Origin of the sequence: Acetobacterium sp. K1/6, assembly GCF_034438075.1 — a bacterium.
GTDB classification, from domain to species: domain Bacteria; phylum Bacillota; class Clostridia; order Eubacteriales; family Eubacteriaceae; genus Acetobacterium; species Acetobacterium carbinolicum.
This window is the reverse complement of record NZ_JAXQGA010000001.1, coordinates 230,687-416,274: the sequence shown is the minus strand read 5'-3', so window position 1 is coordinate 416,274 and position 185,588 is coordinate 230,687. Positions and strand designations below refer to the sequence as shown.

The following is a 185,588-nucleotide window of genomic DNA, read 5'->3' as shown; positions in this document are numbered from 1 at the left end:
CCTGTAACCCCAGAATATGCAGCTGAAATCGGCGCTGACGGATTTGCTCCTGATGCTGGTAGCGCGGCTGTTAAAGCGAAAGAAATGGTTGCATAAAAATAAAGGTTGGAAAAACTCAAAAACTAACTTAGACGAATAAATCTTAAGGAGACCGAGAATGTTAACAAAAAGACAGAATTTAATGGAAACCATTAAGGGTGGCAATCCTGATCGGTTTGTAAATCAATACGAATTTATGAATTTGATCATGGAAGCACCATTGGGCGAAATGGCAGGGCCAGGTCAGACAATCGTTAATGGTTGGGGGATTACTTTTAGTTGGCCAGCTGATCAATTGGGTGGATTCCCGGTGCATGATGCGGAACATAAGGTATTAAAAGATATCACTGACTGGAAAAACCAAGTCAAGGCACCAGTTGTTGCCACGTCAGATGAAGCATGGGCCGCCGCTGTTGCGCATGCTAAAGCCGTAGATCGTAACGAAGAATTTGTAACTGCCTTTGTGGCTCCCGGAGTTTTCGAAATGACCCATCATTTGATGAGCATGGAAGACGCCTTAATGGCTCTTTATGAAGAACCGGAAGACATGCATGACCTGATCGACTATCTGGTTGACTATGAACTGGCCTATGCAAAAGAATTGATTAACCGAATTCATCCGGATTGTATCTTTCATCATGACGACTGGGGTAGCCAACGTTCGTCTTTTGTTTCACCAGAAATGTTTGCAGAGTTCTTTTTGCCTGCCTATAAAAAAATCTATGGTTTCTATAAAGAAAACGGCGTTGAACTGATTGTTCACCATAGCGATTCTTATGGTGTTAACCTGGTTCCTTTCATGATCGACATGGGCATCGATATCTGGCAGGGTGTCATGACAACCAATAATGTGCCAGAACTGATAGAGAAATATGGCAAACAGATCGCATTCATGGGTGCGATTGACAGCGGTGTTGTTGATTTTCCAGGATGGACACCAGAAATCGTGGCTGAATATACTGAAAAAGCGTGCAAAGAATGTGGAAAATTATACTTTATTCCTAACTTGACCCAAGGTTTAAACTTTAGTTCATTCCCGGGTGTTTATGAAGAAACAACAAAAGTTATTGATCAATTATCAAAAGAAATGTTTTAACACCAATAATCATAACAAAAAGACCGTTCCCGGCAGTTACCCAGTGGGTTTTGCCGGGATCGGTCTTTTTTGCTGATTGCATCAAGAAACAGTGCTATTTCTTGACAGTATCAATCAATAACAAGAGGGTGGTTTTGATAAAATCATTTTCTTTAACATCTAGAAATTTTAAATATGATTGACCGGAAAGCCCATACATATAGAAAAAACCTGTTAAAGTTGGCCCTATCATTCAAGAGTACAACGAATCCAGTGTATCGTAATGTATTAATTGTCTTAGCCGTCGCTCGGGCACTATTTGACTTGATCGAGAATACGTTGTTAATGGTACTAATCAACAATTATCCTCAGCAAAATATATTTATGGCAACGGTTTGCTCATGGTCCACTACCATGAAGTTTGTTTTTTTGTTTTTATGGGTTGGAATGCTGCTGTTTGTCTGGGGTTTGAACCTTATAAACTAGTTATACATTCGTTATCGTTGAGATTTTATTTTTCTAAGCAGGTACCGTTTCTTATACTTGATCCGGGCGTATGTGCCGATTTTGTTGATCATAAAAGGGTTGACCACACCGCCGATGACGCCCACAATCGGCAGTCCCTGGATAAATTTGGCGGTCAGCAGGGTGTTGGATAAAATGTCGGAGGTTTCCTTCATAACTGTTTCTAAATCAATGCTGGTTTGTGTTTGGGCATCGATATGCTGACCTAAGTGCTCAATTTTTTTGTCATAGGCTTTTCGCCGGTCTTCTTTAGTCATAGCAGCACAGATTAAATAAAGCAGGTATGCTTTTTCTGCTTTGGAGGTGCATAAAAAACCATAGGATAATGCGATTTCATTAATGGTTTTGACGATGACACCAAGAAACAGAGGGATATCAGGGAGTCCAATTCCCAGTAAACCAAGAACGCTACCCTCGATGGCAGCAATGGATTCATTGATCGTTTTGGAATGCTTTGACGATTTATCCAGCGTTTTGAGATGTTTTTTTCGCATGTATTTTCCAATGGCGTAATTACTTAAATCATAGTCCACCGCAATTTTTTCTTTATTAATTGTTTTTTCGATAATGGGGCTTCCTTTTTCAAAGACCATATGAAACCCCATATAGAAAGCCGTATCCAGGGTAGATTGTAATTTATCAGGTATTTTCGCCTGGAGCTTGTTAACCACAGGGGTGAGATTTGATTTACTAAACTGACTTTCTGTTTGATTTAGAAACTTCTGTTCATGTTTTTCAAGAATTGTCATCTGTTTAGATAAAATAAGGTCTTTCTTCATTTTTAAGAGCTCCAATCGATCGATTTATAAACTAGCATCATTCTATCATGATTTCTTTAATAAACGCTGTGGTAGAAACAGATAAGTATTATTGATCATAAAGAGAAATTACTTAAAAAAACAATTGCAAAGCTTAAACTTGTTTAGACTCGTTTAGTCAGGGTAAATAATAAAATAACAATATTTTAAGGAGGAAGAAAATGAATAAAGACATATTTGAAGGAAAATGGGAACAGATGAGAGGCGAAGCTCAGAAAACCTGGGGGAAACTTACCAATGAAGATCTGGAAATTGTCAAAGGTGATGCAAAAATTCTGGTTGGAAAACTTCAGGAAAAATACGGGATGACCAAAGAAGCCGCTGAAAAAGCCATTGAAGATTTAAAAGGAAAAATTAAAAAATAGAATTCTTAAATAGAGCCAAAAACAAAAGCACCCCGATTCGGGGTGCTTTTGTGATTATTTAATGATTGCTTTGAAAAGCCCGTATAGTGGCTCCTGGTGCCGGTGAACCGGTCGGTACGACGATCACTTCGATGGCTTCAAGCCGGTAGCCGAAGCCTTCAGTACCAGAACTGCCACCGTTTTTAGCCCAGTCCAACCAGCCGACGTTCTCGGCATGAACCCGGTAATAAACGTCGTATCGATAAGCATCGGCACCGGTTAGTCTGACCTCAATCGCCTCTAAACGTAAGCCCTGGTTGGAGGTGCCGCTTACTTCACAGTTGCGTTTCCAATCTTGCCAGCCAATGTTCTGGATATGGGTACGATACTCAATGCCGAGATCATAACCCATGTTATCCAATCGAATGCCAATGGCTTCTAGACGTTTGGACTCCCCGGAGGTGCCACTGATCTGACCGTTTGTTTTCCAATCCTGCCAGCCAACGTCCTGGATATGGGTTTGATAGGAACAAGTTATGCTTTTTTGTGCCGAAAGGCTTAACGCTGTAGCAGAACTATTTCCGGCTTTGTCATAAGCATAGACATGAACCGAATAGGTTCCAAATTCATTGTTATGTTGGCTGTATAAAACCCGGAAAGATGCGGTATTGCCACTTATTGAAGCGCGATGCCAGATAATATCATCCTGACCGTTTGCATCGGTCCAGGTTGGGAAATAAACAGAATCGATTCCCGAATCAGTATCGGTCACGTCACAGGTGATCGTAAAGCCGTCATCACTGACATCAGTGATCCGAGCATTAGTTATTGTTGGCGGGGTGGTGTCTGGGGGGACTGCCGGATCAAAATCATCAATATAGATATAGCCCTGGAATCCACCCACAGAGACGGAGTCCTCAGAACCGGCAGTGAAGGTGTTGGTGTAAAAGAACGAGCCGCTCCAGGATGATTCTGAAACAGTGACCTTGTTGCCTTCAATTTTTTCAACAACGGCAACGTGACCATATGAATTGCCGTCCCAGCACAGAATTGCTCCCAGTTTTGGCGTCGTTCCGTGAGGATAGGCACCGCTGTTTTGGTTATATCCCCAGAACTGATTGGCATTACCGTTGCTTAATTTAGGCTTGCTTCCCAGGATCTCATAGGCTCGTCCCCAGGCATAAGCGGTACAGTTTGGCATACCGTAGCCAGCGAGATAAAAAATGTTTTTGGAAAAAAAATAATCATTGTCCGTTGTTGGGGCGGTAAGTCGCGGGGAGAACACCGCTGAAGTGCTCATTGATCCATCTAAATAGGCTTCGTCTGGCCAACCTGGATCTGGGGCAACATCACCGGGGAGCATCTCCCGGGTTTCCACAAGTGGTTGGGCATCGAGGCCTGTGATCGCAGCGCCTTCGACAGTGGTTTCCTCAGCCAATGCAGCAGAAGGAAAAATCCCCAATGACAGAGCAAAAACAATGCATAAAAAAATACTTCTAACAAATTTCATTTCCAGTATCCTCCTGGTCAACAAATTTTTGGTTTATCGTAGATTCGTTCTTAATTATCGTATTAATTCGTATTATTAGGAACAAACGTCTTAAGTTTTTAAATATACTTTTTTCAGATACAATTTGTTACTTAAATTTTACACTCTTATTATAAATTTTGCAATCATTCTTTAAAAAAAATACAAAGATTCAACCAAGCAATAAATATTTTTGTTCCACTGTGTTTTATTAAAGAGAGAATCATAGATAATTAGGTAAGAATCGGCCAATTTTTACATTGTGGTTATTATTGTTAGAAAAATCAATACAAACATTTACAGCTTGTCTATTTACTTATGCGAATAAAGTGATATACTATAAATGAACCAAAGATCAACCTAATCCTTTTCTTGACTCAATGATTTCGGTTATTGAATCATAGACGGTCGCACGACTCACCAGAAAAATAAAAATTGCCAGGGTTAGCTGAGAAAATTAGTTAATGGACAATTGATTCTTTTATGGGCAGTGGGAAAAATTTGAATGAGAAAACAGATTGCTCCGAAATGAAGAACGGATGAAACCTCAAAGACATCAAACAGAGATAGCCAAAGATCATTGGGTATCAAGAAAAACCATTCGGTGAAGATGATGGCAGTATGATTTCTGAATGATGTGAATGAGTTAAACAGATCCATTCTAAAGAGTAAGATGATTCCAAAAAGTTGGCGGAGTTTAAAAGAAAAGCGAAAAAGAAGATTTTTGGTAAAATCAACAGAAGGAGTCCAAACGGATGACAACAGAGATTTTAGACTAGACCGGTTTTACAGATGAAACTGTAAAATCGGTCTTAGTCTTTTTTGTTAAAAAAATCTTGGTTGCGTCTTTATATTATAAAGGTTATAATAAACTTTAATTGTAAAATTATATAATCCGTCGAGACAGCATTGAATATTTGTTGGTAACTCATGGACCATTCAGTGCAATTATGTATACAAATAGTATCGGAGGAAATTTATTTGCCAAGAGGAAACATAGAAAAATTACTAAGCATTCCAGAAGTGGAAGCTTTTTTAAAAAATAGGGTTATTGGAAACAAAGAATTATTTTTAGGTATTCGAAACGAGAACATCATCTTATATTATTGGGGTAAAAACATGATGGAGCTGATCTATACAGAAGATCAGCAATGCCACGTTAAAATCAGTAAATTTTTTATTGATCGAACCGCATTTTGCGGACTGAAATTCACCCAGAAAGCGGATGTGATGATCTTTCCTTTTAACCAGGAATTTGTTTCCGCCTTTGTTGAATCTTACCCGGAACTCAAAGAAAATGTCGAAAATGCCCTGGTTGAAAGTGCTCCCATTGAAGCAAAAGCCGGGCCACTGGGACAAAAATATCAGGGGATCATTGCCTGTAATAACAATGCTAATCCGGATTCGAACTGGTACTGTGTGGATTTAAACTACGCACCTGAAGCCACCTCGTTGGGCCGACTGGATATGGTTGCTATTTCTAAGGTTAAGCAGAATGGAAAGCACGAGATGGTGCTCATTGAATGCAAATATTCATGGCAAGCCTATAAATCGGGGTATCGCAAAAATCTTTACAACAACAAGAAAAATAAAGGGTATTATATTGAAGCCAATGGACTAAAGACCAAGGCAACCGCTAAAGGTCAACAGCATCGTCGACGGTTTGGCTGTAAATATGATGAAAAGAAGCAGCAGATTGTTGCTTATGAATTCGGATCAGGTATCACCGGGGACTTTTATAATTATTCTCAATTCCTCTTTACCGACGGCGGGAAACGGGTGGAGGATTTAAAAGGGGAGTGTTTTGATATTTTAAAGGCTCGGAAAAATCTGGGTTGTTTTGAAACAAACGACCAGATAGGGCCCGAATTGCTACAGCTCATTGAGGGAACCAAAGAAGCTTTTACAAAAACTCTTACCGATCATCCGGCATGTGTTTTTCTCACCGTGGGGTGTGGCGACTCGACGGAAAAAGCAGAACAGGCGATGACCTCTTATCTTCGTCCAGGTCCAACCAACACAGCCGATGTGTTTAGCATCACCCAGGACAAATGGGTGCTTTGTCACAATAATGGCAAGGGCAGAAGCCGTGCTATTGCCCGGGATCTCAGCCTGGCTGAAGCGTTTCCGGAAGCTTTTGAAGAACGGGTTCGGTATTTATTCACTCGAAAAATTGCATTGGAAAATTTAAATATCATTGACCATCTGGATGCGAGCAGTGCGAGCGAGTTAAAGATAAAAGTATTTAAATAAAAATTACTCATGGCGATAAGAAGGATCGTCCAAGTCAATACTTGGACGATTTTTTTTAGATTACGTGTTTGCTGGCATCCAAGTAGTTGGTAAACAACTAAACAATTGTTTGACGCGAAGGCTATACAAAAAATATACAAACGTTTACAAAAAAACTATTTACAGATTAGAAAAAGGTGTTATAATAGAGTTAATCAAAGATCAACTGACCCTATAAAAGTAAATACGAACCGACGCCCTTAAAGATAATTGAGATAACTCAGATCACCTAAAGACTGGTTAAATTGATTAGATTAAAGAAAACAGATTGTTATGAAATTAAGATAAGAAGGTCAACTCACAACGAATTAAATGAACGATAAAAGAAAAGTATGAATGAAAAAAGAAAAGTTCTCACGGTTTCTGAAAACCACATCCAATGAAAAGAATTGGAAACGAGAAAATGTTCTTAGATCAAAGATACCAAGTAAAGAATCCAGTAAATAATGATCAAGTGAGAATAAAACGAATCGGATCTTAAAAGTAAAAACATCAAAAAGTTGGCAAGATTTACATTTAGTAGTGAGAAGAAGAGAATTGATGAAAAAATCAGAGGAGGAATCCAAACGGATGACAACAGAGATTTTGGACTAAGCCGATTCTACAGGTAAAAGCGTGGAATCGGCATTAGTCTTTTTTGTGGTTGTTTTTAATTGTAGCAACGGTTAGGATGCACATTGAATTTGGTTTCGCCCCTTTTCTTTGGCACTATAGAGGCTTGCATCAGCGGCTTCAAACAAGTCAGTTTTACTCATGTTGGGAGTAAACGGGACAAAGCCAATGCTCATGGTTACCACTTCGTCCGGCATGGTTTCAAATACCGCTGTTTCCAGATCGATGCGAATTTGTTCTAAAATGGAGAGACAGGCTTCGGGTGATTTTTCGGTAAAAATAACTGCAAACTCTTCACCGCCATACCGGGCCGCAAAATCATTGGCTTCCAGGTTATCCAAAATAATGGCAGCAGCAGTAGAAATAACTAAATCCCCGTTACAATGGCCCTGTCGGTCATTTATTCCTTTAAAGAGATCCAGATCCATCAGCCCCAACGAAAGGTCAAAGGGCTGATTTTTACATTGATAGACCAGTTCTTCGAGATATTCATGAAAGGTTTTATGGTTATATAAATTAGTGGCTAAATCCATTTTGGTTAGTTTTTCCATATAGATATTTCGATATAAGAGTTCTTTTTCTTTTTCAACGGATACAACCATATCGGTATAAACTACTGAAAATCGTTTTGTCAATTCCCGCGATAAAAAATAAGTGCTCACCAGAATAGCGGCAAAAGTGGTTAGTTCAATAACTGACATAACAGATAAGGGCGGGAAAAACAGTTTCATCGCGATTAACACAACCAGTGTCAAGCAAAAGGTAAAATCAATCAATTTAAGACTCAGAAAAAAAACCGAAATCAGCATGGGCATTAAGAAAAGTGCCAACATCACATAAAAAATGGAAGAATGAACGACAAACAAAATAGTAACAATAGCCTGGGTTCCGATCACAATATAGTAGCGGATGGCTGGAGCATGTGATCGGATCTGCCACTTTAGAATGAAGAGAATTAAAACTTCAAGAACAAATGGCAATAAAAACCGTTCTAAAAAAAAGGTCTTGGTATCTAAACTGGAAAAAAACATGTTTATAAGTGTCACCGATGATGAGACCCCAATGGCAATCCATAGGTAAGTAAGGATATGCGTATGCCAGTTTTTTTTAGAATTCAAAATGTTGACCTCCTTTATAGATTTATTTTAGCCAGGACATTTAGGCAATGCTTGTGGAGCTATTTTTCACTTCGATAAAGATATAACTCGTATTGTAACACTTAACGAGACAAAATTTCAAGATAATTGAAAAGATAACTGTAAATGGCTGAAAAGCTTGAGTGAATATAAGGGTAATGGAGATAAAGGAATATAAGTTTACAAAAAGAAAGAGTGGAAGAGGTCTCCGGGTATTAATCTGGGTATTATTGTAAAGAGAGAGTAAAAATAGCTAAGGGTTTTGGAATGATTGTCGATTACATAACTAGTAAGATCACAACTCATTGTGAGCAGTGAATACGATTTTGAAAAGGAGATGCTATGATTGACTTACCCAAAACCACAAATGTGTATAAACAGATACCCAAAGAACTTTTTTACAAATATTTAAATAGTGATCCCATCTCTAAAAAGTATTTCATTGATGAAATCATAAGCATCAACTGGATCAACACCCTTTCATCAGAAACGATGTCGATACAGAAGGGGAAACGGATTACTGAAATTGCAATTGTCGAGATATTTTTAAACCGCCAAGCCATCAACACCAAGATCATCGAGATCATAAGCAGAGAAATTGACCAATATACTATCTTTATCGTTAGATACGAAGAATGGGGACAGTTATGGTGTTGTGATTATCAGTCTAACCCTCACGAAGATCGCTTTCACTGTCAGAATTACTATCAGACAAACTGGATGATCACTGATGATTTAACCTTGACGATTGAGGGTTGGAATCTTGATCTGATTTATGAGAACCTTTTTATGCAGATTGAACCCTTTCCAACCAGGGCTGAGAGCAGCGATCAACAAGCTGATGATGGTGTTGGAACAGCAAAACAACTCGGAAAAAGCGAACAGTTGGAAAAGCTGGAAGTGGCCATCAAAAAACTGGAAAGTCAAATAAGAAAAGAGCTGCAGTTCGGTAAACAGGTGAAGCTGGCGACAGAATTAAAAACTGCTAAGGACGAAGTGCGAAAAATAAAGCAGTCAATTCATATTGAAACCCACCAACCTAAACCCGCAACGGCACAAGAAGAACCGTCAGAAACAGTACGGTCTTTTTTCCCCAATGTATATATGAAGATGCAGAATCGAACCGGAAATCGCATTGATTATTCGTTGATATAGAATCGATAAAGATTGTAAAAAAACACTCATTATGAGTGTTTTTTTGGTGTACCCGAAAAGGAGTGGCGGTAAAGATTAGTTATCGCATCAGCGCGTTTTGAAGGAACCCTGCGGATTTGATAACGTTTTATTAAGTTGCAGATTGGAACCGGTAACTGATATAATAGAAAAAATGAAATGACATTGGATGAGAGACCATGTTAGTCAAAAAATTTCGATGTGCAATGTTTTTCTTAATTCTAATTGTCATAAAAATAGGAGTAGCGATGTTAAAACGAATTAAAAACATAAAAGGAATCGGAAAACGCGTCAGAGACATTAATGTTTTGCTGAACCGCGAAGGGTTTTATCTGCCCTTGAATGATAAGCAGATAGAGTTGTTCTTCAGAAGTTTAAAACAAGAAATGACGACTGCCGACTGGAATGATGAAGAGGGCAATAAAATAAGGTTGGTTTTTACACCTCAGATTATTAATGAGAACGGTTATGAAACAACCCTCAACGTCATCGCGGTAGAATATTACACCATTGAGCAAATTGTCGAACAGATCCGTAGACATCTTCACGCCCAAAAGAAATAATCATAAGAATTCAAAAGCACCATGAGATTGGTGTAAAATTAAAAGGAAGACGACAATGACAGACTATATTGAATTAATTGCCAGCTTTACCAAGGATGACTTTATCTTAGATTATGAATCGGTGGCAAAAAAAGGGTTCACTAAAGATAAAAGGCAGTTTGAGCAGGCATGGCAAGCCCAATTCAGAGCGAATAAAGATCGGACCCTTTTTTATTTTGGATTTGTTAGTGATCCGGATTTTCTTTCGCCGACGATGGCTTTTCTTTATCAAATCAGCGAGAAATTTATTCAAAAGATTGCCAAACAGCCGGATTTGGAGTTATCCAGGGAAGATGTCGAGCTCAGCTTGACTGCAGATGAAATCGAAGAAATCCGCAAAATAATTCCCTTTGGAAATGGCATGGCTCATGTTGACGATGGATGGATTAGAAACATTTGGGAGCGCCTCACCGATGTTTACGGTGAAGCAATTATGAGCTATCCGGGTACAGTAGCAGCGTTTTTAACCGAGCATCACGCGGGGATAAATGTGGCTGGGCGAATCTTTTTTCATCTGGTAGAGAATAGTGAAGAGAAGCGGTACCCCTTTGCTTTTTTAGCCACCTATTCCACCAAACCCGAGGACGGCAAAAAAGCGGTGCATACGCCCCTGAAAAATGCCCTGCGGGAATATCAAAATCAACCCGAAAAGCTGATTCAGCTGCTGTCTACCGTTAGCCGGGTGGCCGATGTCAGTCGGTTTATTTCGGATCTGATGGAAAGTGGGGCGTTGTTTTCACCTCTAAAACTAAGTGCCCGAGATGCCACGGTTTTTTTAACTGAAATCCCCCTTTACGAAGAAGCCGGGATCATGTGCCGGATTCCCAACTGGTGGCGCAAGAAAGCTAATCAGCTAAGGCTTAATCTGACCGTGGGGGAAAAAGAACCGGCAATGGTGGGGATGGATGCTATTTTGTCTTTTAAGCCAAACCTCATGTTTGGAGATTCCGCTATTTCCAAGGCCGAGATTCAGGGGCTCTTGGCAGAAACTCAGGGATTGGCCCTGATTAAAGGAAAATGGGTGGAAATTAATCATAAACAGTTGCAAGCTGCATTAGAGGCCTTATCAAAAACTGAATCACTGGCTGACCAGCAAGAGCTAACTCTGGCCCAGGCCATGCGCTTGGAACTCGGTTCGGGAGAATTGCTGGGAATACCGACGACCGACTTGGAAGTCCATGTGTCAACCGGGGATTGGCTCCGCCGGGTGACGGCAACCATGGGCAATCCTCAGATTTTGCAAGGGCAAAAACCGGAACCCGGTTTCTGCGGAGCGCTACGACCCTACCAGCAAACCGGTTACGATTGGCTGAAATACATGGTCGACTTGAGGCTGGGGGCCTGCCTGGCTGATGATATGGGGCTGGGTAAAACCATCCAGATCATAGCTCTGTTAGAACACCTGCGCAGTCATCAGGGGGATCGGGTATTGTTAATCTTGCCGGCATCTCTGATTGGGAACTGGGAAAAGGAAATCAAGAAATTTGCCCCAGAAATGCCGGTCAGGGTCTTGCATGGGATGGCAGTTGCCAAAGATCCAAAAGCATTTCTGGCAACACCTGTTTTTTTAACCATCACCACTTATGGCATGGCAGCACGGGTAACAGCGCTGCGCGAAATCCACTGGGCTCTGATTATTCTGGATGAGGCTCAGGCTATTAAAAATCCCGGTACCAAACGAACTAAAACCATCAAGGCGCTCAAGGCCAAAACCCGAATTGCCATAACAGGAACCCCGATTGAAAATCACCTATTGGATTTATGGTCGCTTTTTGATTTTCTCGATGGTGGACTGCTGGGAAGTGCTAAAGAATTCACCGGGTTTACAAAAGGCTTAAAAAAGGATCCTACCGGCTATACTAAACTGCGAAACCTGGTCAATCCTTTTATTCTGCGCCGCCTAAAAACCGACGCTGCGATCATCTCGGATCTGCCGGATAAGATTGAAATCAAAGAATATCCGGTGCTGTCGAAAAAGCAGATGGTGCTCTACCAGAATCTGGTTGCGGAGCTGTCAAAGAAACTGGCAGAATGCGACGGGATTGCCCGCAAAGGTCTGGTTTTATCCAGTATCATCAAACTCAAGCAGATCTGTAATCACCCGGATCAGTATCTGGGTCAGGATCTTTATAAGCGGGATCACAGTGGAAAGTTTGAAATGCTGGAAAGCATTTGTGAAACCATCTATGAAAAGCGGGAACGGGTGCTGGTGTTTACCCAGTTTAAAGAACTGACCGCGCCCTTGGCCCGGTTTCTGGAAGAAATCTTTCACCGTCGCGGGCTGGTGCTCCACGGCGGTACCCCGGTGGCTAAACGAACCGAACTGGTGGAAGCCTTTAATGGGGAAACCTATATCCCCTTTATGGTGCTGTCGCTAAAAGCTGGTGGGGTTGGTCTAAATTTGACGGGTGCCAATAATGTTATCCATTTTGACCGCTGGTGGAACCCGGCGGTGGAAAACCAGGCCTCCGATCGAGCTTTTAGAATTGGTCAGACTCGTGATGTGATGGTGCATAAATTTATTACCGTCGGTACCATTGAAGAGAAGATTGATATTATGATTGAAGAAAAGAATCAGCTGGCTGGCGATATTATCAAGGCTTCCGGTGAGGGCTGGATCACTGAGCTGAACAATGAACAACTGCTGAGATTATTAAGTTTAGGTGGAATCTAGGGACTGACCTCAATGGCGACAATTTCCGGGACGTTCATAAATCGAAAGGGTAGTTTGGTCATTCCGGTGCCTTTGGTAACAAACAGACTGGTTTGACCCTGGTTGCCAATAACAAAAAGACCCTTTACATATTTTTTTCCGTTGGCTGGCAAAATCATTTCGGTTAAATAGGGAAGCGTAATCTGCCCCCCATGGGTATGCCCAGCTAAAACCAGTTGAACGGCATCGATGGTCATCTCATCCACAATATCCGGCTCATGAGTTAAGAGAATATTATAGCTGCTTTCAAGGACTTCATCGGTCAGGTCTATATCCGGGTTGCCCCGGTAGACATCATCCAGACCAAGAAGACGAACGTTGAGTTCAGGTATATCCAGCCAGTCATTAACCAGTACCTCAAAGCCAGCGGCGTTCATCAGATCTTCATAATTGTAGTTATCGATTAAGGCGTATTCATGATTTCCCATAACAGCGACCTTGCCATAGGTGGCATTGATCTTTGAAAGACCCAGGGAAATTTCTTCAGGATTGACAGAGAAATTTTTAGTAGAACCAATCAGATCGCCGGTAAAGATAACGAGATCGGGGTTTTCGGCGTTTATTTTTGCAACGATGCGATCAAGCTGATCATTGTCATTAAATTCGCCCAGGTGTGTATCGCCGAAAAAGACAAGTTTAAGGGGGGCCTCTAGTTTGCTGTTTTCAAGCTTTTCACGATTAACGATTAAGAGGCTTGGTTCAACATAACGGGAATAAATATAGCCACCCACAATAATTGTGGTTAGTGTGATGGTGGTGATCAGTAATAATTTTCCTAATTTCATGGGTACTCCTTTTGTATTCAGTGCATTATAACCTGTAATCTTTAAAGGCTCTTTAAAGAACAGAAGTGTTGTCCTCTTTCCTGGCATTGCTGACAAATTAAATCGACAGATCACTGTAAAGATTAAGTAGAACAAAAAAAGAAAAAAATAGCTTGACAACGTAATACTTCGGATGTAGAATTAAATTAATTCGAAGAGCGAAGTACTTTGCAAATAGAAAAAAAGGATAAATTAAATGGACAATGGCTTTAACGGTAATCTTGAAGCAATGATTTTTGAATATATCGACAAAATAAAATACTTGTTATCCTCGGATATCTGGGGAAATGAAATTTTTAATTGTTCGAAAAATGAAGTGTTTGTGCTACTACTCTTATATCGACGAAATGATGTGAACATGACCCAGATTGCCGACTACCTCAATGTTCCTTTAAATACGGCCACCGGAATTGTCGCCCGGATGGAAAAACGGGACTTTTTAGTCCGCGAAAGAAGCTCAGAAGACAAGCGGGTAGTCACCATAAAACTTACCAAGGCTGGTAGAGCAACGATCCGGGATATTCTTAATGAGATGATCCGTTACGGACAACTGATAATGGACAGCTTTACCCGTGAGGAAGTTCAATTGGTTTTCAAAATGGTAGATAAGGTTATGGACACCCTTAGTCAAGACGCCAGTAAGACCGCAGAAAAACAAACTAAGCCAAAAATCAGAAAGATCATGATTGAATAAGACCGCTGCCCTCGGGCAGCATTTTTTAGAAGATATACTTCGGACAACGAACTATTCGACAAGTGAATTATAAAATGTAGAAGGAGAGCAAATGAAACGAATACTAATTTTTACCGGCAAAGGTGGGGTAGGCAAAACCAGTGTGGCTGCTGCTCATGCCCTCAAATCGTCACAGGAAGGCAAAAAAACCCTGATCGTCAGCACCGATATGGCCCACAATCTGGGGGATCTGTTTAATGTTCCAATCGGAAAAGAGGAAGTCGCGGTAGCCAATAATCTCTATGCTCTGGAAATCGATCCCAACTATGTGATGGAAAAAGATTTCAAAAATTTGATGAGGGCTTTTAGCAACATGATTGGCTCGATCAACCCAGAAGGTGGTGACATGGATGAATTCATAATGATGCCAGGGATGGATGAACTGTTCGCGCTTTTGAAAATCCAGGAACTATATGACAATAGCGATTATGAACGGATTATTGTCGACTGTGCCCCCACTGGAGAAACCCTGTCATTGCTTAAATTTCCCGAGCTGATGTGCTGGTATATGGATAAGTTTTTCCCCATCGGGAAGGTGGCAGTGCGAATTTTGTCCCCGGTTTCAAAATCATTATTCAAAATACAACTGCCCGATCGCCACGCCATGAGCGACATTGAAACGCTCTATGTTAAACTGATCGAACTTCAGGAGTTGTTAAAAAACAAAGAAGTATCCTCGGTACGCTTAGTGACCATTCCCGAGAAAATGGTGGTGGAAGAAACCAAGCGAAACTATATGTATATGAAACTTTATAACTATAATGTCGATGGCATCTTTATCAACCGGATCCTGCCCCGTGAAATCGGTAACCCCTTTTTCGAAGAATGGATCAGCATCCAGAAAAAATACATCGCCGAAATTGAAACATGTTTTGACCAGATTCCTAAATATTATATCCCCTGGTATGACACTGATCTATTGGGACTGGATGCCATCAATCGGATCTGCGATGATGTCTTCGCAAAAAGAACCGATTTGTTTGAGATCAAGGCAGATATCGAAGGTGAAAAATACGAACAGACCGAAACGGGTTATGATCTGAAACTCTTTTTACCGAATATCACCAAGGATGAGGTAGCGGTCAATCTGTCCGGGTCGGACGTCATTGTTAAAATCGGCAATTACAAACGTAATATTCCGATGCCCAATACCCTCAGAGGGATGGAAGTCACCAGTGCAACCTTTGACCAGAGTACCCTGGTCATTGCATTTCAATCGTATTAAATAGCGTGCGATGAGCTTAGCTGTTTACGATAAACTTCAAAGCAAGTTGTGTTCGATTAAGATTAAAAACAATAAGGGAGGTCTACAAAATGAACCGTGAATTTATTAAAAATGTAATCTTGGCAAAGCAATACGAACGTGATGCTTTCTTGTCGCTGCTATCGCCGACTATCGCCCAACATGTTCAGGTGATTGAAAAAGAAGTCAAAGGAATGATCTTTGACCTCGCCAAAGAATGGGCTTTAGATGTAAGCAGTGCGGTAAACGACGCCGAGAAAGAAAAAACTGGCGAAACCGATGGTGAAAAAAAAGTCAAAAAAGTTACTATTGATTGAATGAATCGATAAATTAGTCGATTAAATAAAAGGGAGAAGACAATGCGAATTATTTTATATACAGGCAAAGGCGGTGTCGGCAAAACCAGTGTGGCCGCCGCAACGGCGGTAAAGCTGGCCAAAGATGGTAAAAAAGTGCTGATTATGAGTACCGATCAGGCTCATAGTCTATCCGATTCTTTTGGCGTAAAACTTAAGAATACCCCAGTTAAGATCAGTGATAAGCTCTGGGGCCTGGAAATTGATGCCATCCTGGAAGGTGAACGAGCCTGGGGAAATATGAAAAACTATATGAAGGAATTGCTGACAGCCAGAGCGGAAGGGGGAATTGAAGCAGAGGAACTGCTGGTCTTTCCAGGGCTGGAAGAATTATTTTCGCTGTTTAAAATCACTGATATTTATGAAGAAAATCGGTACGATGTATTGATTGTTGACTGTGCACCCACTGGGGAAACCCTGTCGCTGCTTAAATTTCCGGAAATGTTTGGCAATATGATAAAAACCGTGCTGCCGATGAAAAAAAAGGCGGTTAAGGTGGCTGGTCCGATGATGGAAAAAGTCATGAAAATCCCGATGCCCGAGGACAATGTCTTTGATGATGTGGAGCAATTAAATGAAAAACTCTATCAGCTTCAGGCGATTATGACCAACAAAGAAACCCTCAGCATTCGTATCGTGACGACTCCGGAGCGGATTGTCATAAAAGAAGCTAAACGAAATTTTACCTATCTTCACTTGTATAACTATAATATTGATGCCATCATCGTCAACAAAGTTTATCCGCCAAAAGCATTAGATGGGTATTTTAGCAAATGGATAAATCTTCAGGAGGAGGGACTAAAGGAGATTCGCGAGAGCTTTTCCGAGGTGCCGGTTTTCACTCTGATGCTACTCAATAAAGAACTCGCCACCGAAGCCATTCTTTTAGAAGCAGCCGAGCAGATTTTCGGCGATACTGATCCCGCGGCGGTTTTATTTAAGGATACAATCTTTGAAGTGAGGAAGGAAGAGGACGGCTACGCTTTTATTTTAAACGTTCCTTTTGCCGAAAAATCAGATCTTGATATGGGCCAAAAAGGTAGCGAACTGATGATTCAGATTAAGAACGAAAAACGCTGCTTTACCTTGCCGGATGTACTCCGTAACAAAACGGTTCAAAGTGCCCGATATGAAGAGGGAAAACTGCGGATAAAATTTGCGTAAAGGGAGGGTTTACAATAGATTAAATGAAACTTTTAATGATATGGACAGCGAAAAAGGGCAATCGTTGACAAATTGCTCCCAGTTTAAGTAACAATAAAGCGTATTTCACAAATTTTTCTTGTTTCTTTATTTGATGAAAGTGATATAATTTTAATATAACACTCGAAAAAAGAAAAAATACAAATTTTACAAAAATGAATGAGTTGCGAGTTTTTGTAGCCGGGAATTGATGTCTTGCAGCAAACAGCGCAGGCATCTTATAGCGAGACAAGAAGAAAAGAGGAACTAAATGGACCATATGGAAAAATTAAGGGAATACGCCCGACTTGTTGTCCGAACTGGAGCGAATGTGCAGAAAGACCAATTGGCAGTGGTTAATTGTTCAGTGGAGAATTTTGAATTTGGTCGGATGATTGTTGCCGAGGCCTATAAAGCTGGGGCTAAAGATGTAATCGTCTTCTGGAATGATGTCAGAACCAGCCGACTCCGTTTTGATAATGTAGGTCTGGATGTTTTGGGAAATATCCCCAATTGGCTGGCAGAATCCCGTAATTATTATGCCAAGCAGAAAGCAGCTGTTATTTCTATTGTTGGCAACGATCCGGAGGCTTATAAAGGGGTCGAAAGCGAAAAACTCAAAACCAGCAGTAAGGCCTCAGCTAAAGCGTTTGAACCTTATTATAAAAAGATGATGAACAGCGAATTCCAGTGGTGTGTGGCAGCTGTCCCTGAGACCAAATGGGCAAAAAAAGTCTTTCCTGAGCTTTATGAACAGGAAGCCATTGCGAAACTTTGGGATGCCATCTTTGATGCTGTGCGCATCGGTAAAGGCGATGTCGTCAAAGCCTGGAATGACCATAAGCTATTTCTCGCCGAAAAATGCCGCGTTCTTAATGATGCCCATTTTGATGCGCTGCGTTATAAAAACAGCCTTGGCACGGATTTTACAGTCGGTCTTCAAAAAGAGCATATCTGGGAAGGTGGTGGTGAGCTTACGCCAGATCAGGTATATTTCTTTGCGAATATGCCCACTGAAGAAATTTTTACCGCACCGGATTGCCGACAGGCTGAAGGCACCCTGGTTTCCTCCTTGCCGCTTTCTTATCAGGGAAATCTCATTGAGGATTTCAGCCTGACTTTTCATGATGGCGAGGTGACCAACTATCAGGCCCAAAAAGGTGAGGAATATTTAAAGAGCCTGATTGAAACCGATGAGGGATCAAGGCGATTGGGGGAAGTGGCGCTGGTACCCCATGATTCACCCATTTCTAACACCGGAATTCTTTTTTATGATACGCTGTTTGACGAAAATGCCGCCTGTCATTTTGCCCTGGGGGAATGTTATCCAACCAATATCCGGGGTGGAGGAAAAATGAACAAGGAAGAACTAATTGCTGTCGGCGGGAACCAATCGGATACCCATGTGGATTTTATGATTGGCACCAACGATTTGGAGATTATCGGCATCACCAAAGATGGTCAGGAAATTCCCATTTTCAAAAATGGTAATTGGGCGTAAAACGTCATCACAAATTTAAGAAACGGAGATGGATCATGGAAGAAATTAAAAGTGATATCAATCTAGATAATATCCACCTGGAGGTTAAAACTATTGCTCAAACTTCGGACGAACTGAAACAAAATATCATGACCCTGGAAGAAAGTTCAGCTCAGTCGGTCGAGATCTTAAACGAAAACAAAGTCACCATCAACAGCATTTATAACTTACTCACCGCCATGGTTGAAAAAGAAACACCCGTGGAAGAAGTGGATAATGTCAACAGCGAGCTTTTTTCATTGTTGGAGACCATGGACTTTGATATCAAAAAATTAAGCTGGTTTTCTGAAGAGAATGTCAAAGTTTTTAATACCATCGTCACCCAGGCCGATGAAATCGCCAAACTCAGCGAGGAAAATGCCGCCAGTACCTATGAAATCAACTCGGAGATTAACCATTTTACTGAAGTTTCGAATAAGCTCCAGGGAAACATTGTCCAAATCGAAGAAAACTCCAGCCAATCGGTTTCTATGCTGAGCGAAAACCGATCCACCATCGAAAGCATTTCTGATCTATTACTCGATCTGATTGAGGGAGTGAAGCAGGCTTCAGGTATTAATACCGAGCTGGATGGCTCTTCCAAGCAGATTAGCAAGTTTGTTGATTACATTAAGGACATATCCCGACAGACCAATCTTTTAGCCCTCAACGCCAGCATTGAGGCAGCTCGGGCCGGCGCCGCCGGCAAGGGCTTTTCGGTTGTCGCTGAAGAAATTAAACGGCTGTCGGACAGCACCGCCACCTTTGCCACTGAAATCGAACAAATTGTCAATCAGGTGATTGTGGAGGTGGAGCGTTCAAATACCGCCATTGAACGGTGTACCACTCGAACCAAAGATATTGAAAATGCGGCCCAGAAATCCGGGGCTGTTATTGAAGAAATTCAAAAAGTACTGGTTGAATTAAACGATTCAATGAATGAAATAAAAGCGATTTCCAGTCTTCAGGTCGATACCTCCCATGGTATTCAGTCCTCAGTTTCCAAGGTTTCCGATGCGGTGGATACGACCCATCGGGTCACCACCAATACCATCAGTACGATTGTGACTCAGAAATCAAAAAATACAGAGTTATTAAATTATTGCACCAAGCTTTCGGAAATGGCCAGCAATGTTCAAAAGCTAACGGCTAAAAATAAAAATAAAGATGAAATTATCTTTGGAATTAATCCTTTCACTTCGCCGGAAAATATTAAAACGATGTATGTGCCAATCTTAAATGGGGTTTTTAAAAAAATTGGGTACAAGGTTCGAACTATGATTGTCAAAGACTATGAAGCCCTCAGTGAAGGCATGAAGGAAGGGATCATAGATGTCGCCTGGTTCTCGCCCTTTGCCTATGTCAACGCACACGAGAAAATTGGTATTGAGCCGCTGGTATCCCCTCGAGTGCATGGCAAGGTATCGTATAATGGTTACATTATTACCCGCAAAGACAGCGGCATCAGTAGCCTAAGTGGATTAAGAGGCCGAAGCTTTGCCTATGTGGATGAGGGCAGTGCTTCGGGGTATCTCTATGCCCAGCATATTATTAAGTCCGAAGGCATGAATCCCAAGACCGTTTTTAGTAAGACTTCCTATCTGGGTAGTCATGATAGTGTTATCAAAGCAGTGCAATCGCGGGAATATGATGCCGGAGCGACCTATAATGAGGCCATGGAAGGGGCCCAAAAAAGCGGTATTGATTTGGATGAATTTAGAATTATAGCTAAAACCCCGGATATTCCCAAGGATGCGATTGCCGTTAATCCCAAACTGTCAAAAGAATTTACAACGCTTTTAAAACAGGCTTTTGTGGAATATGTGAAGGCACCCAACATTAAATCCCCAGTGGATGGATTCGTAGAAAGTGATGATGCCAAATACGATGTCATTCGGGAAGTTATGTAGGGTGTTAAAAAGCAGGTGAATCGGGTATAATCTTTTTGATAAGAAAAGCAAATAACGAGAAAGAGGAGCGAAAATGAAAAGAAATTTCAAGCGATCACTGTCATTGTTACTAGTAAGCCTAATGTTGACTGTTTTAATCCCAAGCGGGGTCTGGGCTTTGGAAGAAACCACTGAGCCAACAGTGGCGCCCTTAAATCCGGGTTTTGTCCAATACCAGGAAGAGGTCAAGTCGGGAACGCTTAACACTTCCACCTTTGATGACCATTCTCGGGGACATATCCCACCACCGCTGGAACGCTATGAAGGAACAGTTGATGAGGCCACAATAACCCCATCGGCCGCCCTCCCAGCCGCCTATGATCTCCGTGATACTGGTCGTATCACAGCGGTTCGTGATCAGGGCGATTATGGCAGCTGCTGGGCCTTTGCCAGTCTGGCTTCCCTGGAATCCTATTTAAAGAAAGATACCACAGTTGATTTTTCAGAAAACAATCTGATGTGGAATAGCGGTTTTGACGGAACCGCTGATGAGGGCGGTAACTATGCCATGGCGACTGCTTATCTGGCGCGTTGGAGTGGTCCGGTCAGTGAGAGCAGTGACCCTTATGATACCCCGAAAAAAACGGGACTATCGCCAATTTATCATATCCAGGAAGTAGTCTCGATCCCAAAATTACCATCAGTGATCAAGCAGGCCCTGATTGATGGAGGGGCACTTTATACCTCGTTACACTATGGCCAATTGGATAGTGAAGAATACTACAACAGTGAAAATGCCTCTTTTTACTACGATGGCGAGGAAGAATCCGATCATGATGTAGTGATTGTTGGCTGGGATGACAATTACAGCCGCGATAATTTTAGTAAAACACCTGAAGGTGATGGCGCCTGGATTATCCGTAATAGCTGGGGAGAGGACTGGGGTGATGGTGGCTATTTCTACTTGTCTTATTATGACACCTATGCCGGCAGCAATGTGACAGCCTTTCATAATGCTCAGGCAACCGATAATTACAGCCAGATTTATCAGTATGATCCATTGGGTAACATTTCAGCTATGGGTTATTCAGATGATGATCAAACGGCTTGGGGCGCCAATATCTTTACGGCAGCTGCCAGTGATAATCTGACCGCTGTGAGCACCTATGCGTTAACACCCGGGACAACCGCAGAGATCAAGATTTATACTGATGTGAACGATAACCAGCCATCCAGTGGGACTTTGCGAACCACCCAGACGGAAACCTTCGTGCAGGGAGGATATTATACCATTGATTTGGATAATCCAGTGGGGTTGGTGGCAGGACAGAAGTTTGCCGTGGTGATCAAATTTAGAACCCCGGGAACCAGTGAGTCAGTACCCGTAGAAAGTCGTTTTGAAAACTATAGTAGTGCAGCCAGCGCGAATCCGGGAGAAAGTTTTACCAGTAATACCGGAACTGGCGGTTGGTATGACACGTCAAAAAAAGCTGACAGTAATGTTTGTATTAAGGCCTTTACTCAAAGTCGGGACAGCTTTGCTAATTGTGTTTATCGTACCCATGTTCAAAATGTAGGCTGGCAGAATTGGCAAAGTAACGGCGGAATTAGCGGCACATCCGCCCAATCCTTGCGGCTGGAGGGAATCGAGATCAAGACAGATAGCAGTGGCTATGATCTGGGGATTGAATACTGTACCCATGTGGAAAACCTGGGCTGGCAGGATTATCAGAGCAATGGCAATATGAGCGGAACTTCCGGCGAATCGCTGCGGCTAGAAGCAATTAAGGTCAGGTTAACGGGTCGTGATGCCAATTTGTTTGATGTATATTATCGGGTTCATGCCGAAAATGTAGGCTGGATGGATTGGGCAAAGAATGACAAGGAAGCTGGCACCGCAGGATTTGGTTACCGCCTGGAGGCCATTGAGATTCAGTTACGACCAGCCGGGTCGGAGGCACCAGGTACCACGACACAACCCTATCTGGAAAACAATTGACAGAAATTCACAACAAAAAAATCCTGGTGTATTATCTTGACAAAGATAATACGCCAGGATACAATAAAAAAGTTATGAGGGAGTAATTTGCGCAATTTGCGTGATAAGTCAACATGCATGGTAGTAAATACCTGGCTTATCTTAATGAGTGAGACTCATGTACAGTTTTCTGTGCTTGGGTTATTTTTCCAGGTGCAGAGGCATCTGGCTTTTTTTATGCAAAAATTAAACTTTGAGGGGGATTGAATGAAGACGTATTTACAAACTTCAGAAGAAGTGCTAAAGGAGTTAAACTCCGGAAGAGAGGGGCTTTCTCAGACCGAAGCCGGAGCAAGACTCGTTAAGAATGGGAAAAACAAGTTAGATGAGGCGAAGAAGGATTCATTGGCGAAACGGCTCTTTAATCAATTAAAAGATCCGATGATTGTGATCCTGATTGCGGCCGCCATTATTTCGGGGATCACTGCCGCTTATTCAGGAGAATCCTTTGCCGATGTGATTATCATTATGGCAGTGGTGCTAATCAATTCGATACTCGGTGTTTATCAGGAAAGTAAGGCAGAAAAAGCCATCGAAGCCCTTCAGGCGATTTCCGCGGCCACCTCACGGGTGATCAGAGATGGCAAAATCCAAGAAATTAAAACCGAAGACCTGGTAGTCGGCGATGTGATTCTGTTAGAAGCCGGAGACTCAGTGCCGGCGGATGCCAGACTGCTAGAAAGTGCCAGTCTAAAAATAGAAGAAGCGGCCCTGACCGGTGAAAGTGTCCCGGTTGGGAAGGTGATTACGGCCCTTAATCTGGGAGATCAAAAAGATATTTCGCTGGGGGACCGAAAAAACATGGTTTATATGGGCAGTGCTGTGGTTTATGGTCGTGGCTCAGCAACGGTTGTCGCGACTGGAATGAAAACCGAAATGGGGAATATCGCCGAAGCCATTACCCAGGCCAAAGAACATGCCACGCCGCTTCAACTTAAGCTTAACCAGTTAAGCAAGGTGCTAAGCTGGTTGGTATTGGGCATTTGTATTTTTATCTTTGCTCTGAGTCTGGTGCGGTTGTATCTGGGCGAAGGAATTACCGGTATTGGCGTTCTCAATACCTTTATGGTGGCGGTATCCCTGGCAGTTGCTGCCATTCCCGAAGGTCTGGCGGCGGTGGTCACCATTGTACTTTCCCTTGGTGTAACCAATATGGCCAAAGAAAAAGCGGTGATCAGGAAACTAACCGCTGTTGAAACCCTGGGTTGTACTCAGGTGATTTGCTCCGATAAAACCGGAACCCTGACCCAGAATAAAATGACCGTTGTGGATCATTTCGGTTTTGATGAGCAACTTTTGGGTAAAACCATGACCCTCTGTAATGATGCCTATTTAAATGAAGAGAATAAAGCTGAAGGAGAGCCCACTGAAGCCGCTCTGGTCAATTACGGTTTTTCGCTGGGGTTGAAAAAGGGCGACCTGGAAATAAAGACCCCTCGAGTCGGAGAAGCACCCTTTGACTCTGGCCGAAAACTGATGAGTACGCTTCACAAAATGGAAGATGGTACTTTTACTCAGTATGTTAAAGGCGCTCCGGATGTGCTGATTTCCCGCTGCACCGCCTACTGGGATGGCAATGTTCAGCGACCCATTACTGATGATATCCGTCAAGAAATCAAACAGGCCAATAAACACTTAGCAGATCAGGCACTCCGGGTGCTTGCCGCTGCTTTTCGTGTCTGGGATACTATGCCGGAAGATCAGTCACCGGATTATCTGGAACATGATTTGTGCTTTGCCGGTTTAACTGGTATGATCGATCCCGTTCGACCTGAAGTCAAAGATGCGATTGCTCAGTGCAAGTCGGCAGGTATTCGTCCAGTGATGATCACGGGTGATCATCGCGATACGGCCGTTGCTATTGCCATCCAACTGGGGATTATTGTTGATCCCAAGGAAGCCATCACCGGTGCCCAATTGGATGAGATCAGTGAAGATCAGCTAAAAAAAGATATTGGTAACTACTCTGTGTATGCCCGGGTACAGCCGGAACATAAGGTGCGGATTGTCAAAGCCTGGCAAAATCAGGGGATGATTGTGGCCATGACTGGCGATGGCGTTAACGATGCACCATCGATTAAAACCGCCGACATTGGTGTGGGGATGGGGATTACTGGTACTGATGTGACGAAAAATGTCGCTGATATGGTATTGGCTGATGATAATTTCGCCACAATTGTCAATGCAGTGGAGGAAGGTCGCCGTATTTACGACAATATCCGCAAGGCCATCCAGTTCTTACTGTCATCAAATTTGTCCGAAGTGATTGCTATTTTTGTCGCCACCCTGTTGGGATTTACAATCTTAAAACCAGTTCATTTGCTCTGGATTAATCTGATTACGGATACCTTTCCAGCCATTGCTCTGGGCATGGAAGGTGAAGAAGCAGACACCATGAAAAACCCACCCAGAGAATCGCAGGAGGGTATTTTTTCCCGTGGCCTGGGTGTGGATGTGATCTGGCAGGGTGCGATGGTTGCACTGGTTACCGTCGCCGCCTATTTTGTGGGACACTACTTAGAAGCTGGGGTCTGGGAAATTGCCGAAAGTGCCGATGGTATCACGATGGCGTTTTTAACCTTGTCAATGGCAGAAATGTTCCATTCTCTGAATATGCGTAGCCGACGCCAATCAATTTTTAAAATGAAACGCCAGAATAAATTTTTGTTCCTGGCCATGGTGGTATCGCTCGTTCTGACAACAGCGGTTATCTTCATCCCACCCATCGCTGCTGCATTTGAATTCGAAGCAATTAGTCTGACCGAATACTTTGCCGCCATGGGTCTGGCAGTGCTCGTGATCCCAATTGTTGAAGTGGTAAAATTCTTTCAAAGAAAAAAGCAGCATAAGATTTAATGATAGCTTACTGATAAGAGGCCAAAGTAAAGTTTTTTTACTTTGGCTTTAAAAATTAAAAAAAATAATTATTTTTGGGAAGAAAACGCGGGATTCATCCGTTATATAGATAGGCAGAAAAAATTGAGGTGATAATTATTGAAGGGAAAAAAAGAAGGGGAAGCTGATGATGCGCTGATTAAAAAGTATTTAGTAACCGGTAATTCCGGTTATTTTGAGCCCATTGTCGAGCGATATGAGCGATTTGCCTATGTCTATGCCTATTCTCTGCTTAAAAACGAATTTGATGCACAGGATGTGGTTGCAGAAAGTTTTTTAAAAGCGTTTACTAAAATCAGGCAGTATCGGCTAGAGAGCAGTTTTAAAAACTGGTTTCTGAAAATCGTTCATAACGAAGCTTTTACTCTATTACGAAAAAATAAGACCATGGTTTATCTGGACGATCAGGAAAATGGTGAAAACTTATTTACTGATGAGGCCCTGAGTTATGATAACATCGATTCCCTGGATTTTGGGGAAATGCAAAAATCTCTGGATCAATTACCGCATGCGTTAAAAGCGGCGGTGATCCTGCGGTATTATTATGATTGGGATTATAAAAAAATCTGCGCATTTTTAAATATCCCCATGGGAACCCTATCTTCCCGGCTGAACCGGGCCGGTAAAAAACTTAGAAACTTATACAAAGGAGAGATGTAACAATGAGTGAACTTGATAAAATGATGTTCAACCTGGGATTTAATAAAACAGCCGTTAAAAATTATGGCAAAGCCATTCCTTTTACCAGCAGAAAACTGGAAATTATGAGTCGGATCAACCAGGTTAGCATTGAAAAAGCTGAAAATTCAGATCTATTTGCCTTGTTTTATATTTTTTCCATTGCTTTTTCAGTGATGGTGATGCGCTTTATCGTCTTTGCTCAAACGGGTGATTCGCCCTTTATATCGGTTTTTACCGGCATTATCATTCGTTGTTCCCAACAACTCCAAAATAATCTCAACGTAATATCGTTTATCGTTTCTGCGGTTGTTTGTGTCGGAATAGGTGTGATGATTAATCATTTTAAAAATGAGAATCGCTTCTGTTAGGTTAAGTAATAAAAAAATGAAGGAGAAAGAAAATGTTAAAAAAATTAAGTGTATCGGTTTTAATGATGGTGATGGTATTGCTTCTCACGGTCACCTCGGCATTCGGGGCAACCAATAGCGATCTCAACAACAGCTACCATGATTCGTCAGGAAATATCAACATCGAAGGGCCTTCAGTGGCCAATACGAAATTTGCCTTCACCGGGTCAAATATCACTGCCAATTCGGTATTTGATACCACTACCTTTTTTGCCGGAAACGCCATCACCCTTGATGGGGAGTATAACGGTGATGTTTTTGCAGCAGCGAATACGGTAACCGTTAACGGCAAAATTAATGGGAATCTCTACGCTGCCGCCAATCAGGTCATTATCAATGGCAAAGTAACGCAGGATGTATTTGCTGGTGGATCCGATCTGATCATTGGCAAAGCTGCTGACATTAATCGGGATGTCTTTCTGGCCGCTGCCAATGTGAATATCGATGGAACGGTGGGACGAAATCTCCGGGTTGGTGCTGGTGATGTCTCAATTAATGGTGCGATCAATGGTTTTGTAGAAACAGATGTCGATCAGCTGACCATCAATGACGGAGCAAGTATCACGGGAACCATCAATAATCGCAGTACTAATAAAGCTATTGTAGCCCCTGGTGCCAAGGTGCCTGAAGTTAATTGGGAAAAGGTGTCAAGTAAAGAGGTTAATGAAGCACGGAGACCATCTGTTGGCTCCATTCTTTTATCCATTATTACTAAGCTGGCGTTTATCCTGGTGATCTGGGTTTTAATTAGCTTCTTAACCAAAGACTTTAATGCTAATACGACCGTTATGGCAAAAAAACATATTCTGGCTTCATTGGGAATCGGAGCAGGTTTTTTCTTCTTGTCACCATTGTTACTGATCGTGTCTTTTGTTATTTATGCACCATTTGGAATTGCAATGACCTGTGGGATCATCGCTCTGGCCATTTTGGCGATGCCAATAGCGGCAGTGGTCTTGTCAAAATTATTGATGCGGTTCTTTGATGATAAAATGAAACCGCTGCTTAGCTCATTTGTATCCATCCTAATTATTGCAGCAGCAGCAATCCTTTTGGGATACATCCCAATTATTAATTTTATTGTCTATCTCTTCTTGTATGTTGTTGGTGTCGGCTTTATTTGTTACAATGTGCTGTTCACCAATAGAAAACTAAAAGAAGAACGAAATCAGGGCAATGAAGAGATTTTAATCGTTGATGAAGTTATCAATATGGAAGAAGGTACGACAGCGATAGAAGCGTCAACAGAAGCAATCAAGCTGGATGACGAAGACCCAAATAACTAGTTTGCAATAAAAAAAACAGGCTCCGTTGTGGATGCCTGTTTTTTTTATTTGTTAGTACTTATCGCTCTCCAGATCATCCAACACAATCCGGGTTGGTGCTTCCTGCTTCACCGGCTGTTCAACCGGGGGCTTGGGAGAAGCATGATGAACAGAGCCTTTTTTCTTTATTTTAAAAGCACCCACCATCTGCTTGAGCATTTCAGCCTGACCGGACAGTTCTTCGCTGGCAGCGGCACTTTCTTCAGCAGTAGCAGAGTTCGTTTGAACAACAGTCGAGACCTGTTCAATGCCCTGGGTAATCTGGGCGATTTCAGTGGCCTGATCGTTGGAGGCCCGGGCAATGTTGCCAACCAAACCAGTTACCTTTTCGATTTCACTTAAGATCTCCTTCAAACTCTCAGAGGTTTCATCGGCAATTTTGGTCCCGACATCCACGCTCTCAATGGAGCCTTCGATCAAACCAGTGGTTTCCTTGGCGGCTTCGGCGCTGCGGGCTGCTAGAGATCGTACTTCTTCGGCAACAACAGCAAAACCCTTGCCATGTTGGCCGGCCCGGGCCGCTTCAACAGCGGCATTAAGGGCCAAGATATTAGTCTGGAAGGCAATATCGTCAATCACTTTGATAATTTTTGATATGTTATGGGAGGACTCATTGATTTCACCCATAGCGGAAAGCATTTTATTCATTTGATTATTGCCAACCTCGGCATTATTGCGAACCTCTTGAGCCCGTTCGTTGGCTTCATTTGCGTTTAATGCATTGGTCTTTGTTTCGCCAGCTACTTCTTCAATGGAGGCGTTAAGCTGCTCGATGGCACTGGCTTGCTCGGTGGTACCCTGGGAGAGCGCCTGTCCGCCATCGGAAATTTGGCGAGCGCCGGTTTCAACTTGACCGGCCGCTTCATTGATTTCTGACATGGTTTCGCTGAGGGTGGCGGTAATTCCATTAAGTGCAGATTTAATCGCATGGAAGTCGCCCAGATACTCGGCTGTGATTTCGAGATTTAAATTGCCCTGGCCCATTTCTTCCAGGGTATTGGTAATTTCATCTACATAGCGTTTCAAGAAGGCAATGGTCTGGTTCATGGCATCTTTAATCAGGGTATAATCGCCGTTGTAATTTCCGACCATTCCCGTCTTTAAGTTGCCTTTGGCCAATTCATTAAGCGTCGTCGAGGCTTCCTGAACCGGTGCCACCACAGCATCCAGGGTGGCATTAACACCGTCGACAATTTTAGCAAAATCGCCCTGGTGTTTGTTGCTATCTGCCCGAGTATTTAATTGTCCATCAATGCCAGCCTGAGCCAGCATATTGGCGTCGCTAATCAGGTTATCGATAGATGTCTGAACCATTTGCAGACTGTCCCTAATTTCATTGAATTGGGCAGAAACTTCAGTCGTGTATTCATCGGCTTCGCCAATGTCCATATCAAAGGCCAGATCACCCTGGGATAAGCGCGTGAGGTTGTGGCCCAGTCGGGTGACCTCATTTTGGGTATAGTCGCTAACCCGAATCATCGGCGTTAAATCAGTGACTACTTCCACAAAACCGGCATTTTCACCTTTGGAATCCTTGAGGTAAGCAGTATCTTGTTTATAATTTCGGCCATACCATTCAAAATAGCTATCTCCCAGACCTTTATCAACCAGTCGCCTGATTCCACATCCTTCGGTCTGGCAGATATCAGCACCAGCATTAAAACAATCCATTCCATAGCCGCTTTTACGGTCAGTGATGACCTTATTGTTGACCATCATGTCTTCAAAGGCCTTATTCATAAAGGTCCATTTCATATCATTATCGGTGACGTGAACAGGGAAGGGGACCGCATCGATGATGGCTTCGTACCAGACCATTTTATCAACAACCGTATCCAGAGTCGCATTGACCCCTTCCACAATTTCTTTAAATCCGCCGTTAAAGGCGTCAGCATCGCCCCGGGTTTGCCATTGGCCCTGAACGGCGGCCAGGGATAGCATGGTTGCTTCCTTAATGAGCCCGCGGATGGTTTCGATGGTCCGTTTTAGGGCTGGTGAAATTTCATCAGCAGGATCAGTTACCTCAATCGTTGCCGAAACGTCGCCGTTAGATATCTGATCCATGGTACCAATGACCATATTCTGGAGATCATCAGCCAGTTTGTTCATGGAAGTGGTCATTTCACCGACTTCGTCTTTGGATTTTACATCCAGCCGAACACCGAGATGTCCCAGGGTCATTTCTTTAATCATATGGTTTAACGAAATAATTGGTTTTGAAATGCTTCGGGCCAGAATATAGGTAGCCAGTCCACCGACCAATAGAATCAACAAGGAGGTCATTAGAATGACGTTTCTCAAGTTATTAATCGGGGCCAGTACGTCATCTTTAAATTTGATAACGATGAGTGTCCAGTTGGTTCCGGGAATCGGGGCATTGTAGGCAAGCTTCGTTTCACCAAGATAGTTATAGGCGATACTACCGGTTTGGCCCACGCCCAATTCTTTGATGGCCAGGGCAAATTCTTTCAAAGGGCCATTGGCATCAATTTCATCAAAAATATTGGTCTGATCCAGTATCAGCTGATCATTAGGATGAGCCATAACGGCGCCATCTTCATTGATCACCATCCCATACTTTCTGACACCATCACCCATGGCATTGGTGATATCTTGCATGAAGGTGGGATCTCGACGTCCCACCAGGAGACCGACTACCTGACCATTATTCTTAATGGGGGCGACTTCAACGACGATCGGCTCATTGGTGACTTCGCTGATGGTTACGTCGGAGATAGATGTTTTTCCGGCAAAACCGTCTTCGTACCAGAATTGACCTTCCGATTTGAATTCACCACCGCCAATAATATATTTGGCGTTGCCGTTTAGATCCATGACCGCGATATCCTGATAGCCTAAACGTTCCACGTCTCCGGCAATGGAGGTGGCCAGGGTGTTCCAGTCCATCGTAACCGTTCGGGCCCGAAGGGCGATTTCTTCCAGTTTTCCCAGATTACCGGAAGCAACGGCGCCAATATGGCCGGCACCTTCGATGGCAAAGACCTCTTCCTGGGTACTGGATTCACTAGTCAGAGCCGCTGCGCCTAAATTGATGGCAATCAGTCCGAGGGTGAGAACCGCGGCGGCCAGAATCAGAGTGGTGAAAGCCATTAATTTGGTGGACAAACGGATTTTGACCGTTGTTTCACCTTTTTCTTGTGTATGTTTCATGATGATGCTCCTTTCTAAATACTGCGAGTGATGGTGCGAGGTATACTTTGATAAAATATCGATAGATCTTGTCGGTTAATAGAATCTTTCATAACAATTAAGAGCGGCCATTGTCCTGGTCTTTTTATTATCTTAGTTAAGGTATCGACATAGAGGGAAACTAAGATTAGCGAAAAGACTGACAATATTCTGATAGTATCAGGCTAAAGCTTTATTTGAATCTTCAATACCGGAATCAGATCGCTTGTACATGCCAACATACAGGTGCTTATAAGCGCCTGTATGTTAAATAAGCGGATAAAGATTAGTATTTATCCATGTCCATATCACCCAGATCAATACTTGGTTCTGGCGCCGTTTTTTCTATCGTTTCAGCTGGGGGGGCGGCAACTACCGTAGTAGTATTTGATTTGTTTCTGAGTTTAAAGGTATCAACCAGTTGTTTAAGCAGTTCGGCCTGTCCGGAAAGCTCTTCGCTGGCGGCGGCGCTTTCTTCTGCCGTGGCAGAATTTTGTTGAATCACATGAGCTACCTGTTCCACGCCGGTATCAATTTGAGCAATACCAGATGCCTGTTCGTTGGAGGCATCGGCGATATTTCCAATCAGCGTTGTAACCTTTTCGATGCCGGCGACAATGTCATCCAGAGCGGCGGCTGTATCATCCGCTATTTTTGTTCCTTCCTGAACATTGTCGATGGAGCCTTCAATTAAAACAGTCGTCTCTTTAGCAGCTTCGGCACTTCGGGCCGCCAGGCTACGCACTTCCTCAGCAACAACAGCAAATCCCTTACCATGTTGACCGGCTCGGGCTGCTTCCACTGCGGCATTGAGGGCCAGAATATTTGTCTGGAAGGCAATGTCGTCAATCACCTTAATAATTTTGGAAATATCATTGGATGACTGGTTAATGGAGACCATGGAAGTTTGCATGTTTGCCATTTGAGCATTGCCATTGGCAGCATGTCCTTTAACCGTATCAGCTAATTCTTTCGCTTTATTAGCATCCACGGCATTGTTTTTGGTCTGATCAGCAATTTCTGCGATGGAGGCGGTTAATTCCTGAACCGAGCTGGCTTGCTCGGTGGAACCCTGGGCCAGCGACTGACTTCCAGCAGATACCTGATCTGAGCCGGAGGCAACCTGTTCGGCAGCCACATTAATTTCGCCCATTACATCGTTTAAGGAATCGATAATCACATTAATGGCATTGGAGATGGTGATAAAATCACCCTGGAAGGTACGGGCATGGTCAATATCCAGGTTGCCCTGAGATAATTGTTCGATTTTTTCAGTAATTTCGCTAACGACCGAATTCAAACGGGTGGCGGTAGTGTTGACTGTTTGTTTTAGTACATCGACATCACCCTTATAGTCGCCAGTAATACGGGCCTGAAGATTTCCGTTTAAGATGGCATCCATCACGACCAGAACCTCACTCAGAGGCTTGTTGATTTCATCGAGAATGGCATTCATTCCACCGACGAGTTCTTCCCAGGCACCACTAAATTTGCTGGCATCGGCCCGGGTCTGGAGATTGCCATCAATCACGGCATTGGTGATCATGGCAGCGCCACCAATCATATCACCAATCGAGGTTTTTACCGCGGTCAAACTGTTACTAATTTCGTTGAACTGGACGCTGACGTCAACGGTATATTCATCTGCTTCGCTGATGTTCATATCAAAGTCCAGATTTCCCTGGGCCAGTCGCATCAGGTTATCACCCAAGCGGGTCACTTCAGCATTGGTATAATCGCTGACTCGGATAATTGGGGTTAAATCGGTAACAATTTCGACAAAACCAATGTTTTCGCCCTTTTTATTTTTGAGATAAGCGGTATCTTGCTTGTTGTTTCGTCCAACCCATTCAAAGTATGAGTCAGCCAGGCCCTGATCCACCAGTCGACGGATGCCACAGCCTTCAGTCTGACAAATGCTGGCGCCGGCATTGTAGCAATCCATGCCGCAAGCAGAACTCCGATCTTTAATGACGCCGTTTTTGATCATCAGATCTTCAAAGGCACGATTCATAAAGGTCCATTTCATGTCCATGTCGGTCACGTGAACCGGGAAGGGGATGCCGTCAATAATGGCTTCATACCAGAACATGTTGTCGACTACGGTGTCTAAAGTCTGATTGACACCAGAAATAACCTTGCCATACTCTCCGGCATGTTTAGCGGCCTCAGCCCGTTTGGTGAAATCGCCCCGTATGGCTGAATCAGAAAGCATGATAGTGTCTGCGACTAAATCGCCAATGGCACTCTTAATTGAAACCATACTATTGCCCAGGACATCATTTTCTGACTTGGGTAAAATATCAATGTTTAAATCACCCAAGGCGATATTCTGGGCGACTTCGGCCTGGTCCCGAATATTTTCGGCCATATTGACAAAAGATTTTGTCAGTTCACCGATTTCATCAGATCTGGCATTGTCAGCCATGGTGTAGTCAATATCAACGGAGCCCAGCGCCAGACGGTCAGCAGCTTCGCCCAGCTTGGTAATCGGCCGGATAAAGCTACGGGTGGAAATGATGATGAGTCCGACGGTGACCAAAAGGCCTAAAGCGAAAATAACCAGCATTGTGGTCTGAATGGTGGCAAAGGATTTGTTGAATTCCGCCTGGGGCAGTCCGGTGGCCAGAACCCAACCGGTATCACCGATCTCAGTAACATAGCCCTGGCTTTCAGTGCCGGCAGATGAATAAGAAATCGGGCCAGCGGTTTTACTAGTCAGTGCGGCGATGATGTTTTGGGAAAGATCAGTATCGCTTAGAGGGCCGTTGTTAAAATCCGGGTTGGGATGATCAAAGACCATACCACTGTTGGTTGAAACGACAAAGAATCCAGTTTCGCCGATCTTATTCTCAGCAATGATTTCTTTGATGCGATCTATTGATACATCGACACAGGTTGCCCCGACAAGGTCCTGGGTGCCCGGCTTAAAAACTGGGGCAACGACACTCACAATAATCTGATTGGTGACAACATCTAAATAGGGTTCCGATATAAAAACTTCTTTTTTGGTCACTAATTCCTGAAACCAGGGGCGTGTATTAATGTCGTAGGTTCCGTCAGATGAAGCACCGTCGGATTGGGTAAATTGACTGGAATCCACATCGGCAATCCAGGCTACCTGGATGTTTTCCGGATCGGTAGCAACCACATTATCCAGGGCCTGTTTGACCTCAGGAAAAGTAGCCGTTGAGGTGATGCCAATTCCCGGTGTAACCTGTTCAAAAAAGTTGCGAATCTCAGGATTGGTGGATAGTTGGTTGGCTGTTACCAGATAGCTTGTAAAGTAACTGTCTATCTCGTTTGAAACCGCCTGAGAGCGGGATGATAATTCATCAACGGTAACTCTGGTGATGGCCTGGTTCACAATATAGAGCGATATGCCTGAAACAACAGCAAAAATAATAGCAACTGGTAGTCCAATTGATAACAACATCTTGGCAAGTAACCCTTTTTTCTTATTCATTATATATCTCCTTTTATTAGCATTTGCAAGCAGCTTTAAGAATATTAATCGTTTAACATAGAATTAAGTTGTTTGCAGGATCGTATTTTGATATAGTTTATATAAAGCAGCACTATTAAGCAAGGGATTAATGATCCACTATGTTTAAGATTATTACCCTTATGCGCTGAATTTAAACATATAACAATAAACTAATGATTAAAGTCTGAAAAAAAAAGCGAATGGGAAATTTTAGTGGCAAGAGCAGACGCGAATCAGTTTGTTGATGATCGTAAGTTTGCAGGTTTTAAATGCGGGTATATCATTTATGAGTTGTTTTACGGACGGTGGCGGTATTATTTAATCCCAAAATGGAGGAGTCTATGATGAAAAACAATAAAAAACACTCATGGCTAATCGTTTTTTTTATAGGGGCTCTGATTTTTTCGTCCTGCTCACATCAACAACCTCTGATCATTGGTTTTTCGGCAGGGCTTACGGGGAGTGCCTCGGAAATGGGAGTAAACGGGCGCAACGGTTTAATGATGGCGGTAGAAGAAATTAATGCTGGCGGTGGGGTTAACGGCCGACTGGTAGAAGTTCGGATTAAAGATGATCAGAACAATCAAGAAACCGCCCTTGCCGTTGATCAGGAACTTTATGACGAGGGCGTTTCATTTATCATCGGTCATATGACCAGTAATATGGCTAAATTGAGTCTGCCCTTTGTCAACGAGAATAATTTATTAATGATTAGTCCGACGATGAGTTCTTATGAGCTGGTAGATCAGGACGATCACTTTATCAGCGTCGTCTCTTCCAATGATGTTGAAGCAAAATTTTTAGTTGAAAACATCCTTGAAAATGGTGGAAAGCAGATTGCCGTTATCTATGAATCTCAAAATAAAGCTTACACAGGAACCATCAAGGATTTGATTGCCGCAGATTTGGTAAAAAATGGTGGTCGCATTATTTATGAAGAATCCTTTCAATCCGGATCGAACCCAGAATATCTGGAAATATCCAATCGGGTTTTAAATTCGAACCCCGACACCATTTTAATTTTGGGCTCAAGTTTTGATTCTGCCATGTTTAGTCAACAGTTTTACAAAGCTGGGAAACAGGTGCCCATTTATTTATCCCTTTGGGCCATGAATAATGATCTGATTTTACAAGGCGGTAATTCGGTCGAAGGGGTTTACATTCCCAGTTTACTCGATACGGACTCGCAAAACCCGGCGTACCTTAATTTTAGGGAATCCTATCGCAATAAATACGGTGCCGAGCCAACTTTTGCCGCCATCTATGCTTACGAAGCTGCGATGATTTTATTTGACGCGATGGAGACGGAAAAGAGTCTGGAACCAGAAACCATCAAGGCGGCCATTATAAAAAAAGAAACCCACCAGGGGCTTCAGGATAAGATCATTATTGATCAATACGGAGATGCCAGCCGAACGCTGTACCACTATATCATTCAGGATGGTCAATTTAAAAAGGTGGATTAGACAATGAAAAGGATAAAAAAGCTAAAAAATTTCATCCAGGTTAATAACATGCTTTCCATTGCCATACCCCTGATTCTAGTGGTGTTGTTAATAGCGCCATTGATTCTTAATGTTGCGGTCAAAGATATTCAAGAAAAAAACACCCTCATCGCTACCACCATTGCGCATCGCATGGCAGATTTTCTTAATGAGTCCTTTCTGATACTAACACAGTTGAGTGAGTTACTTGATGGCGGCGCTCTTAAGGATGAGGAGGACATCCGGGTCTATTTAAACACCGTGACCGAGAGTGCTAATATCATCGAAGGATTTGAACTGCTTGACGCAAACGGGGTTGTAACTATGGTTGTTCCCGAAAACAACAATATCCAGGGCGCGAACCGAGCCAGTCAGGATTTTTTTTCTGAAACAAAAGCCAGCCAGCAGCCGACGCTATCAAAAACTTTTATCTCCCAACAAACAGGACAGCCGACGATCACAATTGCCATCCCTCATCGGGATGGAGTCCTGGTGGCCTATTTGAATCTAAAGGAGATCAGTTTGCTTTCGCTTAATCTTAGTCAGACCTTTGGTGATCAGGTGACTGTGGCGGTTACCGATGGCAATGGTGTTTTTATCTCAAATAAAGATATGGCTAAGGTTTATCAACGCGAAATTGAAGGTCACTTTGATACCATTCATCAGGAACCAGAGCGTCAAATCATTACAGCCATTTACGATGGTCAAAGAACTGTGGTTAGTCATGCTGATGTAACAAATGGCGATTGGCATGTTTTTGTTTACCAAGCCTATGATTCGATTCTGATTGCATTTAGACCGCTCTTATGGATTGTACTTTTATTTGTTTGTTTATTGGTCATGTTTTCAAGGTTTGTTTCCAACTATGTTTTTAAAGACATTAGCCACTCTTTTTATGAACTCAATAAGCAAACCAGAGAAACTGCCGCAGGGGATTATCACCGGATTGATGAAGATAATCGTTTTGATGAATTTAACACTCTGACTGAGAATTTTAATGAAATGGTGATATCGATCAAAGAGCGGGATGAAGCGTTAAAAACTCTGGCTTATTATGACCCTCAAACGCAACTGCCCAATGCTGTTTATCTGACGGAACAATTAAATCAGCTTATTATGACGAATAGAAAAAAAATTGCGGTAATCTGTTATGATATTGAAAACTTTAAACGAATCAATGATACCTATGGACCGTCGTTTGGAGATCAACTCCTCAAAATAATGGGCGAACGGATTCTGAGTATGAAGTTGACAAATGGATTTATGGCTAGAATCACGGGCTCCAATTTTATCCGGGTAATAAAGGAGTTAGAAGATCCGGGTGATGTGCTAATTGAAATTGAAGAACTGCGACAGGCATTTAATCAAGGCATCAGCGTAAACGAAAATAATGTTTATGTGCATTTTCATGTCGGAATTACACTCTATCCTGATGATGCGCAAACAGTGGAAGAGCTTCTTCAATATGCTCATGCTGCGGCCGATATGGCTAAGCAACGGGGTAAATCCCAATATGCTTTTTTTGAAAGCAGCATGAAAATGAATTTGATTAGAAGTATGACCTTAGAAAACTCGTTGCGTTCGGCGATTAAGAATGAAGAGTTCTACCTTCATTATCAACCTCAAATTGATGTAAGAACAGGATTAATTCGGGGATTTGAAGCCCTGATCCGTTGGGAACATCCGCAATTGGGGAAAATATCGCCGTTTGAATTTATCCATATAGCTGAATCAACGGGACTGATCGTTCCGATTGGAGCATGGGTGATGGAAACGGCCTGTAAGAAAATGATGGATTTAAACAGAGTGACGGGATCAAATATGATTATCTCTGTTAACATTTCTCCGGTTCAAATCAGTAATGAGCAATTTCCGGCGATGGTCGAAGAGACATTAAAGCGCAGCGGTTTGTCCCCGAATCTTTTGGAGCTGGAGATTACTGAAAATTTGTTTATCAATTCGTTTGAAGTGGCGATTAAGATATTTGATCGACTCAAGGCAATTGGTATTAAGATGTCGTTAGATGATTTTGGAACGGGCTACTCGTCGCTGGCCTATTTGAAGAACCTGCCGATTGATACGTTAAAAATCGACCAGGCCTTTACTCGTGATTTACTGATACACAAATCGAATGAGCATCTGATGGAGTCAATTATTTTAATGGCCCACACCCTTGAAATGGATGTAATTGTCGAGGGCGTTGAGGAATTAGAGCAGTTTGATCGCTTAAAAACCTATCAGTGTGACCACGTCCAGGGTTATTATTTCAGCCGTCCAATGGATACTAATCAACTGGAGGATTATTTTATAAAGATGAAATAGGACGCCTAAAACGAGTAGAAACCAAGTAGACTAACTGTTTACTTAGTTAGTAATTAAATAATTTAATCAGGAGAATAAGATGACTAAACCAATACTGGCAATTCCGATGGGAGATGCCGCCGGCATCGGACCAGAAATTACAGTCAAAGCAATGGCAGATGACCGGGTTAGCAACATGGCCCGCCTGGTGATCGTGGGGGATAAGAAGGTGCTAAAAGAAGCCCTGGCGTTTTCTGATGTGACACTTTTAATCAATTGTATTAACGATCCCCAGGATGGAAATTTTTCACCCGGGGTCCTTAACCTTATTGATTTGGATAATATTTACTTAAATAAGCTAAAAATGGGAGCCGTGCAGGCGATGACGGGAAAGGCCGCCTATGAATACATCGAGGTCGCGACCCGTCTTTGTCTGGATAAAAAAACGGACGTGCTGACAACTACCGCCATTAACAAGGAATCGCTAAAGGCGGCAAAGGTCCCTTATATCGGCCATACCGAAATGGTGGGTGCATTAACTCAAACTAAAAATCCGCTGACGATGTTTCAGGTGCATAACCTTAGGGTATTTTTTCTCAGCCGTCATGTTTCGTTACAGCAGGCTTGTAAACTGGTAACTAGGGAAAATATTGAGGCCTTTATTGATCAGAGTGTGGCAGCGCTAAAAACTTTGGGAGTGAAAAATCCCCGGATAGCTGTTGCAGGTCTTAATCCTCACAGTGGCGAGCACGGGCTATTTGGCTGGGAAGAGGTGGAAGGGGTGATGCCAGCGGTAGTAGAGGCCCGAAATAGAGGCATCAATGTTGATGGACCGATTGGAGCTGACAGTGTCTTTTACTTGGCTTTAAGTGGCAAATACGATGCGGTCTTATCGCTTTATCACGATCAGGGCCATATCGCTACTAAAATGGTCGATTTCGAAAAGACGATTTCCATTACACTTGGCATGCCATTCCTAAGAACCTCGGTAGATCATGGGACGGCGCTGGATATTGCCGGGAAGGGAATCGCCAGTCCGGTGAGTCTGATTGAAGCGATTCGTTTAGGTGTGGAATACGCGCCTTTATTTAATCAGAGGTGGTGATGTTGGCACGTGGCAAGCGTTCTGTTTTTTGGCAACCTCAGATAGCGCAAAGTAACATGAACTTTTTTTGATGTCCATAGGGCAAAATAATTAACAACTCAACTAATTAATAATGAAGAATAATAAAAGACCTTTACTAAGTAGAGGCCTTTTTTCTTTGGAATTTAACCTGAAATCTTGGGGTAACACTGTGTGAACCCGCAACTTTAGGGTATAAATCAACCCATAAGGTAAAATGAGAGGGGATTTATATCATGGCTAAAAAAACGCTGATTCGGGTATCAAAAGACGGGCCCTACGTGGTGACTGGTTTGTCGGAGATCAAGGAATCCACCACCAGAAATGTGACGGTGGCGGATCCGGCGGTGGCTTTGTGTCGTTGTGGCGCGTCAAAAACAAAACCATTTTGTGATGGAACCCATGGAAAAATTGCTTTTTCAGGCGAAAAAAGCCCGGACCGGGTACCTCGTCAATTGGATACCTATGTGGGTCAGGAAATTTCCATTTATGATGACCGGGGGATTTGTTCTCATGCTGGTTTCTGTACCGATGGGTTGCCCAAAGTTTTTCGGATGGGCGTGGAACCCTGGATTGATCCCGATGCCGAAGTTAAAGAATTAATTATTGAAACGATCAAAAAATGTCCTTCCGGAGCCTTGAGCTATTCCATTGACGGAGTCCGGGTGGATACTTTTACTGATGTGGAAGCACTTCAGCTAGATGAAGATGGACCCTACCATGTACGCGGCGGGATTTCTTTGGATCTGGGCGATACGCCGGAGTCAGAACAGCCCGAATCTAAAGAGCATTGTAGTTTATGCCGATGCGGTCATTCCCAAAATAAACCCTTCTGCAGTGGTCAGCATTGGTACGAAAAATTTGTTGATCCGGGAATGGTCGGGGAACTAAAAAATCAGGATCAAGAGGGCGAGCGGTTCAATAACAAATATGCGACGATTAAAAAGCTGGCCGAAACGGGCATAAGTGAGAACTCCGCGATGCGAACCCTTAAGACCTTTCCGGATTTTAACACCCTGCTTTTTAAGGGCACCCAATTACATCGGATGCCCTTAAATGAAGAGGTGACGGTCAGTCTGACAACGGTTATCGGGAAGCATGCCAAAAAACCATTGACGCTGGCCCTGCCATTTTATGTCTCCCATATGTCCTATGGTGCTATATCTAAGGAAGCCAAGGTTGCTTTGGCAAAAGGCAGTACCCTGGTGGATACCGCCATGTGCTCGGGTGAAGGAGGCATGCTCCCGGAATCCCGCCAGGCCGCCAGACACTATATTTATGAACAGGGTACCGCCGCGTTTACCTATGATGAAGCGATTATGAAACAGGCGGATGCGGTAGAAATAAAAATCGGCCAGGGGGTTAAACCCGGGCTGGGCGGCCATTTACCCCAGGAAAAAATCACATCGGAAATTGCCGGGATTAGAAAACTTGAAAAAGGCGAAGCTGCGGTGGCGCCCGCACGGTTGGCCGGGATAGATGAGATTCGGGATCTGGTTAAGCGGGTCGCCCGGATCCGGGAAATAACCGATGGTGTTCCGATTGGTATTAAAATTGCCACCAGTCATCTGGAAGAAGATCTGGCTATGGCTTTGATGGCCGAACCGGATTTTGTCACCATTGATTGCCGCGGTGGTGCCACCGGTTCAACCCCGAAATTTATCAAAGATAATGTCGGTATTCCAGCCATTTTTGCCATTCGCCGGGCTCGCCGTTTTTTAGATAAGTTAAACAGTGAGGTGACCCTTTGTGCTACCGGTGGGTTTCGTGATAGTTCGGACATTGCCAAGGGGCTGGCCCTGGGGGCAGATGTCATTGCTCTGGCTACGGCCTCGCTGATTGCCATCGGCTGTTTGCAGTCCCGGATTTGTCATACCGGCAAATGTCCGGCCGGGATCGCCACCCAGGATGAAGTATTACGGAGCCTCTTTAACGAAGAAAAAGCCTTGCTCCAATTTAAAAATTTTTACACCGGCACCGCCAACGAACTAAAGGCGTTTGCCCGGATCAATGGCCGGGATGATATTCACCGGCTGGCTGTTAGTGATTTAATGACCATCAGCAACGAGGTCGCCCTTCACACTGACATTGAGCATGTCTAGAAAAACCGCTCGGATGGACAACGGTCGTTGACTCCTGAGTTGATAAAAATATCGAAGAAGCATAATTACAGATACATAATCGGAAAGAGACGGGAACAGCGATGGAATTTTTCAAAAATTTAGGTGAATTGCTCAAAACGCGAAGCGACTTTTTTATCGAACTGCTATGGCAGCACATCTTGTTGAGCTTAATTGCCATTGTAATTATTACGGTGGTAGGAATCACCACCGGCATTCTAATCTCCAAATCAAAAAAAGCTGCCAGCATCGTGATTGGTATGACCAATGTCTTGTACACCATTCCCTCGATTGCGATGTTTGGTTTTTTTGTGTCGATCACCGGCATTGGCAATACCACAGCGATTATTGCCCTGGTGATTTATGGACTGTTACCGGTGATTCGCAACACCTATGTGGGGCTCATCGAAGTGGATGATCAGATTTTGGAGGCGGCAGTGGGGATGGGTAGCACTCCCTGGCAACTGCTTTCGAAAATCCAGTTCCCCCTGGCTCTGCCAGTGATCATCGCTGGCATCCGCAACATGGTAGTGATGACTATTGCGCTGGCCGGGATTGCTTCGTTTATCGGAGCTGGCGGATTGGGAGTGGCGATCTGGCGGGGAATTACCACTAATTTTGGTGAAATGACGGTGGCTGGTAGTCTGTTGGTGGCCTTACTGGCCTTTGTTGCGGATGGATTATTGGGAATAATTGAAAAAAGATTATTAAGGAGGACAAAATGAAAAAGTGGATCAGTTTAGTATTAATTGCAGTGCTGATTTTTTTAGCGGCTGGTTGTCAAAGTGAAAAAAAGAAGGTGGTCATCGCTTCAAAACCGATGGCAGAAAGCTATATCATTGCCGAAATGATGGGCCAACTGATTGAAGCAAACTCCGATATCACAGTCGAGTACAAAATGGGCATCGGCGGGGGAACCGCTAATATTCAACCAGCGATGGAATCTGGAGAAATTGATATGTACCCGGAGTATACCGGCACTGGTTGGCTGTTTGTGCTAAAAAATGAACTGGTTACCGATTCGCAAGCCCTTTACGAAGGGGTCAAAAGCCAGTATCAGGAGAAATATAATTTTATCTGGTTGGATCGTTATGGATTTAATGATACCTACGCATTGGCCATGGATAAAACAAAAGCCGATAGTATGGGTATTAATACCTTCTCGGATTTGGCGTCCCAGAGCGCCAGCCTGGTGTTGGGATCGGAATATGATTTTTACGAACGGGAAGATGGCTATCCGGGTTTAGTGAAAGCCTACGGTTTTAATTTTAAAGAAAAAAAAGAACTGGACATCGGCCTGAAATATAAGGCCATTGGTGAGGGTCAGGTAGATGTGATCAATAATTTTTCCACGGATGGATTATTGGCGGAATATAACTTAAAGGTGTTAAAAGACGATCAGAACTTTTTTCCGGCCTATGAAGCAGCCACCGTCATTCGTCAGGAAACCCTGGACAAGTATCCGGAACTCGAAGCAATTCTTAACCAACTGGCGGGACAGATTAGTGATGAGGAAATGCAGCAGATGAACTATTATGTGGAAAAAGAAAACCGGGATGCCGGTGATGTGGCCACCGAATTCCTGAAAGCGAAAGGCTTGTTATAACCCGATGATTGAGTTTAGTGATGTTAGTCAACAGTATGAAACAGAGAAGCCAATTATCAGGCATTTGAGTTTGACCGTTTCACAAGGGGAGTTTGTGGTGCTGATCGGGCCTTCCGGCTGCGGTAAAACGACCCTGCTAAAAATGATCAACGGTTTGATTTTACCAAACAGCGGGGAAATCCGGATTAAAGGAAAAGAGCTCAAAGAATGGGACCCGATTACCCTAAAACGAAACATCGGTTATGTGATCCAGCAGGTGGGGCTGTTTCCTCATCTGAACATTGAAAAAAATATTGCCTATGCTCTGGATATTCAAAAGACCAGCGAAACCAAAAAAAAGGAACGGGCCCGGGAGCTAATTAATCTGGTCGGGCTAGAAGAAGGTTATCTGGGGAAATACCCCAACGAATTAAGCGGCGGCCAGAAGCAGCGAGTCGGTATTGCCCGGGCACTGGCGGCAGATCCCGAAATTATTTTAATGGACGAACCTTTGGGCGCCGTGGATCAAATTAATCGGGCGGTGCTCCAGGATGAAATCATTCGGATTTATCAAACGCTTAATAAAACCATCGTCTTTGTCACCCACGACATCGAGGAAGCCATTAAACTGGGAACCAAAATTGTAGTGATGAATCAGGGCGAAATTATGGAAGTCGGTTCCCGGGATACCATCGTTTTTCACAGCAAAAGTCATTTTGCCGATGATTTTATCGGGAACAAAGGGTTTTTATCCTATTTAAATATTGTCAAAATCAAACAGGTGGTTTGTTCCTTTAATGAAAGTTCCAATGGCAATACCAAAGAAATGTCCCTTTGGGTGTCGGAGGCAGATCCCCTGATTGTGGGGATTCGGATGTGTTTGGAAAATGGTGTTAATCTTGTTGGCGTCCGTGATACCGTTGGTCGGGTTGTTGGTGCTTTTGATCTGGGCTGTTTGTCCCGGCTTACGTTCTGATAAGATCGTCAGGTTTTCAAACAAAAGGCAACTAAAATGGCGAAGATTCCCGTTTTTATCCGGGCATCCTCGCCATTATTTGTTTAAGAATGAATTTTATGCGGTGCTAGAGGCTTGGATTCCGGGAGTGTGATCTCTCCGGCTTTAACCAGGGCGTATTTGGCAGCAATAGGGCCAACCACCGAGTAAATGAAGGTGGAACACAAAATAACCACTTGAATCTGTTCGGCATAGAGGGGAACCAGCTTGGCGGCAACTACCACCAACCCGAGTGCAACCCCGGCCTGAGGCATCAGGGTGGGTCCCAGATAGGTACAGATGTTTTTATCTTGATGGGTGACTCGGCCACCTAACCAGGCACCAGCCATTTTGCCAACAACCCGGATAACGACATAGATGATGCCGATCAGCCCAATGGCAGGCAGTGCCGAGATCTGAAATCCAGCCCCGGAGATGACAAAAAAGACCATAAAAATTGGCGGTGTAAAGGAATCGGTGACTTTTAGCAGCGCATCAATCTGATCCCGGTAAATATTAACAAGTACACCACCAAGGGCCATGCAGGCTAGTAAAGGGGAACCATGAAGTAAATCAGCGACCCAGTAGGTCAACAGGATAAAAGCGATGACAATGCAGATTTGATTGGAGGGCTTCTTGAAAAAACGGAAAAACAGTTTCATCAGGATTCCGGCCGCGGCGCCCAGAATAAATGAAATGATAACTTCATAAAAAGGGGTGAGGATCGAAAGAATTAGACTGGTTTCGACACTTGCGTTCATGGCATTAACGATGGTGGCAGCAAATCCAAAGGCGATCAAAGCAATGGCGTCATCAGCCGCCACAACGCTCATCAACATTGAAGTCAGAGGGCCTTTGGCATCATATTGTTTGATGACCATAATGGTTTGGGCAGGAGCGGTTGCTGCCGCAATGGCCCCCAACATGATCGAAAGCTTGGGGTCAAAACCAAATAACATCAATACCAGAGTTACCAGAATTACGGCCATGAGAGCTTCAGCCGTAGCAATCACAATCGGGGCAATACCGACCTTCCGGAAATAGTTGAGATCAAACTGGCTACCGATGGAAAAGGCGATAAAACCTAAGGCAACATCTGAGATGATCATAAAACCATTGACCATATCAATGGAGATGAGATTCAGGAAGGACGGTCCCAAAATAAGTCCGGCAATCAAGTAGCCGGTGACATTGGGCATTTTGAATTGTTTGGCCAGTCGTCCCAGCAGGAGGCCGGCAAAAAGCATAACGGCGATTTCAATGATGAGTTTAGCTTCCAATTGAACATAGACCTTTCGCAAAATCGACGGGTATCGTGAACACGATCCCCGAATCCGCTTCGTCAAGGCTTGATACCGTGGCTTCAATCACTTCAATGACCTGGTCTATTTTTTCGTCTTCAAGAATGACAAAAATAAGATTGCCTTGCGTCACATCAGGATTGAGAAAGGTACGGAGTGAACCAAGAATAGGGATTTCGTCAGCGTCGTGAAGATGGCTGAGTTGTCGGGCCATGCCCCGGCTTTCCAGCACTGTTGCACCGCATATTCGTTTAGACGCCAATGCCGCCAGCAGTGAATCCAATTTGTCTGGCTGGCTTAAGACATAAACAAGTAACTTCATTAATTTCCTCCTCTGATATTTCTGATTAAAATTTGTGATACATTCAGTATAACACTTAATCCCAGCCAGATCAAAAAAGATAGTTTAAAGAGTGGTCTCAGGTGTATTGGCAAAAAGCGATTTATGCTAAAATTTGTCCCAGAAAGCTCTGTAGCCGTTCATTTTTGGGGTGATCAAAAATTTCTTCGGGAGGACCTTCTTCAGCAATTTGACCTTCAGAAATAAAGATGACGCGATCGGCTACCTCTTTGGCAAATCCCATTTCATGGGTAACAATAATCATGGTTCGGCCTTCTTTGGCAAGGTCATTCATAACGCCCAATACCTCTCCAACCAGCTCAGGGTCCAGGGCCGAGGTGGGTTCGTCAAATAAGATGACCTTTGGTTCCATCGCCAGGGAGCGGGCAATGGCCACCCGTTGCTGCTGTCCACCGGAAAGCATCGCTGGGTATTCGTCGGCCTTATCCAGCAGGTTAACCTTCTCAAGCAGGTCCATTGCAAGGCCTCGCGCCTTCTTCTTATCCATTTTTTTAACGGTGACGGGGCCTTCCATCACGTTCTGAATAACCGTCATATGGGGAAAAAGGTTGAAACGCTGAAAGACCATCCCAACCTTTTGACGGATGGCATTGATATCTTTTGATGTGACCAATTCGCCGTCGATGTAGATTTCACCCTCGTTTTTTTCTTCCAGGAAATTGATACAACGCAGTAGGGTACTTTTTCCCGATCCACTCGATCCAATCAAACAGACGACCTCGCTTTCGTCGACGGTTAAATCGATTCCGCGCAGGACTTCCAGTTCACCAAAATATTTATGTAAGTTTTTAATTTCGATCATGCTCATTGTTTACCTCTCATTTACTTTCAACTTTTGTTCGACTTTACTAAGGAGTTTAGTTAGTCCCATGGTGATAATCAGGTAGTACACCCCAGCGGTGAAATAAATCGGGAATACATTAAAGGTGGCGGCACCAAACTGACGGGCCAGCAGCATGGTTTCGGTGATCGTGATAACACTGGCCAGGGAAGAGTCCTTGACTGCAATGATAAACTGATTGCCCAAAGCTGGTACTGATCGCTTAAACGCCTGGGGTAACACAACCCGTTTCATGGCTTGCCATTTGGTCATTCCCAGAGACCGGGCAGCTTCCCGCTGACCATAGTCGATGGATTCAATAGAACCCCGGAAAATTTCACTGATATAGGCACCGTTATGCAGGGCCAGAGCAATAACCGCAGAGGGGAAACTGTCAATCATGATTCCCATACTGGGGAGCCCATAAAAAATAAAGTACAATTGGAGTAAAAGGGGCGTTCCCCGAACAACGGTGATATAGACGTCCATTATTTTTTTTAACCACTTATATTTGGTCAGTTTTAAAACCGCAACCACCAGACCGATGACCATCCCCAGTATGATGGAGAAAAACGCCAGTTCCAGCGTTAATATAACGCCGGGAATAAACTTAGGGGCAAATTCGACAACGGTTTTAAAGAATTCGATACTATTGTTTGCCAGATTTATGATCGCATCCATAGGATACCTCCTGTTTTTTTTAATAATTACTAATTAGTATACCCATAAAATGATGACATCCGTATCCTCTCGACAAAAAAATACGGATGTCACAGTTTTTTAATTTAGTTAAATTTTGATTAGAAATTTATTTAAATACGGACTGGGGTTTAAAGGAATTCAGGCAGCTCGGAAGAGTTCCGGACTGCCTGACTACAAAATTTTTATTTTTCAAGAATGTTCATTCCGAACCAGCGGTTACTAATTTCTGCATAGGTGCCATCTTCAATAATGGCTGCCAGGGCAGTATTAACTGCTTTCAATAACTCCGTATCATCCTGACGAATGGCAATGGCGATGTTTTCGGTATAAAGTAAATCACCAACTGGTTCAATTGCTACCCCATAGTCAATTGGGGCTCGAGCACCAACAACCTTGCTGGTAACGAGTCCATCAGAACGACCCTGATCGACACTTTTGAAATTATCGACATCGCTTTGGAATTGAAGAATTTCAGCAATGTTTTCCATCCCATCCAGATATTCATGGAAGGTGGTACCAGTAACGACTCCAACCTTGCCATTTTCTAATTCAGTAATGCTGTTTAATCCAGAACCTGCTTTGGCAAAAAACTGAGCGCCATCATAGTAGTACGGATCGCTAAAACTAACCTCTTTAAGTCGGTCTTCAGTAACAGCCATACTACCAATGATCATATCAAAACGATTGCCGGTAAGTCCGCCAATGATGCCGTCCCATTCCACGGTAATGGGTTTAGCAGTAACGCCCATTTTTTCAGCGAGAGCATGAGCAATTTCGATATCAAATCCAGCCAGTTCACCATTCTCATCGATATAATTAAATGGTGGATAGGCGCCAGTCATGGCAAAAGTCATTTCACCACTGTCCATAATCTTTGAATAGGTGGTTTCATCACCGGATGATCCGGTACATCCGCTGAGAACTAAGGTCAGTAAAACACCGACAGTCATCATAATTAATTGTTTCTTTTTCATTTCTTCCTCCTTGTTTTGGCTAATCGAAAACAAAGTTCTTTTCGATATTTTTATAGCCAGTTGGTATTGATTTATATTCAACGGGATTAGTACATCCAATAACAGATTACTAAAGCCCGGAATGTCTTGAGTAGATGGATTAGGCGTAATTGGTATAAGTGTGCCAATAAATTGATATAAAAAAAGGGCACTCTAACTCTGTTAATACAGAGTTAGAGTGCCCTAGCTTCGCTATAAAATAACTCACAATATACCATTTATGGCAAAATTGCCCAATAGTATAGTGTATGACCTCACGATCCTACACAAGCCCCAGTTCCATAAAATGTTTTTCGATACAGATTTCATTTATTAAACTCTTAGCTTACATATTTCCACGTTTTAGAACACGTAAATAAGCTCACCAAAAAAACTACTCAAAGTATATACTTCACAACTTTATTGAGTATATTATATCAAATCTCTATGATTATGTCAACTTAAAATCAGTATTTAGCTTGATCTCAGGGAAAGTTCGAATATTAAATAAGGCTTAGTTCTTCAAAATGTGTGTTTAGTCAGCGTAAATTCAGCAAGGAAATCGTTAAGTATTATTTAAGAAAGTATCAGCCAATAATAAAATAAACGGTAAAATACGAGTAAAATATTATTTAAAAGAAATCGAGAACACGTTTTCGCTGAGGTTACTCTTGTCGTTGTGATTGTTGTCTCCCGATCGATATAAAACAGAGGGCTCCAGTTAGGATAAATCCTATACCGCCGATAATGCCAACAGGTAGTGGTCCAATAAAGGGGCTGGGGGTTCCCGCCGTTACAAAAACAGAGACTGCAGCCATACCGTTAAGGGAGCCATGGGCGATTGAAGCGGGGAGAAAGCTCTTGGTTTTTATGGCCAGATAGGAGAAGAAAGAACCGACAAATAAACAGAAGACAACCATCGCCAGAATACCGCCCCAGGGAGCGGTGGGATAGCCCGTCCCATAATTATGACCCATTGCAATAATGGGTGCATGCCATAAACCCCAGATGATACCGGAAATAACAATAGATACCCGGGGACTGTACATTTCCATCAGTTTTGGCAGCAAATAACCTCGCCAGCCGATTTCCTCACCGGAGGTAGTGATGATGTTCAGTAGCGGGCTTAAAAAAATTCCCAACGCCAGCTGGGCGATAAAGATGGTAAATAGGGTACCTTCTGGCAGGGATACACCCTGTGCCGCATAGAGGCTGGCCATCTGATTCATGGTGGGGTCAAACTGACTGGGGAACAGCAGAAAATAGATCAGTGCGCCCAATGCAATCAGCAGCGCCGGGCCAAACCAGGCGATCAGATAATAGCGGACATTACCTCTCAGATGGGGCTTGAGCCCAAAATCTTTAAACCCTTCTCTGGTAATTAGCCGGGTTGCCACCACTGAAATAGCCGGCATCAGCATTACCGCTGATAGAACAAAAATGCTATAGCTGCTGGCCAGCCCGCCATTGGCCATTAAAGCGAATTCCAGAGCCCAGGTCAGAAAAAAAGTTAATCCTAAAAATATTCCGAGTCGTTTCATTGATTGTCTCCTTTGTTAATTAAATGTGCTTCCAATTGTTTTATCAGATCCTGAAAGCGGCGATCCATTTTAATAAAGTCAAACTGGGGGTTTGCCACCAGGCCATCCAGCATGCTTTGTTTAATGACCTCTTCACTGCGAGGTGGGCCAACTCCCAGGTCAAATGTTTCAAACCAGGGCTGAATGGCGTCAAAATAGTCGTCACCGTGAAGGGCATAGGGGAAAAAGTCAGAAACACAGACCTTAGTATAGTCAGCCAGATAGGCCAGGGCGGTGTCGGCATCCTGATGACTGGCATAGACCTGAGCGGCGGCGTAATAAACCTGCGCCATGGTATTAGGGTGGAGGGCATCCAGATCATAGAGCTCGGCCACCCCCAGGGTGCGGGTCAGAATTGTTTCGACCCGGGTAAGATCACCGGCATTCAACATCAGATAAGCGGAGGCCGTCGAAACCAGAAACAGCAAATGTTGGTAGCTGCTGATCTGTAGCACCTGTTTGGCTTTATCCGGGTTACCGGCCATCTGATAGGCCTGGGCCAGCATTTCGGTATCGGTGGGGAAGGGGCGGACAGTTTCACCCAGCAGTTCCATAACCTGTGCCGGCTGGTTGAGCATCAGATAGCAGGTGCCTTCAATTGCGATCGCATCCCGGGTCAGGTTCCGGTCATCGCTTTCGGCTCTGATCCGCTGGCACAGCGTGACGGCCTGATCCAGAATCGTCTTGGCGCTTTCGGGATCGGCGGCCAGCATATGATGGTTGGCCAGGAGCACCGCCATCTGCAGCAACAGCGGAAAACAGGAGTAGTATTTTTGATGATCGTTTCGCATTCGGCCAGCACCTCAGCTACCGGTCTGGTCGCAAAATCATCAGCCAGCCGATGATAGAGCGCTTTGATATCTGCCGCTGTCAGCTGCGGGGAATAACCCATCAGATCATCGATGCTGATATTAAAATAAGCGCTAAGCTGGGGTAGCAAGGTAATATCCGGGTAGCTCTGGCCGGTTTCCCATTTAGAAACCGAGGCCTTGGAAACCCTGATATAGGCAGCCAGATCTTCCTGGGTCAGGCCCTTTTCACGACGCCTGGCGACAATAATTTTACCAATATTAAGTTCTTTCATTTCATCACCTCACCCTGATTATAGAACCTTTGATAAAAAAGTACAATGGATTTGCAGTTGATTATGGTTGATAAAATCAACCATTGAGTGATTAAATTTAAGTTCTCCATTTTAAATGGCTATTAAACAACATGATCGGCTAAAAAACCCCTTGATCAAAGCTAAATAATACTGGTTTCAATCTTTTAAAACGGTGACACGCGGGTATATAACTAACATCGTATCATTTGAATGATGGCTGAAGTAAACAGAAAAGGAGAAAGACAATGGTTGAGCAGATTTATAAACTGACAGGCGGAGATGACAAGGTGGTTGAAAAGGTGATTCTCGATGAAAACCTTCATTATATGCATGTGATTATTAATCAGAGTGACGGATTCCCCGAGCACTATACCAATGCGGTGGTGTATATGACAGTGGTGCGGGGGATTGTCTCGCTACAACTGGATGACCAGGATTATTATGCCTATCCGGCGGGGACGGTTTTAAAAATACCCGTAAATACCAAAATGAATCTCAATAACTTCAACCCGGAGACTATGGAGCTGATTCTGATCAAGGCGCCGCCGCCGGATGTGCTGCCGGAGTAAAAGAGAAAGTGACAAAAGAGTGCATACAAAATCGTACAGAAAACAGGTGACCGAAATGAAGATAGTCGTTTTAGACGGATATACATTAAATCCCGGCGATCTCAGCTGGGAAAGTCTGGAAAAATTGGGGGCGTTAACGGTTTATGAGCGGACCACGGAAGCCGAGGTTTGCCAGCGGATTGGCGATGCGGAAATAATTTTGACCAATAAAACCCCGATCATCAAAGAAACCCTGGCCATCTGCCAACAGATTAAATATATTGGGGTGCTGGCCACCGGCTATAACGTGGTGGATGTGGCAGCCGCCAGTGGACAGGGTATTACCGTGACCAATATTCCCACCTATGGTACCTATGCGGTGTCGCAGTTTGCCATCGCGCTACTGATGGAACTGTGTCATCGGGTTGGCGATCATTCCGGGGCGGTGCTGGCCGGTGACTGGACCAATAACCCGGACTGGTGCTTCTGGAATTATCCGCTGATTGAACTCAGCGGAAAAACCATGGGGATCATTGGTTTTGGAAAAATCGGCCAGCGCACCGGTCACATTGCCCAGGCCCTGGGGATGAAGGTACTGGCTAATGACATCAATAAATATCCGGAGCTGGAATCGGAAAACTGCCAATATGTAACCCAGGACGAATTGTTAGCAGCCGCCGATGTGATCGTTCTCCACTGCCCATTGTTTGCCGAAACCCGGGGGATCATCAATGCCAAAAATATTGCTAAGATGAAGGATGGGGTCCTGATTATCAATAATTCCCGGGGCCAGCTGATTGTTGAAGAAGATCTTCGCGATGCCCTCAACAGTGGTAAGGTCGGCGGCGCCGCGGTCGATGTGGTATCCACCGAACCGATCAAACTGACCAACCCGTTGCTCCAGGCCAAAAACATCATTATCACGCCGCATATTTCCTGGGCGCCCCGGGAAAGCCGGCAGCGGCTGATGGACATTGCCGTTGATAATCTGGCCTGTTACCTGAAAGGTGAGCAGCGCAATGTGGTCAAGGTTTAGCGCTGGAATCGATTATTTTGCTAATAAAAAAACACATCATCGCCAGTTAAGGGCATTGATGTGTTTTTTTATGTTAAATTTTTTAGCTAACTGCTAAAAGCAGAAGAAATTACGAATCCGCCATAAAAAGCCAGAAAACTCAAGACCAGTGTGGCCAGCACATAGACAACAGCACTGAGGATCCGGTTATTCTGGAGCAGCACAAAGTCCTCAAACATAAAGGTGGAAAAGGTGGTGTAAGCCCCCAGAAAGCCTTCGGCAAATAAACCATAAAGCAGGGCTGAGATATCAAAACCGGTGACGACACCGAGAAGAAAGGCACCGGACACGTTAATGATAAAGGTCCCGACCGGAATGTGCTGGTGCCGGGAGGCAAAACGTTTGCCCAGGTAATAACGGGTGGTGCTGCCTAAAGCACCGCCGACAATGACGCATAAAGTTTCCATGAGTTGTTTTCCTTAATTGGTATCAATGCTGAATCGGGTTACCAGATTCAGGCCTACCGGATGTAAAATATGATGGCCGATCAGATGGCCCAGGTAAACAGCACCGACCCCCAGGATAATGGAGGCCGCCACATAGTAACAGAAAAAACGCAGGTAGCCGGCATCGAGAATATTCAGACTCTCTTTGCAGAAGGTTGAATAGGTGGTAAAGGCGCCCACCAATCCAGCGGTTAAGCCCAGCTTGACATCGGTGCTGATTCGTTCAGTTTTTGAGAAAACGGCATTGAGCATCCCCAATATCAGGCAGCCAATCAGGTTGATGACCAAAATCGTCAGGGCCAGATTGATCAGCTGATCCGCCGATTGAAAAAGAGTGGGGGCGTTTTTGAGCTCGAACCGCAACAGGGCGCCAACAGCGCCGCCAGCGGCGATAAAGTAATATTTTTTCATGATAGTCCTCCTGACTCAAGTGAACAAATAGTTTGACACGAAGGGTTTTATTTATCAGTTTTTGTAAGGGCGGGTAATTTCAGACAATAAAAAAACCTGCAGCATTATAATCCTGCAGGAGTCATCAGCTGGTACGCAATTCAGGTGAACTCCATCACCTTGTATGAAATAATGTTATCATGGAGCAATAATCGTGTCAACAAAAGGTGGAATGAAATCGAAATCAAAATTAAAATATGAATAATTGCCATCATATTTGGACAAATATGACAATTAGCGATTGAATTTTTCGACTGAATCGATTAAACTAATTAAACAGGTGATGAAGTTCGCCCTGGCTTTGGCCAAAATGCTGACACGCTGATGACTTCTGTTAATTATACAGGAGCATCGGCTTTTTTGATTTGTGCAAAAAACATTAAAATGAATACCAGCTGCAGTCAAAAGATCCGATGAAGAGAGGAATTGTGGATGAGCAAAAAAAATATGATGACAACGATTGATACTGTAACAGCTTTACTCCAGAGAACAGGGGTTAGTGAAGAAGACATCAGAAAAATCGAAAATCTAAAAACAAAAATTGCCAACCGGGAGCTGGTCATTTCTGTGATTGGCCAGTTCAAACGGGGTAAAACTTCGTTTATTAATGGGGTATTGGAGGCAGCGGTACTGCCGGTGGGGATCATTCCGGTGACCTCGGTGGCGACGCGCATCCAATATGGAAATGAGCTGGCTGAGGTTCATTTTAAAAGCGGGGAGAGTCAGACGGTGGCGCTGGAGCAGCTGGTGGGGTATATTGCCGAACAGCAGAACCCTAACAACCAGAAGGGGGTTTCTTTTGTCAATCTTTTTCTGCCCGATGATTTTCTCAAAGACGGCATCACCCTGGTGGATACTCCCGGGGTGGGATCGATTCATCAGAACAATACCGATGAAGCCTATGCCATTATGAAGGATAGCGACGCGATCATTTTTATGCTCTCGGTGGATAGTCCGATTAACGAAATCGAGCGGGAATTTTTGGTTGAGGCCAGAAATTACACTGCCAAATTCTATTTTGCGATTAATAAGATCGATACCATCAGCGAGGATGATCTGGAAATCTATCTGGCTTATTGCCATGAGATTCTCTGTGAGATTATGGCCGTGGATACCATTGAGCTGTTTGCCATCAGTGCCAAAACCAACGCGGGGATGGATACGCTGTTTGCAAAAATAGCGGCAGACATTACAGTTTCGGCCGATCAGATCATTGTCGAATCGGTGCAGATCAAATTTCGCGAGGTGCTGGGGGCGGCCCATTCCCATCTGGAGCTTTACCGCCGGGCTTATGGCATGCCCCTTAAAAGCCTGGAGGAAAAACGCAGCGAACTGGAAGAAAAGCTGGTCAATCTGGATCAGATTACCCGGGATTCCAGCTTTTATCTGCTACGCCACATTGATGAGTTACTGGAGCAGATTCGAGCAGAGTTACAGGATGGTTCCGTCGGCATTCGGGAAACTCTGACTGTGGCAATGGCAGCCACTTATCAAAAGAATCGGGAGATGAAGCCGAAAGAACTGGAAAAAGCGTTGATGACGCTGCTGGAAAAGCAGTTATCGGCCCAGCTCAATGACCTCAGCGAGCGGGGGCTAGCCAGTCTTGCGTTAGGATACGAACATCTGACCGAGCTGCTTAATCAGAAGATTGATGATCTCAAGGAATTTTTGCGCAAGGTGGTGGCGGAACTGTTCGGGATTAACTATCAGGTTGACACCATCGTCCATACGCTGTCCTCCCGGGATGATTTCTATGTCAAGGTTAATCAGAAACCGGCGGCCTTTCTGGTGGATATAAATGATCTGATTTACCTGATGCCCCGGGGTTACGCCAATAAAAAGATATACACCCGGTATCAGAACAAAATGTTGACTGACGTGGAGCACAATATCAATAACATGATTTATAATTATCAGTACAAGATCCGCGAGAGTGTCCGGGATTTTAAGGGCGTGCTGGAGCGGGAATCGCAGATATTGAAACAGGAACTCAGCGAGCTGGTCAATCGGGTCATTACTGACAAAGAAGATACCTCAAAGCGGCTGGGCGATAAAATCCGCGAGTTGGACGATATCTGTGAGCGCTTGATGATGCTGTTAAAAGAGCTTTAGTGGAAAGTAAAATTTATCAAGAGAAAACTCATTTTGCGATAATATCTGAGTTGATCAGATTAGTATTCGCAAGCAGTTGCGATAAAAAAGTCCAAACAGCTGAAGCAACTCAGTTGTCGGACTTTTTTGAGCGGATGGATCCGGTCTCATGGACGGGTATCAGTTATAGATCATCTTTTTTGCCGAAGTCTGATTTATAGATAAACCAGTAATATGCAGCCACCAGAAGGGCACCGCCGGCGATATTACCCAGAGTCACTGGTAGTTCGTTGTTTAGAAAAAAGGAGGTCCAATTGAGTGCATCCAGTTTTTCTTGGGTGACACCATTGGCCAGGGCAACTTCGACCCATTTTGGATTGGCTTTAGCTAATATCCCGGCCGGAATGTAATACATATTAGCCACACTGTGTTCAAAACCAGAGGTGATAAACAACCAGATGGGAAAAAAGATGGCCAGAATCTTGCCGGTAATGTCTTTAGCGGCAAAGGACATCCAGACAGCTAAACAGACCAGCCAGTTACACATAAGCCCTAAAAAGAAAGCTGACATAAACGGCATGGTGACTTTTCCGACGGCAATTTTGATGGTCATGGCACCCAGCAGGCTGTCACCGCTGTTGAACAGCCCACTCTGACTCATCATGTAGGCCAGAAAGACGCCACCGACCAGGTTTCCGATCCATACCAGTCCCCAATTAGTTAGCATTTGAGAGAGTCGGACTTTTTTGTCCAACACGGCGGCAGTGATCAGGGTCTGACCGGTGAACATTTCAGCACCGGCAATGATGACCAGCATCAGTCCGGTACCGAATATCGCTCCGGCAAGGCATTTGCCAAGTCCATAAGTCCCCGGATCTGCCAGTAGATTGAAAGCGGCCATATTGGAACCTTCTGATGCAAAGCCGATAAAAACACCGGCCAGTATTGCCAGCATGAATTCTTTTAAATAGGGGGTTGAGACTTTTTTTATCCCTGCGCCAATGGCAACGTCAACAATTTCCGATGGTGCAAAATATTTTTTGGTTTCCATAGTTCCTCCAAAGTTTTTTATTCTTTCATGATTTCCGATGATCTGAATCGTGGATAGAATAACTGGGTTAGGAAGAGTCTGATGTTAATGTGATTGATTCCATTAATTGAAACCTCCTTTCATCTGATGGTGCATAACAAGTCGGGGAAGCCACTTCCCCCGGAATCATTAAAACAAAAATAAAAAGAAGACCAGTTGGTCTTCTTAAATTAACGCAATCAAATCATAGCAAGCCGAAGCAAAATAAGCATACTGAAATAGAATAAAGCATACCAAATCAAAACAAGTATGCTAAATAAATCAGAATATTGCTTTGTGATTTGAAGAATTAACCCCTTCCCAACGTGGAGGCGCAAACGTTTCCATCTACACCCTATCGGCCTGATCCCATAGCAATGCTTTAGGTAATCAAGGCTCGGAGCTATCTTTCTATTTAGTTAAATAATTCACAAGCTCATTCTATACTGATGCTACAAAAATGTCAACAAAAATTGGATACTTTATTCAAAACAGACTGTTATCAATAGTTAAAACTGCTATAATAAAGAATCAAGACTTTATAGCCAGAGCTGCGGCGATAAAAAGGGAGAAGAGTGATGTTTGAAAAAAATGATAAAAAACTGGAATTATCAACGGCGATGCTGATTAACGCGGCCGAGCGCAGAGGGATTGCGGTTGAGATCCTGGATCTTGAAGACAATTTTATCCGGCTTAAAAAAGGCGATAAAATAGAGTATGTCAAACAGGCGACCCGGACATCAGCCGACACCTATATCGCACCGCTGATTATGGAGAATAAAGAAGTCACCAAGCTGGTGTTGCGTGAAAAGGGCATCAACGTGCCGGCCGGGATTAAGGTCAAATCGGCAGCCGAAGCGATGGTGTATTATGAAGAATTTCGGGGCAAAGATATTGTGGTGAAGCCCAAATCCTCGAACTTTGGGCTGGGGATTGTGATTCATAAGAATCTCCAGTGTGAAAGTTGCTACCAGATGGCAGTAATCCAGGCTTTCACTCATGATACCGCGGTGCTGATTGAAGAATTCATACCCGGCAAGGAGTATCGCTTTCTGGTTATCGGCGATGAGGTAGTGGGGATTCTTCATCGGGTTCCGGCCAATGTGGTGGGCGATGGGGTGCATACCATCGAAGCACTGGTAGCTGAGAAAAACCTGAATCCGCTGCGGGGTAAGGGCTATGTCACACCATTGGAGAAGCTGCGGTTGGACCACACTGAAATTGCCTTTCTCAGCGAGCAGTCTAAATCGATCGAGACCATTCCCGGCCCTGGCGAAACCGTCTATCTCCGGGAAAATTCCAATATCAGTACCGGCGGTGACAGCCTTGATTTTACCGATGAGATCATCGCTGCGTACAAAGCCATTGCTGTTAAAGCCGCGCAAGCGGTGGGCGCCAAAATCTGTGGCGCGGATATCATTATCCATGATATTCAAGAACCCCCCACTGACAACAATTACAGCATCATCGAACTGAACTTCAACCCGGCCCTGCATATTCATAATTATCCCTTTGTTGGCAAGAACCGCCATGTCGATGACAAGGTGCTGGATCTGCTGGGATTTTAAATGAATCTAAAAGTAAACTGCAGAATTCTAGATAACCGGTAAAACAGAATAAAATTGAGGAAATCCGTGGCCTGATCATGAACTGATAGGCCACGGCATTTTTTAACTTCTATAATGATATAGGGTGCGTTTTTTACCTGGATTATTGTTGTTTTCTTTTACAACTGCTACAGATTTTAAGGGACTGTAATTCTTCTTCAGAAATATCCGGTATTCTTTTTTTGATATAGTCCATTTTTATTGGCTTGATTTTACGACCACATACAGGACAGCTATCAATTTTGTTATAATCATCCTTAGAAATATTCAAGAAAGCACCTCGATATTGTTTGCGGAATCCAAACTGGAGTCCAGATTCAGACCCAGTCTTTTTTCTTCAATGATACTGATGATTTTGTCAGCCGCTTCTTCGGGATCTTCTTCAACCATGAAGTAACCGTCAACGATATTTTTTAATTCTGAGGTTAACACATTGGTTACCAGACTGCTTCCAGTAACAGGGGGCGCCAGACCAACGTGAAGAGGAATACCCAGGGTGACCACCCAGGAGCCGATAGCTATTGCTTTCTCACTCATGAGCTCCGGAGCTGAGGCAACCAACGGCAATTGATTTAAGTCGACGCCTAAACGGTTGGCAATAGCCACGGCCAGATCAATGCTTCTGACATTATCAACGCAGGATCCCATATGTAAAACTGGCGGTAATGGGGCATTTAAACCTGCTTCAAAGCCCAGAAAGGTCAAAACTTCTTTTAAAGTGTCACCGGCGTAATCTTCAGTTGCTTCGGAATTCATCAGCGCATTTTTGGCAAAAGCCCCAGCACCGCAGCCGGTTGCCAAGATTAAAATATTATGCTTCAGTAATTTCTGGGCCATGGTAACAAAATTATGATCCTGTTTGACTTTAACATTGTTGCATCCGGCAAAAAGGACAATGCCTCTGATCTTGCCATTGACAATATTTTCGATCAGCGGGCTTAGCGGATCTTCACTGTTGATTGAACCCAGCAGATCAATAATGGCTTCGGCACTGAAACCGGCGATGACCTTATTTTTTTCCGCCGGGATGGAAAGCCGATCATCATCTCTGTTCTTATAGGCATCGATTGCTTTTCGGATAATCAATTCAGCCTTTTTCAAACTGTCGCCACTGCCCAATTCAATATGGGTTACACCGGCAATTTTAGCATCGGGCATGGTTGTAATGAGCTCGGTATGATAGCAAGCAGATACCTTGGCGAGTGATGGCATTATACATTGGACATCAACAATCATGGCATCTAAAGCACCGGTTATTATTGCCAGTTCCTGGGACAGATAATTTGTGGCAAGGGGGATTCCGTGTCTGAGCAGAACTTCATTGCCGGTACAGCAAACGCCGACAATATTGATGCCATAGGTGGCGCCGGCTGCGACAGCTTCCGCCTGCATTTTATAGGCAACGTCGACGATGATTTCACTCAACAGGGGATTGTGACCATGGATGGCGATATTGACAGCATCTTTTCGGAGGACCCCCAGACTGGCCTGGCTAACCACCGGTTGCGGGGTTCCGAACAGAACGTCAGAAAGATTGGTCGCAACCTGCATCCCCGAATAATCGGCCAATGCACAGCGGAGACCGGCAAGCAAGATATTTACCGCATCAGCATCGGTTCCCACATGAGTTCGGGCCATGATATCACTGATGGAGCCATCAATATTACTGGTGGTGATGCCAAGTTTTTTTAATTTTTCCAGTCTGGCATCGGGAATCGTGTATTTAAGCCAGTTACAGATTTCTTCATCATCCATGCGACTGTAATCCATCAGGCTGTTGGCCGCCACAACGCCAGCCAGGGGGATCAAATCATTGCCATCGGTTTCGATGTTTAACTTATGAGCAATATTGCGCAGCTTGATCGCATCTTTGACCGAATAGATAGCGGTCTCGCCCCTGGCGACATGCATCAGGGTTTTGGCCACTTCTTTGCCATGAAGCGAGTGGGCTGATGTACCGGAAGCAATCATTCTGACCAGGTTTCTGGCAACGATAGTATCCGCTGAGGCGCCGCAGATACCGACACTGCGTTTTCTACCAAAGGGGTTGATCCGGCAGGGACCTTTCATGCAAATCCGGCAGCAGATGCCTTGTTCACCAAAGCCACACAGGGGTTTCATCTTTTCGTATCGTTGCCATACTAAATCTATTTCTTCGCTTTCAGCTTTTTCAATCAGACTCTGGTCGGAACAGTTATAACAATCATTCATAATTTTTCTCCTTCATTTCAATCTTCAACACAATCTTGGTAGAAACAACTCTTTAAACAAGCGCTAAAGCTTTGGTTGGACAAGCCGCATAACAGGCCGGTTCTTTGCCAACTGACTGCTGATCGAAGCATAGATCGCATTTGTGGGCAATTGTTTTTGTTTTATCACCGATTTTAAAACTACCCAGGGTGATTACACCATAAGGGCAGACCTGTTCGCAGATCCCACATCCCAGGCACTTATCCTTGTCCAGGATGATGACACCGTTTTCTTGGGAAATGGCATGAGCAGGACAAAGATCTTTGCAAAATGCCGCACTGCAATGTCGGCAGTATGCGGGTGTTTTGGTAAGGCCATTCTGGCCGACGAAAATGTTGGGAACAATCCTGATATTTCCCAGAATTCCTTCAGCTTGATACTGTGCAGCTTTTCTGGAAGAACAAGCTAATTCACAGTTTCGACACCCCATACATTGGGATGCATCCACCGCCAGGAATTTCAATTCTTTTGGTATGCACATATTTTCACCGCCTTTCAAATTTCAATTAAAAAATGTGGTCATTCCATAGTCAACGCAAATATCGTGCCAAAAAAACACACCAACCCACCTATGGTTAAACTAGGTGGGTTAATGTGTTTTTTTAATAAATTATTAGGTTTGAAAAGTGTCAAATATACAAAGGTGTCAAGTAAAGGTTTACACTTTTGACACTGCCAATTGCTGTTGATTATAGCAGCTGATATTTTTTAATTTTATTATAGAGGGTCTGCCGGGTAAAACCCAGTCTGAGGGCGGCATCGGATTTATTGTTATTGCAGTCTTTGATCACCTTGAGGATCAGGTCTTTTTCATTGACATTGGTTTTCCTTGTCAGTGGGGCTCGTTCATAGTGATTGAGATTATCGGCAGCAGTGAGTTCTTTTAAAATAATATCCTCACCGATGACATTCTCATCGGCCAGGAAGAAAAGTCGCCTGATCAGGTTTTCCAGCTCGCGGATATTGCCAGGCCAATCATATTGGATTAAGTGTTTTATCCCGGCAGAATCAATGGTTTTTGGTTCCGATCCGGTTTCGGCACTGATTTCAAGGAGCACTTTACGGATGTGGCCAGGTATTTCGGAACGTCTTTCTTTTAGCGATGGCATCAGCACATTAATAACATTTAACCGGTAGTACAGATCTTTTCTGAATAAGCCTTCCCGGATCATCGCTTCAAGCGGCTGATTGGTTGCAGCAATTATTCGGACATCGACACTTTTGGTAACCACCGAACCCATTTTTTCAAATTGTTTTTCCTGGAGGAAGCGCAGCAATTTTGATTGGATCTCGATGGGGATTTCCCCAATTTCATCCAGGAAAATGGTGCCACCCTGGGCCATTTCCAGTTTGCCGATTTTTCCACTCTTATTCGCACCAGTAAAGCATCCTGGTTCATATCCAAACAGCTCGGTTTCAAAAAAATTCTTGGGAATGGTGGTACAGTCAATATAAACAAAGGGGTGTTGACTGCGGCGACTTTCCTGGTGAATCTGTTTGGCAAAGAGGGTCTTTCCGGTGCCACTTTCACCGCGGATTAAGATGGAAGCATCTGTTCTAGATATCTTTTTGATATAATGGACGAGCTCTTTCATCTCAGGACTGTCAATAATTATTTTTTTATCACATTGACTTTCCTGTTTAATGGTTCGCTTTTTACGGGGTATCACTTCAGATTCCGCGTCAGTTATCTTATCCAGCAGCTGTTTAACGAAGTCAGATTCTAACGGGATAACCTGTCTTAAAACAGTGTTCGATTCGATAATCGGGCTTTCAAAGATAACGTGTTCAGCACCGAAAATCAGTTGCTGCCAGATAGCCGGTTTCCCGGTTTCCAGAACTTCGGTATATTTTGATTCCCAGTTTAAATCAGTGATGCTGGACTCACCGATAAATGCAGAAGCGAGGGTTTGGCGATACTTTTCATTAATTCGGATCACTGAACCTTTACTGTCAATCACGGCAACATAATTAGGAATACTATCGAGAATATGTTGATTGAAATTGTTCAATTCCAGAGCAGTCTTCAGGGCTTCGTTCAGTTTATGGTTTGTTTCTTCCGAGCGCTGACTTTGGGATTGAATCAGATTGTTGCTTTTAGCTAAAGTTAAGGAGTTAATGGTTAAAAAAAGCAGATTTATATTATCATGATCATCGTTTTTTTCAGCGGTGTCATCGATTTTGTCAGGAATTCCTCTCGTAACTTCGAATTCGCAAAAATCATCACCCAGGGCATTGCATTTAACTTCGTTGGCATCCATGTTCTGTTTGCGAATATTCGAGACCGCACCCGCCAAGATACCCGCTTCAAAAAAGCAGATCGGTTTGCCAAGATGTTTCATATTAGAGCAGGTAAAGCAGTCAAATAACCGTAAGATAATCTTTTCGTCCGTCATATCGGTGATGACGATTTCGCCGATCCCCAATTCCATTATTTTTGCCGACAAACTGTTATAATCTGTAACATTGAGTCGGCTGCCAATGTTTTTGGCGGTATGATAATAGATATCTTCCTCAACGGATTTTGAATTATCGTCGCTGGCTAAATTCAATACATTTTTCAGGTTCTTTTCGACTTGGTTATACCGTTCATAGTCTACAATACCATAATTATACATAGCAATTTCTCCTTGCTTCATCTTTTCCTGATATCGTCAAGACAGAGGATATCTTAAATTTTAAAAATACAGGCGGGCGGGGTGGGTGAAACTTCAAGTTGAACCAGCTATACTAATTTATGTCTGTAGTTTATCTTATTTCCGCAAGGGTGTCCAATCATATTAGCTTAACTTGAATGCATTAAAGAAAAAATCAGAACAGCTAAAGTGAAAAGACCGTTCATAAGGTCGTTTCCTGATTTGTTTAACGGTAAGCTAGATACTCAGATCAATCCACAAGATACGGGTTTTTAATAAGTGCTAGGATTCTGGGGCTACCGGATAAAATTTTCGTAATCCTGGTAAACCTGACGGGAATAGTCGTAGCACCACTTGACGATGGCTTTTTCGAAGGCCTCGGACTTGCCCATGTAGCCGGCGACGTAGTTGGCGTTGGGGCTTTGAGCGTGGGCCCGAGCCAGCAGCAGACCGCAGCCTTCGACGTAATCCAGGAAACCCTGACTGGTCAGTTCATTCATTTCAAAGGAGCCCTTCATATCCCGGAATTGACGGACGTAGAAATCCCGACCGTTGGCCTGAAAGTGCCCCAGAAAAGGATCCGAGTAGGCCTGCAGAATCTGCTGACAGGTGGTCACCCGCAGGCCGTTGTTCTGTTCCGGGTTTAGTTTTCCCAGCGGTGAGCCGACAATGGGATTATAGCGGGACACCACCGATGGGGAAGCTTCTTTGATCTGGAGCACCAGGTGGCTGGCGTTTTCACAGGTTAATACCAGTAAATAACAGCGGGTGCCGACACTGCCGACGCCGACAACCCGTCGGGCCACGTCAGTTAAGAGATGCTGCGACAGCAGCAGGGCGATATCCGGGCGGACGGTTTGTTTATAGGCTACAAAGGCAGCCTCGACATCGCCAGCCAGGGTGGCATCGAGATGGGTGAGGACTGGGGGATTTTCGATGAAAACGCGGCGGCCATAGGCGTCGTTTTGGGTCATTTTTGAAATAACCTGTTGCGAGTTACGGTTTTTGGCTTTTTTGATGACCTTCTTGTAAATCTCTTTATTTTTTTTGGACGCCGAATCGAGAATGTCATCTTCACCGATGCTGCTGTAAAAGCGTTCTAGCGAGCTGCTTTCCATTAGTTTGCGGAGCTCATAGCGGTAGTGCAGGGCGGCTTTGATGGCGGCTTCCTTGACTTGATTATCACTCAGTCCCAGGTCTTCGCCACAGAGGATAATGCTGGTGATGAGCCGTTTCAGATCCCATTCCCAGGGGCCGGGGGCGGCTTCGTCAAAATCGTTGAGGTCAAAAACCAGCCGCCGTTCGGGGGAGGCGTACAGTCCGAAGTTGTTGATATGGGCATCGCCGCAGATAATCAGCGGCGCCCCGGTGATCGCCTGCTGAGCCAGGTCATGGGCCATGATCAGCGCGGTACCACGGTAAAAGGTGAACGGGGACGCCGCCATCCGTTCCCGCCGCAGCGCGATGAGTTCGGGCAGGCGGGTGCGGTTCTGCTCGTCGATCATCGCATTGACATCCCGGTTAACCGAAACAAAGGTACTCTGGTTAACAAAACTGACAACGGTCCGGGCGGCTTTTCCTTTTTGCCGCAGGGCCTGAGCCGTGGGGATCATTTGATGGGGATTGAGTCCATATAAAATCATTTCTACCTCCGGTGATAAATTGGGGATCGGGTGATTATTAAACGGCTAAACAAAAGATAGGCTGCTTGCGTTCTGGTGGTTTTATTATACCTGTTGACAGCCAAAATAAACAAGGGCCGATCAAAATCTCTAAAAAATTGCGCGCTGCACCGGGCGTAATTGTAATGATTCGGGGTATGAATAGATAACAATAACAAAAAAATGAGCGCAAAGAGGGAAGAGTTATGGAATATGATGCGATTATTATTGGCGGCGGCTTATCCGGTCTGACGGCCGGGAGTTTGCTTTCGAAAAGTGGATTAAAGGTGGCGGTAGTTGAAAAAAGCTATAATCCCGGCGGTTCCTGCGGGGTGTTTAAACGCAATGGGGTGACCTTTGATATTGGCGCGGCGATGCTGTTTGGTTTTGGCGACAAGGGCTTTAACGCCCATCGCTTTGTTTTTGATTGTCTCGAGGAACCGATTGAGGTGGTCAAACACGAGCTGCTTTACTGCATGCATTTTAAGGGTCATGTGATTCGCTTTGGGGCTGATATCGATGATTTTGCCGCGCAGCTGGGCACGGTGTTCCCCACGGAACAGGCCAATATCCGGCGTTTTTACCGGGATCTGGAGAAGATGTATGGTGATGTGATGGTAGCCAATCCCAATTATACGACCCCGGATGAAACCGAAGCTCGGGGCGCCCTCAAGAGTCTGATCAAACACCCACTGTCCTATGCCCGGTTTCTGGGCTATCTGAATAAAAGCGCCCGCAGTCTGCTGGCCGCTTATTTTAGTGATCCGGAGATTTTTAAGTTTTTTGATAAGATTACCTCCACCTATTGTTATGCCACTCTGGAAGAAGCCCCGGCGGTGCTGGCGGCGGTGATGTTTGTCGACAACCATGTGGGCGGCAGCTATTATCCCGCCGGTTCGACCATTTTTTTGCCGGGTAAGCTGGAGAAAGTCATCGAAGAAAATGGCGGTACGATGGTGCTGGAACAAACAGTCACGGGGATTGTTTTTGAGCATAACCGGCCGGTGGGAGTGGAGCTGAGCAGTGGTGAAAAATTATTTGGCCGGGATCTGATCTATTCGGGAACGGTCTGGAATTTATACGGCAAGCTCATCGATCGGCAATATCTGAGCCTGGAACGGGCCCGCTGGGCGGTCCGACAGGTGCCCACCTATCCCAGTGTGGTGCTTTATGCCCAAGTCAATAAAGCGGTGATCCCGCCGGACACCGAGCCGGTGGAAATGCTGGTGGGCAACCCGGATCGGCTTGATGAAAGTGAGGTTACAGTCTATATTTCCAGTCTTGATGATCATACTCTTTGTGATGCCAGTAGCCATGTGGTGCTGGCTATCGGCCCCAGCTTTGAAAACTGGCAGGCGGGTGAGGAAGCGGATTATCTGACCAGAAAAGAGCAGGAACAAGCGCGGCTGATCGCAGTGCTGGAAAACCGCTTTCCCGGCTTTGGCGAAGCGATCCGTTACGTCGAACTGGCCACGCCGCGGACGATTGAGTATTATACCAATAAAAATGGTGGCGCCGTGGCGGGCCCCAAACAGATGCTGGGGCAGCACATGTTTAAGCGGCTTCATACCCGGACCGAATGGGGCAATCTGTTCTGTTGCGGCGAATCGACGGTGATGGGTACCGGTACCCCAACCGTAACCACATCGGGGATTGCGGCGGCCAATGCTGTGCTTAAAAAACGGGGCCTGCAGCCCTATGTCTATCAGCCAGAGCGAAAGAAGATGGTACGGATCCTTGACAAACCAGTGACCGCCGAAAAACTCTACGCCGATGTGCCGCCCGCAATCCGGAGTCTGATGCAGAAGGCCTCCCGCTGTGAATATTGTGAGCATCCTTATTGTTCCATCGGGATGCAAGCTCAAGGGACCAATCTGGATATTCGCGGCATCATGCGTCGGGTTGCAGTGGGGAATCTGGTCGGCGCCAGGAAACGGCTGGAAGCCTATTGCGATGAACACCAGATCAGGTTCGAAACAGAACCGTTGGATCTGGCCCTCTGCCAAAGCCGCTGCATTCAGAACAGCAGAAATGGTAAGCCGGTGGCGATCCAGGCAGTGATCGATGGGTTGTTGGGGTAGATGGAGGTGGTTGCGATGAAAAATTTAAAAAAAGACGATGAAAACGGAACAGTGGCTGCCGGAAATGATTATGATGTGATTGTCGTCGGTGCCGGGATTGCCGGTTTGACCAGTGCTGCCTATACCGCCAAAGCCGGTTTTACGACCCTGCTCTGTGAAAAAAGCGAAAAGGCCGGAGGCCTGGTGGGGAGCTTCAGCCGCCAGGGCTTTACCTTTGATGCCGGGATCCGGGCCTTTGAAAACTCCGGCATTGTTTTTCCGATGCTAGCGCAGCTGGGAATTGATCTGGAGTTTGTTAATAATCCGGTGGTGATCGGCATTGAAGATGTCCAGATGACCTTAACCGGGGTGGATAGTCTGGCTGCTTATGCTGCCATGCTGAGTGTGAAATTTCCCGACAATCAAGCCGAAATTGCTGCCATTATCAGCGAAATCCGTAAAGTAACCGGTTATATGGAGGTCCTTTACGGCATTGAAAACCCACTGTTTATGGATCTGACCAGGGACAAGGACTATCTGTTTAAAACGCTGCTGCCGTGGTTGCTTAAATACCAGGTGAATATCCGCAAAGCCCAGAAACTCAGTGAACCGATTGAGAATTATTTGCGGCGCTTTACCAAAAACCAGGCGCTGATCGATGTCATTATCCAGCATTTTTTTGAAAAGATGCCGACTTTTTTTGCCCTCAGTTATTTTGGTTTATACAGCGATTACAGCTACCCCATCGGTGGCACCGGGCGGCTAGTCACCGCGCTGAGTGACTTTATTGCCGCCCATCAGGGCGAGCTGGCTTTGAGCACTGAGATCAGCCAGATCGATCTCCACGCCCGACAGGTGACCACCCGGGATGGCCGCCGCTTCGGTTATCGGGAACTGATCTGGTGCGGCGATATGAAGGCTCTTTATAACGCCGTTGATTTAGGGAAATCGGGGGAACTCAGTCAGCAGGTCCGGGAACAGCAACAAAAGATCAATGAAAACCGCGGCGGCGATTCGATTTTGACCCTCTACCTGGGGGTTGATCTGGCGCCATCTTATTTTGATCAGCGTTGCGGGCCCCATTGCTTTTATACCCCCAGTAAAGCCGGGCTTTCGGCGATCCAGTCAGAACCCTGGCAGGCTCTGCTGGCGGATCCGGGGCTGACGGCGACGAAAAAACAGACCGGCTTGGAAGACTGGATCCGGGAATATCTGGCCCTGACTACCTACGAGATTTCCTGCCCGGTGCTCCGGGATCCAGCCCTGGCCCCGGCCGGGAAAACCGGGGTGATTGTCAGCACCCTAATGGATTACCGGTTGGTTAAAGCTATTGCTGAGGCGGGCTGGTATCCGGCCTTTAAAGCCCGATGCGAAGAGCAGATCCTGACAGTGCTGGAAAACAGCGTTTTTCCCGGCGTGACCGGACAGGTTGAACTGCGCTTCAGTTCGACCCCCTTGACGATTGAGCGGCTCACCGGGAATCTGGGCGGAGCCATTACCGGTTGGGCCTTTCGCGATGAGGCGAGTGCCGGAAAATTGCCGGCGGTCAACCAGTTTCGCAAAATTGCCAAAACCATTGCGACCCCGCTACCCCATATTTATCAGGCCGGCCAATGGACCTTCAGTCCCTCAGGCCTGCCGGTCTCGATCCTGACCGGCAAGCTGGCGGCGGATGGGGTGATCAAGCGGCTCGAAAAACAGGGTCGAGCGGGACTGACCGGTGACGATTCGGGAGTCCGACGATGATTGTGGTCGGAGTCATGATTTGGCTGGGACTGGCGGCCAGTTGGCTGCTTTTTTATCGTTTCCCCGGACTGGAGCGAGGTGATCCCCAAGACCGGGGCAACCAAATACCCCGGCTGTCGATTATCATCCCAGCCCGGAACGAAGAACAGAACCTGGCCTTATTGTTGGGCGATTTAAGAAATCAAACACTCGAGATTCACGAAATTATCTGTATCGATGACGGTTCTACCGATCAAACCGCCCGCATCGCCACCGCTGCTGGGGCCCGGCTGATTACCTCAGCTCCGCGACCAGCCGGCTGGCTGGGCAAGTCCTGGGCCTGCCAGCAGGGCGGGGAAGCGGCCACCGGGACGCTGCTGTTATTTCTGGACGCCGATGTACGGCTGAGTCCGACCGGAATTGACAAATTGTTAAAGGCTCATCAAAAAACCGGTCGGGTGATCTCAGTGATGCCCTATCATCAGATCGAGAACAGAACCGAGGCCTTGTCGCTATTCTTTAATTGCATCCAGATGGGGGCCAATGGTCTGGGCTTGCCAGCGAGGCGTGGTAAAAACAAGTCAGCCAATCCTTATCAGATTGGCCTCTATGGTCCGGTGATCTTGATCAGTCAGGCTGATTACCAGGCGGTCGGCGGTCATGCCGCGATTAGAGACAGCATCGTCGATGATATGGCCCTGGGTCAAAAACTCCGCGAAAAAGACATTCCCTTTGCATTGTTTATGGGGGATCACGACGTTTCCTATCGGATGTACCGCGGCGGGTTGCGGCAGCTGGTTCAGGGCTGGACCAAAAATCAGGCCGCCGGGGTGGCGAAAACACCGCTGCTGATTCTAGTACTGGTCTTTTTCTGGATCACCGCGGTGGCCTCGGCGCCGCTTTATCTGGTTCTTAATCTGGTTGGGCAGCAGTGGCTCGGGGCCGGGATAATGGCCGCGTGCTATGGCATCTGGGTGCTGGAGCTGATCCGCATCGCCCGGCATATCGGCAGTTTTTCAGTGATGGACATCGTCTGTTATCCACTGTTACTGCTGTTTTATCTGGCGATCTTTTTACGGTCGCTGGTTAAAAGAGTCTTGGGTCGCCCGGTGATCTGGAAAGACCGGGAAATTCGTTTGGATAAATAGAGAGGAGCAGCGCATGCAAATTATATTTCTGCCCCAGGGACTGACCATTATGCTGTGTTTTATCGTCTGGCCGATCCTTCAGGTAAGCGCGGCCCTGCTCTGCACCCGCCTGCCGGATCGCTGCTTTGATTACACCGCCTGGTTTTACCGGGCCCATCGCTGGGAAAACGACGGCGAGCTCTATGAAAAGTGGTTGCGGGTGCGGCGCTGGAAAAAATACCTGCCGGATGGCGGCTCGCTGGTGAAAGGCGGCTTTGAAAAGAAAAAGCTGGTCAGTTTTTCAAAAGATAATCTCGACAAATACCTGCTGGAATCCTGCCGGGCCGAAATGATCCACTGGCTGGCGATTCTGCCCTTCTGGGTGTTCGGCTTTTTTACGCCACCGATCGTGATTCTTTATATGCTGATCTATGCCCTGGCCATCAACATGCCCTGTATCATTGCCCAGCGCTATAACCGGCCGCGGATTGTCCGGATTGTGACGCGGCGGGGGTGAGTAGCCGTTTATCTTCAAGGTTGTGATGAACTGAGATTAAAGTTGACAGATAAACCAGAAACAGATACGATAAAAGTCTGAAGAATGAGGATGGTAAGCAGATGAATACGAATCGAAAATTGCTATATAAAATTGTACAATTAGTTAGTGTTGTCATATTGGGGATTGTGCTGTTTAATATTTTCCAGCTGGTCAATGTCATCCAGGGCACCGGTCGGGTGATCAACTATACCGGGATTATCCGGGGGGGCACCCAGCGACTGGTCAAACTGGAAACCAACGGCATCCCCAAGGACGATCTGATGCTATATCTGGATGGAATTCTCGCTGAGCTTCAGACCGGGCAAGGACAGTACGATCTCGACAAACTGGACGATATACCCTATCTTGAAAAACTCTCAGAATTGGATGATTATTGGGATGATTTGCAAGCCGAAATTCTGATCTATCGCGGCGATCCCGGCAACCAGGGGCAAGTCATCCAGATGAGTGAGACCTATTTTAATATGGCCAACGACGTGGTCGGAACAGCAGAATTCTATCTGGAACAGAAAACAAAAATTCTCACCACTCTGGAATTGGTGGTGGTGATCCTATTGGGGCTGTTAATTGTGATTGCGCTGCAGCAGGCGATGACAGAAATCCAGCTGCTCAGAAAAAATAAAGAGCTGGCGACGGCGGCTTATTTTGACAAACCAACCGGACTACCCGGGCGGCTGAGCTGTGAAGAAAAGATCTGGACCCCCATGGATCGAAAAGAAGGTCCCTACTGCATGGTTATGTTTGATCTCAATAACCTGAAATGGGTCAATGATAATCTGGGTCATAGTGCCGGGGATGCTCTGATTAAGGCCTTTGCTGATATCTTAAATCATTTGACCAACGAAAACGTCTTTGTTGGCCGTTATGGTGGGGATGAATTTATCATGATTGTCAAAAAGTATACTGAGGAACAAATCGAGCAGTTGCTTAAGGAGATCGAACTGGCCGCGATCCGGTATAATAAAAAATCAGACCAACTAAAAATTCAATATGCAGTTGGCTACGAGTATGGCGGCGACTCGCTCCCGCAGATGTTGGAAAAAGCCGATGAAAAAATGTATGCCAATAAAACAGCAATCAAAGCTGACACCAATGATTTGTAGATGAAAGGCAGGCGCGATGGAGCTGCAATATTATTTTGCCGATGATTTTTCGGCGTTTGAAGATTATTTCGCCGAGATTAAAAGTGCGGTCCGGCGCTATCATAAAAACGAACCGGTCAACGGCTTTGGGGAGCCGATGGATGAGATGTATTACATCACCAGTGGGACGATGTCCGGGTCTTTTATTCATGAATCCGGAAATATCAAAACTTCGTCGTTTTACGGTAAGGGTTATCTGGCGCCGCTGTATTTTCCCGGCGAGATTGAAATGATGCGATCCTTTGCCTTTACCGCCGTGACTGATCTGGAAGTCTATGTCTTTAACCGGGTTGGCTTTGAGCAGTATGTCAATACCAATCCGGCCTTGAACATGGCCATGTATCGGGCTTATATTAAACTGGTTTCCCTGAATGGGCAGGAATTGGCTAACCAGTTGTTTTCCACCGGGATGGAAAAGATCTGCAATTTCTTTTATATCTATTTAAAGAACACCAACGATCATGACCAGCGGATTCCCTTTTCGCAGCAGGCGATTGCCGAATTTGTTGGTCTGAACCGGGCCAATGTGGCCAAGTATCTTAAGGTACTACGCGAAGAAAAGGTCATCGACACCCAACGAAACCAGATAATTGTGATAAACATGGAAAAACTACGGCAGTTTTGCTCAAATAACATTTAAACTTTCTTAAAATAAATAATATTTACAAAAATAAGCATCCTTATGTCTTTTGCGAGACAGAAGGACGCTTTTTAATTTGTTATCATGGCGGTAACGATGTAAACCTTTAACGGTCGATCGGGGAACCCGGCAGCAAAATTACTTTTGTTCAAAATCTAACTAATATAATGGAGGAAAAAATGAGTGATGTTTTAGCTTTACAACAGCAACGGGGAAAACTGTACAGTGATTATTATACCAACACGATTCCTGAGCGGATGCCGATCGGGCTGACCCTGCCCCAGCATCTGGTGGCTGAATATGGTGGTCAGAACCTGTTTGATTTTCAATTCAATTATGCGATGCTGGCTGATCCGGCCCGGGAGCTGTGTGCAAAAATCTATTCCGATTCCTGTCTGGTGGCACCGGCAAATTTTTTGCTATCCCGGACTCCGTCGATGTATCAGCTCTATGGCTCCCAGTCTTTTGTAATGGGCAATGGTGGTTTTGTGCAGCATCCTGAGGTGGTCGGGATGATGGCTGACGAGTATCCGCAATTGATTGAGAAACCCTTTGATTTTCTGGTCGAAACCGTCATCCCGCGGCAGCATAAAAACCTCGATCCCCAGAATCCGATTAAGATGGCCACCGCCATCCAGATGGGCAAGCTGGCGCTGCAGAATGACGAAATGGCCTTTCTGCCGACCTTTTTTGAATTGATCCAGACACATGGCTATTATCCCGGCAGTCCCTTGGGTTCCTTTAATTTTACCGAAGCCCCGCTGGATTTTATTGCCGATCAGCTGCGCAGCTTTTCCGGCATCAGCATGGATGTCCGTCGTCACAAAACCCAGCTCCAGGAAGCCGCCGCGGCGGTCATGCCGTTGCTCTATCATTGGGGGCTGCCGGGGAATATCGATGCCCAGGGATCGGTCTTTATTCCATTGCATATGCCGACCTTTATGCGCGAAAAGGATTTTGTCGAGATCTATCTGCCTTCCTATAAAACGATGCTGCAACAGTTTGCCGCGGTGGGCGCCCGTCCCAATATGTTCTGTGAACACGATTGGAGCCGCTATCTGGATATCCTGCTGTCAGAAATTCCGGCTGGTTGTCAGCTGGCTTTTGAATATGGTGATCCGCAGACCATCAAAGATAAGTTGGGTAAAAAATTCCTGCTGACCGGCTTATTCCCCAGTGCCTCATTGAAGACCGATACCCCGGCTCAGATTGTCGACCGCGCTAAGGCCTTCCTGGATATCATGCTCCCCGGCGGTGGTTATCTGTTTGGCTTTGACAAAAACCCGCTGACCCTGAAGGAAGTGAATCTGGAAACCCTGGCCGCCTTAACCGAGTATATACGGGACCATGCCGCTTACGAAAACCCCGGTGCTGCGTTTGGTACACCGCTGAACAGTGAAGGCTTTGTCTATGATGAGCGCCTGGTACCCAAGCCTAAGTCTCAATATTTGTTCGACTGGGAAACATTCAAACAAAACTATCCATTGACCCCGGATTTTGCCCGGGCCAATTTTGAGCGGTTCAGCCATGAAACATTTGATTTTTACATGAACCTGCTGATTTAAGACATAAAAGGAGCGACGAGATGATTATAATCGGAGAAAAAATAAATGGCAGTATTCCGGCAGTTAAGGAGGCGATTGACAAGCGTGATGCGGCTTTTATTGCCGACCGGGCGGTCAAACAGGCGGGAGCGGGGGCGGATTTCATTGATGTTTGTGCCAGCACCGCTCCGGAGCTGGAAATTGAAACCTTGAAGTGGCTGATCGAAGTGGTTCAGGAAGCGGTGGAAACGCCGTTATGCATCGATAGTCCCAATCCCCGGGCGATTGAGGCGGTGTTTCAATACGCCAATAAACCGGGGCTGCTCAACTCGATCTCAGAAGAAGGGGACAAGTGCGCGGTGCTGTTACCGCTGCTGGCTGGCAACAGCTGGGAGGTGGTGGGGCTGACCTGCGACAACAACGGGATTCCCTGTGATCTGGAAACCAAGCTCAAAATCACGAAGAGCATGGTCGAAAAAGCGGACAAATTTGGCATCACCCCGGATCGGATCCATATTGATCCCTGCGTGATGGCGCTGTCGACGGAAAACAATTCGCTGCTGAATCTGGAGGCAGAGATCCGGGCGATCAAGGCCCTCTATCCGACCATCCATGTGACCGGTGCCATCAGTAATATCTCCTTTGGTTTGCCGCTGCGGCCGTTGCTCAACAAAACCGCCATGGCCTTTGCCATTGCCGCGGGAATGGACTCGGCGGTCCTGGACCCACTGAACCGGGACATGATGGGTACCATCTTTGCCACCTATGCCCTGTTGGGTCAGGATAAGCATTGCCGCAAGTACAGCAAAGCCTACCGGGCCGGAGTGATTGGGCCGGTGGGGAAGTAACTGCTAATTGATTAAGACACAAACAAGCCCCTTGCGGCCAGACGATGATCTGGTGGTAGGGGGCTTGTTTTTTTCGGCTGTTAAGAACAGGGCTGGGTAGCGAGTGTTTTGCTCAGTCGATCCTGCGGCCGGGGTTGCCCAGGGCAGTAGGCTGAGAGCGGATTAAACCGTGGGATCAGCAGCGGCTTTTTTTAAAACGCCGATCAGCAGGGCGATAAAAACCACCCAGGGGATCAGCGACAACAGCGAGAAGATCATTCCGACCAGACCAGCTGATGAGGGGACGATCATCAACACGCCGGAAGCCAGTCCCCAGTACCCAATCGATCTTTTAAAACGTGGGCTGTGAAGGAAGGTAGCCGCAAATAGCAACAGGCCGATGGCGTTGAGAACATAGTAAGTATTGAACGCCGTGCCGGTATAGCCGGCCATCACCGCTTTGCCGGCGGCCAGATAAAGGGACTGGTCCGGGGGCAGCGCCTGGGCATAGAGAGTGCTCAGGGTCAACATTTCAAAGGCCGGGTTGGAAGGATAGTAACAGGCAATCCCGATCAGACCGAGGACGAGAGCCAGCAGCACCGGCACCGGTTTTTCCCGGAATAACAGCGCCGCGATGGCCAGATAAATGATCACCAGTATCGCATTGTTGAAGAGGTAAATAAAATCCAGGCTCAACAGCCCTAAAAAGGGATGCCGCTGAAAAAGATCAAAAAATCCGGTCACCGTGTCGGGCGGCGGCGCAATCACAAAGACCACAATTTGCAGTGGGATCAGCAACAGCATTACCAGGGCTAAAATCCGGGCCAGGGCAAACAGTGGTCGAAAGTTGAGTTCAAAATCAGGGTTCATCAGGCACACCTCACTAATCAGATTAATCTGGTTTCATTTTAACAGGTTCTGAAGAGGATCGCACCAAAAAAATAACTCAGATGAGCAAGTGGTGTTGGCTAAGTACCCGGGTTTTAAGTTTGGCGGCAGTCTTTCCTGGAATAAAAAGATCGTATCAATGATCAACGTCCGATGTTTGTTCGTCAATAGCATAATAACCGCGATTCGGTCGGCATGATCGGGTCTTAACGGAGCATGCCAAAGGCATGATCGCTGGGAATTTCCCGGCTGCCGATTTTACGGGCCAGCTCCATAAAACCCTGCATTCCGGCGGTGATCTGTTTATGTTTATGATAGACCAGATTAAAATTCCGGTGCCAGCTGTTTTCCGGGTGCCGGATCACGTAGACGCTGCCGTTGTTCAGCTCCGCTTCCACCAGTCGGATGGAAATGGCGGCCAGAGCGTTATTTTTTTGCACAATGGTTTTGATGATTTCCGGCGCGGTGACCTCCCAGCCAATCTTTACATGAAAACCCCGGTTCCGGGCAAAAGATTCAAATAATTCCCGGGTGCCGCTGCCATCCTCGCGCATCACGAAGGTTTCGTTTTCCAGCTCCCGGGCGTCGATAAAAGTTCGTCCCGCAAAGGGGTGGTGAGGGCTACAGATGATCACCAGATAATCTGGGATTACCGGTTCAACCACCAGATCGGGATGCTGGACCGCGCCCTCTACCAGGCCGATATCCAGTTGGGACTGGAGCAGCCGTGCTTCGATAATTTTGGTATTATTGACAAAGTTATAGGGATCGACGGTGGGATGAGCGACTTGAAAATCGGCCATCAAGCCGGGGATGATACAGGCCCCTACGGTGATGGTGGAGCCCACTTTCAGTACCTCCCGGGCGCGCATATGCTGCATGTTTTCTTGCAGGGTATCAAACTGGCGGATCACCATCCGGGCCTGGCTGCACAGCAGTTTCCCGGCTTCGGTGATATAGATGCCTTTGCCCAGGCGTTCAAAAAGCTGGCAGCCATAGTGGTTTTCCAGTTCTTTAACCACCTGGCTCACTGCCGGCTGAGTGATATACAGTTTTTTCGCCGCCCCGGACATCGAGCCGGCTTCGGCCACGGCAATCATAATTTTAAGATGTCGAATATCCATAGAACCTCCGCGTAGATTTAAAACATAAGTAAAACTTATTGATGATATAAAATAATATCATTTTAATTATCAAAAGACAAGTGCTATACTAAAAACACATGGACATGAAATATTAAGAAAGTTAACGATAGGACCTATTTAAGAGAAAAATAGATGGCAACACTGACAATCAGCAACGAAGAAGAAAAAAGAGTTAAGGCTCTGGGGTTTTTAAGCAATAAGGGAACCGATGCGTTTTCGGGCCGGGTGATTACCCGAAACGGAGTAATTAGCGCTGAGCAAATGCGGTGTATGGTAGAGGCCGCCGAAAAATATGGCAATGGCACCTTGACCCTGACCACCCGGTTAACCGTCGAATGTCAGGGAATCCCCTTTGAACAGATCGATCGTTTCCGAAACCATCTGGCGACAGTGGGGCTGGAAACCGGCGGAACCGGAGCCAAAGTCCGTCCGATCACCGCCTGTAAAGGCAGTACCTGTCAATATGGGTTGATCGACACCTTTGGGTTGTCCCGGGAAATCCATGAGCGCTTTTATGTCGGTCACAAGGATCTGGCTCTGCCCCATAAATTTAAAATCGCCGTCGGTGGCTGTCCCAATAACTGCATGAAGCCGGATCTCAACGACCTCGGGATCATCGGCCAGTGGGTGCCGAAGGTCAACCCCAAAGCCTGCAAGCATTGTAAAAACTGTGGTGTCCAAAAGGCCTGCGGGGTGGTGGCGGCCCGGTTGGATAACGAGGTGATTACGATCGACCGGGACATTTGCCGAAATTGCGGCCTCTGTATTGGCAAATGTCCGTTTGAAGCGGTCAGCGGCGGGGAAATTGGCTATCAGATTGTAATTGGCGGCCGCTGGGGCAAGCAGGTGGCCATCGGTCAACCGCTACGTCGGATTTTTACCGATCCGGAAGAGGTTTTGAAGCTGGTCGAGAAAACCATATTCTTTTATCAGCAGCAGGGACTGCCGCGGGAGCGTTTTGCCCAGACTATCGCTAGGTTGGGATTTGAAACGGTGGAAGCGATGTTGTTGGGGGATTAAGTCGCGGAGTTGGTAAGTTTTTAAATAATTGATCAGCAATGCCCGGTAGTTGACTCTTAGCTCAGCAAAAAAATACATTATAAAATCTTCAAAAGAAAGCAAAAAAGATCTGGAATTTTATTCAGGTCTTTTTTGTTTGTCAGCGATGACTGAATCATCCAATTTTACCTTAAATCGATGTCGGGATTTTACTATTTGACGAAATGGCAGGATGATGTCTCGGAAAATAAGCGGGAATTTTCATAAAATGATGTGATTTCGTCCATATCTCCATCGTTTTCATTCGGATATAATGCAGATATTACAAAAACGAAGGAGCTGATACGATAACACATTATAAACGATACAAAAGAAATGGGAATAGGAGGCGAAAGCTTTGAAAATATTGATACTGGGTGGTTTTCTGGGATCCGGCAAAACATCGGTACTGCTACAGCTGGCCCAATATCTGGTGCAGCAATCCTCTGGTAATCAAAAGAGTCGGGTGGCGATCATTGAAAATGAAATCGGTCAGATCGGCATTGACGACAAGTTGTTGCGGGGCAATGGCTATACGGTCCGGGAGATTTTCTCGGGATGCGTCTGCTGTAGTCTTAACAGCGATTTGCTGTCAGGCGTGCAGGAAATAAAACGTGCGGTTGATCCGGAATGGCTGATCATCGAAGCGACCGGGGTGGCCTTTCCCGATAAGATCGCCGAATCACTGTTTACTAACCTGGGGATTGCCGCCCAGATTGTCACCCTTGTTGACGCCAGTCGCTGGCAGCGGATTCGGATGCCGCTTGCAAATCTGATTGAAGGACAGCTAAATGATGCCCACCTGATTCTGATTAATAAAACTGATCTGGTGGAGGAAACCGTATTGCGGGAGGTTGAAGCCGACCTCTGGGAACTGAATTCAGATGCGGCAATCTATCTGATCAGTGGGATTAAACCCATTGATGAACGGCTGCTTAAGGTGATCCAGAATGGCTGACTACAAGATAAAAATCAGAAATAGTGAGCAACTGAGCAAACGCAAAAGCTATCAGATTGTGACCACTTTGCATGAAGGAGCGGTGGCCATGGCCGGGGAAACTGTGTTTCAGGAGAAATCTTTTAAGGCCCTAAAAACCATCATCCAGGAAGAATTTGCCGAAATCAATCAATGGATTGCGGCGCGTGGCGGGATTGTTGGTCATCTCAAAAGCTTTCTTGCAACAACGGGACAGACCGCGATGATCTCGACAACCGGTGATCAGGTAAGTTGTCGCCTACAGCCAGCCGCAGCAGATGGCAGCAATGGGGTCCAGGTTAGTATTGCGCTAATCGTTTTTGCTATCCCTGAGAATGATTTGGAAGCGAGACTGATTGGACTTTTTGACCAACTGGAAAGGGTTCAGAAAAAAGGAGAGAGCCATGACAGATAAAAACAAGCAAGCCGAAAGCCGGACCTATAGCGATGAATTCGGCAACCATTTTGAAATGGATGTGATAAAGCATTTCAGTTTTGGTGACAAGCAGTATGCATTGGCTAGGGAGCGGCGACACCATCATCATGGCGAAAACTGTGATTGTCATGACCACCATCACCACCCGGCTGAAACCGCCAGCGAAGATCTCTATGTTTTTGAATGGTGTGATGGACCAGACGGTCCGGCCCTGCTGGCGGTCAGTGAGGCAACCCTTCAGGAATTGGAGCCCTTTCTGGCCGGGCTGGAAAATTAAAAATAATGAAGAGAAATTAGGAGAACAAAGTATGATCATCATCGGAGAAAAAATCAACGGCGCCATTCCCGCCACAGCTAAAGCCATTGCGGCGCGGGATGCCGAGTATATTAAGCATTTGGCCCGGATTCAGACGGCGGCTGGGGTGGACTATATCGATGTCTGCGCTTCAGTGGAGAATAACGTCGAGTTGGAGACCATGAAGTGGCTGATTGACATCGTCCAGGAAGTGACCGAGACGCCGATTGCGGTGGACAGCCCCAACGAACAGACCTGCATTGCGGCCATGAACTACTGCAATAAGCCGGGGCTGTTCAACTCAGTTTCGATGGAAGGGAATAAGGTCGATGTCGGCTTTGCGGCTATTGCAGATACCAACTGGGAATGTGTGGCACTACTTAACAGTGACAAGGGCATTCCTAAAACCGCCAAGGACCGGCTGGATGTGTTTGCCGATATTATGGCTAAAGCTAAAGCATACGGGATTGACCCCTCGCGACTGCATATCGACCCACTGGTGGAAATGCTCTGCACCTCGGAAGAGGGAATCGCGGTGGTGACGGAGGTGATCCGGGAGATCATAAACCAGTACCCAACTATCCACGTCACTGGGGCGATCAGTAATATTTCCTTTAATCTGCCGGCCCGCAAAACGGTTAATATGGGCTTTACTGTCATGGCGATGATGGCCGGGTTGGACAGCGGGATTCTTGATCCCACTGACCGGGACCTGATGGGGATCATCTTTGCCACCGAGGCCTTGATGGGTGACGACGAATATTGCGTCGAATATATCCGGGCTTACCGCCAGGGAATTCACGGCGCGGTAAAAAAATAACAGTTTAGGATAAACGTGTTAATCACACATTTATATAAAATCGACTATAATAGGAGGAAGAAAACATGTCAAAAATTACAGAAGTCAAAGAATTGGTGGAAGCAGGGAAGTCCAAGAAGATCGGGGCAGCGGTCCAGGAAGCGTTGGATGCTGGTGGCCAGCCAGCCGAAATTCTCCAGGCCATGGTGGATTCAATGAGCGTAGTCGGGGATAAATTCTCGGCTGGTGAAATTTTCGTACCAGAAATGCTGATTGCCGCCAAGGCGATGTCCAAAGGGGTGGATGTGTTACGACCCTTGATGGCCGGTGATAACTCCGCTTCATTGGGAACCTGTGTAATCGGAACAGTAGCTGGGGATCTTCATGATATCGGCAAAAATCTGGTCTCGATGATGATTGAAAGTGCCGGCTTTACGATGGTGGATCTGGGTGTGGATGTGCCCGCCGAGAATTTCGTCAAAGCGGCCAGAGAAAATGATAATGTTACCTTAATCGCCTGCTCGGGACTTTTGACCACCACCATGCCAGCTTTAAAAGAAGCGGTTGCCACCATTAAAGCCAGTGGCCTGAGCGGCTGCAAGGTGATTGTTGGCGGCGCACCGGTAACGCCGGAGTTTGCGGCGGAAATTGGGGCTGATGGTTATGCGGCTGATGCTGGATCGGCTGCGGTTAAGGCTAAAGAACTGGTTAAGTAAGAAATAATTGCTAAGAACAAAAAATAAAGAACAAGAATAAGGGGAGGATACAAGATGAATCAGAGAGAGAATTTTTTTGCGATGATCGAGGGGAAGAAACCAGAGTTTATCCCAAATACAATGGAGGTCTATAAAATCTGCTTCTTAGGAACAAACAATACCGACCAACCATGGAATGGTGGGATGGATCCTTTTGGTGTTAACTGGATTGCAACAAAAGAGGGAGTGCTTCCAGAACCGAATAAATTTATGTTTGATGATATTGCCGATTGGAAAGACTACGTTAAATTTCCAAATATCGATAGTCTGGGGATTGAAGCAGCCGCAAAAATAGAAATGGCAGACTTTACTCCCGGAGAACAGGTCGTCAATGTGTTTAGCGTCTGCGGTTTGTTTGAACGATTAGCCGCTTTCATGGGCTTTGAAAACGCTCTGTGTTCGCTGGTGGAAGATCCCGAATCCTGTCAGGAATTTTTTGAGGCCTTTGCCGATTATAAAATTGCGATTCACAACCGCTTCATTGAGGCCTACCAGCCGGATGTGATTACTTACTTTGATGATCTAGCCACTGCTAACGGACTTTTTATGTCGCCCAAAGTTTATCGGGAAGTGATCAAGCCAGCCCATCGGCGAATTATTGAAGCAGTGACATCACGTGGCGTGCTTTTTGCCCAGCATACTTGTGGCAAATGCGAGGAAATCGTCGCTGATTATGTCGAAATGGGAGCTAAAATCTGGCACTCAGCCCAGATTATGAATGACTTGGAAGGTATTCAGGAAAAATTTAAGGGTAGTTTGGTAATTGAAGGTGGTTGGGATACTTCTGGTCCGGCCAGTTATATTGGTGCTTCAACTGAAGCTTTGATAGAAGAAGCTAAACGCTGTGCCACGGTTTATGGTCAGAAGGGTAACTTCATTTTAATGCCATTATTAATGAACGAAAATGGCAATGCCTTAATGGTCGGTGATTCACGACTTGAACCAATGATTGAAGCCTGGCATCAGGTGGATAAATTATAAGAGAATAGGTGTTTGAAATGAAATCAGCAGTTATCACCGGAATAGTTAGTGGTATCATGGGCCTGTTAGTCAGTTTTCTAGTGAACTGGTTACTGGTTCCAATCCCCGAAACAGTGCTGGCCAATGCCCTCGGCAATGGCATCAGTGGGTTGATGAGCGGGTTTATGGGTGGGTTTATCGGACTGATCATGTATCTGAAAAAAGCACCGGATAAAAAAACTAGCTAAATAATTGTAGAATAACAGCAAAATAATTGAAGAATTAATAAACAACAACTCGGATCAAATTATAACAAAAAATTTTAACAACACAGCGGCCTGAAAAATGCTGTGTTGTTTTCTGCTATGTAAAAAGGTGACTATAATTTAATATTGTTTTTAGAAAAATCATGCTATACTGATAAAAATCACAGATTAAACTACACAGGTGAAGCAATGGATCAATCCGAAACCCTCCAACCAACTCAAAAACGCCTCAGCGATCTGGTCGACATCAAAACCCTCCAGGAAATTCTTGACGCCTTTACCACCACTACCGGCCTGATGGCCAATATTGTCGATGGCGAAGGGATTTCGATCTTCCCGCGCAAGGGCATTAAAAAATGCTGTAAATTCTGCCGCATTATCTACAGTCTGGAAGGCGGCAAGAACCGCTGTCAAGCGGCTTATAAACGGGCCGGCAAGCAAGCGGCACTGTTTGGCGAGCCCTATATTTTCCGCTGTCCCTCGGGCCTGATTGAGTGGGCGGCGCCGATTGTCTTAAATGGCGAGCATGTCGGCACGATTATCTGCGGCCAGGTATTGATGTGGGAGCCGGAGGAGTTTTTCTGGATTGAACTCAGGAAGATGAACCAGGCAATCACCGATGATTTTGAGGAATTGTTTGAAGCGGTGGGGGAGCTGGCCATTGTTACCGGTAATCAGGTCCAGGCCTCGGCCTACCTGTTGTATGTAGTGGCCAACTATATTATGAAAGCCGGTTGGGAAAATTTTGAACAGTCCCGGGAGTTTGCCCGTCAGCGGACGCTCTATCATGCGGAAATTGAAAACCACAAAAGCCGGGAAGAACAAGCGGACAAAAGCGAAAGCCGGTCGCTGATTGATGAGGATGAAATCATCGTCCAGCTGCAGCAAAACCGTAAAAAAGCGAAAGCCTATCTGGAGGGGCTGATCTCCGGGCTACGCTATGAAGCCCATCAGAATCTGGCGCCGATGCGAGCCAAAATGACCGAGCTGCTGGTGGTGCTGTCCCGGGTAGTCAATCGGATCGGGCCGGCGATGGCGCCGTTTCTGCAAATCAACGATCACGCCATCGGCCTAATCTATCAGACCACTTCGCAAGAAAACATCTCGGTCATCACGTCCAAAGCCGTGGATGCCTATCTGGAACAGCTTGAGGCGGCGGCAGTCAAACCGGAAAACCCCAATATTGCCCTGATGACCAACTATATCGAAAATCACTACCCGGACAGCCTGACGGTGGAGGCCATCGCTGATGCCGCCTGCCTCAGCCCCGGTTATGCCGGCCGGATTTTCAAAGAGCAGCTGGGGTTGCCGATCATGGATTATGTGTTAAAGGTTCGGATTGAAAAATCCAAGAAACTGCTGCTTAATCCCCATTATCAGATTCAAGCCATTGCCGAAAAGGTGGGTTATGGGGATGCCGGCTATTTCACCAAGGTGTTCCGTAAATTTGAAGGGATCACGCCGACCCAGTTTCGAAAAGTTCACAAACGATAAGGTGCCGAATATGGAAAAAGTATTAATCGAATTACAGCAGGCCATCGAAAACGGGGAAACCCAGATCGCCATGAATAAAACCAAGGAAGCCCTGAATCATGGTATCCGCACTGATAAGATTATCCAGACTGCGATCAACCCGGCTTTTAAGGATCTGGGTCAGAAAATGTTTGACGGCGAGATCTATGTCACCGATGTGTTGATGGCCTCCCGGGCCGCCCACGCAGCGATGTATGTAATGGAACCGATGCTGTCCCGTTCAACCGGCACCTCCAAAGGAATTGTGGCGATTGGCACGGTGGCCGGGGATCTCCACGATATCGGCAAAAACCTGGTCATCATGATGCTTCAGGGCAGCGGTTACACGGTCATTGATCTGGGTATTGATGTGCCGACGGAAACCTTTATTGCAGCCGTCCGGATGCATAAACCCGATGTGCTGGCGTTGTCTTCGTTGCTGACCACCACCCTGCCGGAGCTGGACAATATGATCGATACCCTGGTGGAACAGGGAATGCGCGCCCAGGTCAAGGTGATCATCGGCGGCGCCCCGGTGACGGCTGAATATGCCAGCCGGATCAAAGCCGATGCCTACGCCAACGACCTGTTTGAAGCGACGGAAGCAGTGGCGGATCTGGTTAAGAATCGGATTGGAAAGTATGCCGTCTGAATGGCGCTTTTTGAGTAAGGACAGGCACAACAGTCAGTTATCACAACAAAAGAGGTGGTCACTAATCAATTTATGGTTAGTGACCACCCTTTTTAATTGCCTTTTTTTCAGTTTGCAGTCAGGGGTGTTAGTTGAGGGCGGATTAAAGCGGGGGACCAGAAGCGGCTGCGGCTTTTTTAAAAACGCCGATCAACAAGGCGATAAAAACCATCCAGGGGATCAGCGATAACAGCGAAAAAATCATCCCAACCAGACCAGCCGATGAGGGGACGACCATCAACACGCCGGAAGCCAGACCCCAGCAACCGATGGATTTTTTAAAACCGGGGCTGCGAAGGAAGGTATAAGCAAATAGCAGCAGGCCGATGGCGTTGAGAACATAGTAAGTATTGAAAGACGTGCCGGTATAACCGGCCATCACCGCTTCGCCGGCGGCCAGATAAAGGGACTGGTCCGGGGGCAGAGCCTGGGCATAGAGATTGCTCAGGGTCAGCATTTCAAAGGCCGGGTTGGAAGGATAGTAACAGGCAATCCCGATCAGGCCGAGGACGAGGGCCAGCAGTACCGGCACCGGTTTTTCCCGGAACAACAGCGCCGCAATGGCCAGATAGATAATCACCAGAATGGCATTGTTGAAGAGGTAAATAAAATCCAGGCTCAACAGCCCTAAAAAGGGATGCCGCTGAAAAAGATCAAAAAATCCGGTCACCGTGTCCGGCGGCGGCGCAATCACAAAGACCACAATTTGCAGCGGGATCAGCAACAGCATCACCAGGGCTAAAATCCGGGCTAGGGCAAACAGCGGTCGAAAGTTTAGGTAAAAATCAGGATTCATCAGCAAACACCTCGCTTATCAGATTAATCTGCTTTCATTTTAACAGGTTCTGGGGATGATCGCACCAAAAAAATAACTCAGGTGAGCAAGCGGTGAGATGTTGTTGGGGGATTAAGACGCATAAATTAAAAATGGGGCCGAATTGTTAGATGGTACAGAGGTTTTTAAGCAACTTAGAAGAAAACTCTGAATTTAGATTTAATTTCGCAGAAACTTGTGCGCTGTATTGACAATGCACAAGAAAAGACGTATAATTAATTATCAAATACGAAAGGGGTGTTCAAAATGGCAACCACAAATGTCACGATTCGAATGGATGAGGAGTTAAAAAAGCAAGCTGAGGAATTATTTTCAGACTTGGGTTTATCGATGACAGCGGCGTTAATTGCCTTTACAAAGCAGTCCGTCCGGGAACAGCGAATACCGTTTGTGCTCTCCCGTAATGTGCCAAATGCTGAAACAATCGCCGCCATCGAGGAAGTCGAAAAAATGAAATTGGCGCCCCAAGACTATCAGGGTTTTGACGATGTCGATGAGATGATGGATGAGCTGTTAAAATGAACTATACGGTTAAACCCACATCAAAGTTTCAAAAAGATTTGAAAAAGATTCAAAGGCGCGGTTACAATCTTGCCTTGCTGACGGAAGTAATTAAAATGATCGCAAGTCGTGAAGAATTACCGGCAAAGTATCGGGATCATCCTCTGATTGGCAATTACGGAAGCTGCAGAGAATGTCATATCACTCCAGATTGGTTACTGATTTACGAACTTACCGAAAATGACCTGATTTTATACTTAACACGAACGGGAACCCATAGCGATTTATTCTAACAATTATGGCGTCCGCCCCTAAAACAAGAACATGAAATAATTAAACGCGAATGAACTCAAGATGGTCTAAAGATTCATTTTAATAGTCAGTTATCACAACAAAAGGGTGGTCACTAATCAATTTATGGTTAGTGACCACCCTTTTTTCAGTTTGTAGCCAGCTGGATCAGTTCAAATGAAAGATCCAGGTGCAGCAGTTCATCTTTGTTTTTCAAGTCAGTATGACCGATTTCTTTGATCCGTTCCAACCGATACACAATCGTAGCGCGGTGAATAAACAAGTCTTTGGCAGTCTGAACCGCATTGTGATTGTTATTGAGAAACACGCGTAAGGTGTGGACATAGTCGCTATGATTCTTTAGATCATAATCCTGAAGCCGCATTAAAATCGGCGAAATCAGCAATTGGCCCGGCAATTCGGCGGTAATCTGGTTGAGCATATAGGGCAGTACTGCGTCACAGAATTTATGGTTCGCTTTCGTGGGATCGTTGCGGGTGCCGAGTTCCAGGGCGATTTCGGCCTCCCGAAAGTATTCTTTCAGATGAGTAAGTCCGACAGAATAATTGCTGTAGCCCACCTTGAAATTGCCGTCTTTGACCATCCGATTAAATTTCTTGAAATAATCGTCCCGGGACCCGTCAAGGTGATCCAGGTTAATGATGACCAGGATACTCTGGTTATGTGAAAAGGCAAAGGTCTGCCTAAAATCCTGCATGATCACATTACAAAAATAGGTAGTGGTAGTATGGTAAATATCCTGGCTGCTGGGCTTGATATGGACCACGCAATAAAGATTGGTCTGTGACCAACCCATTTGCTGCAACGCTTTTTGAAAAGCAGTCTGGTTATAAGCATTTCCCAACATAATATTTTGAAGCAGGGTCTCCAATTGACTGTTCTTACTGCGTTGAAAGGTGGCAAGATAGTCTGGATCCTGAACCAGCTGCTGCGATAAATATTCTAAAATTTGACTGTCGCTGTCGTTGAAGGGCTGGACGGTTTCGGGCACGATGATCCGAAAAAGAAAGGTGTCATTGAGAAAAATGTTTTGACAAAGGGTCCGAAAAGGCAAAACCTCGGAAGGATAGATAAAAACATTTTTTTCGTTCTTGATTTTATTGTAGATGGCATCGTTTTTAAACAAGTTGACCTGCTCGATGGGGATCCGCCCCGATTCGTCAAGATGTAAGTTCGGGGAGTCATATAAGGCATGCATCTTTGAATGGGCAACCATATAAAAGTCGCCGTTCATAACAAACATCCCATTTCCAAAAATTAGTTCAGAAATATCCGCCAGATGTTGCAGTGATTTTTTTTCGCGCAGACAACGCTGCAGCTTTAAATCCCAGTTTCCATAAATTTCGTAAATTTCATGAATGGCATTGCTTAGTTCAAAAATATCAGTAGCATCGGTAATTACCAGCAGATCCAGCGCATCATTATAACAGTTGGGAGGGGGATCACCAATGCAGATTAAGGCCGAAGCCGGCATAAAGGTCAGGTTCGATGGCAGTTTTTCGGCCATGGTTATATATAATATGTGGGAATCCAAACAGTCTCCACCGGCATAAAAAACCGGATGGGGTAAATGCAATAAAGATCCAGATACACCAATGTTGTCATCTTTTACAAGAGTGACCAATTTTTCTTTTAGCAGGGCTAATGACAGGTTCATGGTTTATCACCTCCTTATACAAAGTGTATAGATTAAAACCGAAAAAGTCAATCAGCTTGTATAATTTACAGTTTCGTAAATTTATCGTAAGATTTAAATATCAATTAGAAAAAATTTAAGGAGGACTATTGATATGGCACTTACACCGAAAGAAAATTATTTAAACGCTATCAATCACCAAGAAACCGAATGGACACCGGTACACCTTGCCGACTGTGGCGTGCTGGGATTTGGTGCCCTGCCAGGACCCTGGATTGAAAAAGGACCGCTGGGCGGCGGTTACGATGGCTTTGGCATTCGTTGGATCACCCCAGCTTCTGGTGGCGGCGCCCCGATTCCGGCTCCCAATGAACATATTATGGACTCGGAGACCATCGTGGACTGGAAAAGCATTGTCAAATTTCCCGATCTGGAAGCCGTTGACTGGCAGGAAATGGTGGATGCGGAATTAAGCATGATGCCCGTTGACAGAAATGCGCAAGCCATTGAATTTGGCTGTGGCAATGGCGTGTTTGAGCGACTGGCGGCCTTGATGGGTTTTGAGGAAGCCTTGATGGCACTGGCCGAAGAACCGGAAGCCTGCAATGAATTAATGACCGCCATTACTGATTACAAAATTGAGTTTGCCAAAAAAGTAAAACAGTATTACAACCCGGATCTGTTTACCAATTACGATGATATTGCCACTGAACGCGGTCTGTTTATGTCGCCGACGGTCTATCGCGAACTGATTAAACCCCATCACAAACGGCTTAACGACGCCGTCAGAGAATTGGGGATGATACCAGTGCAGCATACCTGCGGTTACTGTGAACCCCTGATTGAAGATATCATCGAAACCGGAGCGGCGGTCTGGACGTCCGTTCAGCCGACCAATGATATTGTCGGGATGCAGAAAAAATACGGCGATAAAATTGTGTTAATGGGCGGTTTTGATACCAACGGTGCCCCCGGCGCTCCCGATGCGACCCTGGAAACACGAATTGCCGAAATTCACCGCTGCTTTGATGAATATGGCCAAAAACCAGGATTTATCTTCTTCGGACATGTGCTGGTTAATAGTTTAGATCCCGCCGAAATCGGGGCACAAATGATGCCGATTATTCAGGAGGCGGCCCGTTACAGTCATCAGCTGGCAGCACAATAATAGTATCAGAACAGGAACCGATTGTGAAAATATTAATTCTCGGGGGCTTTTTAGGCTCCGGTAAAACCAGCGTATTGCTGCAACTGGCAGAATATCTCGTCAGTCTTGAAAAAGAGTATCATTCTGAAGTAAAAGTTGCGATTGTGGAAAATGAAATTGGTGCCATCGGAATTGATGATAAAGTTCTAAAGAAGGCCGGATTTATTGTTAACAATCTCTTTAGTGGATGTGCCTGCTGCTCTCTCACCGGAGAACTGGTTGCCAGTATTAAAAAAATCCAGACCGAACTTGATCCCCAATGGCTGATCATTGAAGCCACTGGGGTTGCTTATCCAGGCAGTATCAGAAAAGTAATTTTAGATGAGGTGGGTCTTGACGCTACAATCCTGATCATCGCTGATGCCAAACGCTGGCAACGATTGGTTAACGCCATGGAATTGTTGGTTTCCGGACAGCTGGAGGACACTTCGATCGTATTACTGAATAAAGTGGATCTGATCAGCAGTGCCGAACTTAAACAAGTTGAGCACAGCATATTAAACTATAATCAAACCGCTGAAGTCATTCCAATATCCGCAAAAGCGGTAATTCCAGAAGACATATTAAAAAAAATAGTCAATCAAGCGGAGGATTTATATGATAACAAAGCATGACCACGCTGAATCCTGTAACCATCACCATCACGCTGGTCACCATCATCATGGGATTGAATCTCACATGCATGATGATGCATTGGTATGCTCCGGCAATCGGGATATTATTGGAGATTTGGAAACCATAAAACAAAATTTGGTAGGCGAAATTGAAATCCTGACCAGGTGGATAGAGGAAATGAGCGGGATTATCGGTCATGTCAAGGCTTTGGTTGAATGCGATGCCCCGGTAACCATGATCTCAACCACTGGGGTCGATATAACAGTCAAAGAAATGGTAGGATCAACCGTTCAGATAAGTATTGTTGCCATTGTATTCAATACGAATGCACAAAGCCTGGAATGCCGTATTGCCGGGCTATTTGACGCTTTATAAAAACAAACAGATTGTAAGTAGGAGTTAGAAAATGATTATTATTGGAGAAAAAATTAACGGAGCGATTCCCTCAACCGGGAAGGCCATTGCGGCAAAGGATGCCGAATTTATCCGGAACCTGGCCATTAAGCAGGCCGAAGCCGGAGCGAATTTCATTGACGTCTGTGCCTCCGTGGATGATGACATCGAACTGGAAACGATGAAATGGTTGATCGACATTGTTCAGGATGCCACCGACGTACCGATTGCAGTGGACAGCCCCAATGTCTATACCTGCATTGAATCGATGAAATATTGCAACAAACCGGGACTGTTTAATTCAATGTCACTGGAAGGGGATAAGGCGGATGTGGCCTTTAAAGCCATCGCCGATTCCAGATGGGAATGCGTGGCGCTTTTAAACAGTGACAAAGGGATCCCAAAAACCGCCAAAGATCGTCTGGATGTGTTCACCGAACTAATGGAAAAATGCCAAGAATATCAGATCGACCCATCAAGAATGCACATTGATCCGCTGATTGAAATGCTTTGTACATCAGAAGATGGTATCAATATGGTGGTAAAAGTTATCAAAGGCATTAAGACCCTGTTTCCGACTATTCATGTGACTGGGGCGGTCAGTAATATTTCCTTCAATCTGCCGGCCCGACGGATTGCCAATCAAGCTTTTGCCGTACTAGCGATGAGCGCCGGTATGGATAGCTTCATCCTTGATCCTTTAAATAAGGACATGATGGGGATGCTGTTTGCTACCGAAGCGATGATGGGTGAAGACGAATATTGTATGGAATACATCAGCGCCTTCCGGGAAGGAATTTTTGTAAAATAGTAACATTTTAACTCGGATCATGCACATGTTCCGGGCAGATTAATAAAAACAAGAGCTTAAATTTAAATCAAAGGAGAAAAATATGTCAAAAATAGCAGAAGTAAAAGTTTTGGTCGAAACGGGTAAATCAAAGAAGGTGGCCGCAGCCGTACAGGAAGCCCTGGATGCCGGTGACAAAGCCCAGGATATTCTGGATGCGATGATCGCTTCCATGGGTGTGGTCGGCGATAAATTCTCATCCGGCGAAATCTTTGTACCGGAAATGCTGATTGCTGCCAAAGCGATGTCCAAAGGCGTCGAAGTGTTAAAACCAGTGATGGCTGGTGAGGTATCTAACTCTTTAGGAACCTGTATCATCGGAACGGTAGCCGGGGATCTCCACGATATCGGCAAAAATCTGGTCACAATGATGATCGAAAGTGCTGGATTTGACATGGTGGATCTGGGTGTCGATGTGCCAGCCGTCCGATTTGTGGAAGCAGTAAAAGAAAATGATAACGTCGTCCTGGTTGCCTGTTCAGGTCTGTTGACCACTACCATGCCAGCCTTAAAAGAAGCGGTTCAAACCGTTAAAGCAGCTTTACCGGATATGAAAGTCATTGTCGGCGGTGCCCCGGTTACTCAGGCTTATGCCGACGAAATTGGCGCCGATGGTTATGCCCCGGATGCTGGCAGTGCCGCTGTTAAAGCAAAAGAACTGGTTGCCTAAAAAAATGGAAATAAGCTTAAAAAAAGCGACAAAGAAATGATGAAAGGTGGTAATTTAGGATGAGGGATGCTGTAATAACCGGTATTACCGGAGGACTGATGGGTTGTCTGATCAGTTTTTTGATCAATTATTTCCTGATGCCAATCCCGGAAACGGTTCTGGCTAATGCGATTGGAAACGGAATAAGTGGACTGTTCAGCGGATTTTTGGCTGGCTATATTGGACTTTATATGTATATGAAAAAAAATAAAGAGAAAGCGTAGTATCATCAGAAAACTGGATTCAAATCGCGGCCGATATTGTACCAAAGAAATCGGCTGTGATAAAGACGTTGAGGCGAAGAATTATTTTAAAAATTTTGAAAAAATGAGAAAACTAAAACAACGATTGGCGTATGTTATAAACAATTCGGAAAAAAGGCATGGGTTTTAGCTCAATTGACTAAAGATAACAAGATCTGGTTTTTCAACCAGGTCTTTTCTTGGTTACTATTATTCTTGAAAAGGTTTGTTTTTAAAAATTGATGTTTAAAACTCTATAAAAGCTGGCAGCGAACCATTAGAGATAGGATGAATGTCGTAATATTGGGGGAAGGAATTTAGACCTGGTAAAATGAGGCAGACTGGTCTGTTCAACAGATCAAGTTAATGAAAGGAAATGAAAATGGATGAAGTAAGGTCAAAATACGGTAGTAATCACCAAAAAAACTATAAAACTGGTATGGCTGGAAAAATAGCACTGCTGGTGATTGTCTTCGTGGTTATTGGTATTGTGATTACTGGGATGGCCGCTTATTTAGGGGTTAGCAAGGTGTTAACGACGGCACTCGCAGAAGAAAAATTGGCACAAGCGTTGCATTCCCTGGGACTGACAGTCGGGTTGGTTGCGTTGGCAACCGTTGTAATAAGTGTTCCGGTGGCAATTATTTGGGGTAGAATATTGATGAAACCCGTCATCCGGTTAAACGAGGCATTCGCTCATATGGCTGATGGAGAAATTGAATTTGATGACCAGTTATTCAGTGATTTAAAAATGAGACCAAAAGATGAAATCGGTCAGATGATGACATCTTTCACGACGATGAAGGAAAGTCGACGACAGTTAGTTGAAGCGGCTGAAGCCTTGGCCAAAGGAGATCTGACTGTTGAAATCAAACCGAGTTCTCAACAGGATCGGATGGCCGATGCACTTATTGATATGGTAGATCAACTTAATCTACTTTACAAGGAAATAGAAAAGGCTGGATATGAAGTCGCTTATTTTGGGCATTTTGATTACAAGGGTGATCCGGAGGTTTTAGCTGGTTCCTACCAGGATTTTGTTTCAGGGATCAATCAGGTTATGGAAGGTCTTATTCAACCGCTTCGAAATGCCAGTCGATGCATCAATCAGATTGGTGCCGGCGTAATTCCTGAAAAAATCACTGAAACTTACAATGGCGATTTCAATATTCTAAAAGACAGCATTAATGCTTGTATTGATGGACTGGGTGCTCTAACTGCAGGCAATGAGGTGCTTGATCACATTGATCGAAATGATTTCTCCAGAAAAATTGCAGGAAATTATAGTGGACTTTATGGATCGATTGCTGGATCAATCAATCGGGCGGTGGATCAGTTTAATCGAATTATTATGATAGTTGATAATATCGCACAGGGTGAATTTACTTATCTTGACGAATTGAAGGAGATGGGAAAACTCAGTGATGCTGATACCTTGACGCCGAGTCTGATCGAGATGATCGAGACGATTCAGCGCCTGGTTGAAGAAACAAGAAAAATGACACAAAGTGCGGTTGCCGGAAATTTAAGCAATCGCGGTGATCCGGATCGTTTTAAAGGTGGTTATGCCAAAGTCATCAACGGCTTTAATCAGACTCTGGACGCTGTTATCGCTCCGATCAATGAAGCGTCTGAAGTTATGACAGCACTGTCAAAAGGAAATCTGCAGGTAGAGATGACAGGGGATTACGCTGGGGATCATGCAGAAATTAAAACAGCCTTAAATAAGACTACGTATTTTTTGAAACAGGTTGTTGGTGAAATCACGATGGTTTTAATAAACATGCAAAAGGGTGAGCTGAATCAGGAAATTACAGCCTACTATCATGGTGATTTTTTCGAAATAAAAAAAGCCATAAATGATATCACGACTCAGCTCAGCAGTACGCTTTCAGAAATTAATGCGGCAGCAGAACAAGTCGAAAATGGTGCCCGGCAAATTTCCAGTGGTGGTCAGGGGTTGTCTCAAGGGTCAACCGAGCAGGCCAGTGCCATTGAGGAATTGACAGCATCCATTGAAGAAGTGGCAGAAAAGACGAAAAAGAATGCCATCAGTGCCAATCAGGCTAGTGAACTTACCCTGTCCGTTCAAGAAAATGCCCAGTTGGGCAATGGTCAGATGAAGAAAATGATGGCAGCCATGGATGAAATAAATAACTCATCCAAGAATATTTCGAGAATCATTAAAGTTATTGATGACATTGCGTTTCAGACCAATATCCTTGCGCTCAATGCAGCGGTCGAAGCTGCCAGAGCTGGACAGCATGGCAAAGGTTTTGCTGTGGTGGCAGAAGAAGTACGAACTCTGGCAGCCCGGAGTGCCGAAGCCGCTAAGGAAACCACCGGTCTAATTGAAGGTTCAATAAATAAGGTAGTGATGGGTAACACCATTGCGGATGAGACAGCAATTAGCTTACAGACGATTCTCGAAAAAATTGAGGAAGTCACCGGAATTGTTAGTAAAATTGCCGAGGGTTCCAATGAACAGGCATCAGCGATCGCCGAAATCACTCTGGGAATTGAACAGGTCTCCGTGGTGGTACAAACCAATTCTGCTACTGCCGAACAAAGTGCCGCCGCTAGTGAAGAACTATCCGGGCAAGCAGAAATGCTTAAGCAGATGATTGGGGTATTTAAGCTGAAGGATCTGCAAAAGATTGGCAAAGAATCAGGAAAGATTGAAGTTTCAGCGCACTACAATTTAGAACAGCGACAGAGTGTACCAGAGATTATTCTGGATGAGGCTGGAACAGACAAATACTGAATAATTTAGATTTTCAGCTGATAATAATTCTAAAATAGTGTCAATAATCTCCTGAAATTCTACCAAACGTTGTGAATCTTCTGAATGACCAGATCAGGAAAGATGTGGTGTGAATAAAAAGAGCACCCCTGTTCCTCATAATAAGAACAGGGGTGGTTTTATGGGCTAAGCATTATTATTTTCTTCGGGGAATTTTTTTGACATCAAATGTTTCATTTCGGAATTCGGCATTAAAATAAGGGAAACGAGCGACTTTAGCCCGGATCTTTTTTTGCGGCGTACCGGGGGATCCCCAAAGAACAACCACAACGGTTCCTTCTTTGGCATATTTCTGATCGATGGAGGCCAGTGAAATCATCCGCTGTTCATAGAATGAGTAGGTTTTTCCGGTGGCGACACCGATTTTTTGATCGTCCACTAAAACATAATCGCCGCGAATGGCTGCACCTTGAGAAGCATCAGAAAGGCCGGAAATATGCTCGATCTGTTCATAGGGTTCAACGTCAGTTCCTCTAAACTGGGAGGCAAAGACATCGGCCACATCATCCGCATTCCATTCTAATGTTACCATGGTACGTGATGGTTTTTGTGCAATTTCCATCAATGCTTCTTTTCCGATAAAATCGTCCTTGTCAAAACTGATCAGTTTTTCCCAGCCTAAATCATAGGGGGTAGAGTAGAAGTTTTCGTTGTTGTCGGAGGCACTGCCCGCAAAGGGAGCATTTAAGCCACCAATTTTTTCGGCAAATTCTGCCAGGCCGACACCACTTGACTGAAATGGATACCAAAAATGCTGGAATTGATTGGGATAACCGGCTGGGGTGTGTTGAATTTGCACATAGTTGCGGGCACCCTGAAGTTTACCGCCATACTTAAACAGCACTTCGCGAAGCTTTTTGTATGCCATTTCGGCATTTTTAGCAGCACCATGTACTTCGTATGCTAAAGCGCCGGTCATGCCAAGACGATAGACAATCATGTCAGTACCACAAATTTTTACTTTCTTATTTTGTCCAAATTTCAGATCGTGTAAATCGGTTTCAGTTGCTTCTTCGAGAATTTCCAGCGATTTTGGTCCGTCAAGTTGGTAAAAATATTCATCATTTAAGTATTCGCCTTTTACATCAAGACCACTCGTCATCAGAAAATATTGGATTGCCGGAGCTAACCAATAGGTACGATAGTCGCCATTTTCTTTTTTAAGAATGACACCGCTGGCTAAAAGTTGTCCCTTATCATTGCAGATCAGACCATGTCGTGAGCCGCCTGGTTTCATCAGATTGAAATCACGGTTGACACAGACTTTATTGAGAAATTTCTCAGCATCTTTACCCGAAATATCATAAATGGGGCTGCTGTTCAGAAACACACCTAAAGAAGCCGTGGTGCGGGTAGCCATAAATTCGTCCCTGGGGCCAGTAAATTCATAAGGTAGAATGTTTCCGCCAAAGTCTTTGCAGAAGGTGAAAGCACCTTCCATAATTGCACTATCAAGATTAAACTTCATTTTTATACCTCCGCTATTACAAGATTTTTTTATAATTATTTTCGAAAATGCGCATTTCGATTATTAGGTTTATCATAACAAATTGTTTTTTACAAAGCACTGTGCAATAATGTAGATAATTATTTTTTCCGTTGTGCACTTTATCAAATTCAAAGTTTGAGGTGAAAGTCAGATGAAATTGAATCTTCACATCATTGGGGATGCATTAGCCATCGAAAAATCAAAAATAATTTCCGACAGCAACATTGAGATGGAACTGGTAAATGTCCGGTTGCTACCGGATGATCCCAGGCAGTGTGGTGATCAATATCTTTATCTGATCGATCATCAGCTGTCGGAAGCTTATTTACAAATTGAGAAGCTGTCTTTAATTATTTTAAATGACAACGGTGCAAATTTGAAAATCAACCATTCCTGGAACGTTATTTTGATGGCAAAAAATGAGCAGCTCTGGGATGTTTTTGAAAAAGTGCAGGGCATTTTCGATGATTTCAATCGGTGGCATGAAGCATTGACCGATGAAATTCTGAATCGACAGCCCATTCAGCAATTGCTGGATCTTTCGGCTCAGGTATTAAATAATCCGATAGCTTTATTAGATATATCCTTTATTATGATTGCCAAATCAGGAAATTTTCCGGATCGGTTTAACGATCCGATTTGGGAATCGGTACTGTACAAAGGCTATGGTGCGGTGGAAAACATTCCGCAACAATACCGTAATTTATCTGATTTAACCATTAAAGAGCGAAAACCCGTTTTGGTTCCCCCTTTAAGCGATGACCATCAAAAACGTATTATTTGTGCGACCCTCGTTCAGAATCAGGTTCCTTTTGCTAATCTGGCCATGACAAATCTGGTCAGCGAATTTACGGTTGGACAGCATTCACTGGTATACCATATTCAACAGCTTTTGGAGATTTCACTGCAGCTGCCCAAACCTGATCAGAATGTCAACAATGACATTTGTTATCTCATTTCACAGTTAATACAGAAAAAGTATGTCGATCCTGATCTCGTCAAACATTTTTTTGCCGCACGGAAGTGGGATGAAGATGATGCCTTTTTTTGTGTAGTGTTTGACCTGATCAGTGATTTAACGTTGACGGAGTACAATCATCTGGTTTATCTCAAACATCTACGCGAAGCCCTGCCCCATGCCTATACCTTGTTTGTGGACAATCGCATTGTTTCGATCTGTCTCTGTAAATATGGGATGGCGTTTCCGGCAACAATTGCTCAGATGATTTCGCCGAAACTCACAAAACTGGCGCTTTGTGCTAGCGTCAGTTTAAAACAACCCAGTTATGAATTTTTGGCGGCAGCCATGCATCAGGCCGAAATGGCTTTGCAGCTCGGTCGCAAAAAGACGATGGATCAGCAGATTTATACGTTTAAAGAAGTTTACGCCGAGTACATCATCCAGGTTTTAAGCAAAGACCAGGATACCTATTCATTGTGTCATCCGATCGTCCAGAAAATCGTAAAAAATCATGATCAATGGTCTCTGGAACTCATCCACACTTTATGGATTTATCTCCAAAATGGAAAGCGGATTTCGCAGACCGCCGATAAACTGTTTATTCACCGTAATACTTTGGTTAATCGACTGCAATCAATTGAAAAGATTCTGGAGATCGATTTTGAAACCATAGATGCTGAGGATCTGGATATGCTGTTGATCTCCTGTTTTATTGTAAAAACCAAGCATCGTTTGCTGTAAAACCTAAATTTCTTTGCGTATTCGCTTGATCAGAAAAAAGAAAGTGTCAGCAAAAATTATTCCCAATCATCAAAATTTATTGACGTGATTTGCTGAATTTTCTGTATCCATATAAAAAAGAAGATCACAATCAGCAAGATTTTGAAGTCTATCTTTCTTAACCACAAAAAAAAGGGCTTTTGCAAAATTGCGAATATGCACTGGTGCAAAAGCCCCTTTCGGTTATCAGACATGGTTTTCAAGCTTAGAGTAAAAATTGATCGTTATGCTGTTTCTTGGCTAGTTTCGGCAGTTATACCGGCACATTTCATCGAAAGTTTCATAATTAAACCGCTGAAAACCATAAGTAGGATCAGACCAATAAAAAAGAATGGTAAGAAAAGTGCATAGGAGTTTGGAAGAACTGCTGAAATCGGTGCTCCCATGAGAACACTGCCCATAAAAATGGTCAGAGCTGGACACATAAACAATAAAATCAGGATAAGAAGTACGGTATTCATGATGAGGTTAAATAAAAAGGTACCTGGTTTTGAGAGTTTACCGGCTACTATAGCACCAATCTTGCCGATGGGAATGATAAGGCCGATTACAAAGCCTGCCATGACACCGACCAGCGCGGAAATGGGGAAGCTTGCCCAGTCGACGGCTCCAGTTGTAATCAAACCGCCAATAATTGTGAAGGTTATACCGAAAATAATAGAATTAAATAGGTTGTTATATAGATTAACTTTAGTTTCAAGTTTCATGAAATTTACCTTTCAGCGATTATTAAATTCCGTGGGGTTTTATTAAATTTTTACCCCACGGCTGAATAACCAGATCTTTAATCAAAAATCGGGCGTGGAATGGTTTCAGTATCAAAATTTTCATTTCTATTTTCTTTGATATACGGGAACAAGGTGACGGTTACACGAACCCGAACCTGGTTGCTTTCCGGGTTACCCCAGAGTACTTCGACCACCTGTCCTTCGATCGCATAGTCTGAATTGATCGAACCAATAGATATCATATCTCTTGTTTTGGGTGAAAGCATGCGACCAGACGAAGCTCCAATCATCTTTTCTCCGTCATATACTGCATCAATATGCATGCCAGCATTATTACGGACATAGTCGTAATCGCAAGCCAAATCCATGGTATCATATTGCTTCTCCGGATCCATGGAACCAGCCATTACTTTTAACACATCTTCCTTATTCCAGATAAGATGAACAGCCGTGTTATGGGGCCCTTCCAGCTCTTTTTTTAATGCTTCTTTACCAGGAAAATCATGGTTGAATTTTACGAGTTTTTCCCAGCCAAGATCAACTGGACTTCGAAAAAGAAGTTCAGAATCTCTAGGAAGACTACCTGATAAAGCGACCGGATCCATTGGGGTGGCAAAATGTTCGGCAATTTGCGGAATACTCCCTTCACAGTGGGCGTTGACATAAGCTAAACGACCAAGTCTCTGTATCCCATATTTTTCGCCGACTTCTAGTAACTTATTATAAACTTCGTGGGCATCTTTAGTTTTACCATGAACTTCATAACCCAGGGTTCCCGCCATCCCTGTTCGGAGAATAAATACCTCTTTACCAGCAATTTTAGCATCAGCAGTATGCATGAATTTTAAATCATGAAGATCCTGTCGTGCTGCTTCCTCAACTATTTGTAAGGATTTCGGTCCACACATCTGATAAAAGAAATTGGAATCTCCGATATACTCGGTAGTGATCTTGAATTGATTGCCCAGCTGAGTGTTAAACATGGCAGGATCCGGTAAGCAGGCACAAATAAAGTCTTCTTCTGAACGGCGGATGATGATCCCATCTATTATAATCTTGCCCTGATCATTGCACAGAATGGTATGACGGGCTTTTCCTATCGGGAAATTACGAAAGGTATTAACGCTGACCGCTTCCATCAGGTCCAGAAATTCTTTCCCTTTTACCGCGAATTGCAGAAATGGATTTAAACCGGCATGGATATAGCAGGTATCATGCCAACTCAATTCCTCAATCTCCCATTTATCATAGGCAAAAGGATGTAACGGCCAAGTGCCATCGGTCATGGGATGCCATAATCCTTCAGGTGCGACCATTACTTTTACTTCCGGTACATTGTTGGGAATATGTGGAACAAATTTTAAAGTGTTTTGGGAATTCATCAAAAATACCTCTTTCTTTATAAGATGAAATTATAATAACTTAAAATTGAAAAGTACGATATGTAATATCTTCCATTGCTTTTGTTTTATTTTGAACTTTTGTACAAGTGGATCATTTGTCCTTTTTTACTGTTATCTTAAATAAACCAATGGTATAATTGTATAAAGGTTTAGACAGGAGAAAATTCGATGTCCGTTAATAACGAAACATATTCAGAGCGAAAAGATAAAATTCTAAATGCATTAATTGATAGAAGAGGACTACAACATTTTACTGATTTAGCTGCAGAAGTAATGAGTAATCCAATTTTTATTTATGACGTTAGTGGGAAAATTTTAGCTAAAAGTCAGATAAATGGACATCAGGAGATTTGGGAAGAGTTATTACCTCAAGGTTACCTAAATGCTGAGAAAGCTATTATTACAGAAAATTCAGGGGTGATGAAAAAATTGATGGAAGAGGATACCCCTGTTTTAGGAAAATTCTCTTATAGTCAGTTTAGGTTTTTAGGATGTCGAGTACGTGATAAGCACGGTGTGGTTGCAATTGTGACGATAATTGAAAAGGAAGCACTTCGCAGCGAAGATTCCGATTTATTGGTGATTGTCTGCAAATCCGTTTTATTTGAATTACTGTATCAAGAACGTACAGCAATGCAAACGATTCCGTATTTTAGAGTTTTGAAAGATATTATTGAAGAAACGGCTTCTATAAGCGAAATCCGGGAACGTTGCCGGGCTCTGCGTTTAGATTTTCCTGAATCAATGCGGCTGCTTGGCATTAAAATTTATGATAATAATAATACGCTATCATTATTCTTTCTTCGAGAGACGTTATTAGCATCAGTTCCATCTTGTCATTGTATCATCTATGATGAAAGTTTGATTATGATAATTTCTGAAAAACATTTTAGCCAGTCTTTCTTGAGCATCGTTCAAGATATCTTTAGCAACTATGAAATTCGAATCGGTGTGAGCACCAGGTTCACGGACATATTAGATGTAAAAAATGCCTTTCAACAGATGCAGGCGATACAAAGTGTGTATCAAAAACTAAATCTTGAAAAGCCATTAACGTTTTATGAGGATATACTTTTGTATCATTTTATGGAATTAGCTTCAAAAGAGCATGATTTGAACAAATTTTGTTTACCAATTTTAAAGAAAATAGAAGAATACGATAATGTGAATGGAACTCTATTGAAGGAAAGTCTTGAAGCGTATCTCGAGTCAGGGAGAAATATCCAAAAAGCAGCTGAACGCCTATATATGCATAAAAATACACTTTATTACCGGTTAAAGCGGATCGAGGATTTTTTTAACTTGGACTTAAATGATGAAAATCTATGTTTTAATTTGCAATTCTCGCTTCGGATGAAGCGAATGGCAAGATGATTTATGAAAAAGTTCAAAAGTAAGATCGAAACTCTGTACAAATATACGTATACATTACCCCTCTTCCTCAGTAGTATTATACTTGAGAAGAGGGTTTTCTTATGCGAAACTGTCTAACTCATCGAAATGAATCTTATTGTGAGAGTGAAAAATTTAGGAGGCGTTAAAAATGAAAGAACAGTTTGAAACATTGGATTTTACACCATTTTGTCCGAAACCAGAGCATGCATCATTATATGCACCAGCTTTTGTAGGGGTTTCAGCATATGAATATACCAATTGGCGAGATGAAACCGTGTCGTGGAAAACAACGGCTTATCTGCACGCTGGTCTGAACCCGACTGACACCTATCGTCTAAAAGGACCGGATGTAATTAAATTCCTGTCACGTATATGTGCGACGAATTTCAACGTTTTCCCTGTTGGCAGGATTAAACATGGTCTTGTATGTGATGAGAAAGGACGAATTGTCCAAGATGGCGTTTTGTTACGAACAGCAGAAGATGAGGTAATGACGTACTGGATGGTACCAATGCTGAATTACGCCCTGGAAAGTGGGAAGTACGGAAAATTTGATGTTGAAGGTGAATTTCTCACAGGAAAAGTATTTCTGTTTCAGATCGGAGGGCCAGTATCGATTGACATCGTAGAACGTGCCAGTGGTAAAGATTTGCGGGATCTAAAATTCCTTCGTTCAATAGAAGCAGAGATTGCCGGAAAGCCCGTTCGTATCCTTAGAATAGGAATGTCTGGGACGCTTGGCTATGAAGTGCATGGTGCTATTGAAGATGCACATGACGTATACAATGCACTCTATGATGCAGGCAAACCTTTGGGTTTAAGAAGACTTGGATCCCATTGTTATCCAATGAATCATTCTGAAAATGGATTTCCACAGTTTGGTGTTCATTTCTTGGAGCCGAAGAGTGAAGATGAAGATTTAATGAACTATCTAAAAAGTACACCAGGCATGGAATTCCAACTTTTCGCTGCCGGACCCATGAACCCTCATGGCAGTGCCTCAGATGATGTACAACTTTTTTATCATGATCCATACGAATTAGGATGGGGAAATATGATCCGTTTTGATCATGATTTCATCGGAAAAGAAGCGCTTGAGCGAATTAAAGAAGAAAATAAACGTCAAATGGTTACCTTAGAATGGAATGTCGAGGATATTGCGGACGTGTTCGCCTCTCAGTTTAGGGATGAGGAGCCGTATAAGTATATTGAAAACCCGACAGATCTCAATTTCTGGCCAGATTTCTCAGGAACGATTTCCCATGATCGCATATTAAATAATGACGGGGAAACAATTGGAACAACATTTGGCAGACAAAATTCAGCATATTTCCATCGGATGATTTCCATTGGTTGTCTGGATACGGAGTATACAGAATTAGGCACTGAAGTGTTTGTGCTTTGGGGAGAACCTGGTGAAAGACAAAAGAAAATCCGAGCAAAGGTTGTCAGATTCCCATACAACAATATCCTGCGTAATGAAACAACAGATGTAGCTGCGTTACCAAAAGCAGTAGAGACAGACTGTAAATAGAAAGGTCGAAATGAGAAAATATAAAAATTTAGCCAGCCCCTACACAATTAGAAATATTACGTTTCGTAATCGAATCGTGACGACGCCAACCGGAATGACATATCCCGATGAATACAGTGGTGTCCCTGATTTCAAAACAGTGCTTTTTTACGAAAAAAAAGCCAGAGGCGGTGCCGCCGGGATAACCTATGGAGAAACGCCTGTGAATAACGTGGATGCAATCAGACGGCCAAATGTTGATTTAATTCGCCCTGATTTTTCACGAATGATTCTGCCAAACAAGGATTGGATAAAATTCACCGATGCAATTAAGCGTCATGGCGCAGTGCCTTCGATTCAGTTAGCCCATGCGGGATTATTTGCCGAACCCTTTTTCAACCAGGAACAGGGTACACCCATCGGACCAGTTTCATTTGTGAAAGAAAATGGAACTGCGGTAAAAGCCATGGATGAAGAGGATATGAAACGGATCGCCAATGATTTCGCTGAGAGCGCCTTTTGTGCGAAGTCGGCCGGTTTTCAGGAGGTAATGATCCAGTGCTGTCATGGATGGCTGTTGGCGCAGTTCTTGTCACCAGTATGGAATACCAGAACAGATGAATACGGTGGATCCATTGAAAACAGAGCCAAATTCCCATTGCAGGTTTTAAAAGCTGTTCGGGAAAAAATTGGTGATGATGTTGTAATCGAAATTCGCATCAGTGGAGATGAACATCAACCAAATGGTTGGTCAGTTGAGGACTGTATTGCATTTTGTAAAATGGTTGATGGCATTGTGGATATCATTCAGATTTCTTCCGGGGACTATCATAATTCCGAACATTACTGTATGACGTCAACCCTGATGCCACATTTTATCAATGTGCCTTATGCAAAACTGCTAAAAAATGCTGGCGTTAAAACGGCAATTTGTGCGGTTGGAGCGAATGATGATCCTGCCGAAATGGAACGGTTGATAGCCGATGGAACACTTGATTTTGTTGCAATTGGAAGAGGCACCCTGGCTGATAGTGATCTGCCAAGAAAAATATTACAGAATAAAGAGGATGAGGTACGACCCTGCATTCGCTGTAATGATTGTATGGCGGGGCTCTATGATGGATTCTACCAATGCAATATCAATCCCACAGCAGGACAGGAAGCTTACCTTTTAAATACCCCAGCGGTAGAAGAAAAGAAGAAGGTACTTGTCGTTGGTGGTGGCCCGGGTGGCATGCAGGCGGCTATTACAGCAAGTGACCGGGGTCACCAAGTGATCCTGGTAGACAATCAAGAAAAATTAGGTGGAACGCTGCGATTTACCGATTACGATGCGCATAAGCAAGACTTGAAAAAGTATACGGACTATCTTGTGAGACAGACATTAAAACGTGATATTAAAGTGCGATTAAATACAACCGCAAGCAGAGCGTTACTTGAAGAACTGCAACCTCAGTCAATAATTGTAGCGGCCGGCGCTACGCCTCGGGTACCCAATATTGAAGGGATTGAACAGGCATACCATGCGACGGCAGCCTATTATCAGCCAGAAAAGATGGGGGATAAAATCATTCTGATTGGTGGCGGATTAATTGGCTGTGAATTAGCGCTTCATTTAGCAGAATTTGGGAAGCACATAACAATTTTAGAAATCACAAACGAATTGGCACAGGATGCGAACATGTTACATCGACCGACCCTGTTTGAATATATGGATCAAAAAAAGGATCAGATTCAAAGCATTATTGGTGCAAATACCGAGAGAATTCTGGAAAATGGCGTTATTTATAAAGATAAGAATAATGCAGAACATTTTGTTGAAGCTGATACCGTTCTATATGCGGTTGGCAGTGCGGCCAATTCTGGTATTGTGGAAAAACTTCGTGAATGGGAGGAATGGGAAACATTCATGGCGATAGGCGATTGTACTGGCGCCAGCATTGTAAAAAAAGCGGTCCACGGAGGGTATTTTGCCGCTATCGATATTATTTAATCACGTAGTTGCCCATCCCGCCCCAAACCGCCACTGTTTTTCTTGACAAACCCGGCCCGGATGGGGTTTAATGTTAAACAACGACAAAATCCGGGAGGTTTGACAGATGGAGGCATTTTTAAGACTTGAGGGCAAGGCCAGGGAGGATTTCTACCAGGCCAAATACGATTATTACCGGCGTTTTAATCTGGGCGTCTTGTTTGCCTCGGCCTTGATGTTCTTTAGTCTGCTGGTGCCGGACTGGCAAGTTTATGAGCAGTTTACCTGGCGCTTGTTGGTGATCCGCAGCATGGTGGTGATTCCTCTGGCGGTGGTGGTACTGGTCTATCGCCAGACCAGTAATTACCGGATCATGTCAGTCGTTTCACTGCTGATGATTCACGCGATGATCTGGGGCAACATCTGGGCTGGTTCCTATGGGGCTGATCAATCCTATGTTAATGAAGGTTTTCTGATCATGAGTTTTATTCTGTTGCTGGCTTCCTTCAGTGCACCGCCGTTATATGCCATGGTAGCCCAGCTGGGACTGATCGGCAATATCCTGCTGGCCGACCAGCTCTATCATTATACCAATCTTGATGTGATCCTGACCTTCAACATTCAGGTGATCATTCTGTTGGCTTTGGTCGATTTGATCGTCACCGGTTTTTATTATGATCATTATATCACCCAGCGCAAACTGGAATTTGCGCTGTTCCACGATCCTTTGACCCAGGTGTTCAACCGTCGCCAGCTTCATAAGATCATGGGAGCGGGTCACGATCTGTCCTTTATGAGCCCTGACATCGCCATTGTGATCATGGATGTCGATCATTTTAAGCTGGTCAACGACAACTACGGCCACGATGAGGGCGACCGGATTCTGCAGTTTGTGGCCGACTGCATCCGCCATAGTCTGCGGGGGCCGGATCTGGTGATTCGCTGGGGTGGCGAGGAGTTTGTCGCGATACTGTTTGACTGTCAGCGCGATCAGGCCAGCCTGGTGGCTGAGCGGATCCGCAGCTCGGTGGAAAAGTCGGTTAATGGCGTGTGCAAGATCACCATTTCGTTGGGGGTGGCCATCTATGAGGGGGGCGACTGCTTCGAAACCATCAAAAAAGCCGACCAGGCCCTCTTTGTCGCCAAGCGCAACGGCCGCAACCAGGTGGTTTGTTACGAGGATCTGGATCAGGATAGCTTCGATTTGGACGTGTACAACCGCCGCGCCGACGCCTGAAAAGGCTTAACGGTCAGAGCATCGCCACTCTCAGCTATATCGACCCGATCACTGCGCTGCTGGCGTCATTCCTGATTTTTGGTGAAGCCAGCAACGGTATCCAGATGCTGGGAGCCGTGCTGTTATTAGGGGCCACCTTCCTGGGGGACTATAAAACCGCGAAGCAGCCGGAACTTGTCGGCGACGAGCAGATTTAATTATCAATCAATCTTTTATCAGAAACGCCATTCAGTTTAGTGAATGGCGTTTCTTTTTTATGGGGAGGGGCGGTTTTGCTAAAGCCTTACTGATAGCGGATGGCTTTCTGGTGGCAGCTTTCCTGACACTTCAGGCAAACCAGGCAATCATTCTGATGAATCTGATGTTTCGTCTGTTTTTCGATGGCTCCCGCCGGACAGGCTTTTTGACAGGCCCCGCAATTGTTGCATTTTTCCGGGTCGATGACCATAGCGTGGCGAGCTTTCATGCCGGAGAGACTTAAGATCGTCCCGTAGGGGCATAAAAAGCGATGCCACAACTCGGCCGGAAAGAAAAGGGTCAGGATGACGCCGCCGGCAAAGAGCAGGGGCAGAATCGGCAGTTTTTTACCGGTCAGCATCACAAAGACAAAGACCAGGAAAAATAGCAACAGTATTACCAGGCGCAGCCAGGGTTTTGACAGCCAGCGGGGAATCTTAAAACTTTTTAAATGGTTCTTCTTTTTTACAAAGCTGAGCCCTTCCATCGTTGTATTGATTGGACAGATCCAACCACAGTAAAGCCGGCTCCAGAACAAAGAAGCCAGCACTCCCAACACAAAAATACCCATCCACAACTGCATCTTACCGGTCACCAGCAGGGCCATGAACAAGCCCAGAAAAGCTATCTGGATGACCCGGCGCCACACGGTTGTCATTGCTTGTCCGGATGATAAAAAGCCGGACCGGGGGCTTTGATCACAAAAATTTCCAGAATCTCGGGATCGAGGTTATTGACATTCATTTTGATGTGGTAGGGAATATTGATGAACTGTCCGGCTTCATAACGGTGCGGTTCCTGGTCACCCAGCTGCAGGGTAACCGCCCCTTTAATGACGATCATATAAACATTGGAATTGGAATAATGCTCCTTCAAACCTTCGCCTTCGGGAAAAATCATATGGTTGATCATCACCGCCTGGTCATCAATAATTTTTTCAATCTTTTTTTCATTGCCATTGGTAAATGGATAAGTTTCTTCTAACATCATAATCTCCTTTTCGTTCAAGATATAATCTAGTATAATCGATAAATAAAAGAAAAGGTGTTACCATGGTAACACAAGGAGATAAAAAATGAAGAATGATGATCTATTACAATTATTGATCAGCGCTAATTTTTTTAATGGCTTTTGTGAAGCTGAGCTGGCAGAAATAATCCGCTCGGCCGAAACGACGGTCAAGTTCTTCCACAAGGATCAGGTAATCCATTTGAAAAATGAACCCTGTCATCGGATGGACGTGATTCTTTCGGGCCGGGTGGCGGTTTTGAATCTCGATGAAAACGGCAATATGCTCACTGTCAACGTCTTTCGGGCCGGGGAAAGCGTTGGCGAAAATCTGCTCTTTGCTGTCAACAACGGCTATCCGATGACGGTGGTAGCATTCACCGAGGTGACGCTGCTACAGCTGGAGCGGGAGCTGGTGGTGGCCCTCTGCCAAAAAAATGCTGATTTTCTCAAGGGACTGATGCAGTCCATTTCGCAAAAGACAATGATTCTGACAGATAAGCTGACGGTGATTTCCTTAAAAACGGTTCGCCAGCGGATTAACGACTACCTCAGTCATCAATACCAGTTGCAGAAAACACTGGTGATCACCTTAGGCTGCTCCAAAAAAGAATTGGCGGAACGGCTGGGTGTGCAGCGAACGTCCCTGAGCCGGGAACTGGCCAAAATGAAAAAAGCGGGTTTGCTGGATTATGACGCTAAAACCATTACGATTAAAGCGGCTTTTTTTAGACCCAATTGAAGATGTAGTGTCAGGCACTCAACAGATAAGGCAGTTCCAACCATCAGCAGTTGTTGGTTATAGACAGATTTCAAAAATGGTAGTACAATAAGCATACAATAATGATGCTTTAATGCTATCAAATGAGGTGAGTGTGATGATTAATATTAAACCGTCAGCGGCGATTCGTAAAAATTACAATGAAATTGCAGAACTTTGTAAGCAATCAGGAGAACCGGTTTATTTGACCAAAAACGGCGAGGGTGATCTCGTGGTGATGGATATCGAAACCTTTGCCAGAAGGGAGAGCATGCTTCGTCTGCGGGAAAATCTGCTTGCCGCTGAGGAAGGCCGAAACAGTGGCAAACCTGGATATTCGGTGGACGAGGTATCGGCGATGATGAAGACGGCCCTTCAGGAGGTATTGGATGGATACCGAAAGTAAGCAATATGAAGTCGTCATTTCAAATGAAGCGACTCAGATGCTGCTGTCCCATGTGCGCTTTCTTGCTCAAGTCAACGAAGCGGCAGCAATACGATTAATCAACGATTTTCAGGAAAGCGCTTCGTCATTGTCCCAGTTTCCGGAGCGGAATCCGTGGCTGGGTGATCCACTTATGCCAAAGGGTAAATATCGGAAGTTACTGCTAGAGAAACGGTATTTGCTGATTTACCAGATCAAAGGAACGTTTGTGCATGTTGATGCGGTTGTCGATACACGCCAGGAATATGGTTGGTTGCTATAGCATAAAAGAACCTGCTCGGTATCCATTGATCTAAAAATTAAATGTTTTATCAATCCCGGGTTATCTTGATGATGAGGTGATGATGGTTTTGATTTGTGGGAAGAACAGTAGCATTAAAAAAAATAACTGATCAGCCAATGCCAGCGGGAGTGCTGGGATTGGCTGATTTTTTGATGGCTTGTTTGATCAATGCGGGACACTGGTCGCGATAGCGGTTTAATTCACTTTTATAAAGATCGGTTGCGGTTTTTTAAAGGGTGAGTTAAAATTAAAAGGTACGCCGATCAGCGCGACGCACTGATCGGGCGAAATACCGAGCGACCACGACTAACAAATAAAAGCAAAGATGGAGAAGATACATGGCTGATAATCGAAAAGAACAACAACGGGCAGAACTGCACCGAATGATCTGGAATATTGCCACTGACCTGCGCGGCAGTGTCGATGGCTGGGACTTTAAGCAGTATGTTTTGGGGATGCTGTTCTACCGCTATATCTCGGAAAATCTGACCGATTACATTAACCGCGGCGAGCATGAAGCCGGCAACAGCGATTTTGATTATGCGCAACTATCGGACGCGGAGGCCGAAGAAGCCCGGGCTGATCTGGTATTAACCCGGGGTTTCTTTATTCTCCCCAGTGAGCTTTTTGAGAACGTCCGTAGCGCCGCCGCCGATGATGAGAACCTCAATGAAACGCTGGAGCAGGCCTTCCGCAATATCGAAAGCTCGGCCCAGGGCAACATCAGCGAAGATGATTTTAAAGGCCTGTTTGACGATATTGACGTCAACAGCAACAAGCTTGGCGGCACCGTCGCCAAACGCAACGAAATGCTCGTCAAGCTCTTAGATGGTATTGGCGACATGACACTCGGCGGCTATCAGGACAACACCATTGATGCCTTTGGCGATGCCTACGAATACCTGATGGGGATGTATGCCTCCAACGCCGGCAAAAGCGGCGGTGAATACTACACCCCCCAGGAAGTCAGCGAGCTGTTGACGCGGATCACCCTGGTCGGCAAAACCGAAGTCAACAAGGTCTATGACCCGGCCTGTGGCTCCGGCTCGCTACTTTTAAACTTTGCCAAGATTCTTGGCAAAGAAAACGTCCGCCAGGGCTTTTATGGTCAGGAAATCAATATCACCACCTATAATCTCTGCCGCATTAATATGTTTCTCCATGACATTGACTACGACAAGTTTGATATCGGCCATGGCGACACCCTGACCGATCCGATGCACTGGGATGACGAACCCTTTGAAGCGATTGTCTCCAATCCGCCTTACTCGATCCGCTGGGACGGCGATGCCAATCCGTTGCTGATCAATGATCCCCGCTTTTCGCCGGCCGGGGTGCTGGCGCCCAAGTCCAAGGCTGACCTGGCCTTTATTATGCATTCGCTGGCCTGGCTGGCAACCTCCGGTACCGCGGCGATTGTCTGCTTTCCGGGGGTGATGTACCGGGGCGGCGCCGAGCAGAAGATCCGCAAATACCTGATCGACAACAACTATATCGACTGCGTCATCCAATTGCCGGGCAATCTTTTCTTTGGCACCAGCATTGCCACCTGCATCATGGTGCTGAAAAAGTCTAAAAGCGAAAACAGTACCCTGTTTATTGATGCCGCCAAAGAATGCGTCAAGGTTACCAACAATAACAAATTGACCCAGGCCAATATCGATGCGATTATTGATGCCTATATCAACCGGGCGGACCTTGAGCATTTTGCGCGGCTGGTGCCTAATGCCGAGATTGCGGCTCAGGACTATAACCTGTCAGTGTCCAGCTACGTCGAGCAGCCGGATCTGCGGGAAGTGATTGATATCACCGTTCTTAATGCCGAGATTGAAGCGATTGTCGCCCGGGAGCAGGTGCTGCGGGATGAGATTGCGAAGATTATTGCTGAAATTGAGGTAGACGCATGAGTAAGCTGGAAGCGTTGATGGCGGAGCTGTGCCCGAAGGGGGTGGAGTTTAAAAGTCTTTCACAAGTGCTGACAATTAAAAATGGCAAAGATTATAAGGGTTTTGATAAAGGCGATATACCGGTTTATGGTACTGGCGGTATTATGACTTTCATCGACCGTGCTGCGTTTGAAAAACCTTCGGTACTAATACCACGTAAAGGTTCAATTGATAAATTGTATTACGTGGATGTACCGTTCTGGACAGTAGATACAATTTTTTATACTGATATAAATACTGATATAATCGAACCTAAATTTGTTTTTTACTATTTGCAAGCCCAACATCTTGAAAGACTCAATACAGCTGGTGGTGTGCCAAGCCTGACGCAAGCTGTTCTTAACTCTGTTAAAATCCCCCTCCCGCCGCTGCCGGTGCAGGGTGAAATTGTCCGGATTCTGGACAATTTCACGGAGCTTACAGCGGAGCTTACAGCGGAGCTGTCAGCACGGAAAAAGCAATATAATTATTATCGGGGTGAACTGCTGTCTTTTGGTGATCAGGTACCGGTTACTACGTTGGGGAACATTTCAATAAAATCCTATTCCGGTGGTACACCACTAGCAAATAAAGCTGAATACTACGGTGGCGATATACCTTGGCTACGCACCCAAGAGGTGCGATTTGTAGACATTTTTGATACAGAGATGCGAATCACACCAGTAGCATTAAAGAATTCTTCAGCAAAATGGATTCCTAAAAATTGCGTTATTATTGCAATTTCAGGAGCGACTGCTGGAAGGTCTGCTATAAATAGAATCCCAATGACCACTAATCAACATTGTTGCTGTTTGGAGATAAATCCTCAAGAAGCTAACTATCGTTATGTATTTCATTGGGTAAGCTGCCATTATGAAAAACTCAAAGCACTTGGACAAGGTGCACGCTCAGACCTGAATTCGGGTATTATCAAGGGTTATCCAATTGCTGTCCCACCCCTCGAAGACCAAGCCCGGATCGTTGCCATCCTCGACCGCTTCGACACTCTCTGCAACGATTTGTCCAGCGGTCTGCCAGCTGAAATCGAAGCCCGGCGCCAGCAATATGAATATTATCGCGACCAGCTGTTAACCTTTCCGGCCCGGGCCAACGGCGAAACGGAGGTGGGCGCATGAGCCTTTATAACGTAGTCGTGGCTTCCAACGAAAGCACCGTCGTGGCCGAATATCAGGCCGATTACAGCCGCTCGGATGCCTATCAGAGTGAAGCCGAGCTGGAACGGGAACTGATCCGCCTGCTTCAGGCCCAGGGCTACGAGTATCTGCTGATTCACGATGAAGCCGCCCTGGTAGCCAATCTGCGCCGCCAGCTGGAGGCGCTCAATGACTATATCTTTAGTGACGCCGAGTGGCACCGCTTTTTTGCTGAAAGCATCGCCAGTAGCAATGAGGGGATTGTAGAAAAAACCCGCAAGCTTCAGACCGACCATGTCCAGAACCTGAAGCGAGACGACGGTACCACCAAGAATATCAACCTGATCGACAAGAAAAATATTCACAACAACCGCCTGCAGGTGATCAACCAGTATCAGGAAGTAGGAGGCAGCCACGAGACCCGTTATGACGTCACCATTCTGGTCAATGGTCTGCCGCTGGTTCATATCGAACTGAAGCGCCGGGGCGTCGCCATCCGGGAAGCCTTTAATCAGATTAAACGCTATCAGCGGGACAGCTTCTGGGCTGCCAGCGGGCTGTTTGAGTATGTCCAGATTTTTATCATTTCCAATGGTACCCACACCAAGTATTATTCCAATACTACCCGCTCCAGCCACGTCAAGGAAAGCGCGGCCGGGGAACGCAAAAAGAGTAAGAAGACCAGCAACAGTTTTGAGTTCACCTCCTACTGGGCAGACAGTAACAATACCGCCATTGCCGACCTGGTCGACTTTACCCGGACTTTTTTGGCCAAACACTCGCTCTTAAACGTGCTGACCAAATACTGTGTCTTTACCTCCGAAGCGTTGCTGCTGGTGATGCGGCCCTACCAGATTGCCGCCACCGAGCGGATCCTCTCACGGATCGAGATTTCAAATAACTACAAGCAAACCGGCACACTGGCCGCCGGCGGCTATATCTGGCATACCACCGGCAGTGGCAAGACTCTGACCTCCTTTAAGACGGCCCAGCTGGCTACGGCGCTGCCCTATATCGACAAGGTGCTGTTTGTAGTCGACCGGAAAGACCTGGACTACCAGACCATCAAGGAATACGAACGCTTCCAGAAGGGCGCCGCCGACAGCAATACCTCCACCAAAATCCTGCAACAGCAGTTGGCCGACAGCAGTTCTAAGATCATCATCACGACGATTCAGAAGCTCGATGTCTTTGTCTCCAAAAACAAGGGCCATGCGGCCTTTAAGAAACATTTTGTGATCATCTTTGATGAATGCCACCGCTCCCAGTTTGGTGATATGCATAAAAAAATCGTCACCTCCTTTAAGCACTATCATCTCTTTGGCTTTACCGGGACGCCGATCTTTGCCGCCAATGCCGGCAGCGGCGGCAACCCGACCATGCGCACCACCCCCCAGGCCTTTGGCGACAAGCTGCATACCTATACCATTGTCAATGCCATCAATGACGGCAACGTGTTACCGTTTCGGATTGACTATATCAACACCGTCAAGATGAAAGCGGGGCTGGCGGATAAAGAGGTGGCCGCCATTGATACCGAAGCGGCCCTGGCCGACCCGGCCCGGATCCGCGCGGTTGTTACTTATCTGCTTACACATTTTGACCAGAAGACCAAGCGCAACCATTTCTATTCGCTTAAGGGTCAGCGGGTCGCCGGATTTAACTCAATTTTGGCGGTCAGCTCGATCCCGGTGGCGAAAAAATATTACATCGAGCTGAAAAAACAGCTGGCTGATCAGGGCCGGTCGCTTAATGTCGCTACCATTTTCAGCTTTTCCGCCAACGAAGCCGATCCCGAGGATGTCTTTCCCGACGAGGATTTTGATACCGCCGGCCTCGATCAATCCTCCCGGGATTTTCTGGAAGCGGCCATCGCCGATTATAATCGCGACTTTAATACCAACTATGATACCTCGGCCGACAAGTTTCAAAACTACTACAAAGACCTGTCGTTGCGGATGAAAAACCGCGAGGTCGATCTTTTGATTGTCGTGAATATGTTTTTGACCGGCTTTGATGCCACCACCCTCAACACCCTATGGGTCGATAAAAACCTCAAGCAACACGGCTTGATTCAGGCCTTCTCGCGGACTAACCGGATCCTCAATGCGGTTAAGACCTACGGCAACATCGTCTGTTTCCGGGATTTGCAGGAACAAACCGATGCCGCCATCGCCCTGTTTGGCGATAAGGATGCTGGCAGCATCGTGCTGCTGAAAAACTTTGACAGCTATTATTATGGCTTTGACGAAGATGGCCAGCATCACCCCGGCTACACCGAATTGATTGCCGAGCTGGGTCAAAAATTTCCGCTGGGGCAGGCGATCATCGGCGAACAGAACGAGAAGGATTTTATCCGGCTGTTCGGGGCAATCCTGCGGCTTAAGAATATCCTGACTGCCTTTGACAACTTTCCTGGCCGGGAAATCCTGACCAACCGCGACTATCAGGACTATCAGAGCCTTTATCTCGATCTTTATCAGGACCTCAGCGGTGGCAATAAAGCCGACAAGGAGCGGATCAACGACGACATTGTTTTTGAAATTGAATTGATCCGCCAGGTCGAAATCAACATCGATTATATTCTGATGCTGGTGGCCCAATACCATGCCTCCAACTGTGAAGACAAGAGTATCCTGGTGGCGATTGATAAAGCCATCGGCGCCAGTATTGAGCTGCGCAGTAAGAAGGTCCTGATTGAACACTTTATTGAGACCGTCAATGCGTCAACCAAGGTGGACGAGGAGTGGCGCCGCTTTGTCGATGAGCAGAAAGAGAGCGACCTGGCCGCGCTGATCACTGCGGAAAAACTCAAACCGGATGAAACCAGAAAATTTATCGATAACGCCTTCCGTGATGGGGCGCTGAAAACCAGCGGCACCGACATCGATAAAATAATGCCCCCGGTATCACGCTTTGGTGGTGGCAACCGGGCCGTCAAAAAGCAAAGTGTCGGCGACAAGCTGATGAAATTCTTTGAAAAGTATTTCGGGCTGGTGTCGGAGCAATAATCACCAGCGACCACAATTACCCCAGAAACGCCCCCTCACTAGGGCGTTTCTTTATTTTTTGCGCCGCCACCCGCGCCTCAAAACTATCGTGTATCCCGTTTATCAAGCATCGGCCCCCACCCAAAGCGGCCACCGCCGCCGCTGATTTGAGCTGGTAGAAGGTGATCCCCTAGTGAATAAAAGAAAGTTCCAGCGGATAATCCTGATGGTTATGCTGGTTAATGGTCAGGGTTTGACCGGCGGCTACGGCCAGCGCCCCGATGCTCTCATAGACATGGACACTGCGATCGTTGCCGTAGATTGAAATCTGCTCATACTGGTTTAAGCGAATCAATTCTTTGTTAACGATTCTTTATCCCTTGACACCCTGGTAAAAAAGGAATAGAATTAGAAAAAGAAAACCATTACAACCGAATTTATGACAATAGAATAAACATGGGACAAGAGTTTAAGAGATGTCCGTATGATACTGAGGGTGCACCGTGCCGGAAATTTCTGGCTGGCGTCCTCGGTATGATGCGGACTTTTTTATGTGTACAAAAGTCACCGCGGTGTTACGGGAAGGGAATAGGATGCAAATAAAAAACGGCGTGACAGTCAATGGCTGTCAACAATTGAAATTCAAAGCGGTTATTCCGTCGGTTCATCAACGGAAAGAATTGCTTTACGCCATTGAAAAAACCGACGCGGATTGGATTATGCTCAAACTGGGGGATATCAATACCCTGCCGCAACTGGTGGGACATATTCCTCGGGCCGGAAAAAAGGTGATGGTCCATCAGGATTCGATTAAAGGAATAGCCCGGGATAAAATGGGTATTCAGTATATGGCCAACTGTGGGGTCGACTGTGTCATTACAATGAAATCGCAGTGTATGAAATATATAAAAGAATCCGGTATGATGGCGGCCTTTGGTTTTTTCGTCATCGATTCGGATGCCTGTCGAACCGGTCTGATCAATATCAAAGAACATCAACCGGATGTGGTGATTCTGATGCCCGGCACCATTCCCGAACAGCTGGTCCGGGAGATAAAAGATGAAACCGGGCTGCCCATCATCTTAGGGGGATTAATGACAACCAGTGAGCAAATCAGCAACGCGATAAAAATCGGGGTCGCATCCGTGGCCACCAGCCATTTGGAAGTCTGGGATCAGCAGGCTTGACAGCTTTACATGGTATCAAAATTTTATATAAATGGAGGAAAATGATGAAAAACGTGATGATTTTTGGCGATTCAAACACCTGGGGATGGGATCCATCCAATGATTTAGTGGCTGCGATTAAACGCTGGCCGGACGAGGTTCGCTGGGCTGGGGTGCTCCAGGCCGAATTAGGCGATGATTACAAGGTCATCCCGGAAGGCTTAAACGGCCGGACCACGGTTTGGGATGATCCCATTGAAGAATACCGCTGCGGCAAACAACACATTATTCCCCTGCTGGACAGCCATGCGCCGCTGGATTTGGTGATTATCATGATTGGCACCAATGATTTAAAATGCCGTTATACGGTGACCGCTCAGGATATTGCCAATGGCGCCGGTTTGATTCTCGATAAAACGCTGGCCCAGGTCGGGGCGTTTGGCCCCGCGGGACCAAAGGTGCTGTTTATTGCGCCGCCGCCACTGGGACCGATTGAAGACGGGATCTTCAAATTTATGTTTGCTGGTAACCGCGAAAAATCCGTCCAGATGGCCGAATTCTATCAAGGCGTCGCCGCCAGCCGGGGCGTGCCTTTCTTTGATGCCGCAACCGTGGCCCAGGCCAGTGCTATTGACGGCCTTCATTTAGATGCCGCCAGCCATGCCGCGTTGGGAAAAGCCGTCGCCGCTGAAGTTAAAAAGATCTTGGCGTGAGCCGCCTGAACCTTTAAAAAGACACGCTGGCAATGGCGCATTAAACCATTGCCAGCGTGGTTTTTATTTTAACGCCAGCCGGTTTGATAATTCTCTCCAACTATGGTCTGATTTCTGTTAAAATAGAGAGAGAAACAAGCAGTGAATCGTTTGTAATAAGGAGGAAAAAGATGAAAACAATTGTTTTTTTAGCACCGGGATTTGAGGAAGTAGAAGCCTTAACGGTGGTCGATTATTTAAGACGCGTCAAGCCGATTACGGTGGAGATGGTCAGCGTCGGCGACAGCCTGATGGTTGCCGGCAGCCATCAGATCGAGGTCAAAGCGGACAAACATATTGATGAACTGCTAAACCTTGATGGCTACGCCGCGGTTGTTATACCTGGTGGCATGCCCGGAGCCGCCAATCTGCGCGACGATCCCCGGGTTGTCAAAATCGTCAACGACATGAATGCCGCCGGAAAATTAGTGGCAGCCATCTGTGCCGGGCCTATCGTTCTGGCCAAAGCTGGGATCATCGCAGGTAAAAAAGTGACCTCATACCCCGGCTTTGAAGCGGATCTGCCCCAGGCAATCTACCAAACGGACGCGGTTGTCCGGGACGGCAACCTGATCACCTCCCGGGGCCCGGGCAAAGCCGTCGATTTTGCCCTGGAACTGGTGACGGTTTTAGTCGGCGCGCCAGAAGCCGAGACCCTGCGCAAAAATATTCTTTATGATAAGTAGGAAATAATCTGATCCGATTGCTTCAGCAAAAAAACCTCGACAACTTGATTCGAGGTTTTTTAAACGTATTGGCTTTTAGACTGATGTCTTGGTGGTTATAGTTTGCGACTGTCATAGGCCCAGTGCAGCAGGGCCTGTCGCTGTTTTTTGCGACAGCTTTGATCCATATTGTCGCAATTCTTTTTTATCGCGCCAATATGGCGCACCATCGCCTTCCAGCGTTTGATCTGGCGACGGTCTTCGTCAGGAACTCTGCGACCATAATAATAGCGGCAATACCATTGAAACCAGCCCCGGGGATCGATGGGATTGATCCAGCCATTGGCCTGCCAGACTTTAAGCGGCTGTGAGGCATCGACCTGATAATAATTTAAAGAAATATCTTTTCGGGTCGGCGAGAGTTTGGCATGGTCAAACCAATCCTCCGGAAATTCGGACCGACAATCAGTCATGTACTTGCCTCCGAAAAGACCCAAAGCTAATAGCTCTTTGGGTGAGAACTCCGGTTTGAAATCAGGATCAAAATTTGCACCCATCGCTTCACATAAGTAATAAGAGCCTTTTTGCATGGTGTCGTTGATGATTATTTTTTTCATCACAATCCTTTCATCTTATAAATAAGGATTCCATCCAGCGTGTTTTTTATGGTTTAAAAAAGTTGATCAACGGAGCTGCGACGCATCGATGACCACGTAGCTATCATCGGCCCACTGATCCAGTGCGATTTGGATCACCGGAGCCTCGTCCGCATCGATAAAGGCCTGGACAATTTCATCATCCATTTGCGATTCGATGGTGACTTCGGTGACGCCATTAAATGAAAATCCCTCGAATGCTTTGATAATATCCCGCCAGATATCCCGAGAACCATCGATTTTTTTTAGGTTCTTGATCACTTGTTCAATATTCATTTTCTTTACCTCCCCAATATTATGTCGGTTATTAAATGAATACCCCTTTGCATCCGGTTTAAAAATATTAAATAGTCATTTTTAAAAATTTGGACCTCTAGCGCAACAATCATTAAATTAATATCAAATCATCCGCCGCTTTAAATTCAAAATGACTGTATAAGAATCACGCCTAACAGTCCCCAGGCGGTTCCCAGCATCGCCCCACCGAGGACATCCCGGGGGTAGTGCATGCCGACATAGATACGGGTGATCCCGACCAAAAATGCCAGCAGATAGCCAGCCAACCCGATAAAAAAGTTGACGTGAAAATAGGGTAAGAGAAAGGTTGCCATGAAGAAGGATTGGCTGGTATGACCACTGGGAAACGAACTGCCTCTGGCAGGTGAGCCGACAATACGACTATTTTCAATCTTTTTATAGGGACGGGTGCGATGGACCAGTATTTTTATCAGTTCTACCACAAACCACAATGATAAGGTGCCTAAGATAAAGGCATAGGCAAGGACGTGGTACCCCAAAAAATACAAAAGAGTGGCCAGGATCATCGCAAAAATCCCGTTGCCAAGCTGTGTCAAGAACAGCATCGTCCCATCAAGCCAGGGCCAGCGGCGGCCATGCATATTAAAATAAGTAAAAACCCAGACATCAATCCGTTGACCAACCGACCACACCAGTGAAATGGTGGTTAAAGCAAAAATCAGGACCAGGATCAGCAGCGAATTTTGGCTTTTGACGGCGTCTGAAAAAATGATCCAGACATAATCAGGAATAACGAGCAGAAATGAAACAAGGACAATCGCAACCATAATTAACCAGTAAAGCGGGGGGATATGGCGGATCCCGGTTATGATTTTCTGCCCGGCGTCGCGAATTTTAGCCACCGGTAAGGGGCTTTTTTTAGTTGCTTTATGGCCATTGTCAGTACCGGACTGATCCAGCTTATTGCTCTTCATGTGACGCCGTCGCCCCGACCATAACCGACAAAGCCTGGGGCTGGACTTGGATACGCACTGACCCCTCGCCTAAACTGATACCATCGGCCATTACCGCCATGGCCGGTTCGGTGTCGATGACCATTTCACGGACATGATAGTGCATAATCCGGGGATCTTCGGGGTTATCGGTGCCGACGCCAGTCAGAATATAATTGATTAAATCGAGTTTGGATAGATCGGCAAAAAACATCACATCCAGTAAGCCGTCATGATAGGCATCGGGTGCACCGACTTTATAATTACGACCGATATAGGGCATATTGGAAATTAATGCGGCATGACCCAATTCGCTGATTTCCTGATTATCGTCCAGAAAAAGATGGATGTCTGAGGGCGGAGCAGTCGTCAGAATGCCAAGAAAATCACCGATCCGGGTGATGTTACCGTGCTGAATGTCATCCCCGGCGGGGAACAGGGTCGAAAATAATCCCACCGAACAAAGTTCGATAAATGGTGTACTGACACCGTTGCAAATGACCAGGCCGAGATCTATTTTTAAACGCTGTCCTTCGCTGAGGATGGCGACGGCCGCCGCAATATCGGTGGGGATACCGAGACTCAAGGCGATATTGTTGCGGGTTCCGGTGGGAACAATGCCAAGCGTCGCCGCTGAACCGTAGAGCGCCTTGGTGACCGAAGAAACGGTGCCGTCGCCGCCACACACCACAAACAGCTCAATGCCCTGGGCAATGGCCTCATCGACCACTTCCTGCAAGTTACTGTCGGGTTCAATTAAATAAAGTTCCGGGATTAACTGCCGGGCCTGCATTTCTTTAACGACCGCCATGATCTGCAGTGGGGATTCGTCATTCACGCCAGAACCGGGATTAAAAATAAGTTTAACACGCTGTGGCTGTAGCTTGGTATCTACCGTTTTCATCGTTTTGTCCTCCGTTTTTTTGGTTTTTATTTCCTGACTGGGATCGTATACTCAATATAACGGTGCATTTTTCCATCGGCGTGGACCCGGGTCAGGATTTTGCCGATGATATCACCTTCCGGCACAATGCCGTAGTCGCGGATATAGGTCACCAGCGGGTCAAACTGGCGTAAGGTTAAATTGCCATAGTCGCCCAGATCCATCACCGTACACAAACATAAACTCGCCGGTCGGATCTGCACCTCCGCGTTCAGCGGCAGATTTAACAGCGCGGCGTCAGCGCTTTCGACACACAGCCCCCAGGCATCGCGGTCGATGCGGGGGTCGGCGATGTCAGCAAAGGAAATGTGATGGGTAAACTCGACAAAGGGGATTTGCTTGAGCCAGTGCGGAAATAAGGGCTTTTCCTCGACCTCGCCATAATGATCACCGTTTTCGCGTCGGACATAGGTAAAATAACGATACTCGGGGGTATTGACGAACCAATAGCACCCAACATTATAGGGCAGACTTGCCAGTTTATCCTTGTAGTCGGAAATCTTGCGCTCCAGCATCTGATAATAGCGCAGTTTTTCATCGATGACCTGTTGTTTAAAGCCAATCCGCTCGACAAAAAAGTCCAGCGAATCATTATGAAGCATCTTGGAAATATCTTTTAACGAAATGTCAAAGCTGCGGTAGCGCATGCATTCCATCAGAAAAAAGATATCCCAGGTTTCATAGGTGCGGTAGTCACTGTTTTCCTGACGTTTGGGCGCAATAATCTGCTCTTTTTCATAATAGCGGATGGTCTCCACCGGCAGACCCAAGAGTTTGGAGACTTCCCCAATGCGATATGCCATGATTTTCCTCCCTATAGTGGCTTCAGGTTTTTTTCATTGTATCACATTTATGAAACAAGACAAATAAAAAAGGATAGGGCTTTAAAAAAGCACCTATCCGTTGAGGTTGTCGCTAAACTACCGTACCGACCAATTGTTAATCTGTTGTTCGCTGCGGAATCGGACAGGCGATGCCGTGTCCGCTCCGATGCGTACAACATGATGTAACAATTGTCGGTACTGGGTTATTTTTTTTGATAGTCTGAAGGATAGGGCTTTTACAAGCACCGATCCTTTTTTTTATCTTTAATTGTTAGCGGTGTAGTGGGGGTTACAGCGACAAGCCGGCATTAAAGCCGTCATTGATTGCCACCATGGCATTGCTGGTTTTAACAGCCCCGCCAACGACGATGACGTGGTTGTGAACAGCTGATAATGCTTCGGCCAGCTGGTTGTTGGGACGGTAGCCTAAAGCGATGACGACAGTATCGGCTGGCAGGGTCTGCTGGCCCTGACTGTTTTCGATGATTACGCCATCATCCAGAATTTCGACCACCTTGGTTTGGGTCATTTGGTTGACTTCATATTCGCGGAGAATTTTCATCAGATTGAACTTGTTGACGCCATCGAGATCGCTGCAGATCTTGGGCAGCATTTCGATGATGGTCACATCCCGTTGCTGCATCGCCAGATGCGCCGCCGTTTCCGAACCGACCTCACCGCCGCCGGCGACAACGATCTGATCACCGGTGGCCACGTTGCCCAGTAGGGCATCCTCAGCGGTGACAACCAGGGCTTTGTCGATTCCTTTGATGGCTGGTTTGCAGGGGGTTCCGCCGGTGGCGACGATAACGGTATCCGGTTTTTCAGCAGCGACCAGTTCTTTGGTCACTTGGCAGTTGAGATGAATCGTTACGCCCAACTGATCCAGTTCGCGAGTGATCCAGTTGGTATAAGTGGCCAACTCACCCTTGCAGGGGGGATAAGCGGCGGATTTAAACTGACCGCCTAAAAAGCTGCCCTGCTCATAAAGCGTGACCTCGTGGCCTTTGATCGCCGCAGCGCGAGCCGCTTCCAGGCCACCGGGTCCGCCGCCGGCAATCAGGACTTTTTTTGGTGCAGCGGCTTTGCTGTAATCCAACTGATATTCTTGACCCAGCGAGGGATTAACTAAACAGGTGATCGACTCGCCGACTAATAATTTACCAACACAGCCCTGCATACACCCGATGCAGTAGCGGATCGAGGTTAAATCGCCGGCCTTGGCCTTGTTCGGCAGATCGGGATCGGCCAAAGAACCCCGACCCATTCCGATGAAATCGGCTTTGCCCATTTCCAGCAGACCATCGGCCATGCGGGGATCATTGATACGGTTGACGGTAAAGACCGGGATATCGACGAGCTGTTTGATCTCAGCAGCAAAATCGACAGTCCAGGCATGGGAGACATACATCGGCGAAACAATCCCCTTATTATGATCGCCATAGGCACCACTGGAAACATGCAGGGCATCAAAGCCCCATTCGGTAAATAATTTGGCCAGCACCCGGGATTCCGAAATGTCCCGGCCACCCTGGACCACTTCGTCAGCCGAAAAACGGATCATGACCGGGAAATCGTCGCCGACCTTGCCGCGGATATTGGCATAGATTTCTTTAACAAAGCGTAAGCGATTATCCAGACAACCGCCGTATTTATCAGTACGTTTGTTGACATAGGTGGACATGAATTCGGCAATTAAATAACCATGTCCGGCATGCACTTCGATGCCATCAAAGCCGGCCTGTTTAGCCCGTAAGGCACAGTCGCCAAAATCTTCAACAATCTGTTCAATCTCCGGAATGGTCAGCTCCCGGGGCAGTTGCCGCAACCATGGACAGGGGATTGCCGACGGCGCCACCGGCTGAACGCCGCCATTAACAAAGCTGGCGCTTTGACGGCCGGCATGATAGATCTGAGCAAAGATTTTGGAGTCATACTGATGAATGGTGTCGGTCAGTTTTTTGTGACTGGCAATCTGATCATCATTCCACAGCCCGGCAATAAACTGATAGCCCATGGCATGTTGGCTGACGGCATAATCTTCGGTAATAATCAAGCCCCAGCCGCCCTTGGCTTTGGCTTCGTGATAGGCAATATAACGATCGGTGGCGGTGCCGTCTTCATTGCAGTAATTGGCCACCATGGCGGTGACCGCCAGACGATTGGGAATCTCACACTGATTGATTTTCTTGGGCGTAAATAATTTAGTAAACATCTTGTACCTCGTTTTCATTTTTGGATTTACTGATAGGATAAACCCTCAAGTCACTTCAAGGTCAAGCTGTTAATTAAAAAACTATCAAAGTTTTTTTTGGTTGCTTAATTGTTTGATCATTAGCCAAACATCAGCTATAATAAAAGGAAAAGACGGAACGGATCAGGTCTTTTATCAAATCCAAAAATTTAGGAGCGACGGCGATGGTTAAAAATGGCATTGGGAACGATGAGAATTACAATCATGTTGAAAAAAATCTGAAAAATGTGCTAAATCTGGCCAATACCAGTCAGAATGCCAGGGCAGTTGAGGAAGAAATCTACTATAACACAGCTAAAAATGTCGGCCGCAACCTGAATGTGACCGATTATAACAGCTTATCCGAAAAGATCACGGCCTTGGGAATTGGCCAGATTGTCATGACCAATATGTCCGATGAAAAAATTGTCTTTCGGCTGGACGACTGCTTTACCTGCAGTGAGATGGAAAATATCGGTAAACCGGTCTGCTATTTTGAAGCTGGGATCCTGGCCGGGGCTGTCAGTACCATCAGTAAGCAGGATATGGATGCCGTGGAAGTCCGCTGTAACGCCCTCGGCGACAGCTATTGCGAATTTGAAGTCACCAAAGCAAGTGCTCATAAAAAGAGCGTGAATCATGACAGCGATGGTGGCAAAACCGATATTAATATGCTTTACCTGACCATCAACTCCTTGAAACTGGCCAAAAGCAAAAATCAACTGCTTGATAAAATCTCCGCGTTGGAAGAACAAATTGATGAAAAAAGCAAGGCGGGCAAACCGGACACCGTCACCTTACACGATCCCAACGTGTTGGTCGCCAGCGCTGAAATGATTGACCTGGTCAATTACATCAAGAAAGTAGCTAAGACCGATGCCTCAATTTTAATGCGCGGCGAAAGTGGCACCGGGAAAACGATGTTTGCCGAAGTGGTCCATCAGGAGAGCCCCCGAAGTCACAAACCCTTTATTTATATTGACTGCACCACCATTCCCAAGAATTTTTTTGAAACCGAACTGTTCGGCTATAGCCCCGGGGCCTTTACCGGAGCCAATAAAAAGGGGAAAATCGGAAAACTGGAAATGGCCCAGGGCGGCACGGTTTTTTTAGATGAAATCGCCGAGATTCCCATCGAAATCCAGTCCAAACTACTCCGTTTTCTGCAGGAAAAGAAGTTTGAAAAAATGGGCGCCGTGACAACTCAACACGTTGATACCCGGGTAATTGCCGCCACCAGTCAAAACCTGGAAGCAATGATCGGGGCCGGTTTATTCCGAAAAGATCTTTACTACCGGCTCAATGTGATCAACATCGTGCTGCCGCCGCTGCGCGAAAGAAGTCAGGAGATTCCCGGTCTGGCGCAGCGAATCCTGACACAAATCAGCCAGGAAACGGGAACGGCGGTGAAAAAAATTGATGCCGCCGGTCTGCGTGAATTAATGAATTATAGTTGGCCGGGAAATATCCGCGAACTGGAGAATCTAATCAAAAGACTGACCTTTTTAGTCGATGATCCGATCATTTCCAGGGCCGCGATTGAAAAAGAACTCAACACGGCAGAATCGTTAAATGTCTTTGCCGGGGTCGCCAAAAACGAAATCAAAGAAAATGAAAAAGAGCTGATCGTCAGAGTACTGCAAAACTGCCGCGACAACAAATCCGCGGCGGCGGCCAAACTGGGGATCACGCGCCAAACACTGTATAATAAAATCAAAAAGTATAACATCACATCATGACGCCCAGGCTCTTGTCAGCTGGTGTCAAATTGTGTCAAAAAGTGTCAAGGTATCCTTGACAGTGTCAAAATAATAGACACTGCTGATGCTGGAATATTAAACGAAACCCGCCTGGATGGAGAATCTGGCGGGTTTTATTGATTGGCACAAAAATTGCTATACATTTAGATATGTATAAATACTAAAAAAAAATTTCTTTGAAAAGGAAGAGTGAAAAACTATGAGTTTGACAGATTTAATTTACGCTGGTTCGAATGCGGTTGCCGGATTAACGGAAGGCGCCGTTAATGATGCCATTGCAAAATATGGCGAAGGTCATGCGGTTGGCTACCCGGATACGGCTTATTTTTTACCAATTATTTACGCCGCCACCGGTGTTAAAATTAAAACCCTGGGTGATTTACCAGCGGCAGTGGGGATTTTGAAAAGTCTGATCACCAACAAAGAAGACCTGGGTGACGCCTTAAACGCTGGACTGGCCACTGCCGTTGGCGCTGAAATTATTGAAGCGATCCGTTACCTGGATGGCGATCCTTACGTAAATGATGCCGGAATCGGGTTTGTTGCCGATCCGATTATTCGTTCTTTGGGCGTGCCGCTGGTAACTGGCGATATTCCCGGGATTGCCGTGCTGTTAGGCGAATCCTCAGATCCTGCTGCTCTGGCTGCGATAGTTAAAGATTATCAGGAAAAAGGCTTACTGACCTTTATGGTTGGTAATATCATCGAGCAGGCCTTAGAGGCAGGTGTGAAAATGGGACTGGACTATCGTGTTATTCCTCTGGGCCATGAAGTAACCTCCGTAATACATGTGGTCTCCGTTGCGATTCGGGCCGCGCTGATCTTTGGCGGCATCGAGCCAGGTAAATTGCCAGAGTTTTTAACTTATACCAAAGAGCGGGTCCCGGCCTTTGTTAATACCTTCGGTGAATTAAACGAAGTGATTGTCTCGGTTGGCGCTGGTGCCATTGCTTTAGGCTTCCCGGTTATCGCCGATGTCCCGGTACCTGAAGTACCCGGCGCGTTAATGTCCCAGGCCGACCACGCCAAAACCGTCGAGTTTTCGTTAGAAGCCCGGGAAATTAAAATTAAAGTCACGAAAATCAATGTCCCAGTTTCCGTAGCCTCCGCTTTTGAAGGTGAACGGGTTCGTAAAGATACTATGTTTGCCGAATTTGGCGGCAACAAAACCGAGTGTTGGGAACTGGTTACCAGCGGTGATCCAGCCGAAATGGAAGATCATAAAATCACCCTGATCGGACCGGATATTGATGACGCGATGTTTGCTGGAGCTGACGTGGTTCGTTTGCCACTAGGAATTGTCGTGACCGTTGGCGGTAAGGCGATGCAGAAAGATTTCGAAACCGTGTTGGAGCGCCGCATCCACTACTTCACCAACTACATCGATGGTGCCATGCATGTGGGCCAACGTAACATTGCCTGGATCCGCTTAACCAAAGAAGCCTTTGAAAAAGGGTTCCGCTTAAAACACATCGGTGAAGTGCTCTATGCTAAAATGCGTTCCGACTTTGAAAAGGTTGTTGATAAATGCGAAATTACCATCTACACTAAGGCGGAAGATGTCAAACGGCTGGGCGAAGAAATGGTTAAACCGATCTATGCCGAACGTGATGCCCGAATGAGTGCATTAACCGATGCCAGCGTTGATGAATTCTATACCTGTTTATTATGTCAGTCATTTGCCCCCAGTCATGTCTGCGTCGTCACTCCGGAACGGTTGGGGTTGTGTGGCGCCGTCTCCTGGCTGGATGCCAAAGCCACCAAAGAACTGGATCCATTGGGACCCAATCAGCCTATTATCAAAGGTGAAGCCGTGGATGAACGACTGGGCATCTGGGATTCCGTCAACGAGGTGGTTAATACCGCGTCTCAGGGAGCTGTCGAAAAAGTAACCCTCTATTCGATCCTCGAAGACCCAATGACTTCCTGCGGTTGTTTTGAATGTATCTGCGGAATCATGCCCGAAGCCAATGGCGTCATCATCGTTAATCGTGAATTCAGCCAGACCTCGCCGGTTGGCATGACCTTTGGCGAGTTGGCATCAATGACTGGCGGCGGCGTGCAGACCCCCGGCTTTATGGGTCATGGCCGTTTCCTGATTGGTTCGAAAAAATTCATGTCGGCTGAAGGTGGCTTATCGCGAATTGTCTGGATGCCAAAAGAATTAAAAGACGATGTAGCCGAACGACTAAACAAAGCCGTCTTCGAAATGACCGGCATCGAAAACTTTACTAATATGGTCTGCGACGAAACCATTGCCACCGACTCGGAAGCCGTTTTGGAATTCCTAGAAACTAAAAACCATCCAGCCCTGGCGATGGACTCGATTATGTAGGCAATTTGCCACGCTGTTTCTGATTGGGTCGTTGATTAGGCAGGCTGATCTAAAAATGGACAGTGACCTACCCAGTCACAGGAAATTAATGCAAAAGACGTATTTCATTTATGAGATACGTCTTTTTTATGCTAATCATTAACTAAATGGGTTTATTGGATGAGAATATTCGTAAAATATCAAAAATAAATTATTATTGACTTGACAAAACGTTTTCACAGGTATATATTTTATCCATACATACTTGTACGTATAAGTTAGATTGGAGACAGAACATGAACGATCCAAAATTAATCCTGTTCACTGGATTTCTCGGTTCAGGAAAAACCTCTCTGTTGTTGGAGAGTGCCAAATATTTGGCAGAAAAAGACAAACGTTGCGCCATCATTGTTAACGAAGTGGGGGAGATTGGGATAGATAATCTTCAGATGAAAAAAATGGGCTATGATGTCTGGGAAATTTTTGGCGGTTGCATCTGTTGCACTTTGGCAATGAGTCTGGAGGAAACCATCACTCAGTTGATGACAGATTTTCAGCTGGATTATATTCTTATTGAGCCTTCCGGGGCAGCGGATCCATCAGCCATCTATCCACCGCTTGAACATAGTGGCTTTCGCAAAGAAAAAATCAGAAATGTGTTTATCCTGGATTCCACCCGGGTAGACATGTTCGAAGCGGTGTTGGAACCCTATCTGGCTACGTCCATTCCTCTGGCGGATGTCGTGGTGATCAATAAAATCGATGTGGCTAGTCCGGGGGAATTGGAAAAATCAGATATGATCATCGGGAAATATAACCAAACGGTTCCGTTATTAAAAATAAACGTGAATGAGTTGAGCGAAAATCAGATCAATGAGATGCTCAAACACGATTGAGTTAGTAGCAGTTTAAATAAAAGAATATGGAGAAGCGACTATGTATCAGAATACATTTGAAACCCTGGCAATTGAAACCACCCTGTCATCACGGCTGCCTATTCCCAATGAAAAGTGGCAGGAAATCGGCTGTTTTTTTATCCAAAGCTATCTCGAACAGCTGAGTAAGACCGAAAAATATGTTATTGGGCATATTAAAGGGTTGATTGAACTGGCTGATGATGGGTTTATCAAACTCAGCTGTGTCAGTCAGGATAAGCCGATAAACTGTGAAAGTCATAGTACTGGCGGAAACATTCGGGAAGGTCGCCTGACTTTTAATGGCATTGTATCCGGCATCGATAAAAATAAGAATCTTCAGTTTTTTCACATGGCCCTGGCACGAACTTGCAGTGTTTTTGAGTTGATGACCGATTATCGGGAAGCTCTGGATGATGAGTCCCTTAGCCATCAATCAGATAAGCCTTGTCCAGTTTGTCATGGTCATCATCAAGACTCAAACGAATCCTGCGATCATCACGATTAGTGATAATAGCCGATATGTATCGGTATTATAAAGAATCCATTAAGTAGAAAAAGGAGGAACGAACAGCAGATGACAAAAAAAGAAAAGACTCCTTAGGTTCCTAGTACAGGCATTGCGGGCCCTATAGTACTTGAGGAAGGTTTAAGGAGATCTCATCAGAATTTTAGCACAGATCCGAAGAAATGATAACAGAAATTTCATTTTTTTAGAAAAATAATTGATTTGTTAATATTGATGGCGATGCTCCTCTGCAAAAAAAGTAAAAAAATTGGAGGAATGTAAAATGGCAAAAATCAGTGAATTACTGGCGAGTCTGGAAATGGACGAGCTGATGGAAGCAGTGCAGAAGGAATTGGACAATGGTACGGATCCGGTTGCGATCCTCAAAGAAGGCGAAGCCGGGATGGTCAAAGTTGGGGAAATGTTTAGTGCCGGAGATTATTTTGTATCCGACCTGATGATGTCCGGCGAAATGTTCAAGGAAGTGGGCGAAATGCTGGAACCTCATCTGGCTGGAAAAACCGGAGATGTTCTGGGAAAAGTGGTACTGGGTACGGTTGAAGGCGACATCCATGATATTGGCAAAGACCTGGTTTATATCATGCTTAAATCCGGTGGGTTTGATGTCATCGATGTCGGTGTGGATGCTAAGCCTGAGGCCTTTGTGGATGCTCTGAAAGAATCCGGGGCACCTGTTCTGGCACTGTCCTGCTTACTGACCACCTGTTATGACTCGATCCTGAATACCGTTAAAGCGGTTGAAGCAGCGGGACTAAGAGACCAGGTGAAAATTATCATTGGTGGCGGACCGACGGATGAATCGGTTGTCAGATATACCGGTGCCGATGCCGTAGGGGATGACGCCCAGTCGGCAGTCAAATTATGTAAGGAGATGCTATAAGATGGCTAGCCAATTATACGAAGAAAGATGCCAGAAAATTAAGGATACGGTTAATTTTGAGAATAAAAAAGTGACCACCTGTTATATGGGACAAGCGGCTCCGGCAGCCCATATGGGTGTAAAAATGAAGGATTTTGCAATGAATCCCGATATTAACATCAAAACTACCTTGGATTATATCAATGAAATCAATACCATTACGTCAGTGGATTGTATAAATGTAGGGGTTAACGGGATGCGGTCTGATCATAGTCTGCCAATGGCATGGTTGTCAAAAATAAAAATGCCGGGTAGAGAATTACCGGATGATTCATTATGGCAAGTTGTAGAAACCGACATTCTGAGTCGGGAAGATTATGACGTGATAATAAAACAGGGCTTTGATGTAGTTTTTAATCGAATTTTACCGCAGTTGGTGGATATGGATGAATTTCAGGAAACCATGGCTTATCAACAGAAGAACGGACAGAAAAATGCTGAGTTATTTATCGACAGTAATTATCCGGCAGTGAATAGTGCCTTTGCCAGTCCGCCGTTTGAAGTTTTGTGTGGCGGGCGATCGATGTCGCAGTTCTTTATGGATTGTTATAAAGTCCCGGATAAGATTGAAAAAGCAATTGATGTGATGTTGCCTGGTTCGATTGCGGGGATGTTAGCAACCTTGAACCCCCAATATGGCAATGGTGCCTGGGTTGGTGGATGGCGTGGGGCCAGTGCCCTGGTATCCCCCAAAATTTGGAATCGCCTTGTTTGGCCGGGAATGAAAAGTATGGCTATGGCGCTGGTTGAAAACAATCATATTGCTACCTTTCATCTTGATCAGTGTTGGGATCGCGACATTGAGCGTTTTCTCGAAATGCCGGTCAAGAAATCGATCATTAATACTGATGGCATGACTGATCTGAGAAAAGCAAGAAAGGTTTTGGGAGAACATGTCGCGATTATGGGTGATGTACCATCACCCTTGTTGGCAACCGGGACAACACAGGAAGTGAAAGATTATGTTAACAATCTGATTGATGATATCGGCCCGACAGGACTGTTTATCACAGCCGGATGTGATGCACCCGCCAACACGAAATTTGAGAATATGGTGGCCATGTTCCAGGCTGCCAACGACTGGAAGTAGAACAGGAGCTATAATGATATTTATCGGAGAAAAAATAAACGGCACCCGCAAAGCCATTCAGGAAGCGATACTGGGCGGGGATGCTGACTTCATCAAAAAAACCGCATTGGATCAGGCCAACGCCGGAGCTGACTATCTGGATATCAACGCTGGCACTGATCCCTCCCGGGAAAAAGATGATATGCTATGGCTATTGGAAGTGGTACAAGCAGTTACCGATATTCCCATCTGTATTGACAGCTCCACCCCTGATGTTATCAGAGCTGCCATCCATGCTGCTAAAGCAACGCCAATGATCAACTCGATCAATGGTGATCCCCTGCGTCTGGAAAGCTTTATTCCCTTTATTAAGGAGCGGGACTGCCAGGTTATTGCTCTGGCTTTGGATGAGTCCCAGTCGGGTATGCCTAAAACCGTAGCGGAACGGATGACGGTATTGGAACGGATTTTTATAGCAACTCGGACAGCCGGTATTGCCGATGATCAGGTCTATGTGGATCCGTTGATCATGGCGGTGGCAACCGATCAACAGGCTGGACTGATTGCCTTTGAATCGATCCGGTTGATTCGCAGCACCTACCCGGAAGCTCATATCAGCGGCGGACTGAGCAACATTTCTTTTGGGCTGCCTAACCGGGCGTTGGTCAACCGCACCTTTCTGACGCTGGCCGTAGCAGCCGGCATGGATTCGGCAGTGGTCAATCCGGAAAATGTACCGTTGATTGAGTCACTGAAAGCAACGGAGCTGTTGCTGGGGAAAGATCGCTTTTGCCGGAAGTACACCACTGGGGCCAAAATTGGATTCGTCAAAAAATAAGAGAGTTTACTAAAAAACATACTGGTTTCACCAGCTCTTTTTCTGAGATTCGGAAAAAGGGCTGGACTGGTTCAGTTAATAGAAAAGCAGGTAGGCCCAAAAAAGCATGTGTGTTATAATCGAACGTACAGATCTGTACGTTAGCGCTGAGGAGGAGAAATGAAGGAAAAACTGATTGAACTGATTGCCGACCTAAAACTGGATGAGGCTGAAGAGCTGGCCGATAATCTAATTGGGCAGGGCATCGACGTTCAGGATCTCTATGATCTGGTGATGGAAGGCCTGGCAAAAATTGGAAAAAAATATGAAAGTGGCGAATGCTATATTGCTGATCTGATTGTATCGGGAATGATTGCTAAAAATATTTTCGCCGCTGCCAATCTGGAACAGGGAAGTCGTTCCGCAGAAAAGCCTCTTGGTACCGTCCTTTTCGGAACCATTTTTGACGATATCCACGACATTGGCAAGGATCTGATGATCGATGCGCTGGAAAATCGGGGTATCTGTGTCATTGATTTGGGAGTAGACGTAAAGGTGTCAAAATTCGTGGAAGCCGTCAGACTGCATCAGCCGGACATCATTGCGGTCAGCTGCGTTATGACCAATTCCATTCCTTATCTGCAGGAGTTGGGTAACACGCTGGAAACGGAAAATCTGCTGAAAAGCTGTCGTTTTCTGTTGGGAGGAGCAGTGGTCAATCAGGATTATATCAAAATCCCCCAGATTGATTTCATGACCAATAATTTCTATGAAGGCATTCAATATTGCGAGGTTTACCTGAAAAAGAAAAAGGGGGAGTTGGATAAATGAGTGATGTTTTATATTTGGCAATCGTGACGAGTTTAAAAGACAAGATCTTAAAAAGCCAACTCAAACCCGGCGATATGCTGAATTCTGAGACTGCTTTAATGCAGGAATACTCGGCCAGCCGGATGACTATCCGCAAAAGCCTGTCCCTGTTGTCCAATGAGGGATATATTTATTCGGTGCCCGGCAAGGGAAATTTTGTCTGTAAGCCGGAGGTGGATATTTTTCGGTTCAAGTTCAACAAATATGACGGCCTCAACATCCAGATTGATAACGTCAAACTGATTTCAGTTAAGGTGATTCGTCCAGTCAGACAGATTGCTCGGATTCTGAATCTGGAAGACAATCAGAAGGCGGTGGAGGTTAAGCGGATTCTTTATTCTGATGATAAGGAAATCGCCATGGAAATCATTTATTTGCCTTACGTCCACCATCAGCCGGTAATTGAAGATATGCTGAAATTTGCCAATTACATGAAGCCGGTGGAGGAAAAGCTGGCCTTTGTTTTGGATAAATCTTTGGATATTACGGTTGCGATGCCTTCGGAAGAAGTCCGTGAAAAACTCTGCTTGTCAGAAAATGAGCCAATTTTTGAAATCACGGAGCTGATCAGAAACGAGGCTACCCAGCAGATTCTTCAGTACGCCTGGTTTTACGTGAGCCCCAAATACTTGAGCATCAAAGCAGCGACTCCCAAAGACAGTGAAGACAAGCGGATTTTTTAAAATCGTCCCGGCCGGAAGTCCTTTATTTAGCGATTTACTTAATGTGTTTTTTAAATGGTTAGATCAAGGGCTTTTGATAACAGTGATTTTAGTCAATCAATGCCATTTAAAACGCGATCTAGCGCTTCGGCAATCACCTGATAGCCAATATTGCTGGGGTGAAACCGATCGGCCGCCAGGTAGGTATCCAGATGATACTTAAATGCGTCATCGGTAGGGATGTAGGCCGTTTTTAAATCGGCATCGGCCATAAGTTGTGTTTTATAATTCCATTCAAAAAATTTTTGAGAGAGTCGCGGATCCTGTTCGGGATAGGGATTATATAAACCGACCAGGGCGATTTGTACTTCTGGATTAAGCGCACGAATGCGGCTGAGGGTTGTTTCAAGATTTTCTTTATAGGCGTTAAAGGTCTCCTGAAAGATCACTTCCAAAGAGCGGGCATCCTCAGATTGGAGGCGACTCAGATCATTGCCGCCAATGGAGATAATAATCAGGTCGGCTGCTGCAATATACGGGGCATTTTCGGGTGCGGCCACAAGCGCAGCCAGTTCCGAGCTGATGGCCCCAGAGACCGATAGATTCACGACTTCCATGTTTTTTTCAGGATCGATTAGCGCGGCATAGCGTTTACCCAGTCCCATATCCGGATCATCACCGACTCCGAATCCGATCGAATCCCCAAGAACTAAGATGGCTTTATTTGTGCTAGACGGTTCAGTTTGAATGGGCTCAGTGGCTTCGGGAAGTGTTTCCTGTTTTTTTTCGCCGCCATTGGTGATGGTGATCGAAATGATTAATCCCGTCAGAAATACAAACATCAGGATGATTGATGCGAATAAGATCAGGGGCCATATTTTTTTGATCATGATTGCCTCCTTATTAAACCAGCACATCTTTGCGATTAAAAATCTGAAACCCAATCACCAGTGCGAGTATGCCCCATAAGCCCAGGGTGATGACTGAGAAATTCAGACTCATTCCCGGAATCGGCTGGTAGGAGCCGGTTAAATATCGGGTGAGGTCCAGATTAGAGACAAAGAAGAACTTGACGATCGGCCAGTCTGACAGAAAAAACTGCAAAAATTGTCCGCCAATCAAGGCCGCCATCAATACTCCAATGGCCGAGACCGTATTATCAACGATAATCGAAATCAATAGGGTCAGTGCAGCAATTACAATCGCAACATACCAGGTCAGCGAATAAATGAGTAAAGTATATTCAAAGCGGCTGACCAGAATCACCGCATCGGCGTTTAATTGCCCATCGATTAAGCGAAAGCCAGTGGCAACGGGTTCATCAAAGCCCCATTGTCCAAAGAAAAGATAGGATATCAGAATTGCCAGCAGCCCCATGATTAAGACTACCAAGGTGGTCATCAAAAGTAGTGCAATCAATTTGCTCAGCAAAATTTTCCACCGCGGTACCGCCCGGGTTAACAAAACCTTGATGGTCCCGGTTGAAAATTCACCAGAGACCAGATCGGCTGCGAGGATCACGATGATCAGGGGAATCAGCAGTGAGATGCCCTGTTCGACAAAATCGACGCTGAACTTAGCGGCGCTGGGAGTAATCGGGTTAATATCATTATCGATAAAATAACGCAGTTGCTTGATCTCAATTTCAATGGAGGCAATGCCGTCCTCGGGAATATAGGGGCTATCAAGGCGCTTTTCAAGATCCTCAAGTTGCTGGTTGGCCAGGCTTTTCCAATCGTAATTGCCAGTGTCTGAGAAATTATTGAAGCGGTCAATATTTTTCTCATAGGTATATTGTTGGCCATAGGAAAGCAGGGTAATGAAAATCATCAGCAAGCCGATAATCAGAATCAGTTTTTTCTTTAACAACAGCTTGGTGACTTCATTGCGAATGAGGTTTAGCATGATTTTATCCTTTCTATTGAATGGCTTTATGGTTGGTTAGGCTGAGGAAGAGTTCTTCTAAGGTCGTATTTTTAGCCGAGGCGGTTTGCAGTTCCAGGCCGGAGGCGATCAGGATAGCATTGATATTAGGCAGTATTTCCAGATCGATGGCGGCAATCAGCTCGTTTTGAACCGTGATTCGGGAGTCCAGCTTAAACTGCTCACTGAGGATTTTTTGCCCCTGGGCGGGATTGTTTAAAACCCATATGATTTCACCGGTTGATAACATTTCTGACACTGTGCCGTCCCGAACAATCATCCCCTGATTGATAATACAGACTCGGTCACACATCAATTGGACTTCACTGATTAAGTGTGAAGAAATAAGGACTGAAATCCCTTTATCTTTGGCCAGAGATTTGACAATTTCGCGAAATTCATGGATACCCTGAGGATCAAGGCCGTTGGTGGGTTCATCAAGAATCAGTAAATCAGGTTGATGAATCAGGGCCTGAGCTAAACCGATCCGTTGTTTCATGCCCATCGAATAAATACTCACCTTATCATGGATGCGCTTTTCCATACCGACCAGTGCGATGGCATCATCAATCGCGGCCTTGGTAACCTGCTTTGACATGGTGCCCAAGAGTTCCAAGTTTTTATAGCCGCTTAGATACTCGTACAGATCAGGGCCCTCAATGATGCAGCCCACATGCGACATCGCATCGACATAATCATCACGAATCGAATGCCCACAGATTGAAATGGTCCCACTGCTGGGCCGCGACAAGCCGACTAGCATTCTTAACGTTGTCGATTTGCCGGCACCATTGGGTCCTAAAAAGCCTAAGACTTCACCCTTATTAAGCTGAAAACTGATGTCTTTAATAATTTCTTTCTTCTTAATGCTTTTGGATAGGTTTGTAACGTTTAAAACTGGCGTATCCATAAAAACCTCTCTTTATAGCAGATGATTGGAATGTTTCTAATTAACTATATGCCCGGAAAGAGAGGGTTCAAACAAGAAGTTTAGAATACTTTGATGAGATCCCTGCCAGATCGTGGTTAAAGCGAGTCCCATCGCTTTAGCAACAAAAACCTCGGCAATCCTGTTGTCGAGGTCCTTTAGTCGTGGCCATTAAAACGAGATCATTTTTTATTTCCTTCCTAGTATGCTCTCAGTTGATAAGTAAATACCCTTTTCCACTCAGTTAAAAAAATTATATCAACAGCGCGTCACAATTATTAACCCAGACATGCAGCAGCTCCTGTGTTAAATGTCAAAATGAATTAGTAAGAATTACGCTTAAAATTCCCCATGTTGTCCCAAGCATTGCGCCTCCGAGGACATCCCGTGGGTAGTGCATGCCGACATAAATACGCGTGATCCCAACAAACGATGCCATCAGATAGACAGCCACCCAGATAAAAAAATTGGTGTGATCATAGGGTAATAGAAAAGTTGCCATAAAGAAGGCCTGACTGGTATGTCCGCTTGGAAAAGAACTGCCTCTGGCTTGGGACCCGACAATGCGACTGTTTTCAATCTTTTTATATGGTCGGGTACGATGGATAAGCACTTTTATTGATTCAACCACTAACCACAATGATAAGGTACCTAGTGCAAAGGCATACGCAAGGAAATGACGCCCTGAAAAATATAAAATAATGGCAACACTTATTGCAAAAAGGCCATTGCCAATCTGTGTAAAAAAAAGCATGATCCAATCAAGCCAGACGGTTCGGTGTCCATGCATATTAAAATAGGTAAAAACCCAGACATCAACACGCTGACCAATTGACCATACAAGTGAAATGGCTGTTAAACTAAAAATCAGTACCAGGATAATCAGAGATTTTTGGTTTTTTACGGTCCCTAAAAAAACGATCCATACGTAATCAGGAATGAACAAAAGAAACGAAAAAAAGACAAGGGCTACCATAATTAACCAATAAATAGGTGGAATTCGATGCATTCCAGTGATGAATTTTTGCCATACGTCGTGAATTTTAACCACCGGCAAGGGGACTTTTCTGTTTTTTTTAGTGCCTTTGCCTCTTACGGGCTTATCCGGATTTTTACCCTTCATTTTGCTCTAGAACCGGTATTAAAAATGAGTTTAAGGCGTTTTGGTAACAGATTTGTTTTTAAAATTTTCATTGTTTATTCCTCCAAGGTTTCAGTTTTTTCATTTCGTTTATCATTTCATCCAACAACATTTTGTCTTCGGTTTTCTTCTTTACCATTAGTCTAAGCGTTTTCTCTAGAAATTATATCATAGCCAACTCAATCCAGCCAACTCACAATATGTTAAGAGATCAAAACCTTTGCAAGATGAAAGTGTTGAGCAGAAAAAGGAAGCAAAATTGTCGGAGCGATTGTGATCGATGAAGTCGCCAAACAGATAAACGAACCAACCGATTAACGATTTAAGCTTGTTGTTACACGATCCTAATGCTAAAATAGGTTATTGCTTCTTGCAACCGCAAGCCACCTACAATTGTAATGAGAACTAATAGTCAAAGCTGGATATGGCTAAAGAGCAGGCTCAAATAGGAGGAAACACGAATGAAAGATTATCTAAAACAGGGAGAATTTACTGAGATCGCAGAACTTAAGGATATCAAAGACATTCAGATCACCCAGGAGGTGCGTGATCGTTGTGCCGATAATTATTGCGGATTTTATGGTAAGAATCACATGTGTCCACCGGCAGTGGGAAATCTGGATCATTATCGCCAGATGATTAAACAGTATGATCACGGATTGGTCTTTTCGAAAGCCTATCCGATCAAGTCACGCAGTGATTATAAAGGGATGGTAGCGGCTGGAGTTGCCTTTCGGGAAATCATTCAGGAAATTAACAGGAAGGCAAAAGCAAATCATCAGAATGGTGTTTTTTTTACAGCGGGAACCTGTGGAATCTGTGAAAAATGTGCCATTCTTGATGATGAGCCATGCCGGTTCCCAGATGAGGCGATTCCATCTCTGGAAGCAGCAGGAATTGATGTAGTCCAACTGAGTCGAGATCTGGGAATGAAGTACAACAACGGTGCAGATAAGGTGACGTATTTTGGGCTGGTGGTATATCGGGAAGGATCGGCAAGATGATTTTAAACACCGGCAATCGCACCGATATTCCGGCATTTTATAGCGCGTGGTTTTATAATCGTATCCGGGCAGGTGATGTCATGGTTCGCAATCCCTATTATCCCCAGCAGGTCATCCGATACCGCTTGAGCCCGGAGGTGGTCGATTGTCTGGCTTTCTGCACCAAAAATCCGGCTCCGATGCTTGACCGGCTGGCGGAAATCAGTATTTTTAAACAGTTCTGGTTTGTGACTATTACCCCCTATGGCCGGGACATTGAACCCCATGTGCCGGACAAGGTCCAGGTCATTGAGTCCTTTAAACGACTGTCCGAGGCGGTGGGGATTCGGGCCGTGGGTTGGCGCTATGATCCGATTTTTATTTCGGAACAATATCCGATGGAATTCCATTTGGAAAGCTTTGAGCAAATGGCCGCCAGCCTCAGCGGCTATACTGATCAGGCGGTGATTAGCTTTATCGATCTTTATAAAAAAACCCGGCGTAATTTTAATGGTGTCCAGGCGGTCACGGCGGCAGAACGCATTCAAATCGGACAGACTTTTGCCGCTATCGCCGGGAAAAATAAGATGACGCTGCGGACCTGTTGTGAAGGAACGGAGCTGGAACCCTATGGGGTTGACTGTTCCGGCTGTATGACAAAGGCTGTGTTGGAGCGCGCTATCGGAGTCAGTTTGAAAGTACCCAAAAACCGTCATAATAGTCGGACAGGCTGTGACTGTCTGCTAGGTAGCGATATCGGGGTTTACAATACCTGTGGTCATGGTTGTCGATACTGTTATGCCAATCACGATGACCAAACGGTTAAGTACAACATGAAAAACCACGATCCAAGTTCGCCTTTTTTAATTGGCAACGCCATGTCAGAAGATGTTATCAAAGAAGCCAAACAGGTATCCTATCTGGATCGGCAGTTGTCATTATTTTTATAAATTGGTTCAGAAATGTTTTTTTTCGGTCATTAGGGATTCCTTTTAAATTATAATGGATACTTACTATCATTTTGGGTAGTAAGTGACTAATACGTGTATACTTGTATTTTTGAAAATCATTGGTAAAATGATAACATGAATAGAAGTAAGACATATGCAATCACAAAATTACGATTATAAAATTATTGGAGGAAAAAAATGAGTGCAATTTTTAGTCGAACTAGTGTTAGAAAGTATGAAAACAAAGAAGTGGAAGGGGAAAAAATTGATGCGATTCTAAGAGCCGCGATGGCCGCCCCATCAGCTGCCAATCAACAGCCCTGGGAGTTTTATGTGGTTAAAAAGAAAGAAACCATGGCGGCGCTGGCTGATTGTAGTCCCTATGGTGGATGCATCAAGGATGCCGCCATGGCGATTGTACCAGTTTACCGTAAAGAAATGATGATGCCGGAATTTGCCGACATTGATATGGCTGCTTGTACCCAGAATATACTTTTGGAAGTCACCGAACTGGGTCTGGGTGCTGTTTGGATTGGTATTGCGCCGTTGGCAGACCGGATGGAAAATGTCCGAAACGTGTTAAAGGTACCGGATCATCTGACACCCTACGCCATTATTCCAATTGGTTACCCGGTTGCAGAAGCTGATCAGAAAGACCGGTTTGATGTAACCCGAGTCCATTTCGAATAAGTCCAGAAAATTATTGTCAAACGATCAAAAGCCGTAGCAGCCCCAAAAGGTTGCTGCGGCTTTTTTAGAATTTGCGGATGATCGCCAGAGCCCATCATCGCTATTTATTTTTTAACATACTAGCTATTGACACCGTGGTAAAAAAGTTATAAAATTTAAAAAGAAAACCATTACAATAGAATAGTGTTGGACAAGAGTTTAAGAGATGTCCGTATGATACTGAGGATGAAGCAAACAGGATTGACTGGATTGTGTCCTTTGTATGATGCGGACTTTTTTCATGCTTAGCAAAGAAAAAAGAGAGTCTTTAATGAAAGAAACAGGTGAAATTTATGGTCACAAATAAGTCTGAGACATTACGGTTTAAATCGGTCATTCCTTCTGTACATCAACGGAAAGAGTTACTCTATGCCATGGAAAAAACCGACGCTGATTGGATTATGCTCAAATTGGGAGATGTCAATACTTTGCCCCAATTAGTTAGTCATATCCATCGCTCCGGAAAAAAAGTGATGGTCCATCAGGATTCAATCAGAGGAATTGCCCGAGATAAAATGGGTATTCAGTATATGGCTAACTGTGGTGTGGATTGTGTCATTACGATGAAATCCCCCTGTGTGAAGTATATCAAAGAAACAGGATTGATTTCAGCGTTTGGATTTTTTGTGATCGATTCAAATGCGTGTCGAACTGGCCTTGTGAGCATCAAAGAACATGAACCCGATGTGGTCATTCTAATGCCGGGAACTATTCCGGAAAGAATTATTGGTGACATAAAAAAAGAAACCCAAGCACCAATTATTTTAGGGGGATTAATGACAACTTGTGAGCAGATTAGCGCTGCCATCAAAACAGGGATTGCGGCGGTAGCTACCAGTAATTGGGAACTCTGGAATCTGGAATGCTGAAGCCATTATAATTGGTATCAAAAATTTATATAAATGGAGGAAAAACGAATGAAAAATATGATGATTTTTGGTGACTCAAACACCTGGGGGTGGGATCCATCCAATGACCTGGTTTCAGTGATCAAGCGGTGGCCAGATGAAGTTCGGTGGGCAGGAGTATTGCAGGCAGAGTTGGGCAATGACTATAAAGTGATCCCGGAAGGTTTAAATGGTCGGACCACGGTTTGGGATGATCCCATTGAAGAATATCGTTGTGGAAAGCACCATATTATTCCGTTGCTGGATTCCCATGCTCCGCTGGATTTAGTCATTATTATGATTGGTACCAATGATTTAAAATGTCGTTATACCGTTACTGCCCAGGATATTGCCAATGGCGCCAGCATTATTCTGGATAAAACCTTGGCACAGATCGGCGCGTTCGGTGCCAAGGGGCCAAAGGTGTTATTCATTGCACCACCACCACTGGGCCCGATCGAAGATGGTCTTTTTAAGTATATGTTTGAAGGAAACCGAGAAAAATCGGTTCAAATGGCACAATTTTATAAAGGTGTGGCAGAAAGTCGGGGAGTAGCCTTCTTTAATGCTGGAACAGTTGCCAAAGTCAGCGCTATTGATGGTTTGCATCTGGATGCAAGTGGCCACTCGACATTGGGAAAAGCTGTCGCTACTGAAGTTAAAAAGATACTCGAATAGATAACAAAACAGGCGACCTCGTGTCGCCTGTGATAGTTAAAACCATATTGAACAGAATGAGGAAGGAGTCGGCAATGGAAAATAAACTTGCCCTCATTAACGGAGTTGGTATCACCATGGATAAAGAGCAACCTCTATGCCAGGGTATTTATATCAGCGATGGAATAATTACAAAAATCGGAAGTAGTCAAGAAATAAAAAAACTGGCCGTCCAGGAAAAAGCGGAGATGATTGATCTGGAGGGAAAAACATTTTTGCCCGGTCTTCATGATTGTCATGTTCACATGATGAGCACCGGCTTGTCAGCTTTAGGCATCAATTTGTTTGACTGTCAATCCATTAATGAAGTGATAACAAAACTGAAAAAATCAGCCAAGAAAGAAAATTGGGTATTTGGCTACGGACTGGATGAATCCCGGTTGATTGAGAAAAGGCCACCGAATGCTAAGGAACTGGATGTATTTTTTGGTGAACGGCCTGTGTATCTCATTGATCGGGGATTACATTATACCCAAGTGAATACCCTGGCCATGGAAATCATGGCGTTTACTGGAAATGAAGAAGGGCTGAGCAGGGATAATAATGGGAACCTGACGGGAAGACTTCATGCGTTGGCCAATGCCCATGCCCGAAAATATTTTTTTGATAAGTTAACCTGGGAACAGCGGGAAGAGGCCATTCGTCATACTGCAAAAATGGCGGTGGAAAAGGGTGTAACCACGATTCATGCAATGGAAGGTGGGGATTTGTCGTCAGATGAGGATATTCCAGTATTTTTAGAAATAATAAAAAACTTGCCGATTCATGTGGTACTCCACTGGTGCACCACTGCGGTGGAAAATGTGGTGGAAAAAAACTTGAAAATAATCGGTACCGATATTCTTTTGGATGGTTCTATCGGTTCACGAACGGCTGCTTTTAATGAACCCTATGCTGACGATCCTAGTATCCTGGGTGAACTCTATTACTCCGATGGGTGGATTATCAACTATATTGAATCAGCTCATCGAGCTGGCTTGCAAACGGGTTTTCATGCCATTGGTCAACGGGCGATTGCCCAGGTTTTAAATTGTCTGGAACAGGCGCTGCTTAACTACCCGGTCACTGATCATCGCTTTCGGATTGAACATTTTGGGTTTCCTGATGAACAAGACATTAACCGGGCGGCTGCTCTCGGTGTGGTGATCTCTACTCAGCCAGCCTTTACCTATTTGCGCGGAGGACCGGGTAGTGTTTATGAAAATCGGGTAGGACCAGAACGAAACCAACGGGCCTACCCGATTCGCGATTTTATTACTGCTGGCATCACTGTTAATGGTGGATCGGACTCAAATGTGACGCCAATTAATCCGCTTATGGGGATCCATGCGGCGGTGAATCCACCATATCGCCAGAATGCCATCACTCCCTTTGAAGCAATCCGGTTATTCACCATTGATGGTGCATTTACCGCAAAAGAGGAAAAAATACGCGGTAGCTTAAGCCCCGGAAAAAGTGGGGATGTCACCGTTTTGAATCGAAATCCGCTGGAGGATTCACCCGAAACCATCAAAGATATTGGTGTTGAGATGACAATTTTTAGAGGGAACGTTGTCTACAAAAAATAAAGGAGGATCAGATGAAATATATTTTAGGGATTGACGAAGGAACAACTGGTATAAAGGTGATGATCTTTGATCAGACAGTTAATATTATTTCACAGGCTTATTCAGAATTTACCCAGCATTTTCCTCAATCCGGCTGGGTTGAGCACGACGCCAATGAAATTTGGGAGGTTACCTTGAAAATGGTAGCTGAGGCACTAAAAAATGGGAATATCAAGCCAAAAGACCTTGAAGCCATCGGTATTACCAATCAGCGCGAAACGACCGTGTTTTGGGATAAAAATACAGGTCAGCCAGTTTGTCGGGCGATTGTCTGGCAGGATCGACGGAGCTTGGCTATTTGTGAAGCATTAGAAGCCAAAGATGGAGCCGGGATTGTGGATCGAACCGGGATGATCATTGTTCCTAATGATGCAGCAACTAAAATCAGATGGCTTCTAGACAATGAGCCCAAGGTTAAGGCCGGAGTCGAAAAGGGCGAATTGCTTTATGGAACCATTGACACATGGCTGGTCTGGAAGCTTACCGCAGGCCGTGCTCATGTAACGGATTATTCTAATGCATCAGTTACTCTGCTACAAAATGCCAGAAACCTTGACTATGACGAATGGATTCTCAATGAATTGCAGATACCCAAAGAAATATTGCCAGAACTAAGAACCTCCAGTGAGGTGTACGGGCTGACCGACCCCACTGTTTTCTTTGGGGCCGAAATTCCGGTCGCCGGGATTTTAGGTGATCAACAGTCGGCTGCCTTTGGTCAGGGATGTCTGGAAAAAGGCATGGCAAAGAATACCTATGGCACCGGGTCTTTTATGGTAATGAATACCGGAGATACCTATGTGCCCCCTTCCGACGGTCTTTTCTCACCGGTTTTATGGAGTGCTAAAGGAAGAACGGATTATGGCTTGGAAGGAATGGCAGATGTTTCAGGTGCGGTGATCCAATGGCTGCGGGATGGTCTGGGCATAATCAATGACGCAAAAGAAGCGGAAGAACTGGCGCTTCAAGTGGAAGACAGTTTAGGGGTTTATTTTGTACCGGCGTTTGTGGGGTTAGGGGCACCCTATTTTGATTCCTATGCCAGAGGTACCATTATTGGTATTTCCAGAGGCACCACCAAGCATCACATTGCCCGGGCGGCTTTGGAATCGATGGCGTTCCAGGTGAAGGATGCTTTTAATGTGATGGAGAAAAAATCCGGCTTTAAACTAACAAAACTCAGGGCTGACGGCGGTGGCGCAAAAAGTGACTTTTTACTTCAGTTTCAAGCCGATATCTTAGGAATTCCTGTTGAGCGGCCAATCATTACCGAAACCACTACCCTGGGGGCAGTTTATGCTGCTGGTTTAGCAGTCGGCTATTGGGATAGTTTTGAAGAAATAAGCGAGTTCTGGAAAATTGAAAAACGATTCGAACCACAAATTGGTGAAGAAAAGCGTCAGGAACTATGTGCGTTCTGGGATAAAGCCGTTAAGCGCTCAATGGATTGGTTGGAATGAGTTTTTTAACAATCTAAACGATGAAAATGAATCACATGAATCAGAAAGCAACTTAACGACCGAAATAAGTAAATACAACGAATTATGAGCATTGAAAAATAAAATTAGGTAAAACGAAGCCGTATTCAACCAGCATTTTGTTGAATACGGCTTTTTAGGCTTTCTTCATGCGCTGAAGCTAAAAGAAAGAAAAACCAGCATTATTTTGTCACAAATAACCAGTCTGATTAAAAAATATGGGCATAGTGACCGGCTTTCGTTATCGCAATATTTGTTTTGGTAAGGATTTCTTTCATGTCGTTATAAAAAGACAATCAACTGGAATCAGATCTACTATTGCTTTGGACAGACAGCTTTAGCTCTTCTTCCAGGGTATTAATCTGTGAGTGACAATTGGCTAGGTGACAAACAAATATTGCGTAGTTCTGGAAAAATTCAAGGTTTGAGCCATAAGTAGACTCTTGTTAACACTGAATACGTTGACAGAAAAATCATGATGTAATATAATACACTAAATTTAACCGGTAAAATAAATGTGATAAATAAAATTATCGGGTGAAGAAACGTTATTATTATTGGGAGGAAGTTTTGGAAAAGAGAAAAATTAAACTTGCAATTCTGTCGATATCATCATTATTGATGATATCGATGACCGCTTCAGCAATTCTGGCTGATATTCAGGCTTATTTTGTGGGAGTGGACCCGTCGCTGATTTCGATGGTTTTAACCATTCCAGCATTGATGGGGCTGGTGTTTGCCTTTGCATCAGGGCCCTTATCGCTGCGTCTGCCAAAGAAAAGCCTGGTGATTTTTGGTCTGGTCTGCGGCCTGGCCGGGGGGATGATCGCCCTGTTTTTTGGTTCAACCAATATTTATGTGCTGCTGGGCTGCAGTTTGCTGTTGGGGGTTGCTCAGGGGATGAATTCCACCATGTCGATGGCATTAATAGCGGAATACTTTGTGGCGGAGGAAAGTGGTGCTCTGATGGGTCTTCAGTCAGCCTTTGTCAATGGCGGTAGCATGGTACTTCTATTTAGCTCCGGGATGCTGGCTGGGGTTTCCTGGCAAATGTCCTATCTGGTTTATCTGATTTTTATTCCGGTAATTGTTATTGTCATGAAAAATCTGCCTAAAGATAATCCGCCAGCTCATGTCGAAGAAAAACACATCCAAAAAAGTGCCAAGCTTAATGCCCGAGTTTATTTCACAGCCTTGACCATGTTTTTGTTTGGAGTCTTTCTGTTTGTCTTTCAAACAAATATTGCCCTCTATGTCGCTGGTAAGGGTTTGGGAGATGCCTCTACCAGTGGACTCATCAACACCGCGATGTCGGCATCGGGAATGCTTACTGGTATATTTTTTGGACGGATGCAGCGGGTTTTAAAAAAGTTGGTGATTCCGGTATCCTTACTCGTCGGTGGAACGGGGATGTTACTGATCTTTGTCCTGGGCAATCTGCCATCACTGTTTATTGGAGCCATGTGCTGTGGTTTTTGTCTGGCGACCATCAACCCGGCGGGAACCTTTGCTGCAGCCAATGCGGTACATCCTTCTATTAGTTCATTAGCGATTGCGATTGTCACGGCTTCGACTAGTGTGGGGATCTTTGTCTCACCCATCGTTTCTAATGGGGTCGCTAATTTTGCTGGTGGCAACATTGAAATTAAATTTTTGTTGGCGGCCGTCGGGCTCGCTTGTGTAGGGGTGATGTCATTTATTGGTAATGCCATACTGGATCGGAAACAGCTAATTTAACTCACTTGAACGTAAAAAACTCTCGGATTCGATTGTGAATCCGGGAGTTTTTTGTGGTTATGACAAAGTGTTACTCAATTTGGAAATAAGGCTTGAAGGAAAAGGGAACCTGTCTGATGACTTCTTTACTTTCTGCCAGAATGGCATCAATCCGAGCTTTATCAATATGCATCAGTATGAAGTTGAGTCGGGCGATATAATCCAGACAATCTTCCTGAGTGCAATTAAATTCACCACGATCGTAGGCCCATAAAACCGAAAAGGAGGCGCCTCGGGCGGCATTGGCAATCATTGCCAGCTCATCGGTATCATCATGAATATCCAGATGATAACGGCGATCATGAATTTTGTAGAGTCGGATGCTATCTTGACTAAACAGATCTTCATATTTGTCGTCAGCTAGTTCTTTCAAAAACCGCATAGCATTAGGATCGGTGAGAAACATCAGGTTATAGAGCCGAATTTCTACCGCGGTACTGACTTGAAGATCAGCCTTTCGTCCTTTGAAATAATCGGTATATAGTTTAAAAGCGATTTTATTTTTTAGTTCAAACAGGAAAGTATCACTGACTGCCCGGGCTAAGCTGGATTTTGATTTAAAGTAATAAGAAATTAAAGGTTTGGTAATTTCACAGATCTCGGCAATTTGATCCAGGTAGGTTTTTTTATAACCCTGCTCATAAAATAATTTGCTGGCCACCTGGAGAATTTGTTCTTTCTGGTTATTCATGGTCATCTCTCTCATGTTGTTATTTAAAGCTATTATTTAATTTTAACGTTTTTAGTTGATGGATGCAAGTATAATTTAATGAACCGGTTCAAATTAAATTAATTTAAAATATGTTGACAATTCGTAAAAACCGATTACAATACAAATACTGAACCGGTTAAAATATTTAAACCGGGAGAATTAGTCGAAAAGTATCCTCGTTAAAATGGGAAATATGTTGCTATTATGCGTTTAAACGGTGACAACAAAAGGAATGGAGGAAATGGTGAGGAATTGCTTTATTAGTCATTTTTCGTAAGAATATTGAGTTCATTTAAGAGGAGGAAAAAATGAATCAAACAGTAAAACCCATCTCAACCTTTGCAATTTTGGCCATGGCATTTTTTGGAATGGGTGTCGGCACCATTGCCCCTGCCCTTAATGCAATTTTTGTGCAGTTTTCGGATTTACCCATTACCACGCTTCTGCTGGTATCCACCTTACCCTCATTAACTGTTATTCCAGCTACCCTGATTGCCGGATCCGTAGCCGGTAGCAAAGTAAAATACCGGACTTTGGCAGTTTTTGGGATGTCGCTTTTTGTACTCGGCGGTGTAGCCCCCTTTTTTGCAACTGACTTTACTGTAATATTGCTAGAACGTGCCATCTTCGGGATAGGTCTTGGAATGGTGGTGCCTTTGGCTAATTCATTGGTTATGGGGGTATACGAAGGCGACAAAGTCGCAACGATGACAGGAATGGTTACACTCTCTATGAACATTGGCGGAATGGTACTCCAATTCTTGGACGGTTATTTTGCTGGGATCGGCTGGAACTATAGTTTTTTACCGCATGCACTGGGTATTGTTTCACTGATTATTGTAATCTTTTTCCTGCCAGAGCCACCATCAATTCCAGTTACAGCTGAAAGTCAGGCGGCTCCCAAAGAAAAACTGCCGGTTAAACTGTTTATTATCGTACTGGTATTTGGCCTTTACATTTTGTCAATTTATCCCATGTTGGTTAATATGTCCACGCTGATTGTTGAACGGGGATTAGGAGACACGGCAACTGCAGGGATTGTCCTAGCACTTTTGACCATTGGTGGGATGATCGCTGGCTCGATTTTTGGAAAAGTATTTAAGGTTTCCGGCCGCTTTATTCTGGCGGTGGGCTATGCCTTCGGTTTTGTCGGATTGGCTATGGTCGTATTTGCCTCAAATATATTTATTTTGACACTTGGTGTCTTTCTTGAAGGGATCGCCATGTCGACACTGATACCGGCCAACATGATGATTATTTCGATGACAGTTAAACCGTCTCAAATGGCTTTAAGTGTATCAATGATTATGGCTAGTATGAATTTGTTTGGATTTTTATCAACCTACTGGATCGGCGCCATTGCAGCCATCACTGGGGACGCTGTAACAGCTCCGATCATGGTGGGGACGGTTGTTCTGGGCATCTTCTGTGTTCTATATCTGTTTATAAATCCACTTAAACCGAGTGCACCAGAAGTGGTAAAAGGTGTATGAATCATTAAGAATAGAACGGTTTTCTTAAAAGATAACCAATTAAAGCCTCCCATTATTACAAAATGGGGGGCTTTTACGTGGAATATTGAGTGAATTGTTGATACTTCTACTTAATGCAACAAGAAAGAGAAGGCTTTAAATAGTGATCTAAGAAAAAGCTATAAATAGTGGTCGTAACTGGAAAATGATTCTTTAATTTTACCATCGCCAAAGTCATTCATGGCTAGGTTGTAGTTAAAAAGAGATAGTTGCTCAAATGCAGAGAGTTTATGTTTACTGGCCTTGAGGCATTCATGACATTGAGCGTCATTGGTTTCGGGAATCAAAATATCCTCGGTTCGTTTGACCGTATCAAAATCAATAGTTGTCAGTTTACAGTGACTTTCAATATCGACTTCTGTCCAGAGGCTTTTTAAGAATTTCATGCAGGTTTTTTGCGGTTGTTCAAAGAGTTGCTTAATCTGTGAGTGATTAAGATTAATCACTTTTTTTTCAAGTTCAGATAGAGAAAATAAGTTGTTTGAAATTAACTGATTCATTTGTAGTCTCCTTTATTTTTTAAATCCGCCAAATCGGTTTGGCTATTATTTTAGATTTTCATTTCCGGCAAAGTTCAGGTGACTGACTAAAGGACTAATTATTTATATTGGGGTCAATCGTCTCTCATTGATAGGGAATCGATTGAATAAATTAATAATAACAGATGAATGTGAATTTTATGTTAACAGATGCTTACGATTTTATGAAGATTTCGTGGTGGTTGTTAAATTTTGAGGATAAGTAGCATTGAGAATGCAAAAATAATTGGCTGGAGCGATTATTGGAATGAAGTTGGCAAAAATAAAAAGAACCATCTCGGGAAAAATTGTTGAAAAATCCCAAAATAGTTCTATAAAATAAGTGTAAAAACATTATATTAGGGGTCTAATCCCTATTAATCAGTGTAAATTCCAATGGCATCGCTCATAAACTGGGCCAAGCCCTCAGCATGGGTGTCAATGTTTTTCTTGAACCGGTCGTCATGAATGTACATCAGCCCCAGTCCGGATAGAATTTCTTTAGTACAGTCGTAGTAGTGCCGGGAGATGTGGGCCTGCCACTGGGCGACCAGATCCTGAACCGCCGGGTCTGAGGATTTCCTGTCCATATTTGCGACAAAACCGGCATAAATGGCTTCTGCTTCGTTGTGGATTGCTTCCCAGTTTTCAGGGGTATAGTTTTTGGTTCTTTTCTGACTTTGGCTGTAGGCGCCAGTTTTGCCCCAACGCTGTTTAACCTCGGTTTCATATTGCTTCTTGTTCGCGTCAATTTCGGTCATATCAAATGGTTTAAAATTCATGTTTTTTGCTCCTTCTAATTTTTGCTCCAGCAAGGCAATCAGTTTGTCCAGACGGCGTCGTTTAAGCATCAGTAAGTGGCGCTGTTTTTTAAAAGCATCCATTTCATCATAATCGGGATTGGCCAGAATTCCTTTGATTTCCTGAATTGAAAAATCCAGCTCCCGTAAGAACAGGATATTCTGGAGCTGCGATAAATTGGTTGCGTCGTAGTATCGATACTTATTTTGTGTGATCTCACTGGGAATCAGAATTCCCTCACGATGGTAGTAGTGAAGGGTGCGCACACTGACTCCGGTAAGCGTTGCCACTTCCTTAACCGTCATTTTCATTTTCGTCTCCTTGCTGAATGTTTTTGGTTTGGCTTTGCCTTACCTGATTCTATCATAAGCTATGACCTTAGGTTAGAGTCAAGCGATAAATTAAAAAAGATTTCATTTTAATTCGAATTTCTCAACGATCAAGATTGATTTTTTTCAGGTTTATTGATCTATTTACAGCTTTGTGTCATAATAGATAGTATTCATATTGAAATTAAGAAAGCTTTCATAAGAAGGAGATTAAAATGGGTAAGACAATAGCAGAAAAAATATTTGATGCACATCGGGTAGATGAGCCGTTTCCAGATACACATGTATTAAAACTGGACCGGGTTTTCTGTCACGAAATCACTACTCCAATTGCCATCACCGATCTCATGGCTCGAGGGATGGAGCGGGTTTTTGACCCCACCAAGATCAAGGCCGTCATTGATCATGTAACCCCAGCCAAAGATTCAAAAACCGCGGCACAGGGAAAGATCCTTAGGGACTGGGCCAGACGACATGAGATTAAAGACTTTTTCGATATCGGCAAAAATGGCGTTTGTCATGCGATCTTCCCGGAAAAGGGATTTGTCCGGCCAGGTTATACGATCATCATGGGAGACTCCCATACCTGTACCCATGGAGCCTTTGGGGCCTTTGCTGCTGGGATTGGTACGACTGATCTGGAAGTTGGGATCTTAAAAGGAGTCTGTGCCTTCCATTTTCCTAAAACCATTAAAATTGTCCTCACGGGTACATTAAAACCCGGCGTTTACGCCAAGGATCTGATCCTTTTTATCATCAAAGAACTGACTGTTAACGGCGCTACTAATATGGTCATTGAATTTACTGGTCCAGTGGTAGATGCGATGTCGATGGAATCACGAATGACCCTTTGCAATATGGCCATCGAAGCTGGTGGCACCTGCGGGATCTGCTATCCGGATATGACGACAGTCGATTATCTCTGGGATTTCATTCAGGACGAATTTGCCACCAAAGCAGACGCCCTGGCTGATTATTCCAAATGGGTTTCCGATGTTGATGCCGAGTACGAACGGGTGCTGGAATACAATGTTTCGGAACTGCAACCGATGGTTACCGTTGGTTTCAAGCCGGATCAAGTCCGTACTGTGGCCGAGGTGTCCGGCACCAAAGTCGATCAGATCTACATCGGCAGTTGCACCAATGGCCGGATTGAAGATCTGCGCATCGCTGCTGAGGTTCTAAGAGGCAAAAAAATCAGCGATAACGTCCGTGCCATTGTCAGTCCGGCTACTCCAGCTATTTATTCGATGGCATTAAAAGAAGGCATCATCGAAATTTTCCAGGATGCCGGTTTCTGTGTTACCAATCCCACCTGTGGTGCTTGTCTGGGCATGAGCAACGGGGTGCTGGCTGAAGGTGAAGTCTGTGCTTCCACCACCAACCGTAATTTTAATGGCCGAATGGGTAAGGGCGGGATGGTTCATTTGATGAGCCCAGCATCCGCGGCGGCGGCAGCTCTTGCCGGAACGATTGTAAATTCTTTATTATTCAAGGCTTAGAAAGGGGGAACGACATGAAGACATTTAAAGGAAACGTATTATTTTTAGATCGCAGCGATATTAACACCGATGAGATTATCCCGGCTAAATACCTGACTGAAATTACCAAAGAGGCTCTAAAACCGAATCTGTTAGAGGATCTGGTGCTGCCAGGCTTTGCCCGGGCTGACACCCAGGATAAGGCAGTGATTGTGACCCGCGAAAACTTTGGTTGTGGTTCGTCGCGCGAACATGCACCCTGGGCCCTGGAAGTCAATGGCATCAACGTGGTGATTGCCGAAAGCTTTGCCCGAATATTTAGGCAGAATATGTACAACTGCGGGATGTTCGCTATTGAACTGCCCAAGGAAACCATCGACAATTTGTTTTTAAACTATGCCGGCAAAGAAGTGACCATGGCAGTCGATGTAGATAGTAACCAGATTGTCATTCAAGCTGATGGCAAATCCGAAACCATTGATTTCAAGGTTGGCGAATTTGACAAAACCCTGGTTAAAGAAGGCGGCTGGGTTGGCTATGCTGATAAGAATTATTAAACTCACCTGACACGCGATTATGTGATTTTACTAAGGACTGCAAAGGATAATCTTTTGCAGTCTTTTTATTTATAGCGGAAATTGCGAAAAGAAAATGCTGTCGTCTGCTTGAAAGGTCATTTCATACTATCACATAGTGAATTATGATGATATAATAAAAGAAAAAGTAGCGATCATTGCAGAATAGGGGGAAGAAAGATGCAAGAAAAATATAAAAAAATATTTATCAGTCTGATCATCATTTATGCCGTGGTCTATCTGCTGACCTTTCCGCTGGGGAACCATGCTCTGGTGATACTGCTAAAGCCTGGGGCGGCCCTTTTTGCCTGGTTATCGATGCGTTTTTTTGCACCGCTGATTGAAGTTAACCAATCAGTGAAAAAAATTGTTTCTTATGGTTTTTTAGCCTGGTTCTTAGCTGATGTTTTTGCCATGATGGGGGAAATGGCTGTTTTCATGGGAAACTATCAACAAATCGCTTTGTTTAGCCTTGAAGTCGTATTTTTTGCCATCAGTCGTATTTTGATTCTAGCCACCATTGCCGGACTTTATGGTTTTGTGACAAAGAAAACCAGCCAATTTCAGGTCATCGCCGATTTAATGACGGTCGTTGTCTGTATGGGAATTAGCTTCTGGTTGGTATTTTTTAAACCCGAGCCTGGTCTACCTTGGTCGCTGATGATTTCTGGAGATCTGGCGACGATTTTCTCTTTTTTTTATTTAGGACTCAGCCTTTTTGTTCAGGGATTTTTGCTTTTAAACTGGCTTTATTTTAAAGAACGGGCCATTACCATTGGTCATAAAATAAGCCTGATTGGTTTTGCCATTGTTAGTTGGACAGATTTAATCAGTGCCATCTATTCCAATATGATTTATCAGGGTGATTTAATCGAACTGGCCTATCAGACAGGTGTGCTTATGATTGCCATTGGGGGCGTTTATTTTGATCATAATTCGGTCACCCAATTGACCGCCAGAAAAGAAAAAAAGAAAACGGCTACCTGGAAGAATGGTCTCTACTTTCTGGTATATCCGCTATTTGCCTGGTATATTATTGGTTTTGATATTGATATTTTAATCTATTTTTTAGCGATTGCCTTCTATATGGTCAGCTGCTTATACACCCGACAGATTGAGATGACCAAAATTGTACTAGAAAAGGAAATAGCCAGTAATAAAAAATTGAAAGACCAGCATTATTTTACAAACCAATTACTAGATGCTATGCCCGGTGGTATATTCTATGTATCCCGGGATGATCAGCTGCTGGGAGTCAACAACAAGCTTTCCCGCCACTATGGCCCAGAAGTCGAAGACTATTTAAACCGAGATTTTTCAGAATTTCCCCATATGTCTAAAGCTGATTATCGGGAGTACTGTAAAATGAAGGAAGAAGCACTGTCAACCAGAAAGCCTTCTGTGCGCCAGTCGTCAGTTTTAAGTAGCGGTGGACGAGAGGTGTCGTTATTCAGTCTCAACGTCTATTATCTGGCAGACGGCTCGGTGGGTGGTTTTCTCGGCGTTTTTACGGATATCTCTGAGATCAAAGAAAAAGAAAGAGAACTCAAAGTAGCACTTAAAAATGCCAATGCCGCCACTGAGGCAAAATCGCTATTTCTGGCCAACATGAGTCACGAAATCAGAACCCCGATGAACGCGATTTTAGGGATGTCCCACCTGGTCAAACAGACTGATCTTGATGTTAAGCAGGAAGATTATATCAACAAAATTCATAGTGCGGCCACCTCGTTATTGGGGATTATTAACGATATTTTGGATTTTTCTAAAATTGAATCCGGCAAGTTGGAAATGGAAATCATTGATTTTAATCTAAAAAAGGTAATTAATGATACCATCTTGTTATTTACTGAAAAAATATCCGAAAGGAAGATTGAGCTCTTAATTAATTTGCCGCCACATTTACCACAGTGGTTTCGAGGCGACCCACTGCGATTAGGCCAAGTGCTCACTAATTTAGTGGGAAATGCTGTGAAGTTTACCAGCTCTGGAGAGATTGAAGTAGCAATCAGTCAAGAAGAACACCGGGGAAATATGCAGCAACTTAAGTTTTCAGTCCGCGATACGGGGATTGGGATTGCTCAGAAAAATCTGGAGCAATTGTTTGAGCCCTTCACCCAAAATGATAATTCCACCACCCGTCACTACGGTGGTACTGGCTTGGGTTTAAGCATCAGCCGTAATCTGATTGAAATGATGGGTGGTAAGCTTTGGGCAGAAAGTGATCTAGGGGTTGGTAGCACCTTTAGTTTTACGATCTGGCTGACGAAATCGGTACAACAAGTTAGTGGAAGCGAAACCTCATCGAATCGGGACAAAAAAAAATCGGTATGTCTTGCGGGGCTTAAGATTCTAGTAGCAGAAGATAATCCTGTGAATCGTCAGATTGCCGAAGAATTTCTGAAACAGGAAGGCGCTCTGGTGGACTCTGTAGAAAATGGGGAAGTAGCCTTAAATCGGATTATAAATGCCAATTACAAGGATTACTACGATCTCATCCTAATGGATATTCAGATGCCAGTGATGGATGGGTTCGAGGCAACCCGTAAAATCAGGGTTCTTAATGCGAACATTCCCATTTTGGCTATGACCGCCAGAACCATGTCTTCCGAACGCGATGAATGTCTAAAAAGCGGCATGAACGACCATATTTCAAAACCCATTGATCCCCAGGCATTGTGTCATGTCATTTTGAAATATGTCAAACCGAAATCAAAAGATGGGGTGTCAGATGCCGCAATAGAAGCGAGTGAGCCACCAGTGACGAAGGAAGAAAAATCTGACGCAATCAGAGCTGAAGCAACTAAGATTTTAGAAATCGACTGGGAAATGCTCACAAACCGATTGGGGGATAACCAGGATCTGATTTTAACCTTGCTGACGGTGTTTGCCGAAATCCATTCGGGTATGGCTGATGAGATGGAAACGGCCCTGGAAACACGAAATGAAGCGCTTCTCAAACAAAAGCTACATACCAATAGGGGCGTCTTGGGCAATATCGATGCGACTAATCTTTATCAGCAGGTTTGCAAAATGGAAGCAGAGCTATTTAAATCGGGAATGAATGCCATCTTACAACAGGATCTTATCACGTTTAAAGCGGACTTTAACCATTTTTATGCAGCCATTCTGAACTATCTTGACACCCATTCGCAAGCGACCAGATAAATTCAAAACAGCTGCTTTTTTTGTCGTGCAGTTTATGCACGTTACTTTTCACCCCCTTCATATTCTTTCCTCTTATCAATAAAAGCAAAAGATTTAAAATGATTAAATCATCGTTCATAAACGGAGCGATCAAGTTGGCAAATTATTTAATTTTTGGCAATAGATAGAGTCTACCTATCCCGTTTCTTCGCCATCATTCATGTCAATCAAACCATCGACATAGCCTTCAAGTTTTGTGATGATTTTATCTTGCAATGTTTCATCTTTTATTTTGTTAAAGATCTCAAGCAATTTCTTTTCTTTTTCTGTCAGAGAAGCTGAGATGTTCATAAACCTTTTTTTCGAATTAAAAGAATCACTTGATCTTCCGTAAAGATAGTCTAAAGAGACTTCAAAAAAATCAGCGATTTTGTTGATCGTTTCACAGTCTGGCTCGCGCTTATTAATTTCATATAGTGAAAGTGACGATCTTGAAATTGACAATCGAAGCGACAATTCAGCTTGAGTTAAATTTTTATCTTTTCTTAGTTTCTTTAGTCTTGTGCCAATCATTTTTTCACCTCTCTGATGCCATTATATCGGTTCGTTAAGTTGCAAACAATGCGTGCATCATAACGTAGCATAATTATGCAAAATACCATTGACTTGCTACGTAAAGTAGCATTATAATTGTAATATGATGCACATTGGGTAATGTTTATTGAGAAAAAATAATTGTATGAGGGAAAAGCAAGAAGTATGCTGCGTTTAACACTCTAATGTATCGAACTGTCTTGCTGTGGAGAAGATATGAATTGCGAACATTCAGGAAGAAATGAATTTGATGATCATCAAAAATTAGTCAAGAAAATTATTCATCTTAGCGATTGTTTAAATACGAGTAATTTTAAGGCAGCAATGAGCATTCTTGATCAATTAATCCCAATTTGTATGGAGCTTGATTTTAACAGACTAAGGTTACCAGAAATTAAACTGACAGACCGAAAATTATACCGCGAATTAAAACATGCCAAACGTGTTAGCATACATGCCCGTGAATTGGCAAAAGCGTTGGCTTGTACGCAAGAGGCGATTAAGGATATTGAAATCGGTGGTTTTGTACACGATGTTGGGAAATTAATAATCGATGAGCTTGTTCTTTACAAAAAGGATCGTTTAAGTCCTCAAGAATGGAAGACGATTCAAGCACATGCACTTTCCGGTGGGAAATTACTGTCTTTTTCAAAGCAGTTTGCACGTTTTATTCCAATCGCAGAGCAGCATCATGAACGATGGGATGGAAGTGGTTATCCAAAAGGGATAAAAGGGTCGAAAATCCATTATTCAGCCCGATTGATTTCCATTGTTGATGCATTCGATGCCATGACTTGTACTCGTTCTTATCACAAATGTATTCCGCCGCTTCTCGCAATTGAAGAAATAGCCCGTTGTTCAGCCACCCAGTTTGATCCATATATGGCAGAAGTATTCATTAGTCAAATTTCAACGCATCAGAGTTACAATGAAGCATTTTTAGAGAAGCCTAGAATCTATAAACAGTCAGATGGGTAAGTCAAGGTATTAAGTGTTGCTATCATCATATGCATTTTTGTTCAAGATATGAACGTTAAGTTTGGCCAAAATTACTTTTGACACCCAAATTTAGAGCATTTTTATTTGAGAAAACTGAAAGGAAGATAAGAAATGAAAGTACAAAGAAATGATTCAGTGAACAATCAGAATGAGCACATTGTTATAAAAATGCGCTTAACCACAAAGCTCATCCTGTTAACAGTGTTAACCTTGGCGGCAGCTATTATTACTATGGGGATTTTAGTGGTCAATACTGGCGCAGCGATTATTGATCAGGCAACTGAAGCAGATGCGCTGGAATATGGAGAAGAATCGGCCAGACATATTGGTGCTGTTATCACAGGCAATTTGGAAACTCTGAACGAAATTGCTGTTCGGGAACGCACCGCCAGCATGGATTTTGGGATCCAGGTGGCTTCTATTACTGGTGATGTAGAACGATTGGGGTATCAGGATATGGCTGTGATAGAGACGAATGGTCATGGCAAATATATTGTCGGCGGTGGTGAGTTTGATGTGCTAAATGAGATCTGGTATCAGGAGGCGCTCAAGGGAAAGCCTTACGTGTCAGATGTTTCCATCAGTCAAGTGACCAAACAGCCCGCAGTTTTTGAAGTGGCACCCATTAAAAAGGACAATCAGGTTGTGGGAGTCCTTTTAGGACGGCGGGATCCTACTTTTTTAAACGCCATCACCAATACGCTCGGTGACGGGAAAATTAAATACGGCTATGTGATTAGTGCCAACGGGACAATAATGGCCCACCCCAGTGAACAGCTTGTTCTGGATCAGTCCAACGTGTTTGACAATATGGAAAAAGATGGACCCCAGGGATTTGCCGCCATGTTCAAAGCACTCGATTCAAATGAAGTTGCTGATTTTGAGTATGAATATGATGGCGATACTAAACTGGCCTTTGTGGCACCAATTCAGGAAACAGATTGGACCTTGGTTATTACCGAATCCAAAACAGCTATGCTGGCACCGATTGTGCAATTGCGTAACACAATTATCATGTTTGCTTTGGTCATTCTGGTTGTCGGAGCTGTCGTCTCTTACATTATTTCCCGACGTATTGCGAAACCGGTGATGGCAGCCAATCTGATGATCAAAGAAATCAATGCCGGACATCTGAGTGATCGTCTGGCGATTGTTTCTAAAGACGAGGTTGGAGAATTGACCCAGTCACTTAATCAGATGGCTGATAATCTTCAGAATACCATTATCAGTCTAATGAGGAAGATTTCCAATGGTGATGTCTCAACAGACTTAGTCGTTGTAGATCCCCAAGACGAAATCACCCCGGTGTTGAAACAGACCGTGGAAACTATCCGAGCATTGATTGGTGAATCGACCATGCTGTCTCATGCAGCCCTGGCCGGTCAATGGGCGACCCGAGGTGATGAAACGGCTTTTGAAGGCGGTTTTAAAGAGATCGTTCAGGGCGTTAACGCCACTCTGGATACTGTCGTGGATAAGATGGTCTGGTATGAGTCGATTATTGACTCAGTGCCATTCCCTCTGCATGTTACCGATAATGACATGAAATGGGCATTTATGAACAAGGCTTTCGAAGATCTGATGATTGACAGTAAAGTGATTAAAGATCGGAAAGCCGCAATTGGGATGGATTGCTTCAATGCTGGGGCAAGCATCTGTCAAACCGAGAACTGTGGTATCCGTCAACTTGTGGATCGCGGCATTGGAGAAAGCTTCTTTGAATGGTATGGACGGAACAATAAACAGGATACGGCCTATCTAAAAAATGCCAAAGGTGAAAATGTCGGTTTTGTGGAAATCATAACAGATCTGACTCCGATGATTCGGGTAAGCAATTACACGAGTCATGAGGTAGCGAGACTGGCCAATAATCTGACTTGCCTATCACAGGGAAATCTGAACTTTGATCTGCAGATTGGAGCGGCGGATGAATATACATCTGAAGTGAGTGCCCAATTTGCCGAAATCCACAACAGTTTGTCAGACGTGAAAGACTCGGTGGATAAACTGATTGCGGACGCCACCATGCTGGCCCGGGCCGGAATTGAAGGAGAACTGAATACCCGGGCAGATGCCAGTCTGCATCAGGGCGATTTTGCCAAAATTATCGACGGCGTCAACGCCACTCTTGACGCTGTAGTCGCGCCAGTGCAAGAAGCATCGGCCACACTCAAAGAATTGGCTCAGGGCAATCTTGACACGGGTATGGTCGGCAATTATAACGGTGATTATACCCAAATCAAAGACGATATGAATCAAACGGTAGTCTTTTTGAAACGTTATGTCGATGAAATTGCCGACACTCTAAAAGAAGTGGGTGAGGGTAATCTGGATCTGGAAATTACTGGAGAATACCTGGGGGATTTCCAGGCCATTAAAACGGCACTCAACGAGATCACAAACAAGCTCAGTACCACCATGGCGGATATCAATGAAGCAGCCACTCAGGTGGAAGCCGGTGCGATCCAGATTTCAGACGGCGGCCAGGCATTATCTCAAGGAACAACCGAACAGGCCAGCTCCATCCAGGAGTTAACTGCATCCATTGAAGAAGTAGCCAGAGAAACCAAGCAGAATGCTCAAAATGCCAATAATGCCAATGAATTGGCAACTGAGGTTAAAACCAATGCCGAGGTAGGTAACGTCCAAATGGCCGAGATGGTCACTGCCATGATTGATATCAATGAGGCGTCCAGCAATATTTCCAAAATTATCAAGGTCATTGATGACATTGCCTTCCAGACCAATATTCTGGCCCTTAATGCCGCAGTAGAAGCGGCCCGAGCTGGACAGCATGGCAAGGGCTTTGCCGTCGTGGCCGAAGAAGTGCGAACCCTGGCAGCGCGAAGCGCCGAGGCCGCCAAAGAAACAACAACATTGATTGAGGGCTCGATTTCGAAAACCGAAGCGGGCTCAAAAATTGCCGACCAGACAGCAGACAGCTTAAAGGAAATTCTTAATCAGATCGAAAAGGTGACCGGTCTGGTTGGGGATATTGCTCAGGCATCCAATGATCAGGCTTCAGAAATTGCGCAGATCAATCAAGGGATTGAACAGGTTTCACAGGTGGTGCAAACCAATTCCGCCACTGCCGAAGAAAGCGCCGCTGCCAGTGAGGAACTTTCCGGTCAGGCTGAAATCCTAAAACAGATGGTGGGTGCCTTCCGTCTCAAAGGAAAGAGCTTAAGCAGCATGGAAACGGCGGTAAAATCGGCAGCAAAGCCGGTAAGCTCATCACAGATTGATATACTCCTGGATGAAGCGGATAAATATTAATTAAATAAATTAAAAAGCAACTTGGGCGCTTAATACGTCCAGGTTGTTTTTTTATCAGTGAATTAAATCTTTCAAAATTGCCAGAACCGCCTCTGGTTCCTCAAAAATAGGGCTGTGGGCAGAGTCTTCAAAAAGATAGAAATGTTTTTTCGGAGCCTTGATTTCTTCCAGATAAATTTCCGACAGGTGATAGTTAACGGTGTAATCATAGACCCCGGAGAAAAAGATAACAGGTATCTCCAGCCGGGTAACAAGATCACTGAGATTGGCCTGGCGGAATTCTTCGTTAAGCATCGAGCGTTTAGAAAATGCTTTGCCCTGCCAGATCTGAAACTTCTCCTTTAGCATATATTCCCGGTTTTTCATCACAGCCAGAAAAATTCCGGTAACCACTGAGTACATCGTGTGGGTGGTACCGATCCCGGCCTCGTGCATGACTCGATCCCGGATTCGTTCGTAGGCGGCGGTGCCGTAGGGGGCTTTTTTTAGTTGCTCCCGGTTTTTTTTATCATTTGCATAGAAGTTCAACATAAATTCATAAGCCAACTCTTCCGATAACGCCAGGTTGACCGACTGTGCCACCCCAATATAGGCACGATAGAGCTCTGGTGCCCGGGCAGCCGCCTGAATACCGATATAGGTGCCAAAGGAATGAGCCATCAGATAGATCTTTTCCTTTTGAAACCGCTGGCACAGATACTTGGTGACTGAAATAGTATCGGCCACCATCTGCTCAGTGGTCATGGTCTCCGGAGGGATCGCAGCACTATAAGACAGACCGGCGCCCCGCTGATCCCACCAGACCACGGTAAACAGTTCTTCAAGGTGGGACGGATGGCTTTCGTTAAGCCAATATTCCGGCATCCCCGGACCCCCATGGATAAAGAGCAGCACCGGACGGGTTTGGTCCCGGGTTTTAATGATCATGCCCATTTCCACCCCGTTGATAGGTATCCAGAATTTTTCTGACAGGCTGTCTGGCTGCACCTGCCCGTTGGCGTCAGTGTAGGGAATCATTTTGCCAGAAAAGAAGACCATCAGCAAGGTGGTGACAATACTGATTAAACAAAGTAGCAGAATGAAAAACAAGGCCATGGTTTTTCCCCCTTTCATAAGAAATAGTGATGACGCGGCGATACTTAGGCAACCATCAGTGTGATATTAGGATGTTTCGATTATATCGAAACAATTTGATGGCGTCAAGCGAGAAGGTCGACCGACAGCGTTTTGAGAGCGGGGTTCGCTTAAAACGATACATTAAGGTTTCTAATATTTGCTTACCAATTCGTAAAGATGATGGTATAATTATGAAATAAAATTTAGTAATGCGAGATAAACAAAAAGCGCCTTTTGTACATAACCAAAGATGAGTTAAAAATCGACTGCTTCGGTTAAGACGCATAATCGAGTAACAGGGAGATGGCCAATGGAACCATTGCGAAAAAAATACCGATTGATACTAATGGTTATCATTTTAATCCTTGGGGCACTGAGTAGCCTAGCTTTTCTGCTGCTGTCCTTTCAAATGGAGAGTATCTATGAAAGAAATATTGAACGTAGTATTATCGAGGTGAAAAAGACTTTTTTAAAAGACAATGTGGACAATTTGATTTTAAATATTGAGCAGGAACACCAGACGCAGAAAACCTTATTTGTCAGACTCAATCAACTGGCCGAAATCGCGCTGGATGGTTATAATAGCTATAATCCTGAGGCTTTTCTGGAGCAAGCCATCCTTTATTTTGAGGACCCTATTCGCCAGACTTATTTAACGGTGCTGATTACCGATTCGGCCACTGAAAGAATCCTTTATTCTGAAAATATTTCGGATCTGGATCAAAGTCTGTCTTTTTCAGAACAAACAAAACGATTGATACCGCTGATGACATCATCAGTAAAAAAGGATTATGGCGAGTACCAGGTATTTTTTGGGGTGCGTGAAAGTCGGGTTGAAGATATTGTCGAAGAGAATATCCGGGACTTGATTCATGCTTCCCGGTATTCCAACGACGCTTATTTTTGGGTAAATGAGGTAGTCAATAATGAAGGTGGAGATAACTACGCCATCCGTCTTATTCATCCCAATTTAAAAGACACTGAAGGACAGTTGCTATCTACCAATATGACTGATATTAAGGGAAATTATCCCTATCTGGAGGAGCTGGAGGGGGTTAAAGCATCAGGCGAGATTTTTTATACCTATTTTTTCAAAAAAATGAATTCGGATGTGGTTTCAGAGAAACTGACTTATGCCCGGCTGTATCCAAACTACAATTGGATTGTGGCCATGGGTGTGCACCTGGATGATATCAGCACCTATGTTACGGCCTCCACTGAAGAAAGTAACAAAAATATTATGTGGATGTTGCTGGCCCTCGTCGGGTTTATTTTTGTCCTGATCGGAATTTTAACGATTGTCATGAACCGGATCGAAAGCTGGTATTACCAGAATTCTGAGCAGGAACTAAAGGCCGCAGTTTATCGGGATCCCCTAACTCACACCTATAACCGGCGGGCAGGAAACGAGTGCCTGGAAAAAACATTCAGAGCCTATAAAATCTCTGGGGAAAGCCCTGCCTTTATTATGATCGATATTGATGATTTTAAAACGGTTAATGATGAGTGTGGTCACGATGTGGGCGATGCGGTTTTAATTAAGTTGGCAGCAGTTATTAACCAGCGTATCCGTAACAATGACAAACTTTTTCGCTGGGGTGGTGAAGAATTTCTATTGGTCTGTCAAGGGCTTAAAGAGGATAATATTGATGACTTTACCAGAAAACTACTCGATACCGCTGCATCGGTTGATTATGACTGCCGTGGCCAGTCCGGAAAGATTACTATATCCATGGGTGTTTCCTACTGTATCCCCGGCGATGTCGATGAAAAGGATGCGATTAAACGGGCGGATCAAGGACTTTACGAAGCAAAAAGAACAGGCAAGAACCGGAGCTGTTATATCCGGCCCTAGACTTACTGATAATGGCGTTGGAGGCATTCTTAAAGAAACCGTCGGCGATGCGGTAACCGGAGGCTGGTATAACGCCCTCAATGGTGAAAATATCGACCTCAATCAGATGACCCGGATCGTTGGGGAAGAGCTGTCCAGGCTGTGCGGTGAAAAGGGACTGCTTAAAACAGCGTAGGTTGATGTCAAACTCAAAAAAGGATGTAACGCGGAAGCTTTATTATTACAAAATCAGGTTAAAAACTTTTAGTATTGATTGACAGCAGACATTAAAATCCCCCTGACGCCGATAGTGGCTTCAGGGGGATTTTTTCAGGGATGAAACCGGATAATATGAGAGGGACATTTTGCCACAGCATCTTTGATGGCCTGGCCATCGCCGGGAGACAGGGTTTGACTGATAATCGCCGCTTTTTTGTCGACCATTGTAAAATGGCGGGGTGCGATTTTGGTACAAAGGCCACAACCCACACAATAGTCCGGATTCAGCAAAACGAGGCCATCAACAGAACTTGCTGTTTCATTGTCTGCAGGAAGATCCTCGGGCTTAACAAACCGGGAGGTGATATAGCCCATCAGAAAAATGGCCAAGGTGGTCAGAATCCAGCGGACGATCATAAATTCTGGGCCGAGAAATTTGCTTTCAGTAATCAGCATGGGAATTTTGATCACTGCCCAGGTGGACAGAATTATGACAATATTGGCAATGCTGGCTCCTTTGCTAAGCAGCATTTTACAGACTGGAAAGGCGGCGTAAATGGGACCGGCAGAAAAACTACCCAATAAAAAAGCAAACAGTGAACCTTTTATCCCTGAGTTTTTGCCAAAGGCATTTTCGATTGTTTCTTTTGGTACCCAGGCCGAAATCAGTGAAGTTAACAACAGGATCACCGGCATAATCATTAGCATTTCCTTGACATAATACCAGGTGTTGTCAAGGGATGGCAGAAATTTGCTAGGGGCGAATAGGCCAACTGCCACATAAGCCAAGACCACAATTATTAAAAAACGATTGTTTTTGAGTTGGCTTTTTAAAAATGTCATAGAATCACCCCCATAGCAAGAGCAATTGCCAAGGCAAAAGCAAAACTAAGAGAGTTGCGGACCAGCGTGAATTTCAGACCGAACTCTCTTTTTTCAAGCGGAAAGGTCACCACTCCCACCATTGTCAGAGTGGTCAGAAATGCGACAATCGGAACGATACTGGCACCGGCATCCACCAGTGAGGCCACTAGCGGAAAGGCGACAAAGGCGGGGATCAGGGTAATGCTTCCGAGAAACGCAAAAAGTACTGTAGAAACAACTTCGTTAGCTTGGCCGATAGTGCCTTTGATGGCTTCCGGCGGCACAAAAGTAAGAATCAAACCAATGAACAGCAAGATACCAAGGATGTCCCCGGCGATCCCTTTCATCATTCCCCCGGACATCTTAATAGCCTTCAGGGTTTTGTCCTTGTCTTTTTTTAGTGAAAACCCCAGCCATACCAGGGTAATTACCCAGAAAATCAGTGTAAAAATATCCATACGTTAACCTCCAAAGTGATAATGCGAATCGCAGCTTCAAAATTCGAATTTTCTATAGTATACTGTAGATCAGTAAAATATAAAGTTACCATGGTAACATATAGGAGATTTATATGAATCACCAGGATTTAATCGCTGTTTTATCGTGTCATGGACTTTTCTTGGATTTTTCAAAAGAAGAGCTGAATCAGGTTTTTAGGGCACATTACTATGAGAAACGAGAGTATGAAAAGGATCAGGTGATCCATTTTCAGAACGAATGTTGTCGAACGATGGATCTGATTCTCAGCGGTCGGGTGGCCGTGCAAAATCTGGATTGCGAGGGGAATGTAATGACCATCAATATTTTTCAAGACGGGGATGTGCTCGGTGCCAATCTGATTTTTTCCAGCCGAAATAATTATCCTATGACGGTATTGGCCCAGTCTCAGGTGGTGATCCTCCATCTTCATAAGGAATTGATTCTGGAGCTGTGCCAGATGAATCGTACTTTTATGATCGGTTTGATGAAAGCTATCTCTGATAAGACTTTGATTCTAACTGACAAGATTAGTGCCATCTCGATGAAAAGCATCCGACAGTGTATCATTGATTTTTTACGGTATGAGTCTCAAATTCAAAAAAGTCAGGTGATTCAACTCCCGTCATCAAAAAAAGAGTTAGCCCAGCGTTTTGGTATTCAGCGTTCATCCTTGAGCAGGGAGCTCAATAAAATGCGGCAGGACCAAATGATCGATTTCAATACAAAAACGATTACGATCAAAAATATAAACGGCTAGAACAGGTAGATAAGTGATTTATTAATCGATTAGGTTGGGTTAAATTTGAAATTATCTTGACAAAAGAAGAACCTTCGGATAGACTAAAAAAGTCCGAATGCGGACTAAATGGAGGAACTGTGGAAGAAAAAATGCTAATCGAAGAAGAATTGGCCGACTATAATCATATTTTTAAAGAAACTGGGGCCGTATACAATGAACTGGCCAGGCTTAGCAGTTTGCCAACCAGCGAATATTGGGTACTTTATTATCTCTTCGCTTCAAAAGGTCAGTGTACCCAAAAAGATATCTGTGATCAGTATTGCATGAGTAAACAGACGGTCAACACTGCCCAGAAGCATCTTGAGTCAAAGGGTTATCTTAGGCGGCGAACCGATGTTAATGACAAACGAAGTAAGCAGATGATGTTGACTGAAAAGGGCCATGCTTTTGCCAATGAAAGAATCGCACCGGTACTTAAGGCCGAAAATCAGGTGTTTTTGAGAATGGGCGAGGCGGGGCGTCGGCAATTAATTGAAGGGTCCCGGCTCTATCTTAAATTTCTCGAACAGGAAACAAGGGATTTAATCGAATCGGAAGATCCGTTAGGATCGAATCATAACAACGGAAGTTAGAAGTATTTAATAAAAGGTAAGAGGTCATTATGCATATTCAATTGTCAGAAAAATTTACAACCAGAAAACTCCTGCGTTTTACTATGTCATCGATACTGATGATGGTATTCATTTCTATCTACAGTGTTGTGGATGGTTTATTTGTGGGACGTTACGTCGGCAGCAATGGCCTGGCGGCCGTAAACATTGTGTTTCCGTTAATCATGACCATTGGCTCCTTCGGCTTTATGTTAGGCACCGGGGGCACAGCAGAGGTAGCCCGAGCCATGGGGGAAAAACGTGATCAAGTGGCTAATCAGTATTTTTCATTTTTGACTCTGGTCACAGTTCTTATTGGAGTGTTTTTATCTCTGCTCGCCTTCATTTTCATGGAGCCTCTCTGCTACCTTATGGGTGCGAGTGAACGCATTATTGGCGACAGTGTGACCTATGGACGGATCTGTACCCTAGGTACTGTTTTTTTTATGCTGCAGGGTTTTTTCCAGTCCTTTTTTGTAACGGCAGAGCGTCCCAAAATGGGCTTTTATCTCAGTATTCTTAGCGGTGTCATTAATATTTTTCTCGACTGGCTACTGGTTGGGGTTTGGGGAATAGGCTTGCCTGGTGCGGCCATTGCTACGGTTTGCGGATTTATGATTAGTGGGTTAATACCTATTTTTTATTTTTTTTATAAAAACACCAGTCGACTTCAATTTGCAACACCTGTGAAGGATGTGTCAATGCTGTTACGCAGTATGAGCAACGGTGCCTCAGAGATGGTCACGAACATTTCCCGATCATTAATTACTGTGCTTTTTAATGTTCGGCTGATGCAACTGCTTGGAGAAGACGGAGTGGCAGCTATTTCGGTGATGTTATATATCGAGTTTATTTTCACAGCCGTATTGATTGGTTTTTCAATTGGTGCGGCACCGGTGATTGGTTATCATTTTGGGGCCCGAAATGGTGATGAGCTAAAAAAACTCCACCAGAGTTGTTTAAAAATTGTGGGGATGGTGTCAATCGTGATGTTCATTTTATCTGAACTGGCGGCTTCTGTGCTGGTGTCCATTTTCATAGTCAGTAATCCGACACTGATCGAGTTGACGGTGCAAGGTTTCCGGATTTTTGCAATATCATTCTTATTTTGTGGGATCAACATTTTCGCCTCAGCCTATTTTACAGCCTTGGGCAATGGTCGAGCTTCGGCGATGATTTCCTTTATCCGCACCCTGTTCTTACAAGTGATTATGATTCTGGTATTACCCCAATTTTTAGGCATTCAAGGGATCTGGATGGCGCTGCCTGTTGCCGAGGCTTTGACTCTGGGTCTGACTTTTTGGTATTTTAAACAGCAGCAGAGCGTCTTTAAAATCCGTCCAACGGATCGATAAGCGTTCAAAAGCAATAGCCGAAATGTTGCAAGAATCTATTTTTACCAAAAAAGAACTAGAACCGATTCCGCCATTTAACCTGCGAAACCGGTCTAGTTCACAATCTCAGTCGTCATCCGTTTGGACTCCTTCTTTTGATTTTATCAAAAACCTTCTTTTTCACTTTTCAGTTTAAACATTACTCACTTGAAGGGGTTCCGTCTATAAAAAGATTGCTCTTTTTAATAGTTGGAAGATCTGTCTTGATGCAGATCGCTTGCCCGGCTACTTAATCAACTTATTTCATCAGGGTCAAATTTTCACCTTCAACCTCGGGTCGGTTCATTGATTTTATTGCCAGTATCGTAATTGCTTTTAAGTGATTGATACATTGACTCTTATCACAGTTACTGAAAATGATTGAGTTGATTTTTGATATGAACCTATTATATCACGGTACAAAGAAAAGTAAATAGACAAAATGTAAACGTTTGTATAAAATTCGTATACGCTTATGAACAATATTTCTCTAACAGGGATTATCCTAATTCTGATTTGGCGGATCGTTCTGATGAACAAATGTATGCCGATAAATTGCGACATCAAAAGCATTTATGATGCTGAAGAGAAAGGCATCTGGATTGGATGAACGGGGTAGCAGTGCAATTGCACTGCTACCCCAGTCTTAGTCGGTAACTTCTTCTTGCATTTCAACTTTAATTTTCTGTCCATTACCGTTGTTCTTGCCCCCCGATCCCTGATCGTTGGTTTTTGAACTCCAGATGCCCAGAGCCATCGATCCGACAATTCCACCGATAAATACAGTCAGCATTACAATCGCCACTACGGCAATGGAAACCTGGGGGCTTTTTTGGGTGGCCTGAACCAGCAGGGTTTCGGCTTTGGGGCAATTCCGGTCTGAGGTGCATTCATAACAGCTGATACAACTAAGACTGGAGACTGTTTCATTCCGGCAGACATCGATATTCATCGGACAGCTGCGGCTACATTTCTGACAGCTGACACAAGTCTCTGTTTTCCGGCGAATTTTAAAGATGCGGATCTTGTTAAAAAGACCCAGCAGGGCGCCGTAGGGACAGGTATATTTACACCAGGGCCGCTCCACAAACAACGAACCGATGGTGATAAACACCAGCAGAATAAGGGCTGGTAGCGCCACCGTTCCGGTCCAGAACTTAAATAATGCATGGTAGGGATCGAGATTGACAAACAGTAGCGTGCCGGAGACTGCCGTTACCGTCAGTACCCAGACCAGCACTCCATAACGCAAATAGCGCAACACCTTATCCACCTTTGTGGGGACAAAATGGTTATAGCGTTTCTTAAAAAGCTTTTTTCCGATTTTGCCGATCCATTCCTGAAAAGCCCCTAAGGGACAGACCCAGCCACAGAAAACCGGACCAAAGAGCAGCGCCAGCAGAAACACCAGACCCATCAGAATCACCGCAGAGATCTGAGTTTTTGGAATAAACAATCCCGTTGTGACCAAGGAAAAAAGGGTCTCCACCCCGCCGAAGGGGCAAAGAGCATGAAGAGAAGCCGTAGACAGAAAGGGAATTCCCATTCCTGTAGCGGCCAGGGTTTTATTAACCGAAATCAGGGCGATAAGGGTAAAGAAAAAGATCTGTACCATCAGACGCAGGTTGAATTTTTTAGGTTTAGCTATGATGACCACCTCCAATCATTGTATGTCCATTATGATAATCTTTAATCATGTCAAAATGGTGTCAGATTATTGGGGCAATAATGCTTCATGGTAATTGATCCAGAAAATCCTCAACTACCGCATTAAAAACAACGGGATTATCAACATTGGCATTATGACCGGCGGAGGGGATGATTTTCAGGGGGTATCTGGTTTTGGCGGCCCAGGCCCAGTTGTATTGGGGGACCTTGCCGGTTTTGTCATATTCGCCCAACGTTAGTAGGACCGGAAACTTAAAAGCCGCATCCTGGTTTTCCCTGAGAAAGCTGGCATAGGCGATCCCCATGATGCGGCAGAGTTCCGTTTTGCTATAAGGTTTTAGCATCGCTATCATGTTATCATAACCTCGCTTAGTATGGGTGGCCCCTTTAGCAATGGCTGACAGCAGTTGGTCATAAGGATAGCAACGGGACATCCACTCTACCTGCCGCAACCAGAAGCGGTCTGATTGGGAATAGTAGGTAAGACCAAAGGGCGAGGTGTCCACCCCGATAAAGGCCAACACCTTTTCCGGGAAATCCAGGGCATACTGCTGGCTGGCATAGCCCCCCAGCGACTGGCCAATCAGCACTGACGCTGAGATGTTTTCCTGGGCCAGGATAGCGTCCAGATCGGTAGCGGTGTGATGAAACGAAAAATCCATATAGGGGCGGGAAGCCCCATGGAGTGGCAGGTCCCAGGTGATGACGGTGTAGTGCTTTTTAAAATAAGCAACCTGATGTTCAAACATCAGATGATTGGCAGTAAGCCCGTGGGTGAACACCAGACATATTGCCTGGGGATCGCGGTGTCGGGCGATCCAATAATGAACAGTGCCCCGGGGTGAGGTGATTGTTTTTTCCAGCACAGTAACGACCTTCTTTCGCAGATTTTACCGTTCCAGTGGAACGGGCCTTTTTTTAAAGTTTACCGATAAAAAAAGGGTTCGTCAATGGAAGAATTGTAAAGTCTGGCTGAAATTCGGAGTCAATCTGATTGGGCAATCGCTAAAAAGAGCAATTTCATTTTTCAAACTCAAAAAAGAACGAGAACCGATTTCGCCATTTTATATCACGGCGAAGAAGAAAGTAAATTGATAAAGCATAAACGTTTGAATAAAATTGTGTAGAGGCGTATCATAATCCGTTTATAAGTTGAGAAACTAGCGTTCATGATGACAGGTTTTGATTGATCTTTCTCGGGCAATCCTTTAGAATATAGTTAGAAGAAACTAACTAGTGTCGAAAATAGCAAGGCCAGAATTCAAATGAAAGCAAAGGAGACAGATAATGAGACTGAGCAGAAAAGAATGGGGACTCCAAATCTTAAAAGAGGATGGCCCCGAAACTGTGTATGCCCTGGACCAGCAGCATTCCAGAAGTCGGATCACAGCGTATTCCCTATATGAAGGCATTGAGATACAGTTTATGGACTTTAAAGAAGCCTATAGCTGGTCCGGTGAAGTTGCGAATATGCCCAGATTCTATCAGATTTCATTTTGCGATCAAGGCATTTATCAAATGGAATTAAAAAAGAATGTTTTTACCTATGTGTCACCGGGGAATATCGGAATTTTTAACAATTGTCGCTCCAGCCTGTCTTCAAAAATGATTGAAGACAGCATGCGGGGGTTTAACATTTTAATTTATCCAGATTCGCTGTCGCCAAAGTTAATGGATTTATGGCAAAAAGAATACAACCTGGATTTGCAGCTTTTATTTGATCAAATCGAAAAAATAAATAGCGTCCAGATTTTTTCCTGCGGAGAGTATCTATTCAGCACTTGCAAGATGATTAATGAAGGAATGGAAACCCTGGGATTGGGTTTTATAAAGCTAAAACTAACAGAGCTTTTTATGATGATTATTCATGAAGATTTTAGGGTTTTTAGTCAGCGACGCTGTTTTTCAAAAGAACAAATTGACAAAACAAAGGCCATTAAAAAGATGATTGAAACAGATCTGTCGGTGCATCACCCGATTTCAGAGCTCTGCTTAAGCCATGATGTCTCAACAACGATCTTCAAAGAGTGTTTTAAAGAAATGTTTCAATTTACGCCGTATGAGTATTTGCGAAAGATGCGCATGAATCAGGCTGCTCACAATCTCATCAATACGGACTTATCCATACTGGAAATCGGCCTGATGCTTGGATATGAGAACGCCAGCAATTTTACTCGAGCTTTTAAAAAAAATTATGGGCTGCTACCGAAAGATTTCAGAAAGAAAAATCATCAGCAAGAAAAATGTCCAGCATGACTATTCGGAGTCTGAAAGAGTAGAAGTGAAATAGTGTCAATGATAAAATGCGTATGTTAGAATTATCTAACATACGCATTTTATTTGGAGGTTAGTATGAAAAAGAAATTATCAACAAAAGAGTTGATTCTGGCAGGTGCTTTCGCGGCTATTTTTGTTGTGGGGTTAATCGCGATGGCGGTGATTACCGGGTTTACGCCGGTTACCTTTTTAATGGTGGCATTTTTAACGGGCATTGTGCTGGGCCCAATTTATATGCTCTATATCAACAAGGTCCCCAAAAGAGGCACCATTTTGATTCTTGCGGCATTGTGCGGCCTGGTGATGTCGAGCACCTCGTTTTATCCCCTGCTTTTTTCGCTACTCTGCGGATTAGCGGCGGAGGTGACATCGGGTCTGGGGAATTTCGAATCGCCAAAGCACAATGTACTGGGATACGGCTTTTTTTCGTCAATGTTTGTAGGGCCATTTTTGTCGATCCTTTTTGCAAAAGAAGCGTTCTTTAAGTCCATGACCCAATATTACGGCGAAGCCTATGTCGCAAATTTTGCCAGCCTTGCTCCCGAGGGGATCATCCTGGGATTAATTATCTCCGGATTTATCGGCGGCATAATCGGTGGGGTACTCGGAAACAAAGCCCTGAAGCATCACTTTAAACGAGCAGGAATTGTCTAATGCCTGCCATTACACTGCAGTCAAATTCAGTGGTGAAAATTGATCCCCGAACCAAACTGGTCCTATTTCTCCTGATCAATATCATGATGATGGGAAACAAACCGGTCATTGTCGAAGTGCTGCTGGCCGGAATTTCCTGCTTGCTTCTACTTAATGGAAGGTTGATTAAAGAGACCCTGCTTTATGGGGGTCTCTTCTTTCTGCTACTGGCCATTGACAGCGGGTATGGACTACAGGTATCCACACCGATTGGCCAGGGTTTGATCATCGCCAGTCGGATGATTCGCCTTTTTTTACCGATGGTGATGTGCTTTACCGTGCTGATGAAAAACACCACGGTGAGTGAATTTATTGCGGCTTTTCAAAAAGCGCATCTACCAATGGGCTTTATCATTCCATTTGCAGTAATGGTGCGCTTTGTGCCAACCGTAAAAGAGGAGTACCAGGCTATCGTTCAAGCCATGTCCTATCGGGGTATCCCCATGGGGGTAAAAGCAGTGCTGTTTAAACCGTTTATGACTCTTGAATATGTGATGGTGCCCTTGCTGATCTCATCGGCAGGGGTGATGGACGAGTTGGCCGCAGCGGCCATGACCCGGGGCCTGGATCGGGATTCGATAAGGTCCAATCTGGTTGATGTTAAATTAAGGTTACCGGACTACACCCTGATGGCAGGTGTCATTATCATTTTTATTTTAATGAAGAAAGGATGGCTAGGATGATTCGGCTAAATAATATCTCAGTTGCTTATGAAGGTGGTCAAGATAACCCCAGTCATCAAAATGCTCTGGACAATATTTCCCTCACCATTGAAAAAGGCGAATGTATTGTTTTGTGTGGTAAAAGCGGCTGTGGCAAAACCACAATTACACGGCTGCTCAATGGCCTGATTCCGATGTTTTATCCCGCCGGGCTGCAAGGCGAGGTGATATTAAAGGGTAAAAACGCTCAGGATATGAGCATTCGGGAGATTTCCCAATTTGTGGGAAGTGTTTTTCAGAATCCCAAATCGCAGTTTTTCAATGTCGATACCACCGGCGAACTGGCCTTTGGCTGCGAGAATCAGGGTTTAAGCCGGGATGCAATCCACCGTCGTCTAAAGCAGAGCGTCCAGGATTTCAGCCTGGAAAAGCTCATCAACCGCGATATTTTCAGGCTCTCCGGAGGCGAAAAACAGCGGATTGCCTGTGGTTCTATTCACGCCATGAACCCGGATATTTACGTATTGGATGAGCCCTCATCCAATCTGGATCTTCAGTCGATCGGACAGCTTCACAGCATTTTAAAACAGTTGAAATCCCAGGGCAAAACCATTATTATTTCAGAACATCGGCTTCACTATTTAAAGGAGCTGACGACCCGATATATCTTTCTTGAGGATGGAAAAATCTTAAACGAATACCGTCCCGCAGAGCTTGAAGCTGTTTCAGAGGCCGATAAACGGAAAATGGGCCTGAGAACCCAGGACTTCGATCAAATTGATTCAAAAAGAGTTGCAAAGCAACCGCTTAAGGAAGTGGCCATGGACTTTCAGCAGCTTTTGGTGCGCCGTAACAAGCAGACGATTTTGAAGATGGCGAATCTTCAAATCAGAAAAAATACAGTGCTGGCCATTGTAGGCGAAAATGGCGTCGGCAAGTCGTGCCTGATTGCCTGCGTCATGGGCTTCTTAAATTACCAGGGTGATATCCTTTTAAATGGGTCAAAAAAAAACAAGCAGGCCAGACAGGCCGAGAGTTTTCTGGTGATGCAGGATGTGAACAGTCAGCTCTTTGCCCGAACAGTTTTTGATGAAGTGCTGCTTGGGGTTAAATCCCCGGATCTAAAAAAAGCCCATGCCATCCTCGATCAATTGGGGCTTAGCGCCCTGTCCCAACGCCATCCAGCCTCGCTTTCCGGAGGGCAAAAACAGCGTTTAGCGATTGCTTCCGCCATTTACGGACAAAAGAAATACCTTTTTTTTGATGAACCCACAAGTGGTTTGGATCGCCAATCAATGGAAGCATTTTGTCAACTGATTCTAGAAAATCGCGAGGTGGTCGATGTCACGGTGATTATTACCCATGATCTGGAACTGATTCTAGGTTGTGCCGATGAGGTACTGCTACTTAATCGGGATCTAAGTATCGATCTTTACCCGCTCGATGAAGCTGGCATAAAAAAAACCAGAACCCTATTTATTAATCTCTATGAGAAACAATTGCAGAAAGAAGGTTTATATGTTTAAAAGAATCATCATTTATGCCAAAGATCAGAAAACGAAAATGCTGCTTGCCACTATTCTTCTAATACTAAGTGTTCTGGCTGGCGTGTTTCCTTTTTTAATGGTCTATCAAATCATTACGCCGTTAATTAATGGCGATACCCTGGCAACCAGCGTCATCCTGATTCGGGTCGGCATGGTATTGTTTTTTCTTGTTTTCCAGGCCGTACTTATGGGGGTTGGATTGGATCTTTCCCATAAAGCCGCTTATGGCACCTTAAAAAACATCCGAATCTCCCTTCAAGAAAAAATGGAAAACCTGCCCCTTGGCGTGATTGAACAAAAAGGCACCGGCCGACTGAAAAAACTCTTTGTGGACGATGTTGACAGTCTCGAAACACTGTTGGCTCATGCCATCCCTGAAGGATTTGCCAACGTGATGGTTCCGGTGGTCATCTACGGCGCTCTGATTATCGTAGACTGGAAATTGGCACTCATGGCGATGGCCTCGGTACCACTAAGCTTATTGGCGATGATGGCCATGTACACCATTGGTATGAATCGAATGGGCGAATATTTTACCGCTGGTCAAACGATGAATAACACCATCATTGAATATATCAATGGTATGGAAGTGGTGAAAGTGTTTAACCGGGAAGGCGAATCCTATCGACACTTTAAAACCGATGTAAAAAATTACCGGGATTTTACCTTAAAGTGGTTTAAAGCCTGCTGGCCATGGATGGCCGTCTATGGCTGTCTGTTGCCCTATACCCTGATTCTGACCCTGCCGCTGGGATCTTATTTTGTCCTTCAGGGCTATTCCACCCTGCCGGATCTGATCCTGACGATGTGTATGTCGATGGGTCTGGGGATCCCGCTTTTACGGGCGCTGTCGTTTATGTCGGCATTGCCACAGCTCAATTATAAACTTGCCGAAGTTGAAAGCGTCATCGACGCAACGCCACTAAAGGCCGGGACGGCGTCCTTTTTAGGAACCGATCATTCCGTTTTATTTACCGATGTAAGCTTTGGTTATCAGGATGCCAAGGTGATTCATCACATCAACTTAGCGGCCAAACCAGGTGAAACCATTGCGTTGGTGGGCGAATCCGGTTCAGGAAAAAGCACTCTGGCCAAATTACTGGTCCATTATTACGATGTCAACGCTGGCGAAATTAGCATTGGCGGACAAAATATCTGTACCATGAGTCTGGAAGCCTTGAATGATTGCATTTCATACGTGGCTCAGGATCAGTTTTTATTTAATACCAGTATCCGGGAAAACATCCGTCTGGGCAAACCGGAGGCTGGGGATGAAGCGATTCTACTGGCCGCTGAAAAAGCCCAGTGCCTGGAATTTATCCGGCAGTTGCCAAACGGCATCGATACCTTAGCCGGGGATTGCGGAAATCAGCTATCTGGAGGGCAGAAGCAGCGGATCACCCTGGCCCGGGCGATTCTTAAAAATGCGCCGATTCTGGTGCTGGATGAAGCAACCGCTTTTGCCGACCCGGAAAACGAGGAAAAAATGGAAGCTGCCTTGTCAGCGCTGGTGCACGATAAAACAACCTTTGTTATTGCCCACCGACTGACTTCTGTAATGGGTGCCGATCAGATCTATGTGCTTGAAAGTGGTTCCATTTCAGCCCATGGCACCCATCAGGAATTACTTGAAACTTCTTCTCTGTATCAAAAATTATGGATGCATAATCAGAAAAGTGCGGACTGGCAGATGAAAGAGGTAAAAGATAATGATTAGAAAAATGATCAAGCGGATTATCAAGCTGTCCGGAAAATACAGCTGGCGCATCAAAGGCGCTTTTGTTTTCGCCGTGATTGAGGCCATTCTTTCAAAAATGCCCATCTACTACGGTTTTATGTTGTTATCCAGATTCTATGATAACAGCATCACTGCCACCGATTGCCTTTATGTGGGGATTGCACTAGTGGTGACACTGCTGATTCAGATGATTGTTCATCGGGTAACCGACCAATTGCAAAGTGGCGCCGGCTATCTGCTGTTTGCGGATAAACGGATTGAATTGGGGAATCATCTTCGTAAAATGCCGATGGGATATTTTACCGAGGGTAATATTGGTAAAATCAGCTCGGTTTTAAGTACTGATATGGCGTTTATTGAAGAAAATATTATGCATAAGCTGGGAAATATCATGAGCTTTATTTTTTCAGCCGCAGTAATGCTGCTCTTTATGTGTCTGCTTGACTGGCGCCTGGGTGTTATCGCTCTGGTCACCACCGGTGTTGCGGTGGTAGTGGGAGAGCAGATGCAAAAAAAAGTATCGGCCCAGGAGTCAGTTTTGCGTCAGCAACAAAGTGAATTACTTACTGATGCGGTGCTAGCCTTTGTTGAGGGGATTGCCGTGATTAAAAGCTATAATCTTCTGGGTGAAAAATCCGGGGAGCTTCGTCAGAATTTCAAGCGCTCCATGGACAAAAACATTGACTTTGAAAGTGCCATGTCCCCTTGGATTGTTGGTTTGTTTGTTGTCCTTGCCATTGGCATAACCGGGGTATTCGGGATGTCAATTATCCTCACCGTCAATGGTGAGCTCGGTTTGCCTTATCTGTTGGGAGTACTACTTTTTGTCTTTGAGATGTTTGGGCCCCTGAAGGCGTTGTACCTGGAAGCTCCGGTACTGAATATTATGAATTGCTGTCTTGATCGCATTGAAGCGGTACTCGATGAACCAGAACTGGATGACGGCGGCCAGCAGACCCTTCCGCAGCAGGCCGCCGGTGGCATTGAAGTCGCATTTAAGAACGTCCGCTTTGGCTATGGTGAGGAGCTGGTATTGGACGACATTTCCTGTGAGTTAAAAAGCCAGACCATGACTGCGCTGGTTGGCCCGTCAGGCGGTGGAAAAACAACCGTGGCCAATCTGCTGGCACGGTTTTGGGATGTCAGACAGGGCGAAATTATAATCCGGGGCGTGGATCTAAAAACGGTTCCCCTCGCGCAATTAATGGAACAAATCAGCATGGTTTTTCAGCGGGTTTATTTATTCAAGGATACCATCTACAACAATATTGCCATGGGACGCCAGGACGCAACCCGGGAAGAGGTGACAGAAGCCGCCAGAAAAGCCCGCTGTTATGATTTTATCATGGCGCTGCCCGATGGCTTTGATACCCTGGTGGGTGAAGGGGGAGCCAGTTTGTCCGGTGGTGAAAAACAACGTGTTTCGATTGCCCGGTGTATTCTCAAAGATGCTCCGATAGTTATTCTGGATGAAGCAACGGCCAGTGTTGACCGCGACAATGAACGCTATATTCAAGAAGCCATCAGTGAACTGGTCAAGGGAAAAACCCTGCTGGTCATTGCTCACCGCATTCATACCATTAAGAATGCCGATCAGATTCTTTTAATTGCTGACGGGCGGATTGTTGAAAGGGGAAACCATCAGCAATTGTTGCAGGGCAACGGGATTTATGCCGGTTATATAAAAACGCTCAATAAAAAGCAACAATGGCAGATTAAAAGAAGCATTGTTTAAGACTTAAAATAATAAAGAAGCTGTTTAGTTCATCTTTAAACGGGTACAATTATATTAAATCAATTTAATATTGGTTAAACGATATAGAATACCAGGAGGTTTATGATGGCAAAAATTGGAATTATTTTAGGTAGCACCCGACCAGGACGAAATGGGGAAGCGGTTGCTAAGTGGGTTGAAAAACTGGCACAGAAACGATCAGACGCCACATTTGAGTTGGTGGATATTGCAGACTATAATCTACCGCTTTTGGATGAACCATATCCGGCCATGATGCAACAATACACAAAAGAACATACCAAAGCGTGGTCAAAAAAAATTAGTGAATTTGATGGTTTTATCTTTGTATCTGCAGAATATAATCACAGCATCCCCGGCGCATTAAAAAATGCGATTGACTATTTGAATGTGGAATGGAAAAATAAAGCCGTTGGATTTGTAGCATATGGCAGCGCCGGTGGGACGAGAGCTGTTGAAGCGCTCCGCCTGGTTGCCGGGGAACTCCATATGGCCGATGTCCGGGCTCAGGTGATGCTAAACCTGTTTACCGATTTTGAAAACATGAGCGTTTTCACCCCTGACCCACGTCATGAAGAATCGCTTAATGATGTCTTTGATCAGGTGATTACCTGGAGTGGTGCATTAAAAACCTTGCGGGTTTAGTACAATCATTTTATAAAACGATAGCAGTTTGGTCGCTAAGGTTATAATCTAAAAAGCTGACATCCGAGAAATACACCTCGGATGTCAGCTTTTTTAACGATTATAATTGCGGGCCGAGTGTTCTTAAGATAGAATAAGAAAGGCAGCGAAATGGATATGAAATTTCTGCGGATCATACACTTTTCGAAAAGCAGATCAATTTTTAAAAAGAGAGGAAAAAAATGAAGAGCATTATTACGAAAAACCTGGTGTTAAGACCCCTGACCCTGGATGACACCAATGACGTTTTTGATTATTCCAAAAATAAAAATGTCGGTCCGCGGGCCGGCTGGAAACCCCACGAAACCATTGAAGAAACAGAAGTGATCATGGAGACAATCTTTGTTGGTCAGGAAAATATCTGGGGGATTGAATATAATAAAAGGATTATCGGTTCAATCGGGTTGATTGAAGATCCCCATCGCCAAAACGATCAGGCACGGATGCTTGGCTATGCACTGAGCGAAGATTATTGGGGGCAAGGCATTATGACAGAAGCGGCTAAAGCGGTGCTGATATACGGTTTTGACACTCTGGGTCTTGATCTGATCTCGGCAGTGCACTACCCGTTTAACCTGGGATCCCAGCGCGTTATTGAGAAATGCGGTTTTCTTTATGAAGGAACAATCCGTCAGGCAGAAAAGATATACACGGGTGAAATCCGCGATGTTAAGGCTTATTCCATTACCAGAGAAGAATTTAGGTAAAGAAAAATCGGAAAAATTGGATTCCGGGAAATCCTATCATAAGAATATTGATTTATGAGTGAAAGTGAGAAAAAATGGGAACGGATGAAAGCTATCAAAATAGTGCAAAGATTTATGATGTATTGGACCGAACCTACTTTAGAAAGGCCGTCTCAAGCCCTCGGAATGCCGTTATTTCGTTATTGGGGGATGAACCATTAACGGTTTTGGATATGTGTACCGGAACAGGGACCAATGCGATTGCCATTGCCGGGACAAGAAGCAATGCCAAAGTGATCGGGATTGATATTTCGGATGCAATGTTACAAAAAGCAGCAGCTAAAGTGGAGAAAGAGGCGATGCCCAATGTCAAGCTGATTCATATGGATGCGACAAAGATGCAGTTTCCAGGCGAGAAATTTGATGTGGTACTGATCTCTCTGGTTTTGCATGAGTCAAGTCCTGATCTGGCAGAGCAACTGCTTTTGGAAGCTCGAAGAGTGTTAAAAACAGCCGGGAAAGTGATTGTTGTGGAGTGGGAAGAACCTGCCAGTTTGCTAAAAAAAATCTCGTTTTATCTCATAAAAAAAACGGAACCGATCGGCTTTGAGGATTTTCTAAAGTGTGAAATGCATCAGTATTTTTTTCGGTTTGGTTTTGAAATAACTCAAACAATTCATTGTGATTACAGTAAAGTGATGGTCTTGAAAAAGAATGATCACATTTAATAAACAGAGTTATAAAAATTAATCATGACTAAAATAAATAGAAATCGCTTTCATGAACAGGTCTGATAAAAGTCAGTTGCCTTTTTATTTGATCTGTTATAAGATATAAATAAATATCAATTCAAGACATGAGATGAGTGCAAAGAAGCCGCGAGTGATGGTTTTTTTGCGCTCTTTTTTTGTCCTGCTTTCTAAGAAATAAGTAAATAGCATAATTGTTAAATAAAAGTAAAAATTGTCTCACAATGAAAACGAGTCGATCAATTTATGCTAGGATACCTACAATAGTTTTAAGTAGATAAAAAACACATCTTAAAGAAAGGTATAAATGATATCGAGGGATATCATAAGTGAATGAGAATGAGTAATAAGAGAGGTTTACTTGTCCGAATGTTGTTAAGCATCGGGCTACCGGTAGCAATTATTTTTGCAATTGTCGCTGGTATTGCGTTGTATGTTGTGGATCAGACCATCGCTGAGATTAAAGTCAACGAATTATCAGCCCAGTCTGAATCGGTTTCAAATCAAATTGAGACATACTTTACAAAATATCTGGAGGATGCCAGTCAATTGGCGACAAACCCGGAAATTCAGAGTCTGTTTAATCAGGTGACACCAGGGGTGGGCATTACATCGACAGCTAACTTTCCGGAGATCAAGCAACATTTAGATAATGTGGCTGCGACCGACCCGGAGAACATTCAGGTAACCTGGATTGCTGATGTGGACTCCAGTCAGTTTACCCAATCAGATGGAGTGGTTTCGGACCCATCCTATGACATTAATGTCCGGCCCTGGTTTATGGAACTGGTAGCAAAAAAGAAGGCTTTTATTTCGGAGCCTTATGTGGATATTACTACCCAGAAAATTATCGTCAGCGTCGTTGCTCCGGTGTTTAAACCGGGAACCCAAGAGTTGGTGGGGGCCACCTGTGTGGATGTCTCTATCGATCGGATTAAGGAGATTGTTGCTGAGAATAAAATTGGCGACTCCGGGTTCTTTGTGGTTTCTACCGATAGTGGCATGGTTTTTGATCATCCTAATCCAGATTATAATAACGGTCTACTCAGCGATACGGATATGTCAGAGAATATTATTACCGCACTGATGGACAAAGTTGCTGGACCAATCACCTATTCAACTGGAGGTACCGAAAGCAGGGGGTATGTTGCTGAAATTGGCGATACCGGGTGGGTACTGGCCACAGGATTGCCAACAACCGAATTCAACAGTACCTTTGCCGGAATTCTCACCATGATGTTACTTATTTTTGGACTGGGACTCATTATCATTGTGGGAATTCTTGTAATTTCCACCGGTAACTTCGTCCGACCCATAACCCGACTGGCCAAAGCGGCTGATCGTCTGGCATTGGGAGATGTGGACATCGATCAGTCGATGGCGCAGGATGTTAGAGAAGATGAAATTGGTGATCTGACACGATCCTTTGTGAATATGGCCGAAAACATCAGGGAACAGGCTGAAGCCGCTCAATCTTTTGCCAAAGGTGATTTGTCCATCGACATTCAGCCTAAATCGTCAGAGGATGTTTTGGGCAACAGTATGGTTTTAATTAAAGAGTCAATTGGTAACCTTGTCTCAGACACCATTATGCTTTCGGACGCTGCCATTCGTGGCGATTTCACCAGACGAGCAGCATTGGACAGACACTCTGGTGAGTATGCCCAGGTTATTTCCGGTGTCAATCAAACCCTCGATACTGTGGTTGACAAGATGTTCTGGTATGAAGCCATCATCGATGGGATTCCATTTCCGGTTCATGTTACCGACAATGATATGAAATGGACCTTTATGAACCGTGCGTTTGAAGATCTGATGATTGAAAACGGCGTAATTAAGGATCGCGTTTCTGCCTGTGGAATGGACTGCCATAATTCCAGAACCAGCATTTGTCAAACACAGAGCTGTGGAATCAGGCAACTAGTGGATCAGGGCGTGTCGGAAAGCTACTTTGACTGGGTTGGCCGCAGCAACAAACAGGCGACCGCTTACCTCAAAAACAGAAATGGGGAAAACGTTGGATTCATTGAAGTAGTTACCGATTTAACACCGATGATTCGGGTCAGTGACTATACCAAAGCAGAAGTAGCTCGTCTGGGTGAAAACCTGATGCGCCTGGCAGAAGGAAATCTGGACTTTGACTTAAATTGCAGTGCCGCGAATGCCTATACCTCAGAAGTCAGCGCTCAGTTTAATGAAATCAATAACAGCCTGATGCTGGTCAAAGAATCAATTGGCACCTTGATTGATGATGCCACCATGATTACCAATGCCGTCATAGATGGAAATCTCCAAATCAGAGCCGATGCCAGTAACTTCCAGGGAGCATGGCGGCAAGTGGTCGGCGGCATGAATGCCATTCTGGAAGAACTGAACAAACCACTGGGCGAAGTGATGGAAGTCATGGTAGCCATCTCTAATGGTAATCTTCAGGTACGGATTAATGGTGAGTATCGGGGGGATGTGGATTTACTCAAACAGAGCGTCAATTCCACTGCCACACTGTTGGATGGCGTCGTCGGGGAAATTACTGAAAAAATCGAACAATTATCCCAGGGGAATCTGGATATTGAAAATGCTCAAGCTTTCAGTGGCGATTTTGTGACCATTTCCAACGCCCTGAATGTGATTATTCATTCGCTCAATGAAGTTATGGGTGATATCAATATCGCCGCTGAGCAGGTGAATGTCGGCGCCAATCAGGTGTCAGACAGCAGCCAGGGATTGGCTCAGGGTTCGACCGAACAGGCCAGCTCAATTCAGGAACTGACCGCTGCCATTACTGAAATTGCTGATCAGACCAAAAATAATGCTGTTGATGCCAACAAAGCCAGAGAACTGGCTACTGATGTGATGGGCAATGCAGAAAAAGGGAATCGCCAGATGACCGAAATGCAGCAATCGATGGTGGAAATCAATAAATCATCCGAGGACATTTCCAAAATTATCAAGGTTATTGATGACATTGCTTTCCAGACTAATATCCTGGCGCTCAATGCTGCGGTCGAAGCTGCCCGGGCTGGACAGCATGGCAAGGGTTTTGCTGTAGTTGCCGAAGAAGTTCGAACCTTAGCGGCCAGAAGCGCCGAAGCTGCCAAAGAAACCGCGATTTTGATTGAAGGTTCGATCAACACTGTTCAGGAAGGGACAAAAATAGCTGACGATACTGCTGGCGCTCTTGATGAAATTGTTTCGGGAATTGGCAAGGTTACCAGTTTAATTGGCAATATTGCGGGAGCTTCGAATGAACAGGCCACCGGCATCGCCCAGATCAATATGGGGGTTGAACAGGTCGCCCAGGTGGTCCAGCAGAATTCGGCCACTGCCGAACAAAGTGCCGCCGCCAGTGAAGAGCTTTCTGGCCAGTCGGTTCTATTAAAACAGATGATTGATCAGTTTAAGATTAGAAAGGGCTAGCCGTCTTTTATAAAGATAATCTAATTTTAATCAAACAGAGACCACCTTTTACAAGGTGGTCTCTGTTATTGTCAGACCGTTTATGCTATCATAGACATGGTTAAATAATAACCGTTGAAAGCTTAAGATAAGGCCAGTTTATAAGGAGAAAAATCGTGAAAATAATATGTTTAGGGGACAGTCTGACCTTTGGTTATCAGGTGTCCCGGGAAGAAAAATGGCATGTAATTGCAGAAAAAAAAACCGGAATCCAGATGATCAATCGCGGGGTTAGCGGGGATACCACTGACGGGATGCGAAACCGAATCCAGAAACAGGTCTTTAATGCAAAACCTGATGGGGTGATCCTGATGGGTGGCTATAACGATATCTTTTTTAATCACAGTTGGGAGTGTGCTGCCCAAAATATGATCACCATGGTTGATCAGTCCAGCGCTAATGGTCTTCAGGTTTTTGTTGCCATCCCGCCACCGATTCATCTGCCGGTGACCTTTAAAGAAGGGGGGGTGGTAGTCGATTTTAAAAAATCGGCGGGGATGATCGAGGCTTACTGCCAGTGGTTAAGAGACGATCCGGCATTATCCCGGATCAAAGCTCTGGATTTCAGAGCTGCCATTGACTGGACCGACAAGGATCTGTATCTGGATGGAATTCATCAGAGCCCGGCGGGCCATCGGCAAATGGCAAACAGGGTAATCTCATTTTTAAAAATGGGATAAAAGATCAAAACGGCTATTAACAAAATCAGAAGTATAAGTTCATTGCGACTCAGGATTAATTATTTAATGCGATAATCGGTATTAATACAGATAACATAAAAAAGGAGATGGATGACCGTTTGATTAGATCATCCGAAAAGTAAGATGAAGCAAGTTGCAAAATGGTGTTTCTATTTTTTATTTGCATTAGTACTTAGCATCGGGATTATGCCTAATAATATATTGGCCGCCAGCACCCCAAATGTCAGTTATCGCACCCATGTTCAAAATGTCGGCTGGCAGGATTTTGTGTCAAATGGCAAGATGAGTGGAACCTCTGGTTTAAGTCAGCGCCTGGAGGGGATTGAAATCAAACTTGATTCCCCGATAACCGATTTGGGGATTACCTATCAAACCCATATTCAGAATATCGGCTGGGAGGCCGATACCGCCAGAGGCTGGAAAAGTAACGGGGGAATGAGCGGAACCTCCGGCCAAAGCCTTCGTCTGGAAGGGATCCAGATCAAACTCACCGGGGCGGATGCCGAGCAGTTTGACGTTTACTATCAGGTTCATATCCAAAACTGTGGCTGGCTGGATTGGGCAAAAAATGGTGAAAGTGCCGGTTCCCAGGGTTATTCTTATCGTCTTGAAGGGATTTATATTGTTGTTCAGCCCAAGGGAACCGCTGCTCCGGGAAAGACGGATACGCCATTTATCGAGGCAACCACGCCTTCTTTTGAAGCTCAGGTGATCGCTCTGGTCAATCAGGAACGGGCTTCCAGAAATCTTGGCCTGGTAAGCAGTGAGGCCACTTTAACCCGGGCCGCGCAAATCAGGGCAGAAGAAATTATCCAGTTATTCTCACACACTCGACCAAATCAAAGCAGCTGCTTTACCGTCCTGACAGAACTAGGGATTAATTACCAGGGCGCTGGTGAAAATATTGCCGCCGGTTATTCCAGTCCGGAAGCGGTTATGAATGGCTGGATGAATTCAGAGGGCCATCGGGCGAATATTTTAAATCCGGGATTTAACAAGCTAGGAGTAGGTTATGCCCAATCAGGTTCTGGATACAGTCATTACTGGACCCAAATGTTTATTTCGAATTAAAACGGTGGATGGGATCGATTGACAGCGATTAATGCGGTCAATCCTTTCCAAACATCGGGTCAGGCTTAACAATTTTACGTTCACCACAATGCCCCTACACAGAGAAAAATGTTAACGAGATAATGGCAACAGCCAAGGATCGATTCCATTTAGAGGCACAGTTAATTAATCTCTCTGATGCGGCGACGGCACAAAATTCGCCCTGCCCCTTTGGAACATTTGGCATTATTTTTGACGGGAAACTCATTATTCATCATCCCATCAGCAATACGCGATTTGTGAATATTCTAGAGAAAATAATTAAAAATGTATAATGAAAGGCAAAAATAAAAGCGTTAATCAATAGTTGGTGATTAGATGGGTATATCCTATAACATAGGCGCTTGCAAAATACTGTAAAAAAAAGAGATGTTTTGGGATTCCCTAATTATATGATAGAAAAAAGGAGGACAATAAAATGGTGGAACAAATTTTTAAACTGTCAAGAGGTAATGATAAGGCGGTGGAG

The 185,588-nt window shown here is 44.7% G+C and carries 161 protein-coding genes, 1 pseudogene and 3 riboswitches (1 of these 165 cut by a window edge); of the genes and pseudogenes, 113 read left to right on the top strand and 49 right to left on the bottom strand.

The features are described 5' to 3' along the window. Together U2P91_RS01870 and U2P91_RS01865 are read left to right on the top strand one after the other, a co-directional pair. A pseudogene (locus U2P91_RS01870) lies at nt 1-96 on the top strand (cobalamin-binding protein); the annotation flags it as partial. Between the two features lie 61 nt (nt 97-157). Further along, nucleotides 158-1,135: a uroporphyrinogen decarboxylase family protein gene (locus U2P91_RS01865; RefSeq protein WP_111887481.1), complete on the top strand. Its 978-nt coding sequence runs from the start codon at nt 158-160 to the stop codon at nt 1,133-1,135. Nucleotides 1,136-1,611: 476 nt separating this feature from the next. On the opposite strand, the gene U2P91_RS01860 is transcribed toward U2P91_RS01865, so the two are convergent. Then, nucleotides 1,612-2,418, bottom strand: a complete 807-nt coding sequence (locus tag U2P91_RS01860; protein ID WP_322518934.1) for an EcsC family protein — start codon at nt 2,416-2,418, stop codon at nt 1,612-1,614. Nucleotides 2,419-2,618: 200 nt separating this feature from the next. Here U2P91_RS01860 and U2P91_RS01855 point away from each other — a divergent pair, with 200 nt between their 5' ends. Then, complete coding sequence (locus tag U2P91_RS01855) at nt 2,619-2,822, top strand: CsbD family protein (protein ID WP_111887480.1); 204 nt, start codon at nt 2,619-2,621, stop codon at nt 2,820-2,822. A 58-nt stretch (nt 2,823-2,880) separates the two neighbouring features. Here the strand turns inward: U2P91_RS01855 and U2P91_RS01850 are convergent, their stop codons facing one another. Further along, nucleotides 2,881-4,311 (bottom strand): GBS Bsp-like repeat-containing protein, encoded by a 1,431-nt coding sequence (locus tag U2P91_RS01850; RefSeq protein ID WP_111887479.1) that lies wholly within the window; start codon nt 4,309-4,311, stop codon nt 2,881-2,883. Nucleotides 4,312-5,310: 999 nt separating this feature from the next. On the opposite strand from U2P91_RS01850, the gene U2P91_RS01845 reads away from it, so the two are divergent. Next, nucleotides 5,311-6,582: a hypothetical protein gene (locus U2P91_RS01845; protein ID WP_111887478.1), complete on the top strand. Its 1,272-nt coding sequence runs from the start codon at nt 5,311-5,313 to the stop codon at nt 6,580-6,582. Nucleotides 6,583-7,286: 704 nt separating this feature from the next. On the opposite strand, the gene U2P91_RS01840 is transcribed toward U2P91_RS01845, so the two are convergent. Next, complete coding sequence (locus tag U2P91_RS01840; protein ID WP_111887477.1) at nt 7,287-8,351, bottom strand: sensor domain-containing diguanylate cyclase; 1,065 nt, start codon at nt 8,349-8,351, stop codon at nt 7,287-7,289. 360 nt (nt 8,352-8,711) lie between these two features. Between U2P91_RS01840 and U2P91_RS01835 the strand changes: the two genes are divergently transcribed. From U2P91_RS01835 to U2P91_RS01825, 3 genes are all read left to right on the top strand, one after another. Then, nucleotides 8,712-9,524, top strand: coding sequence for a DUF4391 domain-containing protein (locus U2P91_RS01835; RefSeq protein WP_322518933.1), 813 nt, complete (start codon nt 8,712-8,714; stop codon nt 9,522-9,524). A gap of 266 nt (nt 9,525-9,790) precedes the next feature. Beyond that, nucleotides 9,791-10,105 carry a hypothetical protein gene (locus tag U2P91_RS01830; protein ID WP_162624446.1) on the top strand — a complete coding sequence of 105 codons (315 nt, stop codon included), beginning with the start codon at nt 9,791-9,793 and terminating at the stop codon, nt 10,103-10,105. A 55-nt stretch (nt 10,106-10,160) separates the two neighbouring features. Next, a complete protein-coding gene (locus tag U2P91_RS01825) occupies nt 10,161-12,818 on the top strand; it encodes a DEAD/DEAH box helicase (protein WP_322518932.1) in 2,658 nt (885 codons plus the stop codon). Here the strand turns inward: U2P91_RS01825 and U2P91_RS01820 are convergent. After that, nucleotides 12,815-13,642, bottom strand: a complete 828-nt coding sequence (locus U2P91_RS01820; protein ID WP_162624445.1) for a metallophosphoesterase — start codon at nt 13,640-13,642, stop codon at nt 12,815-12,817. The two genes, U2P91_RS01825 and U2P91_RS01820, sit on opposite strands and share 4 nt — an antisense overlap. Before the next feature lie 235 nt (nt 13,643-13,877). Here U2P91_RS01820 and U2P91_RS01815 point away from each other — a divergent pair, with 235 nt between their 5' ends. From U2P91_RS01815 to U2P91_RS01765, 11 genes are all read left to right on the top strand, one after another. Further along, entirely contained in the window at nt 13,878-14,375 is a 498-nt protein-coding gene (locus U2P91_RS01815) for a MarR family transcriptional regulator (RefSeq protein ID WP_111887472.1), read from the top strand. 91 nt (nt 14,376-14,466) lie between these two features. Continuing rightward, nucleotides 14,467-15,639, top strand: coding sequence for an ArsA family ATPase (locus U2P91_RS01810; protein ID WP_322518931.1), 1,173 nt, complete (start codon nt 14,467-14,469; stop codon nt 15,637-15,639). A gap of 89 nt (nt 15,640-15,728) precedes the next feature. Continuing rightward, nucleotides 15,729-15,974: a hypothetical protein gene (locus U2P91_RS01805; RefSeq protein ID WP_111887470.1), complete on the top strand. Its 246-nt coding sequence runs from the start codon at nt 15,729-15,731 to the stop codon at nt 15,972-15,974. Nucleotides 15,975-16,016: 42 nt separating this feature from the next. Continuing rightward, nucleotides 16,017-17,177, top strand: a complete 1,161-nt coding sequence (locus tag U2P91_RS01800) for an ArsA family ATPase (protein WP_322518930.1) — start codon at nt 16,017-16,019, stop codon at nt 17,175-17,177. A 289-nt stretch (nt 17,178-17,466) separates the two neighbouring features. Continuing rightward, nucleotides 17,467-18,696 carry an aminopeptidase gene (locus tag U2P91_RS01795; RefSeq protein WP_322518929.1) on the top strand — a complete coding sequence of 410 codons (1,230 nt, stop codon included), beginning with the start codon at nt 17,467-17,469 and terminating at the stop codon, nt 18,694-18,696. 35 nt (nt 18,697-18,731) lie between these two features. Further along, nucleotides 18,732-20,624: a phosphate/phosphite/phosphonate ABC transporter substrate-binding protein gene (gene phnD, locus U2P91_RS01790; RefSeq protein WP_322518928.1), complete on the top strand. Its 1,893-nt coding sequence runs from the start codon at nt 18,732-18,734 to the stop codon at nt 20,622-20,624. 73 nt (nt 20,625-20,697) lie between these two features. Then, nucleotides 20,698-22,602, top strand: a complete 1,905-nt coding sequence (locus U2P91_RS01785; RefSeq protein WP_322518927.1) for a lectin like domain-containing protein — start codon at nt 20,698-20,700, stop codon at nt 22,600-22,602. Nucleotides 22,603-22,848: 246 nt separating this feature from the next. Continuing rightward, nucleotides 22,849-25,497, top strand: a complete 2,649-nt coding sequence (locus U2P91_RS01780; protein WP_322518926.1) for a cation-translocating P-type ATPase — start codon at nt 22,849-22,851, stop codon at nt 25,495-25,497. Between the two features lie 138 nt (nt 25,498-25,635). Beyond that, a complete protein-coding gene (locus U2P91_RS01775) occupies nt 25,636-26,196 on the top strand; it encodes an RNA polymerase sigma factor (RefSeq protein ID WP_322518925.1) in 561 nt (186 codons plus the stop codon). Between the two features lie 2 nt (nt 26,197-26,198). After that, the gene (locus U2P91_RS01770) at nt 26,199-26,585 is read left to right on the top strand and encodes a hypothetical protein (protein WP_322518924.1); all 387 of its coding nucleotides are present in this window, start codon (nt 26,199-26,201) and stop codon (nt 26,583-26,585) included. A gap of 32 nt (nt 26,586-26,617) precedes the next feature. Further along, nucleotides 26,618-27,910 (top strand): polymer-forming cytoskeletal protein, encoded by a 1,293-nt coding sequence (locus tag U2P91_RS01765; protein WP_322518923.1) that lies wholly within the window; start codon nt 26,618-26,620, stop codon nt 27,908-27,910. A 51-nt stretch (nt 27,911-27,961) separates the two neighbouring features. Here the strand turns inward: U2P91_RS01765 and U2P91_RS01760 are convergent, their stop codons facing one another. Both U2P91_RS01760 and U2P91_RS01755 read right to left on the bottom strand, forming a co-directional pair. After that, entirely contained in the window at nt 27,962-31,120 is a 3,159-nt protein-coding gene (locus tag U2P91_RS01760; RefSeq protein WP_322518922.1) for a methyl-accepting chemotaxis protein, read from the bottom strand. Nucleotides 31,121-31,424: 304 nt separating this feature from the next. Beyond that, the gene (locus U2P91_RS01755) at nt 31,425-34,604 is read right to left on the bottom strand and encodes a methyl-accepting chemotaxis protein (RefSeq protein WP_322518921.1); all 3,180 of its coding nucleotides are present in this window, start codon (nt 34,602-34,604) and stop codon (nt 31,425-31,427) included. Nucleotides 34,605-34,966: 362 nt separating this feature from the next. On the opposite strand from U2P91_RS01755, the gene U2P91_RS01750 reads away from it, so the two are divergent. From U2P91_RS01750 to U2P91_RS01720, 7 genes are all read left to right on the top strand, one after another. Next, a complete protein-coding gene (locus U2P91_RS01750; RefSeq protein WP_322518920.1) occupies nt 34,967-36,091 on the top strand; it encodes an ABC transporter substrate-binding protein in 1,125 nt (374 codons plus the stop codon). Nucleotides 36,092-36,094: 3 nt separating this feature from the next. After that, the gene (locus tag U2P91_RS01745) at nt 36,095-38,431 is read left to right on the top strand and encodes an EAL domain-containing protein (protein WP_322518919.1); all 2,337 of its coding nucleotides are present in this window, start codon (nt 36,095-36,097) and stop codon (nt 38,429-38,431) included. A gap of 79 nt (nt 38,432-38,510) precedes the next feature. Further along, the gene (pdxA, locus tag U2P91_RS01740) at nt 38,511-39,515 is read left to right on the top strand and encodes a 4-hydroxythreonine-4-phosphate dehydrogenase PdxA (protein WP_322518918.1); all 1,005 of its coding nucleotides are present in this window, start codon (nt 38,511-38,513) and stop codon (nt 39,513-39,515) included. Nucleotides 39,516-39,769: 254 nt separating this feature from the next. After that, nucleotides 39,770-41,635, top strand: a complete 1,866-nt coding sequence (locus tag U2P91_RS01735; RefSeq protein WP_322518917.1) for a glutamate synthase-related protein — start codon at nt 39,770-39,772, stop codon at nt 41,633-41,635. Nucleotides 41,636-41,736: 101 nt separating this feature from the next. Next, nucleotides 41,737-42,378: an ABC transporter permease gene (locus tag U2P91_RS01730; RefSeq protein WP_242988617.1), complete on the top strand. Its 642-nt coding sequence runs from the start codon at nt 41,737-41,739 to the stop codon at nt 42,376-42,378. Next, nucleotides 42,375-43,259, top strand: a complete 885-nt coding sequence (locus U2P91_RS01725) for a glycine betaine ABC transporter substrate-binding protein (protein ID WP_322518916.1) — start codon at nt 42,375-42,377, stop codon at nt 43,257-43,259. Before U2P91_RS01730 ends, U2P91_RS01725 begins: the two co-directional genes overlap by 4 nt. 4 nt (nt 43,260-43,263) lie before the next feature. Then, nucleotides 43,264-44,214 carry an ABC transporter ATP-binding protein gene (locus U2P91_RS01720; protein WP_322518915.1) on the top strand — a complete coding sequence of 317 codons (951 nt, stop codon included), beginning with the start codon at nt 43,264-43,266 and terminating at the stop codon, nt 44,212-44,214. Nucleotides 44,215-44,297: 83 nt separating this feature from the next. On the opposite strand, the gene U2P91_RS01715 is transcribed toward U2P91_RS01720, so the two are convergent. The 7 genes from U2P91_RS01715 to U2P91_RS01685 all read right to left on the bottom strand — a co-directional run bounded on the left by U2P91_RS01715 (nt 44,298) and on the right by U2P91_RS01685 (nt 51,072). Beyond that, on the bottom strand, nt 44,298-45,512 hold the full coding sequence (locus tag U2P91_RS01715) for a cation:proton antiporter (protein ID WP_322518914.1): 1,215 nt from the start codon (nt 45,510-45,512) through the stop codon (nt 44,298-44,300). Continuing rightward, nucleotides 45,502-45,855: a P-II family nitrogen regulator gene (locus U2P91_RS01710; protein WP_322518913.1), complete on the bottom strand. Its 354-nt coding sequence runs from the start codon at nt 45,853-45,855 to the stop codon at nt 45,502-45,504. Before U2P91_RS01710 ends, U2P91_RS01715 begins: the two co-directional genes overlap by 11 nt. 121 nt (nt 45,856-45,976) lie before the next feature. After that, entirely contained in the window at nt 45,977-46,696 is a 720-nt protein-coding gene (locus tag U2P91_RS01705) for an amino acid ABC transporter ATP-binding protein (RefSeq protein WP_322518941.1), read from the bottom strand. 9 nt (nt 46,697-46,705) lie between these two features. Beyond that, on the bottom strand, nt 46,706-47,395 hold the full coding sequence (locus U2P91_RS01700; protein ID WP_111887452.1) for an amino acid ABC transporter permease: 690 nt from the start codon (nt 47,393-47,395) through the stop codon (nt 46,706-46,708). Between the two features lie 203 nt (nt 47,396-47,598). After that, complete coding sequence (locus U2P91_RS01695) at nt 47,599-48,390, bottom strand: transporter substrate-binding domain-containing protein (protein ID WP_322518912.1); 792 nt, start codon at nt 48,388-48,390, stop codon at nt 47,599-47,601. A gap of 683 nt (nt 48,391-49,073) precedes the next feature. After that, nucleotides 49,074-49,949, bottom strand: a complete 876-nt coding sequence (locus U2P91_RS01690) for a type II CAAX endopeptidase family protein (protein ID WP_322518911.1) — start codon at nt 49,947-49,949, stop codon at nt 49,074-49,076. A gap of 655 nt (nt 49,950-50,604) precedes the next feature. Further along, nucleotides 50,605-51,072 (bottom strand): helix-turn-helix transcriptional regulator, encoded by a 468-nt coding sequence (locus U2P91_RS01685; RefSeq protein ID WP_322518910.1) that lies wholly within the window; start codon nt 51,070-51,072, stop codon nt 50,605-50,607. A 266-nt stretch (nt 51,073-51,338) separates the two neighbouring features. Between U2P91_RS01685 and U2P91_RS01680 the strand changes: the two genes are divergently transcribed. Continuing rightward, nucleotides 51,339-51,662 carry a cupin domain-containing protein gene (locus U2P91_RS01680; protein WP_322518909.1) on the top strand — a complete coding sequence of 108 codons (324 nt, stop codon included), beginning with the start codon at nt 51,339-51,341 and terminating at the stop codon, nt 51,660-51,662. Nucleotides 51,663-51,717: 55 nt separating this feature from the next. Further along, complete coding sequence (locus tag U2P91_RS01675; RefSeq protein WP_322518908.1) at nt 51,718-52,677, top strand: D-2-hydroxyacid dehydrogenase; 960 nt, start codon at nt 51,718-51,720, stop codon at nt 52,675-52,677. Nucleotides 52,678-52,763: 86 nt separating this feature from the next. Here the strand turns inward: U2P91_RS01675 and crcB are convergent, their stop codons facing one another. Both crcB and U2P91_RS01665 read right to left on the bottom strand, forming a co-directional pair. Then, on the bottom strand, nt 52,764-53,123 hold the full coding sequence (gene crcB, locus U2P91_RS01670; protein WP_322518907.1) for a fluoride efflux transporter CrcB: 360 nt from the start codon (nt 53,121-53,123) through the stop codon (nt 52,764-52,766). A gap of 12 nt (nt 53,124-53,135) precedes the next feature. After that, on the bottom strand, nt 53,136-53,573 hold the full coding sequence (locus U2P91_RS01665) for a fluoride efflux transporter FluC (protein WP_303868377.1): 438 nt from the start codon (nt 53,571-53,573) through the stop codon (nt 53,136-53,138). Between the two features lie 108 nt (nt 53,574-53,681). After that, nucleotides 53,682-53,741, bottom strand: a riboswitch (Fluoride riboswitch). 141 nt (nt 53,742-53,882) lie between these two features. Continuing rightward, nucleotides 53,883-53,953, top strand: a riboswitch (Fluoride riboswitch). A 91-nt stretch (nt 53,954-54,044) separates the two neighbouring features. Between U2P91_RS01665 and U2P91_RS01660 the strand changes: the two genes are divergently transcribed. Beyond that, the gene (locus U2P91_RS01660; RefSeq protein ID WP_322518906.1) at nt 54,045-55,724 is read left to right on the top strand and encodes a dynamin family protein; all 1,680 of its coding nucleotides are present in this window, start codon (nt 54,045-54,047) and stop codon (nt 55,722-55,724) included. Nucleotides 55,725-55,887: 163 nt separating this feature from the next. Here the strand turns inward: U2P91_RS01660 and U2P91_RS01655 are convergent, their stop codons facing one another. Continuing rightward, complete coding sequence (locus U2P91_RS01655; protein ID WP_322518905.1) at nt 55,888-56,754, bottom strand: formate/nitrite transporter family protein; 867 nt, start codon at nt 56,752-56,754, stop codon at nt 55,888-55,890. A 316-nt stretch (nt 56,755-57,070) separates the two neighbouring features. Then, a riboswitch (molybdenum cofactor riboswitch) is annotated at nt 57,071-57,187 on the bottom strand. A 163-nt stretch (nt 57,188-57,350) separates the two neighbouring features. On the opposite strand from U2P91_RS01655, the gene gshAB reads away from it, so the two are divergent. Next, nucleotides 57,351-58,340: a bifunctional glutamate--cysteine ligase GshA/glutathione synthetase GshB gene (gshAB, locus tag U2P91_RS01650; RefSeq protein WP_322518904.1), complete on the top strand. Its 990-nt coding sequence runs from the start codon at nt 57,351-57,353 to the stop codon at nt 58,338-58,340. Nucleotides 58,341-58,646: 306 nt separating this feature from the next. Here gshAB and cooS read toward each other — a convergent pair whose 3' ends face one another. From cooS to U2P91_RS01630, 4 genes are all read right to left on the bottom strand, one after another. Continuing rightward, the gene (gene cooS, locus U2P91_RS01645) at nt 58,647-60,590 is read right to left on the bottom strand and encodes an anaerobic carbon-monoxide dehydrogenase catalytic subunit (protein WP_322518903.1); all 1,944 of its coding nucleotides are present in this window, start codon (nt 60,588-60,590) and stop codon (nt 58,647-58,649) included. A 52-nt stretch (nt 60,591-60,642) separates the two neighbouring features. Beyond that, complete coding sequence (locus tag U2P91_RS01640) at nt 60,643-61,110, bottom strand: 4Fe-4S dicluster domain-containing protein (protein WP_303870245.1); 468 nt, start codon at nt 61,108-61,110, stop codon at nt 60,643-60,645. A 208-nt stretch (nt 61,111-61,318) separates the two neighbouring features. Continuing rightward, the gene (locus tag U2P91_RS01635) at nt 61,319-63,247 is read right to left on the bottom strand and encodes a sigma 54-interacting transcriptional regulator (RefSeq protein ID WP_303870246.1); all 1,929 of its coding nucleotides are present in this window, start codon (nt 63,245-63,247) and stop codon (nt 61,319-61,321) included. 314 nt (nt 63,248-63,561) lie between these two features. After that, nucleotides 63,562-64,908, bottom strand: a complete 1,347-nt coding sequence (locus U2P91_RS01630; protein WP_303870248.1) for a DUF2252 domain-containing protein — start codon at nt 64,906-64,908, stop codon at nt 63,562-63,564. 224 nt (nt 64,909-65,132) lie between these two features. On the opposite strand from U2P91_RS01630, the gene U2P91_RS01625 reads away from it, so the two are divergent. From U2P91_RS01625 to U2P91_RS01590, 8 genes are all read left to right on the top strand, one after another. After that, complete coding sequence (locus tag U2P91_RS01625) at nt 65,133-67,007, top strand: FAD-dependent oxidoreductase (RefSeq protein ID WP_322518902.1); 1,875 nt, start codon at nt 65,133-65,135, stop codon at nt 67,005-67,007. Nucleotides 67,008-67,022: 15 nt separating this feature from the next. Further along, nucleotides 67,023-68,732: an NAD(P)/FAD-dependent oxidoreductase gene (locus U2P91_RS01620; RefSeq protein ID WP_322518901.1), complete on the top strand. Its 1,710-nt coding sequence runs from the start codon at nt 67,023-67,025 to the stop codon at nt 68,730-68,732. Next, on the top strand, nt 68,729-69,859 hold the full coding sequence (locus U2P91_RS01615; RefSeq protein ID WP_322518900.1) for a glycosyltransferase: 1,131 nt from the start codon (nt 68,729-68,731) through the stop codon (nt 69,857-69,859). The genes U2P91_RS01620 and U2P91_RS01615 overlap by 4 nt, the downstream gene beginning before the upstream one ends. A gap of 13 nt (nt 69,860-69,872) precedes the next feature. Then, nucleotides 69,873-70,355 (top strand): hypothetical protein, encoded by a 483-nt coding sequence (locus U2P91_RS01610; protein WP_322518899.1) that lies wholly within the window; start codon nt 69,873-69,875, stop codon nt 70,353-70,355. Between the two features lie 101 nt (nt 70,356-70,456). After that, on the top strand, nt 70,457-71,500 hold the full coding sequence (locus U2P91_RS01605) for a GGDEF domain-containing protein (protein ID WP_322518898.1): 1,044 nt from the start codon (nt 70,457-70,459) through the stop codon (nt 71,498-71,500). A gap of 16 nt (nt 71,501-71,516) precedes the next feature. Beyond that, the gene (locus U2P91_RS01600) at nt 71,517-72,179 is read left to right on the top strand and encodes a Crp/Fnr family transcriptional regulator (RefSeq protein ID WP_322518897.1); all 663 of its coding nucleotides are present in this window, start codon (nt 71,517-71,519) and stop codon (nt 72,177-72,179) included. A gap of 179 nt (nt 72,180-72,358) precedes the next feature. Next, on the top strand, nt 72,359-73,744 hold the full coding sequence (locus U2P91_RS01595; RefSeq protein ID WP_322518896.1) for a hypothetical protein: 1,386 nt from the start codon (nt 72,359-72,361) through the stop codon (nt 73,742-73,744). Nucleotides 73,745-73,764: 20 nt separating this feature from the next. Then, nucleotides 73,765-74,571 (top strand): methyltetrahydrofolate cobalamin methyltransferase, encoded by an 807-nt coding sequence (locus U2P91_RS01590; protein ID WP_322518895.1) that lies wholly within the window; start codon nt 73,765-73,767, stop codon nt 74,569-74,571. 162 nt (nt 74,572-74,733) lie between these two features. Here the strand turns inward: U2P91_RS01590 and U2P91_RS01585 are convergent, their stop codons facing one another. Next, the gene (locus U2P91_RS01585; RefSeq protein WP_322518894.1) at nt 74,734-75,420 is read right to left on the bottom strand and encodes a hypothetical protein; all 687 of its coding nucleotides are present in this window, start codon (nt 75,418-75,420) and stop codon (nt 74,734-74,736) included. 224 nt (nt 75,421-75,644) lie between these two features. Further along, nucleotides 75,645-76,562: a LysR family transcriptional regulator gene (locus tag U2P91_RS01580; RefSeq protein ID WP_322518893.1), complete on the bottom strand. Its 918-nt coding sequence runs from the start codon at nt 76,560-76,562 to the stop codon at nt 75,645-75,647. A gap of 153 nt (nt 76,563-76,715) precedes the next feature. On the opposite strand from U2P91_RS01580, the gene U2P91_RS01575 reads away from it, so the two are divergent. From U2P91_RS01575 to U2P91_RS01530, 10 genes are all read left to right on the top strand, one after another. Next, nucleotides 76,716-77,603 (top strand): 4Fe-4S binding protein, encoded by an 888-nt coding sequence (locus U2P91_RS01575; RefSeq protein WP_322518892.1) that lies wholly within the window; start codon nt 76,716-76,718, stop codon nt 77,601-77,603. A 376-nt stretch (nt 77,604-77,979) separates the two neighbouring features. Further along, the gene (locus U2P91_RS01570; RefSeq protein ID WP_322518891.1) at nt 77,980-78,579 is read left to right on the top strand and encodes a CobW family GTP-binding protein; all 600 of its coding nucleotides are present in this window, start codon (nt 77,980-77,982) and stop codon (nt 78,577-78,579) included. Continuing rightward, nucleotides 78,572-79,012, top strand: coding sequence for a hypothetical protein (locus U2P91_RS01565; protein WP_322518890.1), 441 nt, complete (start codon nt 78,572-78,574; stop codon nt 79,010-79,012). The genes U2P91_RS01570 and U2P91_RS01565 overlap by 8 nt, the downstream gene beginning before the upstream one ends. Continuing rightward, nucleotides 79,002-79,310 (top strand): DUF1292 domain-containing protein, encoded by a 309-nt coding sequence (locus U2P91_RS01560; protein WP_322518889.1) that lies wholly within the window; start codon nt 79,002-79,004, stop codon nt 79,308-79,310. Before U2P91_RS01565 ends, U2P91_RS01560 begins: the two co-directional genes overlap by 11 nt. Before the next feature lie 31 nt (nt 79,311-79,341). Further along, nucleotides 79,342-80,148 (top strand): methyltetrahydrofolate cobalamin methyltransferase, encoded by an 807-nt coding sequence (locus U2P91_RS01555; RefSeq protein WP_322518888.1) that lies wholly within the window; start codon nt 79,342-79,344, stop codon nt 80,146-80,148. Nucleotides 80,149-80,213: 65 nt separating this feature from the next. Beyond that, nucleotides 80,214-80,843: a corrinoid protein gene (locus U2P91_RS01550; RefSeq protein ID WP_322518887.1), complete on the top strand. Its 630-nt coding sequence runs from the start codon at nt 80,214-80,216 to the stop codon at nt 80,841-80,843. A gap of 54 nt (nt 80,844-80,897) precedes the next feature. Next, complete coding sequence (locus U2P91_RS01545) at nt 80,898-81,863, top strand: uroporphyrinogen decarboxylase family protein (protein WP_322518886.1); 966 nt, start codon at nt 80,898-80,900, stop codon at nt 81,861-81,863. 17 nt (nt 81,864-81,880) lie between these two features. Next, nucleotides 81,881-82,090, top strand: coding sequence for a hypothetical protein (locus tag U2P91_RS01540; protein ID WP_322518885.1), 210 nt, complete (start codon nt 81,881-81,883; stop codon nt 82,088-82,090). Nucleotides 82,091-82,297: 207 nt separating this feature from the next. Next, on the top strand, nt 82,298-83,602 hold the full coding sequence (locus tag U2P91_RS01535) for a PocR ligand-binding domain-containing protein (protein ID WP_322518884.1): 1,305 nt from the start codon (nt 82,298-82,300) through the stop codon (nt 83,600-83,602). A 10-nt stretch (nt 83,603-83,612) separates the two neighbouring features. Beyond that, nucleotides 83,613-84,272, top strand: coding sequence for a cobalamin B12-binding domain-containing protein (locus U2P91_RS01530; protein ID WP_322518883.1), 660 nt, complete (start codon nt 83,613-83,615; stop codon nt 84,270-84,272). A 142-nt stretch (nt 84,273-84,414) separates the two neighbouring features. Here U2P91_RS01530 and U2P91_RS01525 read toward each other — a convergent pair whose 3' ends face one another. Beyond that, nucleotides 84,415-85,107 (bottom strand): hypothetical protein, encoded by a 693-nt coding sequence (locus U2P91_RS01525; RefSeq protein WP_322518882.1) that lies wholly within the window; start codon nt 85,105-85,107, stop codon nt 84,415-84,417. 285 nt (nt 85,108-85,392) lie between these two features. Here U2P91_RS01525 and U2P91_RS01520 point away from each other — a divergent pair, with 285 nt between their 5' ends. Further along, complete coding sequence (locus tag U2P91_RS01520) at nt 85,393-85,668, top strand: type II toxin-antitoxin system RelB/DinJ family antitoxin (RefSeq protein ID WP_322518881.1); 276 nt, start codon at nt 85,393-85,395, stop codon at nt 85,666-85,668. Further along, nucleotides 85,665-85,940, top strand: a complete 276-nt coding sequence (locus tag U2P91_RS01515; RefSeq protein WP_322518880.1) for a type II toxin-antitoxin system YafQ family toxin — start codon at nt 85,665-85,667, stop codon at nt 85,938-85,940. Before U2P91_RS01520 ends, U2P91_RS01515 begins: the two co-directional genes overlap by 4 nt. Nucleotides 85,941-86,086: 146 nt before the next feature. On the opposite strand, the gene U2P91_RS01510 is transcribed toward U2P91_RS01515, so the two are convergent. Then, nucleotides 86,087-87,616 (bottom strand): PucR family transcriptional regulator, encoded by a 1,530-nt coding sequence (locus U2P91_RS01510; RefSeq protein ID WP_322518879.1) that lies wholly within the window; start codon nt 87,614-87,616, stop codon nt 86,087-86,089. A gap of 133 nt (nt 87,617-87,749) precedes the next feature. On the opposite strand from U2P91_RS01510, the gene U2P91_RS01505 reads away from it, so the two are divergent. From U2P91_RS01505 to U2P91_RS01475, 7 genes are all read left to right on the top strand, one after another. Then, on the top strand, nt 87,750-88,763 hold the full coding sequence (locus U2P91_RS01505) for a uroporphyrinogen decarboxylase family protein (protein WP_322518878.1): 1,014 nt from the start codon (nt 87,750-87,752) through the stop codon (nt 88,761-88,763). A gap of 23 nt (nt 88,764-88,786) precedes the next feature. Continuing rightward, the gene (locus tag U2P91_RS01500; RefSeq protein ID WP_322518877.1) at nt 88,787-89,416 is read left to right on the top strand and encodes a GTP-binding protein; all 630 of its coding nucleotides are present in this window, start codon (nt 88,787-88,789) and stop codon (nt 89,414-89,416) included. Further along, nucleotides 89,400-89,792 (top strand): hypothetical protein, encoded by a 393-nt coding sequence (locus tag U2P91_RS01495; RefSeq protein WP_111887419.1) that lies wholly within the window; start codon nt 89,400-89,402, stop codon nt 89,790-89,792. Before U2P91_RS01500 ends, U2P91_RS01495 begins: the two co-directional genes overlap by 17 nt. Before the next feature lie 31 nt (nt 89,793-89,823). Continuing rightward, nucleotides 89,824-90,621, top strand: a complete 798-nt coding sequence (locus U2P91_RS01490; protein ID WP_322518876.1) for a methyltetrahydrofolate cobalamin methyltransferase — start codon at nt 89,824-89,826, stop codon at nt 90,619-90,621. A gap of 82 nt (nt 90,622-90,703) precedes the next feature. Further along, nucleotides 90,704-91,330 (top strand): corrinoid protein, encoded by a 627-nt coding sequence (locus U2P91_RS01485; RefSeq protein ID WP_322518875.1) that lies wholly within the window; start codon nt 90,704-90,706, stop codon nt 91,328-91,330. Nucleotides 91,331-91,389: 59 nt separating this feature from the next. Then, the gene (locus U2P91_RS01480; protein WP_322518874.1) at nt 91,390-91,593 is read left to right on the top strand and encodes a hypothetical protein; all 204 of its coding nucleotides are present in this window, start codon (nt 91,390-91,392) and stop codon (nt 91,591-91,593) included. Nucleotides 91,594-91,993: 400 nt separating this feature from the next. Then, nucleotides 91,994-94,375, top strand: coding sequence for a methyl-accepting chemotaxis protein (locus tag U2P91_RS01475; RefSeq protein ID WP_322518873.1), 2,382 nt, complete (start codon nt 91,994-91,996; stop codon nt 94,373-94,375). 175 nt (nt 94,376-94,550) lie between these two features. On the opposite strand, the gene U2P91_RS01470 is transcribed toward U2P91_RS01475, so the two are convergent. Next, entirely contained in the window at nt 94,551-95,882 is a 1,332-nt protein-coding gene (locus tag U2P91_RS01470; protein ID WP_322518872.1) for an aminomethyl transferase family protein, read from the bottom strand. Nucleotides 95,883-96,054: 172 nt separating this feature from the next. On the opposite strand from U2P91_RS01470, the gene U2P91_RS01465 reads away from it, so the two are divergent. Further along, entirely contained in the window at nt 96,055-97,605 is a 1,551-nt protein-coding gene (locus U2P91_RS01465) for a PucR family transcriptional regulator (protein WP_322518871.1), read from the top strand. A gap of 263 nt (nt 97,606-97,868) precedes the next feature. Here U2P91_RS01465 and U2P91_RS01460 read toward each other — a convergent pair whose 3' ends face one another. Together U2P91_RS01460 and U2P91_RS01455 are read right to left on the bottom strand one after the other, a co-directional pair. Then, nucleotides 97,869-98,351 carry a hypothetical protein gene (locus U2P91_RS01460; protein ID WP_322518870.1) on the bottom strand — a complete coding sequence of 161 codons (483 nt, stop codon included), beginning with the start codon at nt 98,349-98,351 and terminating at the stop codon, nt 97,869-97,871. A 77-nt stretch (nt 98,352-98,428) separates the two neighbouring features. Beyond that, nucleotides 98,429-99,754, bottom strand: coding sequence for a hypothetical protein (locus U2P91_RS01455; RefSeq protein WP_322518869.1), 1,326 nt, complete (start codon nt 99,752-99,754; stop codon nt 98,429-98,431). Nucleotides 99,755-99,943: 189 nt separating this feature from the next. On the opposite strand from U2P91_RS01455, the gene U2P91_RS01450 reads away from it, so the two are divergent. The 5 genes from U2P91_RS01450 (at nt 99,944) to U2P91_RS17935 (ending at nt 106,089) form a co-directional block, all read left to right on the top strand. Then, nucleotides 99,944-101,149, top strand: a complete 1,206-nt coding sequence (locus U2P91_RS01450) for a PucR family transcriptional regulator (protein ID WP_322518868.1) — start codon at nt 99,944-99,946, stop codon at nt 101,147-101,149. Nucleotides 101,150-101,318: 169 nt separating this feature from the next. Then, nucleotides 101,319-102,704 (top strand): aminomethyl transferase family protein, encoded by a 1,386-nt coding sequence (locus U2P91_RS01445; RefSeq protein WP_322518867.1) that lies wholly within the window; start codon nt 101,319-101,321, stop codon nt 102,702-102,704. A 10-nt stretch (nt 102,705-102,714) separates the two neighbouring features. Continuing rightward, entirely contained in the window at nt 102,715-104,676 is a 1,962-nt protein-coding gene (locus U2P91_RS01440) for an FAD-dependent oxidoreductase (RefSeq protein WP_322518866.1), read from the top strand. Between the two features lie 106 nt (nt 104,677-104,782). Continuing rightward, nucleotides 104,783-105,892, top strand: a complete 1,110-nt coding sequence (locus U2P91_RS01435; RefSeq protein WP_322518865.1) for a diguanylate cyclase — start codon at nt 104,783-104,785, stop codon at nt 105,890-105,892. Next, nucleotides 105,889-106,089: an EamA family transporter gene (locus tag U2P91_RS17935; RefSeq protein ID WP_416173377.1), complete on the top strand. Its 201-nt coding sequence runs from the start codon at nt 105,889-105,891 to the stop codon at nt 106,087-106,089. Before U2P91_RS01435 ends, U2P91_RS17935 begins: the two co-directional genes overlap by 4 nt. Before the next feature lie 86 nt (nt 106,090-106,175). Here U2P91_RS17935 and U2P91_RS01430 read toward each other — a convergent pair whose 3' ends face one another. Both U2P91_RS01430 and U2P91_RS01425 read right to left on the bottom strand, forming a co-directional pair. After that, nucleotides 106,176-106,787, bottom strand: a complete 612-nt coding sequence (locus tag U2P91_RS01430; protein ID WP_322518864.1) for a 4Fe-4S binding protein — start codon at nt 106,785-106,787, stop codon at nt 106,176-106,178. Next, on the bottom strand, nt 106,784-107,116 hold the full coding sequence (locus U2P91_RS01425; RefSeq protein ID WP_322518863.1) for a cupin domain-containing protein: 333 nt from the start codon (nt 107,114-107,116) through the stop codon (nt 106,784-106,786). Before U2P91_RS01425 ends, U2P91_RS01430 begins: the two co-directional genes overlap by 4 nt. Nucleotides 107,117-107,204: 88 nt before the next feature. On the opposite strand from U2P91_RS01425, the gene U2P91_RS01420 reads away from it, so the two are divergent. The 6 genes from U2P91_RS01420 (at nt 107,205) to U2P91_RS01395 (ending at nt 114,715) form a co-directional block, all read left to right on the top strand. Beyond that, entirely contained in the window at nt 107,205-107,879 is a 675-nt protein-coding gene (locus tag U2P91_RS01420; protein WP_322518862.1) for a Crp/Fnr family transcriptional regulator, read from the top strand. Nucleotides 107,880-108,018: 139 nt separating this feature from the next. Continuing rightward, nucleotides 108,019-108,303, top strand: a complete 285-nt coding sequence (locus tag U2P91_RS01415; protein ID WP_416173376.1) for a type II toxin-antitoxin system Phd/YefM family antitoxin — start codon at nt 108,019-108,021, stop codon at nt 108,301-108,303. Then, nucleotides 108,287-108,604 carry a type II toxin-antitoxin system RelE/ParE family toxin gene (locus U2P91_RS01410; RefSeq protein WP_322518860.1) on the top strand — a complete coding sequence of 106 codons (318 nt, stop codon included), beginning with the start codon at nt 108,287-108,289 and terminating at the stop codon, nt 108,602-108,604. Before U2P91_RS01415 ends, U2P91_RS01410 begins: the two co-directional genes overlap by 17 nt. 359 nt (nt 108,605-108,963) lie before the next feature. Next, complete coding sequence (locus U2P91_RS01405) at nt 108,964-110,532, top strand: type I restriction-modification system subunit M (protein ID WP_322518859.1); 1,569 nt, start codon at nt 108,964-108,966, stop codon at nt 110,530-110,532. Beyond that, complete coding sequence (locus tag U2P91_RS01400; RefSeq protein ID WP_322518858.1) at nt 110,529-111,686, top strand: restriction endonuclease subunit S; 1,158 nt, start codon at nt 110,529-110,531, stop codon at nt 111,684-111,686. The genes U2P91_RS01405 and U2P91_RS01400 overlap by 4 nt, the downstream gene beginning before the upstream one ends. Then, nucleotides 111,683-114,715: a type I restriction endonuclease subunit R gene (locus U2P91_RS01395; protein ID WP_322518857.1), complete on the top strand. Its 3,033-nt coding sequence runs from the start codon at nt 111,683-111,685 to the stop codon at nt 114,713-114,715. Before U2P91_RS01400 ends, U2P91_RS01395 begins: the two co-directional genes overlap by 4 nt. Nucleotides 114,716-114,884: 169 nt before the next feature. Here the strand turns inward: U2P91_RS01395 and U2P91_RS01390 are convergent, their stop codons facing one another. After that, the gene (locus U2P91_RS01390) at nt 114,885-115,049 is read right to left on the bottom strand and encodes a hypothetical protein (RefSeq protein WP_322518856.1); all 165 of its coding nucleotides are present in this window, start codon (nt 115,047-115,049) and stop codon (nt 114,885-114,887) included. A 238-nt stretch (nt 115,050-115,287) separates the two neighbouring features. Between U2P91_RS01390 and U2P91_RS01385 the strand changes: the two genes are divergently transcribed. From U2P91_RS01385 to U2P91_RS01375, 3 genes are all read left to right on the top strand, one after another. Beyond that, nucleotides 115,288-115,881, top strand: coding sequence for a glycerol-3-phosphate responsive antiterminator (locus U2P91_RS01385; protein WP_322518855.1), 594 nt, complete (start codon nt 115,288-115,290; stop codon nt 115,879-115,881). Between the two features lie 44 nt (nt 115,882-115,925). Continuing rightward, nucleotides 115,926-116,573: an SGNH/GDSL hydrolase family protein gene (locus tag U2P91_RS01380; protein ID WP_322518854.1), complete on the top strand. Its 648-nt coding sequence runs from the start codon at nt 115,926-115,928 to the stop codon at nt 116,571-116,573. Between the two features lie 170 nt (nt 116,574-116,743). Further along, nucleotides 116,744-117,298, top strand: a complete 555-nt coding sequence (locus tag U2P91_RS01375; RefSeq protein ID WP_035355249.1) for a DJ-1 family glyoxalase III — start codon at nt 116,744-116,746, stop codon at nt 117,296-117,298. Between the two features lie 95 nt (nt 117,299-117,393). On the opposite strand, the gene U2P91_RS01370 is transcribed toward U2P91_RS01375, so the two are convergent. The 6 genes from U2P91_RS01370 to U2P91_RS01345 form a co-directional block, all read right to left on the bottom strand. After that, nucleotides 117,394-117,894, bottom strand: a complete 501-nt coding sequence (locus U2P91_RS01370; RefSeq protein WP_322518853.1) for a hypothetical protein — start codon at nt 117,892-117,894, stop codon at nt 117,394-117,396. A gap of 66 nt (nt 117,895-117,960) precedes the next feature. Then, on the bottom strand, nt 117,961-118,209 hold the full coding sequence (locus tag U2P91_RS01365; RefSeq protein WP_322518852.1) for a hypothetical protein: 249 nt from the start codon (nt 118,207-118,209) through the stop codon (nt 117,961-117,963). Nucleotides 118,210-118,355: 146 nt separating this feature from the next. Further along, nucleotides 118,356-119,165, bottom strand: coding sequence for a phosphatase PAP2 family protein (locus U2P91_RS01360; protein ID WP_322518851.1), 810 nt, complete (start codon nt 119,163-119,165; stop codon nt 118,356-118,358). Continuing rightward, nucleotides 119,152-120,087 (bottom strand): diacylglycerol/lipid kinase family protein, encoded by a 936-nt coding sequence (locus U2P91_RS01355; protein WP_322518850.1) that lies wholly within the window; start codon nt 120,085-120,087, stop codon nt 119,152-119,154. Before U2P91_RS01355 ends, U2P91_RS01360 begins: the two co-directional genes overlap by 14 nt. Before the next feature lie 26 nt (nt 120,088-120,113). Further along, nucleotides 120,114-120,929 (bottom strand): MerR family transcriptional regulator, encoded by an 816-nt coding sequence (locus U2P91_RS01350; protein ID WP_322518849.1) that lies wholly within the window; start codon nt 120,927-120,929, stop codon nt 120,114-120,116. A 310-nt stretch (nt 120,930-121,239) separates the two neighbouring features. Next, nucleotides 121,240-123,165 (bottom strand): FAD-dependent oxidoreductase, encoded by a 1,926-nt coding sequence (locus U2P91_RS01345; RefSeq protein ID WP_322518848.1) that lies wholly within the window; start codon nt 123,163-123,165, stop codon nt 121,240-121,242. A gap of 203 nt (nt 123,166-123,368) precedes the next feature. Here U2P91_RS01345 and U2P91_RS01340 point away from each other — a divergent pair, with 203 nt between their 5' ends. The 9 genes from U2P91_RS01340 (at nt 123,369) to U2P91_RS01300 (ending at nt 133,058) form a co-directional block, all read left to right on the top strand. Continuing rightward, complete coding sequence (locus tag U2P91_RS01340; RefSeq protein WP_322518847.1) at nt 123,369-124,922, top strand: sigma 54-interacting transcriptional regulator; 1,554 nt, start codon at nt 123,369-123,371, stop codon at nt 124,920-124,922. A 220-nt stretch (nt 124,923-125,142) separates the two neighbouring features. Then, a complete protein-coding gene (gene acsB / locus U2P91_RS01335; protein WP_322518846.1) occupies nt 125,143-127,278 on the top strand; it encodes an acetyl-CoA decarbonylase/synthase complex subunit alpha/beta in 2,136 nt (711 codons plus the stop codon). Nucleotides 127,279-127,553: 275 nt separating this feature from the next. Continuing rightward, the gene (locus U2P91_RS01330) at nt 127,554-128,153 is read left to right on the top strand and encodes a GTP-binding protein (protein WP_322518845.1); all 600 of its coding nucleotides are present in this window, start codon (nt 127,554-127,556) and stop codon (nt 128,151-128,153) included. Between the two features lie 40 nt (nt 128,154-128,193). Further along, the gene (locus U2P91_RS01325) at nt 128,194-128,679 is read left to right on the top strand and encodes a hypothetical protein (protein WP_322518844.1); all 486 of its coding nucleotides are present in this window, start codon (nt 128,194-128,196) and stop codon (nt 128,677-128,679) included. 283 nt (nt 128,680-128,962) lie between these two features. Beyond that, entirely contained in the window at nt 128,963-129,580 is a 618-nt protein-coding gene (locus tag U2P91_RS01320) for a cobalamin B12-binding domain-containing protein (protein ID WP_111887374.1), read from the top strand. A 1-nt stretch (nt 129,581) separates the two neighbouring features. Continuing rightward, entirely contained in the window at nt 129,582-130,709 is a 1,128-nt protein-coding gene (locus tag U2P91_RS01315; protein ID WP_322518843.1) for a uroporphyrinogen decarboxylase family protein, read from the top strand. Between the two features lie 13 nt (nt 130,710-130,722). Continuing rightward, the gene (locus tag U2P91_RS01310; protein WP_322518842.1) at nt 130,723-131,526 is read left to right on the top strand and encodes a dihydropteroate synthase; all 804 of its coding nucleotides are present in this window, start codon (nt 130,723-130,725) and stop codon (nt 131,524-131,526) included. A gap of 159 nt (nt 131,527-131,685) precedes the next feature. Further along, nucleotides 131,686-132,336 (top strand): cobalamin B12-binding domain-containing protein, encoded by a 651-nt coding sequence (locus tag U2P91_RS01305; protein WP_322518841.1) that lies wholly within the window; start codon nt 131,686-131,688, stop codon nt 132,334-132,336. Beyond that, nucleotides 132,333-133,058: a GntR family transcriptional regulator gene (locus U2P91_RS01300; protein WP_111887369.1), complete on the top strand. Its 726-nt coding sequence runs from the start codon at nt 132,333-132,335 to the stop codon at nt 133,056-133,058. Before U2P91_RS01305 ends, U2P91_RS01300 begins: the two co-directional genes overlap by 4 nt. A gap of 92 nt (nt 133,059-133,150) precedes the next feature. On the opposite strand, the gene U2P91_RS01295 is transcribed toward U2P91_RS01300, so the two are convergent. The 4 genes from U2P91_RS01295 to U2P91_RS01280 form a co-directional block, all read right to left on the bottom strand. Further along, a complete protein-coding gene (locus U2P91_RS01295) occupies nt 133,151-133,927 on the bottom strand; it encodes a GDSL-type esterase/lipase family protein (RefSeq protein WP_322518840.1) in 777 nt (258 codons plus the stop codon). Between the two features lie 13 nt (nt 133,928-133,940). Next, the gene (locus tag U2P91_RS01290; RefSeq protein ID WP_322518839.1) at nt 133,941-134,942 is read right to left on the bottom strand and encodes an ABC transporter permease; all 1,002 of its coding nucleotides are present in this window, start codon (nt 134,940-134,942) and stop codon (nt 133,941-133,943) included. A gap of 13 nt (nt 134,943-134,955) precedes the next feature. Further along, a complete protein-coding gene (locus tag U2P91_RS01285; RefSeq protein ID WP_322518838.1) occupies nt 134,956-135,870 on the bottom strand; it encodes an ABC transporter ATP-binding protein in 915 nt (304 codons plus the stop codon). Nucleotides 135,871-136,201: 331 nt separating this feature from the next. Beyond that, on the bottom strand, nt 136,202-137,011 hold the full coding sequence (locus U2P91_RS01280; RefSeq protein WP_322518837.1) for a phosphatase PAP2 family protein: 810 nt from the start codon (nt 137,009-137,011) through the stop codon (nt 136,202-136,204). Between the two features lie 479 nt (nt 137,012-137,490). Here U2P91_RS01280 and U2P91_RS01275 point away from each other — a divergent pair, with 479 nt between their 5' ends. From U2P91_RS01275 to U2P91_RS01240, 8 genes are all read left to right on the top strand, one after another. Beyond that, on the top strand, nt 137,491-138,033 hold the full coding sequence (locus tag U2P91_RS01275) for a DUF2284 domain-containing protein (protein ID WP_322518836.1): 543 nt from the start codon (nt 137,491-137,493) through the stop codon (nt 138,031-138,033). Beyond that, a complete protein-coding gene (locus tag U2P91_RS01270) occupies nt 138,030-138,962 on the top strand; it encodes a DUF1848 domain-containing protein (protein ID WP_322518835.1) in 933 nt (310 codons plus the stop codon). Before U2P91_RS01275 ends, U2P91_RS01270 begins: the two co-directional genes overlap by 4 nt. A gap of 198 nt (nt 138,963-139,160) precedes the next feature. Beyond that, on the top strand, nt 139,161-139,652 hold the full coding sequence (locus U2P91_RS01265) for a nitroreductase family protein (RefSeq protein ID WP_111887362.1): 492 nt from the start codon (nt 139,161-139,163) through the stop codon (nt 139,650-139,652). 332 nt (nt 139,653-139,984) lie between these two features. After that, the gene (locus U2P91_RS01260) at nt 139,985-140,560 is read left to right on the top strand and encodes a glycerol-3-phosphate responsive antiterminator (protein ID WP_322518834.1); all 576 of its coding nucleotides are present in this window, start codon (nt 139,985-139,987) and stop codon (nt 140,558-140,560) included. Between the two features lie 48 nt (nt 140,561-140,608). Further along, nucleotides 140,609-141,256 carry an SGNH/GDSL hydrolase family protein gene (locus tag U2P91_RS01255; protein WP_322518833.1) on the top strand — a complete coding sequence of 216 codons (648 nt, stop codon included), beginning with the start codon at nt 140,609-140,611 and terminating at the stop codon, nt 141,254-141,256. A gap of 74 nt (nt 141,257-141,330) precedes the next feature. Beyond that, nucleotides 141,331-142,863: an amidohydrolase gene (locus tag U2P91_RS01250; protein WP_111887359.1), complete on the top strand. Its 1,533-nt coding sequence runs from the start codon at nt 141,331-141,333 to the stop codon at nt 142,861-142,863. An 11-nt stretch (nt 142,864-142,874) separates the two neighbouring features. Next, nucleotides 142,875-144,362: a glycerol kinase GlpK gene (gene glpK / locus U2P91_RS01245; protein WP_322518832.1), complete on the top strand. Its 1,488-nt coding sequence runs from the start codon at nt 142,875-142,877 to the stop codon at nt 144,360-144,362. 588 nt (nt 144,363-144,950) lie between these two features. Next, nucleotides 144,951-146,117: an MFS transporter gene (locus tag U2P91_RS01240; protein WP_322518831.1), complete on the top strand. Its 1,167-nt coding sequence runs from the start codon at nt 144,951-144,953 to the stop codon at nt 146,115-146,117. 70 nt (nt 146,118-146,187) lie between these two features. On the opposite strand, the gene U2P91_RS01235 is transcribed toward U2P91_RS01240, so the two are convergent. Beyond that, complete coding sequence (locus tag U2P91_RS01235; RefSeq protein ID WP_322518830.1) at nt 146,188-146,847, bottom strand: helix-turn-helix domain-containing protein; 660 nt, start codon at nt 146,845-146,847, stop codon at nt 146,188-146,190. Between the two features lie 329 nt (nt 146,848-147,176). On the opposite strand from U2P91_RS01235, the gene U2P91_RS01230 reads away from it, so the two are divergent. After that, the gene (locus tag U2P91_RS01230; RefSeq protein WP_322518829.1) at nt 147,177-148,361 is read left to right on the top strand and encodes an MFS transporter; all 1,185 of its coding nucleotides are present in this window, start codon (nt 147,177-147,179) and stop codon (nt 148,359-148,361) included. A gap of 158 nt (nt 148,362-148,519) precedes the next feature. Here U2P91_RS01230 and U2P91_RS01225 read toward each other — a convergent pair whose 3' ends face one another. Together U2P91_RS01225 and U2P91_RS01220 are read right to left on the bottom strand one after the other, a co-directional pair. Beyond that, nucleotides 148,520-148,900 (bottom strand): hypothetical protein, encoded by a 381-nt coding sequence (locus U2P91_RS01225; protein ID WP_322518828.1) that lies wholly within the window; start codon nt 148,898-148,900, stop codon nt 148,520-148,522. 395 nt (nt 148,901-149,295) lie between these two features. Beyond that, nucleotides 149,296-150,030, bottom strand: coding sequence for a MerR family transcriptional regulator (locus U2P91_RS01220; protein ID WP_322518827.1), 735 nt, complete (start codon nt 150,028-150,030; stop codon nt 149,296-149,298). Nucleotides 150,031-150,263: 233 nt separating this feature from the next. On the opposite strand from U2P91_RS01220, the gene U2P91_RS01215 reads away from it, so the two are divergent. The 3 genes from U2P91_RS01215 (at nt 150,264) to U2P91_RS01205 (ending at nt 155,272) form a co-directional block, all read left to right on the top strand. After that, the gene (locus U2P91_RS01215; protein WP_322518826.1) at nt 150,264-151,550 is read left to right on the top strand and encodes a 3-isopropylmalate dehydratase large subunit; all 1,287 of its coding nucleotides are present in this window, start codon (nt 150,264-150,266) and stop codon (nt 151,548-151,550) included. Nucleotides 151,551-151,564: 14 nt separating this feature from the next. Next, complete coding sequence (locus U2P91_RS01210; protein WP_111887351.1) at nt 151,565-152,086, top strand: 3-isopropylmalate dehydratase small subunit; 522 nt, start codon at nt 151,565-151,567, stop codon at nt 152,084-152,086. A 198-nt stretch (nt 152,087-152,284) separates the two neighbouring features. Beyond that, nucleotides 152,285-155,272, top strand: coding sequence for an ATP-binding protein (locus U2P91_RS01205; protein ID WP_322518825.1), 2,988 nt, complete (start codon nt 152,285-152,287; stop codon nt 155,270-155,272). 174 nt (nt 155,273-155,446) lie between these two features. Here U2P91_RS01205 and U2P91_RS01200 read toward each other — a convergent pair whose 3' ends face one another. Further along, nucleotides 155,447-155,824, bottom strand: coding sequence for a helix-turn-helix transcriptional regulator (locus U2P91_RS01200; RefSeq protein WP_322518824.1), 378 nt, complete (start codon nt 155,822-155,824; stop codon nt 155,447-155,449). Between the two features lie 237 nt (nt 155,825-156,061). Here U2P91_RS01200 and U2P91_RS01195 point away from each other — a divergent pair, with 237 nt between their 5' ends. After that, a complete protein-coding gene (locus U2P91_RS01195) occupies nt 156,062-156,823 on the top strand; it encodes an HD-GYP domain-containing protein (protein ID WP_322518823.1) in 762 nt (253 codons plus the stop codon). A gap of 132 nt (nt 156,824-156,955) precedes the next feature. Next, entirely contained in the window at nt 156,956-160,120 is a 3,165-nt protein-coding gene (locus U2P91_RS01190; RefSeq protein WP_322518822.1) for a methyl-accepting chemotaxis protein, read from the top strand. A gap of 54 nt (nt 160,121-160,174) precedes the next feature. On the opposite strand, the gene U2P91_RS01185 is transcribed toward U2P91_RS01190, so the two are convergent. Then, complete coding sequence (locus tag U2P91_RS01185) at nt 160,175-161,215, bottom strand: alpha/beta hydrolase (RefSeq protein WP_322518821.1); 1,041 nt, start codon at nt 161,213-161,215, stop codon at nt 160,175-160,177. A 331-nt stretch (nt 161,216-161,546) separates the two neighbouring features. On the opposite strand from U2P91_RS01185, the gene U2P91_RS01180 reads away from it, so the two are divergent. Beyond that, on the top strand, nt 161,547-163,091 hold the full coding sequence (locus U2P91_RS01180; RefSeq protein ID WP_322518820.1) for a sensor domain-containing diguanylate cyclase: 1,545 nt from the start codon (nt 161,547-161,549) through the stop codon (nt 163,089-163,091). Beyond that, nucleotides 163,012-163,266 (top strand): hypothetical protein, encoded by a 255-nt coding sequence (locus tag U2P91_RS01175; protein ID WP_322518819.1) that lies wholly within the window; start codon nt 163,012-163,014, stop codon nt 163,264-163,266. The genes U2P91_RS01180 and U2P91_RS01175 overlap by 80 nt, the downstream gene beginning before the upstream one ends. 134 nt (nt 163,267-163,400) lie before the next feature. Here U2P91_RS01175 and U2P91_RS01170 read toward each other — a convergent pair whose 3' ends face one another. Further along, nucleotides 163,401-164,132, bottom strand: a complete 732-nt coding sequence (locus U2P91_RS01170; protein WP_322518818.1) for a permease — start codon at nt 164,130-164,132, stop codon at nt 163,401-163,403. Continuing rightward, a complete protein-coding gene (locus tag U2P91_RS01165) occupies nt 164,129-164,611 on the bottom strand; it encodes a permease (RefSeq protein WP_322518817.1) in 483 nt (160 codons plus the stop codon). The genes U2P91_RS01170 and U2P91_RS01165 overlap by 4 nt, the downstream gene beginning before the upstream one ends. A gap of 113 nt (nt 164,612-164,724) precedes the next feature. On the opposite strand from U2P91_RS01165, the gene U2P91_RS01160 reads away from it, so the two are divergent. From U2P91_RS01160 to U2P91_RS01150, 3 genes are all read left to right on the top strand, one after another. Then, nucleotides 164,725-165,390: a Crp/Fnr family transcriptional regulator gene (locus U2P91_RS01160; RefSeq protein WP_322518816.1), complete on the top strand. Its 666-nt coding sequence runs from the start codon at nt 164,725-164,727 to the stop codon at nt 165,388-165,390. A 119-nt stretch (nt 165,391-165,509) separates the two neighbouring features. Beyond that, nucleotides 165,510-166,004, top strand: a complete 495-nt coding sequence (locus tag U2P91_RS01155; protein WP_322518815.1) for a MarR family winged helix-turn-helix transcriptional regulator — start codon at nt 165,510-165,512, stop codon at nt 166,002-166,004. 29 nt (nt 166,005-166,033) lie between these two features. Continuing rightward, complete coding sequence (locus U2P91_RS01150; protein WP_322518814.1) at nt 166,034-167,377, top strand: MATE family efflux transporter; 1,344 nt, start codon at nt 166,034-166,036, stop codon at nt 167,375-167,377. 664 nt (nt 167,378-168,041) lie between these two features. On the opposite strand, the gene U2P91_RS01145 is transcribed toward U2P91_RS01150, so the two are convergent. Both U2P91_RS01145 and U2P91_RS01140 read right to left on the bottom strand, forming a co-directional pair. Next, on the bottom strand, nt 168,042-169,052 hold the full coding sequence (locus U2P91_RS01145; protein WP_322518940.1) for a 4Fe-4S binding protein: 1,011 nt from the start codon (nt 169,050-169,052) through the stop codon (nt 168,042-168,044). A 76-nt stretch (nt 169,053-169,128) separates the two neighbouring features. Then, nucleotides 169,129-169,929: an alpha/beta hydrolase gene (locus U2P91_RS01140; protein ID WP_322518813.1), complete on the bottom strand. Its 801-nt coding sequence runs from the start codon at nt 169,927-169,929 to the stop codon at nt 169,129-169,131. A 421-nt stretch (nt 169,930-170,350) separates the two neighbouring features. Between U2P91_RS01140 and U2P91_RS01135 the strand changes: the two genes are divergently transcribed. The 14 genes from U2P91_RS01135 to U2P91_RS01070 form a co-directional block, all read left to right on the top strand. Further along, nucleotides 170,351-171,319 (top strand): AraC family transcriptional regulator, encoded by a 969-nt coding sequence (locus U2P91_RS01135; RefSeq protein WP_322518812.1) that lies wholly within the window; start codon nt 170,351-170,353, stop codon nt 171,317-171,319. A 96-nt stretch (nt 171,320-171,415) separates the two neighbouring features. Continuing rightward, entirely contained in the window at nt 171,416-171,994 is a 579-nt protein-coding gene (locus U2P91_RS01130; RefSeq protein ID WP_322518811.1) for an MptD family putative ECF transporter S component, read from the top strand. Further along, nucleotides 171,994-172,716 (top strand): energy-coupling factor transporter transmembrane component T, encoded by a 723-nt coding sequence (locus U2P91_RS01125; protein ID WP_322518810.1) that lies wholly within the window; start codon nt 171,994-171,996, stop codon nt 172,714-172,716. Before U2P91_RS01130 ends, U2P91_RS01125 begins: the two co-directional genes overlap by 1 nt. Beyond that, on the top strand, nt 172,713-174,221 hold the full coding sequence (locus tag U2P91_RS01120) for an ABC transporter ATP-binding protein (RefSeq protein WP_322518809.1): 1,509 nt from the start codon (nt 172,713-172,715) through the stop codon (nt 174,219-174,221). Before U2P91_RS01125 ends, U2P91_RS01120 begins: the two co-directional genes overlap by 4 nt. Beyond that, nucleotides 174,214-175,959: an ABC transporter ATP-binding protein gene (locus U2P91_RS01115; RefSeq protein WP_322518808.1), complete on the top strand. Its 1,746-nt coding sequence runs from the start codon at nt 174,214-174,216 to the stop codon at nt 175,957-175,959. Before U2P91_RS01120 ends, U2P91_RS01115 begins: the two co-directional genes overlap by 8 nt. After that, nucleotides 175,952-177,715: an ABC transporter ATP-binding protein gene (locus U2P91_RS01110; protein ID WP_322518807.1), complete on the top strand. Its 1,764-nt coding sequence runs from the start codon at nt 175,952-175,954 to the stop codon at nt 177,713-177,715. The genes U2P91_RS01115 and U2P91_RS01110 overlap by 8 nt, the downstream gene beginning before the upstream one ends. A gap of 105 nt (nt 177,716-177,820) precedes the next feature. After that, entirely contained in the window at nt 177,821-178,378 is a 558-nt protein-coding gene (locus tag U2P91_RS01105) for an NADPH-dependent FMN reductase (protein WP_111887332.1), read from the top strand. A gap of 221 nt (nt 178,379-178,599) precedes the next feature. Beyond that, nucleotides 178,600-179,124 (top strand): GNAT family protein, encoded by a 525-nt coding sequence (locus U2P91_RS01100; protein ID WP_322518806.1) that lies wholly within the window; start codon nt 178,600-178,602, stop codon nt 179,122-179,124. A gap of 74 nt (nt 179,125-179,198) precedes the next feature. Further along, nucleotides 179,199-179,831 carry a class I SAM-dependent methyltransferase gene (locus tag U2P91_RS01095; protein ID WP_322518805.1) on the top strand — a complete coding sequence of 211 codons (633 nt, stop codon included), beginning with the start codon at nt 179,199-179,201 and terminating at the stop codon, nt 179,829-179,831. Between the two features lie 360 nt (nt 179,832-180,191). Further along, the gene (locus tag U2P91_RS01090; protein WP_322518804.1) at nt 180,192-183,269 is read left to right on the top strand and encodes a methyl-accepting chemotaxis protein; all 3,078 of its coding nucleotides are present in this window, start codon (nt 180,192-180,194) and stop codon (nt 183,267-183,269) included. A gap of 155 nt (nt 183,270-183,424) precedes the next feature. Beyond that, entirely contained in the window at nt 183,425-183,988 is a 564-nt protein-coding gene (locus tag U2P91_RS01085; RefSeq protein ID WP_322518803.1) for a GDSL-type esterase/lipase family protein, read from the top strand. Nucleotides 183,989-184,132: 144 nt separating this feature from the next. After that, nucleotides 184,133-185,080 (top strand): CAP domain-containing protein, encoded by a 948-nt coding sequence (locus U2P91_RS01080; RefSeq protein ID WP_322518802.1) that lies wholly within the window; start codon nt 184,133-184,135, stop codon nt 185,078-185,080. A 122-nt stretch (nt 185,081-185,202) separates the two neighbouring features. Next, nucleotides 185,203-185,394 carry a YoaP domain-containing protein gene (locus tag U2P91_RS01075; RefSeq protein ID WP_322518801.1) on the top strand — a complete coding sequence of 64 codons (192 nt, stop codon included), beginning with the start codon at nt 185,203-185,205 and terminating at the stop codon, nt 185,392-185,394. A 143-nt stretch (nt 185,395-185,537) separates the two neighbouring features. Continuing rightward, nucleotides 185,538-185,588 carry the 5' portion of a cupin domain-containing protein gene (locus tag U2P91_RS01070; RefSeq protein ID WP_111887323.1) on the top strand. It continues 273 nt past the right edge of the window, so 51 of the gene's 324 nt are visible here — the first part of the coding sequence; the start codon lies at nt 185,538-185,540; its stop codon lies beyond the right edge, outside the window.

Bases quoted from the DNA above. Each gene is read 5' to 3' on its own strand.
- U2P91_RS01865 (WP_111887481.1), top strand. From the start codon at position 158: ATGTTAACAAAAAGACAGAATTTAATGGAAACCATTAAGGGTGGCAAT.
- U2P91_RS01860 (WP_322518934.1), bottom strand. From the start codon at position 2,418: ATGAAGAAAGACCTTATTTTATCTAAACAGATGACAATTCTTGAAAAA.
- U2P91_RS01855 (WP_111887480.1), top strand. From the start codon at position 2,619: ATGAATAAAGACATATTTGAAGGAAAATGGGAACAGATGAGAGGCGAA.
- U2P91_RS01850 (WP_111887479.1), bottom strand. From the start codon at position 4,311: ATGAAATTTGTTAGAAGTATTTTTTTATGCATTGTTTTTGCTCTGTCA.
- U2P91_RS01835 (WP_322518933.1), top strand. From the start codon at position 8,712: ATGATTGACTTACCCAAAACCACAAATGTGTATAAACAGATACCCAAA.
- U2P91_RS01830 (WP_162624446.1), top strand. From the start codon at position 9,791: ATGTTAAAACGAATTAAAAACATAAAAGGAATCGGAAAACGCGTCAGA.
- U2P91_RS01825 (WP_322518932.1), top strand. From the start codon at position 10,161: ATGACAGACTATATTGAATTAATTGCCAGCTTTACCAAGGATGACTTT.
- U2P91_RS01820 (WP_162624445.1), bottom strand. From the start codon at position 13,642: ATGAAATTAGGAAAATTATTACTGATCACCACCATCACACTAACCACA.
- U2P91_RS01815 (WP_111887472.1), top strand. From the start codon at position 13,878: ATGGACAATGGCTTTAACGGTAATCTTGAAGCAATGATTTTTGAATAT.
- U2P91_RS01810 (WP_322518931.1), top strand. From the start codon at position 14,467: ATGAAACGAATACTAATTTTTACCGGCAAAGGTGGGGTAGGCAAAACC.
- U2P91_RS01805 (WP_111887470.1), top strand. From the start codon at position 15,729: ATGAACCGTGAATTTATTAAAAATGTAATCTTGGCAAAGCAATACGAA.
- U2P91_RS01800 (WP_322518930.1), top strand. From the start codon at position 16,017: ATGCGAATTATTTTATATACAGGCAAAGGCGGTGTCGGCAAAACCAGT.
- U2P91_RS01795 (WP_322518929.1), top strand. From the start codon at position 17,467: ATGGACCATATGGAAAAATTAAGGGAATACGCCCGACTTGTTGTCCGA.
- phnD (WP_322518928.1), top strand. From the start codon at position 18,732: ATGGAAGAAATTAAAAGTGATATCAATCTAGATAATATCCACCTGGAG.
- U2P91_RS01785 (WP_322518927.1), top strand. From the start codon at position 20,698: ATGAAAAGAAATTTCAAGCGATCACTGTCATTGTTACTAGTAAGCCTA.
- U2P91_RS01780 (WP_322518926.1), top strand. From the start codon at position 22,849: ATGAAGACGTATTTACAAACTTCAGAAGAAGTGCTAAAGGAGTTAAAC.
- U2P91_RS01770 (WP_322518924.1), top strand. From the start codon at position 26,199: ATGAGTGAACTTGATAAAATGATGTTCAACCTGGGATTTAATAAAACA.
- U2P91_RS01765 (WP_322518923.1), top strand. From the start codon at position 26,618: ATGTTAAAAAAATTAAGTGTATCGGTTTTAATGATGGTGATGGTATTG.
- U2P91_RS01760 (WP_322518922.1), bottom strand. From the start codon at position 31,120: ATGAAACATACACAAGAAAAAGGTGAAACAACGGTCAAAATCCGTTTG.
- U2P91_RS01755 (WP_322518921.1), bottom strand. From the start codon at position 34,604: ATGAATAAGAAAAAAGGGTTACTTGCCAAGATGTTGTTATCAATTGGA.
- U2P91_RS01750 (WP_322518920.1), top strand. From the start codon at position 34,967: ATGATGAAAAACAATAAAAAACACTCATGGCTAATCGTTTTTTTTATA.
- U2P91_RS01745 (WP_322518919.1), top strand. From the start codon at position 36,095: ATGAAAAGGATAAAAAAGCTAAAAAATTTCATCCAGGTTAATAACATG.
- pdxA (WP_322518918.1), top strand. From the start codon at position 38,511: ATGACTAAACCAATACTGGCAATTCCGATGGGAGATGCCGCCGGCATC.
- U2P91_RS01735 (WP_322518917.1), top strand. From the start codon at position 39,770: ATGGCTAAAAAAACGCTGATTCGGGTATCAAAAGACGGGCCCTACGTG.
- U2P91_RS01730 (WP_242988617.1), top strand. From the start codon at position 41,737: ATGGAATTTTTCAAAAATTTAGGTGAATTGCTCAAAACGCGAAGCGAC.
- U2P91_RS01725 (WP_322518916.1), top strand. From the start codon at position 42,375: ATGAAAAAGTGGATCAGTTTAGTATTAATTGCAGTGCTGATTTTTTTA.
- U2P91_RS01720 (WP_322518915.1), top strand. From the start codon at position 43,264: ATGATTGAGTTTAGTGATGTTAGTCAACAGTATGAAACAGAGAAGCCA.
- U2P91_RS01710 (WP_322518913.1), bottom strand. From the start codon at position 45,855: ATGAAGTTACTTGTTTATGTCTTAAGCCAGCCAGACAAATTGGATTCA.
- U2P91_RS01705 (WP_322518941.1), bottom strand. From the start codon at position 46,696: ATGATCGAAATTAAAAACTTACATAAATATTTTGGTGAACTGGAAGTC.
- U2P91_RS01700 (WP_111887452.1), bottom strand. From the start codon at position 47,395: ATGGATGCGATCATAAATCTGGCAAACAATAGTATCGAATTCTTTAAA.
- U2P91_RS01695 (WP_322518912.1), bottom strand. From the start codon at position 48,390: ATGAAAAAGAAACAATTAATTATGATGACTGTCGGTGTTTTACTGACC.
- U2P91_RS01690 (WP_322518911.1), bottom strand. From the start codon at position 49,949: ATGAAACGACTCGGAATATTTTTAGGATTAACTTTTTTTCTGACCTGG.
- U2P91_RS01685 (WP_322518910.1), bottom strand. From the start codon at position 51,072: ATGAAAGAACTTAATATTGGTAAAATTATTGTCGCCAGGCGTCGTGAA.
- U2P91_RS01680 (WP_322518909.1), top strand. From the start codon at position 51,339: ATGGTTGAGCAGATTTATAAACTGACAGGCGGAGATGACAAGGTGGTT.
- U2P91_RS01675 (WP_322518908.1), top strand. From the start codon at position 51,718: ATGAAGATAGTCGTTTTAGACGGATATACATTAAATCCCGGCGATCTC.
- crcB (WP_322518907.1), bottom strand. From the start codon at position 53,123: ATGGAAACTTTATGCGTCATTGTCGGCGGTGCTTTAGGCAGCACCACC.
- U2P91_RS01665 (WP_303868377.1), bottom strand. From the start codon at position 53,573: ATGAAAAAATATTACTTTATCGCCGCTGGCGGCGCTGTTGGCGCCCTG.
- U2P91_RS01660 (WP_322518906.1), top strand. From the start codon at position 54,045: ATGAGCAAAAAAAATATGATGACAACGATTGATACTGTAACAGCTTTA.
- U2P91_RS01655 (WP_322518905.1), bottom strand. From the start codon at position 56,754: ATGGAAACCAAAAAATATTTTGCACCATCGGAAATTGTTGACGTTGCC.
- gshAB (WP_322518904.1), top strand. From the start codon at position 57,351: ATGTTTGAAAAAAATGATAAAAAACTGGAATTATCAACGGCGATGCTG.
- cooS (WP_322518903.1), bottom strand. From the start codon at position 60,590: ATGAATGATTGTTATAACTGTTCCGACCAGAGTCTGATTGAAAAAGCT.
- U2P91_RS01640 (WP_303870245.1), bottom strand. From the start codon at position 61,110: ATGTGCATACCAAAAGAATTGAAATTCCTGGCGGTGGATGCATCCCAA.
- U2P91_RS01635 (WP_303870246.1), bottom strand. From the start codon at position 63,247: ATGTATAATTATGGTATTGTAGACTATGAACGGTATAACCAAGTCGAA.
- U2P91_RS01630 (WP_303870248.1), bottom strand. From the start codon at position 64,908: ATGATTTTATATGGACTCAATCCCCATCAAATGATCCCCACGGCTCAG.
- U2P91_RS01625 (WP_322518902.1), top strand. From the start codon at position 65,133: ATGGAATATGATGCGATTATTATTGGCGGCGGCTTATCCGGTCTGACG.
- U2P91_RS01620 (WP_322518901.1), top strand. From the start codon at position 67,023: ATGAAAAATTTAAAAAAAGACGATGAAAACGGAACAGTGGCTGCCGGA.
- U2P91_RS01615 (WP_322518900.1), top strand. From the start codon at position 68,729: ATGATTGTGGTCGGAGTCATGATTTGGCTGGGACTGGCGGCCAGTTGG.
- U2P91_RS01610 (WP_322518899.1), top strand. From the start codon at position 69,873: ATGCAAATTATATTTCTGCCCCAGGGACTGACCATTATGCTGTGTTTT.
- U2P91_RS01605 (WP_322518898.1), top strand. From the start codon at position 70,457: ATGAATACGAATCGAAAATTGCTATATAAAATTGTACAATTAGTTAGT.
- U2P91_RS01600 (WP_322518897.1), top strand. From the start codon at position 71,517: ATGGAGCTGCAATATTATTTTGCCGATGATTTTTCGGCGTTTGAAGAT.
- U2P91_RS01595 (WP_322518896.1), top strand. From the start codon at position 72,359: ATGAGTGATGTTTTAGCTTTACAACAGCAACGGGGAAAACTGTACAGT.
- U2P91_RS01590 (WP_322518895.1), top strand. From the start codon at position 73,765: ATGATTATAATCGGAGAAAAAATAAATGGCAGTATTCCGGCAGTTAAG.
- U2P91_RS01585 (WP_322518894.1), bottom strand. From the start codon at position 75,420: ATGAACCCTGATTTTGAACTCAACTTTCGACCACTGTTTGCCCTGGCC.
- U2P91_RS01580 (WP_322518893.1), bottom strand. From the start codon at position 76,562: ATGGATATTCGACATCTTAAAATTATGATTGCCGTGGCCGAAGCCGGC.
- U2P91_RS01575 (WP_322518892.1), top strand. From the start codon at position 76,716: ATGGCAACACTGACAATCAGCAACGAAGAAGAAAAAAGAGTTAAGGCT.
- U2P91_RS01565 (WP_322518890.1), top strand. From the start codon at position 78,572: ATGGCTGACTACAAGATAAAAATCAGAAATAGTGAGCAACTGAGCAAA.
- U2P91_RS01560 (WP_322518889.1), top strand. From the start codon at position 79,002: ATGACAGATAAAAACAAGCAAGCCGAAAGCCGGACCTATAGCGATGAA.
- U2P91_RS01555 (WP_322518888.1), top strand. From the start codon at position 79,342: ATGATCATCATCGGAGAAAAAATCAACGGCGCCATTCCCGCCACAGCT.
- U2P91_RS01550 (WP_322518887.1), top strand. From the start codon at position 80,214: ATGTCAAAAATTACAGAAGTCAAAGAATTGGTGGAAGCAGGGAAGTCC.
- U2P91_RS01545 (WP_322518886.1), top strand. From the start codon at position 80,898: ATGAATCAGAGAGAGAATTTTTTTGCGATGATCGAGGGGAAGAAACCA.
- U2P91_RS01540 (WP_322518885.1), top strand. From the start codon at position 81,881: ATGAAATCAGCAGTTATCACCGGAATAGTTAGTGGTATCATGGGCCTG.
- U2P91_RS01535 (WP_322518884.1), top strand. From the start codon at position 82,298: ATGGATCAATCCGAAACCCTCCAACCAACTCAAAAACGCCTCAGCGAT.
- U2P91_RS01530 (WP_322518883.1), top strand. From the start codon at position 83,613: ATGGAAAAAGTATTAATCGAATTACAGCAGGCCATCGAAAACGGGGAA.
- U2P91_RS01525 (WP_322518882.1), bottom strand. From the start codon at position 85,107: ATGAATCCTGATTTTTACCTAAACTTTCGACCGCTGTTTGCCCTAGCC.
- U2P91_RS01520 (WP_322518881.1), top strand. From the start codon at position 85,393: ATGGCAACCACAAATGTCACGATTCGAATGGATGAGGAGTTAAAAAAG.
- U2P91_RS01515 (WP_322518880.1), top strand. From the start codon at position 85,665: ATGAACTATACGGTTAAACCCACATCAAAGTTTCAAAAAGATTTGAAA.
- U2P91_RS01510 (WP_322518879.1), bottom strand. From the start codon at position 87,616: ATGAACCTGTCATTAGCCCTGCTAAAAGAAAAATTGGTCACTCTTGTA.
- U2P91_RS01505 (WP_322518878.1), top strand. From the start codon at position 87,750: ATGGCACTTACACCGAAAGAAAATTATTTAAACGCTATCAATCACCAA.
- U2P91_RS01495 (WP_111887419.1), top strand. From the start codon at position 89,400: ATGATAACAAAGCATGACCACGCTGAATCCTGTAACCATCACCATCAC.
- U2P91_RS01490 (WP_322518876.1), top strand. From the start codon at position 89,824: ATGATTATTATTGGAGAAAAAATTAACGGAGCGATTCCCTCAACCGGG.
- U2P91_RS01485 (WP_322518875.1), top strand. From the start codon at position 90,704: ATGTCAAAAATAGCAGAAGTAAAAGTTTTGGTCGAAACGGGTAAATCA.
- U2P91_RS01480 (WP_322518874.1), top strand. From the start codon at position 91,390: ATGAGGGATGCTGTAATAACCGGTATTACCGGAGGACTGATGGGTTGT.
- U2P91_RS01475 (WP_322518873.1), top strand. From the start codon at position 91,994: ATGGATGAAGTAAGGTCAAAATACGGTAGTAATCACCAAAAAAACTAT.
- U2P91_RS01470 (WP_322518872.1), bottom strand. From the start codon at position 95,882: ATGAAGTTTAATCTTGATAGTGCAATTATGGAAGGTGCTTTCACCTTC.
- U2P91_RS01465 (WP_322518871.1), top strand. From the start codon at position 96,055: ATGAAATTGAATCTTCACATCATTGGGGATGCATTAGCCATCGAAAAA.
- U2P91_RS01460 (WP_322518870.1), bottom strand. From the start codon at position 98,351: ATGAAACTTGAAACTAAAGTTAATCTATATAACAACCTATTTAATTCT.
- U2P91_RS01455 (WP_322518869.1), bottom strand. From the start codon at position 99,754: ATGAATTCCCAAAACACTTTAAAATTTGTTCCACATATTCCCAACAAT.
- U2P91_RS01450 (WP_322518868.1), top strand. From the start codon at position 99,944: ATGTCCGTTAATAACGAAACATATTCAGAGCGAAAAGATAAAATTCTA.
- U2P91_RS01445 (WP_322518867.1), top strand. From the start codon at position 101,319: ATGAAAGAACAGTTTGAAACATTGGATTTTACACCATTTTGTCCGAAA.
- U2P91_RS01440 (WP_322518866.1), top strand. From the start codon at position 102,715: ATGAGAAAATATAAAAATTTAGCCAGCCCCTACACAATTAGAAATATT.
- U2P91_RS01435 (WP_322518865.1), top strand. From the start codon at position 104,783: ATGGAGGCATTTTTAAGACTTGAGGGCAAGGCCAGGGAGGATTTCTAC.
- U2P91_RS01430 (WP_322518864.1), bottom strand. From the start codon at position 106,787: ATGACAACCGTGTGGCGCCGGGTCATCCAGATAGCTTTTCTGGGCTTG.
- U2P91_RS01425 (WP_322518863.1), bottom strand. From the start codon at position 107,116: ATGTTAGAAGAAACTTATCCATTTACCAATGGCAATGAAAAAAAGATT.
- U2P91_RS01420 (WP_322518862.1), top strand. From the start codon at position 107,205: ATGAAGAATGATGATCTATTACAATTATTGATCAGCGCTAATTTTTTT.
- U2P91_RS01410 (WP_322518860.1), top strand. From the start codon at position 108,287: ATGGATACCGAAAGTAAGCAATATGAAGTCGTCATTTCAAATGAAGCG.
- U2P91_RS01405 (WP_322518859.1), top strand. From the start codon at position 108,964: ATGGCTGATAATCGAAAAGAACAACAACGGGCAGAACTGCACCGAATG.
- U2P91_RS01400 (WP_322518858.1), top strand. From the start codon at position 110,529: ATGAGTAAGCTGGAAGCGTTGATGGCGGAGCTGTGCCCGAAGGGGGTG.
- U2P91_RS01395 (WP_322518857.1), top strand. From the start codon at position 111,683: ATGAGCCTTTATAACGTAGTCGTGGCTTCCAACGAAAGCACCGTCGTG.
- U2P91_RS01385 (WP_322518855.1), top strand. From the start codon at position 115,288: ATGCAAATAAAAAACGGCGTGACAGTCAATGGCTGTCAACAATTGAAA.
- U2P91_RS01380 (WP_322518854.1), top strand. From the start codon at position 115,926: ATGAAAAACGTGATGATTTTTGGCGATTCAAACACCTGGGGATGGGAT.
- U2P91_RS01375 (WP_035355249.1), top strand. From the start codon at position 116,744: ATGAAAACAATTGTTTTTTTAGCACCGGGATTTGAGGAAGTAGAAGCC.
- U2P91_RS01370 (WP_322518853.1), bottom strand. From the start codon at position 117,894: ATGAAAAAAATAATCATCAACGACACCATGCAAAAAGGCTCTTATTAC.
- U2P91_RS01365 (WP_322518852.1), bottom strand. From the start codon at position 118,209: ATGAATATTGAACAAGTGATCAAGAACCTAAAAAAAATCGATGGTTCT.
- U2P91_RS01360 (WP_322518851.1), bottom strand. From the start codon at position 119,165: ATGAAGAGCAATAAGCTGGATCAGTCCGGTACTGACAATGGCCATAAA.
- U2P91_RS01355 (WP_322518850.1), bottom strand. From the start codon at position 120,087: ATGAAAACGGTAGATACCAAGCTACAGCCACAGCGTGTTAAACTTATT.
- U2P91_RS01350 (WP_322518849.1), bottom strand. From the start codon at position 120,929: ATGGCATATCGCATTGGGGAAGTCTCCAAACTCTTGGGTCTGCCGGTG.
- U2P91_RS01345 (WP_322518848.1), bottom strand. From the start codon at position 123,165: ATGTTTACTAAATTATTTACGCCCAAGAAAATCAATCAGTGTGAGATT.
- U2P91_RS01340 (WP_322518847.1), top strand. From the start codon at position 123,369: ATGGTTAAAAATGGCATTGGGAACGATGAGAATTACAATCATGTTGAA.
- acsB (WP_322518846.1), top strand. From the start codon at position 125,143: ATGAGTTTGACAGATTTAATTTACGCTGGTTCGAATGCGGTTGCCGGA.
- U2P91_RS01330 (WP_322518845.1), top strand. From the start codon at position 127,554: ATGAACGATCCAAAATTAATCCTGTTCACTGGATTTCTCGGTTCAGGA.
- U2P91_RS01325 (WP_322518844.1), top strand. From the start codon at position 128,194: ATGTATCAGAATACATTTGAAACCCTGGCAATTGAAACCACCCTGTCA.
- U2P91_RS01320 (WP_111887374.1), top strand. From the start codon at position 128,963: ATGGCAAAAATCAGTGAATTACTGGCGAGTCTGGAAATGGACGAGCTG.
- U2P91_RS01315 (WP_322518843.1), top strand. From the start codon at position 129,582: ATGGCTAGCCAATTATACGAAGAAAGATGCCAGAAAATTAAGGATACG.
- U2P91_RS01310 (WP_322518842.1), top strand. From the start codon at position 130,723: ATGATATTTATCGGAGAAAAAATAAACGGCACCCGCAAAGCCATTCAG.
- U2P91_RS01305 (WP_322518841.1), top strand. From the start codon at position 131,686: ATGAAGGAAAAACTGATTGAACTGATTGCCGACCTAAAACTGGATGAG.
- U2P91_RS01300 (WP_111887369.1), top strand. From the start codon at position 132,333: ATGAGTGATGTTTTATATTTGGCAATCGTGACGAGTTTAAAAGACAAG.
- U2P91_RS01295 (WP_322518840.1), bottom strand. From the start codon at position 133,927: ATGATCAAAAAAATATGGCCCCTGATCTTATTCGCATCAATCATCCTG.
- U2P91_RS01290 (WP_322518839.1), bottom strand. From the start codon at position 134,942: ATGCTAAACCTCATTCGCAATGAAGTCACCAAGCTGTTGTTAAAGAAA.
- U2P91_RS01285 (WP_322518838.1), bottom strand. From the start codon at position 135,870: ATGGATACGCCAGTTTTAAACGTTACAAACCTATCCAAAAGCATTAAG.
- U2P91_RS01280 (WP_322518837.1), bottom strand. From the start codon at position 137,011: ATGAAGGGTAAAAATCCGGATAAGCCCGTAAGAGGCAAAGGCACTAAA.
- U2P91_RS01275 (WP_322518836.1), top strand. From the start codon at position 137,491: ATGAAAGATTATCTAAAACAGGGAGAATTTACTGAGATCGCAGAACTT.
- U2P91_RS01270 (WP_322518835.1), top strand. From the start codon at position 138,030: ATGATTTTAAACACCGGCAATCGCACCGATATTCCGGCATTTTATAGC.
- U2P91_RS01265 (WP_111887362.1), top strand. From the start codon at position 139,161: ATGAGTGCAATTTTTAGTCGAACTAGTGTTAGAAAGTATGAAAACAAA.
- U2P91_RS01260 (WP_322518834.1), top strand. From the start codon at position 139,985: ATGGTCACAAATAAGTCTGAGACATTACGGTTTAAATCGGTCATTCCT.
- U2P91_RS01255 (WP_322518833.1), top strand. From the start codon at position 140,609: ATGAAAAATATGATGATTTTTGGTGACTCAAACACCTGGGGGTGGGAT.
- U2P91_RS01250 (WP_111887359.1), top strand. From the start codon at position 141,331: ATGGAAAATAAACTTGCCCTCATTAACGGAGTTGGTATCACCATGGAT.
- glpK (WP_322518832.1), top strand. From the start codon at position 142,875: ATGAAATATATTTTAGGGATTGACGAAGGAACAACTGGTATAAAGGTG.
- U2P91_RS01235 (WP_322518830.1), bottom strand. From the start codon at position 146,847: ATGAATAACCAGAAAGAACAAATTCTCCAGGTGGCCAGCAAATTATTT.
- U2P91_RS01230 (WP_322518829.1), top strand. From the start codon at position 147,177: ATGAATCAAACAGTAAAACCCATCTCAACCTTTGCAATTTTGGCCATG.
- U2P91_RS01225 (WP_322518828.1), bottom strand. From the start codon at position 148,900: ATGAATCAGTTAATTTCAAACAACTTATTTTCTCTATCTGAACTTGAA.
- U2P91_RS01220 (WP_322518827.1), bottom strand. From the start codon at position 150,030: ATGAAAATGACGGTTAAGGAAGTGGCAACGCTTACCGGAGTCAGTGTG.
- U2P91_RS01215 (WP_322518826.1), top strand. From the start codon at position 150,264: ATGGGTAAGACAATAGCAGAAAAAATATTTGATGCACATCGGGTAGAT.
- U2P91_RS01210 (WP_111887351.1), top strand. From the start codon at position 151,565: ATGAAGACATTTAAAGGAAACGTATTATTTTTAGATCGCAGCGATATT.
- U2P91_RS01205 (WP_322518825.1), top strand. From the start codon at position 152,285: ATGCAAGAAAAATATAAAAAAATATTTATCAGTCTGATCATCATTTAT.
- U2P91_RS01200 (WP_322518824.1), bottom strand. From the start codon at position 155,824: ATGATTGGCACAAGACTAAAGAAACTAAGAAAAGATAAAAATTTAACT.
- U2P91_RS01195 (WP_322518823.1), top strand. From the start codon at position 156,062: ATGAATTGCGAACATTCAGGAAGAAATGAATTTGATGATCATCAAAAA.
- U2P91_RS01190 (WP_322518822.1), top strand. From the start codon at position 156,956: ATGAAAGTACAAAGAAATGATTCAGTGAACAATCAGAATGAGCACATT.
- U2P91_RS01185 (WP_322518821.1), bottom strand. From the start codon at position 161,215: ATGGCCTTGTTTTTCATTCTGCTACTTTGTTTAATCAGTATTGTCACC.
- U2P91_RS01180 (WP_322518820.1), top strand. From the start codon at position 161,547: ATGGAACCATTGCGAAAAAAATACCGATTGATACTAATGGTTATCATT.
- U2P91_RS01175 (WP_322518819.1), top strand. From the start codon at position 163,012: ATGCGATTAAACGGGCGGATCAAGGACTTTACGAAGCAAAAAGAACAG.
- U2P91_RS01170 (WP_322518818.1), bottom strand. From the start codon at position 164,132: ATGACATTTTTAAAAAGCCAACTCAAAAACAATCGTTTTTTAATAATT.
- U2P91_RS01165 (WP_322518817.1), bottom strand. From the start codon at position 164,611: ATGGATATTTTTACACTGATTTTCTGGGTAATTACCCTGGTATGGCTG.
- U2P91_RS01160 (WP_322518816.1), top strand. From the start codon at position 164,725: ATGAATCACCAGGATTTAATCGCTGTTTTATCGTGTCATGGACTTTTC.
- U2P91_RS01150 (WP_322518814.1), top strand. From the start codon at position 166,034: ATGCATATTCAATTGTCAGAAAAATTTACAACCAGAAAACTCCTGCGT.
- U2P91_RS01135 (WP_322518812.1), top strand. From the start codon at position 170,351: ATGAGACTGAGCAGAAAAGAATGGGGACTCCAAATCTTAAAAGAGGAT.
- U2P91_RS01130 (WP_322518811.1), top strand. From the start codon at position 171,416: ATGAAAAAGAAATTATCAACAAAAGAGTTGATTCTGGCAGGTGCTTTC.
- U2P91_RS01125 (WP_322518810.1), top strand. From the start codon at position 171,994: ATGCCTGCCATTACACTGCAGTCAAATTCAGTGGTGAAAATTGATCCC.
- U2P91_RS01120 (WP_322518809.1), top strand. From the start codon at position 172,713: ATGATTCGGCTAAATAATATCTCAGTTGCTTATGAAGGTGGTCAAGAT.
- U2P91_RS01115 (WP_322518808.1), top strand. From the start codon at position 174,214: ATGTTTAAAAGAATCATCATTTATGCCAAAGATCAGAAAACGAAAATG.
- U2P91_RS01110 (WP_322518807.1), top strand. From the start codon at position 175,952: ATGATTAGAAAAATGATCAAGCGGATTATCAAGCTGTCCGGAAAATAC.
- U2P91_RS01105 (WP_111887332.1), top strand. From the start codon at position 177,821: ATGGCAAAAATTGGAATTATTTTAGGTAGCACCCGACCAGGACGAAAT.
- U2P91_RS01100 (WP_322518806.1), top strand. From the start codon at position 178,600: ATGAAGAGCATTATTACGAAAAACCTGGTGTTAAGACCCCTGACCCTG.
- U2P91_RS01095 (WP_322518805.1), top strand. From the start codon at position 179,199: ATGGGAACGGATGAAAGCTATCAAAATAGTGCAAAGATTTATGATGTA.
- U2P91_RS01090 (WP_322518804.1), top strand. From the start codon at position 180,192: ATGAGTAATAAGAGAGGTTTACTTGTCCGAATGTTGTTAAGCATCGGG.
- U2P91_RS01080 (WP_322518802.1), top strand. From the start codon at position 184,133: ATGAAGCAAGTTGCAAAATGGTGTTTCTATTTTTTATTTGCATTAGTA.
- U2P91_RS01075 (WP_322518801.1), top strand. From the start codon at position 185,203: ATGGCAACAGCCAAGGATCGATTCCATTTAGAGGCACAGTTAATTAAT.